Genomic DNA, 172351 nt, shown 5'->3' on the forward strand with positions numbered 1-172351 from the left:
GGTCCGTGCCTCGGCACGGACCCGGCTCCTGCCGTCGAGCCGCGTCACTCCTGGGCGGAAGCCGCCCCCAGCAGTCCCCGGATCCTGGTCGTCGCCGCGCGGAACTCGGGGCGCCCCAGCGTTTCCGTGTACTCCCGTTCCGCCGGCAGCCCCACGTCGATGATCTCCGTGATGGTGCCGGGGCGCGGGCTCATCACCACCACCCGCTGGGCGAGATAGACCGCTTCCGAGATGGAGTGGGTCACGAGCAGCACGGTGGTGCCGGTCTCGCGCCAGATCCGGTTCAGCTCCATGTTGAGCTGCTCCCGCGTCAGCGCGTCGAGCGCCCCGAACGGCTCGTCCATCAGCAGCACGGGCGGCGCGTGGAGCAGCGCCCGGCAGAGCGCGACGCGCTGCTGCATGCCGCCGGAGAGTTCGTGCGGATACGCGTCCTCGAAGCCGGTGAGCCCGGTCATCGCGATGAGTTCGTCCGCCCGCTCGCGGGCCGCGGCGGCGTCCGTCCGCCGGATCTCCGCCTGGAGCAGGATGTTGCGGCGGGCGGTGCGCCACTCCAGCAGCGCGGCGCGCTGGAACACGTAACCGATGTCGTGCCGCGGCCCCTCGACCGGCCGGCCGTGCAGCTGTACGGCGCCCCCGGACGCGGTCAGCAGGCCCGCCACCAGTTTCAGCAGTGTGGACTTGCCGCAGCCGGAGGGCCCGACGAGGGCGACGAACTCGCCGGGCGCCACATCGAGCGAGACCTCGTGCAAGGCGGTGACCTCGCGCTTCTTCGTACGGAACCGGACGGCCACCTCCTCCAGGCGGACCGCGGGCGCGCCCGGGGGCAAGGTGGTGTGGTGCGCGCCGTCCTGCCGCGCCGCCGGATCCTGGAGCTTCGCGTCCCTGGCCATGGTGTGTTCCGCCCTATCCCTTCAGCGCCGTGCCGCTGTCCCAGTACTCCTGTACGGCCTTCGGGCTCTTCACCAGTCCGGCCTGCGCGAAGATGTCGATGGTCCGCCGCCAGTCGCCCTCGGTGTTGACGCCGGGGGCGGCGCCGCGCGTGGCGTCGGTGTGCAGCAGCGTCACCGTCGTGGCGAACTGCTCCGACAGGACGTTCTTGGGCGGCAGTTGCTCCGAGGCGCCGTCCATCGCGGCGACGGCGGGATCCGGTGCCTTCTCGGCCGCCGCCCACGACTCGCTGACGGCCCGCACCATGCGCCGGGCCAGGTCGCCGCGCTCGGCGAGGATCCGCTGCCCGGCGATCAGCCCGTTGGAGTAGAAGTTGAGGCCGTGATCGGAGAAGCGGAGGTACGAGACCTCCTTCTTGGCCTTGTCCTTCATGGTCGGGCCCTGGTCGCTGGCGTAACCGAGCAGCGCGTCCGTCTTGCCCGAGATCACCGCGGCGATCTTGCCCGCCGGGTCGGTGTTCTGGATCGTGACGTCCGACTCCTTCAGCCCGTTCTTCTCCAGGAAGATCGGGAAGGTCTTGGTGAGCGCGTCGCCCGCCGTGCCCGCGATGGTCTTGCCCTTGAGGTCGGCGGGGGTGGTGACGTTCTCGCTCTCGAAGAACTGCACGGACGACGGCGTCGTCTGGAGGAAGACCCCGAGGCTCTTCACCCGGACGCCCTGGTCCACCCCGCTGAGCACGGCGGGGGTGTCGGCCCAGCCGAAGTCGGTCTGTCCGGCGGCGGTCGCCTGCACGGTCTTCTGCGAACCCTGGCCGGCCCTGATCGTCAGGTCGATGCCGTGCTTCTCGAAGATCTTCCGCTGCTTGCCGTAGTAGAACGGCGCGTGTTCGCCGTACGGATACCAGTTGAGCGTCAGGGTGACCTCGTCGAGCTTCTTGCCCGAGTCGCTGGTGGAGGTCCCCGCGCCGTCCTCGCCACAGGCGGTGGCGGCGATCAGGAGCAGTGGTACGAAACCGATCAGGAGTCTGCGCGGGTGCATGGCGTGGCCCTTCCCGGAACGGGGTCGAGTCGTGCTCAGTACGTGCGGCTCGCGGTGCGTGTCGTGCTCATCAGTGTCGTGCTCAGTACGTGTCGTGCGCCGTGCCTGTCGTGCGTCGTGCCTGACGTGCGCGGTGTGTCTCGTGACTCAGTAGGTGGTGGTGACGTCGGTGTCCCGGCGGCTCGCGTGCCAGGGCAGCAGCAGCCTCTCGGCGGCCTCGACCAGCGCGAAGAGGACCACACCGATCAGCGACATGACGAGGAGCCCCGCGAAGAGCATCGGGGTGTCGAGATTGCCGTTCGCCTGGAGGATCACATAACCCAGCCCCTCGTTGGCGCCGACGAACTCGCCGACGACCGCGCCCGTCACCGCGAGGGTCACGGCGACCTTGAGCCCGGAGAAGAGATGGGGCAGCGAGGCCGGGAAGCGGATCTTGACAAAGGTCTGCCAGGGTTTCGCGCCCATCGTCGCGGAGAGCTGGAGCATCTCCGGGTCGACCGCCTTGAGTCCGGTCACCATCGAGATCACCACGGGGAAGAAGGCGATGAGGACGGCGATCAGGATCTTCGGGGTGATCCCGAAGCCGAGCCAGACCACGAACAGCGGTGCGACGGCGATCTTCGGCACCACCTGGGCGAAGAGCAGCAGGGGGTAGAGGGTCCGCTCCACGGTCGACGAGCGGACCATCACCACCGCCGCGAACACACCGACCACGGCGGCGATGAGAAAGCCGAGCAGTGTCTCGTACGTGGTCACCCAGGTGTGGTGCCAGAGGTACCCCGCCTTCCCCGTCAGTACGTCGAGGGTGGCACCCGGCGAGGGGACGAGATACGGCTCGACCAGCTCGGCGGCGGCGATCGCCCACCACAGCACACCGCAGCCGACCAGCAGCGCGACGGGGCGTTTACCGGCCTCGACGGCGCGGGCGATCCGCTCCCCGGCGCCCGGCCTGACGCGCTGCGGCGAGGGAGTGGGAGAGGGAGGGGCGGGCAGGACGCTCTGGCTCACTGTGAACTCCTCGGGGCAACCGGGTAGTTGTCACGTGCGCTGCGCCTTGGGGATACTCGGGAACCTGCCGCGAAGCGCTTCGGCCGACACTTGGCCCAGAGTCTGGGACCGAGACCCGGAAAGCGCTTTCCGCCAGGTGATCCGTCACGCTAGTGACTGCCCGTCCCTGTGGTCAAGAGGCTGTCCCGAGGTTGGGGTCTGTCATGTGGATCAGGCCAGGCCGTCCTCCCGGCGGTGAATCTGCGACATCAGTTGCGCCGCACAGGACTTGATGGTGTCGAGCCCGGTCCGCCCCCAGCGCCGCGGTTCGGTGTCGGCCACGCAGACGGTGCCGAGCGCCAGTCCCGTACGGTCGATGAGGGGCGCCCCGAGGTAGGAGCGGATGCCGGTCTCGTCCACGAGCGCGTTCCCGGCGAACCGGGGGAAGTCGCGGACGTCCTCCAGGACCAGCGCCTTGCGCCGTACCACGACATAGGGGCAGTAGCCGTGGTCACGGGGCTTGACCCGCTCCCCGGTCCCGCCCGGCGGGGTGTGCAGCCCGGCGAAGAACTGCCGTTGCTCGTCGAGGAAGTTGACCATCGCGTACGGGGCACCCGTCAGCTGTGCCATCTGCTGGGCGAAGGTGTCGAGCGCCGGTTCCGGGCGGTCGCCGAGGCCGAGCCCGCGCAGCCGCAGCACGCGTTCGGACGCCTCCTGGTCCACGGGGGTGAGCAGCAGCCGGGCGATCGGGTCGTATCTCATCCGCGTTCTCCGGCACTCGGGGTGCGCGCGGGTGACCGCCTCATTCGGCGAGCTCCGGTGCGGGCGCGGGCGCGAAGACCGTCGGGGACGGCGGCGGCAGCGCGAACGGGGCCGGTGCCGGGGCGGGCGCCGGGTACGAGGTGAGCAGGTGCTGGACGAGGGTGACCAGCGTGCGGATGCCGGAACTGGCGATACGCGCGTCGCAGAGCACGATCGGCACCTCCGGCTTGAGGTCTATCGCGGCCCGCACCTCCTCCGGTTCGTAACGGTAGGAACCGTCGAACTCGTTGACGGCGACGACGAATCCGATGCCCCGCTGTTCGAAGAAGTCCACCGCGGAGAAGGAGTATTCGAGCCGCCGGGTGTCGGCGAGGACGATCGCGCCGAGCGCGCCCCGGGACAGTTCGTCCCACATGAACCAGAAGCGTTCCTGTCCGGGCGTGCCGAAGAGGTACAGCACATGGCGTTCGTCGAGCGTCAGCCGGCCGAAGTCCATCGCGACCGTCGTCGACGTCTTCGTCTCGACGCCTGTCAGATCGTCGGTCGCGGCGCTGACCTGGGTCAGCAGTTCCTCCGTGCTGAGCGGCGCGATCTCGCTGACCGCCCCCACGAAGGTTGTCTTGCCGACGCCGAACCCGCCCGCGACAAGGACCTTCAGCGCGGTGGGAAAGGGCTGGGCGGCGGAACAGGGGTCAGAGCTGTCGTCGTAGACCATCGAGCACTGCCTCCAGCAGGAAACGGTCGGTGGGGTGGTCGAAGCTGTCCGGCGGCCGTGCGGTGATCGCCCCGCACTCCACCAGATCGGAGAGGAGGATCTTGGTCACTGTCACGGGGAGCCGGAGCTGCGCGGCGATCTCCGCGACGGAGGTCGGCCCCGCGCACAGGACGACGGCCTGGGCGTGCTCGGGTCCGAGGTGCGGCTGGGGCGCCGTCCCGGTGGAGATCACCAGTGTCAGCAGGTCCAGGGCGGCCGTCGGTCTGGTCCGGCCACCGCTCACGGTGTACGGGCGGATGAGCCGGCCCGCCGCGTCGTCGAGCCACGGCCCGTCCGTGGAGAGCGGCACGGTCAGCGCCCCGTGCCGCTCGGTGAGACACCGGCCTCGTGCCGCAGCGGCGTCGCCAGATACGGCCGTACGCTCTTGACCATCATCGCCATCTCGTAGCCGAGGACCGCGGCGTCGGCCTCGCGGCCGGCCAGCACGGCGAGACAGGTACCGGATCCCGCCGTGGAGACGAAGAGCAGGGTGGAGTCGAGCTCCACCACGACCTGCCGGACCTCACCGCCGTCGCCGAAGCGGATCCCGGCGCTGCGGCCCAGCGAGTAGAGGCCGGAGGAGAGCGCCGCCATGTGGTCCGCGCTGTCGGGGTCCAGTCCGTGCCGGGCTCTGACCAGACCGTCGGAGGAGAGCAGCACCGCGCTGCGGGTGTACGGGACTCGCTGGACCAGGCCGCTCAACAGCCAGTCCAGGTCGGTGACATGGCCGGTCGGCGCATCGCTCGCCATGGTGTGTCTACTCCTTGGGGGTGGTGTCGTGGCGCGGTGATTCCGGCGGTTCCGGAGCGGGGGGTGCCGCTTCCCTCGGGCGCACGGCGGGCTGGGACTCGGCGAGGCCGATGCCCCGCCGGAAGGCGGCCATCAGACCGGGGTCGTGGAGCGCGGGCTCACCGGCGGGCGGCGGCGCGGGGGCGTCCCGTAGCTGCGGTACGAGGTGCTCCTGCCCGCGGCGCCGGGGCAGCCGGGGCCGGCTCGCGGTGGAGCGGATCATGCCGTCACCGGTGGGCTCGGCCAGGGGCCTGACCGGGATCACGGGGGCGGGCGGCGGCTCGGGGCGCGCGGCGTGGCGGGCTCCGGGGCGGGCGTCGGCCGGGGTGGGCCGCTCGGTGTGGGCGCTCCGTACGGGCAGGGGCGCGGGCCCGCCGGGGGGCGCCGGGGACGGCGCGGCGGGCGCGGGCTCCTGGCGCGGCGCAGGCGCGGCCGCGTACGCCTGCCGCTCGACGGGGAGCCGACCGCTCTCCTGCGCGGGAGACCCTGGTACGGGAGAGCCCGGCCGCTCCGTGGGGGCGGGGTGCCCGGCGTGGGCCGGGGGCTCGGCATGGGCCGGGGGCTCGGCATGGGCCGGGTCGGCGTGGTCCGGGTCCTCGCCCGGGTCGGCGCCGAGGAGCGTCTGCGGCAGGACCAGTACGGCCTGGATCCCGCCGTAGATGTTGGTCTGGAGCCGGACCGCGATCCCGTGCCTGCGCGCCAGTGCGGCGACCACGAAGAGGCCGATCCGCCCGTCCTGGAGGAGGTGCGCGACATTGACCTGGTCGGGGTCGGCGAGCAGCGCGTTCATCTTCCGCTGCTCGGTGACGTGCAGGCCGAGCCCCCGGTCCTCCACCTCGATCGCCAGCCCCGCCGTCACCTGCTGGGCGCGCAGCAGCACTTGGGTATGCGGGGACGAGAACAACGTGGCGTTCTCGACCAGTTCGGCGAGCAGGTGGATGACATCGGCGACGGCGTGGCCGCGCAGGGTGCCTTCGATCGGCGGCACGAGCTTGACCCGCGGATACTGCTCGACCTCGGCGATCGCGGAGCGCAGGACCTCGGTCAGCGTGACCGGCCTGCTCCACTGGCGCCGGGAGATCGCCCCGCCGAGGACGGCCAGGTTCTCGGCGTGCCGGCGGATCCGGGTCGCGAGATGGTCGACCTGGAAGAGACCTTTCAGCAGCTCGGGGTCCTCGACCTCGTTCTCCAGGTCGTCCAGCAGCTGGATCTCGCGGTGGACGAGGGACTGGAGGCGGCGGGCCAGATTGACGAAGACCTCCACCTTCTGTTCGTCGCCGACACTGCCGGAGAGCCGCGACGCCTGGATCACCGCGCCGACGGCGGCCTCGCGCGAGCGGCCGAGTTCGGCCGCGAGCAGGTCGAACTCATCCCCGCCGTGGCCGGTCGCGGTGGGCGGCGCGGCGGGCGCGGGCACCCGTTCACCGCGCCTGAGCCGCTCGACGACGTCGCGCAGTTCGGCCTGCCCGCGCGCGCTGGAGCGGCGCAGCGCGGTGCACCGGCCGAGGACGGTCCGCGCGGTGCGCTCCGCCCCCAGGGCCGCCGCGGCGACGGCGGCGAAGGCGAGCAGCGCGGTGCCCAGCAGGGCCGTCCAGACCGGGGCGGTGGGTTCCACCGTGGTGGTGCGCAGGACGAGCACCACGGCCGCGGCGCCGCTCAGTGCGGCGACTATCGCGGGCAGGACGGCGGTGCGCAGGAGTTCGGCACGGAGGAGTTGGGGCCGTATGCGGGCGTCCTGCGGGGTCGCCGCGTCCGCCCGGGCCGCGGAGGAGAGCGAGCGGGGGCCCGGCCGGCCGTGCCGTCCGCCCTCCCGGCGCTCCGGCCGCGCGACAGGTGCGCGTAGGTGAGACATCTGTGTCCTCGGTACTGGGGCCCCAGGATCGGCATCGTGCTGGTGCTGGTGCGGCGGCGGTCTTCTGGTTCACGGCGCGGCGACAGGACCGGCGCATGCCGGACGAGCCCTCCGTTGATCACCGAGCACACACGGTAGTCGCCAAGCGGTCATCCGCGGTGGGCAGTTGACAAAGTTGCCCACAGAGCATCCCGCTCCGGTATGAGTCATCGCACATCAGCCCGAAATAGCCCAGGGGGATTGCGGGGCGGCACGCGTGCGGCCCGGCGCGTGGCGCCGGGCCGGACCGTTCGTACCGCGCTCCGCCTCCCGCGGCTTCCCGCTACGCCGGGAGGATCACAGAGCGGGTCAGATGGCGCGGACTGTCCGGGTCGAGGCCGCGCCGCCGCGCGATCGCCAGGGCGAGCCGCTGGATCCGTACCAGCTCGGCCAGCGGGTCGAGGCGTCCCGCCACCCACAGCCCGCCGGTCGCCGCGACCTGCTCCGCCAGGCCGTCGGGGGCGTCCCCGAGCACCCAGGTCGCCGTGCCCGCGGTCGTGATGCTGATCGGGCCGTGCCGGTACTCCATCGCCGGGTACGCCTCCGTCCAGGAGAGGGAGGCCTCCCGCATCTTGAGGGCGCCTTCCTCGGCCAGCCCGACCGACCAGCCCCGGCCGAGGAAGGTGAACTGGGTGCACTCCGTGAGGCCGTCCGGCAGCGGCAGCGCGAGCGCCCTCTCCCCGTCCGCGGCGACGGCGTCGGTGTGCAGTCCGAGTCGGGCCCGGAGCAGGGTGAGCGCCGTGGTCGCGAAGCGGGTCTGGACGACGGACCGCTCGTCGGCGAAGTCCAGGACGATCAGGTCGTCGGCGGCGTCCCGGACCGGTGTGGCCGGGTCCGCGGTGATCGCGGTCGTAGGGACCGTGCCGCGGACGCCCGCGAGCAGGGCCAGCACCTCGGTGGTCGTACCGGAGCGGGTCAGCGCCACGATCCGGTCGTAGCGGCGCCCCGAGGGGAACTCGGAGGCGGCGAAGGCATCGGTCTCCCCCTGCCCCGCGCCCTCCCGGAGGGCGGCGTAGGCGCGGGCCATGAAGAACGAGGTGCCGCAGCCCACGACGGCGACGCGCTCGCCCGGCGAGGGCAGCGCGCCGCCCACCGCCTCGTCCGCGGCCAGCCCGGCGGCGCGGCGCCAGCAGGCCGGCTGGTCGGCCAGTTCCGTCTCGACATGAGTCGCCTGAGCCATAGGTGCTCTCCGTTCCCCGGCCTGATGACCGGTCATCGGCTCGCTATGATTTTTTCTGCATGCTAGAGCAGGTTTTCCATCAGAAACAAGCACGAGCAGCGCACGGTACGCTCAGGGACGGCCCGGGAAGCCGGATCCGGCCGGACAGTGCCGGGGCCGGGGCCGGTCGACGTCGACAGGGACGCGTCGCGAGGGACGCGCCGAGAAGGATGCGGTGATGCGGTGAATCGCCACGAGCGGCACACGGCCCTGCTGGAGCTGCTGACCGAGCGGCACCAGGTCGAGGTCGAGGCCGTCGCCGCCGAGTTGGGGGTGTCCGTCGCGACCGTACGGCGCGACCTCGACCACCTCGCCGAGCAGCAGTTGCTGACGCGCACCCGGGGCGGGGCCGTGGCCCACTCCGTCGCGTACGAACTCCCCTTGCGCTACAAGGCGGTGCGGCACGCCTCGGAGAAGGAGCGCATCGCGCGGGCGGCGGCCGCGATGGTCGAGCCGGGGATGGTGATCGGACTGAACGGCGGTACGACGACGACGGAGGTGGCCCGCGCCGTCGCCACCCGGGGCGATCTCGCGGGATCGGCCGAGGAGCCCGCGGTCACACTGGTCACGAACGCGCTGAACATCGCCCATGAGCTGGCCGTACGGCCGCACATCAAGATCGTGACGACCGGCGGTGTCGCGATGCACCAGTCGTACGAACTGGTCGGCCCGCTGGCCCGGCACATCCTGGGCGAGGTCAGCCTGGACCTCGCCTTCATCGGGGTGGACGCGGTGGACGCCGAGGAGGGCGCGGGCGCGCACAGCGAGCACGAGGCGAGCATCAACGCGCTGCTCGCCGAGCGGGCGCGGACGCTGGTCGTGGTGGCGGACAGCTCGAAGCTGGGCGCCCGCGCGTTCGCCAGGATCTGTCCGGTGGAGGACATCGGGACCCTCATCACCGACACGGGCGCGGCGGAGCGGGCCGCCCGCTTCGAGGAGCGCGGGATCCCGGTCGTCCTCGTCTGACGGGCCGGCCCCGGCTCCGGTGGCGCGGGAGGCCGTCGCCGCCGTACGCCACCGGAGCCTTACGTCCTCGGCCTCACGCGGGTGACGTGGTCTCGGCCGTCTCCTCCGCCTTTCCCGTGACGGGCTTCCCGGCCGCCGGGCCCGTCGCCGTACCGGCCGAGGCGACGAGGGCGTCGGGGGCGGCCTTGGCGTACTCCGGCCAGCCACCGGCCGGTATGGCGGCCACCGAGCGCCACCAGGGCGCGTCGGGGACGGCGTCGCCGGTGGGCTCGAAGGGCTGGCCGGGGATCGGCAGCGCGAGCCCGGCGCCGGCTTCCGCGGCGGCCTCGACCGTGCCCTCGCCCGGTTCGGCCCACGGGTGCGGGGCGAGGTTGAACGTCCCCCAGTGGATCGGCATCATCACGCCGGAGGGCCGCCCGCCCTGGAGGTCGAGGTGGGCGCGCATCCCCTCGGCCGGGGTCATGTGGATGTCGGGCCAGTACTCGCTGTACGCGCCGATCTGGATCATCGTGGCGTCGAACGGACCGTGCTCCGCGCCGATGTCCTGGAAGCCGGCGAAATAGCCGGTGTCCCCGCTGTGGTAGATCCGGTGGTCGGGCCCCGCCACGACCCAGGAAGCCCAGAGCGTGTGCTGCTGGTTGCGCAGGCCACGCCCGCAGAAGTGGCGCGCGGGGGTGGCGGTGAGGCGGATGCCGGCGACCTCGGTGGACTCGTTCCAGTCGAGTTCGCGCAGCCGGGACGCGGGCACGCCCCAGCTCTCCAGGTGGGCTCCGACGCCGAGCGGCACGGCGAAGAGGGTGTCCGTGGAGGCGAGGGCCCGGATCGTGGGCAGATCGAGGTGGTCGTAGTGGTCGTGGGAGATCACGACGACATCGACCGGGCCGAGCGCGGCGAGCCGTACGGGGACGGGGTGCAGCCGCTTCGGGCCCGCGAAGGAGAACGGCGAGCAGCGCTCCCCCCACACCGGGTCGAAGAGCACCCGGCGGCCGTCGATCTCGGCGAGGACGCTCGAATGCCCCATCCAGGTGAGCCGCAGGCCCGAGGCCGGGGGCGCGGCGAGGTCCGCGAGGGTCGTGGGGTGCACGGGGATGGTGCCGATCGGGGAGCGCCGGGCCCGCGCCTCCTTCTGGAAGTAGATCTTCGCGAACTCGATCCCTGAGGCCCCGGACGGTCTGGTCCTGGCGCCCACGGGGTTCTGGAACACCCCGTCGGCGAAGTTCGGCGAGCGGTGGATCCGCTCCAGCCGCTCCCCCGCCGAGTCGGCCCCGAAGGCAGCGGGTCGCAGCGAGCGCAGCCGGGAGCGCAATGGAAGGGGGGAACCAGCGCCTGTCACAGCACCTCCTGGAGGTTCGGTGTTGTCCCATTATGGCCGGGAGTGTTCATCTGTGCGGGGTGAGTGATCGCAATCCCTTCACGCCCGCCCTGTCCCGGGTACGCCCGTCCAACGTTCGTCACTGCCCCAGGGATTCCCGGTCATGCCCGCCGATCCGCGTGATCTTGCGGACCCGGAGCGCGGGCCCGGAGCGCGGGTCGCGTCTCTTCGCCGGGCGGCGGGTGGTACGGCCATACTGGGGGCGGTCGGACCGTCCGGACCGTGAAAGGGAGACTGTGACGCAGCCGCAGACCGCTCAGAACGACCGGTTCCACCACGATGTGCTGGTCGTCGGGGGCAGCGGGGTGGATACCGTCGTCCGGGTCGATTCGCTGCCGGTACCGCTCGCCGATTCCGTCCCGGTGGGGCCGATCCGTGAATGGCCCGGGCACACCGGCGGCAATGTGGCCCTGGGCTGCCGGAACTTGGGACTGAACGTCAAGTTCCTCGACTACATAGGCGATGACTGGACCGGTGTACAGGTCAGGGAGCGGCTCGCCGCCGGCGATGTGGACTTCGAGGCGCTGATCTCGCCGGAGGGCACCCGGCGCGCGGTCAACCTCGTCGACAGAACGGGCCGCCGGATGTCCTTCCACGACGCGCGGGACCCCGAAAAGCTGCGGATGCCCCGCGAGTTCTATCTGCCGCATCTGCGGCGCGCCCGCCATGTCCATCTGTCGATCACGAACTTCACCCGGTTCCTCTTCGACGATCTTGCGGAACTGGGCCTTCCGGTCTCGACCGATCTGCACGACTGGGACGGACTCGACGACTACCACCGGGAGTTCGCCTTCCGCTCCGACCTGGTGTTCCTCAGCGCAGCCGGGGCGGGCGAGCGGATCGCCTCGGTGATGCGGGAGATCCTGCGCGAGGGGCGGGCCGAGGCGGTGATCGCGACGGCCGGCGCCGGCGGCTCCTACCTGATGACCCGCGACGGCGGCCGCACCCCGCGCCCGGTCCCCGCGACGGCCCCGCCCGCGCCGGTGGTGGACTCCAACGGCGCGGGGGACGCGTACGTCTGCGGTTTCCTGTACGGGCGGCTGGCGGGCCTGGACCTCGAACGGAGCGCGGCGCTCGGCGCGGTCGCGGGCGCGTACGCCTGTACCGCCGAGGGCAGCGAGGCCCTGATCGGCCGGGACGAACTGCTCGCCGCCGGAAGGTGACACCCGGACCCGGCTCCGGGCCGGACCCGGACTCGGGACCGGGTTCGGGACCGGGACCGGGACCGGTTCCAGTTTCGGGGCCGGCCCCGAAGCCCGTTCCGGGGCCGGCCCCGAGCGCGCCGGCTCACGTCTGACGCACCGGTGCGTACGCCTCCGCCTCAAGTCCGAACGTCCAGGCCACACCCTCCTTCGCCGAGCGGACGGTGGGCGGCACCCGCAGCCAGTAGGTGCGGTGGGTGCCGTCCGGTTCCGGCGTGGAGTTGACCACCTCGACCATCGCGACATCCTCGTCGCGGTCCAGCGCGATCCGCCAGAGGACGCCGGTCTCGTCCCGATGGACGGGCCGCGCGTCCGACTCGCTCAGATAGCGCTCGAAGCCGTAGTGCTCCAGCATCACCCGGCGCAGCTCGGCGTTGGGCTCCGCACGGATCCGCTCGGGGGTCAGCGAGGGCAGCTCGTCGAGGAACGCGGCGGGCACGGGCATGCCGCGCCACGCGTACAGCGCGAAGCCGTCGGGGTAGGCGATCGCCGGGCCGTCCCCCCGGTCCAGCCGCCCCGCCTCGTCGCGGTGGAGGGCCACGGGGCGCTCGCACACCACCACCGCGTTCTCGTACGGCCACCACCAGCCGGCGTGCCGCGCCACCTCGGCGAGCCCTTCCAGGCGCTCGCTGTGGCCGTCGAAGGCGGCGAGCCAGGCCGCGTCGTGCTGGCCGAGCACCGCGTCGAACAGCACCGTCCGGACCGTGGCCCGCGCGCCGAACACGTCCCGGTCCCCGGCCCCGCCTCCGTTCCGGCGCCCCGGCCCGGCCGGTCCGGTCTCCGGCGAGTCCTCCTCGACCGCGTCCAGGATGCCGGCGCGTATCCGGTCGGCCAGCGCTCGCGTGGTGTCCCAGAGCCTGGCACCCGTCGCGTTCCAGTGCCGGGCCCAGCCGTCGGGGCCGAGCGCGTCGTGCACGCGGCGCCGCTCCTCCGCCCAGGGGTACGTGCGCAACTCGTCGCGCACGGCGCGTCCGGCACCGGTGAGCAGCAGCGCCGCCCGCGCCCCGGCCAGCGGCGATCCGGCCCAGACGAACTTCTCCGGCTCCGCGAGCCCCGCCCTGCGGTAGGCGAGCCGTACCCCCTCCTCGGCGGCCCGCCGGTCGGCACCGCCCGTCGCCGCCGCGACAGCCCGCCACCGGTCCACGTCATGCGTCGTCGCCGTCATCATCGTCGTCACCGCCGTCGTCATCGTTCCGCTCCCCGTCGTCCCCGTCGTCCCCGTCGTCCTCGTCGTCCCCGTCGTCAACGCCGGCTCTCCGCCGCTCGTCATCGCTGCCGCCCCGCCCGCTCAGTCCGCGACGAGGCGCACCGAGCCCGGCACGTACTCCCGCTGGCGCACCACCCGGAACCAGCCCTTGGGCAGCGGTATCGCCGCGTGCTCCTCGTGCACCACCCGCCCGCCGTCCGGGAGATGCAGGTACACGGGCCCGGCCGCGTCACCCGACTCCCGGATCAGCCGGCCGGGGCCCGGCACCGCGTGGGCGTGGCCGGTGACCTCTCCGAACGCCAGGACCAGCCGGCCCCGTGCGTCCCTCGGCTCGCCGGGCACCTTGGCGGCGTCCACGAGATACGACGGCACGGCTTCCTCCGCGACGGGCGCGATGAGCACGTCTCCCTGCCGGAACATGGCTCTCCCCTCCACCGCCGGCGCCCGGTGCGCCGATCTGTCCACGACGCTAGGCGGAGGGTCTGACAACGCGGCTCCGGCCGCCGGGCTCCGCCCCCTCCGGACGGGGCTGTCAGTGCCGCTTGGTAGAACTGCATCCACATCAGCCGATCACCGCCCACCGGCGTCTGGAGCGTTCGACGTGACCGTCAACCACTACCTGCGGGAGCTGTACGGCCTGCCCGTGTTCGACTTCCCCGGCGCCGACGGGACGGAGCGACGTGCGGCCGGGGAGCAAGGGGCCGGGGAGCTGCCGGACCCGGCCTCGGTGGCCTGGCGCGTCTCGGTCGACGCGTACGACGCGAACGAGTCGTGGGAGGAGGCGTTCGCCCGCTTCACCACGACCGTCGACACCACCGGAGTCCGGGCGCTGGTCGTCGGTTCGTGGAGCGACGCGTACGAATCGGGTTCCGAGTCGATCGTGGCGGCGCTGGTCGCGGCCCGCGACGGGCTGCCCGGACTGCGCGCCCTGTTCGTCGGCGACATGACGTACCAGGACTGTGAGATCTCCTGGATCAACCAGAGCCGGCTCTCCCCGCTGCTGGAGGCGTACCCCGGGCTGGAGGAGTTCGGCGCGCGCGGCGGGACCGACCTGGACTTCCTCCCCGTACGGCACGAGCGGCTGCGCTCGCTCACCGTCGAGACCGGCGGCCTGGACGCCGACGTGGTGCGCGGCATCGGCGCGAGCGACCTGCCCGCGCTGGAGCGGCTGGACCTCTGGCTCGGCTCGGACGAATACGGCGCGAACGCGGACGTGTCCGACCTGGCGCCCGTCCTGGCCGGTGACCGGCTCCCCCGGCTGCGCCATCTGGCGTTGCGCAACAGCGTCATCCAGGACGAGATAGCCGTCGCGCTGTCCGGCGCCCCCGTCGTCGTCGGCCTGGAGAGCCTCGATCTCTCGATGGGCACCTTCGGCGACGAGGGCGCGGAAGCACTCCTCGGGGGCCAGCCGCTCACCCATCTGAAGAAACTCGATGTGCACCACCACTTCCTGAGCGAGGCGATGCAGGCGCGGCTGGCCGCCACGCTCGGCGCGGCCGGTGTGGAGGTCGACCTGTCCGGGGCCGAGGTGCCCGACAGCTGGGGCGACCAGGAGCACCGCTACGTGGCGGTGGCCGAGTAACCGATGAGCGCCTACCTCAGCGGCCAGGCCCCGGAGCCGCGGCTGACCGTCGTCGGGATCCCCGGCAACCGCCGCCTGTCCCTCTTCCAGAACGCCGTGCGCGCCGCCGGGCTGGCCCCGGCCCGGGAGGTCGGCTGGCTCGATGTGCTGCGCGGCCGGGCCGCGTTCGGCGCCGGGGAGACCGTACGGATCGACTCCCCCGGCGAGGACCCCGAGGTGGACCGGCTGCTGCGCGGCGCGGACGACCAGACCCGCGTCGAGGGCACGGGCCGCTGGTACGAGCGGTTCACGGCGGCCGCCCGTGACCTGGGCCGGGCGGCCACGGCCGCCGGGGCCGAGCTGCTCGACGATCCGGACGAGCTGGCGGTCCTCTTCGACAAGCGGCTCACCCACGGGGTGCTGCGCACGGCGGGGGTCCAGGTCCCCCTGTCACCCACCTCGGGACCGGTCGCGCCGGCCGTGTCGGGGTGGGACGACGTACGGACCCTGATGGCGGAGGCCGGGCTGTCCCGGGCGTTCGTCAAGATCGCCCACGGCTCGTCCGCGTCCGGGGTGCTCGCCGTGCGGACGGCGGGGCCGGGGCGGGTGAGCGCGACGACCTCCGTGGAGTTGGACGACGCCGGGCGCCTCTTCAACTCCCTGCGGGTGCGCCGCTACACGGACGAGCGGGCGGTGGCGGCGATCGTCGACACCCTCGCGCCGGACGGGCTGCACATCGAGCAGTGGGTGCCCAAGGGGAGCCAGCACGGCCGCGAGGCCGATCTGCGGGTGGTGGTGATCGCGGGCCGCGCCACGCACGTGGTCGTCCGTACCAGCACCTCGCCCATGACCAACCTCCACCTCGGCGGGGCCCGGGGGGACCTCGACGCGCTGCGGGCCACGATCGACGCGGCGGGCGGCAGCTTCTCCACCGTTCTCATGATGTGCGAGGCGGCGGCGGCCTGCTTCCCCGCGACCCACTGCGTGGGCGTCGATCTGCTGCCCGCCCCGAGCTGGCGCCGGTACTCCGTCGCGGAGGTCAACGCCTTCGGCGATCTGCTGCCCGGCCTCACCGGGCTGCCGGAGCGCGAGGCCGCGGGCCTGGACACCTACGCGGCGCAGCTCGCGGCCCTGCCCCGGCGGGCGGAGCGCGGGACACCGGGGCAGCGGCCGTGCGGACACCTCGCATGACATCCCGCACCCGTCCCGGGTCCCCCGCCCCCGCGACCACTCCGGCGGCCGCTCCCGACATGAACGAGGTCGTCGGGCGGGACGACCTGCTCCTCGTCACCCTCGACACGCTGCGCTTCGACGTGGCGTGCGAGCTGGCCGCGGCGGGCCGCATCCCGCATCTCGCCCGCCATCTGCCGGCCGGCGGCTGGGAGGAGCGGCACGCCCCCGGCAGCTTCACCTACGCCTCGCACCAGGCGATCTTCGCCGGTTTCCTGCCGACCCCGGCCGCCCAGGGCCCGCACCCCCGGCTGTTCGCCGCGCGCTTCGGCGGCAGCGAGTCCACGGGCGCCGGAACATTCGTCTACGACACCCCGGACCTGGTCTCGGGTCTCGCGGCGGCCGGTTACCGCACGGTCTGCGTCGGCGGCGTCGGCTTCTTCAACCGGCGGAGCGCGCTCGGCTCGGTCCTGCCCGGGCTGTTCCAGGAGAGCCACTGGGAGCCGGAGTTCGGCGTGGCGTCCCCGGTCTCCTTCGAGGCGCAGGTGGCCCGCGCCGAGCGGGTCGTCGCCGGACTCGCCCCGGAGCGGCGGCTGTTCCTCTTCGTCAACGTGTCCGCGCTGCACCAGCCCAACTGGTTCCACCACCCCGGCGCCACCCAGGACGCGGGCGACACCCGGGCCACGCACGCCGCCGCGCTCGAATACGTCGACCGGCACATCGGCCGGCTCTTCGCCGCCGCGAGCAGCCGCCGCCGGTGCTTCGCGATCGTCTGCTCCGACCACGGCACCGCCTACGGCGACGACGGCTGGCACGGCCACCGGCTGGCCCACCCGTCCGTCTGGACCGTGCCGTACGCCCACTTCTTCCTTGAGCACGGGACCGCACCATGACCACATCGCCGTCGCCCGCCCTCCCCACGAACACTCCGCGTCCGTACGAGAGCTACGTCTACGCCTATCCGCACAAGACGGCGTACCGCCCGCTCGACGACCGCCCGGCGCTCGCCGCGGAGTGGGCCGGTGAACGCAAGGACGCGCTCTCCCTCTATCTGCACATCCCGTTCTGCGAGGTCCGCTGCGGCTTCTGCAATCTCTTCACCCGGATCGGCGCTCCCGGCGAGCTGACGACGCGCTATCTGGACGCGCTGGACCGGCAGGCGACGGCGGTACGAGACGCGCTGGACGCGGAGGGACCCGTACGGTTCGCCGCCGCGGCCTTCGGCGGCGGCACGCCCACCTATCTGGAGGCGGCGGAGCTGGAGCGGCTCTGCGACCTCGCCGAGAAACGGATGGGCGCCGATCTGCGCGCCGTCCCGCTCTCCGTCGAGACCTCCCCCGCCACCGCCACCGCGGACCGGCTGGCGGTCCTCGCCGACCGGGGCGCGACCCGGCTGAGCATCGGCGTCCAGAGCTTTGTCGACGCGGAGGCGCGGGCCGCCGTCCGCCCGCAGCGCCGCGCGGAGGTGGAGGCCGCGCTCGGCCGGATCAGGGACGCGCGGATCCCCGTCCTCAACATCGATCTCATCTACGGCATCGACGGCCAGACCGCGACCACCTGGCGCCACTCGCTGGACGCCGCGCTCGCCTGGCGGCCCGAGGAGCTCTATCTCTACCCCCTGTACGTACGCCCGCTCACCGGCCTCGGCAGGCTCGGCGCGGGCGGCGACGCGCAGTGGGACCGGCAGCGGCTGGGCCTCTACCGGCAGGGCCGTGACCATCTCCTCGCCGAGGGGTACGAGCAGGTGTCCATGCGGATGTTCCGCCGCCGGGACGCGCCGCCCCAGGGCTCCGACGACCACGCGTGCCAGACCGACGGCATGATCGGACTGGGCTGCGGGGCCCGCTCGTACACCTCGCGCCTGCACTACTCCTTCGACTACGCCGTCGGCATGAGCGAGATACGGGCCATCATCGACGCCTACACGGAGACGGCGGACTTCTCGCGCGCCGAGGTGGGCCGCCGCGTCGACGGGGACGAGGCGCGCCGCCGCCATCTGCTCCAGTCCCTGCTCCAGGCGCGGGGCATGCCGGTGGCGGAGTACCGCGCGCGCTTCGGCGCCGCGCCCGGCGAGGACTTCGGCCCCGAGCTGGACCGGTTCGCGGAGCTCGGCTGGCTGGACGCCGGCGCGGGCCCCGGGCTGCTGCGGCTCTCCCCCGAGGGGCTCGCGCACTCCGACGCGCTCGGGCCCGCGCTGTTCTCACCCGCCGTACGGGCCGCGATGGCCGCGTACGCGTCGAAGTAGCGCGAGGGAGCCCCATGGACCTGACCATCCTCTACCGCGGTCCGCTCGCCTCCTGCGACTACGACTGCCCCTACTGCCCGTTCGCCAAGCGGCGGGACAGCCAGGAGCAGCTGCGCGCCGACCGGGCCGCCCTGGAGCGGTTCACCGCCTGGGCCGCCGCGGCGACGGACGACCGGCTCTCCGTGCTGTTCACTCCCTGGGGCGAGGGGCTGGTGCGCTCCTGGTACCGGCGGGCGCTCACGGAGTTGTCGCTGCTGCCGCACGTCCGCCGGGTGGCCATCCAGACGAATCTCAGCTTCCGCACCCGGTGGCTGGCCGACGCCGACCCGGCGAAGCTCGCCCTGTGGTGCACGTACCACCCGGGGCAGACGCCGTACGACCGCTTCCTGGCGAAGGCCCACGAACTGGCGGAGCGCTCCGTCCGGTTCAGCGTCGGGGTCGTCGGCCTCGACGCGCATCTGGAGCACGCCCGCCGGCTCCGCGCCGAGCTGCCGCCGCACGTCTATCTGTGGATCAACGCGGCGGAGGGGCACACGTACACGGACGAGGAGGCCGCGCGGTGGACGGAGCTGGACCCGCTGTTCCCGTACAGCCGCCATCCGCACCGCTCGGCGGGGCTGCCGTGCCGGACGGGCGAGTCGGTGATCTCGGTGGACGGCGGGGGCACGGTACGGCGCTGCCACTTCGTCCCCGCCGAGCTGGGCAACCTCTACGACGGCTCGTACCGCCGCGCACTGGCGCCGCGGGCCTGTCCCCTCGCGGTGTGCGACTGCCATATCGGCTATGTCCACCTGGAGACGCTGCCGCTGTACGACGTCTTCGCGGGCGGGGTGCTGGAGCGGATCCCGGCGGGGGCGTGAGCCGCGGGACGGAGTGAGCCGTACGGGAAGCCCTGGCGAAAGCCGTACGGGAACGCCCCGCCCCCGCGCCGCGTCAGTGTTCCAGAGGGAGAAGATCAGGGCGTTTCGCCGCGACATGGTCGCCGGACGACTCGCCGCGCAGCCTGCGTCCGATCCAGGGCACCAGGTACTCACGTGCCCAGTGGATGTCGTCGCGCCGTACTTCGAGGGTGCCGCGCGGCGGCAGCGGCGGCCACGGCTGGTCCGGGTCGGCGGGCACCTCGACGCCCAGCACCTGCCCGGCGCGCAGCGCGACCCGGGTGTGTCCCTCGGCCGACAGATGGAGCCGGTCGCCGTCCCAGGCCCGCCGGTCCTGGATGGTCCTGAGGGACCAGAGGTCGAGCACGGGGCAGCCGTAGCGGTCGGCGATGGCCCGGGTGTGCTCGTTGAACGTGGCGATCTTGCCGCGCAGATGGCGCAGCACGGGCACGCCCCGGGTGTCGAAGCCGGTGGCCAGCATGACCGTGCCGACGGAGCCGGTGAGGTCGGCGACGGCCCGCTCGAAGCGTTCCGCCACGTCGTCGGGGTCGGTGCCGGGGCGGATGATGTCGTTGCCGCCCGCGCAGAACGTCACCAGATCCGGGGCGAGTTCCCTGGCCCGGGGTATCTGCTCCTCGACGACCTGGTCGAGGAGCCGGCCGCGTACCGCGAGGTTGGCGTAGCGGAAGTCGCCGTGGACGGGGTCGGCCGTCGCACCGGAGACCGGAAGCCGATCGGCGAGCAGGACCGCGAGCCGGTCCGCCCAGCCGACGAACAGCCCGTCGGGGCCTGGATCTCCCACACCCTCGGTGAAGCTGTCACCGATCGCCGCGTACGACCCGAATGTCTTGTCTCTTCTTGTTCTCGAATCGTCTGCCACAGCGGGACATTTTCCTCCCGGCGATGTGACCTACGCGACCGTAGGCGGGGGTTGACTCAGAGTGAGAAACACCATCGGTCAATTTTCCCTCAAGCGGGAATAGCGGAAAGCCTCGCGGCCCGGCACCGCATGGGTGCCGGGCCGCGAGGCCGAGGAAACGCGTCCGGGGGGCGACCGGACGGATCAGATGGAGACGCCGTTCTGCCGGAGGAACGCCAGCGGGTCGACGTCCGAGCCGTAGTCCGGGCCCGTCCGGATCTCGAAGTGCAGGTGCGGTCCCGTCACGTTGCCGGTGGCGCCGGAGAGGCCGAGCTGCTGGCCGGTGGAGACGCTCTGGCCGGCCGAGACGGAGAGGGAGGAGAGGTGGGCGTACTGGGAGTACATGCCGTTCTCGTGCCGGATGACGACCTGGTTGCCGTACGAGCCGCCGTTGCCCGCGGTGACGACGGTGCCCGCGCCGACCGCCTTCACGGTGGTGCCGGAGGGGGCCACGAAGTCCACACCGGTGTGGTAGCCGCTGGACCAGCTTCCGCCGGCGGCGCGGTAGGCGGTGCCGACCCCGATGCCGTCGACCGGCAGGGTGAAGCCGGACGCGCTGCTCTGTGCCGCGGAGTCGGCGGCGGGCGCCTCGCTCCGGTCCGTGGAGGGCTTGGCGGACGAGGAGTCCCTCGACGGCTTGGCCGACTCCGCCGACGCGGTCGACTCGGCGGGCTTGGCCACCCTGGAGGACTTCGAGGCCCTGGTGGGCGCCTCCGAGCGGACGGCCGGGGCCTTGCCGTTGATGGTGAGCTTGAGGCCGGGGTGGATCAGCCCGGGATCGTCGCCGACGGCGCGGCGGTTGTCCTCGTACAGCCGCTGCCAGCCGCCCCGGACCTGCTGCTCCGCGGCGATCTTGGAGAGGTAGTCGCCCGCGACCACCGCGTACGTACGCACGGTGGTCCCGGCGGTCCGGCTCACCTGCGTGGCGGCCGCCCCCTGCGGCGCGGCGGCCGGCGCGGACTGCGGCGCGGTGGCGGGCGCGGCCTGCGGGACGGCGGCCGGCGCGGCCTGCTGTGCCGCGTGCGCGCCGGTGGCGCCGATGAGCGGCAGCGCGATGGCGGCGCCGCCCGTGCCGGCGGCGATGAAGCCCCGGGAGAACGGATTGGTCCTGGGGCGGCGGTGCTTACCCTTCGCGGGCATGGCGAATTCCTCTCCGGCGCCTACGAGGTGAGCTGTCGGGTTCGGGCTGGAGCTGCCCGGCCGCGCGTGGTGCGCGACTTCACCCCGAGCCGTCCCTGATGTCGGAACATCGGAACGGCGTACTACCTGGGTCCCCCGCTCCTGCCACGCGTGATGGGTGGATGGTGTCCCCGAGGCGGCGGCAGGATTCGGCGTTCCGCTCGGATTGAGGGTGAACGTAGGCGAGTGGGACGGCCGGAACAAGCCACCCTTTTCCCCCGGCGACGCGCCCTTCCTTCCGCACCGAAGATCGCCCGTCACCCTGCGTGGAGACCGCTCTCCAATTCCCTTTCGAGGTGGCCCTTCCCTTTCGCACCGTCACCACGGAACGTCACGGATATGATCCTGCTCACCAGCCGGAGCCCACCTCCCCCGCGACCGGGGCAGGTTATGCGGAATCAGTCAATCCGGACAGAGCACCGTTTGGGCGTTTTCTCCCCACTCGCCCCATCCTGATCCGTGGGCTCCCCGCCCTCTCCGCCGCACTGATGAGCACACCGGCCGATGTCGTAGGGTCGGGGACCGACTCCGCCGGCGAGCAGCGCCGACGGCAGACACGGAGGAGCAGGCGTGACGCAGCAGTCGCCGCAGGTCCCGTCCACCGAGCCCGAGCTGTCCGGAGTACGCAACTTCCGTGATGTCGGCGGCCTGCCGACCGTGGACGGACGCCGGGTGCGGTACGGCGCGCTCTACCGCAGCGGTCATCTCGCCCACGCCACCGCCGACGACTCCGCCTTTCTCTCCGCTCTCGGTCTGCACACGATCTTCGACTTCCGCAATTCCGCCGATGTCAAGCTCGACGGCGCGGATGTCGAACTGGCGGGCGTGCGCCATGTGAACATCCCGCTCTCCGACCCGGCCGAAGGCGCCCAGTTCTGGCGGATGGTCCGGGACGGCGACCTCGACCAGCTCCGCTCGCTCCTCGCGGACGGCAGAGCGGCGGCCCGGATGACCGCCTCGTACCGCGCGATCATCACGGAGCGCACCGCCGAGCACAGCCGCCTGCTGCACGCGCTGGCCGAGGACAGCGTCCCCGCGCTGCTGCACTGCGCGGCGGGCAAGGACCGCGCCGGGCTCTCCGTCGCCGTGTCGCTGCTCGCGGTCGGCGTCGAACCGGACGCGATCACGGCCGACTACGTCAAGTCGAACGACCCGCACCGCCGCTACGCCTTCCGCCGCAGCGACCGGTCACCCGCCGGAAGGTCCGGCGAGGTGATGGAGCTGCTCAGCCCGCTCTTCGATGCCCGCGCCGCCTATCTCGACGCCGCGTTCGAGACCATCGGCACGACCTGGGGCTCCACCGACCGCTATCTCTCCAACGGCCTCCGGCTCGCGCCCGAGACCCGTGAACGGCTGCGCGCCCGCCTCCTGGACCAAGGCTGACGCCACGGCGGGAGACGGCGCCGAAAGCCGAAAGCCCCTGGGCCGAAAGCCGCTACCGCCCCTGGGCCCCGACGTGGAAGAGGAGGTAGAGGAAGCCCGCGAAGAGATGGCCGGCCACCAGATAGGCGAAGAGCCGGATCACCAGCCCTCGCGGGAACTTCTTCTCCTCGTTCATGACACGCGGGCCCGGGGGCACCTGTTCCCGGCCGCCCTCGGCGGGCGCCGGGCGCTCTGTCTCCGACATGGATGGGACCTCTCTCGGCAGGTCGGACATGAGGATCAGACATGAGGGGCCGAGCCGCCGACGCACAGGTCTGCGGCCGGGCTCTGGAGCAGGGTGTGGACGAAGAGGAGCTCGGCCCCCTCGGGTCCGGCCGCCGCGATGCGGTGCGGGGTGAGCGAGTCGAAGTGCGCGCTGTCCCCGGGGGCGAGCAGATGCACGGCGTCGCCCAGGCTCAGCCTGAGCCGCCCGTCGAGCACGTACAGCCACTCCTCGCCCGGGTGCACCCGGACCAGGTCGCCCTGTGCCCCGTACGGCACCTCCAGCCGCAGCGGCTGCATGGCGCGCCCGGGGCCGCCCGCCTGGTGGTAGGTCCAGCCGTCGGCCTCGTAGGGTTCCGCACGGCCGCCCCGGACGATCGGCTCGCGCTCCGGCGGCACCTCGCCGAGCAGTTCGGAGACGGTCGTCCCGTAGATCCGGGCCAGCCCGAGCAGCATCGGCAGCGAGGGCTGCCGGTGCCCCGTCTCCAGCCGGGAGAGGTGGGCGGGGGACAGCCCGGCCCGCCGGGCGGCGGCCTCCAGGGTGAGCCGGCGGCCACGGCGCAGCTCGCGCAGGCGCGGCGCGACGTCGGGAAGATGGTCGGACAGCGGGTCGGGCAGCCCGTCGGGCAGCCCGTCGGCCGCCTCTCCGGCGGAGGGTGTGCTCATGCGTCCATTGCGCCAGGGACTTTCCTCCCAGGCAAATTTATTGCCTGGGAGGCAAAAAAACCCGACGCGGATCGGCCAGACCGGCAGCCGTCTAACGGCCCGCGACGGCCTGCTTCACCAGCGTCCTGCCGAAGTCCCACATGAGCCCGCCCCCGCCGTGCGCGTCGTCCATCACGGCGGTGAAGGCGGTCACGAAACGGTCGATCTCCCGCTCGCCGATGATCAGCGGCGGAATCAATTTGATCACTTCGAGGTGGTCGCCGGAGACCTGGGTGAGGATACGGTGCTTCTGGAGCAGCGGTACGACGACCATCTGGGCGAAGAGTCCCTTGCGGGCGGCCTGGAGCATCGTCCAGCGCCCGCGCAGCTTGAGCGAGTCCGGCCGGCCGAACTCGATGCCGATCATCAGGCCCCGGCCGCGAACGTCGTGCAGCAGCTCGTAACGGTCCACGAGGGCGGCCAGCCGGGACCGCAGCAGGTCCCCGGTGGCGCGTGCCCGCGCGACGATCTCCTCGTCCTCCAGTACGGAGAGGACGGCCAGCCCCGCCGCCATGGCCTGGGCGTTGGAGCCGAAGCTCGCGGAGTGGACGAGGACCCGGTCCATCGAGGAGTAGACCTTCTTGAAGATCCAGTCCTTGCCGAGGGTCGCACCGACGGGCACGTAGCCGCCGGAGAGCGCCTTCGCGACACAGACGAGGTCCGGCTCCACGCCCTCCTCGTGCTGGTACGCGTAGAAGTCACCGGTCCTGCCGAGGCCGGTCTGCACCTCGTCGGCGATGAGCAGCGCCTTGTGGCGGTGCAGCAGTTCCTGGGCGGCGCGCAGAAAGCCGGGCGGCGCCGCGTGGACGCCCTTGCCCTGGATCGGCTCCACCACGAATCCGGCCACGTCGCCGCGGGCCAGCTCCCGCTCCAGCGCGTCGAGGTCGCCGAGGCCGATCGCGGTGTCGGGCAGCAGCGGCGCGAAGCCGTCCCGGAAGCCGTCCTCGCCGTTGACCGAGAGCGACCCGGTGGTCAGCCCGTGGAAGGCGTGGCCGCAGTAGAGGATCCTGGGGCGCCCGGTGGCGTACCGGGCGAACTTCAGGGCCGTCTCGACCGCTTCCGTACCGCTGTTGCCGAAGAACACCCGGTCCAGGTGCGGGCTGTGCGCGAGGAGCTTCTCGGCGAGCAGGCCGGGCAGCGGCGGGCAGTCGAAGCGGGTGAGGTCGGCGAGGGAGGCGTCGAGGACGTCGTGCAGCGCCTTGCGTACGACGGGGTGGTGCCGGCCGAGGCCCATCACGCCGAAGCCCGCGAGCATGTCCAGGTAGTCGTTGCCGTCCGCGTCCCAGAAGTAGGCGCCCTCGGCCCGTTCGTAGACCCGGTCGAAGCCGATGGTGTGCAGCATGCGCGGGAGCTGGTGGTTGAGGTGTCTCGCGTGCAGTTCGTAGCGCTCGGCGCCGCGCGCCGCGAGCAGCCCCGGCAGGTCGAACCCCTTGGACGGGGCCGGCTGGGGGGATCCGTTCATCGCCCGCTCTCCTTGCCTGTCAGGGCGGCGCCGATCCGGCCCGCGATCTCCACCGGGGTGAGGCCGAGGTCGGCGAGCACCTCGCCGCGTTTGGCGTGCGCCAGGAACTGTTCCGGGATGCCGAAGGTACGCAGCGGTACGTCCACGCCCGCGTCGCGCAGCGCCTGGCCGACGGCCCAGCCCACGCCGCCGCTGCGGCTGTTGTCCTCCACGACCGCGACCAGCCGGTGCCGCTCGGCCAGCGGGGCGAGCTGTTCGTCGACGGGCTTGACCCAGCGCGGGTCGACCACGGTGCAGCCGATGCCGCGCTCCGCGAGGAGTCCGGCGGCGCCGAGACAGACCGGCGCGAGGGCGCCGACCGCGACGAGCAGCACGTCGTCCGCGAGTACGGTGTCGGACCGTACGCCGCCCATGTCGCCCGCGTCGCCCACGCCGTCCGCCGCCCGGCGCAGGACGTCCATGCCGCCGACGCGCCCGACCGCGGGGACCGCCGGGCCGACCGCCTCCTTGGGGTAGCGCACCACGGTCGGCGCGTCGTCCACGGCAACGGCCTCGCGGAGCTGGGCCCGCAGCTGGTCGGCGTCGCGGGGCGCGGCGATCCGCAGCCCCGGCACGCACTGGAGCATCGACAGGTCCCACATGCCGTTGTGCGAGGCGCCGTCCACCCCGGTGACACCGGCCCGGTCGAGGACGAAGGTGACACCGCAGCGGTGCAGCGCGACATCCATCAGGAGCTGGTCGAAGGCGCGGTTGAGGAAGGTGGCGTAGACGGCGACGACGGGATGGAGTCCGCCGGTGGCGAGTCCGGCGGCGGAGACCGCGGCGTGCTGTTCCGCGATCCCCACGTCCCAGACCCGGTCGGGGAAGCGTTCGGCGAACTTCGTCAGGCCCACGGGGTGCAGCATGGCCGCCGTGATCGCCACGACATCGGGGCGCTCCGCCCCGATCTCGGCGATCTCGTCGCGGAACACCGATGTCCAGGAGGGTCCGGCGGCCGGGGCGAGCGGCTCGCAGGTCCGCGGGTCCATCGCCCCGACGGTGTGGAAGCGGTCGGCCTCGTCCTCCAGCGCCGGGGCGTAGCCGCGCCCCTTCTCGGTGAGGCAGTGGATCAGTACGGGGCCGTGGAAGCGTTTGGCCCGGCGGAAGGCCGACTCCATGGCGGCGATGTCGTGGCCGTCGACCGGTCCGACGTACTTGAGGCCGAGGTCCTCGAAGAGCCCCTGGGGTGCGAAGGCGTCCTTGAACCCCTTCTTCGCGCCGTGCAGCGACTCGTACAGGGGCCGGCCCACGACCGGTGTGCTCTGCAGCACCGACTTGCCCCAGGCGAGGAACCTCTCGTACCCGTCGGTGGTGCGCAGCGTCGCGAGATGGTCGGCGAGGCCGCCGATCGTCGGTCCGTACGACCGCTCGTTGTCGTTGACGACGATGATCAGCGGGCGGTTCTTCGCGGCGGCGATGTTGTTGAGCGCCTCCCAGGCCATGCCGCCGGTCAGGGCGCCGTCCCCGATCACCGCGACGACATGGTCATGCCCGCCGAGCACGTCCCGGGCCTTGGCGAGGCCGTCGGCCCAGCCGAGCACGGTGGAGGCGTGCGAGTTCTCGATGACGTCGTGATCGGACTCCTCGCGGGAGGGGTAGCCGGAGAGGCCGCCCTTGCCGCGCAGTTTGGAGAAGTCCTTTCTGCCGGTGAGGAGTTTGTGGACGTACGCCTGGTGGCCCGTGTCCCACAGGATGCGGTCGACGGGCGAGTCGAAGGTCCGGTGCAGGGCGACGGTCAGCTCCACCACCCCGAGGTTGGGCCCCAGATGGCCCCCGGTCCTCGCCACCGCCTGGATGAGGAACGTTCTTATGTCCGCGGCCAGTTCATCGAGTTCGCTCGCCGTCAGTGCCTTGAGATCGTGCGGCCCCCGGATGTGCTCCAAGACAGACACGCGCTGCCCCCTCTCGGATTCGTTCAGCTCACGGTGCCGGCGGCCCGGCCTGGATACGGCGCGCCGGACGGCGCGCCGCGACCGGCCGGGCCGGTGTGGCGGGGAGGCCCGGTGCGGCCGGCTCTCCCGTGGTCATGCCGTCACCGCGTCCCGACGACCGTTTCACGGGCCGCCCGCAGGGACTCCTTGAGCGAGCCCATGGTGGCGAGGACGGCGGTCGGCTCGTAGCCGCAGTGCGCCATGCAGTTGGCGCAGCGCGGGTCCTTGCCGCGGCCGTACCTGCTCCAGTCCGTCTCCTCGATGAGCTGGCGGTACGTCGGTACGTAACCGTCGCTCATCAGGTAGCAGGGGCGCTGCCAGCCGAAGAGCGAGTAGTTGGGGATGGCCCACGCGGTGCACGGGAAGTCGGCCTTGCCCTCCAGGAAGTCCAGGAAGAGCGGCGAGTGGTTGAGGCGCCAGCGTGCCCGGTTGCCGCCGGCGAACGACTTCTTGAACAGTTCCCGGGTCTGTTCGACGCCGAGGAAGTGCTCCTGGTCGGGGGCCTTTTCGTAGGCGTAGGCGGGCGAGATCATCATCTCGTCCACCTTCAGGTCGTCATTGAGGTAGTTGAGCACCTCGATGACGGTCTGCGGGGTGTCGGTGTTGAAGAAGGTGGAGTTGGTGGTGACCCGGAAGCCGCGCCGCTTGGCCTCCTTGATCGCGGCCACGGCCTCGTCGAACACGCCTTCCTTCGCCACCGATTCGTCGTGCCGCTCGCGCAGCCCGTCGATGTGCACCGCGAAGGCGAAGTAGGGCGAGGGGGTGAATTTCTCGATCTTCTTGCGCAGCAGCATCGCGTTGGTGCAGAGGAAGACGTATTTCCTCCTGGCCACCAGTTGCCGGACGATCTCGTCGATCTGTGGGTGCATCAGCGGTTCGCCGCCGGCGATGGAGACCATCGGCGCCCCGGACTCCAGCACCGCCCCGACGGCCTGGGCCACGGGCATGCGCTGCTTCAGCACCCCGGCCGGGTGCTGGATCTTGCCGCAGCCCTCGCATGCCAGATTGCAGGCGAAGAGGGGTTCCAGCTCGACGATGAGCGGGAACTTCTCACGCCTGCGGAGCTTCTGTTCGAAGAGGTACGTCCCGACCCTGATGGTCTGACGGAGTGGCATGGCCATCTAGCTCACCTCCTGGGGAGCAGCAAAGAACGGTGCCATTCATAGAAAGCTGGAAGGACGGCACGAAGAACACGGAAAGCCGATATTCCACCGCGCACTGTGCCGATTCGGACGAGCTCATGCTCTGGAGCGTCCACGACCACCCGGACGGCCGCAACCGGGCGGGGCCCGGCGGCCACGGCGCACCGCAGCGTGGCGGCGGACTCCATGTCCACCGCGAGCGCCCCCGTGGCGCGCAGCGCCGCCCGCTCCTGACCGCGTACGACATGGTCGGAGCCGGTCAGCGGCCCGGTGTGGACGGTGCGTCCCGGTACGGCCCGGGTCAGCGCCTCCACCAGGAGGGCGGTGCCCGTGCAGGGGGTGGCGCCGTCCCGGTCGCGGGTCTCGTCGGCGACGATCAGGTCCCCCGGGTTCATCCCCGGGGTGAGCCCGGCGCAGAATCCGGCGGCGATGACGGGCGCGTCCGCGTGCCGGGGCCCGCCGAGCGCGCGGACCACGGCGCGCTCGGCGTTCCTGGGGCCCATGCCCGTACGGAGCACGGTGACGGGTCCCGTCGCCCCGCCCCGCCCGGAACCGCGCAGGGCGAGGCGCTCGATGCCGAGCGCGCAGGCGATCAGCAGCGGCGTACGGGGACCGGTGGGCGGCCCCGCGGACCGCTCCATCAGACGCCCTGTCGGACGCCGGCGTGGTGGGTGAGTGCCTTCGGTTCCCCGTGGAGATAGCGGCCGAGCGCCGTCAGCGGGAAGACCTGCCGGTAGAGGTGGTAGTTGATGGAGAAGTCCCACGGGAAGCCGGTGCCCGTGAAGTACGGCTCGTCCCACGAGCCGTCCTCCCGCTGGCTCCCTGCGAGGGAGGCGATGCCCCGTTCGACGGCCTTGCTGCCGTGCTCCCCCGCGGCAAGGAGCGCGAGGAGCGCCCAGGCGGTCTGGGAGGCCGTGGTGGCGCCGTGCCCGATCCACTCCTCCTCGCGGTAGGAGCGCAGGTCCTCGCCCCAGCCGCCGTCCTCGTTCTGGACGGATTCGAGCCAGGCGACCGCCCGCCGGATCGCGGGGTGGGAGGCCGGCAGTCCGGCGGCGGTGAGGGCGGGCACCACCGCCCCGGTGCCGTAGACGTAGTTGACGCCCCAGCGGCCGAACCAGGCGCCGTTGGTCTCCTGTTCGGCGAGGAGCCACTCGATGCCGCGCCGGGTGGCGGGGTGGTGGGACTTGCCTTCGTAGGCGAGCATCTCGACGACGTGCGCGGTCACGTCGGCGGACGGCGGGTCGATGACCTCCCCGAAGTCGCAGAAGGGCAGCCGGTTGGGGAACAGGCTGGTGTTGTCGGCGTCGAAGGCGCCCCAGGCCCCGTTGCGCGACTGCATGCCGAGGTTCCAGCGGGCGCCGCGGGCGACGGCCGCGTCGACCCGGTCCTGGTCGGGGTGGCCGACGCGGCGCAGCGCGAGGATGACCTCGGCGGTGTCGTCGATGTCGGGGTAGTTGTCGTTGTGGAACTCGAACGCCCAGCCGCCGGGGGTGAGTCCGGGTCTGCGCACGGCCCAGTCCCCCGGGCGGACGATCTGCTCGCCGATCATCCAGTCGGCGGCCTTGACCAGGGCGGGGTGGTCCGGGCTCAGGCCCGCGTCGGCGAGCGCGATGGTGGCGAGGCAGGTGTCCCAGACCGGGGACTGGCACGCCTCGATCATCCGGGCGCCGTCCTCGCGCCAGACGGCGAAGCGGTCGAGCGATTCGAGTCCGGCCCGCATGATCGGGTGGTCGAGGTCGTAGCCGAGCAGATGCAGGGCGATCACCGAGTAGACGGCGGGCGGCTGGATCCCGCCCCAGCAGCCGTCGTTCTCCTGCCGCTCGATGATCCAGCGCGCCGCGGCGTTCATCGCGGTCCGGCGCAGCAGACGGGGCGCGACGCGGTGGTAGGCGTGCAGGGCCTTGTCGATGCGCTGGAACGCGCCGTCCCAGCTCGCCACGCGGGCGAGCGGCCGGCGGGGGCGGGGGTGGGCGGCGTCCGTGTGGAGTTCGTCGAGGGCGAAGGGGGCGGGCCGTACGGGCCGTTTCGCCGAGACGATGGTGAGGGGCACGATGGTCTGCCGCGCCCAGCAGCCGAAGTCGTAGATGTTGAGCGGGAACCACTTGGGCAGGAAGATCAGTTCGGGCGGCAGTTCGGGGAGGTCGTCCCATTTCCACCAGCCGAAGAGGGCCAGCCAGACGCGGGTGAAGACCCGGCTCGCGGCGATCCCGCCGTGTTCGCGCACCCACTGGGAGGCGCGCGCCATGTGCGGGTCGTCGGGCAGGTCCCCGGCGAGCCGCAGCGCGACATAGGCCTCGATGGTAGTGGAGAGTTCGGGCGGGCCTCCGTAGAAGGTGGCCCAGGTGCCGTCGGCGCGCTGTTCGCCGCGGATGAAGAGGGCCGCGGCCTCGGTGGTACGGGGGTCCTGCACGCCCAGGAACTGACGGAGCAGCAGATCCTCTGCGTCCATCGTCACGTTGGTGGCCAGATCCCCTTTCCACCACCCCTGGGCGTCTTGCCGGCCGAGCAGGTGCTCGACGGAGCGTGCGGTGGCCCGCTCGGCGGCGACCCGCAGGTCACCGCCCGCGGCGGGGAGGATGGTGGTGTCGGTCGGTCCGCTGGCCGAGGCTGCGCGGGGTCCCATGGCCCCGGTGCTTCCGTCGGTCGTCGCTGTCATGGCTTCCCCTTCGTGCAGTGGTGTTCTTCTGCTGTGCCTGGGGTCTCCGTCGTCCGGTGCCGGTGGCGCAGGACGGCGACTGCGGTCATATGGGAATAGTGATCATCTCTTTCGTACGACGACGAAGTCCGCGAGCGCGACGAGCTGCGCGCGGATCTTTTCCGGCATGTCGACCCGGTCCAGGGCCTCGACGGCGACGGCGTGCTGCCTGCGCGCCTCCTGGGAGGTCCACTCCCGGCCGCCCGCCTCCTCGATGAGCGCGGCCCGGGTGGCGAACTCCTCCTCCGAGAAGTTCTCGAAGTCGTTGCTCTTGACGTCGGTGGCGAGGAGTTCACCGAGCCGTACGGAGGCCGGTCCGCCGGCGGCGAGCGCGGCGACGACCGGCAGGGACTTCTTGCGCTGGCGCAGGTCGCTCCAGGTCTGCTTCCCGGTGGCCTCGGGGTCGCCCCAGATGCCGAGCAGGTCGTCGACGGCCTGGAAGGCGAGTCCGAGGTGGTGCCCGTACGACTCCAGGGTGTCGGCCGTGCGGTCGTCGGCGCCGCCGAGGACCGCGCCGATGGAGACGGCGCAGGCGAGCAGCGCGCCGGTCTTGTTGCCCTCCATCTCCAGGCACTCCTGGACGGTGACCCGCTCGCGGTGCTCGAAGGAGATGTCCTGCGCCTGACCGTCGATCAGCTTGCGGGTGGCGGTGGTGAGCCGGCGGGTCGCGCGGCCCGCCTCGACCGTGCCGAGCTCCAGCAGCACCTCGTTGGCCAGCGCAAAGAGGGCGTCGCCGACGAGGATGGCCTGGGCGGGGCCGTGCATCTTCCAGACGGTGTCGCGGTGGCGGCGCTGCTCGTCGCCGTCCATGAGGTCGTCGTGGAGCAGCGAGAAGTTGTGGACCAGTTCGACGGCGACGGCGCCGGGGACGCCCTTCTCGGGGGCGGCGCCGGCCGCTTCCGCGGAGAGCAGGGCGAGCGCCGGCCGGACGGCCTTGCCGCCGTCGCCGTCGGCGGGGCGGCCCTGGGCGTCGATCCAGCCGAAGTGGTAGGCGGCGACGGTGTCCATGGGGGTGGCCAGCCGGTCGACGGCGGCGCGCAGGACCGGCGTGGACAGGCTCCGTCCCCGCTCCAGCAGCGCGTGGACGTCCGCGGTGTCGACAACCGGGTGGGCCGGGGGCACAGTCGGCACGGTCTCTCCTCTTGTTCCAGTACTCGTCGGTGCAGTACTCGGGCTCATGCCGCCTCCTGCAAGGGGTGTTGATGGCGGTGCCCGAGTGCGGAGAGAGCCGCGCCCGCGGCGTCGAAACCGCTGCGTACAGCCCCCTCCATCGTCGCGGGCCAGCCCGTGGCGGTCCATGCGCCGGCCAGGAAGAGGCCGGGGGCGCGGGTACGGGCCGCGGGGCGCAGCCGGCCCACGCCGGGGGCGGGGGCGAAGGTCGCCGTCCGCTCCCGGGTGACGAAGAAGTCCCGTACCTCCGCGCCGCGGGCGGCGGGCAGGAGGCGTTCCAGTTCCGGGAGGTAGCGCTCGCGCAGTGCGGAGACGGGGGTGTCGATCTCGTCCTGGGCGGCGGACTGGGAGACCGCCAGGTACTGGCCGTCGGTGAGTCCCGAGGCGTCGGTGCGGTCGAAGACCCACTGGACGGGCGAGCCCAGCGCGGCGAAGAACGGGCGGCGCAGCACCCGGCGGCCGTACACGACATGGAGGTTGACGATGGGCGCGTCGGCGATCTCCAGCAGCCGGCCGGAGTGGTCCAGCGCGCCTTCGGGCAGCAGGGCGTGCGTCTCGCGCTGGGGTACGGCGAGGACGACGGCGTCCGCGTCGAGCCGTTCGCCCGCCACGTCGACGTGGAAGCCGCCGCCGTCGGCGCGGGAGACGGCTCCGACCCGGGTGCGCAGTTCGGTGCGTACCCCCGCCGAGTCGAGGGCCTTGCGGGCCAGGGTGTCGTGCAGGTCGCCGAGCGGGACACGGGCCCAGCCGATGTCGGCGGCGCCGGGCTCGGAGAGCAGCCCGGTCTTGAAGACCATCGCGGCGAGCGCCAGGGAGGCGTTCGGCGCGGTGGCGTTGAGGGTGGCCACCCCGACGAGGTCCCAGAGGGCTTCGACCGTACGGGCCGACTGTCCGTGGCGGTGGAGCCAGGTGGCGAAGTCGGTGCCGTCCAGCGCGGGGTCGTCGAGGTCGAGCCGCTGGAGGGCGAAGGCGGCGCGGGCCACGGAGGCACGCTCGGCGAGCGAGAGGTGCGGGTACGCGGCGAGTCCGGGCGCGAGGTGCAGTGGTACGGGCAGTGCGGTGCGGCGGATCCGGCCGAGGCGGGCGCGGGCCCCGCCGACGTCCAGGACGGGTACGTCGAGCCGGTCCTGGAGCGGTGCGAGGGCCGCGCCGTCCACCCGGTCGAGGAACCAGCGGTACGCGGTGCAGCAGCGCAGGTAGACGTGCTGGCCGTTGTCGACGGTGAGGTCCCCGCGGCGGAAGGAGAAGGCGAGTCCCCCGAGGCGCGGCCGGCCTTCGAGGAGGGTCACCCGTACCCCGGCGTCGGCGAGCTGGAGGGCGGCGGTGATCCCGGCGAGCCCCCCGCCGACCACGACGGCGTGGCGGGCCCGGTTTCCGTCGGCCGTTGTCATGCGTCCCCCCTTGCTGCCGGAGCCGCCGGGCGGTTCGGTCCCGCCGGCCCCTCCGCAGTCAGGGACGCGTCATGTTCACGCAAGGTTGAGCATCCTTCATGCGGATATGTGTGCGATGGAGCGGGGACCGCCGCGGGGGTCCCGCGACGCGTCCTGGGCCCCCGCATCAGCCGCGCCGCCTGACGGCCTGACGGGAGATGCTCCTGGCGTCGAGGCCGGAGAGCCCGCGGACGGCGACGTACGCCTTCTCGTGACCGGGCAGCGAGACCCGGCCGCGGAGCACGGCCCCGGGGTCGCGCTCGATGCGGTCGAGCAGCCGGCGGTAGATGCCGGCCATGGCCGCGACACAGGCGCCGCTGCGCCGGTCGAGCATCGGCAGCAGCCGGTAGCCCTCGGCGAAGAGCGCGCGGGCGCGGCGGACCTCGAAGTGGACCAGCCCGGCGAAGTCCGCGCCCGGGGCGGGGGCCGCGCTGTGGAACCCGGCGGAGCAGCCGAACTTGGCGAGGTCGTCGGCGGGCAGGTACGTACGGCCGTTGGCGGCGTCCTCGCGGACGTCCCGGAGGATGTTGGTGAGCTGGAGGGCGAGCCCGAGCGTGTCGGCGTACTCCGCGGCGCGCTCGGTCCCCGGGGCGCCGGGGGCGGTGCCGAAGACGCCGAGGGAGACCCGGCCGATGGCGCCCGCGACGCACCGGCAGTAGGCCTTGAGGTCGTCCCAGGTCTCGTACGTGTCGCCCCTGACGTCCATCAGGACGCCGTCGATCAGTTCGTCGAGCCCGCCGAGAGGCACCGGGAAGCGGCGTGCCGTGTCCGCGACGGCGACCGCCACGGGGTCGGTGTCGTCGTCGTCCACCTCGCCCGCCCTGACCCGGTCCAGCAGCGCCCGGGTCTCCTCCAGCCGGGCCTGCTTGGCCTCGGGCGCGAGCGTGCCGTCGCCGATGTCGTCCACCCTCCGGGAGAAGGCGTACAGCGCGGACATGGCCTGCCGCTTGCCGGTCGGCAGCAGTCTGATGCCGTAGGCGAAATTACGGGCCTGCTGCCCGGTGACGGCCTCGCAGTAGCTGTAGGCCGCCAGTACCGGCGCGGACATGGGCGTCTGTCCCTCCACGTTCCGGCTCACCCCTCTCTGTGCGCACTTCGCAAGACAGCTCCCACTTCACGCGCCAGACGCGGCTTGGTGGGTTTGGGCGGACCGGGGAGCACATCGTGCCCGGCGGCCGCGATCGAAGCGAGGGCGGCGCGCCCTCCGGCGACGAATCCCGCGAGGAGCAGGCGGAGTCTGCCGTGCACGCTGCCCACCAGGGAGGTTCCCTCGTCCAGGAGCAGCCGGGCGCGCTCCGCCTCGTGGGCGACCAGCGAGCGCACGGAGGCGTTCGCGGTGGGAGCGGCCAGGTCCGCCTCGGTGACATGGAAGCGCTTCATGTCCTCGGCGGGGAGGTAGATCCGGTCGCGGCCGAGGTCCTCGGCCACGTCCTGGAGGTGTTCGACGATCTGGAGCGCCGTGCAGACGGCGTCGGAGCGGCGCAGCCGCTCGGGGCTCGCGGTGCCGGTGATCCCGAGGACGAGGCGGCCGACCGGGTTGGCGGAGAGCTCGCAGTAGGAGAGCAGGTCGTCGTAGGTCTCGTACCGCCGCACCACCTGGTCCTGGCGGTTGGCCTCGATCAGCCCGAGGAACGGCTCGGGGGGCAGGGAGCGGCGCCGTACGGTCGGGGCGAGGGCGCGCAGCAGCGGGTGGCCGGGGGCGGGGCCCCGGTGGTCGAAGACGCGCCGCAGGTCGGTCTCGAAGGCGTCGAGCACGGCGGTCCTGTCGTCGGCGAGCGCGGGGTCGACGCCCAGGTGGCGGGCGTCGGCGCCGCCGGGGGCGAGATCCCCGTCGCCGATGTCGTCGACGAGGCGGGCGTACCCGTACACCGCCATCAGGTCGTCGCGCCAGGCGCGCGGCAGGAAAAAGGGGGCCACGGGGAAGTTCTCGTCCGCGGCCTTGTCGAGCGTGGTGCGCGAGAGATCGTCGGGGCGCACATCCGGGGTGCCCGTCACTGCGCGCGGCCCGTTACGGGGACGGCGGAATCCTCGCGGAGCTGGAGATTTTCCGTCATTGCCGTCACATCTCCCGTTCTACACTGCCGACCCAATACATCCCATTTCGGACACGCCGCCCACACCTCCGAGTACGGAAGGCCCTGTGGCAGCCGGGTCGCACCGTGGGCATCGCCCCACTTGCCGCGAATCGGCCCGGCCCAGCTTACGTTGTACAGCCATGAGGAACACCTCGGGGTATCGGTCGCATGACGAGAACGCGGCAATACACGCCAACCTTCCCTCGACCCACCGGACTTGACCGATCCTTGACCAACAGTGATCGGTTCGTGCCATGACAATGCCCCCGCCTGATCACTCCGGCGAGGGCGTTGGCATGGCTTCCGGGCGTTCCCGGGCTACTTGCCGGTCTCCTTCTCGTACGCCTTGATGACCTCGTCCGTCGGACCGTCCATCAGCAGCTCGCCCTTCTCCAGCCACAGCACACGGTCACAGGTGTCCCTGATCGACTTGTTGCTGTGACTGACCAGGAAGACCGTGCCGGCCTCCTTGCGGAGCTCGCGGATCCGCTGCTCGGAGCGGATCTGGAACTTGCGGTCACCGGTGGCCAGAGCCTCGTCGATCATCAGCACGTCGTGGTCCTTCGCCGCGGCGATGGAGAACCGGAGCCGGGCGGCCATGCCCGAGGAGTACGTGCGCATCGGGAGCGTGATGAAGTCGCCCTTCTCGTTGATGCCGGAGAAGTCGACGATCGACTGGTACCGCTCGCGGATCTGCTCGCGCGACATCCCCATGGCCAGACCGCCGAGGATGACATTGCGTTCGCCGGTCAGGTCGTTCATCAGCGCGGCGTTGACACCCAGCAGGGACGGCTGGCCGTCGGTGTAGACCTTGCCGCTCTCCGCGGGCAGCAGCCCCGCGATGGCGCGCAGCAGCGTCGACTTGCCGGAGCCGTTGGTGCCGATCAGGCCGATCGCCTCGCCCCGGTACGCGGTGAAGGTCACACCCCGCACCGCGTGAACCTTGCGGACGCCCCGCGACTCCCCCTTGTCGCGGCGGAGTATGCGGCTCAGGGCCGCGGTCGCGCTGCCCTTGCCGCCGCCACCGCCGTTGACGCGGTACACGATGTGCACGTCGTCGGCGATGACCGTGGGAACGCGTCCCTGCTTGTTGTCCTCAGCCACGGCCGTACCGCTCCTCAGCCTTCCAGAAGTACACGAAGCCGACGATGCCCAGCAGCAGCGCCCAGGCCAGCGCGACGAGCCAGACGTGCGCCGGCAGGTTCTCCGAGCCGTACCCGTCGATCAGCGCGAACCGGACCAGATCCATGTAGACCGCGGCGGGGTTGTACTGGAGCACGTCGGCGATCCAGCCCGGCTGGTCCTTGAGCATCACCGGGATCGAGAACATCACACCCGACGCGTACATCCACGTACGCATCACGAACGGCATCAGCTGCGCGAGGTCCGGGGTCTTGCTGCCCAGCCGCGCCATGATCAGCGCCAGACCGGTGTTGAAGACGAACTGCAGCGCCAGCGCGGGCAGCACCAGCAGCCAGCTCAGGCTCGGGTAGCTGCCGAAGATGACCGCCACGGTGACCAGGACCACCATGGAGAACAGGAGTTGCTGAAGCTGCTGGAGGGAGAAGGAGACCGGCAGCGACGCCCGGGGGAAGTGCAGGGCCCGGACGAGCCCCAGATTCCCGGAGATGGCACGGACCCCGGCCATCACCGAACTCTGGGTGAAGGTGAAGACGAAGACGCCCGTGACCAGGAACGGGACGAAGACCTCCTGGGGAATGCCCCGCTTGGTCTGGAGGATCAGCCCGAAGATCAGGTAGTAGACGGCCGCGTTCAGCAGCGGGGTCGCCACCTGCCAGAGCTGTCCCAGCTTCGCCTGGCTGTACTGGGCCGTGAGCTTCGCCTGGGAGAAGGCCAGGATGAAGTGCCGACGGCCCCAGAGCTGCCGGACGTAGTCGCGCAGCCCTGGCCGGGCTCCGCTCACCGACAGGCCGTACTTGGCGGCGAGCTCCGCCGCGGACAGACCGTCGTCGGGCGACGGGGGGGCGCTCACAGCGATCGCACCCTCATGGGTTGTGTCACTCACAAGTTGAAACTTTCGTGTTCAAGATGCGCAGCCGGTCGGGCACAGGCGCGGACGGCCAGGCCCCGGGGATAAGCCCGATGCTCTCAGAACCGAGCTTGTCAGACGACAGGCGGTCGGCCCAGCCGGGTCAGCCGCCATACCGTACGCCACTTCATCGGGCGCCGCGGACCGCACGGGGTCGCCCAGCCCTCCCGGAACCCCCCGAACCAGGCTTTCAGGGCGGGCACGGACGGCCGGCGCACCAACGTGAGCAGCAGCCATACGCCGAGATACAGCGGGACGACGGGGGCGGGGAGGTTACGGCGGGCCAGCCAGACCCGGTTACGGGCCACCATGCGGTGGTAGACGGCGTGCCGGGACGGCGGCGTCGTCGGGTGGGCGAGCACCAGGTCGGCGCGGTAGTCGATCATCCACCCCGCGTCCAGGGCCCGCCAGGCGAGGTCGGTCTCCTCGTGGGCGTAGAAGAAGTCCCCGGGCAGCGGGCCGACCTCGGCGAGGACCCGCGTCCGTACGGCGCTGGCGCCGCCCAGGAAGGTCGTCACGCGGGAGGAGCGCAGCGGATCCGAGGCGCGCAGCCGGGGCACGTGGCGGCGCTGGGTGAGTCCGGTCTCCGGGTCGGTGATCCGGAAGCTGACGATGCCGAGGGCAGGGTCGGCGGCGAACGCCTCCCGGATCAGCGCGGCCGTGTCCGTCCGGGGCAGCAGCCCGTCGTCGTCCAGGAAGAGCAGCACGTCCACGTCGGAGCCGGCGGCCCCGAACGCCTCGATGCCGACGTTGCGGCCGCCGGGGATCCCGAGGTTCTCCGGCACCTCCACGGTCCGCACGCCGGGCGGAACGGCGCCCACCGGGGCACCGTTCCCGACCACGACGATCTCGACCGGATCACCGTCCTGCCGGACGACGGAGTCGAGCAGCGCACGCAGATCGCCGGGGCGGTCACCCATGGTGATGATCACCGCGCCGAGCTGCACGTCACTCACCTCAGCCTGCTGGACGCCAGGATGGAGACCAGGTGGAGCAGGGTCTGGAGCAGGGCGATGCCGGCGAGGACCGCGATGCCGAGGCGGCTGAAGAAGAGGTCGCCGTTGACCGTGTCGAGGATCGCCAGGAGAAGGATGAGCAGGGACGCCTCGATGCCGAGGATGAGCCGGTGGAACTTGAGCGCCGCGGCGGCCCTGCGGGCCAGCGCCATACCGGACGAGCGCGCCTCGGAGGCCGACTCCTTGACCGGGGCCATCCCCTGCTGGTGCCGGGCGACGCCGACCAGGTCGGTCTCGGCCTTGACCAGGATGGCGCCGAGGGCGGCGAGCGTACCGAGGAAGGCCCACAGCCAGTCGATCCGTCCGGTGCCCCACAGGTCGGAGCCGCGCAGCCCGAAGCCGACCAGGACGGCGGCGTCGCACAGGTAGGCGGCGACCCGGTCCAGGTAGACCCCGGTCATCGAGTACTGCTTCTTCCAGCGGGCGATCTCCCCGTCGACGCAGTCCAGCAGCAGATAGAGCTGGACCGCCAGCACGCCGAGCACCGCGCCGGGGATCCCCGGCACCAGGAGGGCGGGGGCGGCGAGGGCACCGGCGACGGTCATCACGTACGTCAGCTGGTTGGGGGTGACCCGCGTGTTCACCAGGTACCGGTCGACGCGCAGCGAGACTTCCCGCATGTACAGGCGCCCTGCCCAGTGTTCGCCGCTGCGGCGGTCTTTCACCCCCTCCGGGTGGACGACCGGGCGGAGTTCAGCTACTGAGGGTCGAGGCATAGTCGGCGTACGCGTCCCTGATCTGGTCGGTGGACAGGTCGAGGTGCTCAAGGATGGTGAAACGGCCCGGCCGGGTCTGCGGCGCGTAGGCGACGGCCCGTACGAACTCGTCGACGGTGAAGCCGATCTCCTCGGGCAGCACCGGCAGCCCGTGGCGCCGCAGCACCTCGGTGAACTGCAGTGACTCCTCCTCCGCGCCGCGCAGCCGCATGGCGAAGGCGGCACCGAAGCCGACCTGTTCGCCGTGGAGCGCGGAGCGCTTGGGGTAGAGGAGGTCGAAGGCGTGGCTGATCTCGTGGCAGGCACCCGACGAGGGGCGGGTGTCGCCGCTGATCGACATCGCGATGCCGGAGAGGACCAGCGCCTCGGCGAGCACGGTGAGGAACTCGTCGTCGCCGACCCCGCCGGGGTGGCGCAGCACGGCCTCGCCCGCCGTACGGGCCATGGCGGCGGCCAGTCCGTCCACCGGTTCGCCGTTGACCCGGTGGGAGAGTTCCCAGTCCGCGATGGCCGAGATGTTGGAGACCGCGTCCCCGATGCCGGAGCGGACGAAGCGGACCGGCGCGTCCCGGATGACGTCGAGGTCGACGACCATGGCGATGGGCGTCGGGACGCCGTACGAGCCGCGGCCGTTGTCGTTGTCCAGGATGGAGACGGGCGAGCAGATGCCGTCGTGCGAGAGGTTGGTGGCGACGGCCACCATGGGCAGCCCGACCCGGGCCGCCGCGTACTTCGCCACATCGATGATCTTGCCGCCGCCGAGGCCGACCACGGCGTCGTACCGCTTGCCCTTGATGTCGTCGGCGAGCCGGACCGCCGAGTCGATCGTGCCGTCGGCCACGGCGTACCAGTCGGCGTCGGGGAGCACCGGCGCGAGCTTCTCACGCAGCGCCTGGCCCGAGCCGCCGCTGACCGCGATGGAGAGCTTGCCCGAGCTGGAGATCCGCTGGTCGGCGAGGAGTCCGGCGAGGTCGTCCATGGCGCCGGGCCTGATGTCCACGACGACCGGCGACGGGATGAGCCGGGTCAGTACTGGCACGCGATCTCACGGCCCTTCGCGAGGTCGTCGTGGTTGTCGATCTCGACCCAGGGGATGTCTCCGATCGGCGCGACGTCGAGGGTGAAGCCGCGGTTGACCAGTTCCTGGTAGCCGTCCTCGTAGTAGAGGTCGGGGTCCTTCTCGAAGGTGGCCTTGAGCGCGTCCGCGAGGTCGGCGGCGGCCTCGGGCTCGATCAGGGTGACGCCGATGTACTCGCCGGTGGCGGTGGCCGGGTCCATCAGCTTGGTGATCCGGCGCACACCGCGCTCACCGTCGGTGATGACCTTCATCTCCTCGTCCGCGAGGGACTTGACGGTGTCGAGGGCGAGGATGATCCGGCGGCCCTCGCCGCGCGCGGCGAGGAGCGTCTTCTCGACGGAGACGGGGTGGACGGTGTCGCCGTTGGCGAGGATCACGCCGCGGGCCAGGATGTCCCGGGCGCACCACAGGGAGTAGGCGTTGTTCCACTCCTCGGCCTTGTCGTTGTCGACCAGGGTGAGCGTCAGCCCGTACTTCCGCTCCAGCTCGGCCTTGCGCTCGTACACGGCCTCCTTGCGGTAGCCGACGACGATCGCGGCCTCGGTCAGCCCGACCTCGGCGAAATTGCCCAGGGTCAGGTCGAGGACGGTGGTGGTGCCCTCCCCCGCCGGGTCGACCGGCACGAGGGCCTTGGGCAGCGTGTCGGTGTAGGGGCGCAGGCGCCGTCCTGCTCCGGCTGCGAGTACGAGGCCGATCATGCGGGTTCTCCTTCGTCGTGTACGGCGGGGGCTCCGGAGGACACCCAGAACCGGATGGACTCCACGAGCGCGATCAGCGCCACGGCGACGGCGATCACCGTCAGTTCCAGCGGGAAGTCGAGTGCGCGGGTGGAGAGGACGGCACACAGGGTGACCAGCAGAGTGCGGCCCTCGTGTCCGCCGAGCGCCCGGACGAGCCGTCGGGGCGGGGCGCCGGTGCCGCCGCGGATGCGGTACACCGAGTCGTAGTGATGGTAGGCGACGGCCGCCACCAGCCCGAACGCCGCCGGGAGCGCGCCGGGTACGTCGGCACGGACCGCGAGCACCAGCACGGTGCCGTACTCGGCGGCGCGGAAGACCGGCGGAACGAGCCAGTCGAGGGCGCCGCCCATCCGGCGGGCGACGGCGAAGCCGGAGGTCAGGACGTACACCAGGGCGCCGAGGAGGAGCACAGGGCTGTCGAACGGGGCGAACGCCGCGCAGGCGGTTACCGCGGCGCCGCCCGCGAGGGCGACGAGGAAGGGCACGGGCCCCGGGAGCGCGCGGGCCGGGCGCCGCAGCACCCGGGCGACGAGCTCGGCGAGCGGCCCGGAGTCGGCGAGGTCGGCGAGCGCGCCGGCGGCCCGGTCGGTGCGGACGGCCTTGCGGGTCACGGAGCGCAGGACGCGGCCCGCCGTGGTGTAGCAGGCGGCGAAGGCGCAGCCGGCGAGGAGCGCGTAGAAGACGGTCCGGGGCGTGGTCAGGGCGGTCAGCACGGCGATCATCGCCCAGCGCTCACCGATCGGCAGCACGATCATGCGGCGTACCCAGATCGTCCAGCCGACGCTGTCGAGCCGGGTGGAGAGCGCGGAGGTGGGGGTGCCGACGACGGCCTTGCCGGCGCCGGACGCCGCCCCGCCGACCGTGCCGGCAGTGCTGGCAGTGCTGGCAGCACTGGCAGTGCTAACAGTGCTGTCAACGTTGCTCTCGTTGAAGGAGAAGTCCACGACATGGCGGCAGGTCTGGAGGACCATCGCGGCGAGGGCGAGTGCCCAGATGTCGTCGCCGCCCCGGGCCGCGCCGAGGGCGAGGCCCGCGTAGTAGGCGTACTCCTTGGCGCGGTCGAAGGTCGCGTCGAGCCAGGCGCCCATCGTGGAGTACTGGAGCGAGTAGCGGGCGAGCTGCCCGTCGGTGCAGTCCAGGACGAAGGAGAAGAGCAGCAGCGCCCCGGCGGCGACAAAGCCGCCCCGGGTGCCGGTGGCCGCGCAGGCCGCCGCGATCAGGGCGGTGACCAGCGACGCGGTGGTGACCTGGTTGGGGGTGAGGCCCCGGCGGGCGCACCAGCGGGCGAGGTAGCGGGAGTAGGGGCTGACGCAGAACGTGGTGAAGAAGCCGTCGCGGGCCTTCACCGCGGAGCGCAGCCGTACGGCCTCGTCGTCGACGGCGGCGACGGCGGCCTCGGCCCGCTCGCGGGCGGGCGCGTCGGCCGGGACGGCGGCGACGAGCGAGCCCAGCTCGGGGCGGGTGACGGCGGTGCCCCGCGCGTCGAGCGCGGTGGCGACCCGGTCGGCCAGGGGCGCGTCGGCGGGGACGGACGCGGCGCTTCCGCTTCCGGCGGTGGCGGGCTCGGTGGCTGTGCCGGTGGCCGTAGCAGCGGCCGTGCCGGTGACTGTGTCCGTGTCCGTGGCCGTGTCCGTGGCGGGCTCGCTCGGGGCGAGCGCCGTGGCGGAGCCCGGACGCGCCTCGGCGGCGGCGCCTCGCGGCCGGGGCCCGGACGTCCCGGCGTCCCCGGCGACGGCCGTGAGCGCGCTCAGCAGCGCCCCGCGGGCCTCCGGCTGCACGGTGAGCGCCCCGGGGACGGCGGCGGCGGGGAAGCGCGGGTCGGTCAGGGCCAGCCGCAGGGCATGGACATGACCGACGAAGCGGGCGTCGACGAGTGCGACACGCTCCGCCGCGGGGGCCGCGGCGAGCAGGCTCCGGGCCTCCTCGGTGCCGGGCGCGGTCCGTACATCAAAGCCCAGGGACCGCAGATCGCCTTCGAGCGGCGATCCGGGTACCGGAGCACCGGTGAGGATGGCGGTCGACAGACGAACTCACTCCTTGACACTGACAGGGCCGGGTGTGCGGCGACAGTCCCCGGGATCCGGGTGGCGGCACGTCGGCAGAGGCTATCGGATGAACAGAAGGACGAGTTCATCGCCCGTTTACGCCCCGTTCCGCCCGGGACAGCCGCCCCGGACACCCTCATCAGGGCGGGGAGGGCGCCACGAAGAGATCATCATGGTCGATCCGGGGGTTGCCCCACAAACCGCGGCGGCCGGAAACACGAGCCGGAGCACACGCGGGAGCCGCCGGGAGCACGCGCCTGAGCACGAGCCCGGGCACGAGCCCGAGCACTAGGGTGACCGCATGACATGGCTGATCACAGGCGGGGCGGGGTACATCGGGGCCCATGTGGCGCGCTCGATGAATGCGGCGGGGGAGCGGGTCGTCGTGCTGGACGATCTGTCGACCGGCTTCGCCGAGCGGCTGCCGGAGGAGATCCCGCTGGTCGAGGCGTCACTGCTGGACCGGGAGGCCGTCGACAAGGTCCTGGCCGGGCACGGGGTCACCGGTGTGGTGCATCTCGCGGCGAAGAAGCAGGTCGGCGAATCTGTCGAGCGGCCGCTGACGTACTACCGGGAGAATCTGCACGGGCTCACGGTGCTGCTGGACGCCGTCGTGGCCGCGCGGGTGCCGCGCTTCCTCTTCTCCTCCTCCGCGGCCGTGTACGGGGTGCCCGATGTGGAGTTGATCACGGAGCAGACCCCCGCCGCACCGATCAATCCGTACGGCGAGACCAAGCTGGCGGGCGAGTGGCTGGTCCGGGCGACCGGGCGGGCGCACGGAATCTCCACGGGTTGTCTGCGGTACTTCAACGTGGCGGGCACGGCGCTGCCGGAACTCTCCGACATCGGAGTGTTCAACATCATTCCGATGTTCTTCGACCGGATCAGCCGGGGTGAGGCGCCGCGGATCTTCGGCGCCGACTATCCGACGCCGGACGGCACCTGCGTCCGCGACTACATCCATGTCGCCGATCTCGCCGAGGCCCATCTCGCCGCCGCGCGCCATCTGGCCGGGCGCCCCGGCGGCCACGACCTGACGGTGAACATCGGCCGCGGCGAGGGCGTCTCGGTGCGCGAGCTGGCCGCGCTGGTGGCGGAGGTCACCGGTGACCGTACGGAGCCGGTGGTCGAGGCGCGCCGGGCGGGGGACGCCGCACGGGCCGTCGCCTCCGTCGAGCTGATCACCCGGGAGCTGGGCTGGACGGCCACCCGGGACGTGCGCGCGATGGTCGAGTCGGCGTGGGCGGGCTGGCGGCTGCGCCGCCCCGATGCCCCGGCCGGGTGATCCCGCCGCCCCGTCGACCATGCACCGCACCGCTCTGACCTGGCATCATTTCCGCAGGTCAGAGCATATGACAACGGTGTTCAGTGCCGTGTTGCCCGATACCCCCCACCCGTAGTTCACTGGCGGCGTCGGTACTCGTCCAGACGACCGGGAGGCGTCCTCATGGGGGCAGGGCACAACCACGGACACACGCACGGAGGACCACCCGCGGGCACGGCTACCGCCGCCTACCGCGGCCGGCTGCGGATCGCCCTGGGGATCACACTCTCCGTGATGGTGGTGGAGATCATCGGGGGCGTCGTCTCCAACTCCCTCGCGCTGGTCGCCGACGCGGCCCACATGGCGACGGACGCGGTGGGGCTCGGCATGGCCCTGCTGGCGATCCACTTCGCGGCAAGACCCGCCGACGAGAGCCGCACCTTCGGCTACGCGCGGGCGGAGATCCTCGCCGCCCTCGCCAACTGTCTGCTGCTGCTCGGCGTCGGCGGCTATCTGCTCTACGAGGCGATCGACCGCTTCATCTCCCCGCCGGAGACCAAGAGCGGGCTGACGATCATCTTCGCCCTGATCGGCATGGTCGCCAACCTGGTCTCCCTCTCGCTGCTGACGCGGGGGCAGAGCGAGAGCCTCAATGTGCGGGGCGCCTATCTGGAGGTCCTCGCGGACACGCTCGGCTCGGTCGCGGTACTGATCTCCGCCGGGATCATCCTGGCCACCGGCTGGGAGCTCGCCGACCCGATCGTGGGGCTGCTGATCGGGCTCATGATCGTTCCGCGTACGGTGAAGCTGTTGCGGGAGACCGTGAACGTCCTGCTGGAGGCGGCGCCCAAGGGTGTGGACATGAGTGAGGTACGCGCACACATGCTCGCCCTGCCCGGGGTGGCGGACGTCCATGATCTGCATGCCTGGACCATCACGTCGGGGATGCCGGTCCTCTCCGCGCATGTGGTGGTGGACCAGGACGCGCTGGACGCGGTGGGGCACGAGAAGATGCTCCATGACCTGCAAGGATGCCTCGGTCATCACTTCGACGTCGAGCACTGCACCTTCCAGCTCGAACCCCGGGGCCACGCCGAGCACGAGGCGAAGCTCTGCCACTGAGCCGCCGGGCACGCACACCGTGGGGGGTGGGCATGGAACGGACATGCCCACCCCTCGAAGTGCGGACACGGGCCTTTTGCGTACGGCAGACTTGGCCGCCGAGGCCCGAAATCGAAGGATGGTTATGCCGACCACACCAGTCACCGCAGCGAACAGCTCGTCGACCGCCGCACAAGAAACGATCATGCTGGAGCTGGTGGACGAGGACGGCAACACCATCGGCACGGCCGAGAAGCTCTCGGCACACCAGGCACCCGGCCGGCTGCACCGGGCGTTCTCGGTCTTCCTCTTCGACGAGCGGGGACGGCTGCTGCTCCAGCGCCGCGCGCTGGGCAAGTACCACTCCCCCGGCGTCTGGTCGAACACCTGCTGCGGCCATCCGTACCCGGGTGAGGCGCCCTTCGCCGCGGCGGCCCGCCGTACCCACGAGGAGCTGGGCATCTCGCCCTCGCTGCTCGCGGAGGCCGGCACTGTCAGTTACCACCACCCGGACCCGGCCTCGGGGCTGGTCGAGCACGAGTACAACCACCTCTTCGTCGGGCTGGTGCAGGCGGCGCCGCGGCCCGATCCGCAGGAGGTCGGGGAGACCGCGTTCGTCACCCCGGCGGAGCTGACGGAGCTGCACGGCTCGGCGTCGTTCTCCGCCTGGTTCATGACCGTGCTGGACACCGCGCGCCCGGCGTTCCGGGAGCTCACGGGGCCGGCCGCGGGCTGGTGATCCGGCCGGGGCGCGCCGGGTCCGCCGGGTCCGGCGGATCCGTCCGTGGCACCGGGTCTGCCTGGTCCGCACGCTCCGGCCCTTCGACCGGGTCCGGCGGCTCGGGCCGGGCCCCGTCGAAGGGGAGTACCGCCCAGACGGTCTTCCCGCCCCCGGCGGTGTGCTCGGCCCCGAAGCCGCCGCCCGCCTCCCGGGTGAGCTCCCGCACCAGCAGCAGCCCGCGTCCGCCGGTCCTGGCGTGGTCGGTCTCCAGTGCCGTGGGCCGGTAGGGATGGTTGTCCTCGACCGACACCCGGATCCACCCGGTGCCGACGGCGACCTCCACGGCGATCTCGGGCGAGAGCAGCGCGGCGTGCCGTACGGCGTTGGTGAGCAGCTCGGACAGGACGAGCAGCACCCCGTGCGCGGTCTCGCCCCAGACCGGCACGCGCTGCCGCTCCAGCAGCTCGCGCACGGTGCGTCTGGTCCGGGGCACGGAGGCGTCGAGCGCCGGGACGGTGAAGCGCCAGACCCCTTCGTACGACCGGGGCCTGGCCGGAACACTTCCGCGGCTCTCCATTTCCGGGCTCCCGCCGTCGGGTCGGGCGGTGCTCACCACCGCTCCTCGTCGGGTGCCGAGTCTTGGGCAGGGAAGCGGCCTGCACCGGACCGCTGAACAAAAGTCAGCCTTTATTGACGGAGCACGATCGCCCAGGAGCCGGGACGCTGTACATGTGCTCGGTCCTGATCGCTCTCTGTCGGTCCGAGATCGGCTCGCGCCGTCCGGACGGAGCACGGGGATAGCATCCGGCGCATGGAGCCCCAACTGATGCACACGGTCGAGAACGGCACCGCGACCGTGGTCATCCACCACCCCGCCAGGCGGAACGCGATGACGGCGCCGATGTGGCGGGAACTGCCGCCGCTGCTCGGGCGGTTGGCGGACGATCCGGCCGTCGAGGTGCTGGTGCTGACCGGGGCGGGCGACACCTTCTGCGCGGGCGCCGACATCTCCTCCCTGCGGGGGCCGGGTCTGCCGGGCGGCACCGGCCCGGCCGGGGAGGACCCGCAGGCGCTGGCCGTACGGGCCGAGGAGGCGCTGGCGGCCTTCCCCCGGCCCACGCTCGCCGCCGTACGGGGCCACTGCGTGGGCGGCGGCTGCCAGCTCGCCGCCGCGTGCGATCTGCGATTCGCGGAGGAGGGCGCCTCGTTCGGGGTCACTCCGGCGCGGCTCGGGATCGTCTACCCGGAGTCCTCCACCCGGCGACTGGCCGCGCTGGTGGGGCCCGCGACCGCCAAGTACCTGCTGTTCTCCGCCGAGTTGATCGGCACGGAGCGGGCGCTGCGCACCGGGCTCGTGGACGAGGTGCTGCCCGCCGGGCAGTTGGCCGGGCGCGTCGCCGAGTTCACCCGGATCCTGCGCTCGCGTTCCCGGCTGACCCAGGCGGCCGCCAAGGAGTTCGCCTCGGGCCAGGACGGACGCGCCCCGTACTGGGCGGCACAGGCGCGCGGCAGCGGCGACGCCGCGGAGGGGGTCGCCGCCTTCCTGGAGCGCCGCGCACCGGAGTTCACCTGGCCGGCCGGGTCATGAGGTGACCTACGCCCGGCGCCCCTTGGCGCGCATCTCCTCGACCAGGTCCGCGGGGGCCTTCGCGGGCGAGCCCGCGTCGAAGGGAGGCTGCGGGTCGTACTCCGTCAGCAGTTGGACGGACTGCGCGAACCGGTCGTCCACGAGCGAGGCGGCCAGGGTGAGCCCCATGTCGATCCCGGAGGAGACACCGGCCGCCGTCATGTACGTACCGTCGGTGACGACGCGTTCGCCGGTCGGCTCGGCGCCGTACGTCCGCAGCAGGTCGAGAGCGAGCCAGTGGGAGGTGGCCCGGCGCCCGGTGAGCAGCCCCGCGGCGGCGAGGAGCAGGGAGCCGGTGCAGACGGAGGTGGTCCAGGTGGAGGTGGCGTCCACCGCGCGCAGCCAGTCGAGCAGCGGCTCGTTCGTCATCTGCGCCCGCTGTCCGGGGCCGCCGGGCACGACGAGCACATCCGGGGCGGTGACCTCGGCGAGCGTCTTCCGCGCGACGAGCGAGAGCGATCCCGAATCGTTGTTCACGGGTCCGGCGTGTTCGGCGACGAAGACGGTCTCGGCGCCGGGGACGCGGTGCAGGATCTCGTACGGGCCGACGGCGTCCAGTGCGGTGAAGCGGTCGAAGAGGAGGATGGCGATCTGCATGCGGGGCCTGGCTTTCCGGTCGACGGATGGCGACGGTTTTCGGACAGAGGCGGGACGGGGTCAGGGCAAGGGGGCCACGCGGAAGCGGCGGCGGTATTCGGCGGGGGCCGTGCCCAGGGTCTTCACGAAGGCGCGGCGCATGGCCTCCGGGGTGCCGTAGCCGCAGGAGCGGGAGATCTCCTCGACCCCGTCGCCGCTCTCCTCCAGCAGCCGCCTGGCGTGTTCGAGCCGTACGCGCTCCACGTAGCGGCCCGGCGTCGTGCCGGTCTCGGAGCGGAAGGCCCGCGCGAAGTGGCGGGGCGAGAGGCGGGCCCGTCCGGCCAGCGCCTCGACGGAGAGATCGTCACCGGGGTGTTCGCTGATCCAGCTCTGCACCTCCAGCAAGGGCTCGCTCCGCGCGGTCTGGGCGGCGAGCTGGGCACTGAACTGCGCCTGGTTGCCGGGGCGGCGCAGAAAGACCACGAGACGGCGGGCGACGGCGAGCGCCACGTCGCGGCCGAGGTCCTCCTCCACGAGGGCGAGGGCCAGATCGATACCGGAGGTGACCCCGGCGGAGGTGGAGATCTCACCGTCGCGTACGTAGATCGGGTCGGGGTCGACGTGGACGAGCGGGTGGTTCCTGGCGAGGAGTTCGGTGGCGCCCCAGTGGGTGGTGGCGCGGCGCCCGTCGAGGAGCCCGGCGGCGGCGAGCAGCAGGGCGCCGGTGCAGACCGAGACCAGGCGCCGCGCGCCGGGCGCCCGCTCGCGCAGCCGGTCGACCAGCTCCGGATCGGGGCTCCGGGTGCCCGGTCCACCCGGCACGAGAAGGGTGTCCGGGTCGGGCGCGGCGGCCAGCGTGGTGTCCGGGACGAGCGTGAGCCCGCTGGAGGTGCGGACCGGCGCGCCGTCGAGTGAGGCCGTACGGATCCGGTACGCGGCGGGGTCGCCGGCCGCGGCGGCCGCCGCGGCGAACACCTCCACCGGGCCCGACACATCGAGGCTCTGCACCTGGTCGAAGAGGACGACCAGAACCGATCGCTCTGTCATGGCACTCATCCTTCGCCCGGCGACGGATGTCCGCAATGACGAATACCCCGCTTTTCCTGCCACGGCCGTACCGTCCGATATCGCGCCCGCCGCCGTACTCGCCACCCGGTCCTGCCCGCCGATGTCGGTGCCACCTGCCACAATGCAGGCGCCGGACCCCAGAACAGCGGAGCGTGATCGTGACGACGTCCATCGAAGGCAGGATCGCCGAGGAAATCGGCGTACGCGAGCGGCAGGTGAAAGCAGCCGTCGAGCTGCTCGACGGCGGATCGACGGTGCCGTTCATCGCGCGGTACCGCAAGGAGGCCACCGAATCGCTCGACGACGCGCAGCTCCGCACCCTGGAGGAGCGGCTGCGCTACCTGCGGGAGCTGGAGGAGCGGCGGACCACGATCCTGGAGTCCGTTCGGGAGCAGGGCAAGCTGGACGACGCCCTGGAGGCGCGGATCAGGGCCGCGGACACCAAGGCACGGCTGGAGGACATCTATCTGCCCTTCAAGCCCAAGCGGCGGACGAAGGCGCAGATCGCCCGCGAGGCCGGTCTCGAACCGCTGGCCGAGGGCCTGCTGAGCGACCCGTCGGTGGAGCCGCTCGCCGCCGCCACCGCGTTCGTCGACGCGGACAAGGGTGTCGCGGACCCGGCCGCCGCGCTGGAGGGCGCGCGCGCCATCCTCACGGAACGGTTCTCCGAGGACGCGGATCTCATCGGGGAGCTGCGCGAGCGGATGTGGACCCGCGGCCGGCTCGCGGCGCGGGTACGGGACGGCAAGGAGGAGGCGGGCGCCAAGTTCGCGGACTACTTCGACTTCGCCGAGTCCTTCACGCAGCTGCCCTCGCACCGCGTGCTCGCGATGCTCCGCGGCGAGAAGGAGGATGTCCTCGATCTGGTCCTGGAGCCCGAGGAGCCCTCGGAGCTGCCGGGCCCGACCCTGTACGAGAACATGATCGCGCGGCGCTTCTCCATCGCGGACCGGGGCCGCCCCGGCGACAAGTGGCTCGGGGACACGGTCCGGTGGGCCTGGCGCACCCGGGTGCTGGTGCATCTCGGCATCGATCTGCGGCTGCGGCTGCGGACGGCGGCCGAGGACGAGTCGGTGCGGGTCTTCGCGGCGAACCTCCGGGACCTGCTGCTGGCCGCGCCGGCCGGGACGCGCGCCACTCTGGGGCTCGACCCCGGGTTCCGTACGGGCGTGAAGGTCGCCGTGGTCGACGCGACGGGCAAGGTCGTCGCCACCGACACGATCTACCCGCACGTTCCCGCGAACAAGTGGGACGAGTCCCTGGCGAAGCTGGCGCGGCTGGCCGAGCTCCACTCGGTCGACCTGATCGCCATCGGCAACGGCACGGCGTCCCGGGAGACCGACAAGCTGGCCGGCGAGCTGTGTGCCGCGCACCCGGAGCTGAAGCTCACGAAGGTGATGGTCTCGGAGGCGGGCGCCTCGGTGTACTCCGCGTCCGCGTTCGCCTCGCAGGAGCTGCCGGACCTCGACGTGTCGATCCGCGGCGCGGTCTCGATCGCGCGGCGTCTCCAGGATCCGCTGGCGGAGCTGGTGAAGATCGACCCCAAGTCGATCGGCGTCGGCCAGTACCAGCACGACCTGTCGGAGGTGAAGCTCTCCCGCTCGCTCGACGCGGTGGTGGAGGACTGTGTGAACGGGGTGGGGGTGGACGTCAACACCGCGTCGGCGCCGCTGCTCTCCCGGGTGTCGGGCATCGGCGCCGGGCTCGCCGAGAACATCGTCGCGCACCGCGACGCGAACGGGCCCTTCCGGTCCCGGCGGGCGCTCAAGGACGTGGCCCGGCTCGGCCCGAAGGCGTACGAGCAGTGCGCGGGCTTCCTCCGTATCCTCGGCGGCGACGACCCGCTGGACGCGTCGAGCGTCCACCCCGAGGCGTACCCGGTGGTGCGGTCCATGGTGAAGGCGACGGGCGGCGAGGTCGCCTCCCTGATCGGGAACGGTGCGGCGCTGCGGTCGCTGCGGCCCGCGGACTTCGTGAACGACTCCTTCGGGCTGCCGACCGTGACGGACATCCTGCGCGAGCTGGAGAAGCCGGGGCGGGACCCGCGGCCGGCGTTCCGCACGGCCACGTTCAAGGAGGGCGTCGAGAAGCTGGGCGACCTGGTGCCGGACATGGTGCTGGAGGGTGTGGTGACGAATGTCGCGGCGTTCGGCGCGTTCGTGGACATCGGGGTGCATCAGGACGGGCTGGTCCATGTGTCCGCGATGTCGCGGAACTTCGTCAAGGACCCGCGTGAGGTGGTGAAGCCGGGCGACGTGGTCCGGGTCAAGGTGATGGACGTCGACATCCCGCGGAAGCGGATCTCCCTGACGCTGCGCCTGGACGACGAGGCGGGCGCCGCGAAGCCGGAGCGGGACCGGTCGGGGGGTGGTGGCCGGCCGCCGCAGCAGCGGGGGGCCGGCCGGGGTGAGCGCGGTGGCCGGGGCGGCGGCGGGCGGAGCGGTGGCGGGCGCCAGGCCTCGTCACCGCCGCCGGCGAACAGCGCGATGGCCGACGCCCTGCGGCGGGCCGGGCTGACGGACCCGAAGGGCGGCGGCGGGAGCGGCCGGCGGGGCTGACACATGAGACGGGGTGCCGGGGCGAGCTCCCGGCACCCTGCCCCGGAGGCCTGTGGTCCGGGACCCTCGCCCGGATCGGCCGGGCGGGTCCGGGGCGAAAGACCTCAGATTTCCGTGACGCGGCCCGCCGCCACGTCGAGACGGCGGGTCGTGCGGACCGCGTTCAGCATTCTGCGGTCGTGCGTCACCAGCAGGAGGGTGCCGTCGTAGGAGTCGAGCGCCGACTCCAGCTGTTCGATCGCGGGCAGGTCCAGGTGGTTCGTCGGCTCGTCCAGGACGAGGAGGTTCACGCCCCGGCCCTGGAGGAGCGCGAGGGCCGCGCGGGTGCGTTCGCCCGGGGAGAGGGTGGTCGCGGGGCGGAGCAGATGGTCCGACTTGAGGCCGAACTTGGCGAGGAGCGTACGGATCTCGGCGGGCTCGGTATCGGGGACGGCCGGGCGGAAGGCGTCCAGCAGGGTCCCCGGGCCGTGGAAGAGGGCGCGGGCCTGGTCGACCTCGCCGACGAGCACACCGGAGCCGAGGGTGGCGTGCCCCGTGTCCAGCGGGAGCCGGCCGAGGAGCGCGGCGAGCAGGGTGGACTTGCCGCTGCCGTTGGCGCCGGTGATGGCGACGCGGTCGGCGCGGTCGATCTGGAGCGTGACGGGGCCGAAGTGGAAGCCGCCACGGGTGACTTCGGCGCCGTTCAGGGTCGCGACGACCGCGCCGGAGCGGTCCGCGGAGGCGATCTCCATCCGCAGTTCCCACTCCTTGCGCGGCTCCTCGACCACGTCGAGGCGTTCGATCATCCGCTGTGTCTGGCGCGCCTTGGCGGCCTGCTTCTCGGTGGACTCCGTACGGAGGTTGCGGCCGATCTTGTCATTGTCGGTCGCCTTGCGCCGGGCGTTCTTGACGCCCTTCTCCATCCAGGAGCGCTGGGTGTGGGCCCGGGTCTCCAGGGCCGCCTTCTTGTCCGCGAACTCCTCGTACTCCTCGCGGGCGTGGCGCCGGGCCCGCTCGCGCTCCTCCAGATACGCGTCGTAGCCGCCGCCGAAGAGAGTGATCTTCTGCTGGGCCAGGTCGAGTTCGAGGACCTTGGTGACCGTACGGACGAGGAATTCGCGGTCGTGGCTGACGACGACCGTGCCGGCGCGCAGTCCGGAGACGAACTTCTCCAGGCGTTCGAGACCGTCGAGGTCCAGGTCGTTGGTCGGTTCGTCCAGCAGGAAGACGTCGTACCGGGAGAGCAGCAGGGAGGCGAGGCTCGCGCGCGCCGCCTGGCCGCCGGAGAGGCTGGTCATGGGCTGGTCGAGTCCGACGGTCAGCCCGAGCGAGGCCGCGGTCTCCTCGGCGCGCTCGTCGAGGTCGGCGCCGCCGAGGCCGAGCCAGCGCTCCAGACCTGCGGCGTAGGCGTCGTCGGCGCCCGGCGCACCGTCGACGAGCGCCTGGGTGGCCTCGTCCAGGGCGGTCTGCGCGGCGGTGACGCCGGTCCTGCGGCCCAGGAAGTCCCGTACGGTCTCCCCGGCGCGGCGCTCCGGCTCCTGCGGGAGGTGGCCGACGGCGGCGGTGGGCGGCGAGAGGCGCAGCGCCCCGTCCTCGGGTGTGTCGAGTCCGGCGAGCAGCCGGAGCAGGGTGGACTTCCCCGCGCCGTTGGCGCCCACGAGCCCGATCACGTCGCCGGGCGCGACGACGAGGTCGAGTCCGGAGAAGAGCGAGCGGTCGCCGTGTCCCGCGGCGAGGTCCTTGGCTACAAGTGTGGCAGTCATCAGAGCGTCCGATCGTAGCGGAGTGCCGGTCGCGGCAGGCCCGCCGGAGCGGCGCGTCCGGGGCCGTCCACATCCGTCCGCGGCCGTTGTCGGGGGAGGTCCGTCCCGCGGGTGAGGGCAGGAGAGCAGGGTCTCCTCCGCAACGCGGGGGCGTCCAGCGGATATTGAGGGGCGGAGGGCGCTCCTCCGGACTTATAGGGTCGGTGCATGAGCGGCGGAACGTGCGATGTGATCGTGGTCGGTGGTGGGGTCATCGGGCTGACGACGGCGGTGGTGCTGGCGGAGAGCGGACGGCGGGTGGGGCTGTGGACGCGCGATCCGGTGGCCAGGACCACGTCGGCGGTGGCGGGGGCGCTCATCTGGCCTTACCGCATCGAGCCGGCCCGGCAGGTCGGTCCCTGGCTGGAGCTGTCGCTGGAGCGGTACGAACGGCTCGCGGCGGACGCGGAGCGGACCGGGGTACGGATCGTCCCCGGTCTGATGGCGCACACCCGGATCGAGGGGCTGGGGAGCTGGGCCTCCCGGGTGCGGGGGCTGCGTGAGGCGCGCCCCGGTGAACTGCCCGAGGGGGTCGGCCAGGGGCTGCGGGCCGAGGTTCCGCTGATCGACATGCCGGTCTATCTGCGGTATCTGAAGGCGCGGCTGCGGGCCGCGGGCGGCGTGGTCGAGCGGCGCTCCGTCACGGGTTTCGGCGAGCCGGCCGCCGTGGCGCCCGCCGTGGTGGACTGCACGGGGCTGGGCGCCCGGGAGCTGGTGCCGGACGTGTCGGTCCATCCGGTGCGCGGGCAGGTGGTGGTCGTGGAGAACCCGGGCGTCGAGGAGTGGTTCGTGGGGGCGCTGCCCGGCGCGCACGAGATGACGTACGTGATGCCGCAGCCGTACGGGGTGCTGCTCGGCGGAACGGCGACCGAGGGCTCCTGGGATCTGGGCCCCGACCAGGAGGAGGCGGACGCGATCGTGGCGCTCTGCGCGCGGGTGGTGCCCGCGCTGGCGGGCGCGCGGGTGCTGGAGCACCGGGTGGGGCTGCGGCCGGCCCGCCCCCGGGTGCGGCTGGAGGCCGTACCGCTGCCCGGCGGTGGGCGGCTGGTGCACAACTACGGGCACGGCGGCGCAGGTGTCACCGTGGCCTGGGGGTGCGCCGAGGAGGCCGCGCGGCTGGCCGTCGGCTGAGCACACCCCCGGGCGGCCGGGGTCCGGGGCGGCCGGGCCGGGCGGCGGGCCGGGGGGGTGCGTCGGGTCCGCCGCCCGGCTCCGGAAGCTCCCGGCTCCCGGCTCCCGGGGTCAGCAGGCGGCGGGGGTGGCCGCGGTCAGGTGGTAGTCGGCCCGCTCGTCGAGGAGCAGCGCCGCCAGCGCCCGTCGGGACTGGCGCAGCGGTACGAACGCGCCCTTCCCCACCGGGACGGAGACCACGCCGTGCAGGGCGAGTTCGTCCTTGACCTCCGCGTACTGCGCGGCGTCGAGCCGGTAGCCGCAGGGCGGGTCCTGGATGATCCGGTCGGGGGCCGCGGGGTCGTTGTCGGCGCCGCCGAGATAGACCGGTCCCCGGTCGTTCAGTCCGGCCAGCCGGGCGGCGGCGGTGGCCACCGCGATCCGGGTCCGGCGCTCGTCGGTGAAGGTGAACAGGCCGCCCAGGGAGTCGAGCTGGCTGGTCACCCGGCGCCGGTGGTTGAGGGACGGGTCGGCCTTCTCGGCGTCGGTCAGCGCGTTGACGCGGCTCTCGATGAGCAGGCCGACGGAGTGCTTGACGCCCGCCGCGTTGCGCAGGATGCGTTCCTGGCCGTCTCCCGCGGTCTGCCGGATGGGATCGCCGGTCACCGGGTCGGTCCAGATGCCGTACGTGCCGATGGAGTGGCCCGCGGCCGTGGCCGCGGGGCGTACGTACCGCTCGGACAGGCTCCGCGACGCGTCGTGCACGCCGGGGGCGGTGTTGAGGTTGCGGGGCCAGAGATCGAAGAGGTCCTTGTCGTAGTAGGGCGGGGTGGCGCCGTACTCGTGGAGGTCGTAGATGATGTCCGGGCCCCGGTCGCGGATGACGGCGGCCATGGCGCGGGCCTCGGCGGTGGTGAGTTCGATGTGGTCGCGGTTGATGTCGACGCCGTCGGAGTTGCCGCGGGTGTCGGCGGCGCGGCCGTCCGGGTTGGCGGTGGGCACGACCAGGACGCTCGTACGGTCCAGGAAGCGCCGCGTCGCGCGGTCTTCCGCGTAGGCGAGGTCACGGACGGTGGAGAGGCACGCCTCGCGCCCCGACGGTTCGTTGCCGTGCTGGCTGCACACCAGCAGGACGGTGACGGGGGCGCGCCGGGCGCCGAGTTCGACGAGCTGGAGCGGGCGGCCCTGCCGGGTGGTGCCGATGGTGCGGAGGGAGGCGCGGTCGCCGCCCCGGACGACGGCGGAGAGGAACTCCTGCTCCTGCGGCTGACTCGTCCAGTCGGCGCCGTCGCTGGTCTCGAAGCCCGTACGGGGCGCGTCGGACGCGACCGACGAGGCCGTGCCCGGGGCCGGTCCGGCGGCCGGGGGCGCGGCGTGCGCGGGAACCATGGCGGTCGGCAGGACAAGGGCCACCGAGCACGCGGCCAAGGCCAGGGCGCGCACTCCGGCCTTCAGGGCCGGCTTCATTTCCGTCGTCGTCCTCATCGGATGCGGTCTCCCGGGATCGGCGGGGTCGGGCGGGGCTCGGTCACGCCGGCGGTGAGGGGCTTGCCGGGCGCGGCGTGCGGGGGCACGGCACCGGTGGTGGCGCGGGCGAACGCCTGGGCGCCGCCGACGAACGGGACGTGCGCGGCCGTGCGGGCCAGGTCGAGGGCGAGCGTGGGGGTGGTGGACGGCGGTTCGATGAGCCCCTGGTCCGTACCGGCGACGATCAGCGCGAGCCGGTGCCCGGCGGGGACGACATGGTCGGTCGCGGCGAGTTCGAGGGTGATCGTGTACGGCGTGCCGGGGGTGAGCGGACGGCCCTGGTCCGGCGACGCGTAGGTGCCCAGATCGGCCCAGCCGCGGCTGACGATGTTGTACTCCACGTCCGCGGTACGGGCCGCGGTCTCCCGGTAGCAGGAGCTGTCGGCCGTGGTGCTCGGGCCCCAGCAGGTGCGTTCGGTGAGGGTGGTGATGCCCTCGCCGGAGGCGCCGTAGTCCCGGATGGTGTCGGGGCCGAGATCGACCAGGACCGCGGAGAGATGGGCGGTCGGGGTGGACGGGGTGGCCGTGACGGTCACCCGGGAGGAGCCGGACAGCCGCAGGTCCTGGCCGAGGGCCCGGGTGACGAAGCCGGTCTTGGCGGGGGTGGACCGGTCGATGTCGGCGGCCCAGTCGTACTCGCCGAGGCTCCGGTCGTCGGTGAAGGTCTCGGTGGAGCCGGGCGCGGCGGGCGTACGGCCGAGCGTGCCGACGCCGGGCAGTGCGCCGCTCGCCGGGCGCAGGGTCGTGGCGGCGGTGGTACGCGGGGGCCAGACCCGGTCGGTGGTCCACCGGTCAGGGGCGCGTTCGATGTCCGCCATGGGCTCGCGGTCGATGCCGTTCTCGTAACCGAGGAGGTAGTGGTCGAACCAGCGGTGCAGGGTGGTGACCCAGGTGGCGCGGCGGAAGTCGAACGGGTCGACGTGGCCGGTCTGGGAGAGCCAGATCTTGCGCTCCACACCGGCGACGGCGAGCGCGTCCCACCACTGGCCGAGGTGCTTCGTACGGACGTTGAGGTCCTGCATGCCGTGGACGGCGAAGACACTGGCCTTCACCTTGGCCGCGTTCCGCACGTAGTCGCGCTCGGTCCACAGCGGGGTCCGGTCGCCGCTGCGCGGGGCGCCGTCGACCAGCCGCTGCTGGACCGCCTGGCAGCGGGCGCGGGCCTCGGGGCTCTCCACGTAGTCCGAGAGCCAGGCCGGGCTCGAACCGTTGAGGGGCGCGCCCTGCGCGAAGTAGTAGTCGTACCAGGAGGAGATGGCGGCGATCGGGACGATCGTCCTGAGTCCCTCGACGCCGGTGGCGGCCACGGCGTTGGCGATGGTGCCGTCGTAGCTCTTGCCGATCATGCCGGTGGCGCCGGTGGTCCACCCCGCCCGGACGGGGTCGGTGCCGGTGCGGCTGCCGTAGGCGCGGGCACGGCCGTTCAGCCAGTCGACGACGGCCTTGGCGGACTGGACGTCGGAGCGCCCGCCGGTGTCCACACAGCCGTCGGAGCGGTTGGTGCCGGCCAGGTCGACGGCGACGAAGGCGTAGCCCCGCGGGACGAAGTAGTTGTCGTAATGCAAGGGGAAGCCGGCCGGGTCTCCGTTCGCGTCGTAGGTCTTGCGCTGGCTCTCGTTGCCCCGTCCGCAGCAGGAGTAGTAGGGGCTCGCGTCCATGATCACGGGGATCTTGCGGCCCTGGAGGGCCGGCTCACGGGGGCGGACGATGTCGACGGCGACGCGGTCGGCCTCGCCGTTCTCGTCGGCGTCGAGGCCGGTGTCGACCCAGACGGACTCCCTGACCGCGTCCTCGTACGAGTAGACCGGCCGGCTCTCCTCGACCCGCTCGGCGCTCACGCCGGGCGGGGTGCCCGGCCCGGCGCCCTGGGCCAGGGACGGGGTGAGCAGGACCCCGAACAGCGCGACGGAGGCCGCCGCGGCGAGCACGCGGCGCGACCTTCGTCCGTACGACCTGCGGGCACCCCGCGACCGGATCTCCATGGGGCGGAAGCTACCCCGGTCAACTCCCGTTCAAAAGAGGGCAGTCCTGGGATCGGGGAGACATCAGGAGGACACCGGAGGCGGGACCGGGGGGAATGCCGAGGAAGGTCGGGGGAACGTCAGGGGCCGCGGGCGCATGGGAGCGCTCTCAGCGGCCATGGTCAGCGGCTAGTCTGGTGGTCCGTCCGGCCGCCGCGCCGCGCCCCCGCGCGGGCGCCGCTGCCGCGCGGTCCGCCGTAGCCACCGACGAGGAGCGCACGTCGTGTCCGAGCCGCCCCCTGGGGCACGCCCCACTCTGGAAGCCGTCGCGGCGCGCGCCGGTGTCTCCCGGGCCACGGCCTCCCGGGTCGTCAACGGCGGCGCGGGGGTACGCAGGCCGCTGGTCGACAAGGTGCGGCGGGCCGTCGACGAGCTGGGGTACGTCCCGAACCACGCGGCCCGTTCCCTGGTCACCCGGCGCACCGGCGCGGTCGCGGTGATCATCGCGGAGCCGGAGATCCGGATCTTCTCCGATCCGTTCTTCTCCCAGCAGATCCGCGGGATCAGCAAGGAGCTGACCGCGCACGACACCCAGTTGGTGCTCCTTCTGCTGGAGGGGCCCGGCGACTACGACCGGATCGCGCGCTATCTGGCGGGCGGCCATGTCGACGGCGCGCTCGCCTTCTCCCTGCACACCGACGACCCGATACCGGCGATCACCCGGCGGGCCGGGATCCCGACGGTGTACGGGGGCCGGCCGGGCTGGACGTCGGCCGCGGACCAGCAGGCTGTGCCGTACGTGGACGCCGACAACCGCGGCGGCGCCCGGGAGGCCGTGCGCTATCTGCGGGAGCTGGGGCGGCGGCGGATCGCGCACATCGCGGGGCCGCTCGACCAGACCTCGGCCATGGACCGGCTCGACGGCTACCGGGACGTGCTGATGGACGAGGATCCGGCGCTGCTCGCGGAGGGCGCGTTCACCGAGGAGAGCGGGGCGCGGGCGATGGCGGAGCTGCTGGACCGCCGCCCCGACCTGGACGCGGTGTTCGCCGCGAACGACCTGATGGCGGCGGGCGCGCTCAGGGTGCTGAAGGAGCGGGGCCGTTCGGTGCCCGGCGATGTGGCGGTGGTGGGTTTCGACGACATGGACGCGGTGGTGGGGACCACGGACCCGGCGCTGACGACCGTGCAGCAGGACATCGACGGGCAGGGGCGGCTGATGGCACGGCTGCTGCTGCGCGGGCTCGACCGGGACAGGGAGGGCTCCACCGCGCCCGCCTCGGTGATCACACCGACCACACTGGTGCGGCGGGACTCGGCCTGAGCCGTGCCCCGCCGCACCGTTGGATCCCGCACCGGTGGATCCCGGTCCGGTGGATCCCGGTCCGGAAGGTCCGCTGTCTCGTCTATCTCGTCGCGGTGGACCGGGCCGGTACGTCGAGTGTCGTACCGTCCGAGAAGGTGACGGTGGTGGCGGTGGCGCCGAAGTTGTGCGCCGCGTAGACCCGTACCCCGTTCCTGCTGAAGACGGCTGAGGTGGGCAGGGAGCCGGTCACCGTCACGTCGGGGGCGCCCAGCGCGTCCAGTGTGGCGATCCAGTGGTAGGTGTGGGCCCTGGACTCGCCGGCCTCCGGTGTGTAGGCCGCGCCGCCCGCGTCCCACTTGGCCTTGGCTGCCGCCGGGTCGGCGAGCGCCTCGAACTCCCAGAGGATGTCCCGCCATTCGACGGCGGGGCCGCCGTTCTCCCGCTCCATCTCGGCGAGATTGCGCCTGATGGCGTCCTTCTCGCGGGCCAGGTGGAGCGAACCACCGGTGACGGGGAGGACGTTGATGCCGTGGATCTCCTCGGGGTTGGCGGTCCACCAGGTGGAGTACGCGGCACCGCTCCCCCAGACCATGCCGACGGTGTCATGGCCGTACGAGGACGGGAAGACCTCCTGGTCGGCGTCGAACCAGTACTGGGCGATCGCCTCGGACTCGGTGGCCAGCAGATAGCCTCCCAGGTCGCGCAGTCGGGTGTCGCCGGTGGCGGAGCCCCACAGCACCAGTGCGGCGCTGAGGTTGGTGGACTCCGAGGACGATTCCTGGTTGTTGCCCGCGGCGAAACCCTGGTGTCCGGAGGCCCAGCTGTGGCCCGCGTACACGTCGAAGCCGCGCAGGAAGGGGAAGTCGGCGTCGGTGCGGCTGGGGTTGGCCGCGTCGCGCACCAGCGTCTTCACCATCGAGCCCCAGTTGGAGTCGGCGGCCCACGCCTGGTCGTACTGGGCGACGATCGCCGCGGCGTAGACGTAGTAGCTGTAGTGGAAGTGGTGGTCGTTCAGTTCGGTGTCACTGCCGTAGGAGGCCGGGTAGCCGATGAGTGTCTTCCACTGCTTGTCGTAGCTGAACTCGCTCGCGCCGCCCGCCGTGAACCACTCCTCCAGCCTGCCCTTGAGCAGTCCGAGCAGCTTGTCCCGCGTCGCGCCCTCGCCGATCTGGTCGGCCACGGGGACCAGTTGGGCGAGGCGGCCCAGCGCCTTGCCGGTCCAGTACGTGTCGGTCGCGCCGGAGAACGGATCGGCGGCGTTCGCCGCCTCGTCCAGATACCCCTTGAGCCGCGCCCGGTCCACACCGCCGGCCGCGGGCAGCGCGGGCAGCACCCCGGATCCCTGCTGGCTCGTGGTGAAGGAGGTGGCCTCGCGGACCTTCATCGTGCCGCGCGGTGAGACGTAGGTGTACGGGGTGAGCGCGTCGGTGGTGTGCAGCCACTGGTGCCGGTAGAGGGCCTGGAGGGTGCCGGTCTCGGTGCCCTCCTGTGGCTGGGTGGTGAGCCGGTAGGTCGCCCTGACCGTACCGGCGTCGGTGCTCCAGCTCACCTCGGAGCCGGTGACGAAGCTGTACGCGTACTTCCGGTACGTCGCGAGCGCGTCGGTGGAGGGCAGGACGGCGACGGAGAAGTAGTCCTTGGCGCCGAGCCCCGCGGTGACCGTGGAGCCGGACACCGACCAGTCGCTGCCGGTGGGCGCGAACAGGGCGTAGTGGTGGCCCGCGACGGTGATGCCGAGGACGTTGCCGTCGTCGGCGAAGACGGTGGGCGCGCCGGCGGTGGTGATCCGCGCGTCGCCGCCGGAGCCCTTGGCGTAGACGAAGGGCAGCCCGTGGCCGATGGTGGTCCGCAGGGTGCGGGCGCCGTCGGACCAGTAGGGCGTGACCGTCCAGTCGGACCAGGAGTCGGCCTTGGTGTCGGGCGAGTTGAGCCCGGTCAGGCCCAGGGTGAGATCGGCCTTGTGGGCGTACTCGTACTGGCGGCCCTCGCCGACGATCGCCGGGGTGGTCGGGTAGCCGACCTCCAGTCCGCCCGAGGTCGCCTGGTAGGTGAGGGGGTGGCCGTACATCGGCGTGGAGTACGGGTTGTCGCCGTACCGCTGGAACGCCAGGGAGGACCACCAGTCGTTGGTGGGCACCGGCTCGTTCCGGGCGGCCTCGGTCACCTTCGGGGTGACGGGGGTGCCGGTGTTGGTGGTGGGGCCGGACGTGCCGGGTGGCCGGGTGTCCGAGTAACTTCCCGCTCCGACCGGGATGTTGGCGGCCACGGCCGGGGAGGCGGCGGGACCGAGGCCGAGCGCGGCCAGGGTGCTGACCAGGACCAGCGCGGCGGCTGGTCTGGCACGGGAGGAGACGGGCATGTACGGCACCTCGCGGGGGAGTTGTGGGGGTCTGTGGGGGCTGTGGGGATCGCGCGGGGAGACACGCGGTAGGGGGTGGCCGCCGGGGCGGCCGGGCTGCCGGGAGCACCCACGGTGGCCGCCGGGGCGGCCGAGAGAGCGCTCTCAGATCCCAGGCAACGTAAAACTCCTGAAACAGAAGTGTCAATACGTCGGACACGGAGGCGAGTTACCGCTCAAGGGCATCTGTTATGCGTTCGAGTCTTGACGGGGTGGGGCGCTCCGGGGCACGCTCCACCCCAGATTCTGAGAGCGCTCTCAATCGGCTCTCGTGTGTACTCCGAAGCCAAGGGAGGCTTCTCATGCCCATCGCCCGAGCCGCCAGCAGGGCCGCGGTCCGTCTCGGTGCGGTCGTGCTCTCCGGGGCACTGCTCGTCGCCTGCGGGTCCGGTTCCTCAGGGGGAACCTCCGACAGCGCGGGAGGCAAGGTCACGCTGACCGTCGACCTCTTCGGATCGTTCGGCTACCAGGAGGCCGGGCTCTACGCGGAGTACCAGAAGCTCCACCCGGACATCACGATCAAGCAGAGCGACACCCAGGAGGAGCCCGACTACTGGAAGTCGCTCCAGACCCGGCTGGCCGGCGGGGGCGGTCTCGCCGACGTGCAGGGCGTGGAGGTCGGGCGGATCGCCTCGGTCACCCAGCAGCAGTCCGACAAGTTCGAAGACTTGAAGCAGTACGGCGCGGACACGCTCAAGGACCAGTTCGCCGAGGCCAAGTGGTCGGCGGCGACGACCCAGGACGGCCGGATCCTGGGGCTCGGCACCGATGTCGGGCCCGAGGCGATGTGCTACCGCACGGATCTGTTCAAGAAGGCGGGGCTGCCGACCGACCGCGCCGAGCTGGCGCAGAAGTGGTCCACCTGGGAGGGGTACCTCGACCTGGGCAAGCAGTACATGGCCAAGGCGCCCGCGAAGAGCGCCTGGCTGGACAGTGTGGGCAGCCTCTACTCGATCATGATCGGCCAGGAGAAGGAGCGGTACTACGACGCCTCCGGCAAGCTGGTCTACGAGCAGAACCCGGCGGTGAAGACCGCGTGGGACACCTCGGTCGAGGCCGCGGGCGCCGGGCTGAGCGCCAAGCTCGACCAGTGGTCACCGCAGTGGAACCAGGCGTTCGCGGCGGGCTCGTTCGCCACCATTCCGTGCCCGGCGTGGATGCTCAGCTACATCAAGGGCCAGGCGGGGGACGGCGGTTCGGGCAAGTGGGACATCGCCAAGCTGCCCGGCGGGGCCGGCAACTGGGGCGGCTCGTACCTCTCCGTACCGCGCGCGGCCGAGCACAAGAAGGAGGCGTACGAGCTGATCAAGTGGCTCACCGCGCCCGAGCAGCAGGCCAAGCTCTTCCGTGACCAGGGCCTCTTCCCGTCGTCCACCGGCGCCATCGCACAGGTCGCCGACGCGAAGGACCCGTACTTCTCGGACGCCCCGATCGGCCAGATCTTCGGTGACGCCGCCAAGGCCGCGCCCGTACAGGTCCTCGGCGTCCACGACGCCAATGTCGCCCAGCAGATCACCAACGCGCTGAGCGAGGTGGAACGCAAGGGCACCCCGTCCGCGAAGGCGTGGTCGACGGTGAAGAAGGGCGTCGACAACGTCATCGGCTGACACGGCCCCCGGCCGGTCCCGGCCCCGCACCGACCGGGGCCAGGACCGGCCGGGACCGCTTCCCTCCTGGCTCCGGGCACTCTTCCCTCCCCGACTCCGGCACGCTTCTCTCCTCCGCTTGCGAAGGCCGATCCATGACCCTCACCGCCACCGCGAAGGCGGCGCCCCCGCCCGCGCCGGGGCCCCCGGCGTCCCGGGTGTCCGCCGTCCGCCGCTCCTGGCGCGCGTTCTCGCCGTACGCCTATCTCGCCCCGTTCTTCACGCTGTTCGCCGCCTTCGGGCTCTTCCCGCTGCTCTACACGGCGTATGTCTCGCTCTACCGGGTGGAGTTGCAGACGCCGGGCGACATGGAGTGGCGCGGCCTCGGCAACTACACGGCGATCTTCACCGACGCCTACTTCTGGACCGCGCTGCGCAACACCTTCACCATCGGCGTGCTCTCCACCGTGCCGCAACTGGTGATGGCGCTGGGGCTGGCCCACATCCTCAACTACAAGCTGCGCGGCCGCACTTTCATCCGTACGGCGATGCTGCTGCCCTACGCGACCTCGGTCGCCGCCGCGACCCTGGTCTTCGCCCAGCTCTTCGGCCGCGACTTCGGTCTGGTCAACTACGTGCTGGGGCTGGTCGGCATCTCGCCGGTGGACTGGCAGACCGGTACCGTCGCCTCGCAGATCGCCGTGTCGACCATCGTGATCTGGCGCTGGACCGGATACAACGCGCTGATCTACCTGGCGGGCATGCAGTCCATCCCGAACGAGCTGTACGAGGCCGCCGAGGTCGACGGCGCGTCGCGCTGGCGGCAGTTCCTCCACGTCACGCTGCCCGGGCTGCGCCCGACGATCGTCTTCACCGTCGTCGTCTCGACCATCGGCGCCACCCAGCTCTTCGGTGAGCCCCTGCTCTTCGAGGGGTCCATCTCGGGCGGCATCTCCCACCAGTACCAGACGCTCGGTCTCTACCTGTACGAGCAGGGCTGGGGCTTCTTCCACCTGGGGCGGGCCGCCGCGATCGCCTGGGTGATGTTCCTGGTCATCCTGGTCCTCGTCGGGGTCAACACCCTGCTCGCGCACCGCCGTTCGCGTAAGGAGGCCGGCCGATGACCACACTCACCGCGCCGCCGACCCCGCCGTCCCCGCCCGTCGGGGAGGAGCGGCGGCCGGCGCCCGCCCGGCGCCGGCGCCGCGCCGGACGCACGATGCACGGCGGCAAGCTCTCGTACGCGATCCTGGCCGTCGGGCTGCTCTTCTCCGCGTTCCCGTTCTACTGGACGATCGTCGCGGCCAGCCGCTCCAACGCCGATCTGGCGAAGGTGCCGCCGACCCTGCTGCCGGGGCCGCACCTCATCGACAACTTCCAGGCGGTGCTGGAGGAGGCCGACATCGGCCTGGCGCTCCTCAACTCGCTGATCGTCTCGGGATCGATCACGGTGGGGACGGTGCTGTGCTGCACCCTGGCCGGCTTCGCCTTCGCCAAGCTGCGCTTCCGCGGGCGCGGCGCGCTGCTCGCCGTCACCGTCGGCACGATGATGATCCCGCCGCAGCTCGGGGTGATCCCGTTGTTCATGCTGATCGCGGAGCTCCAGTGGGTCAACCAGCTCCAGGCCGTCATCCTGCCCGGGCTCGTCTCCGCGTTCGGTGTGTTCTTCATGCGGCAGTACCTGGTGCAGTCCCTGCCCGACGAACTCATCGAAGCCGCCCGGGTCGACGGCGCCTCCACCGCGCGCATCTTCTGGTCGATCGTCGTGCCGATCGCCCGGCCGGGGATGGCGGTACTCGGGATGCTGACCTTCATGGCCGCGTGGAACGACTTCTTCTGGCCGATCATCGCGCTCTCCTCGCAGAACCCGACCGTCCAGGTGGCCCTGCGCCAGCTCGGCGGCGGCTATGTGCACGACCAGTCCGTGATCATGGCGGGCACCCTGCTCGGCACCCTGCCGGTGCTGCTGGTCTTCGGCCTGCTGGGCCGGCAGATCGTCGGCGGCATCATGCAGGGCGCCGTCAAGGGCTGAGCCCGGGGCGCCCGGGCCGGGACCCTGGCCAGGGCGCCCCGGGCCCGGACCCCGGGCCCGCGCACGGGGCGCCCAGGTCCGGGCCCCCGCACGCCGTCCCCCCACCACCCGCACCACCCCTACCCTCACTGTTCCGTCGCTCACTCACGGGAGCCCCTCTTCATGACCGCTGTCGACGCTCACCCCCAGACCGCCGTGACGGCCCGCTTCCCCGCCGGCTTCCGGTGGGGTACGGCCACCGCCGCGTACCAGATCGAGGGCGCCGCCGCCGAGGACGGCCGTACCCCGTCCATCTGGGACACCTTCAGCCGCACGCCCGGCCGGGTACGCAACGGCGACACCGGTGACATCGCCGCCGACCACTACCACCGGATGGAGGAGGACGTCGCCCTCCTCAAGGAGCTGGGCGTCACCGACTACCGCTTCTCGGTGTCCTGGTCGCGCGTCCAGCCCACGGGGCGCGGCCCTGCCGTACAGCGCGGCCTCGACTTCTACCGGCGGCTGACCGACGCGCTGCTGGCGGCGGACATCCGGCCCGTCGCCACGCTCTACCACTGGGACCTGCCGCAGGAGCTGGAGGACGCGGGCGGCTGGCCGCAGCGGGACACGGCGGGGCGGTTCGCCGAGTACGCGCACCTCGTCGGCGAGGCCCTCGGCGACCGGGTGGCCACCTGGACCACCCTCAACGAGCCCTGGTGCGCGGCCTTCCTCGGCTACGCCTCCGGGGTGCACGCCCCCGGCCGTACGGACCCGGCCGCCGCGCTGCGCGCCGCCCACCACTTCAATCTGGCCCACGGCCTGGCCACCCGGGCGCTGCGCGACACGACACCGCGCGGAACCGAGATCTCGCTGACGCTCAACCTGCACGCCCTGCGGCCGCTCACCGACACACCGGCCGACCTCGACGCGGTGCGCAGGATCGACGCCGTGGGGAACCGGATCTTCCTCGATCCGGTCTTCCGCGGGCGGCTGCCGGAGGATCTGGTATCCGACACGGCCGCTCTGACGGACTGGTCGTTCGTCCGGGACGGCGACCTGGAGACCGCCGCGGCGCCCATCGACTCGCTGGGGATCAACTACTACTCCCCCACCGTCGTCGCCGCGGGCTCCTCGGAGACGCCCTCGCCGTGGCCGGGCGCCGAGGGCCGGGTGCGCTTCGTACCGGCCCCCGGGCCGCGTACGGCCATGGACTGGCCGGTCGACGCGGACGGGCTGTACGAACTGCTCACCCGGCTCCGCGACGAGCTGCCCGGCACGCCGCTGATGGTCACCGAGAACGGGGCGGCGTACGACGACTACGCGGACCCCTCCGGCGCGGTCCACGACCCCGAGCGCGTGGCCTACCTCCACTCCCACCTCGACGCCGTCCACCGGGCGATCACGGACGGCGCGCAGGTCCGCGGCTACTTCCTCTGGTCGCTGCTGGACAACTTCGAGTGGGCGTACGGCTACAGCAAGCGGTTCGGCGTCGTCCATGTCGACTTCGCGACGCAGCGCCGTACGGTCAAGGACAGCGCGCGCTGGTACGCACAGGTCATCGGGCGCGGCGGCCTCGGCTGAGGCTTCCCGCCGCTCCTTCCCCACCCCCCATGGCGCTCACCCCCCGGATCTCCCCGTCCGGGGGGTGAGCGCGTTTCCGGGGCCGGTCCAGGGCGACGAGAAGTTTCCGCGCGGTGTCTTGACAGTTTCGTACGCCGGTCCCAGGATCCTCGGCAACGTAATTAACTACCTAGTGCGTTAATTAACGCGCGACGGACCCGGCGAACCGGCCTGCCGTCATCCCCGCCATCCCCGTCATCCCCGTCCCCTCTCGGCCGCTGTCATCCCCGTCCCCCCCTGCCGCTGTCATCCCCTCCCCCAGAGGAGCACGCGTGTCCGCTCACTCGCTCGACGCCTCGAAACCGTCCCCCGCGCCGCAGGGCAAGCCCCGGAAGGCGGCCGTGGCCGCCTGGGTCGGCAGCGCGCTGGAGTACTACGACTTCTTCATCTACGGCAGCGCCGCGGCCCTGATCTTCCCCCGGGTCTTCTTCAACCCGGACCATCCCGCGACCGCGACCCTGATCTCCCTCGGCACCTTCGGGGTGGCGTACGCGACCCGGCCGATCGGCGCGTTCTTCCTGGGGCACATCGGCGACCGGCTGGGCCGGCGCCGGGTCATGGTGCTGACCCTCGTCCTGATGGGCATCTCCACGTTCCTGATCGGGTGTCTGCCCACGTACGACCAGATCGGGGCCGCCGCGCCGGTCCTGCTGGTCCTGATGCGCATGCTCCAGGGGATCTCGGCCGCGGGCGAGCAGGCCGGTGCCAGCTCGATGACGCTGGAACACGCGCCGGAGCACCGGCGCGGCTACTACTCCAGCTTCACCCTCAACGGGACGCAGGCCGGTCAGATCCTCGCCACCCTGGTCTTCATCCCGGTCGCCGCGCTCCCCGACGACCAGCTCTACACCTGGGGGTGGCGGATCCCCTTCCTGCTCAGCGCGCTCGTCGCGGTGGGCGGCTATCTGATCCGGCGCAACCTGGAGGAGACCCCCGTCTTCCAGCAGGAGTCCGCGCGCCGGGCCCCGGCCGGGCTGCCGCTCGTCCATCTGCTGCGCGACCACTGGGCCGATGTGCTGCGCGTCGTCGCGGCGGCCACCATCGCGACCGTCTCCACCATCTTCACCGTCTGGGCGCTGTCGTACGCCACCAGCGACGCGGTCGGCATGGACAAGACAGCGATGCTGTGGGTCGGTGTCGCCGCCAACGCCGTGGCCCTGCTCGCCATCCCGCTGTGGGCGAGGCTCTCGGACCGGATCGGCCGCAAGCCGGTCTTCCTGATCGGTTCGCTCGGCTCCGGGGTGATGATCTTCGTCTATCTGTGGGCGATCTCCACCGGCTCCTACCCGCTGGTGCTCCTCGCCGGCATCGGCTTCTTCGGTGTGGTCTACAGCGCGGCGAACGGCATCTGGCCCTCCCTGTACGGGGAGATGTTCTCCACCCGGGTCCGGCTCTCCGGCATGGCGATCGGTACGCAGATCGGCTTCGCCGTCGCCGGGTTCGCGGTGAGCTTCGCGGCACAGATCGCGGGACCCGACGGGGACGACTGGGTCGGTGTGGCGATCTTCACGGCCGCCTTCTGCGTGCTCAGCTCGCTCGCGGTGGTGACCGGCCGGGAGACGTTCAAGGTACCCACGACGGAACTCGGCGCCCGGCCGGACGCGTCCGGCGCGCGCTCGCCGGCCACGGAGTCGGTCTCGGCCTGAGGACCTTCCCTGCCCCGCCTCACCCTGGTTCTGCCCCGCCTCACCTCACCCTGGTCCCGTCCCGCCCCGCCCGGACTCGTCCGGCCCGACCGAAATGATCACGATGCCGAACCCGTCCGACCGGACCGCGGAGAACTCCGTACTCGTCCTCAACGGCCCCAATCTCAATCTGCTCGGCCTGCGGGAGCCGGCGGTGTACGGCACCGACACGCTCGCCGACATCGAGGCGCTCTGCCACACCACCGCGGCCCCGCTCGGCCTGCGGGTCGACTTCCGGCAGAGCAACCACGAGGGCGTCCTCATCGACGCCGTGCAGGAGGCACGCACCGCGCACCGCGGCATCGTGATCAACCCGGCCGGCTACAGCCACACCTCGGTGGCGCTGCGCGACGCGCTCGCCGCCGTGGACCTCCCGGTCGTGGAGGTGCACCTGTCCAACATCCACCGGCGCGAGGCGTTCCGGCACCACTCGTACGTCTCGGCCGTCGCCGACACCGTCATCTGCGGGGCCGGGGCGCACGGTTACGCGCTGGGCCTCGCGCAGCTGGCCCGGCTGGTGGGGGTGCCCCGATGATGCCTGCACCGCCGATGCCGTCCACGCCGCCCGAGCCGCGGTCCTCGTACCTCACCGGGCTGATCGGCGCGGGCATCGGCCCGTCGCTCAGTCCCGCGCTGCACGAACGGGAGGCGGACCGGCACGGGCTGCGCCTGCTCTACCGCACCATCGACATCGACGAGCTGGGGGTCGGTCCCGAGGCGGTCGGCCAACTGCTGCGGGCGGCACGGGCACTGGGCTTCGACGGGCTCAACATCACCCACCCCTGCAAGCAGTTGGTGATCGAGCACCTGGACGAGGTGGAGCCGGCCGCGGCGGCGCTCGGCGCGGTCAACACCGTGGTCCTCCGCGACGGCCGGACGATCGGCCACAACACGGACGCCACCGGGTTCGCCCGGTCCTTCGCCCGGGGCCTGCCGGGGGTGGCCATCCGGCATGTCGTCCAGCTCGGCGCGGGCGGGGCGGGCGCCGCCGTCGCGCACGCGCTGCTCACGCTCGGCGTGGACCGGCTCTCCCTCGCGGACACCGACCCGGTGCGGGCCACCGCGCTCTCCGACGCGCTGAACAGCCGCTTCGGCGCCGGGCGGGCGAGTGCCGTCGCGATGGAGCGGCTCGCGGCGCGGCTCGCCGACGCCGACGGGCTCGTCCACGCCACCCCCACCGGCATGGCCGGGCATCCGGGGCTGCCGCTGCCCGCCGGGCTGCTCCGGCCCGGACTGTGGGTGGCCGAGGTCGTCTACCGGCCGCTCGACACCGAACTGCTGCGGCTGGCCCGGGAGATCGGCTGCCCGACGCTGGACGGCGGCGCCATGGCCGTCTTCCAGGCGGCGGACGCCTTCCGGCTCTTCACGGGACGGGAGCCGCACACGGAGCGGATGCTCGCCGATCTCGCCGACCTCGTCGGCGCTCCCGCGGCACAGCGCACCGCGTGAGCCCACCGCGCGCGCCCCGTCCGGGGCGGGCGGACGGGTGCGGTGGCGGCCGGGCGGGGCAGGGGCGTCTCGATAGACTGGGACGCCCGGCGCACCGTGCCCGACCCGGGCCCGACGCCGACGCCACGAGGAGCCGTATGGCAGCCGCTGTCCCCCCGCCGCCCCCGCCCGCCACACGGACCCGGGACGCGGCGCGGACCCGCGAGGAGATCCTCGACGCGGCGACACGGGAGTTCGCCCGGGTCGGCTTCGCGGGTGCCCGGGTGGACGAGATCGCCGCGCACATCCACACCACCAAGCGGATGATCTACTACTACTTCGGCAGCAAGGAGCAGCTCTTCACCACCGTCCTGGAGCGGGCGTACGGGGTGATCCGCGCGATCGAGCAGCACATCGACGTCGAGCATCTCGACCCGGAGTCCGCGATCAGGCGGCTCGCCGAGGTCACCTTCGACCACCACGAGGCGCACCCGGACTTCATCCGGCTGGTCAGCATCGAGAACATCCACGAGGCCGAGCACATCAAGGCCTCGGCCACGCTCGGCTCGCTCAACTCCCCGGCCATCGACGTCATCCGCCGGATCCTGGAGGAGGGCAGGGCGAAGGGCGTCTTCACCGCCGAGGTCGACGCCCTCGACCTGCACGCGATGATCAGCTCGTTCTGCTTCTTCCGGGTCTCCAACCGGCACACCTTCGGCACCCTCTTCGGCCGTGACCTCACCGCCCCGGACCGCCGCGAGCACTACCGCACCATGCTGGGCGACATGGTCATCGCCTACCTGACGGCGGACGCCTGACAGCAGACGCCCAGCGCCTGACGGGCCCTACGCGTCCCGGAACGTCTCGCCCCGCTCCGCCTTCGCGACCAGCGCCGCCGGCGGCGCGAACCGCTCCCCGTACAGCTCCGCCAGCTCGCGGGCGCGCGCGACGAAGCCGGGCAGCCCGCCCTCGTACCCGTTGACGTACTGGAGCACGCCCCCGGTCCAGCCCGGGAAGCCGATGCCCAGGAGGGAGCCGATGTTGGCGTCGGCGACCGAGGTCAGGACGTTCTCCTCCAGACAGCGGACGGACTCCAGCGCCTCGGCGAAGAGCATGCGCTCCCGCATGTCGCGCAGCGGCACATCGGTGTCGCCCGTGCCGAAGTGGGTCCGCAGCCCCGGCCAGAGTCCGAGGCGCGCGCCGTCCTCGCCGTACTCGTAGAAGCCCGCGCCGCCCGCGCGACCGGGGCGGCCGAACTCCTCCACCATCCGGTCGACGACCTCGTCGGCGGGGTGCCCGGTCCAGTCGCCCCCGGCCTCCTCGACGGCGCGCCGCGTCTCCGCGCGGATCCTGCGGGGCAGCGTGAGGGTCAGCTCGTCCATCAGGGCGAGGACCTTGGCCGGGTAGCCGGCCTGCGCGGCGGCCTGTTCGACGGAGGCGGGCTCCAGCCCCTCGCCGATCATCGCGACACCCTCGTTGAGGAAGTGCCCGATGACACGGGAGGTGAAGAAGCCGCGCGAGTCGTTGACGACGATCGGGGTCTTGTTGATCCGGCGCACCAGGTCGAAGGCGCGGGCCAGTGCCTCGTCCCCGGTCCGTGCGCCCCTGACGATCTCGACCAGCGGCATCCTGTCGGCCGGAGAGAAGAAGTGCAGTCCGATGAAGTCCGCCGGGCGCGACACGCCTTCGGCGAGCAGGCCGATGGGCAGGGTGGAGGTGTTGGAGCAGAGCAGCGCGTCGGGTGCGACGGTTTCCTGGAGCTCCTGGAACACCTGGTGCTTGAGCGTGGTGTCCTCGAACACGGCCTCGATCACCGCGTCGCAGCCGGACAGGTCCGCCGGGTCCGCGGTGGGGGTGATCCGGGCGAGCAGCGCGTCCCGGTCGGCCTCGGTCGTACGGCCCCGGGCGAGCGCCTTGGCGAGCCGCTTCTCCGCGTACGCCTTGCCCCGGGCGGCGGCTTCCGCGGAGACGTCCTTGAGGACGACGTCCAGACCGGCGCGCGCGCAGGAGTAGGCGATGCCCGCGCCCATCATCCCGGCGCCGATCACGGCGACCTTGCGGACCTCGCGGGGCGCGATGCCCCGGGGCCTGCTCGCACCGGAGTTGACGGCCTGGAGGTCGAAGAAGAACGCCTGCATCATGTTCTTCGCGGTCTGTCCGGTGACCAGTTCGGTGAAGTAGCGCGCCTCGATGGTGCCCGCGGTCGAGAAGTCGACCTGCGCGCCCTCGACGGCCGCCGCGAGGATGTTGCGCGGCGCCGGGTAGGGGGCGCCGGCCAGCTCCTTCTTCAGGTTCGCGGGGAACGCGGGGAGGTGGGCGGCCAGGCGCGGGGAGGCGGGCGTGCCGCCGGGGATCCGGTACCCCTTGACGTCCCAGGGCTGGTGCGACTCGGGGTGCGCGTCGATGAAGGCGTGCGCGCGGGCCAGCATCTCCTCGGGGGTGGCGGCGACTTCGTGGACCAGTCCGGCGTCCAGCGCGCGCCGCGGGGAATACCGGGTGCCCTGGAGCAGGACCTTGAGGAGGGCGTCGGCGATGCCCATGAGCCGTACGGTACGGACGACCCCGCCGGCCGCGGGCAGCAGTCCGAGGGTGACCTCGGGCAGCCCGATCCGGGATCCGGGGGTGTCGAGGGCGACGCGGTGGTGGCAGGCCAGCGCGATCTCGTAACCGCCGCCCAGGGCCGCGCCGTTGAGGGCGGCGACCACCGGTTTGCCGAGGGTCTCGATCCGGCGCAGGGCGTGCTTGACGGCCAGGGACTCGTCGAAGACCCGCTGGGCGTCGGCGGGCCCCAGCGTGATCATGTCCTTGAGGTCGCCGCCCGCGAAGAAGGTCTTCTTGGCGGAGGTGACGATGATGCCGCGGATGGTGTCCCGCTCGGCCTCGGCGCGGTCGGCGACGGTGGTGACGGAGTCCCGGAACGCCTGGTTCATGGTGTTGGCCGACCGGCCGGGGTCGTCCAGGGTGAGGGTGACGACACCCGTGGCGTCCCGCTCCCATCGAATGGCGGAGGCGTCGGCGGTCGCGGGGGTGCTCGGCGTGGCGGGGGTGCTCGGCGTGGCGGGGGTGGGCTCGCTCATGCTGCTGCTCCGTAGGGGGAGAGGAGAGGGAAACGGCCGGTCAGAGACGCTCGATGACGGTGGCGACACCCATGCCCCCGCCGACGCAGAGCGTGGCGAGGCCGTACCGCTGGTCCCTGCGCTCCAGTTCGTCGACGAGGGTGCCGAGGATCATCGCGCCGGTGGCCCCGAGGGGATGGCCGAGCGCGATGGCACCGCCGTTGACGTTGACCTTGTCCAGGGAGAGCCCCATCTCGTCGACGAAGCGCAGGACGACCGCGGCGAACGCCTCGTTGATCTCGACCAGGTCGATGTCGTCGATGGTCAGTCCGGCCTTGGCGAGGGCCTTGCGGGTGGCGGGCGCCGGGCCGGTCAGCATGATGGTCGGCTCGGATCCGGAGACCGCCGCGGAGACGATCCGGGCGCGCGGCGTGAGCCCGTACCGCTCCCCCGTCTCCCGGGAGCCGACGGCGACGAGGGCCGCGCCGTCCACGATGCCGGAGGAGTTGCCCGCGTGGTGGACGTGGTCGATCCGCTCGACCCAGTGGTACTTCTGCAGGACGACGGCGTCGAAGCCGCCCTTCTCGCCGATCTCCGCGAAGGACGGCCTGAGCGCGGCGAGCGACTCGGCGGTGGTGCCGGGGCGCGGGTGTTCGTCATGGTCGAGGACGGTGAGTCCGTTGCGGTCGCGTACGGGCACGACGGAGCGCGCGAAGCGGCCGTCCTTCCAAGCCGCGGCGGCCCGTTCCTGGGAGAGCGCGGCGAACTCGTCCACGTCGCGCCTGCTGTAGCCGCCGAGGGTGGCGATCAGGTCGGCGCCGATGCCCTGGGGCGCGAAGCCGGTGGCGAAGCTGGTCATCGGGTCCATCGCCCAGGCTCCGCCGTCGGACCCCATCGGCACGCGGGACATCGACTCGACGCCGCCCGCGAGGACCAGGTCCTCCCAGCCGGAGCGGACCTTGGCGGCGGCCAGGTTGACGGCTTCGAGGCCGGAGGCGCAGAAGCGGTTCTCCTGGACGCCGGCGACCGTGTCGGGCAGTCCGGCGGCGATGGCCGCGATACGGGCGATGTCCGAGCCCTGGTCACCGAGCGGGCTCACCACGCCGAGCACGATGTCGTCGACGGCGGCCGGGTCGAGTCCGGGCAGCCGGCGGCGCAGCTCGTGGATGAGGCCGACGACGAGGTCGATGGGCTTGGTGCCGTGCAGGGCCCCGTTGGCCTTGCCGCGGCCGCGCGGGGTGCGGATCGCTTCGTAGACGAACGCTTCGGTGGTCACGGCGGCTGCCTTCCGTTGCGGGTGGACGGGAAGAGCGGGCGGGAGGGGACTGGTGGACGGGTGGCTCAGGCCGGACCGGACCTGTCAGCCCCTTCGGGGCTTTCCGGCGCCCCGGACGGATCAGGCAGGCCCCAGTCGCGGGCGACCTCGGCGTTGTCCGCCCCCGGCCGTGCGGGCGGGCGGCGTACCGACCCCGGTGTGGCGGAGAAGCGGGGCGCCGGCGCGGGCTGGACGAGGCCCGCGTGGTCGGTGAAGGTGCCACGGGCCGCCAGGTGGGGGTGGCTGGGCGCCTCGCGCAGCGAGAGCACGGGGGCGACGCAGGCGTCGGAGCCCGCGAAGACGTCGGTCCATTCCCGGCGCGTCCGGGTCCTGAACCGGGCGGCCACGGCGTCCCGCAGCTCGTCCCAGCGCGCGAAGTCCCTGCGGTCGGGGATCTCGCCGGTCAGTCCGAGCAGTTCGACGAACTCGTTGTAGAAGCGCTTCTCCAGGGCGCCGACCGCCATGTATCCGCCGTCGGAGGTCTCGTACGAGCCGTAGAAGGGGCTGCCGCCGTCCAGCAGGTTGGCACCGCGCCGGTCCTGCCAGCCGCCGGCGCCCATCATGGCGTGGATCATGGTGGTGAGATGGGCGGTGCCGTCCACGATCGCCGCGTCCACGACCTGCCCGGCGCCGTCCGGGGTGCGGGCGTGCCGGAGCGCCGCGAGGACGCCGATGACGAGGTAGAGCGCGCCGCCCGCGTAGTCCCCGAGCAGGTTGGCGGGGAGCGCGGGCGGCTCCTCCGCCTTGCCGATCATGGAGAGGGCGCCGGAGACGGCGATGTAGCCGATGTCGTGTCCCGCGCGGTCGGCGAGCGGCCCCTCCTGGCCCCAGCCGGTCATCCGGCCGTACACCAGCCGTGGATTGCGGCCGTGGCACTCCTCCGGGCCGACGCCCAGCCGCTCGGCGACACCGGGGCGGTACCCCTCGATCAGGATGTCGGCGCGCTCGACGAGATCGAGGACGCGGGCCGGGCCGTCCTCGGCCTTGAGGTCGATGAGCACGGAGCGCTTGTTGCGATTGGTGAGGTCGTACGCCGGGTCGATACCGAGCCCCGCGCCGCCGGGCCGGTCGACCCGTACGACATCGGCGCCGAGGTCGGCGAGCGTCATCGCGGCGAAGGGGCCGGGCCCGATCCCGGCCAGCTCGACCACGCGTACACCGGTCAGCGGACCGTCCGTCGTGCCTGTCATCCCGGCCCCCAAGTGATCGTGTCCACTCCGCCCACGGCGCTCGGCGGAGTACGGCAGAGCAAGCGCTTAGCCCTGTGCCGAGCCTATGCCGTACCCGGGGTGTTCGGCCAAGCGGGTGCCGAGCGGATCAAGAAGCGGCGGTTCAGGAAGCGGCGGGGCCGGGCGGCAGGTGGACGGTCATGACCAGGTGGCAGGTTCCGGTGCCGGCGCCGCGGTAGGCGTGGGGGGCGTCACCGTCGAACGTGGCGGTCTGCCCGGCTTCGACGGCGTGCTCGGTGCCGTCGACGACGAGGGTCATCCGCCCGGCGGTGACGCTGACGGTCTCCACGACTCCGGCCTGGTGGGGGTGGCTGGGGTACTCCTCGTCCGGTTCCAGCCGCCAGCGCCAGACCTCGACGGGCGCCGGGCCCGAGGTCGTCAGCATGAGCCGGGCCTCCCCGCCCCGTTCCCCGGTCCACAGGGGCGCGACGGCGTCGGCGGCGACGATACGGACGCGGCCTTCGGCCGGCCCCTCCAGCAGGGCGGACACCGAGACGCCGAGGGTGTCGGCGAGCCGGACCAGGGTGGCGAAGTTGGGGTTGCCCTGGGCCTTCTCCAGCCCCACCAGGGCCCCCTTGCTGACCTGGGCGCGCCTGCCCAGCTCGTCGAGCGAGAGGCCCGCGCGGGCACGGGCCGTCCGGACGTTGTGCGCGAGCGTCCGCAGGGCCGTGGCCGTCTCGGCCATCCGATCACTTCCTCACTCACCGCCCGACCATTCGAATGCACCGTGCGGTCGGTTGATTGACGCATCTCGGTCGACCTGCTGTACGGTTCGGTCGTTCCATTGGAATGATAGAGGGTGCGGCGACGCGGCCCGTCCGCCCGCACCGCGCACGCCGTACGCCTACGCGCACCCAGTCGCACGCGCACCCAGCCACACGTTGTACACACGCACGAAACGGAAATCCCGCCCATGACCGCCTTCCGCCTCACCCCCGCCGTCGCGGACGCCTTCCCCGGCGCCCTCATCGCCCTGGTGACCGCCACCGGCCTGCGCGGCCGGGAGCCGTGGCCCCGCACCGCCGCCGCCCTGGCGGAGCTGGAGCAGGGGCTCGCCGACGGCACCTGGCACCCGGCCGACGAGACCGACCCCCGCATCGAGGCGTGGCACACGGCCTACCGCGCCTTCGGCACCAACCCGCGCCGCATCCGCCCCAGCGTCGACGCGCTCGGCCGCCGGCTCGCCAAGAAGGGCGCGCTGCCGCGCATCGGCCCGGCCGTCGACGCGTACAACGCCGTCTCCGTACGGCACGCCCTGCCCGCGGGCGCCTTCGACCTCGACCGGGTCACCGGCGACATCGAGATCCGCCACGCGGACGGCACCGAGTCCTTCACCCCGCTCGGCGAACCCGACACCACCGAGACCCCCAAGCCGGGCGAGGTCGTCTACGCGGACACCAGCGGCGTGCTGACGCGCCACTGGAACCACCGCGACGCGCACCGCACCCGCGTCACCGAGGACTCCGCCCGCGTCGCGTTCCTCCTCGAAACCGTCGACGCCGACCGGGACGGCGACCTCCTCAAGGCCGCGGCCGAGGAGCTGCACGGACTGCTCGTCCCGCACAGCGAAAAGACCGAGGTGTACTACCTCGGCCCGGCACAGCCGCAGGTCACCGTCTGAGAGCGCCGTCCGGCCCCGCGACCGCCGCGCGCAGCGCCTCGCGGCAGAGCGCGTCGGCCCGCCGGGTGGTCTCCGGCAGACGGTACTCGGGCGTCAGCCGCAGGGTGTGGGCGCAGGCGGTGTCGAGGCCGACGCGGTGGCCGACCGAGACGAAGACCGGCTTCACGCCCGCCCGGGTGCGCAGCGCGCGGCCGACCTCCTCGCCGTCGTCGGCGAGGAGCGGCGCCCAGTCGCCGCGCCGGTCGCCGGGGTCCGCGTACGAGAACGTGAACGGGTTCTTCGCCACCCCGATCACCGGGTGTCCGGTGACCACGCCCAGATGGGAGGCGAGCCCGAACCGGCGCGGGTGGGCCCGGCCGTACCCGTCGCAGACGATCAGCCCGGGCCCGGCGGTGAGCGAGCCGAGCGCGGCGAGCACGGTCGGGATCTCCCGGAAGGCCAGCAGGCCCGGGACGTACGGGAAGGCCACCCGGCCCACGGCGGTGGCCCGGTCGACCACGGCGAGAGTGGCGGCGTCGAGGACGACCGCCGCGGCGGCCACGATGTCCCGCTCGTCGTCGTAGGCCACGTCCACGCCGGTCACCAGTCCCGTGCCGGACGGCGGGCCCGCCTCGTCGAGCACGACACGCCCGCGCAGTTCGTCCTGGACGGCGCGCGCCTCGGCCTCGTCGGCGGGTGTCCTGATCGTCGTCATGATGACCACACCTTATGCGGCGGCCACTTGACCGCCGCGGCACCCGGCCGCCGCCCGTTCCGGCCGCCGACGCGACGGCCGCCGGAACGGTGTGACACAGATCACCGTACGGTGACACAGCTCACTCCGGATTCGGAGCACGTATTGAGCCGCTCCACCGTCTTTCCCTTTAGGGGAGTACCGAACCCGTAGGGATGAGCCCGGCACAGTCCGGATCCGACGAAGGGGAGCAGGCCATGTCGCCCGTCATCGAACAGGCCGTGCAGGCCCGGCTGGTCTCGCCCTCTCCCCGGATGGAGACCGTCCCCGCGATGCTCTGTTACGACCGGGCCGACCCGTTCGCCGTACGGATGGAGTTCCCGCCCCCGGCGACACTCGAAGGCACCGAGGTCACCTGGGAGTTCTCCCGTGAGCTGCTGGCGAAGGGGATGACCGAGGCGGCGGGCGTCGGCGACGTGCGGGTGCGGCCCTTCGGCTACGGCCGTACGGTCCTGGAGTTCCACGCGCCCGAGGGCACCGCGATGGTGCATCTGCGCACGGCGGAGCTGCGCCGGTTCCTGGAGCGCTCGCAGTGCCTGGTCCCGGCCGGACGGGAGCATCTCTATCTCGACCTGGACCACGATCTGACGGAACTGCTGCGCGACGCGCGCTGACGACGACGCCCCCCGCCCGCGGCCCGGGCTCCCCCGCCCGGCCTCCCCGGTCCCGCCGCGACGGACAGCGCCCCGCCGGAAAGCACTCCCCCCTGCGCCGCAGTTAATTCCTTTGACCGCCGCCGGACGGCCTCGTACCGTGTTCCGTGGTCCTGTTGTCGTCGATCGGAGTGGACCGTTGCGCATCTGAGGTCCTGAGACACCGTGCCGCACAGCCGTGCTTTCCTCCGGCTGTCCGCCTCGTGTGTGACCTCGGCTGCCGAGCCGTCCCCTCGACCTGGACTTCCCTCCTGCTCGCGGTGTCTCCATCCGTTGCCCTGACCCCTGAACCCCGCAGCAACCGGAGACGTGTATGTCCGCCGCCCCCGCCCACATCACCTGCACCGCGCTCTCGTTCGCCTGGCCGGACGGGACCGAGGTGTTCCATGACCTCCAACTCGCGATCGGCCCCGGCAGGACCGGGCTCATCGGTCTCAACGGGTCGGGCAAGTCCACCCTGTTGAAGCTGATCGCGGGCGAACTCGCCCCGGCCGAGGGCCGGATCGCGATCAACGGCGACATCGGCTTCCTCCCCCAGACCGTGACGCTCGACACCGCCCTGCGGGTGGACGAGGCGCTCGGTGTCGCCGCGGCCCGCGCCGCGCTGCACGCCATCGAGGCGGGCGACGCGAGCGAGGAGCACTTCACCGCGGTCGGCGACGACTGGGACGTGGAGGAACGCGCCCGGGCCACCCTCGATCACCTCGGTCTCGGCGGGCTCGGCCTCGACCGTACGGTCGGCGAGATGTCGGGCGGCGAGTGCGTGCTGCTCGGCCTGGCCGCGCTGCTGCTCGCCCGGCCGGACGTGCTGCTGCTGGACGAGCCGACCAACAACCTCGATCTGCGCGCCCGGCGGCGGCTGTACGACGCCGTCGACTCCTGGTCCGGCACCCTCGTCGTGGTCAGCCACGACCGTGAACTCCTGGAGCGCGTCGACCAGATCGCCGATCTGCGCGACGGCGAGGTGCGCTGGTACGGCGGCGCCTTCTCCGCCTACGAGGAGGCGCTCGCCCAGGAACAGGAGGCGGCCGCCCGTATGGTGCGGGTCGCGGAGGCCGACGTACAGCGCCAGAAGCGCGAACTCGCCGACGCCCAGGTCAAATTGGCCCGGCGCAAGCGATTCGGCCAGAAGATGTCGGACACCAAGCGGGAGCCGAAGATCGTCATGAACGGGCGCAAGCAGGCGGCCCAGGAGTCCGCGGGCAAGCACCGGATCCTGCACACCGAGCGGCTCGCCGAGGCGAAGGAGCGGCTGGACGAGGCGGTGGAGGCGGTACGGGACGACGACGAGGTCCGGATCGACCTGCCGCACACCGTCGTCCACCCGGGACGCGGCGTACTGACCCTGCGCGACCTGCGGCTGCGGTACGGGGCCGAGGTCTGCGGCGAGTACGCGATCCACGGCCCCGAACGGATCGCGCTGGTCGGCCGGAACGGCGCGGGGAAGACGACGCTGCTGCGCACCGTCGCCGGGGAGTTGCCGCCCGAGTCCGGCGAGGCGCTGGCCCATGTCCCGCTGCGCTTCCTGCCGCAGCGGCTCGACGTGCTGGACGACGCGCTCACCGTGGCCGAGAACGTCGCCCGCTTCGCGCCCGCGGCGACCAACCAGCAGATCAGGTCCCGGCTGGCGCGCTTCCTCTTCCGGGGCGCGCGGGCCGACCAGCGGGCCGGGAGCCTCTCGGGCGGCGAGCGGTTCCGGGCCTCGCTCGCCGCGCTGCTGCTCGCGGAACCGGCGCCCCGGCTGCTGCTGCTCGACGAGCCGACGAACAACCTGGACATGGCGTCCGTCCGCCGGCTCACGGCGGCACTGGAGTCGTACCGGGGCGCGGTGATCGTGGCCAGTCACGACGTGCCGTTCCTGGAGTCGATCGGTATCACGCGCTGGCTGCTGCTCGACGGCGAGCTGCGGGACACCGACGCGGAGGAGGTGCGGGCGGCGGAACACGGGTGATGATGGGCGGGCCGGTACCGGCGCGGGCCCGCCGGCCCGTCCCCGTACCGGTGGCCGGCCCGCCACCGGTCCGGCCCGCCGCACGCACGCACGCACCGGACGATACGGAGGAACACCCGTGCCCCACGGAAAAGCACTGATCCGACGCCCGAGCCCGCGCCTCACCGAAGGGCTGGTCACCCATCTCGAACGGACCCCGGTCGACCCCGCGCTCGCCGTCGAGCAGTGGGAGCGGTACGGCGCGACGCTGCGCGCGCACGGCTGGGAGACCGTCGAGGTGGCGCCGGCCGACGACTGCCCGGACGGGGTGTTCGTGGAGGACACCGTCGTGCTGTTCCGCGGTGTCGCGCTGATCTGCCGCCCCGGCGCCCCCTCCCGCCGCCCCGAGACCGCCGCGGTCGAGGAGGAACTGGTCCGGCTCGGCCACACGGTCACCCGGATACGGGAGCCCGGCACGCTGGACGGCGGCGATGTCCTCAGGACCGGCGACACGGTCTACGTGGGCCAGGGCGGCCGGACGAACGCGGCGGGGGTGGAACAGCTCCGCGCCGCCTTCGAACCGCTCGGCGCGCGGGTGGTGGCCGTACCCGTCACGAAGGTGCTGCACCTCAAGTCCGCGGTGACCGCGCTGCCCGACTCCACGGTCATCGGTTTCGACCCGCTGGTGGACGACTGGTCGCCCTTCCCGCGCCGGCTCTCCGTACCGGAGGAGCCGGGCTCGCACGTCGTCCTGCTCGGCGGCGGGAAGCTGCTGATCGCGGCGAGCGCGCCGCGGACCGCCGAACTGCTGTCGGATCTGGGCCATGAACCGGTGCCGGTCGACATCAGCGAGTTCGAGAAGCTCGAAGGGTGTGTGACCTGCCTTTCCGTGCGGCTGCGGGAGCGGTGAGGGGGCGCGGGAACGTGGACGACCTGAGGTGATCGCGAGGTGATCCAGGGGCCGGGCTTGGCCCCTCGCTTATTCGGGCCTTAACCTACGGTGTCGTAACCTACGAACCCGTAGGTAAAACTCCCGTCCCCCTGGAGCACCCGTGTCGATCACCTCTCCCCACCTCGGCAGTTCGTCGGAAGCGTGGACCGACGCCCGGCTGCTGTACGCGCTGGAAGAGGTGGTGGAGAAGGAACTCAACCGCCATCTCAAGGTCGCCAAGGACTGGATGCCGCACGAGTACGTGCCCTGGTCGGACGGCCGCAACTTCCCCGGCATCTTCGACAACGGGGAGGCGTGGGAGCCGTCGCAGTCGAAGGTCACCGACATCGGCAAGATCGCGCTCGTCGTCAATCTGCTCACCGAGGACAACCTCCCCAGCTACCACCACGAGATCGCCAGCCTCTTCGGCCGCGACGGCGCCTGGGGCACCTGGGTGCACCGCTGGACCGCGGAGGAGGGCCGGCACGGCATCGTGATGCGCGACTACCTGCTCACCTCGCGCGCCGTCGACCCGGACAAGCTGGAGCAGTTCCGGATGGCGCACATGGCGGAGGGCTTCGAGTCCGACAACCGCCACTCGATGCTGCATTCCGTCGCGTACGTCGCCTTCCAGGAGCTGGCGACCCGCGTCTCGCACCGCAACACCGGCCACCAGTCGGGCGATCCGGTCTGTGACCGGATGCTGGCGCGCATCGCCACCGACGAGAACCTGCACATGGTCTTCTACCGGAACCTGCTGGGCGCGGCCTTCGAGATAGCGCCGGATCTGACGATGCAGGCCGTGCGCGACGTGGTCGTCCAGTTCCGGATGCCCGGACACGGCATGCCCGGCTTCGAGCGCGCCGCCGCGCAGATGGCCATCGGCGAGATCTACAACATGCGCATCCACCACGACGACGTGCTCCAGCCCGTGCTGCGCTTCCTGAAGGTCATGGAGATCGGCGGTCTCGGCCCCGAGGGTCTGAAGGCGCAGGAGGAACTGGGCCTGTACATGGGCGGGCTGGACTCCGAGGCGAGCAAGTTCGACGAGAAGCTCGCCGCCCGCAAGGCCCGGATGGCGGCGCGCGCGGCGGGCTGAGGACCCGCGGGCCCTGACCTGACAGCCCGCGGGCGGATACTGCCGCCCGCGGGTATGTGAGGGGGGCGCACGGCGCGCGATGGGGCGTACGGCTGAAGGCGCGCGCCGGTGCGTCGTACCCTGTGCCGGATGAAGCCTGTTACGCGCCTCTTCCTCATAGGCGCCCCTCTCCTGGTGGCCGCCGTCGTGATCTTCGGCGGCGGCGACGGCGGTTCGGCGGTGCTCGCCGACCATCCGCCGGAGTATCCCGAGCGGAGCACCGCCCCCGCCCCGCTCCTCTCGGCCGACGCGGACGAGCTGGAGAAGGCGGAGAAGCAGATCGAGAAGCTGCCGCCGGGCCTCGCCGCTCCCGCGAAGAAGGAGATCGCCGCGCGGCTCGTCGCCAGCGCGGAGAACTCCACGCTCGACTGGCGCGGCCAGTACGGCGCCATCGAGGACATCGGGGACGGCAACGGCTACACGGCCGGGATCATCGGCTTCTGCTCCGGGACCAACGACATGCTGCACCTCGTGGAGTCGTACACGAAGTCCCATCCGGACAATCCGCTCGCCTCCTACCTCCCGGCGCTGCGCGCCGTGGACGGCAGCGACTCGCACGAGGGCCTCGACCCGGGTTTCCGGGACGCCTGGGCCCAGGCCGCGGAGTCGGCGGACTTCCGTGCCGCGCAGGACAGGACCCGCGACACGCTGTACTTCGACCCGGCCGTCCGGCTCGCCAAGATGGACGGGCTCGGCACCCTCGGCCAGTTCATCTACTACGACGCGATGGTCCTGCACGGCCCGGGCCTCGACGCGGAGGGCTTCTACGGCATCCGGGAGGCGGCCCTGAAGAAGGCGCGGACGGCGGCCGAGGGAGGCGACGAGAAGGCGTATCTCTCCGCCTTCCTGGACGCGAGCCGGTCCGTGATCAAGACGAAGTCCGTCACGGCACAGCGCGACTCCTCACGGATCGACACCGCGCAGCGCCTCTTCCTGCGGGACGGCAACATGGAGCTGCGGCTGCCGCTGCGCTGGCAGGTGTACGGGGAGACGTTCCGCATCGACGCGGTGTGAGCGGCCGGGTGAGCGGCCGACGCGCGTTTCAGCCGCTGCGGCGCCGGAGGTTCTGCCGCTCCTTCTCGGAGAGCCCGCCCCAGACCCCGAACCGCTCGTCGTGGTTGAGCGCGTACTGCAGGCAGGCTATCCGCCCCTCGCAGGCGCCGCAGAGCCGCTTGGCCTCACGGGTGGAGGAGCCGGGGGCGGGGAAGAAGAACTCGGGCCCGGTCTGGGCGCACAACGCGCTCTCCTGCCAGGAGAGTTCGTCGGTCGTGGTGGTACTGGTGGTGATATTGATCGGCATGCCGCACAGATTGCCCGCCCGCGATAAACGAATGATTGACGAACCGTCAACGCCCTGACGGACGGGCCCTGTTCATCGGGGTCGGGCACCTCGACGGCGACCGGCCCCGTACGCACCGTGACGCCGGGCCCTCGGCCCGCCGTCACCGTAGGGTGGCATTCGGTGACCGAGAAGTACAGCGGCCGGCACGGCGCGGCGCGCCGTCCGTCCGCCCGGTGACGCGCTCGACGGTGTCGGTGGTGCGGTCCTCCGCCCCCTCGGCGATGGAGAGGTCGAGGCCGGCCGGCAGTGCGGCGAACTCCTCGGGCAGACCGGCGGCCAGGCGGTCGCGCAGCTGGTCGAAACCGAGCGACCCGTGGATCACGGGCCGGCTGCCCGCCGTCGCCGACAGCGGCTTCACCGCGCACGCCCTGCCGGCCGCCACGCGCGCGGATCTCGTGGAACTCCTCGCCGGTCAGGAGGACATGACCGGCGAGGAGATGAGGGAGCGCCTGGCGGCCTACGCCGCACGGGTCCTGGACGGCCTGAGGCGGCGCGCCCCGGAACCGCCGTCAGTGGCCCGAGTGGTCGGCCTTCGCGTCGGCTTTCGTATCGCCCTTCGCGTCGGCCTTCGGATCGGCATCGGTGCCGGCCTTCGCGCCGCTCTTCGGGTCGGCCGACGCGGCCGGATGATGCGGCTCGTACCCCGGGATCGTGCCGTCCGCCTTGGCGACCAGCAGGAGGCCGGCCATGCCCATGTCGGAGTGGCTCTGGACATGGCAGTGGTACATCCAGGCGCCCGCGCCCCCGCGTTCGCCCGCGATGACCTGGAAGCCGAAGGAGTCCGCCGGGCCCGTGATCTTGTTGTCGATCACCCGGCTGGGGTCGTCGGGGCCGGTGAGCAGGCCCGTTCTGTTGTCCGCCCAGCGGTGCCCGTGCATATGGAACGTGTGGTAGAACTCGCCGTGCGTGATCATGATGATCTCGACGCGATCGCCCACCGTCGCCTCGAAGTTGGGGCTCTCCGCGCCGGGCTTGTTGTTGATCGACATGTCGTTGAAGACGATCGTGAACTGCTTGTCCGGCAGGATGTCGCCCTTCCGGCGGACCACGACGGGACCGTACAGCCCCTTGCGGATGCCGCCGGTGCCGTGGTCCGTGCCCACGACATGGTCGTGGTAGTGCCAGTAGCCCGCGCTGCCCTGCTGCCAGGTGCCGTCCTTGCGCCTGCCGGGGGCGTGGGTGCGCCAGGTGTACGTACGGGTGCCGCCGGGCTCGACATGGCTCCGGCTCATCCGGGTGCCGTCGTTGGCGATGTCGTAGTCCACGCCGTGCGGGTGGAGACTGACGTCGACATCGCAGTTGTTCTCGAAGTCGATGTGGAGGGTGTCGCCCTCGTTCAGCTCGATCAGCGGCCCCGGGATGGTGGCCTTGCCCTTCTCGAAGCCGTACCCCATCTGGCCGTTCGGCAGGTTCTCGGCGTACAGGCTGATCCGGCGCACCTGGCCGCCCGCCGGAGCGGTTCCGGGCGGGGTGTCAGCCGCCGAGGCGGCCGGGGCCGAGGCGGCGGCGACCGACAGCGAGGTCGCCCCGGTCGCGGCGACCGCACCTCCCGCCAAAAGCCGCCGGTTGAAGCTCCTTCGGTCCATGGCCATCGTGAACTCCCCAGTGCCGTAAGGACGTTTGCGGGGCACATGAGACCCCGGGGACGGCCACACGGTAGACCAGCGACCGCCGTTTATCCACACTCAGGACAAAGTTGGTGGGATTGCGGTCGTACCTATTGGCGTACCGACGAAAGAGGTCTAGTTTCAGGCGCTGTTGCTGTGCCCACAAGACCGTGTCCGAAGACTGTGTCCAGAGAGGGGTGGGTGAACACATGCAGCCTGCACCGCATCACCGGTCGAGATTCCCGAGAGCCGCGATTCCGAAGGGGTCGAGAAGGGCGAGACGCGGCGTTGCCGCGGCCCTGGCGGCCGGTGCCCTGGCGGCGTCGCTGCTCGGCTCCAACGCCGCGACCGCGAGGCCGTATCCCGAACCGGCGCCGACAACGTTGTCCCTTCCGTCGCCGCCCGGCGGCGAGAACGTGAGGGTGCTCGTCTTCCACGCCTCGGCCACCGAGGAGTCGCCGGTCGTCAACGCCGGTATCGAGGCCATCGAGTCGATCGGCCTGTCGGGGCCCGCGGGCGAGCGGTTCACGACCGTGGCCACGGACGACGCCTCGGTCTTCACCAACGCCACCAGGCTCGGCAGGTTCAACGCGGTCGTCTTCCTCACGGGCGGCGGCGACGTGCTCGACCCCGAGCAGGAGGCGGGCCTCGAATCGTATCTGAACGCGGGCGGCGGCTTCCTCGGGATCCACGACGCGGCCCGTACCGAGCCGTACTCCGACTGGTTCACGGGGCTCATCGGGGCCCGGCCGACGGGCGCCCCGAGCAGCGTGCAGCGGGCCACCGTCGAGGTCGGCGACCGGATCAATCCGGCCACCAAGAACCTTCCGCTGGAGTGGAAGCGGCCCGACAAGTGGTTCAACTGGTCGGCCAACCCGAGCGGCAAGGTGCACACGGTGGCCCGGGTCAGGGAGGCCAGCTTCAAGCCGGCCGCCGGGGCCAACGGCGCCGACCACCCGATCTCCTGGTGCCGTGACTACGCCGGCGGGCGGTCCTTCTACACCGGCATGGGCGGTACGGCCGAGTCGTACGCCGAGACGGACTTCCGCGACCACCTGCGCGGCGCCCTCAACTGGACGACGCGGATCTCCCGCGCCGACTGCAAGGCGACGATCGACTCCAACTACACGGCGGAGCGCGTCACCCAGCCGAACCAGGCCGGTCAGCAGGACCAGATCGGCGAGCCGCACGGCATGGTCACCACGCCCGACGGGCGCGTGCTGTACATCGGCCGCGGCGGCGGCGACAACGCGGCCCCCGTGGTCACCGACTGGAACAACCCGGACATCGGCAAGGGCCTGGGACAGGTCCACGTCTACGACCCGAAGACGAAGAAGGTGACCCTCGCGGGCGCCCTCACCATCTTCGGCAACAAGGGCGGCGGCGACGAGCTGATCAAGGTCGAGGAGGGGCTGCTCGGGATCGAGCTGGACCCCGCCTTCGCGACCAACGGCTGGGTGTATCTGCACTACACACCGCACTCGCAGCTCAACCGTGACACCCGGATGGCCGAACGGCGCGTCTCGCGCTTCACGCTGGACAGCACCACCAACAAGCTGGACCTCGCCTCCGAGAAGGTCCTGCTGAAGTGGCCGGTCCAGGTGAACAGCTGCTGCCACGCCGGCGGCGGGATGGCCTGGGACTCCAAGGGCAACCTGTACATCGCGACCGGGGACAACAACTCCTCGGGCTTCAGCGAGGGTTACTCCGGCAACAACCCGCAGCCCGCGTACAAGGGCGTCTCCTTCGCCGACGCGCGCCGCACCGCGGGCAACACCAACAACCTCAACGGGAAGATCCTGCGGATCCACCCGGAGCCGGACGGCACCTACACCCTGCCCGAGGGCAACCTCTTCACCGGCAAGGAGCAGGCCGAGGGCGGCGGCAAGACCCGTGGCGAGATCTATGTCATGGGCGTGCGCAACCCGTCCCGGATCTCGATCGACCGGAAGACCGACACCCTGTACGCCGGCTGGGTCGGCCCGGACGCCGGTGCGCCGAGCACCACGTGGGGTCCGGCGAAGTACGACACGTTCTCCGCGATCACCAAGGCGGGCAACCACGGCTGGCCGTTCTGCATGGGCAACAACCAGCCCTACCGGGACCGTAACCTGCCCGACCCGTCCAAGCCGCTGGGGTGGTACAACTGCGCCGCCCCGAAGAACGAGTCCCCCAACAACGACGGCCTGGTGAACCTGCCGCCCGTCACCGGCAACACCATCTGGTACTCGCCCCAGGGCGGCGGCCCCGACTTCCCGCGCGACGCCAACGGCATCCCCAGCTACAAGGCGAGCGAGTCCACGTACCTGCTGCCGTGGCTCAAGGGCGGCGGCCAGGCGACCATGAACGGCCCGGTCTACCGGTACGACGCGCAGAGCACGAGCGCGGCGAAGTGGCCGGAGTACTGGGACGGCAAGTGGTTCGTCGGCGACTTCTACGACGCGACGGACAGCCCGCGCCACGCGGTGGTGACCGATCCGAAGACCGTGGGCAAGGGCGGGATCCCGGTGCACGCCGAGACCCTGAAGAAGATCATCCCGGTCGGTCAGGGCGGCATCCGCAACCTGATGGACTGGAAGTTCGCCCCGGACGGCTCGCTCTACGTCCTCGACTACGGGCGCGGCTTCTTCACCTCCGACTCCCAGTCCGCGCTGTGGCGCGTGACGTACAAGGGCGGCGCGCCGACTCCGGCCGCCGGTGACCTGGCCAGGAAGGCGGCGCAGTGAGACGCGAGTTGAGACACCGGCCGGGGCGCCGGGCGGCCCACCGGTCGCCACGGCTGTGGACAGCCCTCCTGGGCGCGTTGCTGATGGTGCTGGGGCTGACCTCGACGGCGGCCGTCGGGCAGCCGTCGAGCGGCGCCGGCGACGACAAGGGCGCGGGCGCGAGCACGGCGGCGGCCCAGGTGCTCACCTGGACCGCCGGCGACCCCATCGACAAGTACCTGAGCTTCCCGACCACCGCGGTGGCCGGGCCGACCACGATCGTCTTCGAGAACAGCGCGGCCACCGGCAACACCACCGGCATGCCGCACACCCTCACCTTCGACGTGTCGGATCCCGAGTACAACAACGACGTACCGCTGAACATCCTGGCCAACCCGAGTGACGCCAACGGCGGCAAGTACACCACCGAGGTCAACCTGACCCCGGGCAAGTACCGCTTCCACTGCGTCATCCCCGGGCACGGCACGATGACCGGCATCCTCACCGTGACCGAGGCGGGCGGCGGTGACGACACCACCGCTCCCACCACCTCGGCCAAGGTCGAGGGCCAGCAGAACGCCGACGGCGCGTACGTCGGTTCGGCGACGGTGTCCGTGACGGCGACCGACGACGGATCCGGGGTGGCGACCACCGAGTACGCGGTCGGCGCGGACGGCCCGTGGCAGCCGTACACCGCCCCGGTGGTGGTCGACCAGGTCGGCGAGCACACCCTCAGGTACCGCGCCACGGACAAGGCGGGCAACGCCTCCGAGGAGAAGTCCGTCGCGTTCACCGTGGTCGCCCCGCCGACCGACGACACCACGGCGCCGGAGACCTCGGCGACCGTGAGCGGTGACCAGGACGAGGCGGGCAGCTACCTGTCGATGGCCACGGTCACCGTCACCGCCTCCGACACCGGTTCGGGCGTCAACACCATCGAGTACGCGCTCGGTGCCGACGGCGCCTGGCAGCCGTACACCGCCCCGGTGATGGTCCACGAGGTCGGGACGCACACGGTCCGCTACCGCGCCACCGACAAGGCGGGCAACGCGGCGGCGGTCAAGTCGGTGTCGTTCACGGTGGTCGAGCCGCCGGTCAAGGACACCACCGCGCCGGTGACCGGAGCGGTGGTGACCGGCGACAAGAACTCCAACGGCGCCTACATCACCAGCGCGAAGGTGACGCTCACGGCGACCGACTCCGAGTCGGGTGTGGACCGGATCGAGTACTCCCTCGACAGCGGCCCCTACCTCGCGTACACCACCCCGGTCATCGTCGACCGGGTCGGCTACCACGCGCTCTCCTACCGGGCGACCGACAAGGCGGGCAACACCGCGCAGGCCAAGCAGGTCTCGTTCACCGTCGCGCAGGGCGGCGGCGTACCGGCCCCCAACTGCCCGGAGTTCGACGAGCGGCTGACGGTCATCGTGGGCACGGTCGACTCGGGCGTGCCGAACCGGCTGACCCGTAACCGGTGCACGATCAACGAGCTGATCGAGGACGAGAAGGAGTGGACCTCTCAGGCCCTCTTCCTCAAGCACGTCGACAGCGTGCTCGACAAGCTCCTGACCGACAACGTCATCGACGCCCGGGAGTTCACGAAGATCACCAGGGCCGCGAAGCAGTCGAAGATCGGCACCCCCGGGCAGACCGAGGGCTACCGTCCGCTCTTCGACGGCACGGCCGAGTCCCTGGCCAAGTGGGAGCAGGTCGGCGGCGGCAAGTTCGCGCTGAGCGGCGACGGTGCCATCACCAGCAGCACCACCGTCGAGGGCATGGGCATGCTGTGGTTCCCGCAGCGCACCTACGGCGACTTCTCGCTGAAGCTCCAGTTCCGTGACGACGCCCCGGGCAACGGCAACGCCAACGGCGGTGTGTTCGTACGGTTCCCGAACGTCCGCAACCACCCGGAGGAGTCCCGCCCCGAGTGGGTCGCCATCAACTACGGGCACGAGATCCAGATCCTGGACCGCCCGGACGGCGACATGTACAAGACCGGCTCGATCTACGGCTTCGACCGCGTGGGTCTGGGCAACGCGGGCGTCACCCCGAAGGGCACCTGGAACGACTACGAGATCCGGGTGGAGGGTCAGCACTACACGATCCTGCGCAACGGGGTGCTGATCAACGAGTTCGACAACGTGGGCGGGCAGACGTTCTACCCCGAACGCGCCGGTGACCCGGGCACGGACGGCCGGCGGTACGCCACCGGTTATGTCGGGCTCCAGGTCCACGGCACGACGGACGTCATCTCGTACCGCGACATCCGCATCAAGGAGCTGTGACCGCCATGGCGGCCCGCTGACGGTGCGCCCCCTCTCGGCAGGCACTTCCGCCCTGCGTGGAGTACCTGCCTCGTGAGGCGGACAACCCCGCCCGATGTGCATCGGGCGGGGTTGTCGCTGCGCGTGGACGATCGTCCGGCACAGGGTGACGGAGGCCATACCCCAAAGGGCAGCGAACAGTACCCTTCGAGCCCTTGCGGTCGAGCACGCTCGCTGCCTACACATGTAGCGTAGATCGCATAGGCTTATCAGAAGGTTTCGTCGCATGCATGCACAGGACTCAGCCAAGGCTCCGGACAGGACGAAACCGCAGCCCCCCGCTTCCCGTACCCCGTCGAGCGCACCGCATCCGGCGGCGTTCTCCCACCGGGCCCCTCTCACGCCGGGCGCGGTGACCGCGCTTCAGCAGAGCGCGGGAAACGCGGCCGCTGCGCTCGCTGTGCAGCGTCAGACACTCGGTGCGGGCCATGGACGATCCGCGCCCACGCGGCGGGCCTTCGGCACCGGCGTGCAGCGCGCCCCGGACCGCGAAGAGCACTCTTCGGAATACACCCATGTCGCCATCGACAAAAAGGACACGGGCCTCGACCAGCTACGCCTCTCGCTCAACACCAACGGCCTGAAGACAGCCGCGAGCCTCGACATAAAGCTCTCCGAGGGCAGCGAGAAAATGGGGCACCACAAGCATGTCTTCATGTGGGATGCCACGGTCAAGGGGCTCAAGGGCGTTACGGGAATCGTCGAGGGCGTCGGACAGAACAGCACCGTCAACGTAAAAATCCGCATGCTGGATCTGAGCGAACCCGGACTGTTCTCGAAGGGCAACTTGAAGGGTGACCAGCCCAAGGGGCTGGGCGGCAAGTCGACCAACGGCGCGTGGGCGCACGAGGGCGACATCCCCCGCAAGTACCTGTTCATCGAAGGACTCGACCAAGCCAATCAATCCGGCTTCAAGGACTGGCTCGCCGGTAAGGGGTGGCCCGACAACCACGCCGAACAGTTCACGAGCGGGTCCAACTGAGCGGCGAACGGGAGGCACCGCGTTCACGGGGGTCCTCGCCGCGTTCACGGGGTCCGCGCCATGTTCATGGACTCTCGCGCCTCGCGCGGCTCGGCTGCACCCGTTTCGGCTCCCCGGGCATCTTGGGGTAGTCCGGCGGGTACGGCATGTCCCCCAGCCCGTGGTCGCGTTCGTACCGGTCGGCCAGTTCGAGCAGCCCGTCGAGCCGGTGCGGCCGGTCCGCCATCTCCGCGTGTACGTCGCCCACTTCGGCGTAGCGCACCGGCATCGTCGCCAGGTCGAAGTCGTCCGGCGCCACGTCGTCCAGCTCCTCCCAGCGCAGCGGCGCGGAGACCGGGGCGTGCGGGCGGGGGCGTACGGAGTAGGCGGAGGCGATGGTGCGGTCGCGCGCGGTCTGGTTGTAGTCGACGAAGATCCGCTCGCCGCGCTCCTCCTTCCACCACGCGGTGGTCACCCGGCCCGGCATCCGCCGCTCCAGCTCGTGGCCGACGGCGATGGCGCACCGCCGTACCTCGGTGAACGTCCAGCGCGGCTCGATCGGCACGAAGACGTGCAGCCCCCGGCCGCCGGAGGTCTTGGGCCAGCCGCGCAACCCCTGCTCCGAGAGGAACGCGTGGAGTTCGTGGGCGGCCCTGACCGCGTCGGCGAAGCCGGTGCCGGGCTGCGGATCGAGGTCGATGCGCAGTTCGTCGGGGTGGTCGGTGGCGTCCCGCCGTACCGGCCAGGGGTGGAAGGTGAGACAGCCCAGATTGGCCGCCCAGAGGACGGCGGCCGGCTCCGTCGGGCAGATCTCGTCGGCCGAGCGCCCGCTGGGGAACTCGATCCGGGCGGTGGGGATCCAGCCGGGGAGGTTCTTCGGGGCGCGCTTCTGGAAGAAGGACTCGCCGTCGACGCCCTCGGGGAAGCGCTGCAGGGTGGTCGGACGGTCGTGGAGCGCGCGGGTGATGCCCGGCGCCACGGCCAGGAAGTAGCGCGCGACGTCCAGCTTGGTGAAGCCGCGCTCGGGGAAGTAGACCTTGCCGGGGCTGGACAGCCGTACGGTCCTGCCGCCCGCCGCCAGCTCCACCGCCGCACCCGCGCCTGCGCCCATGGGGACCACGGTAGGCCGGGCCCGCGCGGAGCGCATCACTGGACGGGGCCCGCGTGCGTGCCGCCGGGGGTCCACACGCCGGGCGGTACGGGCGGTTCTGTCCGACAATCGGTCCATGGACCTGCCGGTGATGCCGCCCGTGAGACCGATGCTCGCCAAGTCCGTGGCCCGTATCCCGCCCGGCATGCTGTACGAGGCCAAATGGGACGGCTTCCGGGCGATCGTGCACCGTGACGGCGCCGAGCTGGTGATCGGGAGCAGGACCGGGAAGTCGCTCACCCGCTACTTCCCCGAGCTGGTCACGGCGCTCCTCGCCGAGCTGCCCGAGCGCTGTGTCGTCGACGGCGAGATCGTGATCGTGCACGGCGACCGGCTCGACTTCGAACTGCTCACGGAGCGGATCCATCCGGCGAAGTCCCGCGTGGACCTGCTCGCCGAGCGCACCCCGGCCAGCTTCGTCGCCTTCGACGTGCTCGCGCTCGGCGACGCCTCGCTGCTCGCCATGGACCAGGCGCGCCGCAGGGAGGCGCTGGAGGCGGCGCTCTCCCCCGCGCGTCCCCCCGTCCATGTCGCGCCCGCCACCACCGATGTCGAGGTGGCGCGGGAGTGGTTCGAACGGTACGAGGGGGCCGGTCTCGACGGGGTGGTGGCCAAGCCGCTCGATCTGCCGTACCGCCCGGACGTCCGGTCCATGTACAAGATCAAGCACGAGCGGACCGCCGACGCCGTCGTGGCCGGCTACCGGGAGCACAAGAGCGGTCCGGTGGTCGGTTCGCTCCTCCTCGGCCTGTACGACACGGCGGGCGTCCTCCAGCACGTCGGGGTCTGCGCCGCGTTCCCCATGCGGCGCCGCGCCGAGCTGGCGGCGGAGCTGGCGCCGCTGCGCATGGCGAGCGCGGAGGGCCATCCGTGGGCGGCCTGGACGGAGGAGGCAGCGCACGAGAGCGCCCGGCTGCCGGGCGGTCCGAGCCGCTGGTCCGGGACGAAGGACCTGTCCTGGCTGCCGCTGCGGCCCGAGCGGGTCTGTGAGGTGGCGTACGACCACATGGAGGGCGACCGGTTCCGGCACACCACGCAGTTCCGCCGGTGGCGGCCGGACCGTACCCCCGCGAGCTGTACGTACGCGCAGCTGGAGGAGCCGGTGCGGTACGACCTGTCGGAGGTGCTGACGGGGCGGTGAGCCCAGCGGTGGGGCCAGGAGCTGCCGTCAGTCCAGGAACGTGCCGTCCACGTAGACCCAGGCTCCGGCGTGCCGGGCGAAGCGGCTGCGCTCGTGCAGCTCGCCGGGGCGGCCGTCGTCGGTGAAGCGGGCGCGGAAGGTGACCGTACCGGTGGTGTGGAAGGCGCTGCCGTCGGTGGTCGCCAGGATCTCCAGCCCCTGCCAGCGCGTTTCGGGGGCGAGGTCCAGGCGGGCCGGCCGGGTCGCCGGATCCCAGGTCCTGAGCAGGTACGCGGCGTCGAGCACGACGAAGGCGCTGTAGCGGGAGCGCATCAGCAGCTCGGCGGTGGGCGGGGTGGCACCGGCGCCCACCGTCTCGGCCCCGGCGTGGAACCGCCCGCAGCACGAGCCGTACGGAGCGCCCCCTCCGCAGGGGCAGGGCGATCCGCCGGTGACGGGCCGCCCCGCCCCCGAGGACCGGCCGGTCCGAACGGTTCGGCCGGGACGGCGGCTGGGCGCGGGGCGTCGGGCCATGGGATCGGCACTCCAGGACGGGTACGGGTTACGGGTACGGGGACGAGCGGAGTCCCAGCCTAGTGCCACGGGTCACCCGGTGCCGGTCCCTGCCTCGGCCTCCGTCCCGGCCTCGGCCGCTTCGGGGAGCTTCGCCACGTCCACCCCGGCGACCTGCGCCAACTCGTGCTTGAGCGCGGCGAGTTCGGCGCCCCCGGCCATGTGGTCGGTGAGGGCTTCCAGGCTGACCTCGTCGCGCGCGGAGCTGAGTTCGAGGGTGCCGAGGCGCAGCACCGTGAAGTGGTCGCCGACCATGTAGGCGTGGTGCGGGTTGTGGGTGATGAAGATGACGCCCAGACCGCGTTCCCGGGCGGCGGCGATGTACTTGAGCACGACCCCGGACTGTTTGACGCCGAGCGCGGCGGTCGGCTCGTCCAGGATCAGCACCCGGGCGCCGAAGTACACCGCGCGGGCGATGGCCACGGACTGCCGCTGGCCGCCGGAGAGCGAGCCGACGGGCTGGTCGAGATCGTCGAGCACGATGCCCATGTTGCGCAGTTCCTGGTCGGTGACGCTCTTCATGCGCGGGATGTCGAGCATCCTGGCCGGCCAGCGGCCCCGGGTCAGCTCGGAGCCGAGGAAGAAGTTCCGCCACACCGGCATCATCGGTACGGTGGCGAGGTCCTGGTAGACGGTGGCGATGCCGTGGCCCAGCGCCTCGCGCGGGGTGGTCAGCCGGACCGGCTCGCCGTCGATGAGGAACTCGCCCTCGGTGTGCTGGTGCAGCCCGGATATGATCTTGATCAGGGTGGACTTGCCCGCGCCGTTGTCGCCCAGCACGCAGCTCACCCGGCCAGGGCTGACGGCCAGGTCGACGCCGTACAGGGCGCGGATGTTGCCGTACCTCTTGCCGACTCCGCGCAGTTCGACGACCGGCGCGTCGCCGCCGCGGCCGGTGCTGCCGCCCTGGGCGGTCGTGGTGGTTGCCATGGGGTTCACCTCCGGGTCGCCTGCTTGCGTACCCACAGATTGAGGAGGACGGCGACGAGCAGCATCGCGCCGAGGAAGAACGTGAACCAGTCGGGGTTCCAGTTGGCGTAGACGATGCCCTGGGTGACCATGCCGAACATGAACGCGCCGACCATCGGGCCGAAGGCCGACCCGTACCCGCCGGTCAGTACGCAACCGCCGATCACCGCGGCGGCGATGTAGAGCAGTTCGTTGCCGATGCCCTCGCCCGACTGGACGGTGTTGAAGGCGAAGAGCTGGTGCATGCCGACGAACCAGGCCGCGAAGCCGACGATCATGAACAGGGAGATCTTGGTGAAGGTCACCGGGACACCGACGGCGCGGGCGCTGTCCTGGTTGCCGCCGACCGCGAAGATCCAGTTGCCGTACTTGGTGCGCAGCAGCACCCAGGTGGCCAGGACGCCGAAGACCACCCACCACACCACGGTGATCCGGACGCCGGTCCCGCCGATCGCGAGTTCGGAGGAGAAGATCGCGCGGGCCTGGTCGAAACCGTCCATGTCACGGATGGAGTCCGTGGCGACGTTGTCGGTGACCAGTTTGGTGACCGCGAGGTTGGCGCCCTGGAGCATCAGGAAGGTGCCGAGGGTGACCAGGAAGCTGGGCAGACCGGTCCTGACGAGCAGGAATCCGTTGAAGGCCCCGACGGCGAGGGAGACCACCAGCGCGAGGACCACGCCCACCCAGACGTTCATGGAGAGCTGGAAGGCGACCATGGAGGCGGTGAGCGCGGAGGTGACCACGGCGACACCGGCCGACAGGTCGAACTCACCGCCGATCATCAGCAGCGCCACGGCCAGCGCCATGATCCCGATGGTCGACGCCTGGTAGAGCATGGTGTTGAGCGAGTCGAACTGCCGGAAGGTGGGCGCGACGGAGAAGAAGAAGACATAGACGGCCACGGCGCCGATCAGCGCGCCGATCTCCGGCCGGGCGAGGAGCCGGTGCACCGGCGAGCGCCGCGCGGTGCGGCCGTCCCGGCCACCGGCCCCGGCGGGTCCCGGCGGCTCCGGCGCCGCCGGGGCGGGACCGGCCGCCGGGCTCACGGCGGACTCCACGCTCATCACCGGGTTCCCTTCTCGGCGAACCGCGCGATCCTGTCGACGTTCGTCTCGTCCACGAACGCCGGGCCGGTCAGGACCGGTTCCGCGCCGCCACCGCTGAAGTTGCCGTTGTTCTTGTACAGCCAGAGGTTGTCGACCGCCAGATAGCCCTGGAGGTACGGCTGCTGGTCCACGGCGAACTTCACGTCGCCGTCCTTGACCGCGCCGGCCAGCTCCTTGTTGAGGTCGAACGTGGCCACCGCCGCCTTGCTGCCGGCGTCCTTCGCGGACTGGACCGCGGTGAGCGCGAACGGGGCGCCTAGGGTGGTGATGTAGTCGATCGAGCTGTCCTGCTGGAGCTTGGCCTCGATGGTCGACTTCACGGACGGCATGTCCTTGCCGTTGACGTAGAGGATCTCGGTCTTGCCCTGGAACGTCTTCTTCACGCCCGCGCAGCGCGCCTCCAGGGCGACATGCCCCTGGTCCTGGATGACGCAGATGGTGTGTTTGGCGCCCACCTCGTCGAGCCGGTCGCCGAACGCCTCGCCGGCCACGCCCTCGTCCTGGCCGAAGTAGGACTGGAGCCCGAGTTCCTTCCAGTCGTCGAGACCGGCGTTGAAGCCGACGACGGGGATGCCGGCCTGCTCCGCCTTGGCGAGCACGGCCTTCATGGCCTCGGGTTTGGCCGCGGTGACCGCGATGCCGTCGACCTTCTGGTCGATGGCGTTCTGGACCAGGTTGGCCTGGTCGGCGGCGCGCTCGTCGCTGGAGTAGACGAGGTCGACGTTGTCCTTGTCCGCCGCGGCCTGGGCGCCCTTGCGGATGATGTCCCAGAAGGTGTCCCCGGGCGGCGCGTGGGTGACCATCGCGATCTTCATGCGCGGGGTGGTCGCCTTGCCGGTCGTCGCGGAGTCCTGGTTCTCCTGGGCCTTCTTGCCACCGGACTCGCTGGAGCAGCCCGCGGCCAGGAGGACCGCCGCCATACCGACGGCCGCGGCGGCGAGGGTTCTGCGGGAGCGGCGGGAGTGAATTGTGCGGTTCATCGTCCTGCACCTCACGGAGTGAGTGGGCGGAGAGGGGGCCTGAGCCCACCGGACCGCAACGGAAGGGACGCGACGTCGCCGTTGCAGGACTGGAGCAAACTCCAGCCGGGGCCCGGTGTCAATGGTTTGTCAGGACAACACTTCATCTGGACGTCACAGCACGATAACGCCGAGGACGTCCGGGAGAGCCGCCGTCCGCACCTGATTCCCCGACGCTCCGGCTCCCTGGCTCCTGGATCGATCCAGCAGTCGGAGCGGTGCCGCTGTGCCACCATCGGTGTCCAGAGCAGGGTGACTGGTGAGAGCGGGAGTCGGGAGGCCGTGTGGAGCGGACCGGGGGCGGCCGGGACAGGCGCGCCACGATGCGGGACGTGGCCGCGCGGGCGGGGGTGTCGCGCTCGCTGGTGTCCCTCGTCTTCCGTGACGAGCCGGGGGCCAGCCCCGAGACCCGGGACAAGGTGCTGCGGGCGGCGGACGAGATCGGCTACCGCCTCGACCCCACCGCGCGCCTGCTCCGCAGCAGCCGCAGCCGGCTGCTCGGCGTCGTCCTGGACACCCGTAACGCCTTCCACGCCGATCTGGTGGACGGGATCTACGCGTCGGCGGAGGAGGCCGGTTACGAGGTCTCGCTCAGCGCCCTGGCCCCCACCCGCGACGAACACAAGGCCGTGGAGCGGCTGATCGCCTACCGGAGCGAGGCGCTCATCCTGCTCGGCCCCGAGTCCACCGCGGAGGAACTGTCGGAGCTCGGCCGGCGGATCCCGGTGGTCACGGTCGGCCGCGGGGCCACCGCGGAGACCGTGGACTCCGTCCACATCGCGGAGGCGGACGGCGCGCGGCAGTCCGTCGACCATCTCGTCGGCCTCGGCCACCGCGCCATCGCCCATGTGGACGGCGGCCGGGCGTCGATGGCCGACGAGCGCCGCAGGGGGTACCGCCAGGCCATGCGGCGGCGCGGGCTGGCCGACGAGATCCGGGTGGTCCCCGGCGACCACGACGAGACCGCGGGCGCCGACGCGGCCCGGGCGCTGCTGGCCGCGGACACCCTGCCCACCGCCGTGATCGCCTACAACGACCGCTGCGCCGCCGGTCTTCTCGACGTCTTCCTGCGGGCGGGCGTACGGGTGCCGGCCGATGTCTCCGTCGTCGGCTGCGACGACAGCTCGCTGGCCCGCCTGGCCCACATCAGCCTCACCACGCTCTCCCAGGACGCCGAGCGGATGGCCGAACTCGCCGTCCAGGCCGCCGTGGAGCGGCTGGACGGCGGACGGAGCAAGCCCAGGGACGTGGTGATCGGTCCGCATCTCGTGGTGCGGGCGAGCACCGCGCACCCCCGTCCGGCCGGCTGACCCGGCGCCGGGCCCCGGACACACTCCGCGCGCGACGGCTTCTTGACAGGGGCCGGGGCACCGCCACATAGTCGCTACTGGATCGATCCAGTGGACCTCGCCACTCCCCCACGTCCGCTCGCTCAACTCCCGTGCTCCGCACCCCTCCACCGATACGGAGACCGCCCATGAAGCTCGGCGCCTACACCGCCTGCCTGCACGACAAGACTCTGGACGAGGCCCTCGAAGTGGTCCGCGAGCTGGGGCTGACCGCCGTCGAGCTGAACGCCGGCGGCTTCCTGCCCGCCCCGCACCTCCCCGTCGACGCCCTGCTCGCGAGCGCGCGGGCCCGTACGGAGTTCCTGGCCGGACTCGACGCGGCGGGCGTGGAACTCACCGCGCTGAACGTCAACGGCAACCCCCTGCACCCCGACCCGGAGGTCGGCGGCAAGCACGCCCGCGATCTGCGCACCGCGATCGAGCTGGCCGGGCTGCTGGGCGTACGTCACGTGATCACCATGTCCGGCCAGCCGCAGGCACACCCGGGCGGGGTCACCCCCGCCTGGACGGTGGAGCCGTGGCACAGCGGGGCCACCGAAGTCCTCGACTACCAGTGGAACGAGGTGGCCGTGCCGTTCTGGAAGGAGATCGAGGAGCTGGCCCGGCGCGCGGACGTACGGGTGGCCATCGAGATGCACCCCCACAACCTGGTCTACAACCCCGTCACCCTGATGCGGCTGATCGAGCGGGTGGGATCCACTCAGATCGGCGCGGAGATGGACCCGAGCCATCTCTTCTGGCAGGGCATGGAGCCGCTGGTCGCCATCGAGTACCTCGGGGACCGTGTCTTCCACGCGGCGGCCAAGGACGTACGGATCAACGAGGACCACGTCAAGCTGCACGGGGTCCTCGACGACCGGTTCCGCACGCCGACGCGGGAGGAGCCCGGAGCGCTCGGCCTGATCGGTCTCGGGGGGCGCTATCTGCTCAACGAGTTCCCCGTGGACGCCCCGTGGCGGTTCGTCGCGGTCGGGCGGGGCCACGACACCGCGTACTGGACGCAGTTCCTCGCCGCCCTGCGCCGGATCGACCCGGACATGGCCGTCAACATCGAGCACGAGGATCTGGAGCTGGGCCAGTTCGAAGGGCTCCGGGCCGCCGCCGACACCCTGCGCGCGGCCGTGGCGGAACTGCCGGCCGGCTGACGCACCGGTCGGCCACCGGTGACCGGTGCCGGTGCCAAGGCGGTCAGGACTGGACGAGGAGCCGGAACTCGAAGGCGTACCGCGAGGCCCGGTAGATGTGGGTGCCGAACTCGACGGTGCGGCCGGTGTCGTCGTACGTCGTGCGCTCCATCGTCAGCAGCGCGGCGCCCTCGGCCTCGTCCAGGCTCGCGCCCTCCCGCGCGGTGGCGTTGCGCGCGCCGACCGTCTGGCGGGCGCTGTGCAGGGTGATCCCGACGTCCCGCATCAGCCGGTAGAGGCCGGTCTCCTCCAACTCCTCGGTGTCCAGGCGCAGCAGGCCCGGCGGCAGGAAGTTGCGCATGTACGCCATCGGTTCCGCGTGGCTCAGCCGCAGCCGCTCCAGGGCGACGACCTCGCTGCCCTCGGCGACCCCGAGCGCGGCGGCCACCTCGGCGGAGGCGGGCTCCACCGTGTTGCGCAGGACGCGGGTGGTGGGGCTCTGTCCGGCCTCCCGCAGGTCGTCGTAGAGGCTGCTCAGCTCCAGCGGGCGCTTGACCTGGCTGTGCACGACCTGGGTCCCGATGCCCCGGCGGCGGACCAGCAGCCCCTTGTCGACCAGCGACTGGATGGCGTGCCGGACGGTGGGGCGCGACAGCCCGAGCCGTCCGGCCAGTTCGATCTCGTTGCCGAGCAGGCTCCCGGGGGCGAGCTGGCCGTGCTCGATGGCGCTCTCCAGCTGCTGGGCGAGCTGGTAGTAGAGCGGCACCGGACTCGACCGGTTCACCGAGAGTTTGAGGGCCGTGGGATCAGGGGTGTTCACGGGGCGAGAATATCCGCCGTAAGGATGACAGGCACCTTCGACGTCAGATTGTTGTGACAATAGGGGATTTCCCCCGTGCTGCCCTCACCCACTGCGCCCCTCCCCCCTCCACATCCCTGGCGCCCTGCCCCCGGGCCCCGCCCTCAGGGCCGGGGGCGGTGTCCGAGGCGTACGGAGAGCGCGCTCGCCCCCTTGACCGCGAGCTGGGACAGCTCCGCCTCGCGTTCGTCGCTCCAGCGGATCATCGGTACGGAGATGGACAGCGCGGCGACGACCCGGCCCGCCCGGTCCCGTACCGGCGCGGCCACACAGCTCACGTCGGGGTTCGACTCGCGGTGCTCGACGGCGACGCCGTGCTCCCTGATCCCCGCCAGCTCCGCGTGCAGCACCTCGGGGTCGGTGATGCTGTCGGGCGTCATCGCGATGAACTCGTGACCGTCGATACGGGCCGCCAGCTCGCCCTCGGAGAGCGAGGCGAGCAGCATCTTGCCGACCGAGGTGCAGTGGGCGGGCAGTCTGCGCCCGGCGGCGGACACCATCCGGACCGCGTGCGTGGAGTCCACCTTCGCGATGTATATGACGTCGGTCCCCTCCAGGATCGCGACATGGACGGTCTCGTCGCAGGTCTCGGCGACCTCGCGGGCGACCTGCCGGCCCTCGGCCGCGAGGTCGAGCTGTTCGGCGTACCGGCTGCCGAGCTGGTAGGAGCGTACGCCGAGCCGGTAGCGGCCGGGCTGTCCGGGCACCGGTGCCAGGTACGAGCGCGCGGCGAGCGTGGTGATCAGCTCATGCACGGTGGTGCGCGGCAGTTGCAGTTTGCGGATGACATCGGGCGCGGAGAGCGTCCCGTCGCCCTCCAGGAACAGTTCGAGAATGTCCAGGGCCCGCGTCACCGCGGGGACGAGCCGTCCCATGGCCGACCACCCACCCGTCTCGTTCGGTACTTCGGCCATCGGCCGGAATGACGAACACAGGCTAACCGCCGCGCTACCCATTGACACCCCTCGGAGCGTCTGAATACCGTCACGCCACGATTTCGAACGTGTGACGAAATACCGAACACACCCTGGGGACCAGTCTTGCGCATCACGGGAATCAGCACACACGTCGTCGGTACGCCCTGGCGTAACCTCACCTACGTCCTCGTCCATACCGACGAAGGCCTCACCGGCGTCGGTGAGACGAGGATGCTCGGCAGGACGGACGCGCTCGTCGGTTATCTGCGCGAAGCCGAGGCCAACCATCTTCGTGGATCGGACCCCTTCGCGGTAGAGGATCTCGTACGCCGGATGAAGTACGGCGACTACGGACGCGCCGGCGAGATCGTCATGTCGGGCATCGCGGTCGTCGAGATGGCCTGCTGGGACATCAAGGGCAAGGCGCTGGGCGTGCCGGTGTGGCAGCTCCTCGGCGGGAAGGTCACCGACCGCGTCAAGGCGTACGCGAACGGCTGGTACACCACCGAGCGCACCCCCGACGCGTACCACAAGGCGGCCCAGGCCGTGATGGCGCGCGGCTACCGGGCCCTGAAGATCGACCCGTTCGGCACCGGCCACTTCGAGCTGGACCGGGCGGCGAGCAACGAGGCCGTGGCGCTGATCGAGGCGGTACGGGACGCGATCGGGCCCGAGTCCGAGCTGATGCTGGAGATGCACGGCCGGTTCAGCCCGTCGACCGCCGTGCGGCTGGCGCGCGAGCTGGCGCCGTTCGCCCCGGCCTGGCTGGAGGAGCCGGTGCCGCCGGAGAACCTGAAGGCGCTGAGCAAGGTCGCCGACAAGGTCGACCTGCCGATCGCGACCGGTGAACGCATCCACGACCGGATCGAGTTCCGGGAGCTCTTCGAGTCGCAGGCCGCCGACATCATCCAGCCGGACGTCGGCCACATCGGCGGCATCCTGGAGACGCGGAAGCTGGCGGCGACCGCCGAGACGCACTACACGCTGATCGCACCGCACAATGTCGGTGGCTCGGTGCTGACCGCCGCGAGCCTCCAAGTCGCCGCCTGCACACCGAACTTCAAGATCCTTGAGCACTTCAACGACTTCGCCGACGCGGAGATCAAGAAGGTGGTCAAGGGCGCTCCGCAGGTCGACCCGGAGACGGGCTGCTTCGAGATCTCGCACGCGCCGGGACTCGGTGTCGAGTTCGACGTGGAGGCGGCGGCGGAATTCCCGCAGCAGCAGGCGCGGTTCGACCTGTGGGCCGAGGGCTGGGAGAAGCGCGACCCGAAGGAGAAGCGATGAGCGACCGGCCCGGTGCGGCGGTGACCGGCAGATCGGTCGTCGTCGAACGGCCCGGCACACACCGCCTGGTGACCGGCGAGGTACCCGCGCCGGGCCCCGGTGAGGTGCGGGTGCGGGTCGCCGCGGCCGGTATCTGCATGAGCGACCGGGAGGTGTACGACGGCCACCGCGACCCGGCCTATGTGCGCTACCCGGTGACGCCGGGCCACGAGTGGTCGGGGACCGTCGAGGCGGCCGGCCCCGGCGTGGCGCCGGAGCTGGTCGGGCGCAGGACCGTCGCCGAGGGGTTCCGCGCCTGCGGGACCTGTGCGCGCTGCCGCACCGGCGAGACCTCGCTGTGCACGGGCGGGTACGAGGAGACGGGCTTCACCGTCCCGGGTGCCTTCGCCGACCATGTCGTGGTGCCCGCACGGTTGTTGCACCTGCTGGACGACGACGCCGATCTGCGGGCCGCCGCGCTGCTGGAGCCGGCCGCGGTGGTCTCCGCGGCGGTACGGGCCGGCCGGCCCGAGCCGGGCGAGCGGATCGCCGTGGTCGGGGCGGGCACGCTGGGGCTGCTCGCGGTCCAGCTGCTGGCCGCCACCTCCCCCGCCGAGCTGACGGTCATCGACCCGCGGGCCGAACGCGGTTCCACGGCAAGGAAGTTCGGGGCGACGGACGCCGGAACCCCGGAGGAGGCCAAGGAGGCACACGGGCGCTACGACCTGGTCGTGGAGACCGCCGGGGCACCGACCAGCGCCGCCGCGGCGTGTCAACTGGCCCGGCGTGGCGGCCGGGTGGTGCTGACCGGTATGTTCGCCCCCGGCGCCACCGGGATCGACCCGGCGGTTCTGACGCTCGGTCAACTTGCCGTGCACGGAGTCTTCGGCGCGCCGTCCGCCGCCTGGGACTTCGCCGTACGGGCCTTCACCTCGGGGGTGCTGAACCCGGGGCCGCTGGTCACCCACGCGTTCCCGCTGGAGCGGTTCGGCGAGGCCGTGGCGCTGGTGGGCGGCGGAGATCCGGGTACGGGAAAGGTGCTGCTGCTCCCGTGACCGCCGCTCCCGGGAGCCGACGTCCGGCACCACCCGCGCACCACCGCCACCACCGCGCCACCGCACCGCACGGAACGCCCGCACCATCCGCACCGCCCGTACTGCCCGCATCGCCCGCACCACCGGGCACACCGCCCACGACCGACGCGTACGACGCCCCGTGCGTAGGACCGAACCGAAGGACTCGTCCGTGACCGACGCATCAGCCCCCGCCCCCCGCCGTCCCGGCGAGCAGGCGCTCGCCACGCTCGGCCTCGCCGCGCCCGCCCTCAGCCCCGCGGACGCCTCCGCCCACTCCTTCCCCGACGGGGGACTGTGGCGGACCGAGATCCCCTCCGTGGAGGGCCCGGAGAGCCTGGCCGAGGTCCTCAAGGAGTCCGCCCGGCTCGATGTGCCCATCCACCGCATCAGCCAGGGCAGCGGCGTGTGGATGCTCTCCGACGCCGACATCACCGAGATGGTCGACGCGTGCGCCTCGCGCGACATCGAACTGTGCCTGTTCACCGGGCCACGCGGCACCTGGGACATCGGCGGCTCGACCCGTACGGACTCCGGGGGCGCGGGACTGCGCGCCCGCGGCCACGACGCGCTGGCCGGCTGTGTCGAGGACGCCCTGCGCGCCACCGCGCTCGGCGTGAAGTGCCTGCTCGTCGCCGACGAGGGCGTGCTGTGGACCCTGCACCGGCTGCGCGCCCAAGGGGTGCTGCCGGCCGACACCACGTTCAAGGTCTCGGCGCTGATCGGCCCCGTCAACCCGGCCTCGTACGCCGTCTTCGAGCACCTCGGCGCCGACTCGATCAACATCCCCTCGGACCTCACGCTCGCGCACTTCACCGAGATCCGCCGGGTCAGTCGCGCCCCCATGGACCTCTACATCGAGGCCCCCGACGACCTCGGCGGCTACATCCGGATGTACGAGGCGGCGGAGCTGATCCGGCGCGGCGCCCCGCTCTACCTCAAGTTCGGACTGTCGAAGTCCCCGGGCATCTACCCTTTCGGTGCCCAACTCCGCGAGACCGCCCTCAGCAGCGCCCGGGAACGGGTGCGACGCGGCAGGCTCGTCCTCGATCTGCTCGGCCGCCACGGCGCCGACGGCGGCATGTCGCCGCTCGGCTCCCGGCTGCCGGGTCCGCTCAGCCGCTTCCCTCTGAACGAAGACAAGGACTGATGTATCCATGCGAACTCGCCGAGCCGCACTCGCCGTTACCTCGCTCTCCCTGGTGCTCTCACTCGCCGCCTGCGGGCAGAGCAGCGAGGGGGGCGGCAAGGACGACACCAAGGGCGGCAAGGGCTCCACGGTCGGCATCGCGATGCCGACGAAGTCGTCCGAGCGCTGGATCGCCGACGGCAACAACGTCGTCTCCGAACTGAAGAAGCTCGGCTACAAGACCGACCTCCAGTACGGCGAAGACAACGTTGCCCAACAGGTCGCACAGATCGAGAACATGATCACCAAGGGCGTGGACGTCCTGATCGTCGCGGCCATCGACGGCAGCGCCCTGAGCGATGTGCTCCAGCAGGCCGCCGACCAGAACATCAAGGTCATCTCGTACGACCGGCTCATCCTCGGCACCAAGAACGTCGACTACTACGCGTCGTTCGACAACGAGAAGGTCGGTGTCCTCCAGGCCACCTACCTGATCGAGAAGCTGGGGCTGAAGGAGGGCGGCAAGGAGGGCCCGTTCAACATCGAGCTGTTCGCCGGCTCCCCCGACGACAACAACACCCAGTACTTCTTCAACGGCGCGATGAAGACCCTCAAGCCGTTCCTCGACGACAAGCAGCTCGTCGTCCGCAGCGGGCAGACCAAGCTGAACCAGGTCACCACCCTGCGCTGGGACGGCGGCACCGCCCAGAAGCGCATGGACGACCTACTCACCAGGGCGTACGGCTCGGAGAACGTGGACGCGGTCCTCTCGCCGTACGACGGGATCTCCATCGGCATCCTGTCGTCGCTCAGGTCCGACGGCTACGGGACGAAGGCGAAGCCGTATCCGCTGGTCACCGGACAGGACGCCGAGGTCGCCTCGGTGAAGTCGATCATCGCCGGCCGGCAGACCATGACCGTCTACAAGGACATCCGCCTGCTGGCCAAGACCGCCGCCCAGATGACGGACGCGATGCTGAACGACAAGAAGGTCGAGGTCAACGACGAGAAGTCGTACAACAACAAGGCCAAGGTCGTCCCGGCGTTCCTGCTGACGCCCGTCGGCGTCGACAAGTCCAACTACCAGAAGGAACTGGTGGACTCCGGCTACCTCAAGGCTGAGGACCTGAAGTGACCCTTCCAGTAGGTACGACGGGGGCCGCCGGTGCGGCGGCCCCCGTCCTGGAGATGCGTTCCATCGTCAAGACCTTCCCCGGGGTCAAGGCACTCTCCGATGTCACCCTGACCGTGGCCCCGGGTGAAGTGCACGCGATCTGCGGCGAGAACGGGGCCGGCAAGTCGACCCTGATGAAGGTGCTCAGCGGGGTCCACCCGCACGGGAGTTACGAGGGCGAGATCCTCTTCGAGGGCGCCGCCTGCGCCTTCAAGGACATCCGGGCCAGCGAGGCCCAGGGCATCGTCATCATCCACCAGGAACTCGCCCTCATCCCCTATCTGTCGATCGCCGAGAACATCTTCCTGGGCAACGAGCACGCCAACCGGGGCTTCATCAGCTGGAACGACACGCTCCGGCACGCCGCCGAGCTGCTCAAGCGGGTGGGTCTGGACGAGCATCCCGGGACCCGGGTCGCCGACATCGGCGTGGGCAAACAGCAGCTCGTGGAGATCGCCAAGGCGCTCGCCAAGCGGGTCAAGCTGCTGATCCTGGACGAGCCGACGGCCGCGCTCAACGACAGCGACAGCGCCCAGCTCCTGCGGCTCATCAAGGAGTTGAGGGATCAGGGCATCACCTCGATCATCATCTCGCACAAGCTGAACGAGATCTCGGAGGTGGCGGACTCCGTCACCATCCTGCGGGACGGCAGGACCATCGAGACGCTCGACGTGCGCGCGGAGTCGACCACCGAGGACCGGATCATCCGGGGCATGGTCGGCCGCGATCTCGACCACCGCTTCCCCGAACGCACCCCGTACGAGGGCGATCCGGCGGCCCGGCCCGCGCTGGAGGTGCGGGACTGGACCGTGCACCACCCCATCGACCAGCAGCGCAAGGTCGTGGACGGGGTCTCCGTCGAGGTCCGCAGGGGCGAGATCGTCGGGATCGCGGGGCTGATGGGCGCCGGCCGCACCGAGCTGGCGATGAGCGTGTTCGGCCGCAGTTACGGCCGCAACATCAGCGGGACGGTCCTCAAGGACGGCACGGAGATCCGGACCAGGACGGTGCCGGAGGCCGTCGGCCACGGGATCGCGTACGTCACCGAGGACCGCAAGCAGTACGGGCTCAACCTCATCGACACCGTCGGCCGCAACATCACCCTGGGCGCGCTGTCCCGGGTGGCCAGGCGCGGGATCGTCGACGAGCACGAGGAGAGCCGGGTCGCCGAGTCGTACCGCAAGAGCATGAACATCAAGACGCCGACGGTGTTCGAGCAGGTCGGACGGCTCTCCGGCGGCAACCAGCAGAAGGTCGTGCTCAGCAAATGGATCTTCGCGGGTCCCGATGTGCTGATCCTCGACGAGCCCACCCGCGGGATCGACGTCGGCGCCAAGTACGAGATCTACACCGTCATCGACCAGCTCGCCGCGGAGGGCAAGGCGGTCGTCTTCATCTCCTCGGAACTCCCCGAACTGCTCGGCATGTGCGACCGCATCTACACGATGGCGGCCGGCCGGCTCACCGGTGAGATCCCGCGGGCGGAAGCGACCCAGGAAGTACTGATGCGCCACATGACCAAGAACACGAGGTAGTCGCCATGGGTCCCGTCACCACCGACACGCCGAAGGGCGACACACCGAAGGGCGCCCCACCGGCACCTCCGTCCGGGCGCTCCTCCACGGGGGCGCTGCTCATGGAGGCCGCGCGCCGCAACATGCGGCAGTACGGCATGCTCGTCGCGCTGGGCCTGATCGTCGTCCTGTTCCAGATATGGACGGACGGCGTCCTCCTCAAGCCGAACAACGTCACCAACCTGGTCCTCCAGAACAGCTACATCCTGGTCCTGGCCATCGGCATGATGATCGTGATCATCGCGGGCCATATCGACCTGTCGGTCGGCTCGCTCGCCGCGTTCGTCTCCGCGGCCTGCGCGGTGATGATGGTCGAACACGACATGCCCTGGGTCCCCGCGCTGATCCTGGGGCTGCTGATCGGCGCGGTCGCCGGGGCCTGGCAGGGCTTCTGGATCGCGTACGTCGGCATCCCGTCGTTCATCGTCACCCTCGCCGGGATGCTGATCTTCCGCGGGGCCACGCAGATCTTCCTGGGGTCGCGCTCGCTCGGCCCGTTCCCGGAGGGCTTCCAGAAGATCTCGACCGGCTACCTCCCGGAGATCGGCCCCTCCACCAACTACCACAACCTGACGCTGCTGCTGGGGCTCGCGCTGCTGGCGTTCGCGCTCTTCCAGGAGTTCCGCGACCGGCGCCGGCAGCAGGCGTACGACCTGGAGGTCCTGCCGCTCAACCTGTTCGTCGTCAAGTGCGTGGCGCTGGCGGCCGCGGTGCTGGCCTTCACGATGACGCTGGCCAGCTACCGGGGTGTGCCGGTCGTCCTGCTGCTGCTGGCGGCGCTGCTGATCGGCTTCGGCTACGTCATGCGCAACGCCGTCGTCGGGCGCCACGTGTACGCGCTCGGCGGCAACCAGGCGGCGGCGAAGCTGTCCGGCGTCAAGGACAAGCGGGTCACCTTCCTGGTCTTCGTCAACATGGGCGTCCTGGCGGCGCTCGCCGGTGTCGTCTACGCGGCGCGGCTCAACGCGGGTGTGCCGCAGGCCGGTATCAACTTCGAACTGGAGGCCATCGCCGCGGCGTTCATCGGCGGCGCGTCGATGAGCGGCGGGGTCGGCACGGTCTTCGGCGCGATCATCGGCGGTCTGGTGCTGGGCGTGCTGAACAACGGGATGTCGCTGGTCGGCATCGGCACCGACTACCAGCAGGTCATCAAGGGGCTGGTGCTGCTGGCCGCGGTGGGCTTCGACGTCTGGAACAAGCGCAGGGTGGGCGCCTGACCGGCGGGGCACAGCCGTACGGCCCTCCAGCCGCACAACGCACGGCGCGGCGCCGCAGCGCACCTGAAAGTGCTGCGACGCCGCGTTCCCCGTGATTCAGTTACAGCTTGCGTACCGCCCCCGTGCCTCTCCCGGTACCGGGGCGGATCAGGTGAGCAGGAAGTCCGCCTGTCCCGACTTGGCGCCCTGGATGAAAGCGGCGATCTCACTCATGGTGTAGATCAGCGCCGGCCCGCCGGGGTCGGCGGACTGGCGCACGGCGACCCTGCCGTCGGCCAGCTTCATGGCCTCGACGCAGTTGCCGCCGTTGCCGCCACTCCACGGCTTGTGCCAGCCTTCCGTGCCGAGGTCGGCGGCGGGCATGCCGTTGTATATGGGGTCCATTCACAGCTCCTTGCGGACATCCTTGAGGATCTCCTTCGTGCGTTGTGCAGTTGCGGCCTGGGCCGCCATCCGGTCCATGACCTCAAGGTGGGTGGCCACTTCTGGACGTGCGTCAAGGTAGACGGCACCGGTCAGGTACTCGCTGTAAACCATGTCGGGCAGCTCAGGTACGGCAAAGCGGAAGAGGACGAACGGCCCGTAGGTACCCGGGTGATGTCCACTGGAGAACTCCGCGATCTGGATGGTCACGTTGGTCAGCTCGGAGGCTTCGAGAAGCCTGTCGATCTGTGCCCGCATGACCTGCGGGTCCTCCCCGACCGGGCGTCTCAGCACGGTCTCGTCCATGATCACCCAGAATCTGGGTGCGTCGGCACGCGTCAGGAGCGACTGTCTTTCCATGCGGAGCGCCACATGGCGTTCGATCTCCTCCGGCTGGGCCTGTCCCACGGCCCCCGCGTGCATGACCGCACGGGCGTACTCCTCGGTCTGGAGCAGCCCTGGCACGAAATGCGGCTCGTACGCCCTCAGGAGGGCCGCCGCGCCTTCCAGGGAGACGTACATGCTGAACCAGTCCGGCAGGATGTCGTGGAACCGCTGCCACCAGCCGGGCTTGTTCGCCTCCTCCGTCAGTTCGACGAAGGCGTCCGCCTCCTCCTCGGGCACGCCGTACGCCCTGAGCAGTAACTGTACGTAAGGAATCTTGAGCGCGACTTCGGCCGTCTCCATCCGGCGGATCGTGGCCGGAGCCACCCGCAGGAGCTTGGCGGCCTCCTCCCGTCTCAGGCCACGGCGCTCGCGCAGATCCTGCAAGCGTCTGCCGAGTACGACCTGGCCCACGGTCGGGGCGGACCGCGGTTCGCTCACTTTTTGGGTCCTTCCCACGCACGGTTACCAGCAGTCTGCCACGCCGCCCCGGCGAAGAACATGCCACTCTGAATTTTTCAGAGTGCCACTTGCCAAGTGTCCTCGGCGGGTGGAGAGTGATGCGGTGAACCAGTTCACGCGGTTGTCGCGCTCTGCCATGGGAGAGGTCTTGCTCGCATCCGCTGCTCCCCCACCGTTAGGAATCGGTCGTGGCACCTGGTAACGCGCTCACCCCCCAGCTCAAAGCCCTGTGCCCTGGCAACGCCGTCCGCCGCTACGGGTTCCAGTTGCCGGCCCACGCGGAGTCCGTCGGACGCGCCAGACAGCTCACGCGGGACCGCCTGGACCTCTGGGGCCTGGACGAGGAGATCCGCGACACCGCGGTCCTCGTCGTCTCCGAACTCGTGACCAACGCGATCGTGCACGCCGCGGGAAACCGCGTCATCTGCGAGATACGCGAAGGCGGCGGACGTCTGCGGATAGCGGTGGAGGACCAGGGATACGGGCCGACGGGGCCCCAGCTCCACCGCACGGCCGAAGGGGAGACGGAGGGCGAGGGCGGGCGTGGCCTCTTCCTCGTCGACTCGATGTGCAGCGGCTGGGGAGCCCACGACACATCGGGTTACGGTCCCGGGCGTGTCGTGTGGGCCGAACTGCCGCACCCGGCGACGGCCCCGCACGGCGCCGGTCTGCCCCTGCCGGGCGCCGCGCAACGCCCGTACGGGGCCGAGCTGCCGCGCGGAGCGGTGGCACCGCGGGGAACGGAGCCGCCGTGCTGAGGACGGCGTTCCAGCGGCTGGCCCGCGGCCTGCGTGACGACACCCCGCGCGGGACCGAGCTGCCCCTGCCGGCCACCCTGCCGGCCGTCCTGGGGTGCGACGCGGTGGGCGTGCCGGCGGAGCACGGATTCCGGCTGATGGCCCGGCTGCCGAGGACGGGCTGTGTCTTCGCGGACGCCGACTGGTGGTGGTGGATCGTCCCGGCGGGCTCCGACCTCGATCTGACCTGGCCGTCCCCGGCGCGGTACGTCGCCGGTACGACGGTGCCCGCGCGCCACCCCAAGCTGATCCACTGGCCGCAGTCGGCCACGCCGTACACGCCGCCGATCCCCTTCTACCTGATGGTCTGCCAGCTCAGCGGGACGGCCCCGGCCTGGGCCGACGACGGCACCGGATCGTTCCCGGGAACCGGCGGAACAGCAACGGGTACGGGTAGGGGTACGGGTACGGTGCCCGCGCAGCGCCCGGCGCGGCAGCGCGGGTAGCGCCGGGAGCCGGGGCCGACGGGCCGGGACGCCTCGGGCCGCCACCCGAAGCTCCCTCAGCGCGTGCCGCCGTCCGGGGCGCGGCCCACCCGGTCCAGGTCCCGTACCGACTGGTCGAGGAGGGCGCGCATCGCCCGCTCGGCCGCGTCCCGGTCCCGCGCCCGTACGGCGTCGAGGACGGCCCGGTGGCTGGGCACCGGGTCGACGGGGTGCGGGGAGCTGTGCACGATCGTGTCGCGGTGGGCGAGACCCGGCTCGATGACCACCTCCATCCGCTCCAGCAGCTCGTTGTGGGCGGCCGCGAGGAGCCCCCGGTGGAACGCCAGGTCGGCCGCGACGGCGCGGGCCGGGCCCTCGGGGTCGCCCGCGCCGCCGGGGCTCGCCGCCATCGCGGCGAGCGCGGTCTCCAGCACGGCGAGGTCGGCTTCCGTACGGCGCTCGGCGGCCAGCCGCGCCGCGGCCGGCTCGACGATGACCCGGACCTCGCCCAGGTCGCGCAGCAGGGCGAGGTCGGCCGGTGTGCCGGCGCCGGCCGCGAGCCGCCAGCGCAGCACGTCCGCGTCGAGCAGGTGCCAGTCGGCGCGGGGCCGGACGAAGGTGCCGCGTTTCTGCCGGGCGTCGACCATGCCCTTGGCCGCGAGCACCTTCAGCGACTCGCGCAGGGCGGTCAGACTGACGTCCAACTCCCGCCGCAGCGCCGCGAGATCGAGCGTGGCGCCCTCGGGGATCTCTCCGCCGAGCACCCGGCGCGCCAGCGTCTCCACCGTCCGGCCGTGCACTCCGCGGCGTGCGTAGGGCGCCATATACGGTTCAGCCTCTCTCCTCAGGCGGATGCCTTCATGACTCAGGCGGATGCCTTCACGACGCTCCAGCCGCCGTCCACGACGAGGCTCGCCCCGGTGATGTACGAGGCCTCGGGGGCCGCGAGGAAGGCGATGGCCGCGGCGGCCTCCGCCGGGGTGCCGAAGCGGCGCGCGGCGGTCCCGGCGACGCTGCGCGCCCGCTCCTCCTCCGGGATCCGGTCCCAGGCGGCGGTGCGGATCGGCCCCGGCAGGACCGCGTTGACCCGTACCTCAGGACCGTACTCCACGGCGAGTTGGGCGCAGAGCGAGAGCAGGGCGCCCTTGGCGGCGGCGTAGGCGGGGTGGCCCGGGATGCCGTGGTGCGCGTGGACGGACGAGGTGAGCACCACGGCGCCGTGCCGGGCACGCAGGTCGGGCAGGACGGCCTTGAAGCCGAGGAATCCGCCGGTGAGGTTGACGGCGAGCTGCCGTTCCCAGGAGGCGAGGGTCGTCTCGTGCGCCGGGGCGACCTCCACGGTGTACGCGTTGGAGACCAGGACGTCCACCGGGCCGAAGGTGTGGGCGGCGGTGACGATACGGTCCCAGCCGTCCTCCTCGGAGACGTCCGCCAGGACGAACGCGGCCCGCCCGCCGTCCTCGCGGATCCGGGCGGCGGTGGGCACGCCGCGCTCCGCGTCGGTGTCGGCGATCACCACCGAGGCGCCCTCGGCGGCGAGGCGCTCCGCCGTGGCGGCGCCGATGCCCGAGGCGGCGCCGGTGACGACGGCGACCCGGTCGGTGAAGCGGGCGGTTCCGTTCATGGGACGCATGGGACGGTACGACTCCTTGGCCTTCGAGGACGTGCGCGGTTGACTGAGCACCGAGGTTACGACCTGGTGTCGGGTGCCCGGTGCCTCCCGGCCGCCTACTGCCGTACCAGCACGACGAGTTCGGCGTCGTACTCCGCGCTCCACGCGAACGGCAGCCCGTAGTGCGTCAGATGGGCCCCGCTGTACGTCTCGCCCGACGCGGCGTCGGTGTACCGGGCCGCCGGGTCCACGCCGCGCAGCCGGAGCCTGGCCGGGCGGCCGGGGACCAGCGGCGCCCCGTCGAGCCGGCCGGTGCTGAGGGCGGTGACGACGATCCGGCCGCCGCCGGGCTCCTCGTACTGGACCCCGCAGGTGGCGTCGGCGGGGGTGTTCAGCAGCCGTGCCTCGCCGTGGTGGACGACCTCGCGGACCTCCTTGTAGCGGGCGACCCAGCGGGCGGCCTCGGCGCGCCGCTCCGCGCTCCAGGTGCGGATGTCGGCGCCGATCCCGAGGACACCGGCGCTCGCGTTGACGAAGCGGAAGCCGAGCGAGCGGGGGCGCGGGTCGAAGAGGCCGGGCGAGTCGGTGACCCAGGAGCTCATGGTGTGCGGGGCGTGGGCGTGCAGATAGCCGTACTGGATGGCGAGCCGGTCGAGCGGGGCGGTGTTGTCGCTGGGCCACACCACGTCCGTACGGGCGAGGGTGGCGTGCTCGATCCGGCCGCCGCCCGCCGAGCAGCCCTCCACGGTGACGTGCGGGTGGCGGGCGCGGAGGTGGTCGAGGACGCGCAGATAGCCGGCGACGTGCGCGGCGTCGAGGTCGAGGTGCTCGGCGGGGCCGGCGCCCGGCCGGCCGCGTTCGGTCGGCGGGCGGTTCATGTCCCACTTGAGGTAGCTGATCGCGTGGTCGCCGAGGAGCCGGTCGAAGGTGGCGAGCACGAACTCCTGGACGTCCGCGCGGCCGAGGTCGAGCAGGAGCTGGTTGCGGACGAGCCGGGCGGGCCGGCCCTCGACCCGGTAGACCCACTCGGGGTGCCGGGCGTACAGCTCGGACCGGGGGCTGACGCACTCGGGCTCCACCCAGAGGCCGAAGTCCATCCCGAGGGCGCGGACCTGTCCGACGAAGTCGTCGAACCCGGCGGGGAAGGACACCGGGTCGGGGTGCCAGTCGCCGAGGCCGCCGGTGTCGTCGGCCCGGCCGGGGAACCAGCCGTCGTCGACGACGAAGAGCTCGGCGCCCATGTCCGCGGCGATCCGGGCCAGTTGGAGCTGGCTCTCGGCGTCGACGTCGAACCCGGTGGCCTCCCACGAGTTGTAGAGGACCTTGCGGGTGCGGTGCATCCGCTCGCCGGTGAGCCCGCGCTCGTAGCGGTGCCAGACCCGGGCTAGGCCGTCGAGGCCGTCCGGGCTGAAGGCGCAGGCGAGCTTCGGGGTGGTGAGGGAGGCGCCGGGGGCGAGCCGTACCGCGCCCTCGTGGGGCAGCCGTCCGGCGCGGACGCGGACCGCGCCGCCGGGCTCGGCGTCGGTGGTGATGTGCCAGTTCCCCGGCCACTCCAGGGCCACGCCGTACGTGGGGACGCCGGTGGTCCCGTCGGGCAGTGCGGCGTCCTGGACGGCGAGCCAGGGCGCGTACGCGTGGCCGGGGACGGCCTGGGTGCTGCCCATCTCGAAGCGGCCGCGGGTCAGTTCGAGCTGGGTGCGCTGGAACTCCTGGGCCCACTGGCCGGTGAGGAAGGTGAGCCGGGCGCCGCCCGTCACGGGGATGTTCACGGCGGCGGAGTCGAAGCGCTCCAGGCGCAGCTCGTCCTCGCCGGTGCAGACCAGTTCGGCCCAGCGCAGGATGACGTCCGTGCCGGGGACGCTCTCGTAGTGGAGCGTCACCGCCAGCCCCAGGGTCTCGTCCGCGAAGCCGAGCCGCAGCGCCCGGTCCCCGTCCTGGGCGGCCCCGGTGAAGCGCCACCACACGCCGCGGTCCTCGCCGGGGCGCTGGGCGATCAGGTCGGCGCCGGTGAACGGCCGCAGCCCGGACGGGATGTACTCGGCGGGCGCCAGGTCGGCCGGGGTGACGAAGTGCGTACGGCGCGACCAGTCGAGCGGCGAGGGGCCGCTCTCGACGCCGTGCGGCCCCCAGGCCGCCAGCTCGGCCCACTGTCCCTCCGGGGCGAGCGCGACGGCGTAGACCGTGTGCTCCGTCCGCAGGATCCACCGGCCGGACGGGGTACGGTCGGGCTCGCTCGTGGTGTCGGGCTCGTGCGGGGTGTCGGGCGCGTGCGTGGTCACGTGGCTGCTCCTCTTTCGGCCGCCCCAGCGTGCCGGGAGACCGGAAAATCGTCAAGATTAATTACTAATTAATCGCACCGTCGACCGGAATGAGCCATACCGCTTGTCCGGTGACCCGTTCCGGCCGATTCCGATCACATAGGCTCGTCGGCGAGATGAACAGCAATCACACCCCACTCGGGCCCAAAGCCGACAAAGAATCGGTTCGCCGGCACAATCTGAGCCTTGTGCTGAGGGCGGTACGGGACGAGGGCGAGACGACCCGGGCGGGGGTGGCGGCGCGGGTGGGGCTGACCCGGGCGGCGGTCTCCTCACTCGTCGAGCAGTTGCTGGAGAACGGATTCCTCTCCGAATCCGGCAAAACCTTCAGCGGACAGGCGGGGCGGCCTGGCACCGTACTGAAGGTGACGCGTTCGGGACCCGCCGGCATCGGCGTGGAGATCAATATCGACTATGTGTCGGTGTGCGTGGTCGATCTGTCCGGCACCGACCGGGTACGGCTGACCGAGCACCTCGACAACCGGGGCACGGAGCCCGCCGAGGTGCTGGCCCGCGGCGCGCGGATAGCCGCGCGCACCCTGGAATCCGCGGCCGAGCAGGAGTTGCACCCCGTCGGCGTCCAACTCGCCCTGCCGGGGCTGGTGTCGGGGGGCACGGTGCGCCAGGCGCCGAACCTCGGCTGGAACCGGGTGCCGGCGCGGGCGCTGTTCGCGCGCGCCCTGGCCGGGCTGCGCCCCACGGCGCCCGGGCTGCCGGTGAGTTCGGAGAACGAGGCCAATCTGGCGGCGCTGGCCGAGCTGTGGTTCGGCGGCCCCGGACCGCTCCGTACGTTCCTCTACCTGACCGGCGAGATCGGTGTCGGCGGCGCCCTGGTGCTCGACGGTGAACTGCTGCGCGGGGCGCACGGGTTCGCCGGGGAGATCGGCCATGTGGTGGCCGACGCGGACGGACCGCTGTGCCGGTGCGGCGCCCGGGGGTGCCTGGAGCAGTACGCGGGCCAGTCGGCGCTGCTGCGGGCCGCGGGCATCGACGAGGACGCCGGGGTGCCGGGCGTGGCGGAGCTGGAGCGCCGGGCGCGCCACGGCGACGCGACGGCCGTGGCGGCGGTCGAGCGGGCCGGCACGATGCTCGGCCGGGTGCTGTCGGGCGCGGTGAACCTCGTCGACCCGGACGCGGTCGTGCTCGGCGGGATCTACCGCGAGCTGATGCCCTGGCTCTCCCCCGCGGCGGACCGGGAACTGACGGCCCGCGTGGTGTCGGGCCTGTGGCCGCCCGGCAGCGGACGGCTGCGCGCGTCCTCCTCGGCGGGCGACGCGGCGCGCGGCGGGGCGGCCCTGGTGGTACGGGAGGTCCTGGCCGACCCGGTGGCGTACGTACGGCGCGACCGGCCGGGCGGCACGGGGCAGGGCGGGACGGCCGGGGCGGGCGGGACGGCCGGGGCGGCCGACGCGGGCCGGGCACCGCGAACGCCCCACGGAACCGACGGGGCCCACGAGACCGACGGGGCCGACGGGGCCATCAACGACCCCGGGCACGGCTGACGCCGGACGGTCCCCGCGGGGATCCGCCCGGCGTCCGCGCGACCCGGTCGTCCTCCGGGTCCGCGGACCCTGGTCCTCCGGGTCCGCGCGCATCGGTCCCTCGGGTCAGCGCGCCCCGAGCAGGTGGTCCATGGCGAGCTGGTCCAGGTGCTCGAACGCCATCCCGCGCGCCGCGGCCGCATCGACGTCGAACTCCTCGTACGCGGCGCGGTCCGCCAGCAGTCCGGCCACCCCGTCGGCGGCCGACGGCTGCGCCAGTTCGTCCACGCGCGAGGCGCGCAGCGCCTCCTGGACCAGCGGGTCGGCGCGGAAGGCGGAGGCGCGCTCCTTGAGGATCAGGTAGTTGCGCATGCAGCCCGCGGCGGAGGCCCAGACCCCGTCGAAGTCCTCGGTGCGCGGCGGCTTGAAGTCGAAGTGCCGGGTGCCGTCCCAGCCCGCGCTCTCCAGCAGGTCCACCAGCCAGAAGGCGGCTCGCACATCACCGGCGCCGAAGCGCAGGTCCTGGTCGTACTTGATGCCGTTCTGGCCGTTGAGGTCGATGTGGTAGAGCTTGTCCGCCCACAGCGCCTGGGCGATGGAGTGCGGGAAGTTCAGCCCCGCCATCTGCTCGTGGCCGACCTCCGGGTTCACCCCGAACAGCTCGGGGCGCTCCAGCTGTTCGATGAAGGCCAGGGCGTGGCCGACGGTGGGCAGCAGGATGTCGCCGCGCGGCTCGTTCGGCTTGGGCTCGATGGCGAAGCGCAGGTCGTAGCCCTGCTCCGTGACGTACGCGCCGAACAGGTCGAAGGCCTCCTTCATCCGGTCGAGCGCGGCCCGTACGTCCTTGGCGCCGCCCGACTCGGCGCCCTCACGGCCGCCCCAGGCCACGAAGGTCCTGGCCCCCAGCTCGGCGGCGAGGTCGATGTTGCGCAGGGTCTTGCGCAGCGCGTAGCGGCGGACGTCGCGGTCGTTCGCGGTGAAGGCGCCGTCCTTGAAGACGGGGTGGGTGAAGAGGTTGGTGGTGACCATGGAGGTCACGATCCCGGTGGCGTCCAGCGCCTGCCGGAAGCGCTTGACGTGCGCCTCGCGCTTCGTCTCGGAAGAGCCGAACGGGATCAGGTCGTCGTCGTGGAACGTCACGCCGTACGCGCCGAGATCGGCCAGGCGCTGGACCGACTCGACGGGGTCGAGGGCCGGGCGCGTCGCCTCCCCGAACGGGTCCCTGCCCTGCCAGCCCACCGTCCAGAGGCCGAAGCTGAACTTGTCCTCGGGGGTGGGGGTGAAGCGTTCCGTCATGCTCTGGCCGCCTTCGATACCTCAGGTCCGGCGCGCGCCGTAACCTTTTTGTTTCCTGACATGACTAATAATGCATGCCGGTCGCCGCGCGGAGAACCCCCACGCCCCAACCCGGCCGACTCCCCGTCGGAGGCGGTGATCGGCGGGACGGTTCCCGTGCGCGGCGCCATCGCGTAATTTGTTCTCCCGACGTCCAAAACCGCTGCTCGGAAGAGGTACGCCCATGTCGCAGAGCCCGGTCGTGATCGGCGTGGACAGCTCCACCCAGTCCACGAAAGCGGCCTTCACCGACGCCGCCACCGGCCGGCTGCTCGCCGTGGGCCGCGCCCCGCACCGGGTGACCGGCGAGGGCGGGGCGCGCGAGAGCGACCCCGAGGTGTGGTGGGACGCACTGCGCGAGGCGGTCGCGGCCGGGCTGAAGGAGTCCGGTACGGACCCGGCGGCCGTGACCGGGATCGCGGTCGCGGGACAGCAGCACGGCCTGGTGGTGCTGGACCGCGGGGGCCGGCCGCTGCGCCCGGCGCTGCTGTGGAACGACACCCGCTCGGCCCCGCAGGCCGCCGCGCTCACCGAGACGCTGGGCGGCCCGGACGCCTGGACGGCGCGTACGGGCTCGGTGCCGGTGGCCTCGATGACGGCCTCGAAGTGGCAGTGGCTGCGGGAGAACGACGCCGCGGTCGCCCGGGCCGCCGCGGCCGTCAGGCTCCCCCACGACTTCCTCACCGAGCGCCTCTCGGGGACCGCGGCGACGGATCCGGGCGACGCCTCGGGGACCTGCTGGTACTCGACGGCCACCGGCGGGTACGACGAGGAGCTGCTGGCGCTGCTCGGTCTCGATCCCGCCCTGCTGCCCGCCGTCGCGCCCACCGGGGCCACCCGGGTCGGCTCGCTGACGGCCGGGGCGGCGGCCGAACTCGGCCTGCCCGCCGGGGTCGCGGTCGCCGCGGGTACCGGCGACAACATGAGCGCGGCCGTCGGTCTGGGCCTCGGGGGCGCGGGCCTGCTCGACCACCCGGTGCTCTCCCTGGGCACCTCGGGCACGGTCTTCGCCGCCACCCGCACCCGCCCCGCCTCCCCCGCGCTCGCGGGGTTCGCCGCGGCCGACGGCACGTATCTGCCGCTGGCCTGCACCCTCAACTGCACCCTGGCCGTGGACAAGATGGCCGCGCTGTTCCGGCTCGACCGGGAGGACGCGGTGCCGGGCGGCGAGGCCGTCGTCCTGCCGTACCTCGACGGGGAGCGCACCCCGGACCTGCCGAACGCGTCGGGGCTGCTGACCGGGATCCGCCACGACACCACGCCGCAGCAGCTCCTGGGCGCCGCGTACGAGGGCGCGGCCGTCACGGTGCTGCGCGCGCTGGACGAGGTGCTGCGCGCGTGCGGGCTCGATCCGGCGGACCCGGCGGTGGCGGGCCGCCCGATGCGGCTGGTCGGCGGCGGCGCGCAGGGCCGGATGTGGGTGGAGACCGTACGGCGCCTCTCGGGCCGGCCGCTGATCGTGCCGGCCGACGGCGAACTCGTCGCGCTCGGCGCCGCGGCGCTGGCGGCGGGCGCGGCGACGGGCGAGGACCCGGTGGCGGTCGCGACCTCCTGGACCTCCGGCGGGGGGACCGAACTGGAGCCGGTGGAGCGGGACATGGAGACCTGGGAGCGGGTGGGAGCGGTGCTGGACAAGGCGGCGTCGAGCCTGCTGTCCTGAGGGCCCGTCGGGAGAGGCCCGTGTCCCGCCCCCGTCCGACATGCCCCGTCCCACCTGCGTACGGCAGGCACGCCACGCCCCGGTGCGCGCCGACGAGCGCCCCCGCACGCCCCTTGAGGGGGCCTCGGCCGCCCCTCTACGCTGCGGTCTGTGCGGGCGTGGCCCGCGTCGGGGAGGGGGACCGGCCATGTCCGACGCACCGTCCGGGGAAGGGCCGTACGAGAAGGCGGCGGCCGGCGCCGAGCCGCCGCGCTCCGCCGGGGAACCGTCCGAGGAAGCGCTCCTCGAAGCCGTCCTCGCGTACGGCGGCGGCAACCGCCGGACGCGCCATCCGCACCGCGAACTGGCCGAGCGCGTCCGGAAGATCGACCGTCACCAGCTGCTGCGCGTCCGGACCGTCCGGTGCGTCGAGACCCGCGAGCAGGAGGACGCCGAGCACCACGGACCGCTCGATCTGTCCGACCGCCCCCGCTACCAGGACGATGTGCGGAGCTATGTCCTCGCGCCGCCGGCGGACGCCCACGAGACGCTGACGCTGGAGCTGGTGCGCGAGGGCTCCGACAAGGAGATCATCTGCAGCTGCGACAACGGCCGCATCACCTGCCCCGGCTGCCAGGGCAGGGGCAGGCGACCGTGCCCCGATCCGGAGACGGTCATCTGCCCGGACTGCCTGGGGGTCGGCTCGTGCCTGCACTGTCCGGACCCGCCGCGCCGCGAGAGCCCCGCACGGCGCGCGGGCACCGGGAGGCCCGCGACGGGCGGGAAGCCAGCAACGGGTGGAAAGTCCGCGACGGGTGGGAAGCCTCCGGCGGGCGGGAAGTCCCCCGCGGACACCGCGGCGCGGCCCCGCCGGAGCGAACGGAGCGAGGCACCGCCCAGGACCACCTGCGCCCGCTGCCGCAACAAGGACGCGGCCTGCGCCGGCTGCGCGGGCCGGGGCGTCGTCACCTGCGCCACATGCGGCGGCAGCAACGTCGTACGCTGCGAGGAGTGCGACGGCTCCCGCCGTATCGACCACGCGCAGTGCGGCGGCAAGGGCAGCCTCGTGCGCTGGGTCCGGGGGGTCGTCCGGCGCAGGCCGTCCGTCCGCACCCTGACGCTGCCGAAGCAGAGCTGGCCCCGCGCGGTCCGTCACCGGCTGGACGCGCGCACGGCCGGCTGGACCGAACTGACCACCGCCGGGAGCGACCCGTTCGCCGTGCCGGAAGGCGTCGACCGGATCCACCGCCGCTCCCTCGAAGGCCATCTCGCCCGCGAGCCCCGGGAGATCGCGCGCGAGGTGAGCGTCCGGAGCCTGCGCCTGACCCGGCTGAAGCTGCTGAACCAGCCGAACTGGGTCTTCTACGTACTCCCCGGTGAGCGTGGCCTCACCGTCACCCGCGTACCGTCCCGGCTGTTGCTGCTGCGCGCGTCGGGGGCCACGGCGGGCGCCCTGACCGTCCTGGTGCTCCTGCTGATCCTGCTCGGCTGAACCCCCGCGAGCCGACCGCCCCTCACCCCGTCGCCACCCCGGCCGCCGCCAGCGACAGCGCCGCCAGCACCGGCCGGATCAGCGGATGCTCCTCCGCTCCCCGGCGTACGGCGGCGAAGACGCGGCGCGTCGCGGCCGGTCCCACCACGGGGCGTACGACCGTGCCCTTCAGCTCCATGCCGCGCAGCGCCGAGCGCGGCACCAGCGCGACCCCGGCGCCCGCGCCCGCGAGCGCGACCACCGCGCGGAAGTCGTCCGAGGAGTGCGCCAGACGGGGCTGGAAGCCGGCCAGTTCGCAGGCGAGCTGTATGACGTCGTGGCAGGGGTTGCCCGGGTAGGGGCCGATCCAGTCGCTGTCGGCGAGACCTTCGAGGGTGACCTCCGCGCCGAGGCTCAGCGGATGCGCGGCGGGGAGCACCGCGTCGAAGGGCTCCGCGTACAGCGCCACGCGCGAGAGCCGCAGATCGTCCTCGCGCGGGGCGCCCCGGTACTCGACCGCCACGGCGACGTCCGCCTCCCCGTCGAGCACCAGCGGCAGGCTCTCGTCGCCCTCGGCGTCCCGTACCCGGACCCGGATGTCGGGATGGGCCCCGGCGAGCTGCCGCAGCGCCGGGGCGAGCACCTCCGCGATGCCGGTGGCGAACGCGGCGACCGTGACCTCCCCGGCCGTGCCGCCCGCGTACGCGGCCAGTTCCGCCTCGGCGCGTTCGAGCTGCGCGAGGACCTGATGGGCGTGGGCGAGCAGGATGTCCCCGGCGGCGGTCAGCCGCACGCCCCGGCCGCTGCGGGTCAGCAGGGCGTGGCCGGTCTCCTGCTCCAGCGCGGCGAGCTGCTGGGAGACGGCCGAGGGGGTGAGGTAGAGGGCGGCGGCCGCGGCGGTCACCGTACGGTGCTCCGCGACGGCCCGCAGGACGCGCAGCCGGCGGGGGTCGATCACCCGCGCCATCCTGCCAGGTCGCCCAGGCACCGTCAGTCCTTGTTCCCCGTCTCGTTCTCCGCTTCGTTCCCCGTCTCGTTCTCCATGGCCTCCCGCGCGTCCACGAACGCGCGGACCGCCCGCTCCACGTCCTCGGTGGAGTGCGCGGCGGAGAGCTGCACCCTGATCCTGGCACGGTCCATCGGCACCACGGGGTACGAGAAGCCGATCACGTACACGCCGCGCTCCAGCAGCAGCTCCGCCATCCGGCCGGCCGCCGCGGCGTCGCCGATCATGACCGGGGCGATGGCGTGGTCGCCGGGCAGTACCTCGAAACCGGCCTCGGTCATCTTCGCGCGGAAGAGCCGGGTGTTGGCGTTCAGCCGCTCCCGCAGCCCGTCCGCGCTCTCCAGCAGGTCGAGCACCTTGACGGAGGCGGCGGCGATCACCGGGGCGAGGGAGTTGGAGAAGAGATACGGCCGGGAGCGCTGGCGCAGCAGCGCGACGATCTCGGCGCGCGCGGCGACATAGCCGCCGGAGGCGCCGCCGAGCGCCTTGCCGAGCGTGCCGGTGAGGATGTCGACGCGGTCCAGCACGCCGTGCAGCTCGGGCGTGCCGCGGCCACCGGGGCCGACGAAGCCCACGGCGTGCGAGTCGTCGACCATGACCAGCGCGTCGTAGCGGTCGGCGAGGTCGCAGATCTCGTCGAGCGGGGCGACGTACCCGTCCATGGAGAAGACGCCGTCCGTGACGATCAGCCGACGCCGGGCGTCCTGCGTCTCCTTGAGCCGGGTCTCCAGCTCGGCGAGGTCGCGGTTGGCGTAGCGCAGTCGGCGGGCCTTGGAGAGCCGGATGCCGTCGATGATGCTGGCGTGGTTGAGGGCGTCGGAGATGACGGCGTCCTCCGGGCCGAGCAGGGTCTCGAAGACACCGCCGTTGGCGTCGAAGCAGGAGGAGTAGAGGATCGTGTCCTCCTGGCCGAGGAACGCGGACAGCCGCCGCTCCAGCTCCTTGTGGATCTCCTGGGTGCCGCAGATGAACCGTACGGAGGCCATGCCGTAGCCCCAGCGGTCGAGCGCGTCCTTGGCGGCGGCGACGACCTCGGGGTGGTCGGCGAGGCCGAGGTAGTTGTTGGCGCAGAAGTTGAGTACGCCGCCGGGCGCGCCGCCCTCGGCGACGGCGACGGAGGCGCTCTGCGGGGTGGAGATCACACGCTCGGGCTTGAAGAGGCCGGCGGCGCGGATGTCGTCGAGGGTGGCGGACAGATCGTCCCGGACAGACCCGTACATGGGGGCTCCCTGTGCGTTCGTTCTGTGGGCTTCTGCGGGCGGGGCACGCTTCCGCGTGGTTCCGTGTGCTTCCGGCCCGTGGGCGGGGCGAGGACCGCGGTTCAGCGGGTCCAGTCGAGAATGATCTTGCCACTGCGGGCGGTCGCCGCCTCGTCGAACGCGGCGTCGAACTCCTCGTATCCGTAGCTGCCGGTGATGACGGGGGTGAGGTCGAGCCCGCCTTCGAGCAGCACGGTCATCGCGTACCAGGTCTCGAACATCTCGCGGCCGTAGATGCCCTTGACCGTGATCATCGAGGTGACGATCTTCGACCAGTCGATCGCGAACTCCTCGGCGGGCAGGCCCAGCATCGCGATCCGGCCGCCGTGCGTCATGTTGTCGACCATGTCGCGCAGCGCCTCGGGCCGGCCGGACATCTCCAGGCCGATGTCGAAGCCCTCCTTGAGGCCGAGACGGCGCTGCGCCTCGGCGATGCCGGTGCCGGGGTCGGAGACGTCGAGGGCGAGGGTGGCGCCGGCCTTGCGGGCCAGTTCGAGGCGGTACGGGCTGACGTCGGTGATGGCGACATTGCGCGCCCCGGCGTGCCGGGCGACCGCGGCGGCCATGATCCCGATGGGGCCCGCGCCGGTGATGAGCACGTCCTCGCCGACGAGCGGGAAGGAGAGCGCGGTGTGCACGGCGTTGCCGAAGGGGTCGAAGATCGCGGCGATGTCGAGGTCCACGTCGGAGCGGTGGACCCAGACGTTCGAGGCGGGCAGCGCGACGTACTCCGCGAACGCGCCGTCCCGGCCGACGCCGAGGCCGACCGTGCTGCGGCAGAGGTGGCGCCGGCCCGCGAGGCAGTTGCGGCAGGTGCCGCAGACCAGGTGGCCCTCGCCGCTGACAAGATCTCCGACGGCGATCTCCCGTACGGCGGCGCCGACGGCGACCACCTCACCGACGAACTCGTGGCCGAGGACGCGGGGCGCCGTGACGGCCCCGCGGGCCCAGCCGTCCCAGGACCGGATGTGCAGATCGGTGCCGCAGATGCCGGTACGGGCGACCTTGATCAGCACATCCCCGTCGCCGGTCTCCGGCTCGGGTACGTCCATGAGCCACAACCCCGGCTCGGCCTTCTGTTTCACAAGTGCCTTCATGGGGCGCCGCTCCCGGGGGTGATGGTGCTGAAACGGTGATCGACTCCAATGTGCCGACCCCGGCCGCTCCGGTCCATCGAGGATTTCTTAAGCGGGCCCACAGCGCAGCTTCACACGGACGTCACGCGGCGGCCCGGGAGCGCCGCAGCAGCCGACGCTGGCGTGGCACGCGCCCGTCGGACGCGCTGACCTCGGCTTCTTCCAGGCCGTCCGGCGCGGGGGCATGCGCGGCGTACGGCTCGGAGCACGGGGGCGTGCGCGGGGGTACGGGGCAGACCGCGCGCCGGGACACGGCCGTTCGGGTGGCGCCTCCCCTCCGGCCCTGGCGGACGGCGTCCTCCGAAGCACGGACGTCCGGTGCGAGAGCTCCCGGTACGAGGGCATCCGATGCGAGAGCGCCGGATTCGAGGGCATGCGGTTCGAGGGCGTCCGGTTCGAGAGTGTCCGCCGTGGGTCCGCCCACCGCGGCCGTCCGCGTGAGCAGGACCACTCCGCGCGCCGCGACCACGGCGCCCACGAGCGCCGCGGCGATCCCGGGCGTGCCGCCCTGGAGCCCTTCGCCCAGCAGCACCAGACCTATGACGGAGGCGGCGACCGGATTGGCCAGGGTCAGCACCGCGAGCGGCGCGCCCAGGCCACCCCGGTAGGCCGTCTGCGAGAGCAGCAGCCCGGCCGAGGCGAAGGCCGCGACGACCAGGGCCACCGCGCCCACCTGCCAGAGCGGCAGCGCACCGGTGGCCTCGTCACGCTCCGTGGCGGCGACGGTGACCGTCTGGGTGAGGGCGGAGGCGACGCCGGAGATGATCCCGGAGGCCGCCGCGTGACGGAGCCCCGGCCGGGCTCCCGGCCTGGTCAACAGGGCGACCAGGGCCATCGCCACGCCCGCGACCCCCAGCGCCTGCGGCAGGGTCAGCGTCCGCTCGGGGGCCGCGCCCGCGGCCGTCAGCAGGATGACCGCGAGGCCGGCCAGGGTGAGCGCCGTACCGCGCCACTCGCCCCGGCTGACCTGCCGCCCCGCGCGGCGGGCGCCCAGCGGTACGGCGGCGACGAGGGTGAGCGCGCCCAGCGGCTGGACCACCGTGAGCGGGCCGTACGTCAGCGCCACGACATGAAGCAGCGCGCCGGTCGCGTTCAGCCCGACCGCCGTCCACCAGGCGCCCCGGCGCAACAGCGTGAACAGGGGTGTCCCCGGCTCCGTACGGGCGGCGAGTCGTTCCTGTGCGACGGCGGCGCAGGCGTACGCGACGGCGGAGACGAGGGAGAGCGCCACCGCGACGGTCAACTCGGCGCTCATCGGGCCCCCTTGCGTGGACGGCACGGCGCCCTGGGACGACGTGGTGGCAGGCGGCGAGGTCGGCACCCCGCCGTATCGATACGCCAGTGTACCGATACGCATCCGTTTCGGTACACTGGCGTATCGGTACACTGCGGTACCGATGCCGAGCGTGAGAGCCGAGGAGAGACGATGACGACGCCGCAGCGCCGCTCCAAAATCACCCCGGAACGCGAACGGGAGTTGTACGAGGCGGCTCTCGACGTCCTCAGGGAGAGCGGCTACGACGCACTGACCATGGAGGGCGTCGCCGCCCGCTCCCGCTGCGGCAAGTCCACGCTCTACCGGCAGTGGCGCACCAAGCCGCAGCTCGTCGCCGCCGCGCTGCGCGGTACGCGCTGCGTCAAGCTCGCCGATGTCGACACCGGTACGCTGGAGGGGGACTTGAGGGCGGCGGTCCGCGTGGTGGCGGTCGGCGCGGGACGCGACACGGCGCTGCTGCACGCACTGAGCCATGCCGCGTCCCAGAATCCGGAACTGCTGCTGGCGCTGCGGGAAGCCCTCATCGAACCGGAGATCGCGGCCATCGACGCCATGCTGGAGCGCTCCGTGGCCCGGGGTGAGCTGGCTGCGGACCACCCCGCCGCCGAGTTCGTGGCCGCCCAGCTCATCGGCGTGACGCGCGCGCGGCCGACTATGGAGGGGCGGTACGCGGATGAGGCGTATCTCACGCGCTTCCTGGAGGCCTCGGTCCTTCCGGCGCTCGGTCTGCGGACCGGCGCACACCCCTGACCGGCGGACCGTCGTTCCGAGCGGATGACGACGGTCCGCCCGCGCCGCACCGTGGGGACGGGCGCGGCGCACCCTAGGACGGTGGGCCCCTCTCACAAGAGGGGCCCACCGTCATATCCGGACCCTTTGTCTCCGACCACCGGCACGGTGTGCCCTTGCGCAGACACGCCGTCAAGAAGCCTTGACGTCAAGCTGTCCTGACGGAAGACTCGCCCCATGTCCACCCCGGAGGAGCTGGAGCGCCGCTTCACCCTGCGCACCGCCGTCGCACGCTACGACGAGCTGCGCACCCGCGAGTCGCTGTACATCCCCGCCACAGCTGACATCGCCGACATGGATGACACCGCCGCGCTGACCCGCGACGAGACGCTGGAGCTGCTGGCGCTGAGCGAGCTGATCGCCCGCAAGGCAGCGTACGGACGCCAGCTCTCCGTCCGGTCGGCGCGCCGCGCCGGCGCGTCCTGGTCCCGGATCGGAGCGGCTCTGGGCACCAGCAAGCAGGCCGCCTGGGAGGCGCACAGCCGCTGGATCGACGAGCAGGACGGCCGTCGGCACAACGTCCAGGACACCGCCCGGGACACCGCCCGGGACGACGACGGGAAGCGCGCATGACCGCCCCCGCACCCGCCTCCCCCGGTCCCGGGGCGCTCACCCCCTTCACCCTCGCCGTACCGCAGCGGGAGCTGGACGATCTCGCCGCCCGGCTGGCGGCGACCCGCTGGCCCGCCGCGGCCACCGGTGCCGGCTGGTCCCAGGGCGTCCCGCTCCCCTACCTCCGGGAACTGGCCGCGTACTGGGCCGACGGCTACGACTGGCGCGCCCAGGAGGCCGAGCTCAACGGCTTCCCGCAGTTCACCACCACGATCGACGGCGCCACGATCCACTTCCTGCACATCCGCTCGCCCCGGCCCGACGCGCTCCCGCTGCTGCTCACCCACGGCTGGCCGGGCTCCGTCGTCGAGTTCCTCGATGTGATCGGCCCGCTGACCGACCCGCCGGCGTCGGCCCGCGGCGACGCCTTCCATCTCGTGATCCCCTCCCTCCCCGGCTACGGGCTGTCCGGTCCGACCACCGGCCCCGGATGGGAGGTACGCCGCATCGCCCGGGCCTGGGCCGAGCTGATGCGGCGGCTCGGTCATGACCGGTACGGCGCGCAGGGCGGTGACTGGGGGCATGCGATCACCCTCGAACTGGGCCGTGCCGACGCGGACCATGTGGTCGGCGTCCACGTCAACACCCTGCTGACCCCGCCGCCCGACGACCCGGCCGTGGCCGCCGCGCTCGGCGACGACGACCGGGAACGACTGCGCCGTACGTCCGCCGCGTACGCCGAGATGTCGGGGTACGCACAGCTCCAGAGCACCCGGCCACAGACCCTCGGTTACGCGCTCACCGACTCGCCGGTCGGCCAGCTCGCCTGGATCGTGGAGAAGTTCGGGGAGTGGACGGACTCGGCGGAGGTGCCGGAGGAGGCGGTGCCGCGCGACCGGCTGCTGACCAATGTGATGCTCTACTGGCTGTCCCGTACGGCGGGTTCATCGGCGCGGCTGTACTGGGAACACGCCCACGCCCCGCACACCCGGCCCCCGTCCGGTTCCGCGCGCGAGCCGTATCCCACGCCGACCGGGGTCGCGGTCTTCGGCGGGGATCTCGCGCGTCCGGTCCGGCGGCTCGCCGAGCGGGACCACCCCGTCGTCCACTGGACGGAGTTCGACCGCGGCGGCCACTTCGCCGCCCTGGAGCAGCCCGGGCTCTTCGTCGACGACATCCGGTCCTTTTTCCGCCGCTTCCGCCCGCGGTGCTGAGCCCGGCCCAGGGGTGCGGAGACGGATCGAGGGCGTTCGTCTCTTCGCAGGACCGTTCATTGACGTACTGTCCCCGATCCGGAAGCCTCCGGATTCCGTACGCTCCGGACACGGGCCGTGACGAAATCACCGCCGGGGACCCCGCCACGGACGCCGATCGGGGTGGAGTGAGGAGGCGGGCGAAGGCGCGTGGCGGCGCGGGGAAGTCCGTATCAGGGGGGCGTGAACCGTCTCCCCGACGGGCTTACCGGAACCCGGACCAGCTTGATCAGGACAGCTCACAATCAGTCAATTTCAGCCAGGCGCCGGATACATGCGCCGCTGTTGACGATCCGACATGGCCATATACGCTCCCCTACGCCCCCGTCCCCACGGCATCCCGCCTCGTCAGCGCACCGCGCTCCGCCCGTCCCGCATCTGGAGGCCGATCGTGACCTGTGTCTCGGAACAGCACCTGACCCAGCAGCTTCCGGCCGTACCGTTCTACTGTCCGGTTCCGCCCGCCCGGCACCGCGCGGGCGGGGTACTCAACGACCGGACCGTGCGGTGGATGCGCAATCGGCGGCTCGACGAGGACGAGCGGCAGCTCAAACGTCTCGCCGTCTGCGACTTCGGCGGTCTCGCAGCGGCGACGATGCCGTACGGACAGCTCGGTCCCCTCGCTCTGATGGCCAAACTGCACGCCGTGCTCTTCTCCCTGGACGACGCGGTGTGCGACGAGTCCGGGGCGACGGCGGACCGGCTGGCCCAGGAGACCTCGCGCATCATGCGCGCGCTGGAGGCACCGGACACCGGTTCCGCGGGCGACTCGCCGCACACCGCCGCACTGCGCCTGCTCCGGCTGGAGTTGGAGGAGTACGCCTCGGCCCGCCAGCTCCGCCGGTTCACGGAGGCGATGCGCGTCTACACCTCGGGGCTGGTGTGGGAGGCGTCCTGGCGGAGCGATGCCCGGCTGCCGTCGCTCGACGACTACGTCACGCTGTGGATGCGGGCCATCGGCATGGCGCCGTCCACCGCCATGATCGAGATCGTCGGCGGTTTCTCCGTGCCGGACGAGGACCTTCAGGACGCGCGCGTACGGGCCCTCACCGAGATCACCTGGACGCTGGTGAGCTGGGACAACGACCTCTACTCCCGCAACAAGGAGCTGGAGCGGGTGGGCGACGACCTCAATCTGATCGATGTGGTCTGCCAGGAACAGGGGTGCGATCCGCAGCGCGCGCTCGTCCGGGTGGTGGCGATGCGGGACCGGATGATGGTCCTCTTCGACCGGCTGGCCGCGCAGGTCGCCGAGGAGGCGGACGACGGCCTGCGGCGCTACGTACGGGGGCTCGCCCAGTTCGTCCGGGGCCACCTCGACTGGGCGTCGCTCTGCCCCCGTTACGCCGTGGTCTCGGGCCCGCGGACCCCGACCGGCGGATGGTGGAAGCAGCAACCGGCCGACAACAGCCCGGAGCCGCTGCCGATCCCGACGATCGCCTGGTGGTGGGATCAGCTCGCTCCGGCGCACTGACCCCTCCCTCCCCCTCCGCTCCCCTTCTCTCCTTCTCCACGGCCCGGCAGCCCGCTCGTGCCCGCGCGGCCGTCCGGTCAGTACCCGCGCCACCAGCGGGCGACGGCCTGCCAGGCCCGCCGGGGCGCGCTGGTGCCCGGGCGCTGCTCCGGAACGGCAACCGCTACCGGAGCGGGAGACGGAGCCGAAGCGGAAGCCGAAGCCGGAGCCGGCATCACCGGGCCACCGTCCGGGTTTCCGCCCCCCGGAGCCGCCGACGGCGCGGGCGAGTCGACCTGCCACCGCGGACGCGGTACGGAGGCCGTCGCACTCGGCGGTCCGGTGACGTCCTGGGGCGGCCGGGGCGCGAACGTCACCGGCAGCTCCTGAAGCTGACGCGACATCAACGCGGCCGACCAGCGCAGTTCGTGCTCCTCCACGGCGAGCTGCAGATCCGGCAGGCGCAGCAGCAGCGCGTCGATCCCGGTGTCGGCGATCGCGCGGCCGATGTCCTGGCCCGGGCACTCGTGCGGGCCGCCGCTGAAGGCGAGATGCGCGCGGTTGCCCCGCATGGAGGCGTTGACGTCGGGCCGTACCACCGGGTCCACATTGGCCGCGGCGATCCCGACGACCAGTGCGTCGCCCGCCTTGATGGACTGCCCGCCGAGTTCGGTGTCGCCGACCGCCCAGCGGCCGAAGATGGTGGTGAACGGCGGCTCGTCCCAGAGCGTCTGCTCGACCGCCTCCGGCAGGGTCATGTGGCCGCCGCTCAACTGGGCGCGGAACCGTGGGTCGGTGAGCACCATCCGCAGCGCATTGGCGATCAGGTTGGCGGTGGTCTCGTACGCGGCGATGAGCACGAGCCGCAGATGCTGGCTCACCTCGTCGTCGGTCAGCCCCGCCGGATGCTGGGTGAGCCAGGTCGCGAAGTCCTCCTCCGGCGCGGTCCGGCGCCGCTTGACCAGCCGGGTCAGGGCGGCCATCACGTACGTGTTGCTCTCGTTGGCGGTGGCGGTGCCCTTGATCATGTCGCGGGCCGCCTGCACCAGCCGCTCGTCGTACTCCTCCGGCATCCCGATGATCTGTGCCATCACCATCATGGGCAGGTGCTCGGCGAAACTGCTGACGAGATCGGCCTGCCCGGCCTGGCAGAAATCGTTGACCAGCCGGTTGCTGTAGCGGTTGATGTAGCGGCGTACGCCCCGGTGGTCGATGCGCGCGATCGAGTCGGTGACCGCGCCCCGCAGCCTCTCGTGGTCCGCGCCGTCGGCGAAGACGCAGATGGGCTGCCAGGTGAAGATCGGCGCGAGCGGGTGGTCGGGGGGCGCGCTGCCGTCGTGGAGCGCGCGCCAGCGCCGGGAGTCCCGGGAGAACTGCGAGGGCGTGCGCGTCATGTGGAGGTTCTCGCTGTGGCCGAGGACCAGCCAGGCGGGGACGTCCCCCTGGAGGAGCACGGGCGCCACGGATCCGTGTTCGGCTCGCAGTTTCTCGTACAGGCCCATCGGGTCGTTCTCGGCCTCGGGCCCGTACAGCCGGCGCGGTCCGGCCGGGGCGGGACCGTGCGGGGCGGGACCGTGCGGGGCGGGACCGTGCGGGGCGAAGCCGTCGGGGCCGAAGCCGTCCGGGGACGGGGCCACGCCGTTCACCGGCCCGGCGGGCAGGCCGGTGGGGAGCAGGCCGCCGGCGTTCAGACCGTGGGCCGGGCAGCCGGGGGGCGGCACGGCATGGCCGTCGGGACCGGGTCGCTGGGGGAAGGGGGTGGTCACGGTCGCTCCAGAGTCGGGGAAAGTACGGGACGGAGAGAGGGAGGGAGGAAGGAAGGGCGAGGGGAGTACTGGAGGAGTACGGAGGGGCCGCCGTGCCGGTCACCCGGGTGGCGCGGAGAGCGTGTGCAGGTAGCTCATCAGCGTGAGCAGCACATCGCGGCTCGACGCCCGCAGCCGCGCGTCGCAGTCGACCATCGGCACCTCCTCCGGCAGGTCGAGCGCGGCCCGCAGCGCCTCGACGGGGTGGTACGGGGCGTCCGGGAAGGTGTTGACGGCGACGACGAACGGTACGCCGCGTTCCTCCAGGCGTCCGATCACGTCGAAGCTGACTTCGAGGCGGCGGGTGTCGACCAGGACCACCGCGCCCAGCGCGCCTTCGAAGAGGCCGTTCCACAGGAACCAGAAGCGTTCCTGGCCGGGGGTGCCGAAGAGGTAGAGCACCAGCTGTTCGGTGAGGGTGATCCGGCCGAAGTCCATGGCGACGGTGGTGGCGGTCTTGCTCTCCACCCCGCGGTTGTCGTCCACCCCCACCCCGGCCTGCGTCATGGTCTCCTCGGTGGTGAGGGGCCTGATCTCGCTGACCGAGCCGACCATGGTCGTCTTGCCGACCCCGAAACCGCCCACGATCACGATCTTCACCGCCGAGGTGGCCGTGGTGGGGAGGATGTCCTCGGCCCGCGGGCCGGTGATCGTGTCAGAGTTTCTGGAGTCCATGCATCACCGCTTCGAGAAGGGACCGGTCGGGAAGCGCGGCGCGGACGACGGGTGCGCGCGATTCGACCAGCTCGGTCGCGAGGAGTTCGGTCAGCAGCGCGGTCACCACGCTGAAGGGGAGGCTGAGATACGCGGAGATCTCGGCGACGGAGAGCGGCCGGTGACAGAGCCGCAGGATGGCGGCCTGTTCCGGCTGGACGGTCGGTGACGGCTCCACCTGTGCGACGATCATGGTGACCAGGTCGAGCGGTGCCCGTTCGGCGCCGTCCGGGCCGCCGGTGATCACATAGAGCCGTTCCGGGTCTCCCACGTCCACTTCCGGCGCTTCCGGCTGCCGGCGTTCACGTCGGGGAGGCGGGGTCATCCGGCCTGCCCGTCATGGCGCGGCGGACTGGTGAGATGGGCTCCGATCCGGACCACCATGTCCCGCATCCGGGCGCCGACGAGCCCCGCGTCCACCGTGTCGTCGGCGAGGACCGCGAGATACGCGCCCGCGCCGGCCTCCATCAGATAGAAGAAGCCGCCCCCGACCTCGATGACGACGAGCCGCATCCGGCCGTCGCTCAGCGGGATCTCGGCGGCGACGGCGGCGGCCAGGCTCTGGAGCCCGGCGCAGGCCGCCGCGAGCCGGTCGGCCACATCCGGGTCGCCGCCGTGCCGGGCGATCCTGAGCCCGTCGGCGGAGAGCACCACGATCTGCTGGATCTGCGGCACGCCGTCGGCGAGTTCCTTGAGCATCCAGTCCATGTTCGCCCGCTGCTGGATCACTTCAGATCTCCCTTGCCCCGCACATCGTCGGATTCACCGTGGTCGCCGGTCCGGCCCGGCGACTCGCCTGTTCCGGCCGCGGGCTCCCCGGGGGTGCCGTTGACCGCTTTCGTGAACGCTTCGAGCCAGATGCCGGGTCCGGGCTTCTGCTCCGGCGTAAGGCCACCGGCTCCACCGGCTCCGGCGGCTCCGACTCCCGGGCCGTTCGCGGCTCCAGGGCCGAACCCGTTTCCGGGGCCGATTCCGTTTCCGATCCCGCCGTGGTCGTGGGTGCGGCCGTGCGCGGCACCGTTCGCCGTACCGTTGGCGCCGCCGTTCGGCGGGCCGTACGGCTGGCCGCCCGCCCGGCCGGCGCCTCCGTAACCGGCCCCCTGGAGACCGAGGTTGTGCGAGCCGAGCGGGGCGCGGCCCCGGCTGCGGCGCTGGGGCAGTCCGTTCTCCGTCCACTCCGTCACCACCGGCACGTCGTCCTCCCCCACCGCCGCGACCGGGGCCGGGCGCCGGGGGCCGGTGACCGGTCGCGGCACCCGGTTGGCGGGGCGCAGCACATCCGTCGTGGGCAGGTCCGACACGCTGCCGCGGGGCAGCGCCGAGGCGCCGATGCCGTGGGCGATCCCGGGTGCGGGCCCGGTGGTCACGATGGAGCGCGGCACGATGAGGACGGCGCGGACGCCGCCGTACGCCGACTGCCGCAGCGAGACCTGGAGGTGGTACATCTGGCAGAGCCGCCCGACCACGGCCATGCCGAGCCGGGGGGTCTCGCCGAGGTCATTGAGGTCGATACCGGCCTGGGCGCGCGCGAGCATGCGCTCGGCGCGGGCCCGCGCCTCCTCGCTGAGGCTGACGCCGCCGTCCTCGATCTCGATGGCGATCCCCGTCTGCACCTCGACCGCGGTGACATGGACGCGGGTCTGCGGCGGTGAGTAGCGGGTGGCGTTGTCGAGGAGTTCGGCGCAGGCGTGGATGAGCGGTTCGACGGCGGTGCCGATGATCGCGACCTTGGAGATCGAGTGCAGGTCGACGCGCTGGTACTCCAGGATCCGGGACATCGCCCCGCGCAACACGCTGAACAGCGGTACGGGGCGGGGCCATTGGCGTCCGGGCCGGGCCTTGCCGAGCACGGTGATGGAGTCGGCGAGCCGGCCGATCAGCGCGGTGCCGTGGTCGATCCGCAGCAGGTCGTCGAAGACCTCGGGGTTGCGGCCGTGCGCGTCCTCCATCTCCCGCAGCTCACTGGCCTGTTGGTGTACGAGCGACTGGACGCGGCGCGCGATGTTCACGAAGGAGCGCTGCGCGGACTCGCGCATGGCCTCCTCGTCGTCGACGATCTGGAGCACGTACTTGAGCAAGGCCCGCTGGGCTGCGGGCAGTTCGCGGTAGCGCTCGTCGCCGTCGACGACGACGCGGATCACCTCGTCGGGTGATTCGCCCTGGCGGAGCCGGTGGACCGCGGCGGGCACCAGCTCCTTGCCGAGCCGGACGCTCTCCTCGTCGTGCTGGGCGAGACGTCCCTCCAGCAGGGAGATCCGGTACGCGTAGTGCTCGTGGAGCACGCTCACCGCCCGCCGCCTGCGCGCCAGTTCCCCCGCGCACCAGCCGATGACGACCAGGGCCCCGGCTCCGTACAGCGCGAGCGGTATCCGGGCGGCGTCCTCGACGAGGACCACCATGAGGGTGGTCGCCGCGGTGACGAGGAGGACGGGGAGGACCAGCGCGCGGAATCCCGGTGAGGTCTGTTCCTTGGGTGGTGACTGTTCCTTGGGTGGTGCTTCAAGACGAACCATGTAAGCCCTCTGGCGGTCGATTCAGGTCGGGTTTCGAACAATCAAGGAACCTGGGAACAAGTGCCTGATTACGTATCAACTCGGCGCGTAACGCGAGAGCCTAACCCGGCCCGTTCGGCACTTCGGCGTATTCACGCAACCTCATGCACAGGCGCCCCACGGAGGCATAGACTGCGCCGATTTGCACGCTGCGCAGTCCCGGCGGCACAAAGGGTGACCACATCAGTGCGCGCGACGAACAGCCGCCCGAAGGCGGTGCGGACAGGCGTCCCGTCAGAGGGCCCCGTCGCCGCGCTTGGCGAGCTGGATCTGCTCGTACACCCGTGTGCGCAACTCCGCGAAGCGCGGGGCGACCCGTGTCCGGAGCTGGTCCCGCTCCGCCGGAAGGTCGATCTTCACCTGTTCCTGTACGACGGTCGGCGAGGCGGAGAGGATCAGCACCCGCTCCCCCAGATAGACGGCCTCGTCGATGTCGTGGGTGACGAACAGGATGGTCATGCCGCGCTCCCGCCAGAGCCCGCGCACCAGGTCCTCCAGCTCGGCCCGGGTCTGCGCGTCCACCGCCGCGAACGGCTCGTCCATCAGCAGCACTTCGGGCCCGTACGCCACGGCGCGGGCGATGGCCACCCGCTGCTGCATGCCGCCGGAGAGCTGCCACGGGTAGGCGCCGCCCGCGTCGGCCAGGCCGACGGCGGCGAGGGCGTCCTCGACGAGTTCGCCGCGCCGCTTCCGGTCGAGCGACCTCCGTCGGCGCAGGGGCAGTTCGACGTTCTCGCGCACCCGCATCCAGGGGAAGAGGCTGCGCCCGTACTCCTGGAAGACGACGGCCATGCCGGGCGGCGGCGCGGTGATCCGCCGCCCCGCCAGCCGGACTTCACCGTCGGTCGGGGCGAGCAGCCCGGCGACACACTTGAGCAGGGTCGTCTTGCCGCACCCCGAGGGGCCGACCAGGCAGGCCAGTTCGCCGGCGCCGAGGGTGAAGGTGAGGTCGCGGACGGCCTCGACCCGGCGGCCCTTCCCCTCGTACACCTTCCGCAGCCCCCGTACGTCGAGCATCCCGCCCCCTTCCGTGACGTCGACGGTCATGACGACCGCCTCGCCCTGCGCAGACCGTGGTACCAGCCGAGAGCCCGGCGCTCGGCCGCGCGGAACAGCACCGAGAGCAGGAAGCCGAGGACGCCGAGCAGCAGGATGCCGCTCCACATCTCGGGGATGGCGAAGCCCCGCTGGAACTGGACGATGGCGAAGCCGAGGCCGTTGCCGGCCGCGAACATCTCGCTGATGACCATCAGGATGATGCCGATCGACAGGGCCTGGCGCAGCCCCGCGAAGATCTGCGGGCTCGCCGAGCGCAGCACCAGATGGCGCAGCCGCGCGGTGCCGCCGATGCCGTACGACCGCGCGGTCTCGGCCAGTACGGGGTCCACGGCCCGTACGCCCTCCACGGTGTTGAGGAGTACGGGCCACACGCAGCCGGTGGCGATGACCACGATCTTCATGGTGTCCCCGATGCCCGCGAAGAGCATGATGACGGGCACGAGCACGGGCGGCGGCACCGCCCGCAGGAACTCCAGGACGGGCTCGGTCGCGGCGCGCACCCGGCGGTACGAGCCGATGACGACGCCGAGCGCCACTCCGGCGACGGCGGCCAGGGCGTATCCGGCCGTGAGGCGCAGCAGGCTCGGCAGTACGTCGTCCACCAGCCGCCCGCCCGTCCACACCTCGCCGAAGGCGCCGACGACGGTGCGCAGCGGCGGCGCGTAGACACTCGTGCTGGAGTCCGAGGCGATCCACCAGCCGGCCACGAGCAGCGCGGGCAGCGCGAGGACGAAGAACACCCGGCGCAGCGCGCGGAGGGGCGCGGTGGGCGCTCGGGTCGCGTGCGCGTCGTTGGCGGGCGTTTCGGTGGCCCGGGCCTCGGGCGTCTCCTTCACGGGGCCACCTCCCCGCGTACGGACTGGTGCCAGGCGAGCGCGCGCCGTTCGACGGCCCGGACGCCGGTGTTGATGAGCAGGCCGAGCCCTCCGGTGACCACCACCAGCGCGTACATCTCCGGCACCGCCTGCGAGGTCTGGGCGACCGCGATCCGGGCGCCGATCCCCGGTGCCCCGATGACGAGTTCGGCGGTGATCGCGAGGACGAGCGCGACGGCGGCGGCCAGGCGTACGCCGGTCATGATGTACGGGAGGGCGGTCGGCCAGAGTACGTAGCGGATCCGGGCCCAGGCGCCGAGTCCGTACGAGCGCGCTGTCTCGTCCGCGACCGGGTCGACGTCACCGACTCCGTACAGCACCTGTACGAGAACCTGCCAGAAAGCCGCGTAGACGACGAGCAGCAGCGTGGAGCGCAGGTCGGTGCCGTAGAGCAGGACGGCGAGCGGGATGAGCGCCACCGAGGGGATGGGGCGCAGGAATTCGACGGTGGAGGCGGTCGCCTCGCGCAGATACGGCACGACGGTGAGGACGATCCCCACGGTGACGCCCGCGACGACGGCGATCAGCAGGCCGAGCGCCCAGCCCGTGAGGGTGTCGCCGAGCGCCGTCCAGAACGCGGCGTCGGACAGCTCGGTGCCGAGGGCGGCAGCCACCCGGCCGACGGGCGGGAGGTAGTCGGCGGAGACCAGTCCGGTACGCGGGACCAGCTCCCACAGGGCGAGGAACGCGGCCAGACCTCCGGCCCCCAGTGCGGCGTCGACCAGCCCGTTTCCGCCTCCGCGGGTCATGGGAGGAGCTTGTCCAGATCGGGTGCGGAGCGGAAGATGCCGTCCTGCTCGCCGAGTTTCGCCAGCGTCTCGATCGATGCCCGGTCGGGCTGGGCCGGCCAGCGGGGCAGGATCAGGTCCGGCAGTATCGCCACGGGGATCTTGGTGTAGGTGGTGAGGATCCGGCGGACCTCGTCGGGGTGGCTGTTGGCGTACTCCAGCGACTCGGCGGTGGCCTCCTGGAACTTCTTCACCGTCTCCGGATTCCGCTCCGCGAATTGGGTGGAGGTGAAGTACATCGCGACGGTGAGATCGGGCGACACGTCGGCGTACTGGGAGGCGATGACGGTGCCGCCCTGGCTCTTGACCGTGGCCAGCGCGGGTTCGACCACCAGGGCCGCGTCGACCCGGCCGCCGGCCAGGGCCGCGGGCATCTGGTCGAAGGGCAGCTCGACGAAGTCGACCTCGGCCGGGTCGCCGCCCGCCTTGCGCACCGATTCCCGTACGGACGTGTCGCCGATGTTCTTCAGCGTGTTGATCGCGACCTTCTTGCCCGCCAGGTCCTTGGCGGAGGTGATCGGGCTGCCCTTCTTCACGGCGATGCCGCCGAAGTCGGCGCCCTGTTCACCGGTGGTCGCGACGCCGTTGGCCACCGCCTTCACGGGGATGTCGTTGGTCTGGGCGATCATCAGGGAGGTCATGTTGGAGAAGCCGAACTGGAACTGCCCGCTGATCACGGCGGGGACGATCGCGGCGCCGCCCTGGCCGGTCTCCAGGGTGAGTTCGAGGCCGCGCGAGGAGTAGAACCCCTTCTCCTTGCCCAGATATATGGGGGCGACATCCACGATGGGGATGACCCCGACCTTGACGCGGGCCGTGCCGCCCGAGGCTCCAGCGCCCGAGCCGTCCGAACCGTTCGCATCGCTCCCGCCGCAGGCGGTGGCGGTGACCAGGAACGCGGCCGCGATGACCGCGATCGACAGTCGGCGCATGAACCCTCCTTCGACGGACGGCACTTCCGGCGGACTGTGCGCAGCCCGCACAACAATTCCCAGCGGGAACATAGGGGCAGCCGCCGTCACGGGTCAACGGTCGTGCAGCGTCCTCACCGACTGTGGCGTACAAGGGAGTTGGGGCTCAGAGATGGCAACGGCCGGTCGACCGGGGCGTTGTTGACAGCCGTCGGACCCGGCTCCTAGCGTGCGCATCACGCACACAGATACGCGGATCACCCATGCCACACATCAGGGTCGACGGAGGCAACTGATGAGTGCTGCCCAGGCACGTGAACCCCACTTCGTCCAGTCCTTCGAACGGGGGCTGTCGGTGATCCGCGCCTTCGACGCGCACCATCCGGAGCTGACGCTCAGCGAGGTGGCCCGCCTCTGCGGCCTCACCCGGGCCGCCGCGCGCCGGTTCCTGCTGACGCTCGCCGATCTCGGCTATGTCCACACGGACGGGCGGCTGTTCCGGCTCAGCCCCCGCGTCCTCGAACTGGGGTACTCCTACCTCTCCAGCTTCTCCCTGCCCGAGATCGCCGAGCCGCACCTCGAACGGCTGGTCGCCGAGGTACGCGAGTCGTCCTCGCTCTGTGTGCTGGACGGCGACGCCATCGTCTACGTGGCCCGGGTCCCGGTGAGCCGGATCATCACGGCGTCGATCACCGTCGGCACCCGCCTGCCCGCCCATGCCACCTCGGTCGGGCGGGTGTTGGTCGCCTTCCTCCCCGAGGAGGAGCGCGACTTCCGGCTCAAGGGCGCCGAGCCGGCCGCCCTCACCCCGTACACCATCGTCTCCGTCGATCTGCTGCGCGCGGAACTGGAGCGGGTACGGCGCCAGGGGTACGCCATCGTCGACCAGGAGCTGGAGGAGGGCCTGCGCTCGGTCGCCGTGCCCGTACGGGACCGGACGGGCACGGTGGTCGCCGCGGTCAACGTCCCGGTCCACGCGAGCCGGCACTCGGCCGAGTCGGTACGCCGCGACCTGCTGCCCCCGCTCCTCGCCACGGTGGCCCGGATCGAGGCCGACCTGCGGGTGGTGGCACCGCGGAGATGAGCGGGGTGGCGCCGGGCGCGGACGGGGTCAGGCGGGCACATCCCCTTCAAGGAGCTTGACCAGCTCCTCCACGAGGGCCGGAGCCTCCCGCTTCAGCGCGACGATGTCCATCCCCTCGTCGCCGAGGATCGAGAGCAGCGCCCGGTCCCCCACCGCGAGGACGATGATCTGCCCGGCCGCGCAGCGGATGACCACGTCACGGAGCGCGCCCGCGTCGGCCTGCTGCGCCATGCGCTGCCCGAGCCCGAGGGTGGCGGCGGCGAGGGCGGCCACGGACTCCGGCTGGAGTGTGTCGGTGTCGGCGGCGACCATCAGGCCGTCGGCGGTGGACAGAACGCTCTCCGACGCTCCCATCACCCGCTCACGGAGCGAGGCAAGAACATCGACGAGTGACGTGACGGACGAGTCTGCGTGCATGGTTTTCGCTCCTTGGTGATGATCCGGCAGCGGTCCTGCCGTGGGGCGTGCGTACGAGGCTCGGACTGCGTCCCGCGGCGACAGGTACTAGCCGTCCGACTGTCCGAAGAGTTCCTGGTGTGCCGAGGGCTCCGCTTCCTCCGCTCCGCCGAGGGAAGCCGGCACAGCGCCCGGCTTTCCGCCCGGGGTCCAGCGGGGGCGGGGGCCCGGGACCCGGCGCGGGAGGGAGCCGGCCGGGGGCGGCGCCGCCGCGCCGGACGGTCCGCCGGCTCCCGCGCCCGGGACGCGGGGCGCTGTGCTCGGCCGGCCCGCCGGGCGCCGGCCGCCTTCCCACTGGATGAGCTTGAGGTCGTCCATCCGGATCAGGTCCACCATCACGGCGAACAGCCCCCGGCCCAGGAAGAAGGCGAGGTCGCGCGGTGTGCGGCGGCCGTTGGCGACGGCGAGGAGCGCGGTGTGCCGGGGCGCCAGCCGGCCGGCCACCCGCTCCGCGCTCGCCGAGGGCCGCAGCCGTGTCCTGGCCAGTTCGCCCGGCGATCCCCAGCGGCCGGTGACGAACGCCAGCCGCCGCGCGGTCTCCTCCGCGACGCTCTGCGGCTGCGCGGGGTACCCCGCGAGTACCGTCCGGGTGGGCCCGCCCACCTCCCAGCCGTCCGGCCGGGTCAGCGCCAGCGCGAAGGCGCCCTCGTGGATCGTCGCGGTGCAGAGGACCTCCAACTCGGTCTCACCCACCAGCCCCTGGGCGACGAGGGCCGCCCCGAGACCGTCCACGTCCCGAGTCGCCGCGAGACCGGCCGCCCACCCCTCGTCGGTGATCCGGCCCGACTTCAGAAGGGCGGACTCGACCGAGGGGGTGCCCGGGGTCTCCACGGCGCTGATCAGGCCGTTCCTGAGGTGAATCGTTCCTCCAGGTGACCCGGAGACCGACACCGTACCGCTGTACTTCTCCTGTTGCAGCCGTACCAGCAACGCCGTGACATTGCGCGGCGCGGAACCGTGCGCGGGCGCCACGGCCGGAGCCTGCGGGGGACTCGTCCACAACGGGACCGGCTGCGCGGCCTCCGGGATGCCCGACCCATCGCTCATGCGAGCACACCTTCCGCGTGTTCCGTGAGCCGGCGCATCGCCAGGGCGAGATTGGTCCGGTCGCGGTCCAGCGCCGCGACCAGCAGCACGGGGTCGCCCGCGCGCCGTACCGTCTGCACCACGTGGTAGCGGCGCGCACTCGTCACGATCACGCTCTCCAGCTCACTGTCGCCCCCGGCCCGGTCCGACTGGCCCGAGATCACCGCGGTGAGTTCGGCCGTCTCCACGCCGTCCCCGACCTCCAGGACATCGCCGACCACGCAGTACGTGAGGCCGGTGACCGCGTCCACCAGAGCGGCCCCGGTGATTCCTGGCATCTCCATGAGCCGGGCGAGGGACGATTCGATCGCTGACACGTACATCCCTTCGAGTTACGGCTGATTTCACAGTACTCTAGCCTTCAACTAGTACCCTGGTGACCAGGTTTGACATTATTTCGACCGCAAAGTTTCGGCTCGTAGAACAGGACCACAGCGATGAACCTTGAGACCGCGCTCAAAGAAGCCATGGCGATCGAAGGCGCCCTCGGTGTGGCCGTGGTCGACTACGAGAGCGGGCTGTCCCTCGGAACGCTGGGCGGGGGCCAGGGACTTGACCTGGAGGTCGCGGCGGCGGGGAACACCGAGGTCGTCCGGGCCAAGATCCGCACCCTCGCCACACTGGACATCGAGGACAGCGTGGTCGACATCCTGATCACCCTCGGCAAGCAGTACCACCTGATCCGGCCGCTCATCTCCAGCCACGGATCACTCTTCCTCTACCTCGCGCTCGACCGCACCCGCGCCAACCTCGCGCTGGCCCGCCACAACCTCAAGCGGATCGAGTCCGAACTCGCGATCTGAGGTCGCGGCGGCGTGGACGAGTGGATACGGGTGCCGGTGGGCACCGGTTCGGCGCGGTGGACGACGCGCGGACGGTGCCGGCGGGTGCTGTTCGTCGTGCACAACGTGACCTCGGCGACCCGGCTGCTGGACGTTCTCCCGCTGTTCCGGGACGACCTGCGCGTCCAACTGCTCGCCACGTGCACGGGTTCGTCACCGTTCCAGGCCGGGGTGGCCGAACTGCTGGCGGAGACGGGGGTACCGGTACTTCCGTGGGAGCAGGCGGCCTCCCTCCCGGTGGACCTGGCGATCTCGGCGAGCTTCGGCGGCCAACTCCACGCGATAAAGGGAAAGTTGACCGTCCTCTCGCACGGCGTTGGCTACAATAAGAGGCTGGCAACACCGGACACCGGACACCGGACACCGGACACCGGGCGCCTTTCGGCCGAGGCCGCCCCACCCGTCTTCGGGCTCTCCCCCGAGTGGCTGCTCGCCGACGGGGCACCGGTCGCGGACGCGATGGTCCTCTCCCACCCCGAACAGGCGGCGCGGCTGCGCGCCGCCTGTCCCGAGGCCGCTCCCACCGCCGTCCTCGCCGGCGACCCCTGTTTCGACCGCCTGCTGGCCGCCGTCCCGTACCGCGAGCGCTTCCGCCGGGCCCTCGGCGTCCGTGAGGGCCAGCGGCTCGTGCTGCTCAGCTCGACCTGGAACCCGGATTCCCTCTTCGGGGACGGCGGGGCCGAGGACGTACTGCCCGCACTGCTGCCGCGCCTGACGGCCGAGCTGCCCGCCGACGAGTACCGCTCGGCCGCCGTACTGCACCCCAACATCTGGCACGGTCACGGCCCCGGGCAGATCCGCGCCTGGCTGGACCGGGCCCGCCGGGGCGGTCTGGCGCTGGTGGACCCCCTGGAGGGGTGGCGCCAGGCGCTGATCGCGGCCGATGTGATCATCGGGGACGCCGGTTCCGTGACGTACTACGGGGCCGCCCTGCGCACCCCCGTCCTGCTGGGCGCGGCCTCGGTGGACGGTCTCGACGCCGGGTCGCCGGTGGCCGCGTTCGTACGGCAGGCACCCCGGCTCTCGCCCCACGCGCCGCTCCGGTCACAGCTGGAGGCGCTGCTCGGCGGAGGAGAGCGCCGGCCGCCGGTCCCGGCGCCGGAACCGGGCCCCGCGGAGCTGGTCTCGTCGGTCCCCGGTGCGGCGGCGGCTCTGCTGCGGCGCCACTTCTACCGGGTCATCGGCATCCCCGAGCCCGTGGAGCCCGCGCTGCTCGACCCGCTGCCGCTGCCGCCCTGCGAACGGGTCACCCGGACGGCCCCGCTGAGGGTGGTGACCCGGCTGACCGGGGCGTACGAGGTCGAGGTGGACCGCTACGCGGATCCGCGCTCCGAGCCCGCGGCGGACGGGGACACCCACCTCGCCGTGCACGAGGACACCCTGGACCCCGGGCGTCTCGCCCTGGCGGATGTGATCTTCCGGTACGGCGCCGCGGACGACCCCCGGTTCGGCGGGCCGGCGCGGTGGACCGACGAGGTGCTGGCGCGCCATCCGCACAGTGCCCTGGCGGCGTTCGTCACCGAGGACGGGGCGTGCACGGTCCGTACCCGCGCGGGCGTGCTGGTGCGGCTCTCCGACGGTGTCCCGGAGGGTCTCCCGGGCGGTCCCCTGTCCGGGGCCGACCCCGCCGCCTACGCCTCCGCCCTCCACGCCTGGCTGGCCTCGGGGAAGGCTCCGGCGGAGCTGACGGCGGCCGGGATGACGGTACGGACCGGCGCGGGCGCCTGCCGGGTGTCAGTCACGCCGCTCGTCCCCGACGCACCGGCCGTCCCCCACGCACCGGCCGTTCCCGCCGCGCCGGTCCTCCCCGTCACGCCGGTCCTCCCCGTCACACCGATCAGTCCCGGGCAAGGGCGCTGAGGCAGCGCTCGCGCAGGGCCCGCAGATGCGCGAGGTGGTGGGCGGCCTTCTCCTTGTCGAGGGTGACCGCCGCCTCGTCGATCAGCGGCAGCGCTCCCTCCGGGTTGCCCTCGGCGAGATGTGTCTCGGCCAGATCGGTGAGCGTCCGCGCCGTGTTGTACGGATCGGCGCCGGTCCCGAAGAAGCCGAGCGCCGTCTCCAGCCGCTCCCGGGCCTCGGCGAACCTGCCGAGTCCGCGCAGGGCCCGGCCCCGGTGCCGCTCCAGCAGGGCGCGGGCGCGCGGCAGATCACGGGCGCCCTCGCCGTCGGTCCCCGCCCCGTCCAGGACCGCCGACGCCTCGTCGAAGCACGCGTACGCCTCCTGGAAGCGCCACTGGCGCAGCCGCAGCAGGCCCAGGGACTCGACGGCGGTCGCCTGCCCGCGCCGGTGCCCGGCCGCCTCCTCGGCCCGTACGGCGGCGGTCAGATGAGACTCGGCCTCTTCGTCCTCCCGCAGCTCCAGCAGGTTCAGCGCCAGCAGCACATGCATCCGCCCGGCCAGCCGGGATCCGGGGTGGTGGGCGTCCACCACCCGGGCCCCCGCCCTGAGCGCCGGCAGGATCTCGTCGTGGTGGCCCGCCTTGAGCTGGAGCGGCCAGAGCGCCTGGCAGAGCTGGTGGACGGAGTCGGGATCGCCGAACTCCTCGGCGGCGAGGACGGCCTGGACGAGGTTGCCCAGCTCGGCACGGAGGACGGTGAGCGCCTCGCCCGCGTCGCGGTACGGGCCGGGGCTCGCCGCCAGTTCGTCGTAGAGCCGGCCGATCGCCCACGCCTGGGGCAGGGCGGCGAGCCGGGCCCGTACGGCGAGGCGCAGATACCACCGCACCGTGCCGGTCAGGGCCGCCGAGCAGGCCGCGATGCCGTCCGTGCGGAAGGCGGTCTCCTCCGCGTGGGCGCGGACCGCGGGACGGTAGCGGAAGCGGCCGGAGTCCGTGAGCTCCAGCAACTGCCCGTCCGCCAGGGCTCCGAGGATCCGGTCCGCCTCGGCCTCGGACAGCCCCGCGACGTCCGCGACGACGGCCGGTCCGAGCGCGGGCCATTCCCGCAGCGACATCAGCCGGTAGACCCTGGCCGCACCGGGCTCCAGCCCGCGGTACGTCCTTTCCGCCGCGGCACGGACCGGGTCGGCGGCGGGCAGGGCGGGGCCCTCCTCCGTACGGTGCCGGGGCTCACCCGGGCCGGAGAGCGGCGCATGCTCCGGCTCCGACAGCAGGGGCGCGGCGGCCCGCAGCGCGTAGGGCGAGCCGCCGCACCGCTCCAGCACCCGCGGCAGTACGTCCCGGGCGCCGGCCACGGTGTCGCCGCCCGCGAGATCCGTGAGCAGCCGGCGCGCGTCCTTGTCGGACAGCGGTCCGACCGGGACGGGTACGGCGTCGAGGCCGGGCAGCGGCCGACGCGCGACCACCACCGTGAACACCTCGGGCGCGGCGGTCAGCAACGGCCGGACCTGCGCGGACGAGTGGGCGTGGTCGAGCACGACGAGCAGTCGCCGGTCGGCCACACAGCGGCGGAAGGCAGCCTGCCGGTCCGCCGCGCCCGGCGGTACGTCGTCCTGGTCCATGCCGAGCTGGACCAGCAGGCTGCGCAGCACCACGGTGCTGTCGACGGCGGTGCCCGCGGAGGCGCCGCGCAGATCGGCGTAGAGCTGTCCGCCGGGGAACCGGGCGGCTTCCTTGCACCCCCAGTGGACGGCGAGGGCGCTGGTGCCGATGCCTTCGGGGCCGTGGACCAGCGCGAGCCGGGGGCGCCCGTCGGCCTTGCGCGAGGCCTCGCGTTCCAGCAGCCGCATCGGTCCCTGACGGTCCGTGAAGAACCGTACGGACGGCGGAAGCGCGGGGACGCCGTCCGCGGTCGCCCGGAGCGGGGCCGTACGGGCGAAGGCCGCCCAGGCGCGGGCGAGCGCGGGGTCGTGGCGTACGCCCTCGTGGACGAGGCGGGCCACGGCGGACAGCTCGGCCGGTCCGGTGGGCGCGGCCACCTCCTGCCCGGCGATCCGCCGCACCAGGCCGCCGGCCGATTCCCAGGCCCACTTCCCCGCCTCGTTGGCCAGCCCCGCGCCCACGGCGCCCAGCACCGCGGTGATCGCCGCCAGTGACATGGGATCCAGCATGTCCCGCTCCCCCGCTCCCCTGATCTGCGGCCCGGCCGGTCCGCAGTCCGGCAGGTCTGTGGCCCGGCACGTCCATGGACCGGCCGGTCCACGGCCGTCGTCCGAGGACGCCCGGCGCCACGGTTCCGGATCAACGGTAGTCCCGATCACCGGCGTTCGGGCAGAGTTGGCGGCTACTCGCGGCACTCCGCGCGGATCGCCGCGTCCGGGAACCCGCGCCCCGGCGACGGGGCGGAGCGCCCGGGAACGGGCCCGGCCCTCTCCGGGTACCGGCCGGTATCAGGCGGGGGCAGCCGTACGCGCTGATACTGACCCCATGACCCGACACGGAGAGCTGGGCACGGCCCTGCACCGCTGGCGCGACCGGCTCGCCCCGGCCGAGGCCGGGCTGCCCTCGGACGAGCCCGCCAGGACGGGCGGGCTGCGCCACGAGGAACTGGCGCGGCTGACCGGGCTGTCCGTGGACTATCTCGTCCGGCTGGAGGAGGGACGGGCCACCTCTCCGTCGGCACAGGTCCTCACGTCGCTGGCGTGCGCCCTGCGGCTCTCCGACGACGAGCGCCGGCATCTCTTCCTGCTCGCCGGGCAGTCCCCGCCCGCCGTGGGCCGGGTCCCCGACCGTGTTCCGGCGGGCGTACGGCGGCTGCTCGGGCGCCTCGCGGGGACCCCGATCGGGGTGTACGACGCGTCCTGGAACCTGATCACCTGGAATCCCCTGTGGGCCGCGCTGGTCGGTGACCCCGCGCAGGTCCCGCCGCGCGGGCGCAACGCCGCCTGGCAGCACTTCACCGGCCGGCCGAGCCGGATCGTCCACACCCCGGAGCAGGAGGCCCGGTTCGAGGCGGCGCTCGTCGCCGACCTGCGCGCGGCCACCCTCCGCTATCCGACCGATGTACGGCTGCGCTTCCTCATCGGTGAGCTGCGGCGCGCCAGCAGCCGGTTCGCGGTGCTCTGGAACTCCCGGATCGCCGGTGTGCACGACAGCGCGACCCGTACCGTCCATCACCCGGATGTCGGACCGGTGACGGTCGACTGCGACACGTTCACCGTGCCCGGGTGCGATCTGCGGATCGCCGCGTACTCGGCGGCATCCGGCACCGACGCCGCCGACAAGCTCGCCCTGCTCGACGTGATCGGCACCGAGGTCATCGGCGTCGCGACGGGGCCCGTACGGGGCCCCGGGGACGGCCTCGTACAGGAGCCGGGGGACGGCCTCGCGCGGTGGCCCGGCGACGGTCCCGCGCCGGAGCCCGGCGACGGCGGGGAGCCGGGCTCCGGCACGGATCCCGCCGCCGACCCCGCGCCCGCCGGAACCTGACGGGGCGGCCCCGCCTCGGTCGGCCCCTCCCCGACGGCGCCCCGCCCCGGTGGCGCCCCGCCCTGTCACCCGATCGGGTGCCCGCCCCGGAGGGGCCGACCGGGGCGGTGATACATCCGGTCGGCCCACGCGAGGGGCGCGCGGCGCGGTCCGTTCCTACCGTGGCGGGATGATCATCAGACCCGTGACGCGCTCCGCGCTCTCCGGCACCGTCGCCCTCGCCGCCGGCCTGCTGGTCCTCCTGCCGGTGTCCCCGCCGGCCGCAGCGGATTCCCGTACCGATCCGGCCGTACGCGCCCCCGGTCTGCCCGCGGGCGCCGTGATCGCGGGCTTCCCCGGCGCCGGCGCCCCGCCCGGCGCGCCGGGCGCACCCGCCCCGAGCGGCTCGGCCGCCGCGTCCCGCCCGGCCGCCCCGACGCCGCCGGGCCGGGCGGCCGGCTCCCTCGACGACGCCGCCGCCCGGGACGGTTCACTGCTGCGCCGCTCCGGGGTACAGGCCAGGCCCGCGCGCGGCACCCCCGCGCCGCCGGAACTCTCCGCCCTCTCCTGGCTGGTCGCGGACGCCCGTACGGGAGAGGTGCTCGCCGCGCGGGACGCGCACCGTCCGCTGCCGCCCGCCTCCACCCTCAAGACGCTCTTCGCCATCACCACACTGCCGCGGGTCTCCGAGCACGCCGAGCGCCTGGTGACGGACGAGGAACTGGACGACATCGGTCCGGGCAGCAGCACGGTGGGGGTCGTCCCCGGGGTGCGGTACGAGGCCGCCGATCTGTGGCGGGGTGTCTTCCTCAGCTCCGGCAACGACGCGGTGCGGGTCCTCTCCGAGATGAACGGCGGCCTGGACGCGACCGTCAAGCAGATGCGGGACAAGGCGAAGCTGCTGGGCGCGCGCGACACCCATGTGGTCTCGCCCGACGGCTACGACGCCCCGGGCCAGGTCTCCTCCGCGTACGACCTGGCGGTCTTCGGCCGTACGGGGCTGGCCTCGCCGGACTTCGTCCGCTACAGCTCGACCGTCGACGCCGAGTTCCCCGGCTACGGCGGCAACTTCGGCATCATGAACACCAACCGGCTGCTGACCGGGGCCGACGGGGTCGAGGCGTATCCGGGGCTGATCGGTGTGAAGAACGGCTACACCACGGAGGCCGGCTACACCCTGATCGCCGCCGCCCGGCACGGCGACCGCACCCTGCTGGTGACGGTGATGAACCCGCAGTGGGGCGGCGTCCACGCCGTGTACGAGGAGGCCAGGGAACTCCTGGACTGGGGGTTCAAGGCTCAGGGCCGGGTGACCCCGGTCGGATCGCTCCAGCCGCCTCCGGCGCCGCTGCCGCCGCGTCCCACGGTGGAGGCGGCGGGTCCCGAGCCCGGGGTGGTCGAGAAGGCGGTACGGGCCCACCCGCCGACGCCGACGCCGGCTCCCGCGGCCCACGCGGCGGCGGCCGGGCCGGTGACCGGGACCGTACTGCCGGTGGCGTTCATCGGCGCGGCCGCGCTCGCGGCGCTCGCGCTCTTCCTCGTACGGCGCGGACGCGGCGGGGGCGCCGGGGACGGCCACTGAGCGCGGGGACGGGGCGGCCCCCCGGCCGGCCGCGGCGGCTACCAGTGGGCGGGGCGCGCGAGGGACGGCGGCAGCCGGGTGTCCGCGTCGCCCCGCGCCGCGTTGACCTGGGTCTGGACGAGGAAGATGCTGCCGGTGAGATCGGCGCCGCGCAGATCGGCGTCCCGGAGGTCGGCCCCGATCAGATCGGCCAGCCGCAGGTCGGCGCCCCGCAGATCGGCGGCGATCAGATACGCCCCGCGCAGGTCCGCGCCGCGCAGATCGGCGGCCCTGAGCCGGGCGCCGAGGAGGTCGGCGCCCCTGCGGTTCTTCTTCCTGCCCTTGACCTGGGCCCGGACGAGTTCGCTGGTCCGCAGCAGCAGGGGGTTGACGGCGGCGCGGCGGGCCGCGACGTCCAGGGCCAGCAGGGTGGCGGGGTCGGCGAGGGTGAGGCGTTCCAACTCCTCCAGCGCGGCGCGGAGTTCGCCGTGGAGTGCGCGGGCCGGCTCCAGGGTGAGCGCCTCGGTGAGATACCGGAGGAGCTCCTGGAGCTGGCGCACCACCGGGAGGAGCGCGAACATCTCGTCGGCGGTGCCCGGGGCCTGCCGCCAGTCCTGTCCCCCGTAGGTGATTTGGGAGATCTTCTGTCCGGCGCCGAAGCAGTCGTAGACCGTGCAGCCCCGGAAGCCGCGCTGCCGCAGCTCGCGGTGGACGGAGCAGCGGAAGTCGGTGCGGAGATGGGAGCAGGGTTTCCCGGCGGCCTTGTGCTCGGGGAAGTCCGCGGAGGGGGCGAAGGTCAGGGCGACGCAGCACAGTCCGAAGCAGTTCGCGCAGTCGGCCCGCAGCCCGGGGTCGTCGAGCGCGGGGCCGTCCTGGGCATGGCCGGGGTCGGTGCGGTGGTCGGGCTGGTGGGGCAAGGGGGCCGGTCTCCTGTCACGGATGGGCGTCCCGCCCGAGCCTACCGGCCGTCCTCCCCGGGCCTACCGCCCGTCCTCCCCGAGCCCCTGCCCCGTGCTTCCCTCGCCCCTGCCCCGTGCTTCCCTCGCCCCTCCCCCGTCCGCGTCTCAGCGCTGGGCGTGGTGGGAGTCCATCGCGCGGCGCGCCCGGGCGGCGAGACCGTCGGCGCCGCAGCTCTCGGCGAGTTCGAGCCCACAGGACAGTTCGGCGTGGAACCCCGCGGCGATGCCGTACTCGACCCGGGCGACGGCCCGTTCGTACGCGCACGGCGACGCTTCGAGATGCGCCACGGCCTGGGCGAGCAGCTCGACCCGTTCCGGGCCGTCCTTCAGGGACGCCGTGCAGCAGAGCGCCACCCCGATGGCGGTGTGCGTGCCGAAGCGTTCGGCCCGGTCCCTGGCGTACGCGGCGAGCTGGGCCGCGCGGCGCGGATCGTCGTCGGCGAGGGCCCGCGCGAGGTCGATCGCCCAGGGGGCCATGACAACGCTGTGCCGACCCCGGGCCAGCAACGCCTGCCCGGCCGCCTCCAGTTCGGCGACGGCCTCGTCCTTCCTGCCGAGGGCCAGCAGCAGCCTGCCGCGGACCGAGGGGGCGTCGGGGATGACGATCGTGGAGGAGTACGGCGGCGCGAACGCGTACCGCTCGGCGGCCTCCTCCGCTTCGTCGACATGGCCGCGCGCGAGCAGCGTGTCGATGAGCATGCAGACGGCGTCCCAGTTCATCGGGAGGCCGTTGCCGACCCGGTCGGCCAGGCGCAGGCTCTCACGCAGATACTTCTCGGCGTCCGCGAGCCGGCCGCGCCTGCGGTGGACGTAGCCGACCAGCGCGTGGGCGAAGGCGAGGTGGCCGCCGCTCCAGCCGGAGATCTCGAAGGCGCGCAGCGCCTCGCTGAACAGGCTCTCGGCGCGGTCGAGCCGGTCGGCGAAGGCGTACGAGAGCGCGAGGAGGGCCGGGGGTTCGAAGCCCCATCCCGGGTCGGCCCAGCCGACGCCGGGCGGCAGGGCGCCGTCCTTCAGGGCCCGTTCGCCGATCTGGACGATCTCCTCGGCGCTCTCGCCGCGGGCCGTCCCGTCGAAGGCGCGCAGCATGAGCAGGACGCGTTCGGTGTTGTCCCGCCCGGTGAGCGGGGCCGCGGTGCGGGCGAGGCGGCGCGACCGGTCCGGGCCGTCCTCCTCGATGGCCTGGACTCCCTCCCAGAGGAAGTGCGCGGCCTGGAGCCGCATTCTGACGGGCCCGTCCGGGGTGCGGGCGGCCTCGGTGGCCACGACATGGGCGGCGTCGCCGGTCTGGTTGTTGTGGGTCAGCGCCTGCGCGAGCCGGAAGACCACGTCCACGCGCAGGGCGTCGTCGAGATGCGGGGTGTCGAGCGCGGCGCGCAGATGTCCGACCGTGGTGGCGGGCGAGGTCAGCAGGGTGGCACAGCCCAGCTCGTACAGCAGCGGTCCCCGTACGCTGGACAACGGCGGTTCCGCCAGGGCCCGTTCGAGGCAGCGGCGTGCCGCGTCGGGGGCGCCGACCGCGAGGTGTTCGGCGGCGGCCTCCCGTAGCTGTTCGACCAGTTCGGGGTCGCCGTCGGGGTGGACTTCGAGGAGGTGCGGCGCCGCGGCGGCGGCTCCCCGGCCGCTGCGGGAGACCGCCCAGGCGGCGAGTCCGTGCATCGCGGCGCGCACGCCCGCCGGGATGGCGCGGTAGACGGCCCCGGCGATCAGCGGATGGACGAACTCCAGCGGGTCGGTGCCGACGAGGATCCGCGCGGCGCGCAGCCGCTCCGCGCACTCGGCGGCCTCCTCGTCGCTCATGCCCGCGAGCGAGACGGTCAGGTCGAGGGAGATGTCCGTGCCGAGGATCGCGGCGGCCCAGGCGAACCGGGTGGTGGCCGTGCCCAGTTCCTCCAGCCGCGCGATGAGGCCGGTGCCGCGCGCCGAGGCGCCGAGGGCGCGCAGTTCGCCGGCATTGGTCCCCACGGGGTCGAGCGTGCTGTCCCGTACCTTGGCGAGGAGTTCGACGGTCTCGTAGGCGTTGCCGCCGGTCACCGCCCACACCTCGCGGCAGAACGGGTCGTCCGCCCGCTCCCCGAGCGCGGCGCGGGTGAGCCCGGCCGTGGCATCGGGGGTGAGTTCCCGGAGGGTGACCAGCAGTCTGGCCGCCGCGCCGAGCGTCCTGAGGTGTTCCTCGGCCTCGCCGACGGCCTCCTCGGTGCGGTAGCCGACGACCACGAGGACGGGCACGGAGCGCCCCGGGCTGCGCGCGAAGGAGGCGAGCCAGGCCAGGGTCTCCAGGTCGGCCCACTGGGCGTCGTCCACGGTGAGCAGGAGCGGGCCGTGGACCTTCGCGAGCCGTTCGACGAGCGCGTCCAGGCCGTCCCTGACGCCCTGCGGATCGGCGGGCTGGTCACCGGGCGGCAGTATCCCGAGCGCGGGGCCGACTATCTCGTACCGCTCGCCGAGGAGACCGGAAGCCGCCCCGTACGTGTCGTGCTCACCGCGGTCGGCGTGACCGGCCCGATCACCCTGCTCGGTCCGGGCGTCGGCGACCACGAGCGCGGGCTGCAGGAGCTGCCGTACGACATGGAACGGTACGGAGGTCAGCCCCTCGCCGCCGCGCGCCGCCCACACGGCGCAGCGCCCGGCGGCGAGCCGGCGCACCTCGGAGAGCAGCGCGGTCTTGCCGAGCCCGGCCGCGCCCCGGTAGACGAGCACCCCGCCGGTGGGCACGGTCGCGCACAGGGCGTCCACGGCGCGGGCCGCGGCGGCCAGTTCGGGTTCACGCTCCAGCAGCGGGAGAGCGACCATCTGCTCCGGCCGGTGCACCGGCATCCCTCCCCCTCTCGGGCAGCGCCCAGGTCACGTGACGAGCCTAGACCCGCAGCACGCCGAGTGGACCCGAATATGCACGAATTCGACCGTTCGACTGCGTGGCCGCGCGGAAGGGTGTAGAGGATCCGCGGCCCCCGGGAACCGGCCGAGACGCACGATCCGTTCACAGGGCGTCAACAGGGCCTCCTCACCCCGGTACCGCTGTGGCAGACTCGCCGGTATGGCGCACCGGTTCTCGGGGGTGGAGTGTGAGTGAGCCTCGGTCGGCCCCGACCATCGGGCAACTCGTTCTCGGCAGACAGCTCCAGACGCTCCGTGAGAAGGCCGGACTCAGCCGGGACCAGTCGGCGAGGCTGCTCCATGTCACCGCCGCCACCGTCCGCCGGATGGAGACCGCCGAGGTCTCCCTCAAGATCCCCTATCTCCAGTTCCTGCTGCCCGAGTACGGGGTCGGCCCCCAGGACACCGAGGTCTTCCTCCGGCTGGCCGAGGAGGCCAACAAGCCGGGCTGGTGGCAGCGGTTCCACGACATACTCCCGGACTGGTTCAGCGGGTACGTCAGCCTCGAAGAGGCCGCGAAGACCATCCGCTCGTACGAGCCGCACTTCGTGCCGGGGCTGCTCCAGACCGAGGAGTACGCGCACGCGGTCCTGTCCACGGGGGCGGTCGGCCGGACCGCCGACCCGCTCCGGATCGAGCGCCATGTCGCCCTGCGGATGGAGAGACAGGCGCTGCTCACCCGCGCCGACGCCCCGGCGTTCTGGGCCGTTCTGGACGAGACGGTGCTCCGCCGGGCCGTGGGCTCGAAGGCCGTGATGCGCGCCCAGATCGACCGGCTGATCGAGGCGGTCGAGATGCCGAACGTGACGCTCCAGATAGCCGAGTTCGGCGCGGGGCCGCACCCCGGTGCGTACAGCCCGTTCGTCCTCTTCCGCTTCGGCATCCCCGAGGTGCCCGACATGGTGTACATCGAGTATCTGACCGGGGCGCTCTATCTGGACGAGGCCCACGAGGTGTCCGCGCACATGCAGGCGATGGACCGGATGGTCACCCTCGCGGAGCCGGCGAACCATACGCGGCAGCTCCTGACGGCCTTCCGCCGGGAACTCTGACCGCCGGACCGCCGCACGGCGTCACCGCCGCACGGCGTCACCGCTCCGTACCCCTTCAGGACTTCGTCGCTCCGCCGTCCGCCAGCAGAGCGTCGATCGCGGTCAGTTCGGGCTCCGTCAGGGGCGCGGCGTCCAGGACGGCGAGGTTCTGGTCGAGTTGGGCGACGCTGCTCGCGCCGATCAGGACCGAGGTGACCCGCGCGTCGCGCAGCACCCAGCCCAGCGCGAGCTGGGCCAGGGTCTGGCCCCGGTCCCCCGCGACCTTGTCGAGCGCGTGCAGCAGGGTCAGCTTCTCCTCGCTGAGCGCGTCCCGCTTCAGGAAGTGGCCGACGGCCATCCGCGAGTCGGCGGGCACCCCGTTGAGATAGCGGTCGGTGAGCTGCCCCTGGGCGAGCGGCGAGAAGGCGATGACCCCGGCCCCGACCTCGTCGGACGCGGCGATCAGCCCGTTGCGCTCGATGCCCCGGTCGAGCATGTTGTACGCGTGCTGGTTGATCAGCAGCGGGGTGCCCAGCTCCTTGAGGAGTTCGGACGCGCGCCGCATCTGCTCGGGCGGATAGTTGGACAGCCCGGCGTACAGGGCCTTGCCCTGCCGTACGGCGGAGGCCAGCGCCCCGACCGTCTCCTCCAGCGGTGTGTCCGGGTCGAAGCGGTGCGAGTAGAAGAGGTCGACGTACTCGACGCGCATCCGGCTCAGCGACTGGTCGAGGCTGGAGAGCAGGTGCTTGCGCGAACCGAACTCACCGTAGGGGCCCGGCCACATGTCGTAGCCGGCCTTGGTGGAGAGGAACAGCTCGTCGCGGTAGGGCCGGAAGTCCTGCGCGTAGACCGTCCCGAAGTTCGCCTCGGCGCTGCCGTACGGCGGGCCGTAGTTGTTCGCCAGGTCGAAGTGGGTGACACCGCGGTCGAAGGCGCGGCGCAGCACGGCGCGCTGCTTCTCCAGCGGGGCCGTGTCACCGAAGTTGTGCCACAGCCCGAGGGAGACCTGCGGCAGCCGTACGCCGCTGAGACCGCTGCGCTGGAACCGCATGCCGGCGTAGCGGTCGGCGGCGGCGAGGTAGGGCGGTCGTTTCAAAGGACTCTCCTGTGAGGTCGAGCGGGTCGCGGAGGCCGGTCCACCAGCGGATCGGCGGCTGTGACCTGCCGTTCCGCCGTCATTCCGGCGGGCCCCTAGACGCTACACACGACTCCGCCCGTTGGGAACGCCCGGCCATGATCCGGCCGGAGCGGTGGGCGGGCTCCCACAGGGCCCGCCCACCGCTCCGGTCAGGGCGGACGGATCAGCCGATCGGCGCCGGCATGCGCACCACGTCGTACGCGAGCCCGATCGTGTCGCCCGTGGCCGGGTCGGCCAGCTCCACCCGCCAGCGGTCGGCGAACTGGTCGACGCCCTCGACCATGGGGATCGTGCCGGAGATCAGCACCGTGCCGGGCACGAGGTCGCCGCGCTCCCGCAGCACCTCGGCCCAGTATGCGGGGGTGAGCAGTTCGGCGAGCGTGCCGTCCTGGATGAGCGATTCCCGGCCCGCGGCGCCCACCCAGGCCCGCAGGGTGATGCTGTCGAGCCGGTCCTCCACGTCGGCCAGCAGCCAGGCGCGGCGGGCGAGCACGTCCGGGCCCGCGTTCTTGCTCCACGCCACCCCGTGCACCTCCAGCTCACGGTCGGTGTGGTCACAGGCCGCGGTCAGCAGCAGCTCACCCTCCGTGTCCACGACCAGGGCCCACTCCGCCTCGCCGGAGGTGCGGCCGTGCTGGGCGCTGACCCGTTCGGTGTGCTGGGCGAGGTACGGGGAAACCGGGTAGAGGGCGGGGGTGACGGACGGCGCGGGCACGCCGAGCTCGGCGAGTTCGGCCACGTGCGCGGCCACGTCGTCCTGGCTGCGGCCCGCATAGCCGGCGTTGAGCACCTGGACGACATCGGCCTGCCGAGTGGTGCCGTCGGGCAGTTCGAAGGTGAGCAGCGCCATGGGGGTTCTCCACATCGTTCGCGGTATCGGCGAGGTTAACTTTGCGCGGAAGGCTTGCGCATACCACCTGTATACAAGAAGTATGCCGGAAGGTCGACAGTGCGCCCTCCCCCGATGGCGGCGCGCCCCACCCAAGGACGGATGTCGTGAACCACACCAGTACGCGTACGGATCAGCCCCCGCCCGGCGGCTCGGCGGTCCGCCGCGCCTTCTTCGCCAGCCTCACCGGAACCGCCCTGGAGTGGTACGACTTCGCCATCTACTCCGTGGCCGCCGCCCTCGTCTTCGGCGAGGTGTTCTTCCCCTCCGAGGACCCGGCCACCGGCACGCTCCTGGCCTTCTCCACGTATGCCGTGGGCTATGTGTCCCGCCCGCTGGGCGGCTTCGTCTTCGGCCGCCTCGGTGACCGGATCGGCCGCAAGAAAGTGCTCATCGCGACGCTCGTCCTGATCGGCGTCGCGACCCTCTTCATCGGTCTGCTCCCGTCGTACGCGACGATCGGGGTGACCGCCCCGATCGTGCTGGTGATCCTCCGCTTCGCGCAGGGCGTCGGCGTCGGCGGCGAGTGGGGCGGCGCCGTACTGCTGTCCAGCGAGTTCGGCGATCCCCGGCGGCGCGGCTTCTACGCCTCGGCCGCGCAGGTCGGGCCGCCGGCCGGCAATCTGCTGGCCAACGGCGTCCTCGCGGCCCTGGGCCTGCTGCTCACCGAGGACCAGTTCATGAGCTGGGGCTGGCGGGTGGCGTTCCTGCTCTCCGGGGTCCTGGTCGTCTTCGGGCTGTGGATCCGTACGAAGCTGGAGGAGACCCCGGTCTTCCTCGCCATGGAGGCGGCGGAGAAGCGCCCCGAGGCGCCGATCAGGGAGGTCTTCACCACCCATCCGCGGGCGCTGGCCGCCGCGATCCTCAGCAGGATCGCCCCCGATGTGCTGTACGCGCTGTTCACCGTCTTCGTGCTGACGTACGCGACCACCGAACTCGACATGTCCCGCGGTTCGGCGCTGGCCGCCGTCCTGATCGGCTCCACCTTCCAGCTCTTCCTCATCCCGCTGGCGGGGGCCCTCTCCGACCGGGTCAACCGGCGTCTGCTGTACGGGCTCTCCGCGGCCGCGGCCGGGGTGTGGCCGTTCGTGTTCTTCCCGCTGACCTCCGGCGGGAGCTGGCCGCTGCTCACTCTCGGCGTGGTGGTCGCGCTCGCCATCCACTCGCTGATGTACGGGCCGCAGGCGGCCTTCATCTCCGAGCAGTTCTCCCCGCGGCTGCGCTACACCGGCTCCTCGCTCGCCTACACCCTGGCCGGGGTCGTGGGCGGGGCGGTGGCGCCGCTGCTGTTCACGGCGCTGCTCGACGCCTACCACTCGTGGATCCCGCTGGCGCTCTACATCGTGATCACCGCGGTGGTCACGATCGCCGGCGTGTGGCTGGGCCGCGACGGATCGGCCACCGACGAGGAGGACCCGCTGGGCCCGCCGGCCGCCCCGGCCGACGCCGCGGACGGGTCCGTACGACCGGACGGCGCGGCCACCCGCTGACCGCACCACAGCACCACGCACCACAGCACCCGCACACTCATGGCATCCGCCCGTCCGCCCCGTACACCCGGAAGGAACCGCCCATGCGCATCGCGCTGAGCCAGCTCACCACCGGCCCCGACCCCGAGTCGAACCTCGGGCTGCTCCGCGAAGAGGCCCGTCGCGCGGCGGACGGCGGCGCCCGCGCCGTCGTCTTCCCCGAAGCCTCGATGGCCTGCTTCGGCACCCCGCTCGCCCCGGTGGCCGAGCCGCTCGACGGCCCCTGGGCCGAGGAGGTCCGCAGGATCGCCAAGGACACCGGGCTCGTGGTGGTCGCGGGGATGTTCACCCCCGCGCCCGACGGCAAGGTGGCCAACACACTGCTGGCCACCGGTCCCGGGGTGGAGGCGTCGTACGACAAGATCCACCTCTACGACGCCTTCGGCTACGCCGAGTCCGACAGCGTGGCGCCCGGCTCCGAGGTCGTCACCATCGACGTGGACGGTGTCCGGATCGGCCTCGCGACCTGTTACGACGTCCGCTTCCCCGAGCTGTTCCGGGCCCACGCGGACGCGGGCGCGGTCGTTTCGCTGCTCCTCGCGTCCTGGGGGGCGGGGCCCGGCAAGCGTGAGCAGTGGGAGCTGCTGACGCGGGCCCGCGCGCTCGACGCGACCCTCTGGCTCGCCGCCGTGGGCCAGGCCGACCCGGCGGCGTCCGCCACGGCGGCCGCCGGCGCGGCGGGGGCGTCGAACGCGCCCACCGGCATCGGCCACAGCGCGGTCATCGGCCCCGACGGGACCGTACGGCAGTCACTCGGCGCGGCACCGGGGATGCTGCTGGCCGACCTCGACCCGGAGGAGGTCGCGGCCGTCCGCCGGGCCGTTCCCGTACTGGCCAACCGGCGTCTGGCCGGGCGGGGCTGAGGCACCGGTCCGGGGCCTGTCCGCCGAGCGGAACAGGCCCCGGACCCCGATGCGCGCCTGGACCCGGATGCGGGCCCGCGTCCGGATCAGGTGCTAGCCGGCGAGCAGGACCTTGAGGGTCGTCTCCAGATGGCTGTCGATCGCGGTGCACGCGGCCCCCGCGTCACCCTCGGCGATCGCGGCCAGGATCGCCCGGTGTTCGCGCAGCACGGCCTCCTGCCGGCCCTGCCGGTTGTAGAGCGCCACCACTCCGGCCCTGATCTGCCGGCTGCGCAGCCCGTCGTAGTGGCGGGCGAGCAGTTCGTTGCCCACGGCGGCGACCATCGTCGCGTGGAACTGGTGGTCCACGGCGATGAATTCCTTGGCGTGCTCGGGACCGCTCAGCGTGCGCTGGCGCTCCAGCAGCGCGGTCAGCTCCGCCACGGGGGCCTGTCCGTCCGGGACGACGCGCTCGGCCGCGTACCGCTCGACGATGCCGCGCAGCTCCATCAGTTCGGTGATCTCCCGTCCGGAGAGCGGCACGATCTGCGCGCCGCGCTTGGGGACCAGCCGGACCAGGTCCTCGGCGGCGAGCAGCAGCAGGGCCTCGCGGATGGGCGTGCGGGAGACACCGATACGGTCCGCGATCTCCTGCTCGGAGAGGAACTCGCCCTGGAGATCGGGGTCGGTGAGGACTTCCTCCTTGAGGAACGCGTACGCCTTCTCGCGGCCTGACGTCACGGCTTCCCCCACGGTTGCATACAATGAGTATACAAAATCTACCACGCGCGTCCGCGTACCCGCGTCGCGGCACACCCGTGCGCGTGGAGCTCCGCGCACGGGTGGGGTGGCGAGCACCACGAGCACGCCAATTGGGCACATTCACCGCACCCCTCGCCCGTTATGTTCTTCTCTTTCCTTTCTTCCGAAGCCGTTTCAACAGTGCGGGTCAACTCTGTTGAATTTCAGCCGACGGAACTCCCTTGAACCGGCCCGAGAAAATAGGCCAGAGTTCCCAACGCGGTAACCAAGCAACCTGGTTGCCGCCGGACACACGGCTCCCCCCTCTGTGAAACCGGCTTCCCCACGCCGGTTTCCTCCCCCCATGCACGGCCGTGTGTTCCGTGAACCGGAAGGAATGACTGTGCGAGTCTCCCGGAACATTCTCGCGGCCGTGGCCGCGGGCGCGCTGCTCTCCGTCACCGTCGTGACCGGAGCCCAGGCGGGCGAACAGACCGCCGAGCGCTACGACCCGGCGATGGTCAAGGCCCTGGCCACCTCGCTCGGAGTCAGCGAGACGGCGGCCGTCGACCGGCTGGACCGTCAGGCGGACCAGCAGGCCGAGCTCTCGGAGCTGGACCGGCAGGGGGTCGCGACGGACGGCGCCTTCTTCGACAGAGCCGGCACCCTCGTCGTCAACGCCGCCGACGCCCGCGCCGGACAGCGCATCGAGGACGCGGGCCTGACCCCGCGGGTGGCCGAGCACGGCCGGGCCGCGCTGGACCGTATCAAGGCCGAGCTGGACTCCAAGGCTCTGCGGCAGACCCCGGCCGGCGTCACCGCCTGGTCGGTGGATCTCGCCTCCGACACCGTCACCGTCGAGGTCAACAGCGCGAAGAGCGCGGCGGCGAAGTCCTTCCTCAAGGCCGCGCGGGCCCACGGCGACGCCGTCCGCGTGATCGAGGGCAAGGAGAAGCTGTCCACGCAGGCCGTCGTCACCCCGGGCGACGAGATGTCCTTCAACGGCTATGTCTGCTCGGTCGGATACGGCGCCCGGGACGCGTCGGGACGCCAGTACCTCGTCACCGCGGGCCACTGCATCGAGGACCTGCCCGTCCTGTCGTACAAGGGCACGCGCTTCGCCAAGGGAACCAGCACCCGCTTCGCGGTCGGCAGCCGCAGCGTCGACATGGGCATCGCGGCCGTGGACTCGGGCAACTCCATAGCCACGCAGGTCGGCACGTACGGCAGCGCGGGCACCGTCGCCGTCCAGGGCAGCAAGCGGGCCTCCTCCGGCGCGGCCCTGTGCAAGTCGGGCCGTACGACCTTCTGGACCTGCGGCAAGGTCAACTCGTACAACGTGACCGTCACCTACAGCGACGCCAACGGCGGCCCCGACACCGTCGTCACCGGGCTCGGCAGTTCCTCCGTCTGCACCCAGGGCGGCGACAGCGGCGGCGCGTACATCTCCGGCAACCAGGCCCAGGGCATGACCTCGGGCGGCCCGTCGGCGCAGCGCTGCACCGGCAGCGTCAACTCGCCGGGGTCCTCCTACTTCCAGCCCCTGGACGACGCGCTCTCGTACTACGGCCTCACGCTGAACACCAACTGAGCGCCGGCACCCGCTGAGCATCGGCACCGACTGAGGGCCGGCATCAACTGAGCGCGGCACCGACCGACCGCCGGCACCGGCCGGCCGCCGGCACCCGCTGACCGCCCCGGTGCGCACGCCCGGCCCGGTCGCGCACCGCCGGTCGGCCCCCGCCGGCTCCCAGGACCGCCCATCGGATACGGTGGGCGGTCCTGCCCGTGCGGGCACGGCGCGGCACCACCGCACGACCGGGAGGGGAATCCAGTGCACCAGGACCCGGATCCCTCCCCGTCCGGCTTCGCCCCGGATCCCTCCCCTCTCTCCCCCTCCGGCTTCGCCGAGGTCTTCCAGCAGGCCATCAAGAGACGCGGCCTGTCCCTGGAGCGGGTCCGCAGCCGGCTCGCCGAGCAGGGAATCACGATCAGCCTGACCACCCTCAGCTACTGGCAGCGCGGCCGCAGCGAGCCCGAACGGGCGGATTCGCTGCGCGCCGTGGACGCGCTGGAGACCATCCTCGACCTGCCGCCGGGGACGCTGCGCGCGCTGATCGGCCCGTACCGGCCCCGGGGCCGGGTCGCGCCGCCCGCCCACGACCTCAGCTCCTCCCACCGCGTGTTCGGCGAGAACTCCCTGGCGGAGCAGATCCTCGGCCCCGACTTCGCGCGGCTCAACGAGGCCATCACCACGCTGAGCATCCGGGAGACCGTCACCATCGACGAGCACCGGCGCCTGTGCTCCATCGCCATCCAGCAGGTGCTGCGCGCGGCCCGCGACGGCGCGGACCGGCTCACCGCCGTCCACACGGTCGACAGCGGGGCACGCGCGGTCAGCACCACGGTACGGTGCGGAATTCCCGGACCCGTCCGCTTTCTGCCCGAAGTGAGCACGGTCGTCCTCGACATACAGTTCGGCCGGAAACTCGCGAAGAACGAGACGGTCGTCATCGACTACACCCTTTCCGTCGATCCCGGGGACGGCACGGACGACCATTACGAACGCCGCACCCGCGTCCGGCTGCGCGATTACCTCCTCCACGTCTATTTCCATCCGGCGGCCCTGCCGGTGGTCAGCCACCGCTATTACCGGGAGCACTCGGGGGCGGAGATGAGCTACAACCACCGGGTCGCCCTGGACGCCTCGCACACGGTCCACTCGGCGCCGGGCCGCTGCCCGGCGGGCATCCACGGCATCTCCTGGGAGTGGCCCGAACAGGAGTCCGGTGGGCCTGGCCGGGATTGGTGAGGTGGACACCCCGCCGACTAGGCTGGACCGCTTCGTGCGCGGTCGCGCGCGGGAGCGGCGCTGCCGGAGAGTTCGGAGAGTGAGGGGACGTTCCGTGACGGGGGCACAGGTGGCGGGGGCACGCGTTCCGCTGTACCAGGCGAAGGCGGAGTTCTTCCGGATGCTGGGGCACCCGGTGCGCATCCGGGTGCTGGAACTGCTCCAGGACGGGCCGATGCCGGTACGGGATCTGCTCGCCGCGATCGAGATCGAGCCGTCCAGTCTCTCCCAGCAGCTCGCGGTGTTGCGCCGCGCCGGGATCGTGACCGCGACCCGGAGCAGTTCGACCGTCGTGTACGAGCTGGCCGGCGGGGACGTGGCGGAGCTGCTCCGGTCGGCGCGGCGGATCCTGGTCGAGCTGCTGGCCGGCCAGGAGGATCTGCTCACCGAACTGCGTGACAAGCCGCGTTCGCCGGCGCCGGTGGACGTTCCGGAGGAAGTCTCGTAGGACGCCGGGCCCGGCCCGGACGGGCGACAGAAGCGGAATCACGTCTTCTAGTTGAAGATATCTTCAATTCGCCATCCCGTACAAGTCGTTACTCGATAAACTCGTCATACGGAGAGTCATCAGGCCGAGAGGACCGGGGTACATGGCAAGCGCGGACGTGGCACTGAAGGACGCGATGATGATCGAGGGCGCCCAGGGCGCCGCTCTGGTCGACTACACCAGCGGCATGGCGCTGGGCACGCTGGGCGGAAGCAAGGACCTGGACCTCGCCGTCGCGGCGGCGGGGAACACCGATGTCGTACGGGCCAAGATGCGCACCCTGGAGACGCTGGGCATCCGGGACGCCATCGAGGACATCCTGATCACGCTGGGCTCCCAGTACCACGTGATACGGCCGCTGTCCGGCTCGGCCGGCCAGGGGCTGTTCCTGTATCTCGTGCTGGACCGGGCGCGCGCCAATCTGGCCATGGCGCGCCACCAGTTGAAGCGGATCGAGAACGAGGTGGACGTATAGGCGACGGCGTGGGCGAGAGTCCCCGGTTCCCGGTGCTCCCGGAGGTCCCGCAGCTCCCGCAGGTCCGCACGGACTAGGACGGTCCGCCCTGCGGGGGTGTGGCCCCCGAGTCCGCGGCCCGCAGGTCGGCGAGGAGTTCGGCCTGGCCCGCCAGCACCCCGGAGAGGATCGCCCGCGCGACGCTCAGCAGTTCCGCGAGATAGGGATGGGCGAGCGCGTAGTGGACGGCGGAGCCCTCCCGGCGCGTGACCACCAGATTGGCACGGCGCAGCACGGCCAACTGCTGGGAGAGCTGGGCGGGCTCGACACCGACCTCCGGAAGCATCTCGGAGACCGCGTGCTCCCGCTCGCTGAGCAGTTCGAGCACCCGTATACGGACGGGGTGGCCCAGCGTCTTGAAGAACTCGGCCTTCAGTTGGTACAGCGGCGTACTCACCGGCCTTGCCTCATTTCCCGCGCGTACCCCGCGTGCCGCGCCTCTACCCGGAAGTCCCTGTCCCGGGGCCGTCCTCGATGTGCTGTCACCCGCACATGCTGCCACCCCCGCCTGCCGTCACTCCCGCGTGGTGATCTCGGGGAAACGCCCACATTACCGGCCGGGCTCCCGGGGTCCGTACGCCCCATGGCCGACCGGCTCCGCTCCGCCGCGGAGGGCTACGCCACGGTGACGCTCCTGCCGTCCGCGTGCGCGGCGGCCACGACCGCGTCGAGGATCCGCAGATTGTGCAGCCCGTGGGCGAGCGGCGGACAGGGCGGCAGCCGGTCGAGACCGGCGATCTGGTCGAGGAACGCCCGCGCCTGGAAGGCGAAGAACTCGTTCTGCCCATGGCCCACGCTGGGGAAGTCCATGGGCAGCCCCTGGGCGACGTACGGGTGGTCGGGGCCGATCAGGACCTGCCGGTAGCCGTTGACAGGGCCGGCCGGGGTGGCATCCGCGAGGGTGAACTCGCCGGGGCGCACCAGGTCGAACGCGGCGGCCCCGTTGTCGCAGAAGACCTCGAAACCGAGGGAGTTGGCGAGACCGTAGGCGACCCGCGACACGGAGAACGTACCGACGGCGCCGCTCCGGAAGGTGAGGGTGAAGGTCGCGATGTCCTCGTTCTCGACCGGCGCCCGCTCGTCGCCGACCGGGACGGCGGCGGAGTGGCCGACGGCGGTGCCCAGCGGGACCGGCCGGTCCCCCACCACGGTGGTCAGGACCGTACCGCGGACGCTCTCGACGGGTCCGCACAGGTACTCGCCGAGGTCCACGAGGTGGCTGCCGATGTCGGCGAGCGCGCCGGAGCCGGGGCCGCCGCGGTAGCGCCAGCTCATGGGCGCGTCGGGGTGGTGCCCGTAGTCGCACCAGTAGTGGCCGTTGAAGTGGCGCACCTGGCCGAGGCCGCCGTCGGTGATCTGCTCCCGGATCGCGTTGATCGCGGGCGAGCGGCGGAAGGTGAAGCCGACCGCGGCCACCCGGTCCGTCCTCGCCGCGGCGTCGGTCATGGCCTGCGCGTCGGCCGTGGACGGTGCCAGCGGTTTCTCGCACAGCACGTGCTTCCCGGCCGCGAGCAGCCCCTCGACGATCTCGCGGTGCAGCGGGTTGGCGACCACGACACTCACCGCGTCGATGTCGGGCGCGGCGGCGATCGCCCGCCAGTCGGTCTCGGCGCGCCGGTAGCCGTACCGGCGGGCGGCGTCACGGGCGAAGGGCTCATGGGCGTCGGCGACGGCGACGAGCCGCACCTCGGGCAGACCGGGATCGAAGAGGGTCGACGCGGTGCGGTATCCGCTGAGGTGCGCCCGGCCGGCCATCCCGGCTCCGACGACTGCTACCCCGATCGACGCTGTGGGCATGGGAAACCTCTTCCGTCACTCGTTCTCCGCGCGCTTTTAAAGCGCTTTAAGACGCTGGTACTATCAGTCCGCCCGCCGCGAGGTGTCAAGGGCCCGGTGCGGCGCCGCGGACCGTATGCATGAGGGACGTACGAGGGAACGGCCATGGAGGATCAGCCGGTGAGGAGAGCGGACTCCGGCGGCCACGGAGGCGCGGAGGCCGACGGGGACACCGGCGCGCGGGGCCGCAGGCCGCGGCTGGAGGATGTCGCCGAGCTGGTCGGGCTCTCCCCCGCGTCGGTCTCCCTCGTCCTCAGGAACGCCCCGGGGCCCAGCGCGCAGACCCGCGAACGGGTCCTCGAAGCCGCGGCCCGGATCGGCTACCGCCCTGACCGTACGGCGAGTCTGCTGGCGCGCCGGCGCAGCCGCGTACTCGGCGTCACCTTCGACATCCGCAACAGCTTCCACGCCGAACTGGTCGAGAACCTGTACGTCGCGGCCGAGGCGGTGGGGTACGACCTCGCGCTCTCCACGCTGACGCGCGTCCGCGACGAGGGCCAGGCCGTGGAGACCCTGCTCGACTTCCGCGCCGAGGCGCTGATCCTGCTCGGCACCGAGCTGCCCGCCGCCCGGCTGGCCTCGCTCGACCGCGGGCTGCCGGTGATCTCCGTCGGGCGGCGGATCGCGGCGGCCGGCCTGGATGTCGTACGCGCCTCGGACGACGAGGGGCTGGGCCGGGCGGTGGCCCACCTGGTGGAGCTGGGCCACCGCGACATCGCCTTCATCGACGGGGGCAGCGGCGGCATCGCGGCGGACCGGCGCCGCGGCTACCGCACCGCCCTGCGCGCCCACCGGCTCGCCGACCGGATCAGGGTGGTCCCCGGCGCCCACACCGAGGAGGCCGGGGCGCGGGCCGCGGAGCGGCTGCTCGCGGAGGGCGCGCTGCCGAGCGCGGTCATCGCGTGCAACGACCGGTGCGCGGTGGGCGTGTTGAGCGCGCTCGGCCAGGCGGGGGTCTCCGTACCGGACACCCTCTCGGTCGTCGGCTACGACGACAGCGTCCTGTCCCGGCTGGCCAGTTTCGACCTCACCACCGTCAGCCAGAACCCGGAGGAACAGGCGCGCCACGCGGTGGCGGCGGCCGTCGAACGGCTCGACGGGGGGCGCTCGGCCCCGCGCGAGATCGTCCTGACACCGCGCCTGGTGGTCCGCGGCACGACGGCGGCGCCCCGCGCGGACAGCCGCTGACGGCTACCGGGGCCGCTCGGCCCGGCCCCGGCGGCAAGCCGGCCGCCTGGATTCCGGCCGCCGGGCCGTGAGGCGAGTGACGAGCGATGTCGGGCCATCGTGGCCACCGCGATCGGACTCCGACCGCGCACGCGCCGGCATCGGCTGAGCCCCTGGCGCCCGAGGCCGCGTTGCAAGCGGCACGCGACGGTTACGCCGCGCTCGTCGCGGACCGGACCATCCTGCGTTTCCTCATGCACGCGAACTGCGCCGCCGGCGAACCGCTGGTCGGACAGGCGGTACGTAGCTGCTACGCCAAGCAGGTCGCCACCGTTCAGCGACTGCTGGGCAACGGCGACGCCGTACGGAGCTGGTTCGGCGCCGGAATGCTCGACAACGTGGCCGCCGTGCTGGGACCGGCCGACATCGACGAGCCGTGGGCGCACGTCCTCACCGCTCGGTAGGTGACGTCCGGGAGACGAATGCGTCCGCGATCGCTCACTGGATCAGCTCGATGTGCGGATGATCCGGGGATGCCGGGCAGACGTGGAGTTGCAGGTCGTAGCCGCCGGCGATGTCGAGGTGGGTGAAGTGTCCGGCCCGGGTGCCCAAGAGACGCGGGGTCGGGTTGATCCGTTCCTCCTCGGTGATCCAGGTCTTGCTCCCGGAGTCCCATTCCGAGGAGGCGATGGTGAGGAGCGGGACCGCCTCGGTGCCGCACTCGGGGCAGGGACGGGGGATGGGGTCGGTGAGGCCCCAGCGGGTCCAGCCGCCGGTCTTCCAGCCGGGGGCGTGGCAGAGGTTGTTCAGGTAGAGCTCGCCCGGGTCGTCCGCGTACGTGTTGTACAGCGCGGGGTCGATCGTCTCCCAGCGGCTGATGTCGGCCATCTGGTCCCGGAGTTCTTTGTCCAGCTCCATGGGGTTGGGGAGATCGGTGACCTGCTCCGGTGAGAACAGGCACGGCTCCGGTAGGTAGCAGTCCAGCTGGACGATGGGCGGCTCGGGTGGTGCGTCGAGGACATCGGTGATGGTGGCGGAGGACCGCCAGAAGAGGGCAGTTCGGGGGTGGGCGGCTTCCTCGTGGTCGAAGGGGCACCAGAGGACCTGGAGGAGGTCCGCGTCGGGCGGCCGCGTGAAGGCGGTGTCACGGGCGTAGAGCTGGGCGACGGGGAGGAGGGGGATCGGGCCGTCGAACCATGGGCGGCCCGCGTTGAGCCGCTCCCAGGTCGCCAGTTCCTCGGGGGTCCACTCGGGAGCGTCGGGGTCGAGGCGCAGCCGATCGGACGCCGCGGCGCGGTCACGGCGGAGGAGCCTGACGTCGTCGGGTGAATGGACGACCAGCGCCGCGCGGCTGTCGTGCGGCTCGTTGCAGTGTGGCCACGGGTCGTCGGCGGGCCACAGGAGCGGCCCGCCGACAGCGCTGTCGTGCACGGACGGGGACCCGGGGCGTGGGTGCAGCCGGGTCGCTGTGCGCGCCAGCGGGGCCAGCTGAGGGAAGAGCGCGGTGATGTCGAACGGCCGCGGTGGGGTGGTGAATCTCATGCCGGCTCCCGTTGGCGCGGACTGGGCGGGATCAGTTACCGAGGTTGAGCAACCCGGTGTTCCCTTGGGTGTTGGTGACGTAGACGTTGGGGAACAGTTCCTCGGTTGTCCCGTTGGCCCTTTGGATGGTGGCGTTCATCGTGACGCCCACCGGGATGGTGCTGTTCGCGTTCTTGTAGACGGGTGTCACCTGGTAGAAGATTGCGTCGTTCATTCCGAGACCGGAGACAGTACCCTTGACGAGATTCTCCGCCATGGTCTCGTAGGTCCGCATGCTGGGTGTGCCCGTGTTCATCCCGGAGTGCCAGCAGGGGACGAGGTTGAACCGAGTGAGCTCACTCGTGCCCCTTCCGCCCAGGACTCTCGCGATGAGATGACACCGGTCCAGCCCGAAAGTGACTCCCTTCTCCTTCTTGAACTCCTCCGCGTCCTTCCAGCCGGTGATGTAATTGCTGGTTCCGGTCCCCTCTTCGGTGTTCCGCCCGACGCATGCCTGCGCCCGGGTCGGCCGATCTCCGGCCCCGTCCGCCGGGACTTTCTGGTTGATGAGAGGAACCGGCTCGGTGGTGTTCTTGAACCATCCGTCGCCGTTGAGAAGCGAGCCGGCCGGCGGAGGGTCGTTCAGGCAGCTGGCCTGCGGGCCGGTGTCCGGCGTCGAGAGAGGCAGCTCGAACTGGTCGCCGTCGATCACCCGCTGGTCCGTGAAACCGTCGGCGAGCTGCGTGTCGGCGAACTGCTTCTCGGCGGGCGTGACATGGGCCTGCACGCAGGGCGAGGCGGGGTCCACGACACGGGCGTCGTTCAGGATGTACGTGTTCCATTCGCCGCTGCCGAGGTTGGGGATCACCTCCACGCACCGGTCGCCGGGGGCACCGCCCTCCTTCGCCTCGCCGAACGGGAAGTCACCGCAGCTGTCGGCGTCGACGAGTTCCGTCTGCGCCGTGAAGCCCCCGCATGTGCTGGCGGTGCGGGCGGCCACGCCGCTCGTCGACCGGGTCAGGGGACTGCCCTTCTTGCCCCAGGCGCCGTTGAGGTTCTTCTGCGCCCAGTCGTAGGCGGCGACGGCGCCGCCCGGGTCGGAGCTCGTTGCCTTCATCGGCACGAGGGGCATGACCGAGGGGACGGCACAGCCCGCCGACGAGGTGCCCCCGACCACGTCGTCGCAGCGGATCCTTTCGGGGTTGTCCCACGAGGCGTTCGGATCGACGGCCGTGGCGCCCGGGGAGGTCACGTACATCTTGTACCCGGTGGTGAACTCCGCCTTGGCGCCCGGGGCGGGAGTCGAGGAATAGGTGACGGCACCGGTGAGGGACTGGCCGACGGTGAGGTCGCCGCCGTACCAGGGCGCGGTCTGTGTCGTCGTGCAGCCGGTCGTGCAGGAGGCGCGGAACTTGGCGTTGAGGGCGGTGACGGCGTTGCTCGCTCGGGTCATCTTCACGGTGACCTGCTCGTTCCAGGTCGTACCCTTCTTCGGGAGCGTCGCACTGGTGGAGACCTCCAGGGTTCCGCGTCCGAGCTCCCTGCCGTTGCTGTCACGGAGGATGTAGACGACGTTCACCCCGGTCACGCAGTACCCGAAGCGCGTGTAGGTGTAGTTGCCGGGGCTGGTGATGTCGCAGCTACCCGTGTCCGCCGCCCCGGCGGGGCTCTGCCGCTCCGTTGTGTCCTGCTCCGCAGTGTGCTTCGCGAGGGCGGGGCGTGTGCTCACACATGTTGCGGCGGCGCCCGCCCGGCGCTCCCTCGAATCCGCGTCCGTGGGTGCGCAGTTCTCCCCGGAGGCCACCCTGATGGGCCGGCTCTCGGTGGGAGTGGGAACGTCGGTCGGTTCGGGCAGGTCGAGTCTGCTCACCTGGCGGGGGGACGCCTCCGGCGCCTGAGGAGTCGGCGCCATCCCGGTGGTGGTGGCGCCCAGGGCCAGGACGGCCAGTAACGTGACGGCCGCGCGTATGTACCGTGTGAATAACGAGGATTGCCGCATCGTCGTAGAGGCCTTTCGGGTGTGACGTGCCGTGGGACCGGCCTGCCGGCGGACCGACCGCGTGCTGCCCGGGCGCCCTGGGCCGGGTGGGCGCGGCCGGTGTCGTGGTGGTCAGAGGAGTGATCCCAGTGCGCCGGTGATGGAGGAGACCATTTCCACACCTTCGTCGGCGATGGCGTTGAGTACGGGCACGGTCCGCCTGGCGATGGGCAGGAGCTGTCGGGACTGGCCGAAGGTGACCCGGTTGAGGAAGGTGGTCCCGGCGGTCCGCAGCAGCCGGGCGGCGCTGTAGCCGTGTTCCAGGCCGTCGAAGACGCCTTCCAGTGCTCCGGCACCCGCGGAGACGCCGGCGGCCCAACCGGCGACGGTTGCCGCCGGTGGGAAGACGAAGGAGGCGAGACCGAGGCCGGCGGCCGCGTAGCCGGCTCCCACACTGACGGCGCCGGAGGCATCGGCCCACCAGCCCGCGTCCTCCCACCAGCTCTCCTCCTCGGAGCTGCTGCCGTTCTGGTTGATCTCGTCGTGGGTCTCGCTGTCGGCCGGGTTCTGTCCGTTCTCCCTGTCGCGCTGCGCCTTCGCGGCGGCCTCACGCGCGGCCTGTGCGATCTCGGCCTTGCGTTTCTGGACGGCGATGGCGCGGGCCTGGCTGGCCGCGGAGGCGGCGGTGCTCGCGTCCTGGCCGGCCTGCAGAGCGGAGGCGCGGGCACTGGCGGCGGACGCCTGGGCGACGGCGGAGGAGTTCAGAGCCGAACGGGCGGCATCGATGGCCTTGTTGGCGGAGAAGTTCGCCGAACGGTTCGCGCCGCGAGCGGTTGCTGCCGCCGCTCGGGCCTGGTTCGCGGAGTTCTGTGCGGCTGATGCTGAGGCGTCGGCGGCGTCGGCGTTCTGCTTGGCCTGGTCGGCGTAGTCGGCGGCCTTCTGCGCGGAGGCCAGTGCCTTGGAGGCCCACTGCTGGGCTTCCGCGGCGGCCTGGCGGGCCTCCGCTCCTGCCTTGGACGCCAGGGCCGCGTTCTCCTGCGCCTTGTGGGCGATCTTCGCGGCGGCGGCTATGGCTCCCTGCATCGCGGCGATGTGGGTGGCGGAGTCGTGGTCGAGTTGGGCCGCGAGGTACTGCACCGCCAGCACAAAGGTCCGGCGCATCCACGACGGGCCCTCCAGGGCGACCTGCGCGTATGCCTTGGTGTAAGCGCCGCCTTTGCTCATGAGCGTCCCCACGGCGACCGAGTCGTCCTCGCGCAGGGCGGCGGGGTAGGTGCGGTCGAAGAAGTCCTGCACCGCCTCCGGGGTGTTGGTGTTGAGTGCGTCGTTGGCGGCCCGGCTGACGGCTTTGCCGGGCTTCTGACTGATGATGCGGCCGATCTGGATCTTGTTGTCGTCGCTGGCCGACCGGATCAGTCCGGAGGTGAGGAAGTCGCCCACCGCCCGGGCGTCGGAGCTCTCCAGCGCGGCCAGTGCCGCCTCCGCGACGGCGGGGCTGGATATCTGGGCGAGGTAGAGGACCGTTTCCCGGTCGTCCTGGTGCTGGGCGACGGTCCGGTCGAGGTCGATCCACGAGAAGAGGTCGTTGTCACTGCCGGCGAGGGCGAACTGAGCCGCTTCCCGCGTCCACGCGCCCCTGGCGCTCAGGAGAGCGGTGGCGGCCTCGCGACCTCTGGTCGCGGCGCGCGTCAGATCACCGGAGAGCAGAGCCTCCTCGGCCGACCGGATGAGGTCCTTGAGGGCCTGGGCGATCTGCTGTTCCTGGGCGCGCTGGTTCTCGTACTCGGCTCTTTCCTCTTCCTCGATCCGGGCCAGCAGCCGGGCCTCGTCGATTCCCTGCAGTCTCTCCTGTTCCAGCCGGGCCAGCTCCGCCTCCCGCGCGGCCTTCTCGACGGCGATGGCGGCTTCCACGGTCTTGGTGGCGGTGTTGGCGGCCTTGACGGCCTCGGCGGCGTGGGCGGTTGATCTGTTGGCGTAGTCGATGGCCTGGCCCGCGTACTTCACGGCCTCGTCGGCGGCGTCGGCCGCCTTCTCCGCGTGGCCGGCGGCGGAGTTGGCGGCGTCGCGCGCGGTACGCGCCGCGGCGGCTGCCGTGTTGGCCAGGGCCTGGGCCGCGGACGCGGCTGCGGTGGCACGGTCGGCCGCGGTGCCGGCGATCTCGGCTTGGCGCCTGGCCTCGGCCGCCTCCGACTGCGCGGCGCCCGCCGCGGCAGCGGCCCGCGCGGAGGCGGACGCGGCGGCTGCGGCGTTGCGGGCGGCCGAGGCAGCCGAGGCACCGGCGCTCGCGGCCTGCACGGACGCGTTCGCCGCGTGGTCGGCGGCCGCGGCGGCTGTACGGGCCCGCGCGGCCGAGTTACGGGCGGCGACCGCGGCGTTCTTGGCCGCCGCGGTCTTGGAGGCGTCCTTGGAGGCGGCGATCGCGGCGTT

148 protein-coding genes, 4 pseudogenes and 1 riboswitch are annotated in these 172351 nt (G+C 72.2%); of the genes and pseudogenes, 65 read left to right on the plus strand and 87 right to left on the minus strand.

Annotation, left to right across the window (positions count from 1 at the left end; genetic code table 11):
• Positions 1–44: 44 nt before the first annotated feature.
• The 9 genes from ACFTZC_RS21070 to ACFTZC_RS21110 form a co-directional block, all read right to left on the minus strand.
• Entirely contained in the window at positions 45–890 is an 846-nt protein-coding gene (locus ACFTZC_RS21070; RefSeq protein ID WP_382891871.1) for an ABC transporter ATP-binding protein, read from the minus strand.
• Positions 891–903: 13 nt separating this feature from the next.
• On the minus strand, positions 904–1926 hold the full coding sequence (locus ACFTZC_RS21075) for an ABC transporter substrate-binding protein (protein ID WP_365820509.1): 1023 nt from the start codon (positions 1924–1926) through the stop codon (positions 904–906).
• Between the two features lie 147 nt (positions 1927–2073).
• A complete protein-coding gene (locus ACFTZC_RS21080; protein WP_382891874.1) occupies positions 2074–2934 on the minus strand; it encodes an ABC transporter permease in 861 nt (286 codons plus the stop codon).
• 210 nt (positions 2935–3144) lie between these two features.
• Positions 3145–3675, minus strand: coding sequence for a GAF domain-containing protein (locus ACFTZC_RS21085; RefSeq protein WP_382891875.1), 531 nt, complete (start codon positions 3673–3675; stop codon positions 3145–3147).
• Between the two features lie 40 nt (positions 3676–3715).
• Positions 3716–4390, minus strand: coding sequence for an ATP/GTP-binding protein (locus tag ACFTZC_RS21090; protein ID WP_382891877.1), 675 nt, complete (start codon positions 4388–4390; stop codon positions 3716–3718).
• On the minus strand, positions 4368–4739 hold the full coding sequence (locus ACFTZC_RS21095) for a DUF742 domain-containing protein (RefSeq protein WP_382891879.1): 372 nt from the start codon (positions 4737–4739) through the stop codon (positions 4368–4370). Before ACFTZC_RS21095 ends, ACFTZC_RS21090 begins: the two co-directional genes overlap by 23 nt.
• A gap of 2 nt (positions 4740–4741) precedes the next feature.
• Positions 4742–5179: a roadblock/LC7 domain-containing protein gene (locus ACFTZC_RS21100; protein WP_382891881.1), complete on the minus strand. Its 438-nt coding sequence runs from the start codon at positions 5177–5179 to the stop codon at positions 4742–4744.
• 7 nt (positions 5180–5186) lie between these two features.
• The gene (locus ACFTZC_RS21105; protein ID WP_382891883.1) at positions 5187–7070 is read right to left on the minus strand and encodes an ATP-binding protein; all 1884 of its coding nucleotides are present in this window, start codon (positions 7068–7070) and stop codon (positions 5187–5189) included.
• Positions 7071–7392: 322 nt separating this feature from the next.
• On the minus strand, positions 7393–8289 hold the full coding sequence (locus ACFTZC_RS21110; protein WP_382891884.1) for an SIS domain-containing protein: 897 nt from the start codon (positions 8287–8289) through the stop codon (positions 7393–7395).
• 222 nt (positions 8290–8511) lie between these two features.
• On the opposite strand from ACFTZC_RS21110, the gene ACFTZC_RS21115 reads away from it, so the two are divergent.
• Complete coding sequence (locus ACFTZC_RS21115; RefSeq protein WP_365819614.1) at positions 8512–9294, plus strand: DeoR/GlpR family DNA-binding transcription regulator; 783 nt, start codon at positions 8512–8514, stop codon at positions 9292–9294.
• 73 nt (positions 9295–9367) lie between these two features.
• On the opposite strand, the gene ACFTZC_RS21120 is transcribed toward ACFTZC_RS21115, so the two are convergent.
• Positions 9368–10627, minus strand: a complete 1260-nt coding sequence (locus tag ACFTZC_RS21120) for an MBL fold metallo-hydrolase (protein WP_382891887.1) — start codon at positions 10625–10627, stop codon at positions 9368–9370.
• 323 nt (positions 10628–10950) lie between these two features.
• On the opposite strand from ACFTZC_RS21120, the gene ACFTZC_RS21125 reads away from it, so the two are divergent.
• Entirely contained in the window at positions 10951–11829 is an 879-nt protein-coding gene (locus tag ACFTZC_RS21125) for a carbohydrate kinase family protein (RefSeq protein WP_382892123.1), read from the plus strand.
• Between the two features lie 124 nt (positions 11830–11953).
• Here ACFTZC_RS21125 and ACFTZC_RS21130 read toward each other — a convergent pair whose 3' ends face one another.
• Positions 11954–13057 carry a DUF6745 domain-containing protein gene (locus ACFTZC_RS21130; protein WP_382891889.1) on the minus strand — a complete coding sequence of 368 codons (1104 nt, stop codon included), beginning with the start codon at positions 13055–13057 and terminating at the stop codon, positions 11954–11956.
• Between the two features lie 99 nt (positions 13058–13156).
• Positions 13157–13495, minus strand: a complete 339-nt coding sequence (locus ACFTZC_RS21135; RefSeq protein ID WP_382891891.1) for a hypothetical protein — start codon at positions 13493–13495, stop codon at positions 13157–13159.
• Positions 13496–13676: 181 nt separating this feature from the next.
• Here ACFTZC_RS21135 and ACFTZC_RS21140 point away from each other — a divergent pair, with 181 nt between their 5' ends.
• The 5 genes from ACFTZC_RS21140 to ACFTZC_RS21160 are packed head-to-tail and all read left to right on the plus strand — an operon-like array spanning position 13677 to position 18911.
• Positions 13677–14657: an STM4015 family protein gene (locus ACFTZC_RS21140; protein ID WP_382891893.1), complete on the plus strand. Its 981-nt coding sequence runs from the start codon at positions 13677–13679 to the stop codon at positions 14655–14657.
• 3 nt (positions 14658–14660) lie between these two features.
• Positions 14661–15827: an STM4014 family protein gene (locus ACFTZC_RS21145; RefSeq protein WP_382891895.1), complete on the plus strand. Its 1167-nt coding sequence runs from the start codon at positions 14661–14663 to the stop codon at positions 15825–15827.
• 59 nt (positions 15828–15886) lie between these two features.
• Entirely contained in the window at positions 15887–16699 is an 813-nt protein-coding gene (locus ACFTZC_RS21150; RefSeq protein WP_382892125.1) for an STM4013/SEN3800 family hydrolase, read from the plus strand.
• Positions 16696–18051: an STM4012 family radical SAM protein gene (locus tag ACFTZC_RS21155; RefSeq protein ID WP_382891897.1), complete on the plus strand. Its 1356-nt coding sequence runs from the start codon at positions 16696–16698 to the stop codon at positions 18049–18051. Before ACFTZC_RS21150 ends, ACFTZC_RS21155 begins: the two co-directional genes overlap by 4 nt.
• Positions 18052–18065: 14 nt before the next feature.
• Positions 18066–18911: an STM4011 family radical SAM protein gene (locus ACFTZC_RS21160; protein WP_382891899.1), complete on the plus strand. Its 846-nt coding sequence runs from the start codon at positions 18066–18068 to the stop codon at positions 18909–18911.
• Positions 18912–18984: 73 nt separating this feature from the next.
• Here the strand turns inward: ACFTZC_RS21160 and ACFTZC_RS21165 are convergent, their stop codons facing one another.
• A complete protein-coding gene (locus ACFTZC_RS21165) occupies positions 18985–19809 on the minus strand; it encodes an SGNH/GDSL hydrolase family protein (RefSeq protein ID WP_382891901.1) in 825 nt (274 codons plus the stop codon).
• 183 nt (positions 19810–19992) lie between these two features.
• Positions 19993–20988 (minus strand): peptidoglycan DD-metalloendopeptidase family protein, encoded by a 996-nt coding sequence (locus ACFTZC_RS21170; RefSeq protein WP_382891903.1) that lies wholly within the window; start codon positions 20986–20988, stop codon positions 19993–19995.
• A 4-nt stretch (positions 20989–20992) separates the two neighbouring features.
• Positions 20993–21158: riboswitch (cyclic di-AMP (ydaO/yuaA leader) on the minus strand.
• A gap of 439 nt (positions 21159–21597) precedes the next feature.
• Here ACFTZC_RS21170 and ACFTZC_RS21175 point away from each other — a divergent pair.
• Positions 21598–22410 (plus strand): tyrosine-protein phosphatase, encoded by an 813-nt coding sequence (locus ACFTZC_RS21175; RefSeq protein ID WP_382891905.1) that lies wholly within the window; start codon positions 21598–21600, stop codon positions 22408–22410.
• A gap of 52 nt (positions 22411–22462) precedes the next feature.
• Here ACFTZC_RS21175 and ACFTZC_RS21180 read toward each other — a convergent pair whose 3' ends face one another.
• From ACFTZC_RS21180 to ACFTZC_RS21265, 18 genes are all read right to left on the minus strand, one after another.
• Positions 22463–22654, minus strand: a complete 192-nt coding sequence (locus ACFTZC_RS21180) for a DUF6126 family protein (RefSeq protein WP_382891907.1) — start codon at positions 22652–22654, stop codon at positions 22463–22465.
• A 35-nt stretch (positions 22655–22689) separates the two neighbouring features.
• Complete coding sequence (locus ACFTZC_RS21185) at positions 22690–23337, minus strand: helix-turn-helix domain-containing protein (protein ID WP_382891909.1); 648 nt, start codon at positions 23335–23337, stop codon at positions 22690–22692.
• A 91-nt stretch (positions 23338–23428) separates the two neighbouring features.
• Positions 23429–24838 (minus strand): aspartate aminotransferase family protein, encoded by a 1410-nt coding sequence (locus ACFTZC_RS21190; protein ID WP_382891911.1) that lies wholly within the window; start codon positions 24836–24838, stop codon positions 23429–23431.
• A complete protein-coding gene (dxs, locus tag ACFTZC_RS21195) occupies positions 24835–26769 on the minus strand; it encodes a 1-deoxy-D-xylulose-5-phosphate synthase (RefSeq protein ID WP_382891913.1) in 1935 nt (644 codons plus the stop codon). Before dxs ends, ACFTZC_RS21190 begins: the two co-directional genes overlap by 4 nt.
• A 140-nt stretch (positions 26770–26909) precedes the next feature.
• Positions 26910–27929: an adenosyl-hopene transferase HpnH gene (hpnH, locus tag ACFTZC_RS21200; protein ID WP_382891915.1), complete on the minus strand. Its 1020-nt coding sequence runs from the start codon at positions 27927–27929 to the stop codon at positions 26910–26912.
• Between the two features lie 5 nt (positions 27930–27934).
• Positions 27935–28591: a 1-hydroxy-2-methyl-2-butenyl 4-diphosphate reductase gene (locus ACFTZC_RS21205; protein ID WP_382891917.1), complete on the minus strand. Its 657-nt coding sequence runs from the start codon at positions 28589–28591 to the stop codon at positions 27935–27937.
• Positions 28591–30606 carry a squalene--hopene cyclase gene (gene shc / locus ACFTZC_RS21210; RefSeq protein WP_382891919.1) on the minus strand — a complete coding sequence of 672 codons (2016 nt, stop codon included), beginning with the start codon at positions 30604–30606 and terminating at the stop codon, positions 28591–28593. Before shc ends, ACFTZC_RS21205 begins: the two co-directional genes overlap by 1 nt.
• A 102-nt stretch (positions 30607–30708) precedes the next feature.
• Entirely contained in the window at positions 30709–31824 is a 1116-nt protein-coding gene (locus ACFTZC_RS21215; protein WP_382891921.1) for a polyprenyl synthetase family protein, read from the minus strand.
• Positions 31821–33206, minus strand: a complete 1386-nt coding sequence (gene hpnE, locus ACFTZC_RS21220; RefSeq protein ID WP_382891923.1) for a hydroxysqualene dehydroxylase HpnE — start codon at positions 33204–33206, stop codon at positions 31821–31823. The genes ACFTZC_RS21215 and hpnE overlap by 4 nt, the downstream gene beginning before the upstream one ends.
• A 166-nt stretch (positions 33207–33372) precedes the next feature.
• Positions 33373–34323, minus strand: coding sequence for a presqualene diphosphate synthase HpnD (gene hpnD / locus ACFTZC_RS21225; protein ID WP_382891925.1), 951 nt, complete (start codon positions 34321–34323; stop codon positions 33373–33375).
• Positions 34320–35240: a squalene synthase HpnC gene (gene hpnC, locus ACFTZC_RS21230; RefSeq protein ID WP_382891927.1), complete on the minus strand. Its 921-nt coding sequence runs from the start codon at positions 35238–35240 to the stop codon at positions 34320–34322. Before hpnC ends, hpnD begins: the two co-directional genes overlap by 4 nt.
• A 398-nt stretch (positions 35241–35638) precedes the next feature.
• Positions 35639–36424, minus strand: coding sequence for an ABC transporter ATP-binding protein (locus ACFTZC_RS21235; protein WP_365811980.1), 786 nt, complete (start codon positions 36422–36424; stop codon positions 35639–35641).
• Positions 36417–37346 carry an ABC transporter permease gene (locus ACFTZC_RS21240; protein WP_382891929.1) on the minus strand — a complete coding sequence of 310 codons (930 nt, stop codon included), beginning with the start codon at positions 37344–37346 and terminating at the stop codon, positions 36417–36419. The genes ACFTZC_RS21235 and ACFTZC_RS21240 overlap by 8 nt, the downstream gene beginning before the upstream one ends.
• Positions 37347–37444: 98 nt before the next feature.
• Positions 37445–38317: a glycosyltransferase family 2 protein gene (locus tag ACFTZC_RS21245; protein ID WP_382892127.1), complete on the minus strand. Its 873-nt coding sequence runs from the start codon at positions 38315–38317 to the stop codon at positions 37445–37447.
• 5 nt (positions 38318–38322) lie between these two features.
• On the minus strand, positions 38323–39102 hold the full coding sequence (locus tag ACFTZC_RS21250; protein ID WP_382891931.1) for a CDP-alcohol phosphatidyltransferase family protein: 780 nt from the start codon (positions 39100–39102) through the stop codon (positions 38323–38325).
• Positions 39080–40141, minus strand: a complete 1062-nt coding sequence (locus ACFTZC_RS21255; protein ID WP_382891933.1) for an iron-containing alcohol dehydrogenase family protein — start codon at positions 40139–40141, stop codon at positions 39080–39082. The genes ACFTZC_RS21250 and ACFTZC_RS21255 overlap by 23 nt, the downstream gene beginning before the upstream one ends.
• On the minus strand, positions 40129–40878 hold the full coding sequence (locus ACFTZC_RS21260; protein ID WP_382891935.1) for a sugar phosphate nucleotidyltransferase: 750 nt from the start codon (positions 40876–40878) through the stop codon (positions 40129–40131). The genes ACFTZC_RS21255 and ACFTZC_RS21260 overlap by 13 nt, the downstream gene beginning before the upstream one ends.
• Positions 40875–42932: a DUF5941 domain-containing protein gene (locus ACFTZC_RS21265; RefSeq protein WP_382892129.1), complete on the minus strand. Its 2058-nt coding sequence runs from the start codon at positions 42930–42932 to the stop codon at positions 40875–40877. Before ACFTZC_RS21265 ends, ACFTZC_RS21260 begins: the two co-directional genes overlap by 4 nt.
• 334 nt (positions 42933–43266) lie before the next feature.
• Here ACFTZC_RS21265 and galE point away from each other — a divergent pair, with 334 nt between their 5' ends.
• From galE to idi, 3 genes are all read left to right on the plus strand, one after another.
• The gene (gene galE / locus ACFTZC_RS21270) at positions 43267–44250 is read left to right on the plus strand and encodes a UDP-glucose 4-epimerase GalE (protein WP_382891937.1); all 984 of its coding nucleotides are present in this window, start codon (positions 43267–43269) and stop codon (positions 44248–44250) included.
• 162 nt (positions 44251–44412) lie between these two features.
• Positions 44413–45351 carry a cation diffusion facilitator family transporter gene (locus ACFTZC_RS21275; protein WP_382891939.1) on the plus strand — a complete coding sequence of 313 codons (939 nt, stop codon included), beginning with the start codon at positions 44413–44415 and terminating at the stop codon, positions 45349–45351.
• 124 nt (positions 45352–45475) lie between these two features.
• Positions 45476–46069, plus strand: a complete 594-nt coding sequence (gene idi / locus ACFTZC_RS21280; RefSeq protein ID WP_382891941.1) for an isopentenyl-diphosphate Delta-isomerase — start codon at positions 45476–45478, stop codon at positions 46067–46069.
• 121 nt (positions 46070–46190) lie between these two features.
• Here idi and ACFTZC_RS21285 read toward each other — a convergent pair.
• Positions 46191–46628: pseudogene (locus ACFTZC_RS21285) on the minus strand (ATP-binding protein); the annotation flags it as partial.
• A gap of 234 nt (positions 46629–46862) precedes the next feature.
• Here ACFTZC_RS21285 and ACFTZC_RS21290 point away from each other — a divergent pair.
• A complete protein-coding gene (locus ACFTZC_RS21290) occupies positions 46863–47639 on the plus strand; it encodes an enoyl-CoA hydratase/isomerase family protein (protein ID WP_382891943.1) in 777 nt (258 codons plus the stop codon).
• A gap of 6 nt (positions 47640–47645) precedes the next feature.
• Here ACFTZC_RS21290 and ACFTZC_RS21295 read toward each other — a convergent pair whose 3' ends face one another.
• Positions 47646–48275, minus strand: a complete 630-nt coding sequence (locus ACFTZC_RS21295) for a DJ-1/PfpI family protein (RefSeq protein WP_382891945.1) — start codon at positions 48273–48275, stop codon at positions 47646–47648.
• Between the two features lie 60 nt (positions 48276–48335).
• Positions 48336–49301 carry a GlxA family transcriptional regulator gene (locus tag ACFTZC_RS21300; RefSeq protein WP_382891947.1) on the minus strand — a complete coding sequence of 322 codons (966 nt, stop codon included), beginning with the start codon at positions 49299–49301 and terminating at the stop codon, positions 48336–48338.
• A 179-nt stretch (positions 49302–49480) separates the two neighbouring features.
• On the opposite strand from ACFTZC_RS21300, the gene ACFTZC_RS21305 reads away from it, so the two are divergent.
• Positions 49481–51880 (plus strand): Tex family protein, encoded by a 2400-nt coding sequence (locus ACFTZC_RS21305; protein ID WP_382891949.1) that lies wholly within the window; start codon positions 49481–49483, stop codon positions 51878–51880.
• A gap of 104 nt (positions 51881–51984) precedes the next feature.
• Here ACFTZC_RS21305 and ACFTZC_RS21310 read toward each other — a convergent pair whose 3' ends face one another.
• The gene (locus tag ACFTZC_RS21310; RefSeq protein ID WP_382891951.1) at positions 51985–53622 is read right to left on the minus strand and encodes an ABC-F family ATP-binding cassette domain-containing protein; all 1638 of its coding nucleotides are present in this window, start codon (positions 53620–53622) and stop codon (positions 51985–51987) included.
• A gap of 207 nt (positions 53623–53829) precedes the next feature.
• Here ACFTZC_RS21310 and ACFTZC_RS21315 point away from each other — a divergent pair, with 207 nt between their 5' ends.
• On the plus strand, positions 53830–54792 hold the full coding sequence (locus tag ACFTZC_RS21315; protein ID WP_382891953.1) for an FAD-dependent oxidoreductase: 963 nt from the start codon (positions 53830–53832) through the stop codon (positions 54790–54792).
• 111 nt (positions 54793–54903) lie between these two features.
• On the opposite strand, the gene ACFTZC_RS21320 is transcribed toward ACFTZC_RS21315, so the two are convergent.
• Both ACFTZC_RS21320 and ACFTZC_RS21325 read right to left on the minus strand, forming a co-directional pair.
• The gene (locus tag ACFTZC_RS21320; RefSeq protein ID WP_382891955.1) at positions 54904–56238 is read right to left on the minus strand and encodes a M14 family metallocarboxypeptidase; all 1335 of its coding nucleotides are present in this window, start codon (positions 56236–56238) and stop codon (positions 54904–54906) included.
• A 14-nt stretch (positions 56239–56252) separates the two neighbouring features.
• Positions 56253–58280: a Xaa-Pro dipeptidyl-peptidase gene (locus ACFTZC_RS21325; protein WP_382891957.1), complete on the minus strand. Its 2028-nt coding sequence runs from the start codon at positions 58278–58280 to the stop codon at positions 56253–56255.
• Between the two features lie 262 nt (positions 58281–58542).
• On the opposite strand from ACFTZC_RS21325, the gene ACFTZC_RS21330 reads away from it, so the two are divergent.
• The gene (locus ACFTZC_RS21330; RefSeq protein ID WP_382891959.1) at positions 58543–59583 is read left to right on the plus strand and encodes a LacI family DNA-binding transcriptional regulator; all 1041 of its coding nucleotides are present in this window, start codon (positions 58543–58545) and stop codon (positions 59581–59583) included.
• 82 nt (positions 59584–59665) lie between these two features.
• On the opposite strand, the gene ACFTZC_RS21335 is transcribed toward ACFTZC_RS21330, so the two are convergent.
• On the minus strand, positions 59666–61924 hold the full coding sequence (locus ACFTZC_RS21335) for a glycosyl hydrolase (RefSeq protein WP_382891961.1): 2259 nt from the start codon (positions 61922–61924) through the stop codon (positions 59666–59668).
• A gap of 341 nt (positions 61925–62265) precedes the next feature.
• Here ACFTZC_RS21335 and ACFTZC_RS21340 point away from each other — a divergent pair, with 341 nt between their 5' ends.
• The 8 genes from ACFTZC_RS21340 to ACFTZC_RS21375 all read left to right on the plus strand — a co-directional run bounded on the left by ACFTZC_RS21340 (position 62266) and on the right by ACFTZC_RS21375 (position 71111).
• Positions 62266–63570, plus strand: a complete 1305-nt coding sequence (locus ACFTZC_RS21340; protein WP_382891962.1) for an ABC transporter substrate-binding protein — start codon at positions 62266–62268, stop codon at positions 63568–63570.
• A 134-nt stretch (positions 63571–63704) separates the two neighbouring features.
• Positions 63705–64673 carry a carbohydrate ABC transporter permease gene (locus ACFTZC_RS21345; protein ID WP_382891964.1) on the plus strand — a complete coding sequence of 323 codons (969 nt, stop codon included), beginning with the start codon at positions 63705–63707 and terminating at the stop codon, positions 64671–64673.
• Complete coding sequence (locus ACFTZC_RS21350) at positions 64670–65581, plus strand: carbohydrate ABC transporter permease (protein WP_382891966.1); 912 nt, start codon at positions 64670–64672, stop codon at positions 65579–65581. The genes ACFTZC_RS21345 and ACFTZC_RS21350 overlap by 4 nt, the downstream gene beginning before the upstream one ends.
• A 162-nt stretch (positions 65582–65743) precedes the next feature.
• Positions 65744–67141 carry a GH1 family beta-glucosidase gene (locus ACFTZC_RS21355; protein ID WP_382891968.1) on the plus strand — a complete coding sequence of 466 codons (1398 nt, stop codon included), beginning with the start codon at positions 65744–65746 and terminating at the stop codon, positions 67139–67141.
• A 311-nt stretch (positions 67142–67452) separates the two neighbouring features.
• Entirely contained in the window at positions 67453–68826 is a 1374-nt protein-coding gene (locus ACFTZC_RS21360) for an MFS transporter (protein WP_382891970.1), read from the plus strand.
• Positions 68827–68929: 103 nt separating this feature from the next.
• Positions 68930–69400 carry a type II 3-dehydroquinate dehydratase gene (gene aroQ, locus ACFTZC_RS21365; RefSeq protein ID WP_382891972.1) on the plus strand — a complete coding sequence of 157 codons (471 nt, stop codon included), beginning with the start codon at positions 68930–68932 and terminating at the stop codon, positions 69398–69400.
• Positions 69397–70314 (plus strand): shikimate dehydrogenase, encoded by a 918-nt coding sequence (locus ACFTZC_RS21370; protein ID WP_382891974.1) that lies wholly within the window; start codon positions 69397–69399, stop codon positions 70312–70314. The genes aroQ and ACFTZC_RS21370 overlap by 4 nt, the downstream gene beginning before the upstream one ends.
• A 137-nt stretch (positions 70315–70451) precedes the next feature.
• Positions 70452–71111, plus strand: a complete 660-nt coding sequence (locus ACFTZC_RS21375; RefSeq protein ID WP_382891976.1) for a TetR/AcrR family transcriptional regulator — start codon at positions 70452–70454, stop codon at positions 71109–71111.
• Between the two features lie 27 nt (positions 71112–71138).
• Here the strand turns inward: ACFTZC_RS21375 and ACFTZC_RS21380 are convergent, their stop codons facing one another.
• The 4 genes from ACFTZC_RS21380 to ACFTZC_RS21395 form a co-directional block, all read right to left on the minus strand.
• The gene (locus ACFTZC_RS21380) at positions 71139–73370 is read right to left on the minus strand and encodes a 3-hydroxyacyl-CoA dehydrogenase NAD-binding domain-containing protein (protein WP_382891977.1); all 2232 of its coding nucleotides are present in this window, start codon (positions 73368–73370) and stop codon (positions 71139–71141) included.
• Between the two features lie 40 nt (positions 73371–73410).
• Positions 73411–74625, minus strand: a complete 1215-nt coding sequence (locus tag ACFTZC_RS21385) for an acetyl-CoA C-acetyltransferase (RefSeq protein ID WP_382891979.1) — start codon at positions 74623–74625, stop codon at positions 73411–73413.
• Between the two features lie 65 nt (positions 74626–74690).
• Positions 74691–75854: a CaiB/BaiF CoA transferase family protein gene (locus ACFTZC_RS21390; protein ID WP_382891981.1), complete on the minus strand. Its 1164-nt coding sequence runs from the start codon at positions 75852–75854 to the stop codon at positions 74691–74693.
• Positions 75855–75996: 142 nt separating this feature from the next.
• Positions 75997–76578: a helix-turn-helix domain-containing protein gene (locus ACFTZC_RS21395; RefSeq protein ID WP_382891983.1), complete on the minus strand. Its 582-nt coding sequence runs from the start codon at positions 76576–76578 to the stop codon at positions 75997–75999.
• 228 nt (positions 76579–76806) lie between these two features.
• Here ACFTZC_RS21395 and ACFTZC_RS21400 point away from each other — a divergent pair, with 228 nt between their 5' ends.
• Positions 76807–77514, plus strand: a complete 708-nt coding sequence (locus ACFTZC_RS21400; protein ID WP_382891985.1) for a B3/4 domain-containing protein — start codon at positions 76807–76809, stop codon at positions 77512–77514.
• On the opposite strand, the gene ACFTZC_RS21405 is transcribed toward ACFTZC_RS21400, so the two are convergent.
• Positions 77504–78208, minus strand: coding sequence for an endonuclease V (locus ACFTZC_RS21405; protein ID WP_382891987.1), 705 nt, complete (start codon positions 78206–78208; stop codon positions 77504–77506). The two genes, ACFTZC_RS21400 and ACFTZC_RS21405, sit on opposite strands and share 11 nt — an antisense overlap.
• Positions 78209–78444: 236 nt before the next feature.
• Here ACFTZC_RS21405 and ACFTZC_RS21410 point away from each other — a divergent pair, with 236 nt between their 5' ends.
• The 5 genes from ACFTZC_RS21410 to ACFTZC_RS21430 all read left to right on the plus strand — a co-directional run bounded on the left by ACFTZC_RS21410 (position 78445) and on the right by ACFTZC_RS21430 (position 83913).
• Positions 78445–78861 carry an SsgA family sporulation/cell division regulator gene (locus ACFTZC_RS21410; protein WP_382891989.1) on the plus strand — a complete coding sequence of 139 codons (417 nt, stop codon included), beginning with the start codon at positions 78445–78447 and terminating at the stop codon, positions 78859–78861.
• A 352-nt stretch (positions 78862–79213) separates the two neighbouring features.
• Positions 79214–80851: an ABC-F family ATP-binding cassette domain-containing protein gene (locus ACFTZC_RS21415; protein WP_382891990.1), complete on the plus strand. Its 1638-nt coding sequence runs from the start codon at positions 79214–79216 to the stop codon at positions 80849–80851.
• A 118-nt stretch (positions 80852–80969) separates the two neighbouring features.
• Positions 80970–81740, plus strand: coding sequence for a dimethylargininase (gene ddaH / locus ACFTZC_RS21420; RefSeq protein WP_382891994.1), 771 nt, complete (start codon positions 80970–80972; stop codon positions 81738–81740).
• A 142-nt stretch (positions 81741–81882) separates the two neighbouring features.
• Positions 81883–82860, plus strand: a complete 978-nt coding sequence (locus ACFTZC_RS21425; protein ID WP_382891996.1) for an acyl-ACP desaturase — start codon at positions 81883–81885, stop codon at positions 82858–82860.
• A gap of 129 nt (positions 82861–82989) precedes the next feature.
• A complete protein-coding gene (locus ACFTZC_RS21430) occupies positions 82990–83913 on the plus strand; it encodes a chitosanase (RefSeq protein WP_382891998.1) in 924 nt (307 codons plus the stop codon).
• Between the two features lie 28 nt (positions 83914–83941).
• Here ACFTZC_RS21430 and ACFTZC_RS21435 read toward each other — a convergent pair whose 3' ends face one another.
• From ACFTZC_RS21435 to ACFTZC_RS21445, 3 genes are all read right to left on the minus strand, one after another.
• Complete coding sequence (locus ACFTZC_RS21435; RefSeq protein ID WP_365811910.1) at positions 83942–84199, minus strand: WhiB family transcriptional regulator; 258 nt, start codon at positions 84197–84199, stop codon at positions 83942–83944.
• A 142-nt stretch (positions 84200–84341) separates the two neighbouring features.
• A complete protein-coding gene (locus tag ACFTZC_RS21440) occupies positions 84342–84599 on the minus strand; it encodes a hypothetical protein (RefSeq protein WP_382892000.1) in 258 nt (85 codons plus the stop codon).
• 151 nt (positions 84600–84750) lie between these two features.
• Positions 84751–85827 (minus strand): multicopper oxidase domain-containing protein, encoded by a 1077-nt coding sequence (locus ACFTZC_RS21445; RefSeq protein WP_382892131.1) that lies wholly within the window; start codon positions 85825–85827, stop codon positions 84751–84753.
• 230 nt (positions 85828–86057) lie between these two features.
• On the opposite strand from ACFTZC_RS21445, the gene ACFTZC_RS21450 reads away from it, so the two are divergent.
• The 3 genes from ACFTZC_RS21450 to ACFTZC_RS21460 all read left to right on the plus strand — a co-directional run bounded on the left by ACFTZC_RS21450 (position 86058) and on the right by ACFTZC_RS21460 (position 91859).
• On the plus strand, positions 86058–88574 hold the full coding sequence (locus ACFTZC_RS21450; protein WP_382892003.1) for a ThuA domain-containing protein: 2517 nt from the start codon (positions 86058–86060) through the stop codon (positions 88572–88574).
• Positions 88575–88657: 83 nt separating this feature from the next.
• On the plus strand, positions 88658–90838 hold the full coding sequence (locus ACFTZC_RS21455) for an OmpL47-type beta-barrel domain-containing protein (protein WP_382892133.1): 2181 nt from the start codon (positions 88658–88660) through the stop codon (positions 90836–90838).
• 391 nt (positions 90839–91229) lie between these two features.
• On the plus strand, positions 91230–91859 hold the full coding sequence (locus ACFTZC_RS21460) for a hypothetical protein (protein WP_382892005.1): 630 nt from the start codon (positions 91230–91232) through the stop codon (positions 91857–91859).
• 64 nt (positions 91860–91923) lie between these two features.
• Here ACFTZC_RS21460 and ligD read toward each other — a convergent pair whose 3' ends face one another.
• Positions 91924–92949 (minus strand): non-homologous end-joining DNA ligase, encoded by a 1026-nt coding sequence (gene ligD / locus ACFTZC_RS21465; RefSeq protein WP_382892007.1) that lies wholly within the window; start codon positions 92947–92949, stop codon positions 91924–91926.
• Between the two features lie 115 nt (positions 92950–93064).
• Here ligD and ACFTZC_RS21470 point away from each other — a divergent pair, with 115 nt between their 5' ends.
• Positions 93065–94129: an ATP-dependent DNA ligase gene (locus ACFTZC_RS21470; protein ID WP_382892008.1), complete on the plus strand. Its 1065-nt coding sequence runs from the start codon at positions 93065–93067 to the stop codon at positions 94127–94129.
• 27 nt (positions 94130–94156) lie between these two features.
• On the opposite strand, the gene ACFTZC_RS21475 is transcribed toward ACFTZC_RS21470, so the two are convergent.
• From ACFTZC_RS21475 to ACFTZC_RS21490, 4 genes are all read right to left on the minus strand, one after another.
• On the minus strand, positions 94157–94642 hold the full coding sequence (locus ACFTZC_RS21475; RefSeq protein ID WP_382892010.1) for a YchJ family protein: 486 nt from the start codon (positions 94640–94642) through the stop codon (positions 94157–94159).
• A 72-nt stretch (positions 94643–94714) separates the two neighbouring features.
• Positions 94715–95611: an ATP-binding cassette domain-containing protein gene (locus ACFTZC_RS21480; protein ID WP_382892012.1), complete on the minus strand. Its 897-nt coding sequence runs from the start codon at positions 95609–95611 to the stop codon at positions 94715–94717.
• A 5-nt stretch (positions 95612–95616) separates the two neighbouring features.
• A complete protein-coding gene (locus ACFTZC_RS21485; protein ID WP_382892014.1) occupies positions 95617–96714 on the minus strand; it encodes an ABC transporter permease in 1098 nt (365 codons plus the stop codon).
• The gene (locus ACFTZC_RS21490; RefSeq protein ID WP_382892016.1) at positions 96714–97736 is read right to left on the minus strand and encodes a sugar ABC transporter substrate-binding protein; all 1023 of its coding nucleotides are present in this window, start codon (positions 97734–97736) and stop codon (positions 96714–96716) included. Before ACFTZC_RS21490 ends, ACFTZC_RS21485 begins: the two co-directional genes overlap by 1 nt.
• Positions 97737–98059: 323 nt before the next feature.
• On the opposite strand from ACFTZC_RS21490, the gene ACFTZC_RS21495 reads away from it, so the two are divergent.
• The gene (locus ACFTZC_RS21495; RefSeq protein ID WP_382892018.1) at positions 98060–99085 is read left to right on the plus strand and encodes a LacI family DNA-binding transcriptional regulator; all 1026 of its coding nucleotides are present in this window, start codon (positions 98060–98062) and stop codon (positions 99083–99085) included.
• Between the two features lie 167 nt (positions 99086–99252).
• On the plus strand, positions 99253–100269 hold the full coding sequence (locus ACFTZC_RS21500) for a sugar phosphate isomerase/epimerase family protein (RefSeq protein WP_382892020.1): 1017 nt from the start codon (positions 99253–99255) through the stop codon (positions 100267–100269).
• A gap of 43 nt (positions 100270–100312) precedes the next feature.
• Here ACFTZC_RS21500 and ACFTZC_RS21505 read toward each other — a convergent pair whose 3' ends face one another.
• Positions 100313–101068, minus strand: a complete 756-nt coding sequence (locus tag ACFTZC_RS21505; protein WP_382892022.1) for a GntR family transcriptional regulator — start codon at positions 101066–101068, stop codon at positions 100313–100315.
• A 143-nt stretch (positions 101069–101211) separates the two neighbouring features.
• Positions 101212–101982: an IclR family transcriptional regulator gene (locus tag ACFTZC_RS21510; RefSeq protein ID WP_382892135.1), complete on the minus strand. Its 771-nt coding sequence runs from the start codon at positions 101980–101982 to the stop codon at positions 101212–101214.
• Between the two features lie 165 nt (positions 101983–102147).
• Here ACFTZC_RS21510 and ACFTZC_RS21515 point away from each other — a divergent pair, with 165 nt between their 5' ends.
• The 6 genes from ACFTZC_RS21515 (at position 102148) to mmsB (ending at position 109457) form a co-directional block, all read left to right on the plus strand.
• The gene (locus tag ACFTZC_RS21515) at positions 102148–103311 is read left to right on the plus strand and encodes a mandelate racemase/muconate lactonizing enzyme family protein (RefSeq protein WP_382892024.1); all 1164 of its coding nucleotides are present in this window, start codon (positions 102148–102150) and stop codon (positions 103309–103311) included.
• Entirely contained in the window at positions 103308–104345 is a 1038-nt protein-coding gene (locus ACFTZC_RS21520; RefSeq protein WP_382892026.1) for a zinc-binding dehydrogenase, read from the plus strand. Before ACFTZC_RS21515 ends, ACFTZC_RS21520 begins: the two co-directional genes overlap by 4 nt.
• A gap of 190 nt (positions 104346–104535) precedes the next feature.
• Positions 104536–105513 (plus strand): hypothetical protein, encoded by a 978-nt coding sequence (locus tag ACFTZC_RS21525; protein ID WP_382892027.1) that lies wholly within the window; start codon positions 104536–104538, stop codon positions 105511–105513.
• Positions 105514–105520: 7 nt separating this feature from the next.
• A complete protein-coding gene (chvE, locus tag ACFTZC_RS21530) occupies positions 105521–106627 on the plus strand; it encodes a multiple monosaccharide ABC transporter substrate-binding protein (protein WP_382892030.1) in 1107 nt (368 codons plus the stop codon).
• A 53-nt stretch (positions 106628–106680) separates the two neighbouring features.
• Positions 106681–108201 (plus strand): multiple monosaccharide ABC transporter ATP-binding protein, encoded by a 1521-nt coding sequence (gene mmsA / locus ACFTZC_RS21535; RefSeq protein WP_382892137.1) that lies wholly within the window; start codon positions 106681–106683, stop codon positions 108199–108201.
• A 5-nt stretch (positions 108202–108206) separates the two neighbouring features.
• On the plus strand, positions 108207–109457 hold the full coding sequence (gene mmsB / locus ACFTZC_RS21540) for a multiple monosaccharide ABC transporter permease (RefSeq protein WP_382892032.1): 1251 nt from the start codon (positions 108207–108209) through the stop codon (positions 109455–109457).
• Positions 109458–109604: 147 nt separating this feature from the next.
• On the opposite strand, the gene ACFTZC_RS21545 is transcribed toward mmsB, so the two are convergent.
• Together ACFTZC_RS21545 and ACFTZC_RS21550 are read right to left on the minus strand one after the other, a co-directional pair.
• Positions 109605–109841 carry a DUF397 domain-containing protein gene (locus ACFTZC_RS21545; RefSeq protein WP_365811877.1) on the minus strand — a complete coding sequence of 79 codons (237 nt, stop codon included), beginning with the start codon at positions 109839–109841 and terminating at the stop codon, positions 109605–109607.
• Positions 109842–110705, minus strand: a complete 864-nt coding sequence (locus ACFTZC_RS21550) for a helix-turn-helix transcriptional regulator (RefSeq protein WP_365811876.1) — start codon at positions 110703–110705, stop codon at positions 109842–109844.
• A 209-nt stretch (positions 110706–110914) separates the two neighbouring features.
• Here ACFTZC_RS21550 and ACFTZC_RS21555 point away from each other — a divergent pair.
• Both ACFTZC_RS21555 and ACFTZC_RS21560 read left to right on the plus strand, forming a co-directional pair.
• A pseudogene (locus ACFTZC_RS21555) lies at positions 110915–111367 on the plus strand (ATP-binding protein); the annotation flags it as partial.
• A 110-nt stretch (positions 111368–111477) separates the two neighbouring features.
• Positions 111478–111873 (plus strand): annotated as a pseudogene (locus tag ACFTZC_RS21560) (hypothetical protein); the annotation flags it as partial.
• 152 nt (positions 111874–112025) lie between these two features.
• On the opposite strand, the gene ACFTZC_RS21565 reads toward ACFTZC_RS21560, so the two are convergent.
• From ACFTZC_RS21565 to ACFTZC_RS21575, 3 genes are all read right to left on the minus strand, one after another.
• Positions 112026–112772 carry a FadR/GntR family transcriptional regulator gene (locus tag ACFTZC_RS21565; RefSeq protein ID WP_382892035.1) on the minus strand — a complete coding sequence of 249 codons (747 nt, stop codon included), beginning with the start codon at positions 112770–112772 and terminating at the stop codon, positions 112026–112028.
• A gap of 41 nt (positions 112773–112813) precedes the next feature.
• On the minus strand, positions 112814–113572 hold the full coding sequence (locus tag ACFTZC_RS21570) for an SDR family NAD(P)-dependent oxidoreductase (RefSeq protein WP_382892037.1): 759 nt from the start codon (positions 113570–113572) through the stop codon (positions 112814–112816).
• A gap of 104 nt (positions 113573–113676) precedes the next feature.
• Complete coding sequence (locus tag ACFTZC_RS21575) at positions 113677–115758, minus strand: alpha-galactosidase (protein WP_382892139.1); 2082 nt, start codon at positions 115756–115758, stop codon at positions 113677–113679.
• A gap of 236 nt (positions 115759–115994) precedes the next feature.
• Here ACFTZC_RS21575 and ACFTZC_RS21580 point away from each other — a divergent pair, with 236 nt between their 5' ends.
• A complete protein-coding gene (locus tag ACFTZC_RS21580) occupies positions 115995–117380 on the plus strand; it encodes an ROK family protein (RefSeq protein WP_382892039.1) in 1386 nt (461 codons plus the stop codon).
• A gap of 105 nt (positions 117381–117485) precedes the next feature.
• Here the strand turns inward: ACFTZC_RS21580 and xylA are convergent, their stop codons facing one another.
• Positions 117486–118655, minus strand: a complete 1170-nt coding sequence (xylA, locus tag ACFTZC_RS21585) for a xylose isomerase (RefSeq protein ID WP_382892041.1) — start codon at positions 118653–118655, stop codon at positions 117486–117488.
• 223 nt (positions 118656–118878) lie between these two features.
• On the opposite strand from xylA, the gene xylB reads away from it, so the two are divergent.
• Positions 118879–120354, plus strand: a complete 1476-nt coding sequence (xylB, locus tag ACFTZC_RS21590) for a xylulokinase (protein WP_382892042.1) — start codon at positions 118879–118881, stop codon at positions 120352–120354.
• 187 nt (positions 120355–120541) lie between these two features.
• Positions 120542–121825 carry a hypothetical protein gene (locus ACFTZC_RS21595; protein ID WP_382892044.1) on the plus strand — a complete coding sequence of 428 codons (1284 nt, stop codon included), beginning with the start codon at positions 120542–120544 and terminating at the stop codon, positions 121823–121825.
• Between the two features lie 22 nt (positions 121826–121847).
• On the opposite strand, the gene ACFTZC_RS21600 is transcribed toward ACFTZC_RS21595, so the two are convergent.
• From ACFTZC_RS21600 to ACFTZC_RS21615, 4 genes and pseudogenes are all read right to left on the minus strand, one after another.
• The gene (locus tag ACFTZC_RS21600; RefSeq protein ID WP_382892046.1) at positions 121848–122762 is read right to left on the minus strand and encodes a LysR substrate-binding domain-containing protein; all 915 of its coding nucleotides are present in this window, start codon (positions 122760–122762) and stop codon (positions 121848–121850) included.
• A gap of 32 nt (positions 122763–122794) precedes the next feature.
• Entirely contained in the window at positions 122795–124030 is a 1236-nt protein-coding gene (locus tag ACFTZC_RS21605) for a glycine C-acetyltransferase (protein WP_382892048.1), read from the minus strand.
• Between the two features lie 101 nt (positions 124031–124131).
• Positions 124132–125166, minus strand: a complete 1035-nt coding sequence (tdh, locus tag ACFTZC_RS21610) for an L-threonine 3-dehydrogenase (RefSeq protein WP_382892050.1) — start codon at positions 125164–125166, stop codon at positions 124132–124134.
• Between the two features lie 370 nt (positions 125167–125536).
• Positions 125537–126460 (minus strand): annotated as a pseudogene (locus ACFTZC_RS21615) (DMT family transporter); the annotation flags it as partial.
• A 171-nt stretch (positions 126461–126631) separates the two neighbouring features.
• Here ACFTZC_RS21615 and ACFTZC_RS21620 point away from each other — a divergent pair.
• The 4 genes from ACFTZC_RS21620 (at position 126632) to ACFTZC_RS21635 (ending at position 130549) form a co-directional block, all read left to right on the plus strand.
• Entirely contained in the window at positions 126632–127231 is a 600-nt protein-coding gene (locus ACFTZC_RS21620) for a TetR/AcrR family transcriptional regulator (protein WP_382892052.1), read from the plus strand.
• A gap of 216 nt (positions 127232–127447) precedes the next feature.
• On the plus strand, positions 127448–127843 hold the full coding sequence (locus tag ACFTZC_RS21625; protein WP_382892054.1) for a hypothetical protein: 396 nt from the start codon (positions 127448–127450) through the stop codon (positions 127841–127843).
• A complete protein-coding gene (locus tag ACFTZC_RS21630; RefSeq protein ID WP_382892056.1) occupies positions 127840–129036 on the plus strand; it encodes an epoxide hydrolase family protein in 1197 nt (398 codons plus the stop codon). Before ACFTZC_RS21625 ends, ACFTZC_RS21630 begins: the two co-directional genes overlap by 4 nt.
• 430 nt (positions 129037–129466) lie before the next feature.
• On the plus strand, positions 129467–130549 hold the full coding sequence (locus ACFTZC_RS21635; protein ID WP_382892058.1) for a hypothetical protein: 1083 nt from the start codon (positions 129467–129469) through the stop codon (positions 130547–130549).
• Between the two features lie 77 nt (positions 130550–130626).
• On the opposite strand, the gene ACFTZC_RS21640 is transcribed toward ACFTZC_RS21635, so the two are convergent.
• The 9 genes from ACFTZC_RS21640 to ACFTZC_RS21680 all read right to left on the minus strand — a co-directional run bounded on the left by ACFTZC_RS21640 (position 130627) and on the right by ACFTZC_RS21680 (position 139253).
• A complete protein-coding gene (locus ACFTZC_RS21640; protein WP_382892060.1) occupies positions 130627–132294 on the minus strand; it encodes a cytochrome P450 in 1668 nt (555 codons plus the stop codon).
• A 99-nt stretch (positions 132295–132393) separates the two neighbouring features.
• On the minus strand, positions 132394–133008 hold the full coding sequence (locus ACFTZC_RS21645; RefSeq protein ID WP_382892062.1) for an ATP/GTP-binding protein: 615 nt from the start codon (positions 133006–133008) through the stop codon (positions 132394–132396).
• Complete coding sequence (locus ACFTZC_RS21650) at positions 132989–133372, minus strand: DUF742 domain-containing protein (protein ID WP_382892064.1); 384 nt, start codon at positions 133370–133372, stop codon at positions 132989–132991. The genes ACFTZC_RS21645 and ACFTZC_RS21650 overlap by 20 nt, the downstream gene beginning before the upstream one ends.
• Complete coding sequence (locus ACFTZC_RS21655) at positions 133369–133776, minus strand: roadblock/LC7 domain-containing protein (RefSeq protein WP_365811849.1); 408 nt, start codon at positions 133774–133776, stop codon at positions 133369–133371. The genes ACFTZC_RS21650 and ACFTZC_RS21655 overlap by 4 nt, the downstream gene beginning before the upstream one ends.
• Positions 133773–135560 (minus strand): sensor histidine kinase, encoded by a 1788-nt coding sequence (locus ACFTZC_RS21660; RefSeq protein ID WP_382892066.1) that lies wholly within the window; start codon positions 135558–135560, stop codon positions 133773–133775. The genes ACFTZC_RS21655 and ACFTZC_RS21660 overlap by 4 nt, the downstream gene beginning before the upstream one ends.
• 273 nt (positions 135561–135833) lie before the next feature.
• Complete coding sequence (locus ACFTZC_RS21665; protein WP_382892068.1) at positions 135834–136646, minus strand: ABC transporter ATP-binding protein; 813 nt, start codon at positions 136644–136646, stop codon at positions 135834–135836.
• Complete coding sequence (locus ACFTZC_RS21670; protein ID WP_382892141.1) at positions 136643–137407, minus strand: ABC transporter permease; 765 nt, start codon at positions 137405–137407, stop codon at positions 136643–136645. Before ACFTZC_RS21670 ends, ACFTZC_RS21665 begins: the two co-directional genes overlap by 4 nt.
• A gap of 83 nt (positions 137408–137490) precedes the next feature.
• A complete protein-coding gene (locus tag ACFTZC_RS21675; RefSeq protein WP_382892070.1) occupies positions 137491–138282 on the minus strand; it encodes an ABC transporter permease in 792 nt (263 codons plus the stop codon).
• Entirely contained in the window at positions 138279–139253 is a 975-nt protein-coding gene (locus tag ACFTZC_RS21680) for an ABC transporter substrate-binding protein (protein WP_382892072.1), read from the minus strand. Before ACFTZC_RS21680 ends, ACFTZC_RS21675 begins: the two co-directional genes overlap by 4 nt.
• A 274-nt stretch (positions 139254–139527) precedes the next feature.
• On the opposite strand from ACFTZC_RS21680, the gene ACFTZC_RS21685 reads away from it, so the two are divergent.
• Complete coding sequence (locus ACFTZC_RS21685) at positions 139528–140316, plus strand: IclR family transcriptional regulator C-terminal domain-containing protein (RefSeq protein WP_382892074.1); 789 nt, start codon at positions 139528–139530, stop codon at positions 140314–140316.
• 27 nt (positions 140317–140343) lie between these two features.
• Here the strand turns inward: ACFTZC_RS21685 and ACFTZC_RS21690 are convergent, their stop codons facing one another.
• From ACFTZC_RS21690 to ACFTZC_RS21700, 3 genes are all read right to left on the minus strand, one after another.
• Positions 140344–140733, minus strand: a complete 390-nt coding sequence (locus ACFTZC_RS21690) for a roadblock/LC7 domain-containing protein (RefSeq protein WP_382892076.1) — start codon at positions 140731–140733, stop codon at positions 140344–140346.
• Positions 140734–140820: 87 nt separating this feature from the next.
• The gene (locus ACFTZC_RS21695; RefSeq protein ID WP_382892078.1) at positions 140821–141819 is read right to left on the minus strand and encodes a hypothetical protein; all 999 of its coding nucleotides are present in this window, start codon (positions 141817–141819) and stop codon (positions 140821–140823) included.
• Entirely contained in the window at positions 141816–142181 is a 366-nt protein-coding gene (locus ACFTZC_RS21700) for a hypothetical protein (RefSeq protein WP_382892080.1), read from the minus strand. Before ACFTZC_RS21700 ends, ACFTZC_RS21695 begins: the two co-directional genes overlap by 4 nt.
• A gap of 114 nt (positions 142182–142295) precedes the next feature.
• Between ACFTZC_RS21700 and ACFTZC_RS21705 the strand changes: the two genes are divergently transcribed.
• Together ACFTZC_RS21705 and ACFTZC_RS21710 are read left to right on the plus strand one after the other, a co-directional pair.
• The gene (locus tag ACFTZC_RS21705) at positions 142296–142661 is read left to right on the plus strand and encodes a hypothetical protein (RefSeq protein ID WP_382892082.1); all 366 of its coding nucleotides are present in this window, start codon (positions 142296–142298) and stop codon (positions 142659–142661) included.
• Between the two features lie 12 nt (positions 142662–142673).
• The gene (locus ACFTZC_RS21710) at positions 142674–144560 is read left to right on the plus strand and encodes a hypothetical protein (RefSeq protein WP_382892084.1); all 1887 of its coding nucleotides are present in this window, start codon (positions 142674–142676) and stop codon (positions 144558–144560) included.
• Here the strand turns inward: ACFTZC_RS21710 and ACFTZC_RS21715 are convergent.
• A complete protein-coding gene (locus ACFTZC_RS21715) occupies positions 144538–146709 on the minus strand; it encodes a tetratricopeptide repeat protein (protein ID WP_382892086.1) in 2172 nt (723 codons plus the stop codon). The genes ACFTZC_RS21710 and ACFTZC_RS21715 overlap by 23 nt on opposite strands.
• Positions 146710–147025: 316 nt before the next feature.
• Here ACFTZC_RS21715 and ACFTZC_RS21720 point away from each other — a divergent pair, with 316 nt between their 5' ends.
• Positions 147026–148027 carry a helix-turn-helix transcriptional regulator gene (locus tag ACFTZC_RS21720; RefSeq protein WP_382892088.1) on the plus strand — a complete coding sequence of 334 codons (1002 nt, stop codon included), beginning with the start codon at positions 147026–147028 and terminating at the stop codon, positions 148025–148027.
• Between the two features lie 169 nt (positions 148028–148196).
• The gene (locus tag ACFTZC_RS21725) at positions 148197–149588 is read left to right on the plus strand and encodes a D-alanyl-D-alanine carboxypeptidase family protein (protein ID WP_382892090.1); all 1392 of its coding nucleotides are present in this window, start codon (positions 148197–148199) and stop codon (positions 149586–149588) included.
• A gap of 38 nt (positions 149589–149626) precedes the next feature.
• Here the strand turns inward: ACFTZC_RS21725 and ACFTZC_RS21730 are convergent, their stop codons facing one another.
• Together ACFTZC_RS21730 and ACFTZC_RS21735 are read right to left on the minus strand one after the other, a co-directional pair.
• A complete protein-coding gene (locus ACFTZC_RS21730) occupies positions 149627–150484 on the minus strand; it encodes a pentapeptide repeat-containing protein (RefSeq protein WP_382892091.1) in 858 nt (285 codons plus the stop codon).
• Between the two features lie 147 nt (positions 150485–150631).
• Positions 150632–153340, minus strand: coding sequence for an ATP-binding protein (locus tag ACFTZC_RS21735; protein ID WP_382892093.1), 2709 nt, complete (start codon positions 153338–153340; stop codon positions 150632–150634).
• 248 nt (positions 153341–153588) lie between these two features.
• Between ACFTZC_RS21735 and ACFTZC_RS21740 the strand changes: the two genes are divergently transcribed.
• Entirely contained in the window at positions 153589–154452 is an 864-nt protein-coding gene (locus tag ACFTZC_RS21740; protein ID WP_382892095.1) for a helix-turn-helix domain-containing protein, read from the plus strand.
• Between the two features lie 55 nt (positions 154453–154507).
• On the opposite strand, the gene ACFTZC_RS21745 is transcribed toward ACFTZC_RS21740, so the two are convergent.
• On the minus strand, positions 154508–155482 hold the full coding sequence (locus ACFTZC_RS21745; RefSeq protein WP_382892143.1) for an aldo/keto reductase: 975 nt from the start codon (positions 155480–155482) through the stop codon (positions 154508–154510).
• A gap of 250 nt (positions 155483–155732) precedes the next feature.
• Positions 155733–156419, minus strand: a complete 687-nt coding sequence (locus tag ACFTZC_RS21750) for a DUF2848 domain-containing protein (RefSeq protein ID WP_382892097.1) — start codon at positions 156417–156419, stop codon at positions 155733–155735.
• A gap of 146 nt (positions 156420–156565) precedes the next feature.
• Here ACFTZC_RS21750 and ACFTZC_RS21755 point away from each other — a divergent pair, with 146 nt between their 5' ends.
• Both ACFTZC_RS21755 and ACFTZC_RS21760 read left to right on the plus strand, forming a co-directional pair.
• Positions 156566–157948 (plus strand): MFS transporter, encoded by a 1383-nt coding sequence (locus ACFTZC_RS21755; protein ID WP_382892099.1) that lies wholly within the window; start codon positions 156566–156568, stop codon positions 157946–157948.
• An 83-nt stretch (positions 157949–158031) separates the two neighbouring features.
• Positions 158032–158850 (plus strand): carbon-nitrogen hydrolase family protein, encoded by an 819-nt coding sequence (locus ACFTZC_RS21760; RefSeq protein ID WP_382892101.1) that lies wholly within the window; start codon positions 158032–158034, stop codon positions 158848–158850.
• Between the two features lie 93 nt (positions 158851–158943).
• On the opposite strand, the gene ACFTZC_RS21765 is transcribed toward ACFTZC_RS21760, so the two are convergent.
• Positions 158944–159570, minus strand: coding sequence for a GntR family transcriptional regulator (locus tag ACFTZC_RS21765; protein WP_382892103.1), 627 nt, complete (start codon positions 159568–159570; stop codon positions 158944–158946).
• Positions 159571–159967: 397 nt separating this feature from the next.
• Between ACFTZC_RS21765 and ACFTZC_RS21770 the strand changes: the two genes are divergently transcribed.
• From ACFTZC_RS21770 to ACFTZC_RS21785, 4 genes are all read left to right on the plus strand, one after another.
• Positions 159968–161161, plus strand: coding sequence for a S1 family peptidase (locus ACFTZC_RS21770; RefSeq protein WP_382892105.1), 1194 nt, complete (start codon positions 159968–159970; stop codon positions 161159–161161).
• Positions 161162–161404: 243 nt separating this feature from the next.
• Positions 161405–162382, plus strand: a complete 978-nt coding sequence (locus tag ACFTZC_RS21775) for an XRE family transcriptional regulator (protein WP_382892107.1) — start codon at positions 161405–161407, stop codon at positions 162380–162382.
• 109 nt (positions 162383–162491) lie between these two features.
• Positions 162492–162869: an ArsR/SmtB family transcription factor gene (locus ACFTZC_RS21780; RefSeq protein WP_382892145.1), complete on the plus strand. Its 378-nt coding sequence runs from the start codon at positions 162492–162494 to the stop codon at positions 162867–162869.
• A 142-nt stretch (positions 162870–163011) separates the two neighbouring features.
• Positions 163012–163383, plus strand: coding sequence for a hypothetical protein (locus ACFTZC_RS21785; protein ID WP_365811816.1), 372 nt, complete (start codon positions 163012–163014; stop codon positions 163381–163383).
• A gap of 73 nt (positions 163384–163456) precedes the next feature.
• Here the strand turns inward: ACFTZC_RS21785 and ACFTZC_RS21790 are convergent, their stop codons facing one another.
• Both ACFTZC_RS21790 and ACFTZC_RS21795 read right to left on the minus strand, forming a co-directional pair.
• Positions 163457–163819: a metalloregulator ArsR/SmtB family transcription factor gene (locus ACFTZC_RS21790; RefSeq protein ID WP_365811815.1), complete on the minus strand. Its 363-nt coding sequence runs from the start codon at positions 163817–163819 to the stop codon at positions 163457–163459.
• 218 nt (positions 163820–164037) lie between these two features.
• Positions 164038–165219: a Gfo/Idh/MocA family protein gene (locus ACFTZC_RS21795; protein ID WP_382892110.1), complete on the minus strand. Its 1182-nt coding sequence runs from the start codon at positions 165217–165219 to the stop codon at positions 164038–164040.
• A 237-nt stretch (positions 165220–165456) separates the two neighbouring features.
• Here ACFTZC_RS21795 and ACFTZC_RS21800 point away from each other — a divergent pair, with 237 nt between their 5' ends.
• Both ACFTZC_RS21800 and ACFTZC_RS21805 read left to right on the plus strand, forming a co-directional pair.
• On the plus strand, positions 165457–166446 hold the full coding sequence (locus ACFTZC_RS21800) for a LacI family DNA-binding transcriptional regulator (RefSeq protein ID WP_382892147.1): 990 nt from the start codon (positions 165457–165459) through the stop codon (positions 166444–166446).
• A gap of 170 nt (positions 166447–166616) precedes the next feature.
• Entirely contained in the window at positions 166617–166889 is a 273-nt protein-coding gene (locus ACFTZC_RS21805) for a hypothetical protein (RefSeq protein WP_382892112.1), read from the plus strand.
• Between the two features lie 34 nt (positions 166890–166923).
• Here ACFTZC_RS21805 and ACFTZC_RS21810 read toward each other — a convergent pair whose 3' ends face one another.
• Together ACFTZC_RS21810 and ACFTZC_RS21815 are read right to left on the minus strand one after the other, a co-directional pair.
• The gene (locus ACFTZC_RS21810) at positions 166924–167967 is read right to left on the minus strand and encodes a hypothetical protein (RefSeq protein WP_382892114.1); all 1044 of its coding nucleotides are present in this window, start codon (positions 167965–167967) and stop codon (positions 166924–166926) included.
• 31 nt (positions 167968–167998) lie between these two features.
• The gene (locus ACFTZC_RS21815; RefSeq protein WP_382892116.1) at positions 167999–169675 is read right to left on the minus strand and encodes a DNA/RNA non-specific endonuclease; all 1677 of its coding nucleotides are present in this window, start codon (positions 169673–169675) and stop codon (positions 167999–168001) included.
• Between ACFTZC_RS21815 and ACFTZC_RS21820 the strand changes: the two genes are divergently transcribed.
• The gene (locus ACFTZC_RS21820; RefSeq protein WP_382892118.1) at positions 169668–169844 is read left to right on the plus strand and encodes a hypothetical protein; all 177 of its coding nucleotides are present in this window, start codon (positions 169668–169670) and stop codon (positions 169842–169844) included. The genes ACFTZC_RS21815 and ACFTZC_RS21820 overlap by 8 nt on opposite strands.
• A gap of 212 nt (positions 169845–170056) precedes the next feature.
• Here ACFTZC_RS21820 and ACFTZC_RS21825 read toward each other — a convergent pair.
• Positions 170057–172351: hypothetical protein (locus ACFTZC_RS21825; RefSeq protein WP_382892120.1), on the minus strand; the 2295-nt coding region annotated here is incomplete at its 5' end.

The sequence above is a fragment of the Streptomyces sp. NPDC056987 genome (assembly GCF_042673865.1).
Taxonomy (GTDB): domain Bacteria; phylum Actinomycetota; class Actinomycetes; order Streptomycetales; family Streptomycetaceae; genus Streptomyces.

Excerpts from the sequence above, each read along its gene's own strand:
- ACFTZC_RS21070 (WP_382891871.1), bottom strand. The coding sequence starts at position 890 with ATGGCCAGGGACGCGAAGCTCCAGGATCCGGCGGCGCGGCAGGACGGC.
- ACFTZC_RS21075 (WP_365820509.1), bottom strand. The coding sequence starts at position 1,926 with ATGCACCCGCGCAGACTCCTGATCGGTTTCGTACCACTGCTCCTGATC.
- ACFTZC_RS21085 (WP_382891875.1), bottom strand. The coding sequence starts at position 3,675 with ATGAGATACGACCCGATCGCCCGGCTGCTGCTCACCCCCGTGGACCAG.
- ACFTZC_RS21090 (WP_382891877.1), bottom strand. The coding sequence starts at position 4,390 with ATGGTCTACGACGACAGCTCTGACCCCTGTTCCGCCGCCCAGCCCTTT.
- ACFTZC_RS21100 (WP_382891881.1), bottom strand. The coding sequence starts at position 5,179 with ATGGCGAGCGATGCGCCGACCGGCCATGTCACCGACCTGGACTGGCTG.
- ACFTZC_RS21105 (WP_382891883.1), bottom strand. The coding sequence starts at position 7,070 with ATGTCTCACCTACGCGCACCTGTCGCGCGGCCGGAGCGCCGGGAGGGC.
- ACFTZC_RS21110 (WP_382891884.1), bottom strand. The coding sequence starts at position 8,289 with ATGGCTCAGGCGACTCATGTCGAGACGGAACTGGCCGACCAGCCGGCC.
- ACFTZC_RS21130 (WP_382891889.1), bottom strand. The coding sequence starts at position 13,057 with ATGACGACGGCGGTGACGACGATGATGACGGCGACGACGCATGACGTG.
- ACFTZC_RS21135 (WP_382891891.1), bottom strand. The coding sequence starts at position 13,495 with ATGTTCCGGCAGGGAGACGTGCTCATCGCGCCCGTCGCGGAGGAAGCC.
- ACFTZC_RS21145 (WP_382891895.1), top strand. The coding sequence starts at position 14,661 with ATGAGCGCCTACCTCAGCGGCCAGGCCCCGGAGCCGCGGCTGACCGTC.
- ACFTZC_RS21150 (WP_382892125.1), top strand. The coding sequence starts at position 15,887 with ATGAACGAGGTCGTCGGGCGGGACGACCTGCTCCTCGTCACCCTCGAC.
- ACFTZC_RS21155 (WP_382891897.1), top strand. The coding sequence starts at position 16,696 with ATGACCACATCGCCGTCGCCCGCCCTCCCCACGAACACTCCGCGTCCG.
- ACFTZC_RS21160 (WP_382891899.1), top strand. The coding sequence starts at position 18,066 with ATGGACCTGACCATCCTCTACCGCGGTCCGCTCGCCTCCTGCGACTAC.
- ACFTZC_RS21170 (WP_382891903.1), bottom strand. The coding sequence starts at position 20,988 with ATGCCCGCGAAGGGTAAGCACCGCCGCCCCAGGACCAATCCGTTCTCC.
- ACFTZC_RS21180 (WP_382891907.1), bottom strand. The coding sequence starts at position 22,654 with ATGTCGGAGACAGAGCGCCCGGCGCCCGCCGAGGGCGGCCGGGAACAG.
- ACFTZC_RS21185 (WP_382891909.1), bottom strand. The coding sequence starts at position 23,337 with ATGAGCACACCCTCCGCCGGAGAGGCGGCCGACGGGCTGCCCGACGGG.
- ACFTZC_RS21190 (WP_382891911.1), bottom strand. The coding sequence starts at position 24,838 with ATGAACGGATCCCCCCAGCCGGCCCCGTCCAAGGGGTTCGACCTGCCG.
- hpnH (WP_382891915.1), bottom strand. The coding sequence starts at position 27,929 with ATGGCCATGCCACTCCGTCAGACCATCAGGGTCGGGACGTACCTCTTC.
- ACFTZC_RS21205 (WP_382891917.1), bottom strand. The coding sequence starts at position 28,591 with ATGGAGCGGTCCGCGGGGCCGCCCACCGGTCCCCGTACGCCGCTGCTG.
- shc (WP_382891919.1), bottom strand. The coding sequence starts at position 30,606 with ATGACAGCGACGACCGACGGAAGCACCGGGGCCATGGGACCCCGCGCA.
- ACFTZC_RS21215 (WP_382891921.1), bottom strand. The coding sequence starts at position 31,824 with ATGAGCCCGAGTACTGCACCGACGAGTACTGGAACAAGAGGAGAGACC.
- hpnE (WP_382891923.1), bottom strand. The coding sequence starts at position 33,206 with ATGACAACGGCCGACGGAAACCGGGCCCGCCACGCCGTCGTGGTCGGC.
- ACFTZC_RS21250 (WP_382891931.1), bottom strand. The coding sequence starts at position 39,102 with ATGCCTCGACCCTCAGTAGCTGAACTCCGCCCGGTCGTCCACCCGGAG.
- ACFTZC_RS21260 (WP_382891935.1), bottom strand. The coding sequence starts at position 40,878 with ATGATCGGCCTCGTACTCGCAGCCGGAGCAGGACGGCGCCTGCGCCCC.
- galE (WP_382891937.1), top strand. The coding sequence starts at position 43,267 with ATGACATGGCTGATCACAGGCGGGGCGGGGTACATCGGGGCCCATGTG.
- ACFTZC_RS21275 (WP_382891939.1), top strand. The coding sequence starts at position 44,413 with ATGGGGGCAGGGCACAACCACGGACACACGCACGGAGGACCACCCGCG.
- idi (WP_382891941.1), top strand. The coding sequence starts at position 45,476 with ATGCCGACCACACCAGTCACCGCAGCGAACAGCTCGTCGACCGCCGCA.
- ACFTZC_RS21290 (WP_382891943.1), top strand. The coding sequence starts at position 46,863 with ATGGAGCCCCAACTGATGCACACGGTCGAGAACGGCACCGCGACCGTG.
- ACFTZC_RS21295 (WP_382891945.1), bottom strand. The coding sequence starts at position 48,275 with ATGCAGATCGCCATCCTCCTCTTCGACCGCTTCACCGCACTGGACGCC.
- ACFTZC_RS21300 (WP_382891947.1), bottom strand. The coding sequence starts at position 49,301 with ATGACAGAGCGATCGGTTCTGGTCGTCCTCTTCGACCAGGTGCAGAGC.
- ACFTZC_RS21310 (WP_382891951.1), bottom strand. The coding sequence starts at position 53,622 with ATGACTGCCACACTTGTAGCCAAGGACCTCGCCGCGGGACACGGCGAC.
- ACFTZC_RS21315 (WP_382891953.1), top strand. The coding sequence starts at position 53,830 with ATGAGCGGCGGAACGTGCGATGTGATCGTGGTCGGTGGTGGGGTCATC.
- ACFTZC_RS21320 (WP_382891955.1), bottom strand. The coding sequence starts at position 56,238 with ATGAAGCCGGCCCTGAAGGCCGGAGTGCGCGCCCTGGCCTTGGCCGCG.
- ACFTZC_RS21325 (WP_382891957.1), bottom strand. The coding sequence starts at position 58,280 with ATGGAGATCCGGTCGCGGGGTGCCCGCAGGTCGTACGGACGAAGGTCG.
- ACFTZC_RS21335 (WP_382891961.1), bottom strand. The coding sequence starts at position 61,924 with ATGCCCGTCTCCTCCCGTGCCAGACCAGCCGCCGCGCTGGTCCTGGTC.
- ACFTZC_RS21340 (WP_382891962.1), top strand. The coding sequence starts at position 62,266 with ATGCCCATCGCCCGAGCCGCCAGCAGGGCCGCGGTCCGTCTCGGTGCG.
- ACFTZC_RS21345 (WP_382891964.1), top strand. The coding sequence starts at position 63,705 with ATGACCCTCACCGCCACCGCGAAGGCGGCGCCCCCGCCCGCGCCGGGG.
- ACFTZC_RS21350 (WP_382891966.1), top strand. The coding sequence starts at position 64,670 with ATGACCACACTCACCGCGCCGCCGACCCCGCCGTCCCCGCCCGTCGGG.
- ACFTZC_RS21355 (WP_382891968.1), top strand. The coding sequence starts at position 65,744 with ATGACCGCTGTCGACGCTCACCCCCAGACCGCCGTGACGGCCCGCTTC.
- aroQ (WP_382891972.1), top strand. The coding sequence starts at position 68,930 with ATGCCGAACCCGTCCGACCGGACCGCGGAGAACTCCGTACTCGTCCTC.
- ACFTZC_RS21370 (WP_382891974.1), top strand. The coding sequence starts at position 69,397 with ATGATGCCTGCACCGCCGATGCCGTCCACGCCGCCCGAGCCGCGGTCC.
- ACFTZC_RS21375 (WP_382891976.1), top strand. The coding sequence starts at position 70,452 with ATGGCAGCCGCTGTCCCCCCGCCGCCCCCGCCCGCCACACGGACCCGG.
- ACFTZC_RS21380 (WP_382891977.1), bottom strand. The coding sequence starts at position 73,370 with ATGAGCGAGCCCACCCCCGCCACGCCGAGCACCCCCGCCACGCCGAGC.
- ACFTZC_RS21390 (WP_382891981.1), bottom strand. The coding sequence starts at position 75,854 with ATGACAGGCACGACGGACGGTCCGCTGACCGGTGTACGCGTGGTCGAG.
- ACFTZC_RS21395 (WP_382891983.1), bottom strand. The coding sequence starts at position 76,578 with ATGGCCGAGACGGCCACGGCCCTGCGGACGCTCGCGCACAACGTCCGG.
- ACFTZC_RS21400 (WP_382891985.1), top strand. The coding sequence starts at position 76,807 with ATGACCGCCTTCCGCCTCACCCCCGCCGTCGCGGACGCCTTCCCCGGC.
- ACFTZC_RS21405 (WP_382891987.1), bottom strand. The coding sequence starts at position 78,208 with ATGACGACGATCAGGACACCCGCCGACGAGGCCGAGGCGCGCGCCGTC.
- ACFTZC_RS21410 (WP_382891989.1), top strand. The coding sequence starts at position 78,445 with ATGTCGCCCGTCATCGAACAGGCCGTGCAGGCCCGGCTGGTCTCGCCC.
- ACFTZC_RS21415 (WP_382891990.1), top strand. The coding sequence starts at position 79,214 with ATGTCCGCCGCCCCCGCCCACATCACCTGCACCGCGCTCTCGTTCGCC.
- ACFTZC_RS21430 (WP_382891998.1), top strand. The coding sequence starts at position 82,990 with ATGAAGCCTGTTACGCGCCTCTTCCTCATAGGCGCCCCTCTCCTGGTG.
- ACFTZC_RS21435 (WP_365811910.1), bottom strand. The coding sequence starts at position 84,199 with ATGCCGATCAATATCACCACCAGTACCACCACGACCGACGAACTCTCC.
- ACFTZC_RS21445 (WP_382892131.1), bottom strand. The coding sequence starts at position 85,827 with ATGGACCGAAGGAGCTTCAACCGGCGGCTTTTGGCGGGAGGTGCGGTC.
- ACFTZC_RS21450 (WP_382892003.1), top strand. The coding sequence starts at position 86,058 with ATGCAGCCTGCACCGCATCACCGGTCGAGATTCCCGAGAGCCGCGATT.
- ACFTZC_RS21455 (WP_382892133.1), top strand. The coding sequence starts at position 88,658 with ATGGTGCTGGGGCTGACCTCGACGGCGGCCGTCGGGCAGCCGTCGAGC.
- ligD (WP_382892007.1), bottom strand. The coding sequence starts at position 92,949 with ATGGGCGCAGGCGCGGGTGCGGCGGTGGAGCTGGCGGCGGGCGGCAGG.
- ACFTZC_RS21470 (WP_382892008.1), top strand. The coding sequence starts at position 93,065 with ATGGACCTGCCGGTGATGCCGCCCGTGAGACCGATGCTCGCCAAGTCC.
- ACFTZC_RS21475 (WP_382892010.1), bottom strand. The coding sequence starts at position 94,642 with ATGGCCCGACGCCCCGCGCCCAGCCGCCGTCCCGGCCGAACCGTTCGG.
- ACFTZC_RS21480 (WP_382892012.1), bottom strand. The coding sequence starts at position 95,611 with ATGGCAACCACCACGACCGCCCAGGGCGGCAGCACCGGCCGCGGCGGC.
- ACFTZC_RS21485 (WP_382892014.1), bottom strand. The coding sequence starts at position 96,714 with ATGAGCGTGGAGTCCGCCGTGAGCCCGGCGGCCGGTCCCGCCCCGGCG.
- ACFTZC_RS21490 (WP_382892016.1), bottom strand. The coding sequence starts at position 97,736 with ATGAACCGCACAATTCACTCCCGCCGCTCCCGCAGAACCCTCGCCGCC.
- ACFTZC_RS21500 (WP_382892020.1), top strand. The coding sequence starts at position 99,253 with ATGAAGCTCGGCGCCTACACCGCCTGCCTGCACGACAAGACTCTGGAC.
- ACFTZC_RS21510 (WP_382892135.1), bottom strand. The coding sequence starts at position 101,982 with ATGGGACGGCTCGTCCCCGCGGTGACGCGGGCCCTGGACATTCTCGAA.
- ACFTZC_RS21520 (WP_382892026.1), top strand. The coding sequence starts at position 103,308 with ATGAGCGACCGGCCCGGTGCGGCGGTGACCGGCAGATCGGTCGTCGTC.
- chvE (WP_382892030.1), top strand. The coding sequence starts at position 105,521 with ATGCGAACTCGCCGAGCCGCACTCGCCGTTACCTCGCTCTCCCTGGTG.
- mmsA (WP_382892137.1), top strand. The coding sequence starts at position 106,681 with ATGCGTTCCATCGTCAAGACCTTCCCCGGGGTCAAGGCACTCTCCGAT.
- mmsB (WP_382892032.1), top strand. The coding sequence starts at position 108,207 with ATGGGTCCCGTCACCACCGACACGCCGAAGGGCGACACACCGAAGGGC.
- ACFTZC_RS21545 (WP_365811877.1), bottom strand. The coding sequence starts at position 109,841 with ATGGACCCCATATACAACGGCATGCCCGCCGCCGACCTCGGCACGGAA.
- ACFTZC_RS21565 (WP_382892035.1), bottom strand. The coding sequence starts at position 112,772 with ATGGCGCCCTACGCACGCCGCGGAGTGCACGGCCGGACGGTGGAGACG.
- ACFTZC_RS21570 (WP_382892037.1), bottom strand. The coding sequence starts at position 113,572 with ATGAACGGAACCGCCCGCTTCACCGACCGGGTCGCCGTCGTCACCGGC.
- ACFTZC_RS21580 (WP_382892039.1), top strand. The coding sequence starts at position 115,995 with ATGAACAGCAATCACACCCCACTCGGGCCCAAAGCCGACAAAGAATCG.
- xylA (WP_382892041.1), bottom strand. The coding sequence starts at position 118,655 with ATGACGGAACGCTTCACCCCCACCCCCGAGGACAAGTTCAGCTTCGGC.
- xylB (WP_382892042.1), top strand. The coding sequence starts at position 118,879 with ATGTCGCAGAGCCCGGTCGTGATCGGCGTGGACAGCTCCACCCAGTCC.
- ACFTZC_RS21595 (WP_382892044.1), top strand. The coding sequence starts at position 120,542 with ATGTCCGACGCACCGTCCGGGGAAGGGCCGTACGAGAAGGCGGCGGCC.
- ACFTZC_RS21605 (WP_382892048.1), bottom strand. The coding sequence starts at position 124,030 with ATGTACGGGTCTGTCCGGGACGATCTGTCCGCCACCCTCGACGACATC.
- tdh (WP_382892050.1), bottom strand. The coding sequence starts at position 125,166 with ATGAAGGCACTTGTGAAACAGAAGGCCGAGCCGGGGTTGTGGCTCATG.
- ACFTZC_RS21620 (WP_382892052.1), top strand. The coding sequence starts at position 126,632 with ATGACGACGCCGCAGCGCCGCTCCAAAATCACCCCGGAACGCGAACGG.
- ACFTZC_RS21625 (WP_382892054.1), top strand. The coding sequence starts at position 127,448 with ATGTCCACCCCGGAGGAGCTGGAGCGCCGCTTCACCCTGCGCACCGCC.
- ACFTZC_RS21630 (WP_382892056.1), top strand. The coding sequence starts at position 127,840 with ATGACCGCCCCCGCACCCGCCTCCCCCGGTCCCGGGGCGCTCACCCCC.
- ACFTZC_RS21645 (WP_382892062.1), bottom strand. The coding sequence starts at position 133,008 with ATGGACTCCAGAAACTCTGACACGATCACCGGCCCGCGGGCCGAGGAC.
- ACFTZC_RS21650 (WP_382892064.1), bottom strand. The coding sequence starts at position 133,372 with ATGACCCCGCCTCCCCGACGTGAACGCCGGCAGCCGGAAGCGCCGGAA.
- ACFTZC_RS21660 (WP_382892066.1), bottom strand. The coding sequence starts at position 135,560 with ATGGTTCGTCTTGAAGCACCACCCAAGGAACAGTCACCACCCAAGGAA.
- ACFTZC_RS21665 (WP_382892068.1), bottom strand. The coding sequence starts at position 136,646 with ATGACCGTCGACGTCACGGAAGGGGGCGGGATGCTCGACGTACGGGGG.
- ACFTZC_RS21675 (WP_382892070.1), bottom strand. The coding sequence starts at position 138,282 with ATGACCCGCGGAGGCGGAAACGGGCTGGTCGACGCCGCACTGGGGGCC.
- ACFTZC_RS21680 (WP_382892072.1), bottom strand. The coding sequence starts at position 139,253 with ATGCGCCGACTGTCGATCGCGGTCATCGCGGCCGCGTTCCTGGTCACC.
- ACFTZC_RS21685 (WP_382892074.1), top strand. The coding sequence starts at position 139,528 with ATGAGTGCTGCCCAGGCACGTGAACCCCACTTCGTCCAGTCCTTCGAA.
- ACFTZC_RS21690 (WP_382892076.1), bottom strand. The coding sequence starts at position 140,733 with ATGCACGCAGACTCGTCCGTCACGTCACTCGTCGATGTTCTTGCCTCG.
- ACFTZC_RS21695 (WP_382892078.1), bottom strand. The coding sequence starts at position 141,819 with ATGAGCGATGGGTCGGGCATCCCGGAGGCCGCGCAGCCGGTCCCGTTG.
- ACFTZC_RS21700 (WP_382892080.1), bottom strand. The coding sequence starts at position 142,181 with ATGTACGTGTCAGCGATCGAATCGTCCCTCGCCCGGCTCATGGAGATG.
- ACFTZC_RS21705 (WP_382892082.1), top strand. The coding sequence starts at position 142,296 with ATGAACCTTGAGACCGCGCTCAAAGAAGCCATGGCGATCGAAGGCGCC.
- ACFTZC_RS21715 (WP_382892086.1), bottom strand. The coding sequence starts at position 146,709 with ATGCTGGATCCCATGTCACTGGCGGCGATCACCGCGGTGCTGGGCGCC.
- ACFTZC_RS21720 (WP_382892088.1), top strand. The coding sequence starts at position 147,026 with ATGACCCGACACGGAGAGCTGGGCACGGCCCTGCACCGCTGGCGCGAC.
- ACFTZC_RS21725 (WP_382892090.1), top strand. The coding sequence starts at position 148,197 with ATGATCATCAGACCCGTGACGCGCTCCGCGCTCTCCGGCACCGTCGCC.
- ACFTZC_RS21735 (WP_382892093.1), bottom strand. The coding sequence starts at position 153,340 with ATGCCGGTGCACCGGCCGGAGCAGATGGTCGCTCTCCCGCTGCTGGAG.
- ACFTZC_RS21745 (WP_382892143.1), bottom strand. The coding sequence starts at position 155,482 with ATGCGGTTCCAGCGCAGCGGTCTCAGCGGCGTACGGCTGCCGCAGGTC.
- ACFTZC_RS21750 (WP_382892097.1), bottom strand. The coding sequence starts at position 156,419 with ATGGCGCTGCTCACCTTCGAACTGCCCGACGGCACCACTCGGCAGGCC.
- ACFTZC_RS21760 (WP_382892101.1), top strand. The coding sequence starts at position 158,032 with ATGCGCATCGCGCTGAGCCAGCTCACCACCGGCCCCGACCCCGAGTCG.
- ACFTZC_RS21770 (WP_382892105.1), top strand. The coding sequence starts at position 159,968 with ATGACTGTGCGAGTCTCCCGGAACATTCTCGCGGCCGTGGCCGCGGGC.
- ACFTZC_RS21785 (WP_365811816.1), top strand. The coding sequence starts at position 163,012 with ATGGCAAGCGCGGACGTGGCACTGAAGGACGCGATGATGATCGAGGGC.
- ACFTZC_RS21795 (WP_382892110.1), bottom strand. The coding sequence starts at position 165,219 with ATGCCCACAGCGTCGATCGGGGTAGCAGTCGTCGGAGCCGGGATGGCC.
- ACFTZC_RS21810 (WP_382892114.1), bottom strand. The coding sequence starts at position 167,967 with ATGAGATTCACCACCCCACCGCGGCCGTTCGACATCACCGCGCTCTTC.